Below are 230686 nucleotides of genomic sequence, written 5' to 3'. Positions count from 1 at the left end.
TTTTTCGTAGCAATTACTTTCTATAGAAAAACAAGTTTGTGAACATTTCAAAAAAATAATCGCTTTTTCTTGAAAAGCCAAATGAAAACTGTTAAACTATATATGTAAGATTGAGGGACGCTTTTAAGACTGTTAGATAGAATTTAACAATGAGAAAGAAGAACATCAATCCTATTTTTTTAAAGTTCATAGGTCGTTTTAAGTCTTACTTGGACGTTTTAAGACCAACGAAGGAGCGCATCATGCTGGATGAATTGAAAATGATTGAAGCTGTTGCTCCAGATTTGCTCGATGTAATGCAGGAAAGGTTTCATATTCTTCGTAATATATACTGGATGCAGCCTATTGGACGTCGAAGTCTATCGGATAGTATGGGGATCACAGAACGAGTCTTGAGAACTGAGACAGATTTTTTAAAGAACCTGCAGCTGATCGAGACTTCAAAAAGTGGAATGACATTGACTGAAAAAGGATTAGATGTTTATCAAGGGTTAGAGACAGTGATGAATCAGCTTCTTGGCATGCATCAAATCGAAAAAGAGATCAGTCAGTATTTTGGCATCAAGCGCTGTATAGTCGTTGCTGGCAATAGTGACAATCAAGAAAAAGTCTTGTATGAATTCGGTGATATTTTAACTGACGCACTTGATTTACTTTTACCTGACGGCAATAACACGATTGCAGTGATGGGCGGAACAACGATGGCTCTAACGGCTGAACATATGGGCTCTTTGGAAACAGAGAAACGTCACAATTTGTTTGTTCCAGCTAGAGGCGGAATTGGTGAAGCAATGAGTGTTCAAGCGAATTCGGTCAGTGCAGTTATGGCTAACAAAACTGGTGGTCATCATCGGGCATTATATGTCCCAGAACAATTAAGTCCTGAAACATACAAATCTTTATTACAAGAACCATCGATCCAAGAAGTATTGACATTGATCGAACAGAGCAACTGTGTCGTGCATAGTATTGGTCGTGCACTGCATATGGCGGCCAGACGTAAAATGTCAGATGATGAAATGGTCATGTTAAAGCAAAATAATGCAGTAGCAGAATCATTTGGTTACTTCTTCGATGAAGAAGGGGAAGTCGTTTATAAAATTCCTCGTATCGGACTTCAATTGAAAGATCTTCAAAGAATTCAACATGTCGTGGCGATCGCAGGCGGAAAGACAAAAGCCAAAGCAATCCGCGCTTATATGAAAAATGCACCAAAACAAACGTGGCTCATCACAGATGAAGCTGCTGCAAATGAGATTTTAAAAGGGGCAACCCTTTAAAATAAAAAAATTTTTGATTTTCATAAGGAGGAAATCTTTAATGACAGTTAAAGTAGGTATTAATGGATTTGGACGTATCGGACGCTTAGCATTCCGTCGTATCCAAGATGTAGCAGGAATCGAAGTAGTAGCAATCAACGACTTAACAGATGCTAAAATGTTGGCTCACTTGTTAAAATATGACACAACTCAAGGACGTTTCAACGGAACTGTTGAAGTTCACGAAGGTTCTTTCAACGTAAACGGTAAAGAAGTTAAAGTTCTTGCTAACCGTAACCCAGAAGAATTACCATGGGGCGAATTAGGCGTAGATATCGTTCTTGAATGTACAGGATTCTTCACTTCAAAAGAAAAAGCTGAATTACACTTAAAAGCTGGTGCTAAACGTGTTGTTATCTCTGCTCCTGGTGGAAATGACGTACCAACAATCGTCTATAACACTAACCACGATATCTTAACAGGTAAAGAAACAGTTATCTCAGGTGCTTCATGTACAACTAACTGTTTAGCTCCTATGGCGAAAGCTTTACAAGACAACTTTGGTGTTGTTGAAGGTCTTATGACTACAATCCACGCTTACACAGGTGACCAAATGACTCTTGATGGACCTCACCCAGGTGGAGACTTCCGTCGTGCACGTGCTGCAGCAGAAAACATCGTTCCTAACACAACTGGTGCTGCTAAAGCAATCGGTCTAGTTATCCCTGAATTAAACGGTAAATTAGACGGAGCTGCTCAACGTGTTCCTGTAGCTACTGGTTCATTAACTGAATTAGTAACAGTTCTTGACAAAAACGTAACTGTTGAAGAAGTAAACGAAGTAATGGCTAAAGCAGCTAACGAATCTTACGGATACAACGAAGATCAAATCGTATCTTCTGATATCGTAGGTATGACTTTCGGTTCATTATTCGATGCTACACAAACTAAAGTAATGACAGTTGGCGACAAACAATTAGTGAAAACTGTTGCTTGGTATGACAACGAAATGTCTTATACTGCACAATTAGTTCGTACTTTAGAGTACTTCGCTAACTTATAAGATCTATACTTATTATTAGTGAAATTTAAAGAACTGTGAAATAATAAGCGGGGAAGCAACGCGCTTCTCCGCTTATATTGTTTCGTTTAAAAATTTTATAGACAGGAGTACTCCATAATGGCTAAAAAAACAATCAAAGATGTTGATTTAAAAGACAAAAAAGTCCTTGTTCGTGTTGACTTCAATGTACCATTGAAAGATGGCGTGATCACTAACGACAACCGTATAGTTGCAGCTTTGCCAACAATTCAATATGTTATCGACAATGGCGGAAAAGCGATTCTTTTCTCTCACTTAGGTCGTGTAAAAACAGAAGAAGATAAAGCAGGTAAATCTTTGAAACCAGTTGCAGAACGTTTAGGTGAGCTATTAGGCAAACCAGTAACATTCGTTCCTGAAACACGCGGGACTGAATTAGAAACGGCTGTCAACAATATGAAAGATGGCGACGTTTTAGTCTTTGAAAACACTCGTTTTGAAGACATCGACGGTAAAAAAGAAAGCGGCAATGATGCTGAATTAGGCAAATATTGGGCTTCTTTAGGCGATGTATTTGTAAATGATGCATTTGGTACGGCTCACCGTGCGCACGCTTCTAACGTTGGTATTGCATCAACTGGTATTCCAACAGTTGCCGGCTTCTTAATGGAAAAAGAAATCAAATTCGTTGGTGAAGCTGTTACTGCACCAAAACGTCCATTTGTTGCGATTTTAGGCGGAGCAAAAGTTTCTGACAAGATCGGTGTTATCGAAAACTTGATCGAAAAAGCAGATAAGATCCTGATCGGCGGCGGAATGACTTATACATTCTACAAAGCTAAAGGGATGAATATCGGTAAATCTTTAGTAGAAGAAGATAAAGTAGCTTTAGCGAAAGAATTAATCGAAAAAGCAGGTGATAAATTGATCTTGCCAATCGATTCGATCACAGCAGCTGAATTCTCAAATGATGTACCAACAGAAGAGCATACTGGTGATGTTCCTGAAGGTCAAATGGGTCTTGACATTGGTCCTGAAACAATTGCTTTATTCGCGCAAGCTTTAGATGGTGCGAAAACAGTTGTTTGGAACGGTCCTATGGGCGTATTCGAAATGAGCAACTTTGCTAAAGGAACGATCGGTGTTTGTGAAGCAATCGCTAATTTAGCTGATGCAACAACGATCATTGGTGGAGGAGACTCTGCTGCTGCAGCAATTCAATTAGGCTTTGCTGATAAATTCACGCACATCTCAACAGGTGGCGGCGCAAGCTTAGAATTATTAGAAGGTAAAGAATTACCTGGATTAGCAGCGATCAACGATAAATAAAGAGGTTATTAAAAGGCATTTAAGCTTGAGTATTTTGACTGAACCTGCTGAACTTCAAGTATTGGGGTTTAGTAGGTGAGGGAAATTACTGAACGTTTGCCTTTTGAACACCGTTTAAACAATCTACACCATAAAATTAAAGGAAGTGTTTTTTCATGCGTAAACCAATTATCGCTGGTAACTGGAAAATGAATAAAACTTTAGCAGAAGCACAAAGCTTTGCTGAAGCAGTAAAAAATGCTGTTCCATCAAGTGATGTTGTCGATTCAGTAATCGGATCTCCTGCATTGTTCTTAGCGCCATTAGCATGGAATCTTAAAGATTCACAAGTGCAATTATCTGCGCAAAACTGCTATTGGGAAAATGCTGGTGCGTTCACTGGTGAAAATTCTCCAGCTGCAATCGCAGATCTAGGTGTTCAATATGTGATCATCGGTCACTCAGAACGTCGTGAGTATTTCCACGAAACAGATGAAGACATCAACAAAAAAGCCAAAGCAATCTTTGCAAACAATATGACACCGATCTTCTGTTGTGGTGAATCTTTAGAGACCTATGAAGCTGGAAAAACAGCTGAATGGATCGAAGGACAAATCACTAATGGCTTAGTAGGCTTAACAAACGATCAAGTATCATCTATGGTCATTGCTTATGAACCAATCTGGGCAATCGGTACTGGTAAATCTGCAGATGCCAACATTGCGGATGAAATCTGTGGTGTTGTTCGTTCAACTGTAGAAAAATTATACGGTAAAGAAGTATCAGAAGCAGTTCGTATCCAATACGGCGGCTCTGTAAAACCAGAAAACATTGCTGAATATATGGCAAAAGAAAACGTTGACGGTGCTTTAGTCGGCGGAGCAAGTCTTGAAGCTGATTCATTCTTAGCATTGTTAGAGGCTGTTAAATAAAACAGACTTATAATTAAGATACGCAATAAATCGAAGATTCATCGAATAATTTATGAAATACGCAAAAAATGTTTGCATAGCTTAGGATTATTCACTACAATCATAATTAAGGGAGCTCGGATCCCCTTAGTATAAAACAAACTCAAAGGAGAGACAAAACATGTCAATTATTACTGATGTTTACGCACGCGAAGTCTTAGACTCACGCGGTAACCCAACAATCGAAGTAGAAGTATACACTGAAAGCGGAGCTTTTGGCCGTGGAATGGTTCCATCTGGAGCTTCAACTGGTGAATACGAAGCGGTTGAATTACGTGATGGCGACAAATCTCGTTACCTAGGTAAAGGGGTTGTTAAAGCAGTTGACAACGTTAATAACATCATCGCTGAAGCAATCATTGGCTACGATGTTCGTGACCAAATGGCAATTGATAAAGCAATGATCGAATTAGATGGAACTCCTAACAAAGGTAAATTAGGTGCTAACGCTATTCTTGGTGTTTCTATCGCTGTAGCTCGTGCTGCTGCTGATTACCTAGAAGTACCTTTATACCACTACTTAGGCGGATTCAATACAAAAGTATTGCCAACTCCAATGATGAACATCATCAACGGCGGATCTCATGCTGATAACAGTATCGACTTCCAAGAGTTCATGATCATGCCTGTAGGCGCTCCTACATTTAAAGAAGCGTTACGTTATGGTGCTGAAGTATTCCATGCATTAGCAGGAATCTTAAAAGCTCGCGGTTTAGCTACTTCTGTAGGTGACGAAGGTGGTTTCGCTCCTAACCTTGGTTCAAATGAAGAAGGTTTCGAAGTAATCATCGAAGCGATCGAAAAAGCTGGCTATGTACCTGGTAAAGATATCGTTCTTGCTATGGATGCTGCTTCTTCTGAATTCTACGATAAAGAAAAAGGTGTTTACGTTTTAGCTGATTCAGGCGAAGGCGAAAAAACAACTGAAGAAATGATCGCATTCTACGAAGAATTATGTGCGAAATACCCAATCATCTCAATCGAAGATGGTTTAGATGAAAATGACTGGGATGGTTTCAAAAAATTAACTGTTGCTTTAGGTGACAAAGTTCAATTAGTTGGTGACGATTTATTCGTAACAAACACAACTAAATTAGCTGAAGGTATCGAAAAAGGTATCGCTAACTCAATCCTGATCAAAGTAAACCAAATCGGTACTTTAACTGAAACATTTGAAGCAATCGAAATGGCGAAAGAAGCTGGCTATACTGCAGTTGTTTCTCACCGTTCTGGTGAAACAGAAGATTCAACAATCTCTGATATCGCTGTAGCAACAAATGCTGGACAAATCAAAACTGGTTCTCTATCACGTACTGACCGTATTGCAAAATACAACCAATTATTACGTATCGAAGACCAATTAGGCGAAGTTGCCGAATACAAAGGTTTGAAATCTTTCTACAACTTAAAAAACAAATAAGAAATCTGTGCTATTAAAGGGTTTCTTGTGATTACTTGTTAAATAATCCGTTTTGAAAGTGTTAGGTAGACCAATAGTTACGTACTATGCAAAAGAATGTATTGCTAACTTGAATTTGCTTCTAATTAGCAGTACTGGAAATTTGACGTAGTACGAACTATAACCAATAATCATCATTAAACACTGTTTTTTCTCTAACTAAGAGAAAGGATGGTGTTTTTTGCTGAATACAGAAATGATAGCTGAATATTTGTTAGATTGTAGGGTTCTTAACTTATCGAAACGCGCTATCGAGTCATATCAATCTCAGCTGAACGTATTTTATGGTTATCTCAGAGATGTACACGATCTTAGTGAGCTAAGTAAGCTACATTTAAAGAAGTTTATTTTAAATTGTCAAGAGGAGGGAAAAAAGGAAACTTATATTAATACTATTTTAAAAGCAGTTAAGTTGTTCTATAAGTATATGACTAATGAGTATGAGGTTACTAATATTACTAAAGAAATAAAATTACTTAAGGAGCCTAAGCTACTGTTAACCATCTTTTCAGATACAGAAGTTTCTAATCTCATTAAATTTTACTATAAGAAGGGATTTGTCAATCAAAGGAATAAGTTAATTATTGAGGTGATGGCAGATGCGGGCTTAAGAGCAGAAGAAGTAAGAAACCTTACTAATGATAATGTAAAGGAAGGATATTTTCAATTTATGGGAAAAGGAAGTAAGGAGCGAGTTGTTAAAATTTCCCCTTACCTAGAGCAGTTGTTAAAAAGGCATAGAAGAACTAAGGCAGGTTATTTTAATAATCTAAGAAATTATAGGGAGATTGAAGATTTTCTATTTATTTCTAAATCAGGTAGACGTTTAAAAAATAACGTTTTGCTTGAAAAAGTAGTTAAGGATGCTTGTATTGCTACTAATGTTAGAGAAGAGATACAACGTAAGAGCTGTCACAGCTTACGACATTATTATGCACAAAAATTATTAAAAAATGGAGTTAACCTTTACACGATAAGTAGGTTATTAGGTCATAGTAATATAAAGACAACTCAAACATATCTGAACTCGTTAAGTGATTCTGAAATTTTATCAAGTATGGAACTAACACCAATTCAGAAACTAATAAATGAAGAAGCATTATAGATAGTTTTCTTCAATAGATTTTTTTAGTAAAGCTTCTTTTTCTAGTTTATGTCGTTTGAGAAGTTCCGTAAATTCGATTGTTTGTTGTTGCTCAGTCGCATCTAGAGACCGATATAGAGCAAGAAATGTTTCTTCTGAACTTGCTATATCCTCATCGATAAAGTGGCTTAATGGAATGATGATAAAAATAAAAAAGCTTAATGACTTTATGAATACTTGGGGACAAGCAATGAATCAGACGTATAAACAATACAGTCCGAATAATAATGTTGATTTATACGGTTTACAACTCCCTGACTCGGTTCTGAATAACAATCAGTGGCAGGCGGTTATTGGTAACACGCCAATAGTTATAAATTGGTCAGAAAATGGTGAAGAAGAATCAGGTTATTCTTTAGTAGCTGTTTATTCGGATGCAGAGGCACAAAATTATTTATCGAAGCATGTTTACTTTTTTACCATTAATTCAGGAATACCCAAAGTGTTAATAACTAGTCAGAATCAAGGAAATCCAAATAATTATTTATACTTTAAAGAAACAGAGAACAAAGAGCTTAGAGATGGTTTTAGTAATATTGTGAACAGTAGTGTAGTTTTTGATGATGTTAAATCAAATTTTACCAAAGATGAACAACTCAGCTATTTTATCAGCAACTATGATCAATTGCCTTATAAAGGCTATCTAACGACTGAAAATGATGGCAATGGTACAAGGATTACTTATTATGTTGATGGGTCTATTTCAAATGATAAGCAAGCTATATCAGAGGCAATTGAACATCTGGAAGCAATTAGTCTATCTGTTCAGCAGAAGGTTTAGGTTTAAGCTTAAAAGAGCCACTGGAAACAGAGTATACTCTTACTCTAATTGATGGACAACCAACTCAAGCTATTCATATCTTTGGCAGAATCATACAAGAAATTGAATAGGATTGAGAACCCCACCCCGTTGTTACTTGACCGTACTAAGGGTACCCTTTAAATGAGCTACACGGCTCACTAGGGGTACTCTTTTTTTGCAATTTGCAAAAGGTTAATAAATGTTTATACATGAAACGAAATGAAACAAAGCTTTATAAACATTGATATACAAGGGTTTCTATGTTTCATATATAAATGAAACGAAAAACAGTTTTTTTGCTGAAAATCCTTAAAAAATACTACATAGTTGTGGGAGTTATTGCAGATGAAACAGACCTGCAAATATTTCATATCATAGTACTAATTAATTTCTGGAAGTTAAATAATTGTTGTTAAATCAACATTAGCAATATTGAATGGTCACAAACGCAGTTATTAATTAGAACACATAATAGAGAGAATTGAATTTTAAGTTAAGATAAAAATGTTATGGACACAAAAAGTTGTGCTAAATTAGTTTAGTATTACTAACTAAACATGTGATATAATGAAATTGTATGCCTAGAGTTAAATATAATGGAATAAATAAAAGATATTTATTTTAACAACTAGAGAGAACTATTTGTAGAAGTAATAATAAGAAAGGCTAGAAATTTTATTATGGAATTATTTTTAAGACATACTACGAAGGTTGAAATAAAAGGAATAGAAGATCAACTAGATTTACTAATTTATCAAAATGAAGAAAGAAATGTTAGTTTAATGTACATTCATTTTTATAATAAAGATCGAGCAATTAGTTCTTCAACAATACTCCCCTCTTTTTTTGAAAATTTAGAAGCTACTTTATCTAATGGCGCAAAAATACTTTTGGTTGGGTGCAAAAGAGTTCAACATACTTCTGAAATATCTTATCATAGAGAAGTTTTTAAATATGAGGTTGATTATGTAATAGATGGAGCATCTATTGAAGAAAACAGGTTTTTTAAAGCATATTATAAAGTTTCTGGAATAATGAAGTGGTTTCAGAAAACTAATTTCGTATTTGGATTGAAAGGTAATCATTATATTGATATTTCAAATGACAATAAGTTAATTATATATGAAGCAAAAGACCATAAAATTGAGTACTATGTTGGTTACTCACTTCCTAACGATTTTCTAAAAGAAACTATTACTATTACTCAAAATCCATCAATTATTATCGAAAGTAAAGAAGCACAAAAAATACAGTGGTTTGATACAAAATTTAATGATTTTAAAGCTATCATAGAGTTGGCAATTCATAAAAGAATCAATTATCAAAAAGTATCGATGCAAGCAATACCTCCTAAAGATTTTACTCCAATTAATAGCGTATTGTATAGTGTAGACTCATCCTTTTCTACTCGAAAAAATAAAGAGGAAGGTGGGTATATTAATTATCTATTTACCTGTCAAGATTTAGTTGACTCAGGTAATTTGAATGATTGGCATAAGAAGAGGAGTAAATTAGAGCCTGTTCTTGATTTATATTTGGAAGTCTATTATTCTGGTACTTCGAAAATCGAAAATCACTTTTTAAATATATGTCAAGCGTTGGAAACCTATCATGCTAGAATGATATCTGATTCAAAGAATGAATATAAAAAAATGGCTAAAAGTAAGCTTGAAGGGTATCAATCAGAATGGGAAAAGTTTCTCATTAGAGATCCAAGAAAATCTCATATCTTGTTGAGTGAAAGACTATCGGATTTAATGTTTATTGATTATCCAAGATATATTTTTTCTGGAAGTTTTAAATTTTTTGATTTTCCACAAATTGTTTCGGATACTAGAAACTACTTTACTCATTATAATATTAATAAAGAAAAAAAAGCATTAAAGGGTGAAAATTTAGTAGAGTCTATAAGTTTATTGAGAGGGATACTAGAGTATCATTTATTGAAAGAAATAGGTTTCACAGATGGAAATATTTTTAAAAACTTGAATGAATATTTTTTACAGGTGAGAACTAATACAGAATATAGAAATGCTTTACGCGATTCAGATAAAGAAAAGTTTGGAATTGAAGAACAATAATTGTATTTTATTTAAACGAACAACTAGAAAAAGATAGTAACTAGAATCCAAATTTTTTTAAAGTAATTTAAAAGAAAGGAAGCGTGTATATGTTGCAATTTTTTAAGGAAAATTGGCTAATGTTACTTTTTTTAGTAACTGTAATTGCTCTATATTTATATTCGAAATATAAAGAAAATAAGTACGATCAGACAGTTCAATATACTATGGATAATATTGGAGGAATGTTTTATCCACTTGAAAATGGACAAACATGGCTTATTTTTAAATATAATAAAAACACACAAAAAAACAAACTTAATTTTATTTTGAAAAATATCAAGCAGGGGGATGAATTGCCTAATCAACATGGATATGAATATGTTATTTCTGAATTGTTAGATAAAGAATATTATGATCGTGTTAGGGATTCCAATGGTAATTTAGTTAGTAAGGATGGACCTTATGTTGTTTATAGAGTTATTCCTAAAACAGCAATGAAACAATCAAATATAACAGTCGAAAGAAATAGCGGGGCTGTTCAAATAACTACAGATAATTCTAGAGCGTATCAAAATATTTCAAATAGTGACTTTATAACTAAAGTTAATAAGTATAGAGATATTATGGTTAATAATGGAATTTTAGAAGAGGATATTGATGTTTTATTAAGCAATTCCAAAGACGATGATGTAAAAAAATCATTTTTGTCAAAATATGGAGTTGATCTAGCTAAGATTGCAATAGATGTTGGAGGAAAAGTAATAAGTTTGTTAGCATATTTAAAAGGTTAATATTTTTAAAATAGAAAATGTTGGGGATATCCTCAACATCTTATTGCTCCCAATAACATATTCTAAATTGACAAGATTTTGACCATCTCAATTTGACAATGAATGACACTGGTTGAGAAGTCGATTCCAATATAAAAGGCAGTGGTAGGGTAAGTTTTTAAAGGTAAGCTAGGAACGCTTTTATATAGTTATTCCTAGCTTGTTTCAACGGATAAAAATAAAAGTAAAACCGATATCAGTTTCAATCCAAAATTTTGTGCTGTATTTATTAGGGCACAGATTGTTATCTTATGGCATAAGGGGTAAACCCTACACTGTATTACTTAAGTTAGTACTACTTCCCAATCATTAAAGGAGCAAATTGAGCAGTTGATTAATGAGGGAGTAAACAAAAAGAACCTGTTTAAAGAAAAATACACAGGAACTATAGCTGATAGAATCGAGTTTAAGAAACTATTGGATGCTGTTAGTGAGAAGGAGACAATAATTGTAACCAAGCTTGATCGCTTTGCTAGGAATACCCGTGAGACTTTAGAAGTCATAGAACCATTGTTAGAGAGGGATATTACCATTAGAGTATTGAATCTTGGTACAATAGAGAATACTCCTATGGGTGGATGATACTTAGAACTCTCTTATCAGTAGCAGAGATGGAGCGAGATATGATTGTAGAGTGCACTCAGGAGGGGAAAGCTTATGCTAAGAGGAATAATCCTAATTATAGAGAAGGACGTCCTAAGGCTGTTATAACGCCTAAGAAGCAACATGCCTATAATCTGTTGATGGAAGGGAATAGTTATAAGCAGGTAGTTGAGATGACAGGATATAGTCAGAGTACTTTACAGAGAATTACGAGACAAATTCAAACTACAAAATAGGGAGGACATATGTACAAATTGTTTGCAGATACAGAATGGGATCTATTTCAAAATATCATATCAAATAGAGATACTACTTATTGTAAATCTAGAAAAGAAAAAGAGTTGTTTAGTCAAGTTATGGAAGCTGATTGGAGAGATAATACTTCGAGTAGACCTGATTTTGTTTCTGATGAGCTAATGATTGAAATGTTTGAAATTGACGATATAGTAACAAAGAAAAAAGGCAAAAGTAATCCGCAAAGAAAAGCAGATGCACGTGCCAAAAGAACTGTGGAACAATTTATAGACGAGGTTTTTGGAGAAAATCATAGAGATGAATTTACTATAATAGCAAATGGTGATACTAGGTATAATCCAGACGATGATTCGTTTACTCCTGATAACACAATAGACCATCACAACTACAATGCTTATATCCAAAATTTTCAACGAATATGTGAAAAACATTTAGACAGTGTCAGCGCATACAGAGAGAACTATCCAAATAAAAAGTTAGGGTTCGTAATATTTGATGAATCCACTTTCTATGTACCTAATGGCAAGATGTCTTTACAGGGACGTGAACTTCTTTATCTTTTACCAGTGTTCGATAAAAATTTTATGAAATTATTAGTTAAATCCGATGTTGATTTTGTGATATGGACGTTTAACAATAAATATGTTTATACACAAGATGACAGACATGGACAGAATATAAAATTACCTGAAAAAATATTAATAACTCGAAATAACTTTTACACGAAAAATACTAGATGCTTTATCCCTAGTAAAATGCAGTCTCTAGAAATTTAGAGAAGATTTGGCATCTACTGAAGTACTAAATTGAAATATTAGCTAATGTGAAAAGTGTAAGGATTTTATTTCAGACTTTTGCAGAATTAGCCTTCATCACAAAGTGAGATTATGGATTATCAATAAAAAAATGTCTTAGTCAATTATTGCTTTTAGTCAGTGGACTTTGTAAAGAATCTAAAGCAATCATAGAGTATGATGTTGAAGTAGACCATTTTACCGATATGAAGTACTCTATGAAGAGATGATAATTTGGTCTATGGTATAATCTTGCTAAGAAAATGATAGTTGAAATAGTTTATTTTAAGGAGAAAGTATGTGAAAAATAGTATTGCGGGACTGTCTATGAGCTTTTCTCATATGAATTTTAAAAATATTGATTTGCTTTCGTTTAATTCCTATAACTCATTGTTGGATTATGATATAGTGATTATCGATTTGGGTGGTATCTCATTAGAGTATACATCAGAAAAAAATTATGCTGGCAAAAGACTTCTAACAGAGCATAATTCGTTTGAATTTGTAGCTGATTTTAAAAGAAGAAAAGAGGAAATTAAAGATTTACTAGCTCTTGGGAAAACACTTTATGTAATGCTTCCATCGGAGGCTAGCTTCTATATTTATACAGGAAAAAATGAATACTCAGGTACAGGTAGAAATCGTCAAACAACTAATATAGTTCATGAGCTTAATATTTTAAATATTCTACCTATAAAATTAAATGTAACAACTGGCTTAGGTAGTAAATTAGCATATTCAACTGATTCTCCGTATAAAAGTCTGTTTGAAATTAAGGATATGGAATACTATTATAATGCCTATTTTAGTTCTGAGGATAACGGAATCCCTGTTGCTTACATTGCGAATACAGAAAAAAATATTTCTAAAGTATTCCCAATAAATGCTGGACGCCTTATTGTTTTCCCATCCATATTTGATGAAGGAGACTATTCGAGTGAAAAAGAATATCGAAAAGTAATAAATAATTTCTTGCATACCATAGATGATTTGGAGGAGGAAATAAAAGTAAGTCTGGATGACTACTCGCTTCCAGAATGGGCTGATAAATATAATATTTTAACCGAAAAAAATGAAAAAGAAAAAATTGAAGAACTGAATAAAGAAATAGAAAAATTAGAAATTGAAAAAGAAAAAACCAAAGGTAGATTAAGTAGCATACAAAAATATAAACTTGCCTTTACTGCCTCAGGCAAGGAGTTAGAAACGATTATATATGAAATTTTTTCAGAATTAGGTTTTAAGAGTATGCCTATTGAACATAATAGAGCAGATGGGATTTTTGAATATGATGATTTAAAAATTGTAACTGAAATTAAAGGTGTCAATGGAAGTTCTGCTGAAAAACATGGTGCTCAATTAGAAAAGTGGGTATCGGAGTTTGTTGAAAAAGAAGGAACAATTCCTAAAGCTATACTAATTGTCAATGGTTTTAGAAAGAAAGACTTATCAGCTAGAAATGAAGCCGTTTTTCCCAATCAAATGATTGACTATTCTACCAAAAGAGAACATTGCCTAATTTCGACAGTTCAATTACTCGGAATTTTTATTGACGTGAAGAACAACCCTTCGAAAAAAGAAGAAATCATTACTAAGCTTTTAAACACAGTGGGTGTTTATTCTGAATATATGGATTTCAAAAAATTCCTATAAGTATGAGATAATACATGTATTAAATACGTACTAGTTAATGAGAAAATATTACAAAGTACAAGTGTTCCTAGTTAATAGTACTGTCTGTTTTAATTATCAATTGGATATTGACAAAGTGTAGAAAATCCTTTTATAATATTAGTACTTAGTTTTAGTTAAAACATTTTTAAAGTATTGGTATTACGCCTTTGAAACAGAAGATTCAACAATCTCTGATATCGCTGTAGCAACAAATGCTGGACAAATCAAAACTGGTTCTCTATCACGTACTGACCGTATTGCGAAATACAACCAATTACTACGTATCGAAGACCAATTAGGCGAAGTTGCTGAATACAAAGGTTTGAAATCTTTCTACAACTTAAAAAACAAATAAGACATCTTTACTAAAGAGTCTTTATAGTTATGATAAGTAAGAGCACTCTTTTCTCTGGTTAAATGGAGAAAAGAGTGTTTTTTTATGAAAATGATCATCTTCAAAAGGCGTATATTTTTTGTAAAATCTAAATATTTGTTATACTAATTGTACTAATGTAAGAAAGGAGTGAAGTTTTATGAAAACAAGAGCTGAATTAAAAACAGAAGCAAAAGCAGTACTTCGTGGACGCTGGAAGGATAGTGTGTTGATGTCATTGGTCCCTACCTTGATTTCAATTGCAATCGGTCTTATTTTGTTTATTTTACTGGTTTTACCAGTGATCTTATTCGTCCAGAACAACCCGGATATCGTAAGCGGTACAGCAAGCTATGATGGAAATTCCGGTGGAGGCGGCGGAGGAGGACTCGTTGGTGGTCTATTGGCAGCATTATTTAGTGCTGGGATTTCATGGACGTATCTTGATTTGTTACGTGGAAAAAGACAAGAAATCCGACCATTTTCTGATGCCTTCCGTGGTTTTTCCGGTCCAGTTATTTTAGGTGTGATCTGTGTTTATCTATTAATGACGATCTTCATTTTCTTATGGTCGTTATTATTTATCATCCCAGGGATCATTAAAGGCTATGCTTATTCACAAGCTTATTTTGTCTATTATGATACGTATGAAGAGACAGGAGAACGTTCTGGCTTTTTAGAGTGTATCACACGCAGCCGTAAGCTGATGAAAGGGTATAAAGGGCAATTATTCCTATTAGATTTAAGTTTCCTAGGCTGGCATATTTTGGCAATTCTTACAGCTGGAATTGGTTATTTATGGTTGACTCCTTATATAACAGCTACCAAAGCAGCTTTTTATGAAAACTTACCAAAATAGATCGAATAGAAGCATTTAACATCGAATGATTTGTTTTTTTCTTCAATATTTATTTGAACTGTAAGTGACTGAAATGTAGCTCGATGAGTTATGTCTCAGTCGCTTTTTTTGTAGGATCCAAATGTTCTTTGCGTTTTATTTAAACTTTGATACACTAACAAGTAAGAACAACTAAATTCATTAAATCAATAAAAGGAGCCTAAAAATGAAACGTGTTTATTTAGCTAGTCCATTTTTTAATGAGGAAGAAATTGCGTATGTAGAGCAGGTAGAAAAAATTTTAGCTCAAAAAAACTTATCTGTCTTTTCACCGATGCGTCATCCTCTAGATAATGGAGCCGAAGTGGGTTCACGACAATGGTCGATCGAAACCTTTACAGATGACATCAAACATATAAAATGGGCAGAAATCGTCGTTGCGATCTATCATGGAAATTATTCTGATAGTGGAACAGCATGGGAATTAGGTTATGCTTATGCCACAGATAAACCAGTGATTTTAGTGCATATCGATCCGAATGGCTTGAGTAATTTGATGGTGCATGAAGGAGCCCATGCTTCGATCACTCTCGATGAGCTGGCAACGTATGATTTTGATTTATTACCAGCGTCATTTTACTCAGGAAAGATGCTTTAAACCCTTAAAAAACCAGTCTAAAACGAATGATCGTTTAGACTGTTTTTTTTATATCTGTGATTGTTTATAATTTGTTTATTTTTTCGATAGAGCTAGTTTAGAATCGCCCGCTAGAATAAGAGTAGGAAATAAAAATATCTTATTTTTGGAAGGAGCAAGAATCATGAATAAAAATAACAAAAAAATAATCGTTGGGGTATCAAGTTTGGCTATATTGTTAGCAGGTTGCAGTGTGGGGACACAAGAATCTTTAGGTGTCAAAAGCAGTGATCAGCCCACAGTTGAAAAATTGAATCAAACAAAGGATAAAACCAAAGGCGATAAACTGACAAAAATTTTAGGACAAACGAACTGGCGGGGAACTAAAGTCTATGATAAAGACCATAACGATTTAACAAAAGAAAATGCGAATTTTATTGGTCTAGCAAAATATGATCGCAAAACAGGTCAATATGAATTTTTTGATGCAAACACAGGAGAAAGTCGGGGAGACCGAGGTACTTTCTTTATCACTAATGATGGAACGAAAAGAATCTTGATCTCAGAATCGATGAACTATCAAGCAGTTGTTGGTATTACAGAACTAACGAATAAAAAATTTACGTATACACGAAAAGGCAAAGATCAGGCTGGAAATGAAGTAGATGTATTTGTAGAACATATCCCGTATAATAAAGGAAAGCTGACATTTACAGAACCAGCTAAAATACTCAACACAACGACTGGCACGATCGAGACGAAACGAAACGGTGCGGCAATTTTAGGCGAACAACTATGGAATGGCACTAAAGTTCTTGATGAAGCAGGAAATGATGTTACAGCCTACAATAAAAATTTCATTAGTTTGGCAAAATTTGATGCTGATACGAATAAGTATGAATTTTTCAATTTGGAAACTGGGATCAGTCGCGGTGATTTTGGTTACTTTGATGTATTGAACAACAATAAAATCCGTGCACATGTCTCAATCGGACAAAATAAATATGGGGCAGCACTGGAATTAACGGAATTGAACAATAAAAAATTCACCTATAAACGGACTGGAAAAGATCAAAACGGCAGTGATATCACTGTTTTTGTAGAGCATGAACCTTATACTGGAGACTATGCTCCTGAATTTAGTTTCTGATCCTTGAGTAAAGCTTAGTAAAGGTCCGGTTTATAGCGAAAAGGGAGAAAAAAATGACGATCAAAAGGCGTTTTCTCATTTCATATATTGGCGGAATAACGATTGCTTGTTTATCTTTGGTATCTATTATTTGCATCGTTTTGTACGTTACGACTGGGCGTATTCCTAGCCCTGGAACGTTATACCGAACCTTTACACAGCAACGTTCATTAAGTCCGGAGGAAGAACTAGCGTATGTCAAACTTCGGGGGATCGCAAAAACAGAACCGGAACAATTACTGTATCCGGAAGAGGATGTAAAAAAGATGATCCAGCAGTTTGAAGGAGAATCTCTAGGCGTCGTTGTACGTCAAAATGAAGAAATCAATTACTATTCACAAGAACTGGTAGAAAAATCATTGATCGTTCATTTTCCTAAATTTGATGCCAATAATATTGAAACCAGAGGAACGATCGACAATGCTGGACGTTTGTACCGATACATGAAATTTGATTTCTACTTTAAAAATCAGGTTCCAGGAACACTATTAGTATTAAAAAAAGAAAATAACATCCTTGATTTTATGACTAAGTGGGGGATTTGGATCATTGTTTTTATCTTATTATTGTCTATTGGCGGAGTGCTGTTTTTAAACCAACTATTAAAGAAAACGATCATTCAACCTTTGGAAAACTTAGGCAGTGGTATGTCAGAGATAGGAACAGGACATTTACAAGCGCCAATGACCAAACAGCCGGAAAAGACTGCTTTGGAAGTCAAGCAATTGACAGATGATTTTGAAAAAATGCGGACGGCTTTGATCAGCTCTACGAACGAACAAGAAAAGCTTGAGATCAATCGGAAAGAGCTGGTTGCCAGTATCTCTCATGATTTGAAAACACCGATCACATCGATCATCGGTTATGTGGAAGGCTTACTTGATGGTGTAGCAGATTCACCTGAAAAACAAGACAAGTATTTGCGGACGATCCATACGAAAGCTATTGCTTTGAATGAGTTGATCGAAGAATTATTTCTTTATTCAAAATTAGATGCTGATGCCATAGCCTTTCATTTTGAAGCAATCAATATCAGTGAGTTCCTAAAACATTTGATCGAAGAATTTCAGTTACGGAAGCAGCAGGTTTCACTGGAGCTTATTGATCAAACAGCTTCTTCAAGTAAGGTATACGGTGATCGCATGCAGTTAAATCGAGTCTTTACGAATTTAATTGAAAATAGTCTGAAATTCAAGCAAAATGAACGTCCTCTAACGGTGGATATCAACATTTCTGATCAAGATCAGTTCGTAGAAATTCGTGTGACAGATAATGGTCAAGGAATCGCTAAAGAGCAGCTGCCTTTCGTTTTTGACCATTTTTATCGAGGTGAAAAAGCTAGACCGACACAGACAGGCGGTAGCGGGCTAGGACTTGCGATCGTTAAACAAATCGTCGATATGCATGAAGGAAAAGTAATGATCAAAAGTGAACTGGACAAAGGGACAACAGTCAGTATTTTATTGAAGAAAGTTGATGGAGGATCGTCGAATGTCTGATAAAAAATCAAGGATATTACTAATTGAAGATGATGCAAGCATTGCAGAATTACAAAAAGATTATCTTGAAATCAATCAAATGGAAGCTGAAATCTCTAGTGATGGAAAAGTTGGCTTGACCAGAGCACTGAATGAGCCTTTTGACTTGATCGTCGTAGATATCATGCTGCCATCGATGGATGGATTTGAAATTTGCAGAAGGATCAGAGAAAAAAAGAATATTCCCTTGATGATCGTTTCTGCTAAAAAAGAAGATATCGACAAAATCAGAGGATTAGGTCTAGGTGCGGACGATTATCTTACCAAACCATTTAGTCCAAGTGAATTAGTAGCCAGAGTACAGGCACATATCAAACGTTACCAACTACTAACAGGTTCAGATTCAGCGAATGAAACGATTGAAAGCAACCAAATCGTAATTGATAAAAGTGCCCGTAGAGTCCATGTTTTAGGGAAAGAGGTCATTTTTACAACGAAAGAATTTGATTTATTACTTTTCTTTATGACACACCCGAATCGGGTTTGGATGAAAGAACAGCTTTTTCGTCAGGTTTGGGCTATGGATGATCTGGACAGCGATATATATACTGTGGTAGTACATGTTGGACGTATCAGAGAAAAATTGAAGAAAGCGAATTTATCAGAAATACCGATAGAAACTATTTGGGGCAGCGGTTATCGCTTCAATACATGATCGATAGAAAGGAAGTTTAAATGAGAAAAAATTACGTACTGGCTGGTTTGGTTGTATGCGTTCTGACCGTTCTTGTCGGTTGTAAGCCGGATCAAAGGAAAGAGACACAAAGATCAACTACGATAGAAAAGAAAGCCATATTCAATTCGACTGAAAAAAAACCAACATCATCCAGTCAGACGGAAACAAATGAGCAGATTGTCAATAAGCTGAGCTTTGAAGACACCTCTTATAATTATGATGTCGTGACAGGAGCAACACAAACAACATTCGGCTCAAATCCTAAACCTATCTATACTTATGAAGAGAAGCTGAAAAAAATGTTTTGGTCAAATCAGCCGCCGTTAGGATTATTGGAAGGAAATTACTTCACGAATGAAGGTTACTTTGATGTCGGAAATAAAGGCATTGTTGAAATCGTCACAGATGATGCGAATACGATCGTAAATGTAGAATTCAATGAATATGGGGCTGAGAACTATTATGAATCAAAATACGCGGGAGCAAACAAACGATTGTCCGACTATGCATTTTTTCAGGCACAAAATCCAAGAACAGACGAAACGCTAGTTACAGTAGTGAATGGTATTACGTTTGTTGAAAAGCAAATGCGTGAAGAAAATCGAGTCGATGGTCATTTTAATACAGTCAAAGGCTCATCTACAAGTGCTAGAGAAGGGCTAATGGTGATCGCTGCTGAGTTGGCGGACCAAATTCGTCAGCCGTCAGACACAAAATATATTGGTTATGCAGAAGATTTTGGTGATGGGCTGATCGGCAGACTTCAATTGACTGTAACAGAAGGAAAAATCGATTCAGCGCGTTATGATGAATATTTTGCAGATCAGCCGCAAGCAATCAAATCTGAGCAATTGAAAAAGTACTATCGTCAATCAAAGTATTATTCATTGACTTATAATGAAGACACAGCGAATGATTTTACCGAGTTTTCTGATCGCCTCACAAAAGCGATCGTCGATCAGCAGTCATTGGTGATCACTGAAGGGGAAATCACGAAGCATCCATCCTTTGCTTCTTATGAAAAATTGATCCAGCATATTTCTCTTTGAGAATCTGAGATGAGGAATGATTTCGACACACTTTTGCCATATTTTGTCTTTATACTAAGTAAAAACGAGATAGGAGAGTGTCGAAATGGGCTATTGTTCAACTTACTTTAATGGCAGCCGCGGGATGATGCGGGGAAATATATTAGGAATGGGCTTTATTTGGTGGTTAGTGATCGCTGTGCTGATTGTTGCGGTGATTTACTTTTTGAAGAATCAAAGGGATCAAAGTCATGAGGCTATGATCAAAAATACTTCAAATTCAGCCCCTGCTAGTGCTTATTCATCTGCTCTTGATCTATTAGATGAAGAGTTTGTAAAAGGAACGATCTCAGAAGAAGAATACCTGCACAAAAAAGAGTTACTAAAACAATAACAATAAATCAACGTGTTATATAAAAAGTTTGAAAGTCAAATACCCATTTTGGGGGATATCTTGACTTTCGAACTTTTTTTATGGTAGCTTAAATTGTTACTTGATTTTAAATCAGAATAAATGGTGTATATACTTAGCTTAAAATAATGTTTCGTTCACTTTTTTTTAATAATAATGCCATGTTATTCTTTTTTTTCGTTAAGTAATAGATTATACTATAAGAATGAGCAATTATTGTGGGGAAGAAAAACATTTGTCGATCAAGTCAATCAAAAACGACATTTATTTTTTCATTTAGAGAATAAGCTCACAGTTTTTATCGTTTGAGGAGGTCTTTATGGAGAAAAAAGAATCAAAAAGGACAGGGTTGTTATTAATTGCACTATTTTTAGGGTATACGATGGTCTATATCGATAAAATGTCAGTAGGGTATTCTTTGATCCCGATTTCAGAAGAATTTGGACTTGAGCCTGCGGCGAAAGGAATGATCATGAGTGCCTTTTTCCTAGGCTATGCGTTGATGCAGATCCCAATGGGGCTAGTGATCAACAAGGCTGGTTCAAGAATTGTTTTGATCGGTTCTGTATTGGGGATGGGCTTGTTTTCTTTACTATTTGGTTTTGGGACATCATTGATCATGTTTATGTCTCTTCGCTTTTTAACAGGATTTCTTGCGCATTCCGGTTATGCCTCTTCGGCAAGTAAGGAAGTTACGGTGAATTTTGCACCCGAAAAGCGGACCTTTGCACAAGGGATACTGCTGTCTTCTGCTGGAGTCGCCGGGTTCATTGGTCCGTTAGTTTTATCACCGATCATTACCAAAGCTGGTTGGAAAAATGCTTACCTGATTTTGACTGTAGTCGCTGTCTTGATTGCGATATTCCTTATTTTGGTGATCCCAAGAAAAGAGAAAATAGAAGAACAGGAAATTGCTGTTGCTACTAAGACAGATAAGCTATCGATTTGGCAAATCTGGTCGGATATCCGTGTTTGGATCATATTCTTCAGTGCGTTTTTCCTTAATTGTATTTTATATGGATTGTCAAATTGGTTGCCGAGCTTTTTAACGGGAGAGCGTGGATTAGATCTAAATGGCGCAGCGATCGTTAGCAGTGTGGGTGGTCTATTTATGTTGATCGGCTCTATTGGCGGCAGCTATATCGTCGGTCGTTTCTTTCAGAATATGGAAAAAACGGTCGTAGCAGTTACAGCTGTTTTAGGAACTTTAGCCACCTTTTCATCATACTTCATCGGAAATCTTGTGTTATTGTCATTAGTTATGGGATTAGCTAATTTCTTTTTGATCATTTCCTTTGTTTCGATGATGAGTATTCCTTTAAAAATATTTGAAGGAGCAAAATTTGCCCCGAGTTATAGTACACTTGCTACAGGAGGAATTCTTGGCGGGTTTGTTGCGCCGACATTGATCGGTCAATTAGTAGAATTATCTGGAGGGCAATATATTTCGACTTTTTATTTCTTTTTAGTAGCAGGATTATTGACTGCAGTTACGATTTTATTTGTGAAGCAAAAATAAATACTATGATAGATACACCCTGAAGGAGGAACCAGAATGACAAATATCCAAGAGAAAATGCCGCAGGCAGAAATGGTGAAATGGAGAAGACATTTACATCGTCACCCCGAGTTATCCTTTCACGAAGTTGAGACAGCTAAATACATTCAATCGGTCTTAGCTGAATTTCCTAATTTGGAAGTCAGCACGTTGACAGAAAATAGTGTGATCGCAATTTTAAAAGGTAGCAAGCCAGGCAAGACGATCGCATTAAGAGCGGATATCGATGCATTACCTATTGTTGAGGAGGCAGATGTTGAATTTCCATCTGAAAATCCAGGTGTGATGCATGCTTGTGGGCACGATACACATACAGCGATGCTTTTAGGCGCGGTGAAAACACTGACAGAGATGCAGGATAAAATTGCTGGTACTGTGAAATTCATTTTTCAACCGGCAGAAGAAGAACCACCAGGTGGCGCGAAGCTATTAGTTGAAGCAGGAGTAATGGATGATGTGGATCTAGTGTTTGGTCTGCATATTGCCCCAAACATTCCTGTGGGCATGATCGGTACAAGAAAAGGTGCTGCTAGTGCCGCTTCTGATGTCTTTACATTGAAGATTCAAGGAAAAGGATCACATGGTTCGACACCAGAACTTTCAGTTGATCCGATCATGATCGGTGTTGAAATCATCAATAACTTAAACAATATTGTTTCACGTAACATCAGTCCGTTTTCCAATGCAGTGATTTCGATCGGTGAATTCAATGCGGGTAAAACAGCAAATGTCATTCCGGATACCGCACAGATTCAAGGAACGGTTCGTACGAATGACAAAGAAATTCGTCAATATGTCAAACAACGGATCGAAGCTATCATCGATCATGTTTGTAAGATGTACGATGCAACGTATGATCTGGATTATCTTTTAGGGTACAGTGAGGTCAACAATGATAGTGCTGCAACAGATTTAGTGCTGGCAGCGGCAGAAAAAGTTGTTGGAAAGACGCAAATGTTTGAAGCGCCTAAAATGATGGGCGGTGAAGATTTTTCTGCTTATACAGATGTCAAGCCAGGATCTTTCTTTATTTTAGGTGGAGGAACAGCAGCTGAAGGCTGCGGCTATATGAATCACCATCCAAAATTTAAAATCATGGAAGACTGCTTCAAAACAGGTGCAGCAATGCATACTCAAATCATCTTAGATATTTTAGGTCAATAATAAATCGAGAGAATCAGGATAACATTCGGTTTATTTTAAACACTAAATCGAAAAAAAGCGAGAAGCAAGTAGTTTTGTCTTAAATCTTAGAGCAGACTTCTTTTTCTCGCTCTTTTTTTAGAACTTTTTCAAAAAAAAAAACGACAAAATTGAAAGAGTCAGCTATTAGTGATAAAAAAGGATAGGTAGTGAAAAATCATGGGGTTGTGGATCATTCTATTTTTGATTTTTGTCTTGCTGTTAATTATAATAAGCAAGAGCAAAGAGAAAGAACATAAACGTTCTATCAATACGAGTATTCAAAAAAAGGCTCAAAAAATATCTTTGGATGAAAAACTTGAGCTGGAGAAAAAAGATTATCTAAGTCGTATTGCAGGGTGTCTGAAGCAAGTTGAACAAAGAAAAACTCAAGAACTATTATCAGTGATAAATCAACTCCGTCAAGAAAAGGACAAAGACGATTCTGAAGACTGAATACTAAAGTAAAAATCTGATCAATGAAAGGTTGGAGAAGAAATGACTGAAAAGAAACCGAGGATTTTTGAGATGTCCTTTGCGAGCGTTTACCCGCTTTATATACAAAAAGCAGAGAAAAAAGGACGGACGAAAGCAGAAGTTGATGAAATTATTTTTTGGCTGACAGGCTATGATGAAAAAGAGCTGCAAGGTCAAATTGATTCAATGAATGATTTTGAAACATTTTTCGAAGAAGCGCCGCAGCTTAATCCAAATGTATCTCTGATCAAAGGGGTTATTTGCGGGTATCGAGTGGAAGACATTGAAGATGAATTGATGCAAAAAATCCGTTATCTGGATAAATTAGTAGACGAATTAGCAAAAGGAAAAGCAATGGAAAAGATTTTGCGGAAATAGACATAGCTAGTAAAATAAACATCCATGTAACGCGGTTTGATGCGTTACATGGATGTTTATTTTTTTATTCCTCGTACCCATTTGGATGATTTAAATGCCAAGACCAAGCACTCTCAATAATTGAATCTAAGTCAGTATGAAGAGGAGCCCAGCCTAAGACATCTTTGATTTTTTCACTGGAAGCAATCAATGAATGTGGATCACCTTCTCGGCGTTCGCCATACTTGATTGGAATCGTCTTTTCTGTCTGCTCTTCAATTTTATGAATGATTTCCAGTGTAGAAAAACCAACAGAACTACCCACATTGAAAATCGTACTTTCATTTCTCTCAAGCAAATAAGCCATTGCTGATAAGTGTGCATCTGCTAAATCGACCACATGGACATAATCTCTGACTGTTGTTCCATCGTTCGTGTCATAATCGTTTCCAAAAATCGTGATGGCCTCTCTTTTGCCCATCGGGACTTCTAAGACAATAGGGATCAAATGTGTTTCTGGACGATGGTCTTCCCCAATCAGCCCGGTTAGGTCCGCTCCAGCAACATTGAAATATCTTAAGACGACATAGTTTATACCATATGCTGTATGACACCATTGAATTATTTTTTCCATCATATATTTGCTTTCCCCATAAGGATTTTTTGGTGTGATCTCAGAATTTTCCGTAATCACAGATTCAGAAGTATCACCATAAACAGCTGCTGTTGAAGAGAAGATGATCATTTTCACTGCGAATTCATTCATAACTTCTAAAAGTGTAATAAGACCAGACACATTGTTGTTGAAATAAAGTAAAGGATCCTTCATTGATTCTTCAACAGAAGAATTTGCTGCAAAATGAAACACAACATCAAATGAATATTCAGCAAACAATTTTTTAAGTAAGGATTTGTCTCTTACATCACCATGAATAAATATCGCTGGTTTTGTGACTGCTTTTTCGTGACCCGTTTGAAGATTATCTAAAACTACGATTTGATTCTCTGTATCCGCTAACTGCTTAACCACGTGGGAACCAATATAACCGGCACCACCGACGACTAAAATATTCATTCTTTTCCTCCTTGATAAAACATAGATTGATTACAAGTGTTATCTCAAGTATAGGGAAACTATTTCTGCAGGTCATGTACAATGTCTTGGATTATAAAAATATTAAGAATTCTAATATGGTAAAATGAAACTATCTTCAATAAAGAAAATAAAATGAATTATGAGGAAATCAAATGAGTCAGTTGTTGGTATTACAAGCAGAACATGAGGAAATAAAGAATACAGCAGATGCAATCAAGTATTGCTATCAAAAAATTATTATTGATCAAGAGTGTCGAGAACGATATTTAGAGGATCTGAGTCGTCTATTCGAGGAAGAAACACCGAAACGTTTTTTAAATACATTTAAACAATTACGCGCTTTTTCATATGGTCGGAGCAATTGGTGCTGGCTGGAGATCAGTGAAGACGATCTTCAGCAGTTATCATTTAAACATGCCGCATTCTTTTGGGGTGGATTGACCTGCCATCCCAATGGGTATATCAGAGAATTTGCTTTGTCAAAATTGATTGAAGAGAGCGAAGAAGTACCGCTTCGTTTTTTATTAGTGATGTTGAATGACCATCTTAAGATCTTGCGGGAACGAGCGTCCAAAGAGATCACTGGAAAGAATCGATTCATTTCAGAACAAGAATTGATTTTTTGTTTGCCGTTGATCGATCAGCTGAAGCAGCTGACATATGAAGAAAATAGGATCATCTATAACCAACTGCAGAAATCAGTTTTAGAACGCCCACAGCTATTATTGAACGGGCAACGAAATTTCGATAGTGATTGCGCCAGAACAGCTTTTAAATGGAGCTTTTTACTAGAGGAGAACGATCGAAAACAAACGATGAGAAATGGGTTAGTCAGTAAAGATCGAGTTATTTTAGTCTGGACATTTCGGGAAATTCAAAAAGAAAAGATATGGGAGGAACAATACCTAGACGAACTATTGAACCATCACAGTATGATCATTCGTAAGTTAGCTTGTGAATGGTGTTATAATAATCGCTTGAAGGATCGACGCATGATAGCGAGACTTTTAGATCGAACAACCGCAATCAAAGAATTGGCATTAGCATACGTGAGGAAGCATTTCCCAGAAATCGACTGCAGAGCTTATTATCTTACGAAAATGGACACCCAGTTAAACAGTGCGGTCCATGGCTTGGCCCTTTTACAAGATTGCAGAGATCAAGAGCAGATGTTGTCTTTACGCCATGCTAAGCAAAAGAAAATTAGGTTGTCAGTGTTGAACTGGTCCAACTGTTTACCATTAGAAGAACAGTTGTCTTTAGCTGTCGACTATGTCTCTGATTCTTCTAGAGAAGTACGTAAAAAAGCAATAGAGCGACTGATCCAAAATTATTCGCTGGCAATCAAAGAGCAACTGTTGCCGATGTTTCAAGAAAGAAAAGAGCTATCTACGCAATTGTCGATCATTAAAATCTTAGCAGCTGAAAATAGAAGGGATTATTTCTTCGATTTAATGCTACTTTACAAAGAGGCTGCTGATCAGCAAGTAAAAAATCAAATTGAAAAACAACTGAAAGACTGGTGTACAGGCTGGAACCAACGTTTCTTTTTTCGATTCAGTTTAAAAGACAAAGTTGAACTGGCTTATTTGCTAAATAAGAATCATATGCACTATTCAGAAAATCTAGTGACGCTCGTTTTAGCTGTTATTAAGTCTAAGTAAATGAAAAAGGAGAATGAAAATGACTATTTTTAACTTATTTAAAAAAAAGCAAAAGGTAACGTCGCCAAATGCATTTAATTATCCTAGAAATGAAGAAGGAATAAAGCAGGTGATCGCTTGGCTCAAAACAGCTACAAATGTGATCCTTGATATAAATGAGGATAGACATATCAGTGTTGGTAGTATGCCGGACGGAAAAACATTTTTATATGCGTACACAGATGTCAGTCAACATGTTCCGGCCTATAAAAAAAATGATCGCTTTATCGCTTTGGATTTCGACGGTATCGTTAAGCTTTTTGAGGAGAATCTAGGAATTGATTTTTTATGGCTTAATCCGAACACAGATAGCGTACAGTTGAATCGATCTGTTTTTTCTTCTCATCATGTCATTAAACAAGATACTAAGATTCATATTGGTTTACCTGCTGAACGACCTGAGGCAATCATTGATTTTTTAGTTGCTTATGCCAAAAATGACCCTTCGATCAGTGCTATTTATTTGGGATTTATGAATAGACAAGATGAATTTAGCTACGCTGTTTTTATTGATAGTGAAAGAGCAAAAGAGATTGTACCTGAAATCGGTCCGAAAATTGGAGAAATTTGTTTGTCTAGCAAAGCCCTCTATCCAGTAGATTTTATGTATGATAACTTTTTAAATGAAGAGCAGTACCAAATCTATGAAAAAGGAACCGCCAATCAATGAAAGTACACAATCATAACTTGAATATTCACTATACATTGTCTGATAGCTACTGGACACGTCTTCAACTCCTTTATACAGAAATGCCGCAGTGGAAAGGCTACTATGAGGGGATTCCAACTTGGTTTGCCAATGATGAAAATGAAGAGATCATTGAGGTGTCTGTAGAACCAAGCGGGCTGCAATTTTATGCTAGATTATCCGATGATGACTGGAATGCTTGGTTTACGCTGTTTAAAGAACAAGCAACAGCTATACTAGGGTTTAAAGTTGGAGAACCAGAAGATGGATTTGATTTTTTTATGATTTGACGAGATAAAGTGCAAACGAGACTAAATAAAAAGGAGCTAGTGCTAAGTAATAAGCAGAGGAATCATTTATTTTTTCGATAAAAAAGTGATGTTCAATTGCTGACTTATGTCTTAAAAGGAGTCTTTTTTATGTTAGCCTCGTTATTTGCTGATCAATATAGTGTATTGAAACGAAGTTTTTAGAAGAGAAGATGATGGCTATTAAAGACTATTCTTTTTCTTTTTTTGATCATAAAGAAATTTTATTTCTTTTTTTATACAAAAATATTGAAAAAAAAGTTCTTTAGCTGTATGATAGGTTTGTCGATGAGAGGAATAAGCATTGATTGACAGAACATGAATGTATATTGAAAACTGGAAAACGAAAGTAATGAAGGGAGAAAACAGAGAATTAGAGAGAGGCACTTGTTCATGTTTTACAGAAAAGGTTATATTTCTTCGTACGACAGGAAATGATTAGTGGTTGTGCAATTATGTTTTTTTATGATTTTTTGTAAGGGCTTTATGTAAGGGTTTTATAAATAAAATGAGTGTAAATTAGGAGATGAGTTTAGTGAAAAAGTTTACTGAGTTTATTGAAGTTCATTTAGCTGGACCGATGGCTAAGCTGGCAAATCAACGTCATTTACGTGCGATAAGAGATGGAATCATTGCCACATTACCTTTGATCATTATCGGATCGTTCTTCTTGATCATTGCCTTTCCGCCACTACCGGCCGGCTGGGGTGTAACACAGTTTTTAACTGCTAATGCCGCAACGATTCTGTTACCGTATCGAATGACGATGTATATCATGACGTTGTATGCTACCTTTGGTATTGGTGCAAGTTTATCTAAGACTTATAATTTGGATGTGATATCCGGCGGGATCTTATCTACGATTGCATTTTTATTAACATTTGTTCCAGTTAATATTCCAGCTGAGGCGCTGGATGCGGCAGGAACTGCTGGTTTTGTATTGCCAATGGCTAATTTAGGCGGCGGCGGTATGTTTGTCGGGATCATTACATCGATCTTAGCTGTAGAAATTTATCGTTTAACAGATAAATCAAAATTTAAAATCACGATGCCGGAACAAGTACCTCCAGCAGTTGCCAGATCATTTGAAACATTGACACCGACCTTGATCGTAATTTTAGGAATTTCTACATTGACTTACTTTATCGGCTTTGACTGGCATTCAACGATTTCAAAGATTGTAAGCCCTTTAGTGAGTGCTGCTGACAGCTTACCTAGTGTGTTACTTTTGATTTTCTTGATCACTTTTTTCTGGTCTTTTGGGATTCATGGCGTATCGATCGTTGGTTCCTTGGCTAGACCATTATGGCTACAGTTATTAGATGGCAATACTGCTGCGATGGCTGCTGGAAAAGAGCTGCCAAGTATTGCAGCTGAACCTTTTTACCAATGGTTCATTTGGATCGGCGGTTCTGGCTGTACAATTGGGTTAGCCTTATTACTTGCTTTTAAGACAAAATCGCAATTTGCTTCAAAATTGGGTAAAGCTACTTTAGCACCAGCGATTTTCAATATCAATGAGCCGTTGATTTTTGGAACACCGATCGTTTTGAATCCTATTTTGATCATTCCATTTATCTTAACACCGATGGTCACAGCAACGATTGCTTGGTTTGCTACACAGCTAGGCTTAGTGAATCGCGTGATTTTCACTGCACCATGGACGCTGCCTGGTCCGATCGGTGCATACTTGGCGACAGGCGGTGACTGGCGGGCAGCTGTATTGAATGTTATTTTGATCGTTATTTCTGTGGTGATCTATTACCCATTTGTGATGATCTATGATAACAATGAACTTGAAAAAGAGCATGCTTTGGGAGAAACAAATTAAGATAGATATACTGGAAATAGACTTAGGTGGATTTCCAGTTTCTTATTTTAGTTGGTTTTAGAAGAGAGGAAATTAGAATGACAAAGATCATATTTTTAACAGCAAGTGTTGTTTTTATTCTCGTTGGTTTATTCCTGACTCATTATTTAAAGAAGAAAAATTGGCTACCGAATCGTTGGTTGACTGGCTGTCTCGTTTTTTTGATCGTCTTGGTTCCTAGTTTACTATTTCCGAATATGTCAGATGGACTTCGGCAAATCATTTATGGTGTAAGCGGGATATTGGCAGTAGTTTTTTTTGAAAGCAGTCGACTAATAGCAGAACAAAAGAGAGTTACTTACGAAATGGAGCAAAAATAATGAGAAAACTTGGCTTATCGATTTATCCAAATCATAGCAGCGTAGAAGAAATCAAAAGCTATTTATCATTAGCAGCAACTTATAATTTCAAACGGGTGTTTACTTGTTTATTATCTGTTGATGAGGGGAAAGAAAAAATTGTTGCAGCATTTAAAGAAACGATTTTTTATGCTAAAGATCTAGGCATGGAAGTTATTGCAGATGTTAGTCCAAAAGTATTCAATGAACTTGGGATCAGTTATAATGACTTATCTTTTTTTAAAGAACTTGGAGCAGATGGGATTCGTTTAGATATGGGCTTCACTGGAAGCGAAGAATCGATTATGAGTTTTAATCCGCAAGATCTATCGATCGAATTGAATGTTAGCTCAGGCACGCGTTATGTAGAAAATATTTTAAGCTATCAAGCAAATGTAGATAAGTTATTAGGTTGCCATAATTTTTATCCTCATCGTTATACTGGTTTAAGTTATGAGCATTTTTTGGAAACAACAAAGGTTTATAAAGAACAAGGCATCCGAACCGCTGCTTTTATCAATTCTCCTACCGCCAAAGTGGGTCCTTGGCCAGTTGAGGAGGGGTTATGTACTTTGGAGCTGCATCGAAACTGGCCGATCACAACACAAGCTAAACATTTGTGGGCAACAGATTTGATAGATGATGTAATTATTGCTAATGCCTTTGCTTCAGAAGCCGAATTAAAAGCATTGAGTGAGCTTGATCCCTATCGTTTAACGTTTGATTGTGAGATCGATAATAGAACACCTGAGACGGAAAGAAATATTATTTTGAACGAGTTCCATTTTAATCGCGGAGATGTTTCCGACTATGTTATTCGTTCGACACAGAGTCGTGTGAAGTACAAAGGTCATGATTTTACGCCGTTTCACACGGTGGATATGCAAACTGGTGATATCATCATAGAGACATCATTGTATGCACACTATGCAGGAGAACTGCAATTAGCGTTATTACCTATGGAAAATTCGGGTAAATCAAACGTTGTTGGCAAAGTGACCATTGCTGATCAAGTTCTGCTGCCGTATATTAGGCCTTGGCAGAAATTTGCTTTTCATGAGGTCACTAGTCACTAAAGCAATGGAGACATTTAAAACTAAAAACAGTATAATAGAGGTGTAAAGAATGGTATATGCAGTTGGTTTGATGTCAGGAACTTCTTTAGACGGAATCGATGCAGCCTTAGTTGACATTAGCGGCAAAGATGAAGAGACGATGGTCAAGCTTCTAGCATTTTCCACATTGCCGTTTGAAAGAACTACATTGAAAAGAATTCGGGAGGCTCTTTCGTTAGAGTCTTCTGATGTTGAAAAGATCTGCTCACTGAATGTTGAATTAGGAGAACGATTTGCACAAGCGACTCTATTGGTGTGTGAAAAAGCAGGAATTTCAAGTGAAGAGCTAGAATTTATCGGCAGTCATGGACAAACCTTGTTTCACATTCCATTTGAGAGAGATGATTTTGTTGCATCTACCTTGCAAATCGGAGATCCCGCTGTTATTTGTGAGCGAACAAAGACGACAGTCATTTCAAACTTTAGAGAAAGAGATATGGCAGTTGGCGGACAAGGAGCACCGATCGTTCCGTATTCAGAATATGTATTGTACCAAAAAAGAGGCACCACAAGACTTTTACAAAATATTGGCGGGATCGGAAATGTTACCGTACTGCCAGAATCCGGGAAATTGACGGATATGATTGCATTTGATACAGGACCTGGAAATGTGATCATGAATGAATTATGCGTCCACTTTTTCGGTCAAGAGTACGACAACGATGGTTTTTACGCAAAACAAGGAACAGTAAATCAAGCTTTATTAGATGAATTGATGACACATCCTTATATTCAAAAGGCGTATCCAAAGACAACTGGACGAGAAGACTTCGGTAAACAGTTCACTATGGCTTTGATCGAGAAATGGCCATTAGATCCAGTAGATTTGATAGCAACAGCAACGATGTTCACTGCAAAGTCGATCACAGAAGCGGTTCGACCTTTTATAAAGGGTAAAACAGAGCTTATTATCGGGGGCGGGGGAAGTTATAATCCCACACTGGTTACGATGATCAAAGAAGAATTACCGGAAGCTAGCGTATTGATCCAAGAAGAGATCGGTTTTTCTTCTGAAGCCAAAGAGGCTGTTGCAATGGCTATTTTAGCAAATCAAACACTGCAGCATAGAAGCGGAAATGTCCCAAATGCGACTGGAGCAAAACGAGCAGTACCATTGGGAAGTATAACTTATTATTGAATGCAGGGGCGAATTTCTATGATTCGCCCTAATGTACATAAAAAGGAGAGCAGTAAATGAGTGGTGAAAATATTCAAGGTAGAATTATCAGTCTGTTGGATGTGCTGCCAAAATCTGAACAAAAAATAGGAAACGCGATTTTAGAAGATCCTGCAAAAGTGATCGATATGACAGCGGCAGAATTAGCCAACTATGCAGGGACGAGTCCAGCAACCGTTATTCGTTTTTGTAAGAAAATCGATGTGTCTAGTTTTACTCAGTTGAAAGTTCGTTTATCTGCTGAAATCGAAACACCTGTGTATGAAGGGTATTCAGATATCACAGCAAATGAATCGGTCGATGAAATCAAGACAAAATTATTAGGAAATGCCTATCAATCAATGCAGGAAACAGTCGCGTTATTAAATGAAGAACGAGTAGAAACGATCGTCGATCTGTTGGTCGCTGCACCGATCATTTATGTTTTTGGCATAGGGGCTTCTTATTTAGTGGCGGAAAACATTGCTCAAAAATGGAATCGGATCGGTAAAACGGTCGTTTGTGTACAAGACTCTCATGTTTTAGTGACGATTCTAGTTTCAGCTCCAAAAGATGCAGTCTTTTTCTGTGTTTCTCATTCGGGGGAAACGAAGGAAGTGCTGCGCTTAGTTGATGTAGCGAAAAAACATCAGCTGAAAACGATCGGCCTCTCTCAATTTGGCAACAACACGTTGACCAACAAGGTAGCCTATTCACTTCAGACGGTACGTTCAAATGAAGCCGTCCTTAGAAGTGCGGCAACAACCTCGTTACATGATCAATTTATTGTTGTAGATGTGTTGTTCTACGCTTATGCTTCTCGTAATTTTGACCGAACGTTGGAGATGATCCAAGAGTCAAAAGCCGAAGTACGAACTTATGAAAAATAAAAAAGCAGCAGAATCGGTCGTTTCGTGATTCTGCTGCTTTTTTATTTCTTATTTAAAATAGACACAAACACACTCAGGTGCATAAACATCTTTTTGGATCATTTCTAGAAGTCCAGTTTCTTCATCACGACGATAAAGAGTTAAATTGTCCGTATTTTGATTTGCTGCCACAACAAATTTACCAGAAGGATCTAAGTCAAAATCTCTTGGAATTTCACCTTCTGTTGAAATTAGCTGAATACGGTCGATCTTTTGACCATCTTCTGAAGTAGCAAAAACAGCAATCGAATCATGTCCACGGTTTGACGCATAAACAAAACGTCCATCAGCAGAAATACGAATCGCAGCACCGCCGTTAAATTCGTTGAACCCTTCAGGCAAAGTAGATACTTTTTGTACTTGTTCAAATGAACCGTCTGCTGCATTGTAGGCTAAAACAGTCACTGTACTGTCCAATTCACCAAAAAGATAAGCGATTTGATTCGTTGGATGGAAAACCAAGTGACGAGGACCAGTGCCGGGTTCTGCAATGTATTGTGCAACTTCTGATAACTTACCTTCAGCACTAACGTCATACGTATAGACACGATCTGTTCCCAGATCACAAACAGCCAAGCGACCATCTGGCGTTAAATCCGTATAATGTACGTGAGCATTGTCTTGATTTTCATGCGGGCCAGTAGGTTCATCATGGATGATCTTATCCGCATCTTCCAAGCTGCCGTCAGCTAAAATACGATAAACGTGAATGATTCCTTGATGATAATTGGCACCGAAAACCAATTGCTTTTCTTCATCAACTGAAACGTAACATGGGGGAGCACCAGCTTCCGTTACTTTGTTGATCAAGTCAAAATGATCGTCTTTTGCTTTGTAGGCTGCCATGCCGCCTTCTCCATCAACAGATGTCACGTTGAAAAGAGCACCCTTTTGATCTATGGTTAAGTAAGTAGGGCTAGTTTCTTCTACTAATAAGGAAGCTTCCGAAAGTTTTCCTTGATCTGTATCAAGTGCAATTTGATAGATCCCTTTACTTACTCGACGAGTATATGTTCCTAATAAAATCTGTTCCAGCATGAAATTCCCTCCATTTTTACTGCTGTCTAGTAAAGCTACAGCAAATCATTTTTTCTATTTTAGTATAACATAAGTATTGCTTTATTTATAAAAACTTTACAAATCCAATGTTCGCATTTTCACTTGTTTTGTGCTATTATGTTTTAAGACTGTATGGACAGTCATTTTTAATTTAGAGAGGTGACATGCATGTACGATAATACAAATAACAATGGTGCAGTCCGCTGTTCATTCTGTGGTAAAACACAAGAAGAAGTGAAGAAGATCGTTGCTGGACCAGGTGTCTATATTTGTAATGAATGTATCGACTTATGTAAAGAGATTATTGATGAAGAATTTTACGATGAAGCCGTACGTGAACTAACAGATGTCCCAAAACCTCAAGAAATTTTGGATGTCTTAAACGAATATGTTATTGGACAAGATCAGGCAAAGCGCTCATTGGCAGTAGCTGTCTATAATCACTATAAACGTGTAAATCAATCAGAAAAGTCAAGCTCTGAGGATGTCGAACTACAAAAGAGCAATATTTGTTTAATTGGCCCAACAGGTTCTGGGAAAACATTTTTGGCTCAAACATTAGCTAAAACATTGAATGTACCATTTGCGATTGCTGACGCGACGAGTTTAACAGAAGCAGGTTATGTAGGGGAAGATGTTGAGAACATTCTCTTGAAGTTATTACAATCTGCTGATTTCAATGTGGAGCGTGCAGAAAAAGGAATCATCTACATCGATGAAATCGATAAAATCGCTCGTAAAAGTGAGAATGTTTCGATCACACGTGATGTTTCTGGTGAAGGCGTTCAACAAGCCTTACTTAAAATTTTGGAAGGAACTGTTGCCAGTGTGCCGCCTCAAGGTGGACGTAAACACCCGCATCAAGAATTTATCCAAATCGATACAACGAATGTACTATTCATTGTTGGCGGAGCTTTTGACGGTATCGAAGGAATCGTAAAAAATCGTTTAGGTGAAAAAACGATCGGTTTTGGTACAAATAATAGTAAAGTCAATGAAGATGAAAGTATCATGCAGCAAATCATTCCAGAGGATTTATTGAAATTTGGTTTGATCCCTGAATTTATTGGACGTTTACCAGTAACTGCGGCATTAGAAAAATTAACGACAGATGACTTGGTCCGCATTTTAACTGAGCCTAAGAATGCATTAGTGAAACAATACCAAAAACTATTATCATTAGATGATACAGAATTGGAATTTGAAGAGGATGCTCTTCGTGCGATCGCTAATAAAGCAATTGAACGAAACACTGGTGCCCGTGGACTTCGTTCGATCATTGAAGAGATCATGATGGATGTCATGTTTGATGTGCCTTCAGATGATACGATCGAAAAAGTGATCATTACAGAAATGGCAGCAGACGGGACCGGAAAACCTGCGATCATCTACGATAAAACAGATAAAAAAGCAGGCTAATCATTTACAAGACAAAACATTGATTGTTATGTACATGACGAGACGGAAGTTCAGCTTATTCGGATAGACACGGAGCTGAACTTCCGTTTTAGTCTTTTATGTTAGGAGGTCAATACATGCAAGTTCATAATGCTGAAATTATTATTAGTGCTGTTTCGCCAAAACAATATCCAGAAACAGAATTGCCGGAAATTGCTCTAGCTGGCCGCTCAAATGTTGGCAAATCTTCATTCATCAATACGTTGGTCAATCGAAAGAATTTAGCCAGAACTTCCGGTAAACCGGGGAAAACACAAACGCTTAATTTTTATTTGATTGAAGATGCATTGCATTTTGTCGATGTTCCCGGATACGGCTATGCGAAAGTTTCAAAGACTGAGCGGGCCAAATGGGGTGAGATGATCGAGACGTATATGACAACAAGGGAACAATTAAAAGCTGTTGTTTCACTAGTCGATCTACGTCACGCACCGACGCAGGAAGATATTCAAATGTATGAATTTTTAAAATACTATGAAATTCCAGTGATCGTGGTTGCAACTAAAAAAGACAAGATTCCTCGTGGAAAATGGAACAAACACGAAAGTATCATCAAGAAAGCATTGAATTTCGATAAGTCTGACGACTTCATTCTTTTTTCTTCCCAAACGAAAGAAGGCAAGGAAGAAGCTTGGCAGGCGATTGAAAAATATTTATAAAAAAAGCTTTGACTTCTCGAAAGAGTTGTCAAAGCTTTCTTTTTATTGCTCTTTTTTCTGTTCTTCATTTTGCTCAGCTTTAGCTTCTTGCTTTTCTAGTTCTTCTTTAGGCATTTCGATTTTTTTAGGATCTACCGCAAAAGCGTCGAATAATTTATCTAAATCGTCTTTTCGTTCGAATTTTAAACCCATCGTTGCTTCTCTCCGTTCCATTGATTAGTGATATGTAATAAAGTTACTTGTCCCTATTTTAGCACCCTTTTAGAGATTTGAATAGTTTTCTTTTTCAGAGTCAAAAAGGAATCTAAAAATGTTTTTATTTTGTTCCAGCAAACTTGCATTCGGCGTTAAAACAGGGTATAGTTTTTGCGGATAGAGAAAAGAGGGACGAAATGGCAAAAAATGTTTTTGTTGGAACGGTGCGCTTTTACCAACGTTTTATTTCACCAGGACTACCAGCCAGCTGCCGTTATCATCCAACTTGTTCCCAATATATGATCGATGCGATTCAAACACACGGAACGATCAAGGGAGTGACGATGGGGACAGCCAGATTTTTACGTTGCCATCCATTGACTAAAGGCGGTATCGACTATGTCCCATTAAAATTTAGTTTAAAAAGAAATCCGGATCAGGAATATCATGGTCCGTATAATTATAGAAGGAATAAGAAAAAAAGATAAGGATGGGTGTTTAGGATGGCGATTTTGACATTTGACTTTGGCGGCTCAGCAGTAAAACATGGTGTATGGAATGGTCAGGAGATCATTGATAAAGGAAAGTTTACTACACCGAAAACATGGGAAGAAATGAAAGCGTCTTTATTAACTGTTTTTACAGAGACAAAGACTACGGTTGAAGGCGTTGCGTTGAGTGCACCAGGTGTAGTGGATGTAGAAAAACAGATGATCAACGGAATATCTGCGATACCGTACATTCATGGCTTCAATATTTTTAAAGAATTGGAAGCGCTGTTCAAACTACCTGTAGCGATCGAAAATGATGCCAACTGTGCAGGGATGGCGGAAATTTATGAGGGCGCTGCCAAGGGAAAACGGGAAGTCGCTTTTGTTGTGATCGGGACAGGGATCGGCGGTGCGATTTTCCATAAAGGTCAGATCGCCAAAGGAGCGCATCTTTATGGCGGTGAGTTTGGACTGATGTACTTGGATCAGGGAAAAACATTCAGTCACTTAGGAACAGCAGTTCAGATGGCTTGGCGTTACTGTAAACGAAAAGGTGTAGCGAAAGAAACTTTTTCGGGTGAAGAAGTATTTGCGTTTGCAAAAGCAGGAGATGAGTTGGCGATCGAAGAGGTCAATAACTTTTATGACTATTTAACCCAAGGGCTGTTTAGTATTCAATTTTCACTTGATCCGGAAATGATCGTTCTAGGTGGCGGTGTTTCAGCTAAAGAGGGATTGCTGGATGAAATCGACCGTCGAATGAAGAAAAAACTTGCTCAGTTTGGTTTGAATGATTTTGTTCCGCAGATCGTGACTTGTCAATACAATAATGACGCAAACTTGATTGGAGCAGCGGCAAATTTCCAAACGACGCATCAAAAAAATGAAAATCAATAGACGTTGATCACTCAAAAAAAGGCAAAGGAGATTTCTCGTTTTGCCTTTTTTTTGCTGGACGTATTGTCAAATCAGTTAAGACTAAAACAAGAAGTTTTTTCCAATAATTTGAATTATAGAAATTTTCTGAAAATTCATTGACATTTCTTTCGTTTTTGATTATATTTGTATACATACTCTTTAATAATTATATATGCACGGAGAATTATTCAGAGGAAATACAGACTCAAGTCGTACGAGTGTTGTTTTTTTCAATGGTAAAAACGCCCGTTCAACTTTTAAACTCAAGGGGGAAACAAGATGAAAAAATTTAGTTTTTTATTTGCCAGTCTATTTTTACTAGCAGCATGTGGACCAGCAGCTGGCGGAGGCGCAAGCGGCGGTGGAAATAAGGTTGAAGGAGATACGATCAAAATCGGGATGAATATGGAGCTGTCTGGCGATGTTTCAGCATACGGGAATGCTGAAAAAGAAGGTATCAAGCTTGCAGTTGAAGAAATCAACGAATCAGGCGGTGTACTTGGTAAAAAATTAGAATTGATCGAAAAGGACAACAAATCTGAAAATGGTGAAGCAACATCAGTTGCAGCCAACCTAACTGCAAAAGATAAAGTAGTAGCTGTTGTGGGACCAGCGACTTCTGGTGCGACAAAAGCAACGATTCCGAATATGACAAAAGCAGCAGTGCCAGTCATTACACCATCAGGAACAGATGACAGTATCACAGTTGCGAATGACAAGGTGCAGGAGTATATCTTTAGAGCCTGCTTCCAAGATACATTCCAAGGGGTCATCTTAGCAAAATTTGCTCAAGATAATTTGGATGCCAAAAATGTTGTGATCATTGGGGACAATTCAAGTGATTATGCGATTGGATTGACAAAATCCTTCAAAGATACGTACAAAGGAAAAATCGCTAAAGAAGAAACATTCACTGCAGGTGACAAAGACTTCCAAGCAATCTTGACGAAGATCAAAGATCTTGATTACGATGCGATTTATATCCCAGGTTACTATGCAGAAGCGGGCTTGATCATCAAGCAAGCGCGTGAAATGGGCATCGATAAACCGATCCTAGGTGCAGATGGTTTTGGTGATGAAAAATTAGTTGAGATCGCCGGGGCTAAAAATGTTTCTGATGTGTATTACACAGGACACTTCTCAGAGAAAGCACCTGCAACGGATAAAGTAGAACCATTCGTAAAAGCGTTCAAAGAAAAATACAGCAAACAGCCATCTGCGTTCAATGCATTAGGCTATGATTCAGTTTACATGTTGAAACAAGCAATGGAAGACAAAGATTCTGCTGATTCAAAAGATATTACAGAAGGCTTGGCTTCATTGAAAGATTTCGTTGGGGTAACTGGTAAAATGACAATGGATAAAGACCACAATCCTGAAAAATCAGCTGTCGTATTAGGATTGACAGAAGGCAAAGAAACGTCTGCTGAAGCAGTAAATCCTTAGTAAAATATCAATAGCAAATTTAAAGAGGGTGAGACAAGTTTTTACGTTTTGTCCATCCTCTTTTTTCTTTAAACAAACAATTATTCTAAAATATTGGAAGTGAAAACTATGGAAGTCGTGATCCAGCAATTAGTAAATGGGCTTTTTCTAGGCAGTATCTATGCTCTATTAGCGTTAGGGTACACAATGGTTTACGGTATTATAAAATTGATCAACTTTGCCCATGGAGAAATCTATATGTTGGGCGGTTTTATGGGGTATTTCTTTATCAACAAATTAAACTTAGGCTTTTTCCCAGCATTGATCTTATCAATGGCTGGTGCTGCTGTGATCGGTGTCGTGATTGAATTTTTAGCTTATCGTCCTTTGAGAAAATCAACAAGGATCGCAGCCTTGATTACAGCGATCGGTGTTTCCTTTTTACTGCAAAACGGGATGATCTATTGGTTAGGCCCAGAAAAAAAATCATTTCCTCAAGCAATCGAATTTAAAAACTATCAACTAGGCTTTATTCAGATTTCAAACATTCAAGTACTTATTTTAGTGATTGCTTTAGTCTTGATGATTGCCTTGCAGTTGATCGTCAAAAAGACAAAAATGGGGAAAGCCATGCGGGCAGTTTCTGTTGATGCAGATGCCGCGCAATTAATGGGAATCAATGTCAATCGTACGATTTCATTCACATTTGCTTTAGGCTCAGCGCTAGCAGCTGCAGCTGGTATGCTGATCGGTTTATATTATAATTCGATCGATCCGATGATGGGAGTCGTACCAGGACTTAAATCATTTGTTGCAGCTGTTTTAGGTGGCATTGGTATTATTCCAGGAGCAGCTTTAGGGGGATTCGTGATCGGTCTACTAGAAACGATTACCATTGCACTTGGTTTTTCTGATTACAAAGATGCAGTTGTGTATGCATTGTTGATTATTATTTTACTGATTCGTCCTGCTGGTATTTTAGGCAAGAACATCAAAGAGAAAGTGTAGGTGAGCGTGCATGAAAAAGAACTTAAAATATAATCTTATCTGGCTTTTAATTGCCGCTGGTGCGTATGCTTTTATTTATGTGCTGTACATCACTGGTGTGATTACACCGTTTACGGAGTATACTTTAATTACGATCGGGATCAATATTATGTTGGCGTTAGGATTGAACTTGATCATCGGTTTTTCTGGACAGTTTTCCTTAGGTCATGCGGGATTCATGGCGATCGGTGCGTATAGTGCTGCGATCATGACAGTGAAATATCCGACGATGGGTGGTTTTTTCAGCGGTATTTTATTAGGGATCGTACTTTCCGGGATCGTTGCTTTACTTGTTGGGATTCCTACACTGAGATTAAAAGGAGACTACTTAGCGATCGCAACACTGGGGATTTCTGAGATCATTCGAATCATTATTATCAACATGAAAGAGTTGACAAATGGTCCAGCGGGGATCTTTGGGATTCCTCCAATGGTCAGCTGGCCGATGGTGTTTGGCTTTGTTGTGGTTGTGACATTAGTTGTTGTCAACTTCATCCACAGTGGGCCAGGACGTGCGACTATGGCGATCAGAGAAGATGAGATCGCTGCTGAATCCATGGGGGTCAATACGACAAAATATAAAGTAGCAGCCTTCATCATTGGTGCTATTACAGCAAGCGTTGCGGGTGCTATTTATTCAAGCTATGTTCAAACGATTGCGCCAAAAGATTTCGGTTTTATGAAATCGATCGACATTTTGATCATTGTTGTATTCGGTGGCATCGGTAGTGTGACGGGTACTTTTATTTCAGCGATCGTTTTAGGGATCTTGAATATGTTCTTACAAGACGCCGGTGCATTAAGAATGATCATTTACGCATTAGCTTTGATTATCATCATGATTTTTAAACCAGGCGGACTCTTAGGAACGTGGGAATTCTCTGTTAAAAAATTATTCAAACAAAAGGAGGAGAAATCACATGCCTCTACTGAACGTTAGTAATTTAACGAAAAATTTTGGCGGTCTTGCAGCAGTATCAAATGTAAATTTGACCTTAGAAAGTAACGAATTAATTGGTCTGATTGGGCCAAATGGCGCAGGTAAAACAACGTTGTTTAATCTTTTGACAGGTGTTTACGAACCTAGTGAAGGAACGGTCACTCTTGATGTACTTGGAAAAGAACATCGATTGAATGGGATGAAACCATATAAAATCGCTGATATGGGATTGAGTAGAACGTTTCAAAATATTCGTCTTTTCAAAGATTTAACAGTAATGGATAATGTGCTGATCGCAATGAATAGTAAAAATAAAGAAGGGATTCTATCCAGTATTTTACGTTTACCGACTTTCTATAAAAAAGAAGAAGCGATGGCGGATAAAGTACACGAGCTGCTGGCTATTTTCGGTTTGGAAGACAAAGTCGATACATTGGCAAAAAATTTACCTTATGGCGAACAGCGACGCTTAGAAATCGTTCGTGCATTGGCTACGCAGCCAAAGGTATTGTTTTTGGATGAACCGGCTGCAGGAATGAATCCGCAAGAAACTGCTGACCTAACTGAACTGATCAGGAAAATCCAAAAAGAATTTCAGATCACGATCGTCCTGATCGAGCATGATATGAGTTTGGTCATGGAAGTTTGTCAAAGAATCTATGTGCTGGAGTATGGAAGAATCATTGCTGAAGGGGATCCAGAAGCGATCAAAAATGATCCTCGAGTGATCGAAGCTTATCTTGGAGGTGAACTATAATGTTAACTGTTGAAAATCTATCCGTGCATTATGGTGTGATCCAAGCGGTACGCAATGTAAATTTTAAAGTAGAAGAAGGGGAAATCGTTTCATTGATCGGAGCGAACGGTGCAGGTAAGACCACGATTTTAAGAACTATTTCAGGCTTGAATCGTCCATCAAGCGGAACGATCACGTTTGTTGGGCAAGAAATCCAAAAAGTAGTTCCTCAAAAAATCGTCGCATCTGGTCTTTGTCAAGTGCCGGAAGGTCGGCATGTCTTCTCAGGACTAACTGTTCAGGAAAATTTGGAAATGGGTGCTTTTCTTAGAAAAGATAAGCAATTGAAGGAAGATTATGAGATGATTTTTGAACGGTTTCCTATTTTGAAGGAACGTAAAAATCAAGATGCCTCTACCTTATCGGGTGGGGAACAGCAAATGCTGGCGATGGGCAGAGCATTGATGTCTAAGCCAAAATTATTATTATTAGATGAACCTTCCATGGGGCTGGCACCCATTTTTATTCAGGAGATATTCAATATTATTCAGGAAATCAATAAACAAGGAACGACCGTTTTGCTGATCGAACAAAATGCAAAAATGGCGCTGTCAATTGCTGATAGAGGCTATGTATTGGAAACGGGAGAAGTAGTGTTGAGTGGACCAGGTAAAGAGCTATTAGAAAGTGAAGAAGTCAAAAAAGCATATTTGGGAGGGTAAAAACATGAGCGTTAGTGATTTTATGACCAAAACATTAATTGTAGCACAGCCGGAAATGAAGATTTTTGATGCGGTCGATCTAATGAAAAAAAATAATATCCATCGTTTACCAGTTGTTGAAAAAGAACGGATCGTAGGGCTGATCACAGAAGGAACTATTCAATCTGCGATGCCGTCTAAAGCAACGAGTTTAAGTGTTTACGAAGTAAACTATCTACTGAACAAAACAACAGTTGCTGATGTGATGGTAAAGAAAGTTCAGACGATCAAACCAGAAGCTTCTTTGGAAGATGGTATCTATCAAATGCGTCAAAACAATATTGGTGTTTTACCGGTAGTTGATGCAAATGAACAGTTAGTTGGAATCATTACAAATAATGATATCTTTGATGCTTTCTTAAAAATCACTGGCTACAATGATGGCGGGACAAGAATTCAGCTTCGAATCCCTGAAGATCATAAAGGGATCTTAGCAGATATCACTAAATTATTGGCGGAAAATGATTTTAGTATATTAACAGTTGTGGTCAACCGAAAAGAATTAGAAACGATTATTGAGCTTCAGATAGAAAGCCGTGAAACAACTAAAATTGAACAAATCCTAAAGAAAGCTGGCTATGACGTTTTTGAAGCAGTTTTAGTATCGAAAAAGACATAAAAAAGTAGCAAAGTCAAGTGATGGTAACGTTTTTTTTCTGAGAAAACCGTTTGACTATTGCAAATGCATATGATAATTTTAATAGTGAAGACTTTTGTATTTTTGAATAAATGGTGTGTGTGGTTGCACTATTTCTGATACATATGATCTTCTATAACCTTAAAAATAAGGTGTTGTTGAAGGTATAATTGTTGCAGTTTTACTGCAATTGATTATAAATATATAAGATAAGGAGGAATGAAAATGAAAAAAGTTATCGGATTTGTCGTTGCTTTAGTGATCGTATTGGGTTTTGCAACTCCTGCGTTGGCTGATGGTGCAATTTCAGCAGTTGAACAGCCAATACTTAATGAATTGAATGCTGGCGCTACAATCGGCGGTAAGAAATTTGCTTTTGGTGCAGCTGAGATCAATGCAGCAGAAAACCACTTGAAACGTGTTGATTTGACACAAGCTCAAGCAGATGAAGCAATCAAAAACATTCAAGCTGCGCGTGCGCTAGTCGAAGGTGTTTCTGTAGATGCTTCTGGTGCAAATACACTTGGAGATGCGCTTAGATTATTACCAGCAAACGTGATTTCTCAGTTGCAGAGCTATGTTGTTGCGGCTGGAAATGCAGTAGGTGTGAAAATCACTTTTGGTGCTGGCGGAAGCTATTCAGCAGTGACTATCACTGACACTAAAGGAGCACCTGTATATAGCACTGGAACACCAGTAAAAAATACAGGCTCAAATTACGTACTTAGCGGAATTACTTTTGGTTCACTAATCGTTGCTGCAGCAGGTGCAGTATTTGTGAGCAGAAAGAATAAACTAGCTTAATATGAAAAAATTAAAAAGAGTAGGGGCATTTATTTATGTGCCTCTTCTCTTTATGTTTTTTGGCTATTTAACCATATATATTATTGGTGCACCTGTCATTAATTTTGCTTCTTCTGCTGTCGAATTGATTTCGTTGAATGATGCTCCTTCTTTTGAACAAAAAGGAAACAACCTGTTTGCCGAAAGAAGTCAAGAAAAAAAGCAAGCATCAAACAACCAGTCGACAGATTCTGCACAGACCGAAACAGGACAAACAGCTGACCAAACAGGAACGACTCAAGCCTCTGGAACAGAAGCTTTAGCATCCACGACCGTCGTCTATCCGACAGGCGGAGATCAGTTTGGAGAAGTTGTTATTGATAAAGTTGGGATTAATGAACCACTATATTATGGAGATAGTGAAGAAATTTTGCGTTTAGGCGCAGGTCAATACATTGGCAGTATGATTCCAGGAGATTTAGGAACAACATTGATCGGCGGGCATAATATGCCTTCTTTCGGGAAAATCTATTATTTAGAGCCAGGAGATGAAGTCAAGGTTCATACTCATTATGGGGATTATACATATCAAGTAACGGAAGTCAAAATTGCGAATTATAAAGATCCATCAATCAATACGAAGCTAGGTGACCGTACGAAACGTTCACTGATTTTATACACCTGCTATCCATTGGATGCGATTGGCTTAACACCAGAACGTGTATTTGTTTCTGCAGATTATGTGTCTGGACCGATTATTGATGAAAAATCATAAAAAAGGAGAAACAGTGAAATGAGAAATCGGGGTCATCTGTTGAAGGTGCTTTCGCGCTTTTTTATTGCATTTTTGTCATCTGTTTTCTTATTTGCTTTTTTGATTTTACTTGCATTGAGATTGACTCTTTTTAGTGAAAACTATATTACAAAACAGGCCTCTCATGCGGATTATTATACCAAACTAGCAGGGGAGATCAATCGACAGATTGAAAATAGTGCATTAGGAAGCAACATCCCAGAAGGTGTGCTGAATCAAACCGTCAGTAAATCATTTGTTCAAAAAGATGTGGACGCATATTTCAAGGCAATGTATCACACAGGAAGCAAGTATTCCATTTCTAATGAAAAGCAAATTCAGGCTTCTGTTTCTGAGGCAATTACAGCGTACATGAAAGAGAAGAATATAGAGATAACGCCAGAATCAGAAAAAGCGGTCAATGACTTAGGAGATAATGCTGTTAAGATATACAAAGGCTATATCGAATTGCCCTTTTTAGTTTCTTATGGGCGAAAAGTAATGAATTATAAATCAAAAATAGTCATTTTTATGGTCATTTGTGGCGTTTTATGGGGACTGCTGAGTCTTTCTCTTTATTCATCACTGCGAGGCTATTTTCATCGTTTATTGAGATATTGGTCGTATATCACTATCGGCAGCGGATTGATGATGGTTGTTGTGCCTGCTGCTATTTTGATACAAGGATTTCTGAAAAAATTAGGGATCCAATCAAAAGCGATGTATGATTTTATACAAACCTATTTATCAAGCTTTTTATGGCTGTTTATTATCATAGGGATTGTGTCGATCATAGCGGGTATTGTCTTTGCACTACTGAGTGAAATCAAACGAAAACAGTTATTTAGTACCTAAATGTAAAATATCTGGCATCTACTTTAAATGGTAGGTGCTTTTTTTTGTATAACGTGATAACATAGAGGCTTGGAGGGATGAGAATGTCTAAAAAGAATAAAGATATTGAAGTACGAATAGAAGAGAGTCAAAAAAAGATCAATGGTGAACAGCTGACTATCAATACTTTAATGATCGGCAAAAAAGAAATTGGTCAAGTTGTTACACAAGCTGAAAAAAAATTCGCAGTATTGATCGACGGACGAAATGAAGCGACAGTCAAAACGCTGGATGAAGCGATCGAATACGTGATTCGTCAATGGAATTTGAACGACTAAAATAAATAACAACTTTTTTTCGAAAAGTGCTTGCAATTTACTCAGAAATTTTGTATTATAACTAAGTCAGGTTTTTTACTAAAACCTTTTGGAGGAATAGCGAAGTGGCTAAACGCGACGGACTGTAAATCCGTTCCTTAGGGTTCAGTGGTTCGAATCCACTTTCCTCCATTTTATTTTTGGGGTATCGCCAAGCGGTAAGGCAACAGACTTTGACTCTGTCATGCGTTGGTTCGAATCCAGCTACCCCAGTCTTATCAAAACAACTCATTGGAGTTGTTTTTTTATTTACGAAGGACAGAGGCTTTTGTTCTCTTTTTCAAAAATATATGATAAAGTGAAAGAAACATATGAGGAGTGAGATCAATGAACATCAAAGAGAAAATAACTGAAACAGCTGAAAGATTATATGATTTAGCAAACGAAGGAAAATACGATGTGAAGGTAAATCTTTTTTCAAAAAAGAAAAATGGAGAGAAAGCTTCAGGTGTGAAAGTTATCTCTTCCAGAGATACAGCACATACTAAAAAATGGCGTGCTAAAAACCGCTAGAAACACGAGATGAGATAAAGGTTGCTTAGATTCGATCGATTATAGTAACGAACAAGCAACATGTTTTTGTATCGCTCGTTCGCTGTGAAATGGCCGAGTAACCTGATTTTTGGTCATATTTATTAAAAGTTAGTGCCTGAAACAAAACTTTTTTAGTTTTGCTTCAGACACTTTTTTTGTGCTATTTATCGATCTCGATCCCTAGAACGGTCAGGTGTCCGTTTCCAACCAATTTAATAACAAGTCTGGCCAAATGATTTGGCGACATGTCTGTGTTACTTGTAATCCACCAATGGAGCGTTCCTGTAAAAATCGATGTCATGTATTCAATAATGAAATCGATTGGAACTTCGATCTCGTTTTCGGTGATTTTTAGCTTGGAGAAAATATCTGCATATTTATCATAAATGATTTCTGCTAATTTCTTTCGCAGCAATTCATTAGAACTACCATCCATGATCGTTAAAAAAAAGTTTTTATTTTTTTGGATATTGATATAAATATGTGTGAGAAGAAATTCAATTTGTTTGACTTTGATTCGATTTTTTACAATGATTTGTTCCGTATCGATGACAGAAGTAAAGGCATTGACGGCAAAATCAAAAATTTGTTCATAAAGATCCTGTTTATCTTTAAAATGAGCATAAAAAGTCGCGCGATTGATCATCGCTTCATCTGCAATGTCTTGGATCGTGATACAATCATATCCTTTTTCCTCAACTAAATGAAAGAAAGCTTCGATGATCATTTTGTGTGTTCGCTTTACCCGCAGGTCTGTTTTCTTCGACATATAAAAATTCCTTTCAAAATAATCAACAGATTTGATAAGTTTGTTGCTTATCTCACAAATTTGGGTGTTTTGCTTGTTGCAAATAAATTAGAATCTTTCTAAAATATACATAAGTATTATATCAGACACCTTGTAGGATAATCAACAAAGTGTTGGGAAATAAAAAGGGATGGACAATAGGGAGATAAAACAAATGACAATAAGAGCAGGAATAGATGTCGGTTCGACGACTGTGAAATTGGTAATTATCGATGAAGAAAATCATACCAAATTCGCAAAATATGAACGACATTACTCAGATGTGAAAGCAGCTACAGAAAAAGTTTTGATAGAAGCAATGAATGTTCTTGGTGAAAAAACACCTCTTACAATGACCATTACGGGTTCCGGAGGAATGGGTCTCGCAGATGTCCTAAACATTTCTTTTGTTCAGGAAGTGATCGCCTGTACAAGAACAGTAGAAGAAATTATTCCCGAAACCGATGTTGCGATCGAACTAGGCGGAGAAGATGCAAAGATCACCTTTTTCGATGGTGCGTTAGAGCAACGGATGAATGGCAGCTGTGCTGGTGGGACGGGAGCTTTTATCGATCAAATGGCCGTCTTATTAAAAACAGATGCAAACGGAGTCAATGAACTGGCGAAAAACTATGAAACGATTTACCCGATCGCTTCAAGATGCGGAGTATTTGCTAAAACTGATGTTCAACCCTTGATCAATGAAGGTGCAGCAAAAGAAGATATTGCTGCGAGTATTTTTCAAGCAGTTGTCAATCAAACGATTGCAGGGTTAGCTGCAGGAAGAAAAATCAAAGGAAAGATCGCCTTTTTAGGTGGACCGCTTTTCTTTATGTCAGAGCTTAGAAAACGATTTATTGAAACGTTGGATGTTCAGCCGGAAGATGTCATCTTCCCGGAAAACCCTCAGCTATTTGTTGCGATGGGAGCAGCTATTTATTCTGAAGGTGCGAATTCTACTACCTTAGAAGAGCTGATCCAGCGCTTGACTCAGGGAGATCAGGAACAATTGAAGCCAACCGATACCTTGGAACCGTTATTCCAAAATGAAGAGGAATTAAAGGTTTTTAGAGCCCGCCACGATCAGGCTAAAGCACAAGAAAAGCCTTTATCTGAACATCAAGGTGTCGCATTTTTAGGAATCGATGCAGGGTCTACAACAACTAAAGTCACGTTGATCGATGAAGATGGTAATCTGTTGTTCTCATTTTATGGAAACAACCAAGGACAGCCTTTAGAAACAACGATGGAAGTTTTGAAAGACTTGTATCAGCAAATGCCGAAGGATGTCTTTATCGGTAAGGCAGCAGTGACAGGTTATGGCGAGCATTTGATCAAAAATGCTTTGAAGGTCGATATCGGTGAAGTAGAAACGATGGCGCATTATAAAGCGGCGGATCATTTTCAACCGGGTGTAGATTTTATTTTAGACATTGGCGGTCAGGATATGAAAGCAATGACGATCAAAGATGGCGTTTTATCCTCGATTCAACTGAATGAAGCTTGTTCATCGGGGTGTGGTTCATTTATCGAAACGTTTGCTAAATCGTTGAATTATGATGTGAAAGATTTTGCGATTGAAGCGTTGAGTTCAAAAGCACCGGTGGATTTGGGTTCACGTTGTACCGTATTCATGAATTCTAAAGTAAAACAAGTTCAAAAAGAAGGAGCTTCCGTTGGAGATATTTCAGCAGGACTATCCTATTCAGTTATAAAAAATGCTATCTACAAAGTAATCAAGGTCCGTCGACCAGAGGAATTAGGAAAGAAAATCGTTTGTCAGGGTGGTACTTTTTATAATGAAGCTGTTTTACGGGCATTTGAAATGATCAGTGAGCGTGAAGTGGTCCGTCCGTCTATTGCTGGCTTGATGGGCGCTTATGGTGCTGCATTGATCGCTTTGGAAAACTATGAATTAGGGCAAGAGACAACGACTCTTACTTTAGAAGAATTGGACACATTTACTGCAGAGAAAGAATTTACTCACTGTGGTCTTTGTGAGAACAACTGCATGATGACTGTAACTATTTTTTCAGACGGTCGTCAGTTTGTAACGGGGAATCGTTGTGAAAGAGGCGCCAGGATCAAAGTCAAAAGAGAAGACCGGAAAGTCAATATGATCGACTACAAATACCGTAAGCTCTTTAAATACCGTCCATTAAAAGAAAAGGATGCGAAATATGGTCGGATCGGGATTCCTCGTGTATTGAATATGTATGAAAATTATCCGCTATGGCATACGTTCTTTACTGATTTGGGCTTTAGGGTAGAATTATCCCCTCGTTCAAATAAAGAGCTATATGAACAAGGGATGGAAACCATTCCTAGCGATACTGCTTGTTACCCAGCAAAAATTACTCATGGACATATTCAAGCGTTGATCGATGCAGAGATCCCGATGATTTTTTATCCGGGTGTTGTGTTTGAACGTCAGGAATCAGCAGAAGCAGACAATCATTTTAACTGCCCAATCGTTCAAAGTTATCCAGATGTGATCCGAAACAATGTTGATGATATTAGAGATGGCAAGGTCGACTATCGTAATCCATATATCAATTTGGCTGATGAAGCGTCTGTTGCTAAAGTGTTGAGTGATACTTTTGCAGATCTAGGAATTTCGTTGGATCAGGTGACTGACGCTTTACGCCATGGTTATGAAGAGTTGGATGCTTTTAAAGAAGCGATTCGCAGTAAAGGGGAAGAAACCCTTGTGATGCTGAACCAAAAAGGTGAAAAAGGAATCGTTCTATCTGGTAGACCTTATCATTTAGACCCGGAAATCAATCATGGAATCGCAGATGTGATCACACAAGAAGGATTTCATGTATTGACGGAAGATAGCATTTCTCATTTAGGTGACGTAGGCAATTTACGTGTCGTCAATCAGTGGGTCTATCATTCTCGTCTATATGCTGCTGCTCGTGTCGTTGCTAAGTCTAAAAATCTAGAACTTGTTCAGTTGAATTCATTTGGCTGCGGGCTGGATGCAGTAACAACCGATCAAGTAGAAGAAATCATGGAACAATACGGCAAGATCTATACAGTCTTGAAAATCGATGAAGGATCGAATCTAGGAGCGATCCGAATTCGCTTGCGTTCACTCAAAGCTGCAGTTGGTGAAAGAGAAAAAATGAATTTTGAGCCAAAATTGAAGCATGAAGAACTGGAAAAAATCGTATTTACAAAAGAAATGAAACGAACGCATACATTACTTTTACCAATGTTAAGTCCGATCCACCAATCAGGACTAGTTGATGAAGCTCTAAAAGCATCGGGGTATAATGTGGTTTGTCTGCCCGCTGATGACCGCGAAGCAGTCAACGTTGGATTGAAATATGTAAACAATGATGCTTGTTATCCTGCGATCATTTCAATTGGGCAGCTTGTTGAAGCACTCGAGAGCGGTGAATATGATTTAGATCATGTGAGTGTGATGATGACACAAACCGGTGGCGGATGCCGAGCAACGAATTATATTCCACTGCTTAGAAAAGCATTGAATGATGCTGGATTCCCGCAAGTACCTGTTGTTTCTGTTTCAATGGGCAATAAAGGGGTAGAATCGACCCCAGGCTTCAAATTTACTTTACCTATGTTGAAGCGTCTGGCAGTTGCTTTCTTATATGGTGATTTATTTGAACGAGTTGTTTATCGGACCCGCCCTTACGAGACTGAAACAGGCATGATCGATGCACTTCATGAAAAATGGTTGAAGCAAGTAGAAAAAAATGTTCGCAATGGTTCTTTAACTTTATTTAACCGTAATATGAAAAAAATCATCAAAGAATTTGATGAAATCCCGCTGCTGGATATTCAAAAGCCAAAAGTAGGTGTAGTAGGGGAAATCCTAGTCAAATATTCTCCAACGGCAAATAATGATATCGTCCGTTTGTTGGAAGCAGAAGGTGCTGAAGCAGTTGTTCCGGATATCGTTGGTTTCATGAACTATTCTTTATACAACCAAATTTTTAAATACGAAAATCTTGGGATGTCGAAGCAAAGCAAAAATTTAGCAAAATTTGCGATCCGAATGATTGAATATGTTGAAAAACCGATGGACAAAGCATTGAGAAATTCGAAGCGTTTTGATGGAATCAGCTCTATTCATGAGCTGGCTGAAGATGCTGGGAAAATTTTATCGATTGGAAACCATACAGGAGAAGGTTGGTTCTTGACTGGGGAAATGATCGAGCTTTTGAAATCAGATGTAAACAATATAGTCTGTATGCAGCCATTTGGTTGTCTGCCGAATCATGTGGTAGGTAAAGGTGTTACGAAAGAATTAAGACGGCAGTATCCTAAAGCGAATATTGCACCGATCGATTATGATCCAGGAGTATCTTTAGTCAATCAATTAAATCGTATTCGTTTAATGATGGCTACTGCACACAAAATGATGGATGAAGAAAAAATCCATTCCTAGTAAAAAGATAGTAAAGAGAGCGGAGCAAAACTAAAGTCAGTTTTGCTTTGCTCTCTTTAATTCTTAATATAAGGTAGCTGTAAGTTAGGCTCTTTATCAATTCTGAAAAAAATGCTAAAAACGAAATAGTTTTGCCTTTTTTTGCCTGTATTGACCGATAGTTATACGCAGCCAAAAGATTTCTTTCTTTTCGCAACGAATGAAACGGAAGAAGCATACCAAATTGCTTGATAAAACCTCTGGATACCTTGATTTTAGAACTTTTAGTTGTTTCTAAGGTATATACCAGTTATAATAGAAAGGAAGAGAATAACGAGGAGGAAATCAGATGGTGTCTAGTTTACCAGTTTATATACAAATCCATGATAAAATCAAAAATGACATAGAACACGGAGTTTGGAAGATTGGGGACAGACTTCCATCAGAACGTGAACTTGCCACGCAATTTGGCGTGAGCAGAATGACTTTGAGACAAGCGATTCAAACGTTGGCAGATGAAGGGATCTTAGAAAGAAAAATCGGTTCTGGGACCTATGTAGCCCGAAAAAAAGTACAGGAAAAAATGACTGGAACAACCAGTTTTACAGATATTATGCTTTCGCAAAACCGAGTACCTTCCAGCCGCACCGTTTCTTATTACGTAGCCAAGCCAAGTTCTAGCGAAATGGAAAAACTGAATCTGACAGAAAATGAGCAAATCGTTCGTATGGAGCGGATTCGATTTGCTGATGACCTGCCTATTTGCTTTGAAGTCGCCAGTGTCCCATACTCTCTAGTAGATCGTTACAGCAAAACAGAGATCACGAATTCCTTTTATAAAACATTAGAGGAAAAAGGCGGCAATAAAATCGGTCATGCAAATCAAACGATCTCTGCTATGCAGGCTTCTGAACAAATTGCCGACTACTTAAAAATCAAACGCGGCGACGCTATTTTACGCCTGCGTCAGATTTCTTACTTTGAAAATGGTACGCCATTTGAATATGTTCGTACACAATATGTTGGTAACCGTTTTGAATTTTATTTAGAAAAATAAGCGAGATAGGAATCGTTGATCTTTCAAAAAGAAAGTATCAGAGATTTCTATCCCGCTTTTTATTTTGTTAAATCCATTTTTTCATTGATCCAATATATCAATATACCACCGATCGACATCGACAAAAGTTCACCTAAAGCGACAGTCAGCCAAGTATAGAAAAAAGGTAACTGGTAGAAAAAGGCAAGCTGACCAGCAACAGTGAACATCGATAAAGAACAAAGTAAGGCGGTAACGATCATTTTTTTGCGCAGATTTTTAAGACGTCGTGTCAGATAATAGGAGAGCTGTAAAATCAATAGTGTGGATACACTCCCGATCGCAACATCCACTAATCCTAAAGGCGACGCGAGATTAGCGATAGCAACACCTAAAGTGACTGCCCAGATGTAACGTTTATTGAATAGAGGCAGGTAATTAAACAGTTCAGAAAACCTAAGCTGAACTACTCCGAAGCTAAAAGGTGCTAGAAAAACGGTCACAGCAATATAAAGTGCTGTCACTAATGCCATTTTTGCGATAGAAACGGCAGACCATGGCTTAGTCTGGGTGTTTGACTGATTCATATGTATTCTCCTTTGTAAAACAGGCGGGCCCGTTTTAGTAATAACTATGACCAAAGGAAGTGACAGCATATTCTGCCAACTGAAGTGTCATAGTGTGAATCTTTTCACTGTTATTCATGTTACCGAATCTAGGGATATTTGTAAATAGATAAGGCATTGAAATAGATGATCTATTTATTTGACAAGCCAACCACCGTCGATCGTCATCACCGTTCCGTGAATATAATCTGCTTGATGGCTAGCTAAGAATAAACTCAATGAAGCAACTTCCTCAGGTTTGGCCCAGCGTCCAGCAGGTGTTTCGCTTGCAACCCATTCGGCCATTTGACCATCACCTGCAAAGTCTGCTGCATTCATTGGTGTTTTGATCGCACCTGGAGCAATCGCATTTGTACGGATACCTTTTTTGACATAGTCATAGTCCAATTGTTTGGTATAACCGATGATCGCATGTTTGGAAGCTGTATATACTGCGCCGCCTCCGCCAGCGACCATCCCAGCAATAGATGCCATATTGATGATAACGCCATGCTGTTGCTCGATCATCTGGGGCAATATGAGGTTAGTAACAAGAAACATGCCTTTTAGGTTAATGTCTAACACGCGATCCCACATTTCCTCCGTCGTATCCAGACTAGGCGTATAATCGTCAAGGATCCCAGCTGTATTTAGCAGAATATCGATAAAACCAAAGCATTCATTCGCATATTTGACTGCTGCAAGAATCTCATCCTTTTGTGTAACATCACCAATATAGCTGATAAAGGTACCTGTTGTTTCAGCACTCTTTTTTTCGGTTTCAGTTAATCCTGTTGGATCAAGATCAAAGCCTAGGACATTTGCACCTTGAGCGGTAAATGCTACAGCTTGCGCTTGACCGATCCCGGAAGCAGCCCCTGTCACAAAAATAGTTTTTCCTGTATATTCGTCGAAGTGCATGATTCATCCTCTTTTCTATTCAGTATAAAAAGCTAGGCAACTTCTCTAAAGTTTCCTAGCATAGTCATCATATTTATTCTGCTGTTACGATCTTCCAATCATCAGCCAATACATCACAAGGTGTCGGTGAAAACATACTGTATCCCTCGTCAGATGTTTTGATCAAAAAATAGGGAGTGACCTGGAGAAATGAACCATCAGATGTACCGATTTCATCCCTCAACTCAATATATAATTCAAACCCGCTCCAACCTGTTCTGACCGCTTTTGCGCCTCTTTTAATCTGTGGCAATACTTCTTCAAATGTCATCTGTTTCCTCCGTTTTCGTAATAGGTATTTCGTGGTATGAACATTCGCCTTTGACAAAGGTGACTTGGCCATTCAATTGTTCAATGATTTCTGCTTCAAACTGTTCTATTTTTGCTTCATCTATTAGACAAATCACTTCAACTTTTTCTGCGTAGAGTGTTTCTTTTAGTGTGTAAAGGCTATGTTCCATAAAGTTTTGAACTTTGCCTAGATTAGGATAGCTGATCTGTAGACGTATTTCTTGCTGTAGTTTCCCCTCAACTAATCCAATATCAGTCAGCGCCTGAGAAACTGCGTGACTATAAGCGCGAATCAAGCCGCCAGTGCCAAGTTTCGTTCCGCCAAAGTAACGAGTAACGACAGCAACTACATTGATCAATTCCTTTTTCTTTAAGACTTCAAGCATCGGAACGCCAGCTGTTCCGCTAGGTTCGCCATCATCACTGCTTCTTTGGATATCACTATTATCACCGATTATGAATGCGCTGCAATTATGGTTCGCCTTCCAATGCTCTTTTTTCTTTTCGGCAATAAATGCTTTCGCCTCTTCTTCGGAGTAAACTCGCTTAAGCGCGCAAATAAAGCGCGATTTTTTGACCTCGATTTCACTTTCGCCATCAGAGTGAATGGTAAAATAACGTTCAAGCATTTTCTCATTCCTTTACTTAAATAGTATCCTAAGTATAAAAAAAATAAGAAAGAGAAGCAACCATCTATAAAAAAAGGTGAAAATAAATGAGCTTCGTTTGCTTCTGAAGGTATTTATGAGATAATAATGAAAAGAATACTGGAAGATAAAGGAGTGGAAAAATTGGCAAAAGAGCGGCAGAAGAAATACGATAGCGTTACCCATTATTTAATGAACAACGGCGGATCTCAGGTTACTTTAACGTTTACTCAATTTGATGAGTTGCTATTTCCTCATTCTGGTCTTCCTAAAACAGCTCGAACAGAAATTGATTGGTGGGCCAATGACCACAAGCATCCTGAAAAAGGTGCATATGGCTGGCTGAATGCGGGATATCAGGTGGTGCAGGTAAACATTTTAAAGGAGTACGTTGTTTTTAATAAACTACTAAAGTCCAACTGGCTTTTTGAATAATAGTGTGTGATCGTGTATAAGTAGTAAGCGTTGACAAAATATCTGGTTTTACTATAATAGATGTAAAGAATCAAGTAGATTGTGTTATATTAACAGAGACAAGAAGGGATGAATGAAGATGGCTAAAAAAACAATTATGTTGGTTTGTTCAGCAGGAATGAGTACAAGCCTACTTGTAACGAAAATGCAAAAAGCAGCAGATGCTCAAGGATTAGAAGCAGATATTTTTGCTGTATCCGCATCTGAAGCAGACAATAATTTAGAAAGTAAACCAGTGGATGTTTTACTATTAGGACCTCAAGTCCGTTTTATGAAAGGTGATTTTGAAAAACGCCTTGAACCAAAAGGTATTCCTTTAGATATCATCAATATGGCGGATTACGGCATGATGAACGGAGAAAAAGTATTACAACAAGCGTTGAATTTGATTGAAAATAAATAGGTTAAACTAGAGTCAGAAAAAAATTATTTCTCTAGATTTTAAGATCTTAAGCATAACTCTTTGAGCTATGTTTAAGATCTATTTTTTTGAAAAATAATAATGAAAAAATGCGTAGTTTACTAGAGGAGGGAGAATATGCAAGAATTATGGGGAAGAAAAGTTTTACTGAAAGAAATCAAGCAGCTAACCAATCACTATCAATGTTTGCCAACGATGAAAGAACGGACGAGTAGATCGATCCAATGTTTACGTTGCGGACAACTTCATGAAAAACAAACGGTAAAGCTTTTTAACGGCGTTTATTTTTGCCCTGCGTGCATTCAATTGGGACGTGTGGATACGGGGCAGTGTTTTTATCATCTTCCCGAACCTGAACTGATACCAAGAAGTGTTGATTTTTCTTGGGAGGGTGAACTTACTAAAGGACAACAGGAAGTTTCTGATAGTTTATTGACTTCTGCAGATAAAGGAGAATCTAAAATGGTTTGGGCTGTCACAGGTGCAGGGAAGACCGAAATGCTGTTTAATACGATCCATGATTGTTTGGGTAAAGGAAAACGAGTGGCGATCGCTTCGCCGCGAGTGGATGTTTGTTTGGAACTATTTCCTAGAATACAAGCTGTTTTCCCTAATGAAGAGATGATCTTACTTCACGGAAAAATGGAAGAAGACTATCGATATACTAAGCTTTTAGTATGCACGACGCATCAATTATTACGATTTTTTCAAGCATTCGATTTACTGATCATTGATGAAGTGGATGCTTTTCCTTTTGTTGGCAATCCGTTATTACAGTATGGTGTAGTACAAGCAATCAAAAAAGATAGTTCGCTTATTTATTTAACAGCCACCCCAACCCAAGAATTAATGAAGATGACGAACCAAAATCAGCTTAAATTAAGTATTTTACCGGCACGTTATCATCGCAGATGCCTGCCTGTACCTAAAATAAAATGGAGCAAGCACTGGCAAAAGAAAATTACACATGGAAAAGCCCCCAAAGGATTGATCACGTTGATTCGCCAGTTGCTAGTTGACAATGACCTATTGATTTTTTGTCCCAGCATTGTACAGATGGAGCAATTAGAAAAAATTCTGAATGGGATTTTTTCAGATATACCACTAACATGCGTTCATTCTCAAGATACAGACAGAATCAAAAAGGTATTGAATATGAGACAAAAAGCGTATCGTATTCTGATCACATCTACGATTTTAGAAAGGGGCGTAACTTTTGATGGAGTTTCTGTTATTGTATTAGGTGCAAATCATCCAGTATTTACTGTGGCTGCTCTGGTTCAGATTGCTGGGCGTGTTGACCGGAAAATGATCTATACTGCTGGAGAAGTTTGGTTTTTACATGATGGCTGTACGCAAACGATCAAGGAAGCTGTTCAACAAATCAAAAAAATGAATAGAATTGGAAGAGAGCGGGGGTTGATCGATGAATTGTAATTATTGTCGTCAACATATCACTAGAAATTTAACATTGGCCGAAATTTTTTTACCTAAGCGGATAATCACTGAGCAGTTATGCTCACAATGCAGTAAAAAATTCCGACGTTTAACTCAAAAAGACAGTTGCAAAGGCTGTCAAAAACAACAGACCAAAGAGTTCTGTACAGACTGCATTAAATGGCAAAAGTTATTTCCAAATTATGAGTTTCACCATGAAGCCCTCTTTTCCTATGATCAAGCGATGCAAGAGTGGATGGAAGAATATAAATTTAAAGGAAATTATCAGCTTCGTCATAGCTTTGCTTTAGATCTAAAAGCCTATTTCAAAAGAAAATCTAATATGATTGTGGTTGCTGTGCCTGTATCAAAAAAACGTATGGCTTCAAGAGGCTTCAATCAAGTTGCTGGTTTGTTAGATGCTGCAGGAATCGCACATGAACCATACTTAGTGCGTTTTTCAAATGGTTTATCTCAAGTTCAAAAAAATAGGCAAGAGCGTATGAGCTTAGAGCAGCCTTTCAAATTGACTGAAATAGCTGAACAGACTATCAATAACAAGGAGATACTTCTTGTTGATGATATCTATACAACAGGTCGGACGATTTTCCATGCCGCGGAAGTTATTTTAGAAAAGAGACCCGCAAAACTGCATACGTTTTCTCTTGCGAGGTGACAGTAAAATTAAAATCAAAAATCGACCGCAATTTTGTTGGCAAAAGAAGGATAGTTCGTTATAATAGAATTAAGAAGAAGGATAACAGAGTGGTCCTTTTATTCCTTCTTTAGTGTCAGATGAAAGGGGTAATTGTTATGTTTAGATACAATGTGCGTGGAGAAAACATCGAAGTTACTGAAGCTATCCGAGACTATGTAGAGAAAAAAGTAGGGAAATTGGAACGCTACTTCAGTGATTCACCTGAAGCAACTGTTCATGTAAACTTAAAAGTATATACAGAAAAAACAGCAAAAGTTGAGGTTACGATCCCTCTACCTTATTTAGTTTTACGTGCAGAAGAAACATCACCAGATTTATATGCAAGTGTTGATTTGGTTGTAGATAAATTAGAACGGCAAATCCGTAAGTTCAAAACAAAAATCAATCGTAAATCTCGTGAAACAGGAATAAACACTGCAAAAGCAGCGATTTTCCTTAATGGTGAAGAAACACAAGAAGAAGCACCAGAACTAGATATTGTTCGTACAAAACGTCTTTCATTGAAACCGATGGATAGCGAAGAAGCTGTTTTACAAATGAACATGCTAGGACATAACTTTTTCATCTTTGAAGATTCAGAAACAAACGGAACAAGCATTGTTTACCGTCGTAAAGATGGCAAGTATGGCTTGATCGAAACAGACTGATCGATTAGAGTAACGTTGATCGATGATATTTTTGAGATATTGAAGAGACTGAAGCAAGACGGCAGACGTTTTGCGCAGTCTCTTTGCTCATTTTAGTACTATTTACATAATAAAAATGCTATAATAAATCGTTAATATTGATAGAAGTTATTTCCTTTCTGGTCAACTAATGATAAAATGGAAAGGATGATTGTGCATTTGGTGCAAAAATAAATAGAGTTTATTGAAAGGAACACTTAAAAACATGGCAAATTTTTTGAAAAAGATGATCGAAAATGATAAAAAAGAATTGAAACGCTTGGAAGGCATTGCGGCTAAAATAGAAGGCTTTGCATCTTCCACTGAAGCATTGAGTGATGAAGAATTAAAAGCAAAAACTGATGAATTCAAAGCACGTTACCAAAAAGGCGAAACTTTGGATCAGTTGTTGCCAGAAGCTTTTGCTGTTGTTCGTGAAGCAGCTAAACGTGTATTAGGTTTATATCCATACCCTGTTCAGCTAATGGGTGGGATCGTATTGCATGATGGAAATATCCCTGAGATGAGAACAGGTGAAGGGAAAACCTTGACTGCGACAATGCCTGTTTACTTGAATGCTTTAACTGGTGAAGGCGTACACGTTGTAACGGTCAATGAATACTTGGCAACACGTGACTCAGACGAGATGGGTGAGCTTTACAATTTCTTAGGTCTGACAGTAGGTCTAAACATCAATTCAAAAACATCAGAAGAAAAACGTGATGCTTATAACTGTGACATCACTTACAGTACGAATAATGAATTAGGCTTTGACTATTTACGTGATAACATGGTCGTATATCGCAATCAAATGGTACAACGTCCGTTAAACTATGCAATCGTGGATGAAGTGGATTCAATTTTGATCGATGAAGCACGTACACCATTGATCATTTCAGGACAAGCAGAAAAATCGACTGCCCTATATACACGTACGGACAATTTTGTAAAACGTCTGAAAGAGGAAGAAGATTATAAAATCGATGTACAGTCTAAAACAATTGGTTTAACAGAAGCCGGGATTGAAAAAGCAGAAGAAAACTTTGGCTTAGACAACCTATATGACATTGAAAATACAGCTTTGACTCACCATATGGATCAAGCATTACGTGCCAACTACATCATGTTGCGTGACATTGATTATGTGGTACAAGAAGGTAAAGTTCTGATCGTTGACCAATTCACAGGACGTATCATGGATGGTCGTCGCTATTCTGATGGTCTGCACCAAGCGATTGAAGCCAAAGAAGGCGTAGAGATCGAAGATGAAACAAAAACAATGGCAACAATCACATTCCAAAACTATTTCCGTATGTACAAAAAACTTGCGGGGATGACAGGGACAGCGAAAACGGAAGAAGAAGAGTTCCGTGAAATCTATAATATCCAAGTATTCCAAATTCCAACAAACCGTCCGATCATCCGTGACGACCGTGCTGATTTACTTTACCCAACATTGGACAGTAAATTTAAAGCAGTCGTTCAAGATATCAAAGAACGTTACCACAATGGTCAGCCAGTATTGGTTGGTACAGTTGCGGTCGAAACATCCGAATTACTATCAGAATTGCTGAATAAAGAAAAAGTACCGCATGAAGTTCTGAATGCGAAAAATCACTTCAAAGAAGCAGAAATCATTATGAATGCTGGTCAAAAAGGCGCAGTAACGATTGCAACCAATATGGCCGGACGTGGAACAGATATCAAGCTTGGCTTAGGTGTCGTTGAACTTGGCGGTTTAGCTGTTATTGGTACAGAACGCCACGAATCACGTCGTATCGATAATCAATTGCGTGGACGTGCAGGTCGTCAAGGAGATCCTGGGGTTTCACAATTTTACTTATCTCTTGAAGATGATTTGATGAAACGTTTCGGTTCTGAACGGATCAAAGCGTTCTTAGATCGAATGAATATTGAAGAATCTGATGCTGTGATCCAAAGTAAAATGTTAAGTAAGCAAGTAGAATCAGCGCAAAAACGTGTAGAAGGAAACAACTATGATACACGTAAAAATGTTTTACAATACGATGACGTTATGCGTGAACAGCGTGAAGTTATTTATGCTCAGCGTTTAGAAGTGATCATGGAAGAAAATGAATTGACTGAAACATTATTGAACATGGTGAAACGTACAATTTCACGTGTTGTAGAAAGTCATACACAGCTTGAAAAAGAAAATTGGAACTTAGAAGGAATCGTTGACTTTGCTTCTTCAACACTTGTCCATGAAGATTCTATTTCAAAAGCAGACATTGAAGGAAAATCACCAGAAGAAATCAAAGAATATTTGGTGAAACGTGCTCAGGAAGTTTACGATACGAAAGCTGAACAATTGAACGGCACGGAACAATTGCTTGAATTCCAAAAAGTCGTTATTTTAAGAGTCGTAGATACAAAATGGACAGATCATATCGATGCAATGGATCAATTACGTCAATCTGTTGGGTTACGTGCGTATGGACAAAATAATCCATTGGTTGAGTATCAAACAGAGGGTTATAACATGTTTGAAGAAATGATCGGTGCGATCGAATACGAAGTGACTCGTCTATTTATGAAATCAGAAATTCGTCAAAATGTTCAACGTGAACAAGTGGCACAAGGCGAAGCTAGTCATCAAGGTGACGGTGAAGAACCGCAAAGCAATACAAGTGCGAAGAAAAAACCAGTACATGTTGATGAAAAAATTGGAAGAAACGATCCATGTCCTTGCGGCAGCGGTAAAAAATACAAAAATTGCCACGGCAAAGATATGTAATAATCAATGAAGGTGAGGTGGCCCCTCACCTTCATTAATTATGTTAATGAGCATAATCGAAAGGAAGAAATGATCATGGAAAATGCTGAAATTCGAACACTTTTAGATGAAATGAACCAATCAATCACAAGCTTCAGGGGGTCTCTTTGACTTAGATCAGTTGGAAGAAGATATTGCAGAAGCTGAAAATAGAATGGCAGAACCTGGATTTTGGGATGACACAGAAACAGCTCAGCAGCTGATCAATGAAACAAATATCCATAAAGAAAAATTCCAGCAATTTCATCAATTTGCAGATGAACTGGAAGAACTAGAATTGATGAGCGAGATGCAGCAGGAAGAATTCGATGCTGAGACTCAGACAGAATTAGAAGAACGGTTACTGGCGTTGAAAGAAAAGCTCAGTATTTATGAACTTTCTCTTTTATTAAACGAACCTTATGATAAAAATAATGTCATTATGGAATTGCATCCGGGAGCCGGTGGTACAGAGTCGCAGGATTGGGGAAGCATGTTACTTAGGATGTACACTCGATGGGCGGAAAGTCATGGTTTCCAAGTCGAAACTCTTGATTATCAAGCTGGAGATGAAGCAGGTATCAAAAGTGTGACACTTTTGATCAAAGGATATAATGCTTATGGCTATTTGAAATCCGAGAAGGGCGTCCATCGTTTAGTTCGAATTTCTCCTTTTGATTCTGCTAAACGCCGCCATACTTCATTTTGTTCTGTTGATATTATGCCTGAATTAGATGAGAATGTTGAAATTGATATCAATTCGGATGACTTGAAAATCGATACCTATCGTGCGAGTGGAGCTGGAGGGCAGCATATCAATAAAACAGAGTCAGCTGTTCGAATCACTCATATTCCTACTGGCACAGTCGTTGCCAGCCAAGCTCAGCGTTCGCAATTAAAAAACCGGGAACAAGCAATGGGCATGTTGAAAGCAAAGCTTTATCAATTGGAAATGGATAAAAAAGCACAGGAAGCTGCTGCTTTACGTGGAGAGCAATTAGAAATCGGTTGGGGTTCACAAATCCGTTCTTATGTTTTTCATCCTTATTCAATGGTCAAAGACCACCGAACCAATTTCGAAACAGGAAATGTACAGGCTGTAATGGATGGAGATTTAGATGGCTTCATCGATGCTTATTTAAAACATCAATTAAATTGAGCTGTTTACATAAATGAAACCAAATTGTAAACTCTTGAAAGAGCCTTGAAACAAAGACATGTTATAATGATTGATAGTCTAGAAAACAGAGATGGAGAGAATACGCCATGATTGAAATGAAAGATGTAATGAAGAAATATTCGAATGGTACAACAGCTATCCGTAATATTTCAGTAGAAATTAACCAAGGTGAATTCGTTTATGTGGTTGGTCCTTCAGGTGCAGGTAAATCAACATTTATCAAATTGATGTATCGCGAAGAAAAAGCAACAAAAGGGCGCTTGAAAGTTGCCGGCCATGATTTAATGAAAATAAAAAATGCGGAAGTCCCATACCTTAGAAGAGAAATCGGGATTGTCTTTCAGGATTATAAACTATTGACGAAAAAAACAGTTTATGAAAATGTAGCCTATGCAATGCAGGTTATTGGCCGTAAGCCAAGAGATATCAAAAAACGAGTAATGGAAGTTCTTGATTTAGTTGGACTAAAACATAAAGTTCGTGTTTTCCCAAGTGAATTATCTGGTGGGGAACAACAGCGTGTATCAATTGCTCGAGCAATTGTAAATACACCTAAAGTTCTAATTGCAGATGAACCGACAGGAAACCTTGACCCCGAAAATTCATGGGAGATCATGAAATTATTGGATCGGATCAATGCACAAGGGACAACAGTCGTAATGGCGACACATAATAGTACGATTGTAAACACGATTCGTCATCGCGTTATTGCCATTGAAAATGGTCGTATTATTCGAGACCAAGCGGAAGGAGAGTATGGCTACGATGATTAGAACGTTCTTTACTCACGTCCTAGAAAGTATTAAAAGTTTAAAACGTAACGGCTGGATGACGATTGCTTCTGCCAGTGCAGTTACGATTACTTTAGTTCTTGTTGGGATTTTTATGGCAGTGATCTTCAATGCGACCAAGTTAGCAAAAGATATCGAAGAAAACGTAACTGTTTCGGTTTTTGTTGATATTGGTACGACACCAGAAGAAATGCAAAAATTAGAAAAAGAATTAAATAAAATCGATAATGTTGAAACGATTTCTTATTCAAATAAGGATCAACAATTGAAAAAAATCCAACAACAAATGGGTGAAGCATGGAACCTATTTGAAGGGGATAGCAATCCATTATATGATGTTTACTACGTAAGTGCGAAAGAGCCATCAGATACGAAGAAAATTTCGCAAAAAGCAGCAAAACTGCCAAATGTCTTTAAAGCAGATTACGGTGGCGTATCATCTGATAAGATCTTCAGTATTGCCGGCAAGGTTAGAACATGGGGATTAGGTGCAGCAATTCTACTATTGTTTGTCGCTGTGTTCTTGATTTCTAACACGATTCGTATTACGATTCTTTCTCGTCAAAGAGAAATCCAAATCATGCGATTAGTTGGTGCAAAAAACGGATATATCCGCTGGCCATTCTTTATTGAAGGGGCTTGGATCGGATTGATCGGGGCAATCATCCCGATTCTGTTATTAACATTTGGATATCAACAATTTTACAATTTATTCAACCCTCAACTATTGCGCTCAAATTATTCACTATTGAAACCAGAATCATTTGTTTGGCAATTAGATTTATTGATGGTCGTGATTGGGATGACGATTGGTTCATTAGGTTCTATCATTTCAATGAGACGTTTCTTAAAAATTTAATAGAAAAAAAGCAGACGAATTTTGTCTGCTTTTTCTTTACTTATTTTCATAAGTTCGTTATGCTTTACAAGGGGGATCAATGGGTTTGCGGATTGGGGGAATAGATGAAGTTTTTATATGAAAATTTATTTGTTATTATTTTTATTGCGAATATGCTTTTATCTTTGATTATTGTATTTCGTGAAAGAAAGCAAACAGCACAAACATGGTCTTGGCTGTTAGTGTTGATGTTTATTCCTGTGTTAGGTTTTATTTTATATATATTCTTAGGTCGAGGAATCTCCAAAGATAAGATCTTTGATATGAAAATGCAGCCTAAAATCGGGATGAACGCTGAAATAGAATCAGAAAAACAATCATTGTTGAGAGGCCTGTTTCCACATCCGGCAACAGGTGATGTCGATCCAAAGCAGTTGATCTATATGCTGACGGTATTTGAAAGTTCATTGTATACAACAAATAATGAACTTCTTCTTTATACGGATGGACGGGAAAAGTTTGACGGCTTAATTAAAGATATTCGAGAAGCAGAGCATCACATCCACATGGAATATTATATTTATCGTGGAGATAATTTAGGAAAAGAACTGCGGCAGGAATTAGTTGATGCGGTGAAACGAGGCGTTAAAGTCAGGTTACTATTGGATGCATGGGGATCAACTCAAGTAAATATGAAATTTTTTGAAGAGTTGCGCCATTTAGGAGGAGAAGTTGCCTTCTTCTTTCCATTATTTGTACCTTATTTAAATCCTAGAATCAATTACCGGAACCATAGAAAAATCGTTGTGATCGATGGAAAAATTGGTTATACTGGCGGCTTTAATGTTGGTGATGAATATTTAGGTAATGTAAAAAAATTCGGTTATTGGCGTGACAATCATTTGAGAATTCACGGTGAAGCTGTTTACAGTTTGCAAAATCGCTTTTTAATGGATTGGAACTCACAGCATAGAAAAGAATTAAGCTATGATTCAGCATTTTTTCCGCCAATTTATTCTGAAGGAAAAAAAGCAGCTCAGATCGTAACAAGCGGGCCGGATTCAGAGCATGAACAAATCAAAATGACTTATTTAAAAATGATTTCGATTGCCAAAAAAGAGATTCTGATCCAGACACCGTACTATATTCCAGATGCTTCGATTCATGAAGCACTGAAGCTGGCATTGCTATCCGGTGTGAAGGTACGTATCCAGATTCCTAATAAGCCAGATCATATGTTGGTGTATTGGGCAACGTATTCATTTTCTGCAGAGCTATTAGAGTATGGTGCGATTATTGAAACGTATGAACATGGGTTTATTCATGCGAAGACAATGATCATCGACGGCGGTATTGTTTCTGTAGGCTCGGCTAATATCGATGTACGCTCTTTTCGTTTAGATTTTGAAGTAAATACAATTATTTATGATCAATCTTTTGCAGAAGAAGTTCGATCAGCATTTTACGAAGATTCTAAAGTATCGGAATTGTTAACAGAGGAGAAATATCGTAATCGAGGGGTCATTATTAAGCTCAAAGAAGGGTTAGCACGCTTGATTTCGCCATTATTATAAGAATCTATTGAAGAGACTGACAGAGCACTTATTGAGTTGCTATGTACAGTCTTTTTTTGTTAAGTGTTATTTAATTCTTGAAATAAGTTAATTTGGAAACTTATAATTTTCAAGTTAAAAAGTTAATGTTAAAATAAATTGATGAATTGAGTTTGGAGGAATATAAGCTAAATGAAAAAGAAAATGCTATTATTTTTTAGTTTAATTGGATTAGTTACATTATCAGGGTGTGCAAAATGGATCGACCGAGGAGAATCGATCACAGCTGTTGGCTCATCGGCACTGCAGCCTTTAGTAGAAACTGCTGCGGAAGAATTCCAAAGCCAAAACCCAGGTCGCTTTATCAATGTCCAAGGTGGAGGAAGCGGAACGGGGTTGAGCCAAGTTCAATCAGGAGCAGTTGATATCGGAAATTCCGATTTATTTGCTGAAGAAAAGAATGGGATCGATGCTGCTAAACTAACAGATCATCGAGTCGCCGTGGTTGGTATTACTCCGATTGTTAACAAAAATGTTGGTGTATCAGATATTTCATTAGAAAATCTGAGAAGGATATTTTTAGGAGAAATCAAAAACTGGAAAGAAGTTGGCGGAAAAGACCTTCCGATCGTTATGCTTAATAGAGCTGCTGGAAGTGGAACAAGAGCAACGTTTGAAAAGTGGGTGCTTGATGGTAAAACAGCGATTCAAGCACAAGAGCAAGACTCAAGCGGTATGGTTCGCTCGATAGTTGCAGATACACCTGGAGCGATCAGTTATACTGCATTTTCATATGTGAATGATGAAGTAAGCACGTTAAGCATCGACGGTGTGAAGCCGACAGATGAAAATGTAACAACGAATCAGTGGATTGTTTGGTCCTATGAACATATGTATACATTGGGTGAGCCTAAAGAGCTAACAAAAGAGTTTTTGGCCTTTATGCTATCAGACGAAGTACAAGAAAAAATCATTGGTCAATTAGGATATATTCCAGTTTCCAGAATGGAAGTTGAACGTGATTGGCAAGGTAATTTAGTTAAATAAGTGACCTTTACACAAAATTTACAAACTTAACACAAGCTTTACATGTTATTAAACGCAAATTTATGTTGAAAAGATACACTTGTTTTGTTATGGAAAATGTTTTGAAAAGCGCTGAAGTAGCTGATTGAAAGAAGAGCTGGATATGAGAAGAAATATTATTGTCTAATGTTCTTTGAAGATGGAGCAAGCTTATTTAGATTTTGGTCTCTTTAGCTATGAAGGATGGTCTTTAGGAAAAAGATAAAAGTGACGCATTTGATTTTATCTAGTTTCCTGTAAGAGTGGGCCAAGCTCATCACGCTTTTAAAATAAGGAGGAATTTTCTTGGAAGATGTGCAGAAAAAATTGTTAACTAAATCAAAACGTGCCAAGATGGAACAACGAGGAAAGTTCATTAGCTTCCTTTGCATCGCTTTGATTGTTTTAGTAGTATTATCGATCTTTTATTTTGTGGCGAGTAAAGGCTTGGCAACCTTCTTTACAAATAAAATCGGTGTTTCAGACTTTCTATTTGGAAAGAATTGGAATCCTAGTGAGACAGGAACAGATGGAAAGCCAATGGTTGGCGCCTTGCCAATGATCACGGGATCATTTATCGTTACATTTTTGTCTGCAATCATTGCGACGCCGTTTGCAATTGGAGCAGCGGTTTTCATGACAGAAATTTCTCCTAAAAAAGGTTCGAAAATTTTACAGCCTGTAATTGAATTATTAGTTGGGATTCCCTCAGTTGTCTATGGTTTTATTGGACTGTCAGTGATCGTACCGTTTATTCGTTCAATTTTTGGTGGGACCGGCTTCGGGATTTTGGCTGGAACGTTTGTACTTTTTGTTATGATTCTACCAACAGTTACAACAATGACGGTCGATGCATTGAAATCAGTACCGCGTCATTATCGTGAAGCTTCACTAGCTCTAGGTGCCACACGTTGGCAAACGATTTATAAAGTTGTGTTACGTGCTGCTGTGCCTGGGATTTTGACCGCTGTTGTTTTTGGGATGGCACGTGCATTTGGTGAAGCACTGGCAATTCAAATGGTCATCGGAAATGCGGCTATCATGCCATCAAGTTTAACGACACCAGCATCAACTTTGACAAGTATCTTAACAATGGGGATTGGAAATACGATCATGGGCACAGTCGAAAATAATGTCTTATGGTCATTAGCATTGATCTTATTACTGATGTCATTGTTCTTCAATATTATTATCCGAATCATTGGTAGGAAAGGAGCCTTGAAATAATGAATGCAAAAAAAGCAGATAAATTTGCAACAGGTGTCCTGTATTTTATTTCAGGCGTGATCGTTTTGATTTTGGCAGCGCTGCTCCTGTATATTTTAGTCCGAGGAATTCCTCATATCTCGTGGGATTTTCTGACAAAACCTTCTAAAGCCTATCAGGCTGGCGGGGGTATTGGTATCCAGCTTTTTAACTCTCTTTATTTATTATTGATCACAATGTTGATCAGCTTTCCGATTTCTTTAGGCGCAGGCATCTATTTGTCCGAGTATGCTAAGAAAAACTGGGTAACAGATGTCATTCGGACATCTATTGAAATCTTAAGTTCATTACCTTCAGTTGTAGTTGGTTTATTCGGTTTCTTGATTTTTGTTGTGCAAATGGGGTATGGATTTTCAATTATTTCAGGCGCCTTAGCTCTAACATTCTTTAATTTACCGCTCTTAACTAGAAACGTTGAAGAATCATTAAAAGCCGTACACTATACACAGCGTGAGGCGGGGTTGTCTTTAGGTCTATCTCGTTGGGAAACAGTCACTAAGGTGGTTGTTCCAGAGGCTTTGCCTGGGATTTTGACTGGAGTGATCTTAAGCTCTGGAAGAATTTTTGGTGAAGCGGCAGCATTGATCTATACAGCGGGTCAAAGTGCACCAGCACTTGATTTCACAAACTGGAACCCATTAAGCGTATCTAGCCCAATCAGTATTTTCCGACAAGCTGAAACGCTAGCTGTTCATATTTGGAAAATCAACACAGAAGGAACAATGCCTGATGGTGCGGCTGTTTCTGCTGGAGCTTCTGCAGTCTTGATTTTAGTTGTTTTATTATTCAACTTCGGAGCTCGTTTTATTGGAAACAGATTGTATAAGAAAATGACATCAGCCTAAGGTTAGGGGAATCAGAATGAAAGAATATAATTTGAATGAAACCAATATTATCAAGGTGCCGGAGCCGGTCGCTTTACATACAGATGACCTACATGTCTGGTATGGAGATAATGAAGCGATCAAAGGTGTCGACTTAGCCTTTGAAAAAAATAAAATCACTGCACTTATCGGACCTTCCGGTTGCGGAAAATCAACTTACCTGCGTTCGTTGAATCGAATGAATGACGGGATCGCTAATACAAGAGTAACAGGAAACATTATGTACAAAGGTGTAAATGTCAATACCAAAGAAGTGGATGTCTATGAAATGCGTAAACGGATCGGTATGGTATTTCAACGACCAAATCCATTCAGTAAATCGATTTATGAAAATATCACATTTGCCTTAAAACAGCACGGTGAAAAAAATAAGAAAAAATTGGACGAAATTGTTGAAACCAGTTTAAAGCAGGCCGCTCTTTGGGATCAAGTCAAAGATAATCTTGATAAGAGTGCATTGGCATTATCCGGCGGACAACAGCAGCGTTTGTGTATTGCCAGAGCAATCGCGATGAAACCGGATATTTTATTGCTGGATGAGCCGGCAAGTGCTTTAGACCCGATCTCAACTGGTAAAGTTGAAGAAACCTTAGTCAATTTGAAAGATGACTATACGATTATTATCGTGACACATAATATGCAACAGGCTGCCCGTATCAGTGATTACACTGCCTTTTTCTATCTTGGTAAAGTGATCGAGTACGATGAAACCAGAAAAATCTTTACACGACCAAAAATTCAAGCCACAGAAGATTATGTTTCTGGACATTTTGGTTAGGAGGAACAAGATGACAAAAGAGATTATTTCATCAAAGGATCTACATCTATATTATGGTAAAAAAGAAGCACTCAAAGGGATCGATCTAAGTATCAATCAGGGTGAAATCACTGCAATGATCGGTCCTTCCGGCTGTGGTAAATCGACGTATCTTCGTTCATTGAACCGAATGAATGATTTGATTCCAGGTGTGACGATCACAGGAAGCGTGGTTTATAAAGGAAAAGATATTTATGGACCAAAGACAGATACGGTTGATTTACGTAAAGAAATCGGGATGGTCTTCCAACAGCCGAATCCTTTTCCATTTTCGGTTTATGAGAATGTTATTTACGGGCTGCGTTTAAAAGGTGAAAAGGATAAGCAGGTATTGGATGAAGCGGTTGAAACCAGTTTAAAAGCCGCTGCAGTATGGGACGATGTGAAAGATAAACTGCATAAAAGTGCGTTGTCCTTATCTGGTGGACAGCAGCAACGGGTTTGTATTGCTCGCGTTTTAGCGGTAGATCCGGAAATTATTTTATTGGATGAACCGACGAGTGCGCTCGATCCTGTCTCAAGCGGGAAGATCGAAAATATGCTGTTGACCTTAAAAGAGAAATATACGATGATCATGGTGACACACAATATGTCACAAGCTTCTCGAATTTCTGATAAAACTGCTTTCTTTTTACAAGGGGAATTGATAGAATTTAATGACACAAAGAAAATATTCTTAAATCCAAAGGAACAACAAACAGAAGACTATATTTCTGGGAAATTTGGATAAAAAAGGAGGAAACCACATGTTGCGTAGTCAGTTTGAAGAAGAATTATTAAATCTGCATAATCAGTTTTATGAAATGGGAATGATGGTGAGTAATGTTGTACATAAATCGGTACGTTCTTACATCAACCATGATAAAAAAATCGCTAATGAAGTCATCGATTATGATGTTGAAATCAATGATATGGAAGTAAAGCTTGAAAAGAAAAGTTTTGAAATGATCGCGTTACAACAACCAGTAACTACAGACTTGAGAATGATCATCACGGTCATGAAAGCCAGCTCTGACCTTGAAAGAATGGCAGATCATGCGGTGTCTATCGCCAAGTCAACGATTCGTCTAAAAGGGGAAACGCGTATTCCTGAAATCGAAAAAGAAATCTCAGACATGTCCGATTACGTTAAAAAAATGGTCGATAATGTGTTGATCGCATACGTGAAAACAGATCAAAAAGATGCTCGAATGATCGCCAAAATGGATACTCGAGTAAATGAATATTTTGATAGTATCTACAGCCACTGTATTGAAGCAATGCAGTCTAATCCGGAAACAGTAGTGAGTGGAACGGATTATCTTCATGTAGCGACTTATTTAGAACGTATCGGTGATTATGTAACAAACATTTGTGAATGGATCGTTTATCTGGCGACTGGTAAAATCACTGAGCTAAATAGCAATCACGATGAATAAGTTATGATAAATAGCAGAAAAAAATTTATTTGAATAAAAACAAAAGTATCTCAGCTAAAATGACATAGTTGAGATACTTTTTTACTAAAAAAATAACTTGAACAAAATTTCAACAAGTGTTTACATTTGTTCTTTCGTCGTGTATGATACAATTATATTGGAAAGCGCTAACCATTATAATCAATTTTTTCGAGGTGAGATAATTTGGAAGAAACGAGTAAAGTTGTTAGTAAACAAGCTCAGTTGACCTTGACTGAACAAAGAAAACAATGGTTCAAAGAATTTATGAAACCGTTTTTGGTCGTTGTTGTCATTTACATTACGATGTATATGATCCGAAATAATTTTAAAGCAGCACAGCCGTTATTAAAAAGTCAGTTAGGGCTGACTACAACAGATCTAGGTTATATTGGTTTTGTCTTTTCCATCGTTTATGGTTTTGGTAAATTTATCGTTGGTTATATCGTCGATGGAAAAAATACAAAGAAAATCTTATCTATATTGCTGCTATTATCATCGATCACCGTTTTATGTATGGGAATTCTTTTTACAATGAATAATGTCCCAATGGGCTGGATCGTTGTTTTGTGGTCGTTGAACGGACTTTTCCAGTGTGTAGGCGGACCAAGTTGTGCTTCTGTCATCACGCAATGGACAACTAGAAGCAATCGTGGCAGATACATTGGCTTATGGAATGCTTCACATAATATTGGTGGCGGTTTTGCAGGGATTTTTGCTGTATGGTGTGCCCAAACCTTTTTTAAGGGTCAGGTCGCAGGTATGTTTATCATTCCAGCATTAGTTGCAGCAGTCATTGCGATCGTAACATTCTTTATCGGTAAAAACAGACCAGAAGATCTTGGCTGGAATTCAAGCGAAGAAATCTTTGGTGAACCAGTGGAAGAAGCGAATGTAGATGCTGAGAACTTAACGAAATGGCAGATTTTCAAGAAATATCTTTTAACGAATCCATACATTTGGGTGCTGTGTGTGGCTAATGTATTTGTTTATATTGTTCGTATTGGTATCGATAACTGGGCACCACTATATGTAACAGAGCATCTGAATTTTTCTCAAGAAGCTGCAGCTCAAACTATTTTCTACTTTGAAATGGGTGCTTTGATCGGCTGTCTTGGCTGGGGCTATATCTCAGATTTATTAAAAGGTAGACCTGCTTTAGTTGCAACGATCAGTACTATTTTGTTACCGATCGGAATCATTGCATATCAGATCGGTACGACAGAAGTAGTGATCAATAGTGCATTATTTATTCTAGGTATGATGATCTTTGGGCCACAGTTGTTGATCAATCTTTCGATGTTGGGCTTCGTACCTAAAAAGGCGACAGTTGTATCTGGCGGATTGCTTGGCGCATTTGCCTACTTGTTTGGTGATTCGATGGCAAAAATTTTATTGGCTAAGATCTCGGATCCATCCAAAAATGGAGTGAACTTCTTTGGACATGTTCTGCATGGCTGGAATGATACGTTTATCATATTTTACATTTCAATCGTGATCATCGCAGTTCTTTTAGGGATCGTTGCATTTGCAGAAGAAAGAAAAAGAAAACAAGTAAACGTATAAAGGTGGAATAAATGAATGAATGTACAAATCACAAATTTTAGAGATTTAGGCGGTATCATAAATAAAAACGGGAAAAAAGTAAAACCAAGAAAATTATTGCGTTCAGGCCATCTGGTGAATTTAGATCAAGCAACACAAGACTTACTTATTGATACGTTCAATTTGACAAGGATCATCGATTTCAGACGAGATTTTGAAATCAGTGAGTCGCCAGATACACCGATCGAAGATGTTGAGTATATCAATTTAGATTTATTAGGTAAAATGAACGCTAAAAGTTCGAGCTTGGCAGATTTTGCTAAATTGAAATCGATCGCCGCTGTTGATCAGCATATGTTAGGGGTTTACGAAGATTTGATTTTAAACCCAGGAGCGCAGGAAGGCTTTACCGAATTTATGGACTATATTTTAGAGAATAAAACAGGAGCAACGATTTTTCATTGTTTTGCCGGTAAAGATCGGACAGGATATGCCTCTGCATTATTATTATTACTTTTAGATGTAGAAAAAGAAGAGATCTACAAAGACTTTCTGATCACCAACACAGAAAGAAAGCAAGCAAATGATCAGCTGATCCAACAGTTTAGAGAACAAGGCTTTGACGAAGAACAGTTGGCATCGCTAGCAACAGCGCTGTATGTCAAAGAAGAATATCTGGATCACGCATTCAATTTGATTGAGAAAAACTTTGGTACAGCTGAAAAATATGCGGCAGAATGTCTAAATATCGATCAGGAAAAATTAAATGAATTAAGAGCGATGTATTTGACAGATTAAGTAGGTATTTGTTTTCCCAGTTTGTTCTTGATATAATAAAACAAATAAAAAAGAACGGACAATGGGTATGGATAAAGAAAAACAACAGCTAAGTATCGAAGTTGCAAGGCTTTACTATCAATCTTCGCTCAGTCAGCAGGAGATTGCAGAAAAATTGAATGTATCGCGTCCCACGATTTCAAGGCTATTGAATTACGCGAAGGAAAAAGGATATGTTCAAATCACGATTTTTGATCCTTTTTCAGACTTATTTGAGATCGAACAAAAACTAAAAGAGAAGTATCTTCTAACTGATGTTCAGGTCGCATTCTCTCCAGATCCAGAATATAACTCTATTTCTGAATATTTAACTTCTTATGCTGCAGAGTATCTGGAAGGAATCATCAAAAGTGGAGATATTATTGGCATCAGTTGGGGAACAACGATGCATAAGACAGTATCTAAGATGAATCATTTAGATATCAAAGGTGTTGAGGTTGTCCAATTAAAAGGTGGTATCGCCTATTTTGATGTCAATAACTATGCATTTGAGACATTGACATTATTTGCAGAAAAGCTGAATACCAAAGCGAAGACCTTTCCTTTACCAGTTATTTTAGATAGTAAGATCGCGAAAGATTTAGTTGTCGAAGATCGACACATCAGTAAGGTCATCAACTTAGGAAAGCAGGCGAATATTGCTGTATTTACAGTTGGAACAGTTCAAAGTGAATCACTTCATTTTCGTTTAGGCTACTTTACTGAATCTGAAGAAAAAGCGTTGAAGGAAAATGCTGTAGGAGATATTTGCTCTAGATTTTTTGATGAAAATGGTAAGATCAGCGATGAAGAGATCAATAGCAGAACGATCGGTATCGAACTTGAAGAGCTGAAGAAAAAGGAAAAATCTATTTTGATTGCTGGCGGTGATCGAAAAGTCAAAGCGATCCATGGGGCATTAGTTGGCGGATATGCAAATGTCCTTTTGATCGATAAATTCACAGCTCTGAAATTATTGAATTATTAAGTAAGATAGTTGAGTAGAAGTATTTTTTCTACTCTTTTATAAATTTTATGCATGAACGAAATTTCGCTATATTAGAACGGAATTTCTAAAAAGGAGAAGACGATGAACGTAAACAAAATGATCGACCACACATTATTGAAACCTGAGGCAAATGAAGCAGCCTTACTTACTATTATTGAAGAAGCAAAGAAATATGAATTTGCTTCTGTCTGTGTTAATCCATATTGGGTGGCGTTAGCAAGTAAAGAATTAGCTGGAACATCAGTTGAAGTATGTACAGTGATTGGATTTCCATTGGGTGCGAATACGACTAGTGTCAAAGCTTTTGAAACAGAGGATGCAATCGAAAACGGCGCAACAGAAGTTGATATGGTGATCAATGTAGGTGCATTGAAATCAGGTGATGAAGAGACAGTTTTGAAAGATATTCAAGGTGTTGTTGAAGCAGCTAAAGGAAGAGCACTTGTTAAAGTTATCTTAGAAACATGCCTTTTGACTGATAGAGAAATCGTTACTGCTTCGAACTTGGCAGTTCAAGCAGGCGCTGATTTTGTCAAGACTTCTACTGGTTTTTCAACAGGCGGAGCAACAGTAAAAGATATTGCCTTAATGCGTAAAACTGTAGGACCTGATATCGGGGTCAAAGCTTCCGGCGGAGTTAGAACAGCTGAAGATACAAAAGCTATGATCCATGCTGGCGCGTCAAGAATCGGTGCTAGCTCCAGTGTTGCAATCGTTGATGCAACAAGCGAAAATACAACAGACGGATATTAAGATAAGAAAATAAATACGAAAGTGAGGCAGCCAACTATGAGAATGGTAGATATTATTGAAAAGAAAAGAAATGGCAAAGAACTGAGTAAGCAAGAAATCGAGTTTTTTGTTAATGGCTATACGAATGGTACGATTCCTGATTATCAGGCAAGTGCTTTTCTGATGGCAATCTATTTCCAGGACATGTCAGACGAAGAACGGGCCAATTTGACCTTGGCGATGGTCGCTTCAGGTGATGTGATCGATTTATCAAATATTGATGGAATCAAAGTAGATAAGCATTCCACTGGTGGTGTTGGCGACACAACAACTTTGGTCTTAGCACCATTAGTCGCTGCTTTAGATATTCCTTTTGCTAAAATGTCAGGTCGCGGGCTGGGACATACAGGTGGTACGATCGACAAATTAGAAGCCTTCACTGGTTTTCATGTGGAATTGACTGATGAAGAATTTACCGAAATGGTCAATCGTGATAAGATTTCTGTGATCGGACAATCTGGAAATCTGACACCGGCAGACAAAAAGCTATATGCTCTAAGAGATGTTACAGCAACAGTTAGTTCGATCCCTTTGATCGCCAGTTCAATCATGAGTAAAAAAATCGCTGCAGGAGCAGATGCAATCGTTTTGGATGTAAAGACTGGCGCAGGTGCTTTCATGAAGACAGAAGAAGAAGCGGCAGAACTTGCCTCAGCAATGGTTCGTATCGGGAATCTCGTTGGACGAAATACAATGGCGATCATTTCAGATATGTCACAACCTTTAGGCAATGCGATCGGCAATTCACTAGAAGTTAAAGAAGCGATTGATACGCTTGAAGGCCATGGCCCAGAGGATTTAACAGAATTAGTATTGACCTTAGGTAGTCAGATGGTCGTGCTTGCCGGCAAAACAGATTCCTTAGCAGAAGCAAGAGAAATGCTGAAAGGAGTCATCGAAGATGGCTCAGCACTTACTAAATTCAAACAATTCATTAAAAACCAAGGCGGAGATCCTAATTGGATCGAAAATCCAGAGTTATTACCGCAAGCGGAGTACAAAATAGAAGTTCTCTCTGATACAGAAGGTTTTGTTTCTGAAATCGTGGCGGACAATATTGGAGTTGCAGCAATGAAACTAGGTGCTGGAAGAGAAACAAAAGAGGATGATATTGATTTGGCTGTTGGATTGGTTTTACGTAAAAAAGTAGGAGATCCAGTTAAAAGAGGAGAATCTTTAGTTACTATTTTCGCCAATCAAAAAGAGGTCACGGATGTTGAAATGATGATCAAAGAAAATATCCGCATCGGTAATGACATTCCAGAAAGTAAATTGATTTATAGAGAGATCCATTCCTAGTCTATAGGAGATCAAATAAAACGCGCATGTTTATAAAAAGAAAGCCTGAATCAATACAACATTGATCCAGGCTTTCTTTTATGCCTATCGGTCAATTTCTACCTATAATATACTTATAAGTAAGGCACGTATAAATAATAGAAAGAAATGGTTGCACTTGAGGACTATCGAAAATTCATTCTTAAGTCCTATGACAAATAATTAAAAAGAGGGCATAATAGGTACATAAGGAAAACACCCTTGGGTGAAAAATTTGCTAAGGAGGCAATTTCCATGAAAGAAAGAGAAAGAGTATTAGACTTAGTTAAAAAAGGCATCCTGTCTTCTGAAGAAGCTTTAGTCTTATTAGAAAATATGGCAACTGAAAAAGATGAGAAACAAATCAAAAAAGCTGCCGATCAAGTAAACGTAACTGGTGCAACTGTCGATTCAAAAGAAAATGATAAAGTCGTAGATTTAGTAGATAAGTTGGAACAAAATGCAGAAGAAAGCATCGAACCTGAAGTTTCAGATGAAGATGTAGAAGCAAAAGAAGCGGAAGATCGTGAACGTTTAGAAAAAATTCTTGATGATCTTGCAACAGAAGCCAATCGTGCTTCTGTAGAATTAGACGAAATCAACGCTGAAATCGCTGGTGTGAAAGAGGAAATCAAAGAAGCGCAAGAAAAATTGATGGAATTGAATACCAAGGAAGAGCTTAGCGAATTAACAAATGAAGATTTAGAATTAAGAACGTCATTAGAAACTGAGATCAAAGAACTTGAAGATTCATTAGATGAAAGAAACCAAGAAAAAATTAGACTAGAAGCAGAATTAAAGAATATTCGCAAAGAACAATGGTCAGAAACGAAAGACCGTGTTGCTTCTAAATTTGATATTCCGGATGATTGGAAAGAGCAAGCCACTGACACGATCAATCAAGTTGGCGAAAAAATGAGTGAAGCAGGCTCCCAATTAGGATCATTTCTTAAAAAGACATTCACTTCTTTTAGTGAAACGATGAATGACAACGTGGAATGGAAAGACGTGAGCTTCAAAGTTCCAGGTGTCGCAACGACAAAATTTGAACATGAATTCAATTATCCATCACCACTTGCAAGCTTGATCGATGTCAAAGTAGCTAATGGAAATATCGTTTTCAAAACTTGGGATCAACCAGATGTCAAAGTAGAAGGAAAAATCAAATTATATGGCAAAATGGATGCAGAAACACCATTAGAAGCATTCCTAGAAAGAAGCCAAATCGATGTAGATGATGAAGTGATTTCCTTCCAAATCCCGAATAAACGTGTTCGTGCAGACTTAGTTTTCTATTTACCAGAACGCACCTTTGATCACGTATCGATCAAATTATTGAACGGGAACGTTCTTGTTGAATCGTTAAAAGCAAAAGATGTTTATGCCAAATCAACAAATGGCTCGATCACATTCAACAAAATTGATGCGACAATGCTTGAAATCGAAGGGGTAAACGGAGATATCAAGGTCTTAGATGGAGAAATCCTAGACAATATCATCGAAACAGTTAACGGAACAGTAACAATTGCTGCAACTCCGCAAACGGTGGGTGTTTCATTGATCAACGGAGATGTGCGCATTACTGCAAAAGAAAACACATTAAGAAAAGTTGAAGCAAGTTCTGTCAACGGAAACGTAAAAATTGCTTTACCAAAAGAACTCGGTATCGAAGGAACGGTCAAAACAAGCTTAGGCAGCATCAATAGCCGATTAAGTGAATATGACGTTATTCGTGAGAAAAAAGAAAGAACCAATCAATTGTTACAATTCAGACGCTTAAACGATGAAAATATGGCACAAATCAATGCTTCTACAACAACAGGAAATATTTATTTAAAAGACACAGATAAATAAATAGTAGAATCATTGACCAGTGTGAGTAATCTATAGGTTTGGGTAATGGTTGAGATGATAAGCCAAAAGAACTTAGCTGCTTCTCGACCATTATTCAAATAAAAAGAAAAAAAGGATGATTCTTCATCCATTCTATTGTAAAATCATAAAGATGAGAGGTGAAAATAATGAAAAGACCATTGACGAAATCTTCTAATAACGTAGTATTAACAGGAAGCTTGGCGGGGATTGCAGAATGGATCGGTGTAGATCCAACGATCGTTCGTGTGATTTATGTGATTCTTGCGATATTCTCAGCAGGATTCCCTGGCTTTTTACTTTATATTGCATTAGCTGTCTTACTTCCTTCTGGAAGACGCAATAATCAAGGCGGATATGGGCATCAAAACCCTTATAATCGTAATACTCGTAATCCAAATCCATATGCAAACGGACAAAAACCAAGAAAAAATGCTGAAAAAGTGGATGATGATGACTGGAGTGACTTCTAATGACATATTTTCAACGTTTAGTTGTTAACACGTTGACCTTTGTGTCACTCTCAGTGATGTTTCCTAATATGATTTTTGTAAGAAGCATTGGTATGGCAATCGTAGCCGCATTCGTACTTTCTGTTTTGAATATGCTCGTAAAACCAGTTCTGACGATTTTATCATTGCCATTTACACTGCTCACCTTTGGGTTATTCAGTTTTGTTGTAAATGCAGCGATGTTAAAAATGACCTCTTCTTTTGTAGGAGAAATGAACTTTGGTTTTTCAAGTTTTGGTGCAGCGATTTTAATGGCGGTAATCATGTCATTAGTCAATGCAATCGTTAGTGAACGCAACTTAGATAAATATAGTAGAAAAGGATAAAACTCAGACGACTTTCGTTTGGTTTTATCCTTTTTTATATAAATGGGTCATCCAAATCAACGATTCGGCACTCTTCGTGCTGATTGATGTAGCTATATAAAATATTGATAAAATCGACTTGGGCTTTTGAAAATCGTTTGAAGTGTGTCGGTTTTGATTTAGGCAGTATTTTTTGAGCTAGTTCTGCCGCAGTATATTTATGAAAAGTTTGTTTTGTATAAATCCGACTATTGATGACCAAACCTTGATAGATTAAATAATATTTTATTTTTGAATCATAAGGCAGCCAAAGCAGCTGCCAGTCTGTTTGGCTGGCAAGGATCAGCTTTTTATTTTGGTTGAAAAAGCGAGTAAGAAACTGCCATTCTTCATGCAGTTTTCCAGCGCGTTCAAATGAGAAATTTTCAGAAGCTAAAAGCATGTTTGTTTCCAGTCTCTTTTGTGGTTGTTCGCCGTTCAAAGTAAAGGCTTCAAATAGCTCTTTAATGATCACGTCTCTATCTAAAGTAATCGTAGACTGATCCGAAAAAGTTTGATGCCAGTAATTATTTTTATTTAATCCGTATAGTTCTTCTAAAATTTGTTTCACCTGATCAAGCTTTCTGTGGATAGAGAAAGGACCAAAGCAATTTTTTTCTGTTGGAGCAGGTAAGATATTGAGTTTGATTTCCTTATCGTCTATATTGATCTCAAAATATTTATATTTTTCGAATGTGTTCATCTGACGGTTATAAATGGGGCGATGGGTTTGGATCAGTTCGCATTCTAATAAGAGAGCATCAAGTTCAGTTGGAACATCGATCGTATAAAAACTTGTCAATTGTTGGATCATCCGCAATGTTTTTTTAGAATGCTGTTTATTTTTGATAAAGTAACTGCTGACTCGTTCGCGTAATTTTTTTGCTTTACCAACATAGATGATGTCTCCATGTTTATCCTGCATTAAATAAACACCAGGCGTAAGCGGCAATTCCTTTGCCTGATTCTTCAAAGTATCGTTCATACTGGCTCACATCCCATATTTTTTTGGCTGATGGATGGTATACAAGTTAAGTATACAAATTAATCGTTGATAGTCAATGAGTAGATCTAAGCTGCTTTATGGTCTAAAACAAATAGGGACAATCTTGTTAATGGCTAGTAACTTCCTGCTTGAAATGATAAAATGAAACGAGTAGAGAACAAGAAGGGATGACGAATATGGAAGAAGTTGTAAAAATTCATCAACTGGTAGAAAAGCTTTCTTTAGAAGTCGTTTATGGCGATGAAGAAAGTTTAAATAGAGAGATCACAACAGGAGATATTTCACGTCCTGGTTTAGAATTGACTGGTTATTTTAATTATTATCCCCATAATCGCTTACAGTTATTCGGCAGTAAAGAAATCACCTTTGCTGAGCGGATGATACCGGAAGAACGCTTAATGGTCATGCGTCGTTTATGTGAGAAAGATACACCGGCATTCATTATTTCCAGAGGATTAGAAGCTCCGGAGGAAATGGTGCAGGCAGCGAAAGAAAAAGGATTAGCTGTATTACGTTCACCGATCTCAACTTCACGATTATTAGGCGAGATTTCCAGCTATCTGGATGGGCGCTTGGCTGTGAGAAGCAGCATCCATGGTGTATTAGTCGATGTGTATGGTTTAGGTGTATTGATCCAAGGCGATAGCGGTATTGGTAAGAGCGAAACGGCCTTAGAATTGATTAAACGAGGTCATCGCTTGATCGCAGATGATCGGGTCGACGTTTATCAGCAGGATGAGCTGACAGTAATCGGTGAGCCGCCAAAAATACTGCAGCATCTGATCGAGATCCGCGGCATTGGGATCATTGATGTAATGAACTTATTCGGTGCCAGTGCTGTTCGTGGCTTTATGCAGGTTCAACTGGTCGTGTATCTTGAAGCGTGGGAGAAGGATAAAAAATATGATCGCTTAGGTTCAGATGATGCAATGATCGAGATTGCTAATGTAGATGTACCGCAGATTCGTATCCCTGTAAAAACAGGTCGAAATGTTGCGATCATCATTGAAGTAGCTGCGATGAATTTCCGTGCGAAAACAATGGGATATGATGCGACAAAAGCATTTGAAGAACGATTGACACGTTTGATTGAAGAAAATTCAGGAAACGTTTAACGGATAAAAATATTCGGATTTTAGAAATAGATTAGCTTCACAGGCCAGCTCTTCGGAAAAAAGATAAACTAAGTGTGTGTCAAAGAGCGTCACAAACTTATTTTCCTATTTTTCAGTCAGAGCTGACCAGCCTGTTCAGCTTTTATTTTAAGGAGGCAGCCAAATGTTAGGTCAGGTAAATCCAGTTGCATTCAATCTTTTTGGAATAGCAGTTTACTGGTATGCAATCATTATTGTATCAGGAATAGTACTAGCTGTTTGGCTAAGTAGTAGAGAAGCAGTTAGTGTCGGTTTAAAAGAAGATGATGTGATCGATTTTATGTTGTGGGGCTTACCGAGTGCAATTGTCGGTGCTCGTTTGTACTATGTTATTTTTCAATGGCAGGATTATATAGATAATCCAATAGAAATCATTTTGACTAGAAATGGTGGTTTAGCAATTTACGGTGGCTTGATCGGAGGAGGTCTGGCGTTATTCTTCTTTGCAAGACATCGGTTCATCTCAACATGGACATTTTTGGATATCGCAGCACCTAGTGTGATTTTAGCTCAGGCTATCGGACGTTGGGGAAATTTCATGAATCATGAAGCATATGGCCCAGCAACAACACGCAGCTTTTTGGAAGGACTGCATTTGCCTAAATTTATCATCGACAATATGAATATTGACGGCACCTATCATCAGCCGACATTCTTGTATGAGTCTGTTTGGAATGTTTTAGGTTTTATTGTTCTAGTTCTTTTGAGAAGAAAGAAAAATTTCTTGAAAGAAGGAGAAGTATTTTTAGGATACATCATCTGGTATTCATTCGGTCGCTTCTTTATTGAAGGGATGCGGACAGATAGTCTATATGCATTTGGCAGTATCAGAGTTTCCCAATTAGTGTCACTTGTGCTGTTTTTCGGTGCGATCGGTTTAATGATTTTCCGTCGTAAAAAAGGTGCGATCAAGTTTTATGACAGAGAAAAAGGAACGATAAAAAAAGCAGAATAGAACTGCCTATTATGGCTGTGCTATGGTAAAATATAGATTGGGTATGAAAGTAATAAAAGTAGTAAATTTAGTAAGTTATTATAAATAAAAGCTGATGAAATTTAGTTCGGCTTTTCTGTAAAGGAGATTTTCACCAATGAAACAAAAAGTTGCTGTCTTAGGTCCCGGTTCATGGGGAACAGCATTGGCACAAGTTTTAGCAGAGGATGGCCATGAGGTTCGCATTTGGGGCAATAATAAAGCACAAATTGATGAAATCAATAGGCATCATACCAATCAACACTATCTTCCAGATCTAGTGATCCCAGAATCTATTCAAGGAACGCTATCATTGGAAGAATGTATCGACAACGTAGATGCTGTTTTATTCGTGGTTCCAACTAAAGCAATTCGCTCTGTTGCACAGGAATTTACAGCTAAATGTAAAAATCAACCATTGATCATTCATGCTAGTAAAGGATTGGAGCAAGGCAGCCATAAACGAATTTCAGAGGTATTGATGGAAGAGATACCAGCTGAAAAGCGCCGTGGTGTTGTTGTTTTATCTGGACCAAGTCATGCAGAAGAAGTTGCTGTACACGATATCACGACAATTACTGCTGCATGTGAAGATTTAGAACAAGCTTGCTATGTTCAGCAATTATTCATGAACGACTATTTTAGAATTTATACAAATGATGATGTGATCGGTGTCGAAACAGGTGCTGCACTAAAGAATATCATTGCTTTAGGAGCGGGAGCGATCCATGGCTTAGGTTTTGGTGATAATGCAAAAGCTGCGATCATGACTCGTGGTTTGGCAGAAATCAGCCGTTTGGGTGTGGCGATGGGAGCGAACCCGTTGACGTTTATCGGCTTGAGCGGTGTAGGTGATTTGATCGTGACATGTACAAGTGTTCACTCTCGTAACTGGCGAGCAGGAAACCTACTTGGAAAAGGCCATAGTTTAGATGAAGTTCTTGAAAACATGGGCATGATCGTTGAAGGCGTTTCGACAACGAAAGCGGCTTATGAACTGTCACAACAATTAAATGTTGAAATGCCGATAACAGCGGCCATTTATAGTGTGCTTTATGAAGGTAAAGACGTGAAACAAGCAGCAAAAGAGATTATGTTGCGTGATGGTAAAACAGAAAATGAGTTTTCTGTATAAATAGGAGGAAAGATAAAATGAAAGTAAGAAAAGCGGTTATCCCGGCAGCTGGCCTGGGTACAAGGTTTTTACCAGCGACCAAAGCTATGGCAAAAGAGATGCTGCCAATCGTTGATAAACCAACGATTCAATTTATTGTGGAAGAAGCATTGGCTTCTGGTATCGAAGATATCTTGATCGTTACAGGCAAGGCAAAACGTCCAATCGAGGACCACTTTGATGCAAACTTTGAATTAGAGAGTAATCTTCGTGAGAAAAATAAAACAGAATTATTAAAATTAGTAGAAGAAACGACGGATGTCAATCTTCATTTTATTCGTCAATCTCATCCAAAAGGATTAGGTCATGCCGTATTACAGGCAAAGGCTTTTGTTGGAAATGAACCATTTGTTGTCATGTTGGGCGATGATATTATGGAAGATAAGATTCCTCTATCTAAGCAATTGATGAACGATTATGATTCGACTCATGCATCAACGATAGCAGTGATGAAAGTGCCTCATGAAGAAACATCAAAATATGGCATTATCAATCCGGAAGCAGAAGTTTCAAGTGGTTTATATAACGTTAACAGCTTCGTTGAAAAACCAACGCCAGAAGAAGCGCCGAGTGATTTAGCGATTATTGGACGTTACTTACTAACACCAGAGATTTTCCATGTTCTTGAAACGCAAGAACCTGGCGCAGGTGGAGAAATTCAACTAACAGATGCAATCGATACGTTAAATAAAACACAGCGTGTATTCGCACGTGAATTCACAGGAAAACGTTATGATGTGGGAGATAAATTTGGTTTTATGAAAACTAGTATCGAGTATGGTCTAGTTCACCCAGAAGTGAAGGATAATCTTCGTAATTATATTATTGAGCTAGGTGAAGAGCTTTCGAAAGAACAAGCATCAAAAAAGAAATAGAGTAAATTAATATTATGATGAAAGACAGGACAATTGTTCTGTCTTTTTTATTATTTTACGAAAAATCACAAAGGAAGATAGAGAGTTTTAGGTTAAATTGTTATAATTGAAGAAGTAAAGCAACTGAATAATTTGAGAAAAATGCTAGTTGATGTTATTCTAAAAGTGTATAACAATTGCAGAGAGGAGCAGAAATATGACAGGTGGAGAGGTAGCAGCAGTTATCGCAGCAGTAGCATTTGCTGTATTAGTGGTCTTTATTATTTTAGTACTGATAAAAATCGGAAAAACTGTAGAAAAGGTTTCAACAACAGTTGATGAAGCGAATAAAACAATCGAAATCGTGACGAAAGATGTGGATATTTTATCTAGGCAAGTAGAGGGGCTTTTAGTAAAAAGTAATGAGCTGATCGAAGATGTCAACAAGAAAGTTGCAACGATCGATCCATTATTTGCAGCAGTGGCAGAATTGAGTGAAAGTGTATCTGATTTGAATTACTCTAGTAGAAATTTACTGGGGAAAGTAGGCTCCGTAGGTAAAACAACGGCGAAAGCTGGCGTAGTAAGTAAAGTAGGCGGAGCGGCATTCAAAGCATTTCGCCCGAAAAAGAAAACAAAAATTGAACCAACAAAATAAAAAAATAATGGAGGAATAACTATGGCAAAAAAAGGTGGATTTTTCTTAGGAGCAATCATCGGTGGAACTGCAGCAGCAGTCGCAGCACTATTACTAGCACCAAAATCTGGTAAAGAATTACGTGAGGACTTGGCAAATCAAGCAGATGATTTAAAAGACAAAGCAACAGACTACACAGACTATGCCGCTCAAAAAGGGGCTGAGCTTTCTTCGATTGCGAAAGAAAAAGCAAGTGCTTTAGGAGAACAAGCAGGTGATCTAGCTGGCAATGTCAAAGATAAAACAAAAGATTCTTTCGATAAAGCACAAGGAGTATCAGATAACGTTTTAGAATCATTCAAAAAACAAACTGGAGAGCTATCTGATCGTTTTAAAAAGACAGCAAAAGATGTGAATGATTCAGTGGATGAATTAGGTGATATCGCTGAAGATGCTTCAGATGATATTTTTATCGATGTGAAAGAATCAGCGAAAAAAGCAAAAGAAACAGTGTCAGAAGGTGTATCTGAAGCGAAAGAAGTCACAAAAGATGTTCCTGAAAAAGTAGAGGAAGCAAAACAAGATACGAAAAAAATTGCAAAAGAAACGGCTGACAATATTAAATCATAATAAAAAAGCCGAGACTCCTTAAAGAGTTTCGGCTTTTTTTCGTATTAATCGATGATTTGTAGTTCTTTTGTTGTTTTTGTGAAGGCTTCACAACCTGTTTTAGTCACATGAAGACAATCTTCGATCCGTACACCGACTTTGCCTGGGATGTAAATACCAGGTTCAATAGAAAAACACATGCCTTCTTCAATTACTAAATCATTCCCTGTAACTAGAGAAGGGTATTCATGAACGGTTGTTCCAATTCCATGTCCTAGTCGATGATTAAAATATTCTCCATAACCGTAACCACTGATCACGCCCCGAGCGACATCGTCTAATTCACCAGCTGTCACACCAGGTTTTACAGCATCCATAGCTTTTAACTGGGCTTCTAAAACAATGGAATAAATTTCCTTTTGGAAATCTGTTGGTTCCTTGTAAGCGACGGTTCTGGTTACATCACTACAATAGCCATTATAAACAACACCTAGATCAAACAAAACAAGATCCTGTTTTGCAACAGCTGTATTTCCAGGGTTTCCATGTGGGCTTGCAGCATTTTTTCCAGTTAAGACTAACGTATCAAAACTCATAGAACGGATACCCTGACGTTTTAATTGATATTCAATTTCAGCAAGGATCTCCTGTTCTTTAGCACCTTCGGTAATTGCTTTGAATCCAATTTCTAATGCCACATCGGCCCAATTTCCAGCTTCCATAAGTTTGTTCACTTCAGCAGGTGTTTTTAAAAGCTGTAGTTTTTCGATGACGGGAGTGACGCTGATTGAAAAATCACTTGAAGGAAATGCTTGGTTTAAACGTTCAAAACGAGAAACACTCAACGCTTCTTTTTCTGTTGCTATTTTAAGTGGATTGCCATTTTTCTTGATCAGCTGAGTGATTTTTTCCCATGGATCCTCGCTATCTAGGTAGCCATAGACTGGTTCACTCCAAGAACTATTTTCAGCATCCTCAACTTCTAATGCTGGGGTGAATAAGAATGATCCGCTATTCAATGAAATAAATAAAGCTAAAACTCTTTCGTGAGGGTCACTGTGATAGCCGGAAAAATATGCAATGTGGCCAGGATCACTGATATAGGTCAGATCGATCTGTTCTTTTTCCATCCATTTTTTTAAGTCATTGATTTTTTCTTGATTCATAACTCTCCTTCTTTCTACAAAACTGATAATAAGAAAATTGTATCTTTATCATACCACGAAAACACGTAAAGCGCTTTTTGAAATATATAGTAAATTTTCATGAAAATGAGATTAAAACGGTTGCAAAAACAAAAAAAGTCTGCTATTCTTAGTGAGAAATGTAAACAGCGTTTTCAGAAAATAGAAAAATTATAATTATTTAGGAGAATAATCATGGAAAAACAAACAATTACGATTTATGATGTTGCTCGTGAAGCAAATGTATCTATGGCAACCGTATCGCGTGTAGTGAATGGTAATCCGAATGTGAAACCAGCTACTCGGAAAAAAGTCTTGGAAGTTATCGACCGTTTAGACTATCGTCCTAATGCAGTTGCTCGTGGTTTAGCAAGTAAAAAGACGACAACTGTTGGCGTTATTATTCCAGATGTGAGTAATATCTTTTTTGCTTCGTTAGCACGAGGAATCGATGACGTAGCGACGATGTACAAGTACAACATTATTTTAGCAAATTCTGACGGCAACGATCAAAAAGAAGTCAATGTATTGAATAATCTTTTAGCGAAACAAGTCGACGGAATCATTTTTATGGGACATCATATCACAGATGAGATCCGTGGAGAATTTTCACGTTCTAAAACACCAGTTGTTTTGGCAGGTTCGATCGATCCTGATGAGCAAGTTGGTAGTGTGAATATCGATTATACAGAAGCGACCAAAGATGCGACAACGATGTTGGCAAAAAATGGCAACAAAAAAATCGCATTTGTCAGTGGTGCACTGATCGATCCAATCAACGGACAAAACCGTATGAAAGGATACAAACAAGCTTTAGCAGATAATGGGTTAACGTATAGTGAAGGGCTTATTTTTGAATCTGAATATAAATTTAAAGATGGAATCGCCTTAGCTGAGCGCGTTCGCAATAGCGGCGCAACTGCTGCTTATGTGACAGATGATGAATTAGCGATCGGTTTATTAGATGGTATGATCGATGCTGGGATCAAAGTACCAGAAGATTTTGAAATCATCACAAGCAATAATTCACTACTGACAGAAGTATCTCGTCCGCGTCTTTCAAGCGTGACACAGCCTTTATATGATATCGGTGCGGTTTCTATGCGTCTATTGACAAAATTGATGAATAAAGAAGAAATCGAAGATAAAACTGTTATCTTACCTTACGGTATGGATCAAAAAGGATCGACTAAATAATAGAATTTATCTGATAAAAATACCGCCAACTGAGCAATCAGTTGGCGGTATTTTTTAATTATTATCCTTTTTGTCATCCTCTTTTTTATCGTCTTCTTTTTTCTCGGAAGAAGAAGGCGTTGTGTTATTCGAGTTTGAAGATGATGGTGTTGTTGTTCTAGAATTATTAGAACCTGATGTAGCATAACGTCCCCAATAAGCACTATAATTAGCATCTGAGCCACCATAACCAAATTTATATTGGCTTTTTGGTGCGCCATCTTTGGCATAAAGAGAGACTGTATTTGGTCCAGGAGCAGTATAAGTACCACCATTATAAGTGAATGTTCCAGGTTTTTCACCAGTAAAACTAGAGACCGTCGATTTAATGACATCGTCTGAAAGGGTGAATTTTTGCCCTACTCCGAATAAATCTGGCCTAACAGAATAAACAGCATTGATTAGGTTAGCAAGATAATTACTATTTTGATCCCCGCTATTTGGGCTCATTGCTGTAGGAATATCATAGCCTGTCCAAGAACCTAGTGTGATCGTTGGCGTAGAAACGACTAGCCAAGCATCTTTGTAAAGATCAGTGGTTCCTGTTTTACCGATCCAGTCAACATTTGCTAAATCAGGATTCAGTCCGGAAACAACAGGTTTAAATGGTGTAGTGATTTTTGAATCAAGGACAGAGCGCATCATGTCATTCATGATGGATGCCGTTGCTGGAGAATAGACCTGAACAGGTTCATTCTTATGTTCATAAATAACTTTACCGTTATTGTCAGTGATTTTTTCGATCATATAGCCTTTTTGGTATTGCCCTTTGTTTGCTAAGGTTTGGAATCCATTTGTTTGAGTAAGTACGGTTGCTTCAACAGCTCCTAATGGTGCAGACTCATAAGCCCAAGCTTCAGATGCAGGATAATTCATCTTGCTTAGGTAATGATTATAAGCAAAATTGTCATCACCCATTTGCTGCTTCATTGCTTCATTTAAGTGATACACTGGAATATTGTATGACCATTCCAATGAATAACGAACGGTATCGAAAGTGTTTGTGCCGGAATTGGTGGCATTTGTTAATTCACCACCACCTCTGTAAGAAGTGGGATAGTTAGCTAAACGGCTCTCAGAACCGATCATGCCCTGGTCGATTGCCGGACCGTAAACTGAAATCGGCTTGATGGTCGAACCAACTTGTCGAACAGTGTCCAACGCATGATTACTTTGACTAACATTATAATCACGACCAGCAACAAAGCCGATGATCTTACCAGTTTGGTTATCCATCAGTACATTTCCTGTCTCAACAAGACCAGCGCCGTAACCGTCGTCAAGCATATATCCATAGGCAGCAACAGCGTTTTGCATCGTATCATAAACCGTTTGATCAATCGTCGATTGAATCGTGTAGCCGCGATTTTGGATTTCTCTGCGTGCTTGTTCTTCATATTGAGAAAGACCTATTTCATCTAAGTCTTCTTTTTTGACACCCGCTTTTTCGATATTGATGTCCATGATCGCTTCAACGGCTTTGTCTAGAACGGCGTAATACAGGTAGCCTTCTGTATTTTGATTCGCTGCTTGTTGTGGCTGGAAGTCTTGTTTCAGGTCATAATTTTTAGCTGCTTCGTATTCTTCTTTAGTGATCGCTTTTTCTCGATACATGCTGAACAATACAAAATCTTTTCGTTTCATACCATAAGAAAGATTTTCATCATCTTTAAGCTCACCTGTGTTTGTGTAAGGTGTGTAGATGATCGGGCTTTGCGGAAGACCTGCAATAAAGGCCGCTTGGGCTAACGTGAGATCATTTGCACTTTTTCCGAAAAGCCCCTTCGCTGCTTCTTCGACACCTGCGATGTTTTCACCTTTATTATTACGCCCAAAAGGAGAAACGTTCAAATAAGTTGTGACGATTTCATCTTTTGAAAAATAGTTTTCAATACGATAAGCCAACAGGATTTCATTTGCTTTTCGTTTGAAAGTCGTTTCGTCAGTTAAAATCTGCTGTTTGACTAACTGCTGTGTCAAAGTAGAACCGCCGGAAGAACCGCCGATACCTGTGGCATCAGAAGCAAGGGCACGAATCACAGCTTTCGGTACGACTCCTTTGTGTTCTTCAAAATATTCATCCTCAGTAGAGATGATCGCTTTTTTCAATAGAGGAGAAATATGCTCGCTGTCAACTCTTGTTCGAACCAAATCAGATTTGATCATGGCAATGTTTGTGCCGTCAGCATAGGTCATCTTAGAGACTTCAGTGATATCACTGATATCTGTTTGAAGCTCTTCTTTGGTTGGTGGTTCAGTGTCTTCTACAAGAAAGGCAAAATAGCCCATACCGATCCCTAAACCTAATGCACCGCCTAATAACAGCATGACAACTAAAAAGACAAACAAGGACTGCAAAACACGAATAACCACGTTAAAGCCCATGATGATCTTTTTCTTTTCAGGTATTTTATAAGAATGTCGTTCCGTTTGATTGGAATTATTCTGATTATCCAAAAGCTTCACCTCAATAAAATGTTACATTCCGTGATATTATAGCAAAAAAATTCTATAATGAACAGTTGTTCAAATGTTTCTATCGATTTAAACATAAAAACTTAAGAGTAGACATCGTAAAATTTTTACACATAGTTCAAAAAAAGAATAAAATGGACGAGTAGTATTCGTCCATTTTGGCATCAAGATTGTGTATTCTCACCGACACGGAACAAAACGATTTTTTTGATCAAGTCCATTGGTAAAGGGGAATCTAAAGGAAACTGGATTGCTCCTTTACTTGTCTTATACGCTGATAATTCTTCTTTAAATGCTGTAATTGCAGAAGGAGCAGGGTAGAAACCAATGTGGTTTTTAGCATTAGCAAAGTGAACTAAATTTCCATCTAAATAGAAGGTAGGCATACCGTAAGCTATTTTTTCTGTTGCTTGGGGAACTAGCTCCTTGATTTGATTGTATAATTGTTGTAGCATTTCTTGACGTTCTGGTGGACATTCAGAGATATAGGTTTCAATGATGGTCATCGTAATTTCCTACTTTCTAATTTGTTTCTTTTAGTATATCACGTAATAATCAGTTATCGTTTGTTTTTAGTTGTAAAAGCTTTACACATTTATGTTACACTAGCAATAACGATCAAATGAAATAAAAGGGTGAGAGCATGGCAAAATCGGTCACTGAAAAATTGAAATTAATGGTATATCCAATAAAAGCAATCGTCGATCGGCCCAATGAAAGTTATCTGAGTGAATTAAAGGATGCACAATTAGGTTTTCCTACTAAGCCTGTAGATCTTTTGTTTGTTTTTGTGAAGACGATGGATGAGTTTAAAAAAATTGTACACGTAACGATAGAAAAAGAATTGCTGAATAAAGATGGCGTCCTTTTTGTTGCCTATCCAAAAAAAGGAAATAAAATGTATCCAACATTTGTTCATCGGGATGAAATTTTTCCAGCTTTAGATGTAGACGATAGTGACGGGTATGTAGGGAAAAGCACATTGAAATTTAATCGGATGGTCAGCTTAGATGAAGTGTTTACAGTAACTGGTTTGAAAAATACTGAGAGAAAAGCACCTAATAAAAAGGCTACTAGTGCGAGGGTGGAAGATTATGTTAAGTTTATCCCTCAAGTAGAAAAACTTCTAGAAAAACATTCAAAAGCAAAAGTACTATTTGATAATTTGACGCCAGGATACAAAAGAGATTGGGCAAGATATATTTTTAGTGCAAAACAGCAAACGACACAGGATAAGAGAAAAGCAGAGATGATTGATATTTTAGAAAAAGGGTTTAAATCAAAAGAATTATATCGTCAATCTTTGTCAAAATAAAAAGTGGAGAGCGTTTATGGAGCAAATAGAAGAATATATTGAAGAGATAGAGGAGAAATGGCAAGCAGCATATAAAGAGTTGGCTCAAACTATTGCTGAAAATATACCAGAGGGGTTTGTCTTACAGATGCAGTATGGTATGCCGACTTATGTGGTGCCGCTAAGTGTTTTTCCTGAAGGATATTTGAATCGTAAAGATGAACCATTGCCTTTCATCAGTCTTGGAGCACAGAAAAAGCACCTCGCTCTTTATCATATGGGAATCATGGGGAATAAAGAATTGCTGCAATGGTTTCAAGAAGAGTATAAAAAAGTTGTTCCTACTAAACTGAATATGGGAAAAAGTTGTATTCGATTTACAAACACGAAGACGATTCCTTATGCGTTGATTGGAGAATTGGTGAGTAAAATCTCAATGGACGAATGGATTGCCAGTTATAACCTATACAAAGCAAAAAAGGACAGAGATTAAGAAGCAAAAAGATTGTCTTTTCTAAGTGATTCACGTACTCTTTTAGAGGATGGTCTTACTGTGAAAGAGATGAGCTGATGTAGGGCAGTACAAGACATTTGTAAGAAAGTGTTGATCATTTGCTGAGAATCACAGCGAAAGAAATTGAGTTGATCATTTATGTTATCCAACTGCACAAGCCAGCCTTTCGGAAAAAAGATAAAAAGAAATTGTGGTAAAGAGCACCACCTTTTCTTTTTCCTATTTTTCTGTCAAGGCTAAGCGGCTTGTTCCGCTTTTATCGTTATCCAGCTGCACAAATCAATCCTTAGGAAAATAGATAAATTGTCAGTGAAACAAAAAGTGTTTTAAAGTCAATTTCCTAATTTTCTACAGGATTAAGCGATTTGTTCCGCTTTTATTTTAAGGAGGATTTTTATGTTATTAGGTTCGCATGTGAGTATGAGTGGTAAAAAAATGTTATTAGGAGCTGCTGAGGAAGCGGCTAGTTATGATGCTACAACCTTTATGATCTATACAGGTGCGCCTCAAAATACGCGCCGTAAACCGATCGAAGAGATGAATATTGAGACCGGTCAAAAATTTATGGCTGAGCATCATTTGAGCAATATCGTTGTTCATGCACCATATATCATTAATTTAGGTAATACGATCAAAGTAGAGAATTTTGGTTTTGCGACGGAGTTTTTACGTCAGGAAATTGAACGAGCACAAGCTTTAGGTGCCACACAAATTACTTTGCATCCGGGAGCTCATGTTGGAGCTGGTGTCGATGCTGGTCTAAAGCAAATCATCAAAGGCTTGAATGAAGTGCTTTGGAAAGAGCAAATTCCGCAGATCGCATTAGAAACAATGGCTGGTAAAGGGACTGAGCTAGGACGGACGTTTGAAGAATTAGCGACGATCATCGAAGGCGTTACATTAAATGAAAAATTATCGGTAACGATGGATACATGCCATATCAATGATGCTGGTTATAATGTAAAAGAAGATTTTGATGGTGTCTTGGAAGAATTTGACAAGATCATCGGATTAGACCGCTTGAAAGTCGTTCATGTGAATGATTCTAAAAATCCGATGGGTTCCCATAAAGATCGTCATGCAAATATCGGTTTTGGAACGATCGGGTTTGATGCATTGAACAAAGTCGTTCATCATGAAACATTGACAGAACTACCGAAAATTTTAGAAACGCCTTATGTTGGTGCAGATAAAAAAACAAGCAAAGCACCTTACGGTTATGAGATTGCTATGTTAAAATCGCAAACATTCGATCCAGATTTATTAGAGAAAATAGAAGCACAAAAATAAAAATGCTGCAGGCTTTTTATCTGCAACAAATATGAGAAAAGGCTATTCATAAATTTCTTGTGAATAATATAGTAAAATAGCTTTTCTTTTCACCTGCTTTCTAGTAAAATGATTTCTTGAGAGCAATTTCATTAAAAAGAGGATAAAGTCCTCAATAAAATTAGAGATAATGAGTCTAACAAGAGCATTGACTGCGTAAATGGTTTAAAGTGCAGAAACTTTTGTTTGACTTTTCTATGAGAAAGGAGAGATTTATATGTCAACAGGTTTAGTAGTGTTAATCGCGATTATCGCTTTATTAGCAGGTGCAGCAGGCGGATTTTTCCTTGCGCGCAAATATATGCAAGATTATTTCAAAAAGAATCCTCCCGTTAATGAGGATATGTTACGAATGATGATGATGTCAATGGGACAAAAACCTTCTGAGAAGAAGATACGTCAAATGATGCAGCAAATGAAGAACCAGGGAGACAAATAGGTTCTTTTGAAGCTATTCAGATTTCAAGAGCACAACGGGCTGATTTTTTAGCCCGTTTTTTTGCACTTATTTTTAGTAAATGAAAGGAGTTGTATAGATAATGGGAAAACAACAGAGAAATGATGTGAGTGGTAAGTAGCAAGTTTAGAAGAGGAGAATGTACATGTCTATATTTAAAAAATTAGGTTGGTTTTTTAGGCAGGAAAAGAAAAGTTATGTTATTGGGGTTTTTTCATTGATCATGGTTGCCCTTGTACAGCTAGTTCCGCCGAAAGTCATTGGGATCGTTGTTGATGAAATCGCTGCTAAAAATATAGCGATTCAGTCGATTTTGTTTTGGGTAGGTATATTATTGGCAGCGGCTTTAGCACAATATATTTTTCGTTATATTTGGCGTTTGCATATTTGGGGAAGCGCTGCCCGACTTGAAAAAAATTTAAGACGGCAATTATTTCATCATTTTACAAAAATGGATGCTGTTTTTTATCAAAATTATCGTACAGGGGACTTGATGGCGCATGCAACGAATGATTTGAATGCAATTCAAAATGTTGCGGGTGCTGGTATTTTAACTTTTGCGGATTCATTGATCACAGGAGGAGCCACGATCATTGCGATGATTTTGTTTGTTGATTGGCGGTTGACGCTGATTGCTTTGATTCCATTGCCATTATTAGCAGTGACTTCGAGAATTCTAGGATCTAAGCTGCACGATGCATTCCGTGATTCACAAGCCGCTTTTTCGACAATCAACGATAAAACACAGGAAAGCATCACCGGAATGAAAGTTATCAAAACGTTTGGTCAAGAAAAGGAAGACATTGCTGATTTTACTGAAAAAATCGATGATGCGATCATCAAAAACAAACGGGTAAATTTTTTAGATGCATTATTTGATCCGTTCATCACACTGATTATTGGTATTTCGTATGTGCTGACGATCATCATTGGCGGACGCTTTATCATGGATGGTACAATTACGATCGGTCAATTGATTTCTTTTATTAGCTATATCGGTATGCTGATTTGGCCAATGTTTGCGATCGGACGCTTGTTCAATGTATTGGAGCGTGGAAATGCAAGTTATGATCGTGTCAATGAATTGCTTCATGCCAAATCCCATATTGTCGAGCGAAAAGATGCGATTCAGACACCGGCTAAAGGAGAATTGTCGATCGAAGTTGCGGAATTTAAGTATCCAAAGGATAAAGAGACAACGTTAGAGCAAATCAAATTTGTCTTAAATGAAGGGGAAACTTTAGGGATCGTTGGGAAAACAGGAGCAGGTAAGACAACGATCTTAAAATTATTGATGAGAGAATATGATAATTACCAAGGCCATGTGTCCTTTGGCGGACACAACATCAAAGATTATTCATTGGATGCTTTGATGCATTCCATTGGTTATGTGCCGCAAGATCATTTTCTATTTTCAATGACGATTCGGGAAAATATTCGTTTTGCTAACCCTGATTTTACTGAAGAGCAAGTAGAGTCAGCAGCAGAAATGGCGTTTATCAATAATGAGATCAAAGCGTTTCCAAAAGGATATGATACCTTAGTTGGGGAACGTGGTGTGTCATTATCTGGTGGACAAAAACAACGGATCTCGATTGCTAGAGCATTGATCGTCGATCCTGAATTACTGATTCTTGATGATGCTTTATCTGCTGTGGACGCAAAAACAGAAGAAGCGATTTTGTCTAATTTAAAAGAAGCACGTAAAGAAAAAACAACGATCATTGCAGCTCACCGATTAAGTAGTGTGATGCATGCGAAGGAAATCATCGTCTTAGATGAAGGAAAGATCATTGAACGGGGAACGCATCAAGAGCTATTACATTTAGCAGGCTGGTACAAACGGATGTGGGACAAACAGCAACTGGAAGCTAAAATCGAAGGGAGTGACGTCTAATGGAAGAAAAATATGAATCAGAATGGACAAAATCGATACCGCTAAAAGAACAAGTGACGATCGTAAAACGGCTGCTTAAATTTGCTAAGCCTTTTCGCCGAACCTTTTTATCAGCTATTTTCTTTGCACTGGTTCTTGCTGTCATCAATATTATTTTGCCCAGAATCATTCAATTGTTCATGGATGATTATTTAACACCCAAAACAGCGACGAATCAAGTGATTTTCTTTTTTGCCGGACTGTATTTATTTGGGATCATCGTGAAAAGTATTATTTGGTTTTTCCAATGGTTTTTATATTCGATGGCGTCCTTAAAAACCTATCAATATATTCGAGTGAAGTTGTTTGAAAAGCTTCAGACTCTGGGGATGCGCTACTTTGACCAAACACCGGCGGGTTCGATCGTTTCCCGTGTGACAAATGACACAGAAACATTGTTTGAATTTTGGTATGTCTTTTTGATGGTCTTGACGGGCATTTTTGCAGTTGTTTCGTCGTTTATCGCAATGTTTCAGATCAATGGAAAAATTGCTTTATATAATTTGATCTTTTTACCGATTTTATTGATCGTTATTTGGTATTATCAAAAATTTAGTTCTAGGATTTACCGAAGCATGCGGGAAAAATTGAGTCAACTGAATACAAAATTAAACGAATATATTTCAGGAATGCAGATCATTCAGCAGTTTAGACAAGAAACACGTTTGGAAAAAGAGTTTGAAGAAACAAATGATGAATACTTACGAACTCGTTTTTCGATGATTCGCACGAATTCATTGTTACTAGGACCGATCATCAATTTTCTGTATACGCTGGCAATTGCTTTGTCTTTGACCTTATTTGGGTATGATGCGCTGCATTCACCAGTAGAAGTTGGGATGATTTATGCTTTTGTGACTTATGTTCAGGCATTCTTTAATCCGATGACGCAAATGATGGATTTTTTGAGTGTTTTTACAGATGGTATGGTGGCGGGAAGTCGGATCCTTAAAATCTTTGATAATCAGGAAGTTACACCGCAGCAAGACCCAAGTGCTGATGCCATGATCACAGAGGGCAAGATCGAGTTTCGAAACGTTAGTTTTTCTTATGATGGGAAAAATAATGTATTGGATCATATCAGTTTTATTGCCTACCCAGGAGAGACCGTGGCTTTGATCGGACATACTGGTAGTGGGAAAAGCTCTATCATCAATGTATTGATGCGCTTTTATGAATTTTACGAAGGCGAAATCTTGATCGATGATCGGGATATTCGTGAGTATCCATTGCCTGAATTGCGTAAAAAATTGGGCTTGGTTTTACAGGATGCGTTTATGTTTTACGGAGATATCGCTGGGAATATTCGGATGCTGAATCCTGATATTACAGATGAACAAATAAAGGCTGCCGCAACATTTGTTCAAGCTGATAAATTTATTGAGACGTTGCCTGGGAAATATCATGCGAAAGTGATTGAACGTGGTGCAAGTTATTCTAGTGGCCAACGTCAATTGATTTCATTTGCGCGAACGATGGTCACAGATCCGAAAATTCTTGTACTGGATGAAGCAACGGCGAATATCGATACAGAAACTGAAGGTTTGATCCAAGAAGGATTGGCTAATATGAGACAAGGAAGAACGACGATCGCGATTGCTCACCGTTTGTCGACGATTCGGGATGCTGATCTCATTTTGGTCTTAGATAAAGGTCGAATTGTAGAACGTGGGAATCATACGCAGTTACTAGAAAAGAATGGATTGTATGCAGATATGTATCAACTGCAAAATGGTGAGGGATAATAAGGAAACGGTCAAGATATCTCGATTTTGACCGTTTCTTTTTTATTGTTCAATCTAGTGTTTAAAGACAGAATGAAGCATGATATAATAGACAACGTTGATGCTAATGAAAGAAAAGCAATGTCTGGCTAGAAAAAATAGGCCCGGGCAGAAAGATAGACAATCGTCTATCTAAGTAGTAAAGTAAATGTACTTGAAAATTCGGAGGTTGAAAGACTTATGTATGATGTGATCGTAATTGGCGCAGGTCCTGCGGGGATGACTGCTGCTTTATATGCGTCTCGTTCTAATCTTTCTGTATTGATGATTGAACGTGGAGCACCAGGTGGACAAATGAATAATACGGCAGAGGTAGAAAACTATCCAGGCTTTGATTCTATTATGGGTCCAGAACTAGCCTATAAAATGTATGAGAATGTAGAAAAATTCGGTACAGAAAATGCTTATGGAATCGTGATGGATATCAAAGATCAGGGAACTTATAAAGAAGTGATCTGTGATGATAAAACCTACCAAGCAAAAACAGTCATTATTGCGACGGGCTGTGAGCACCGTAAATTAGGCGTAAAAGGCGAAGAAGAATTTGCTGGGCGCGGTGTTTCGTACTGTGCTGTCTGTGATGGTGCTTTTTTCCGCAATAAAAAATTATTGGTGATCGGCGGCGGAGATTCAGCTGTAGAAGAAGCAATTTATTTAACACAGTTTGCTTCAGAAGTGGTCATTGTTCATCGTCGTGACGAGCTACGTGCTCAAAAAATCATTCAAGACCGCGCATTTGCCAACGAAAAAATTTCATTTGAGTGGAATACCGTTTTAGAAGAAATTACCGGCAATGATATGGTCGTAACTGGCGGACAATTGAGAAATGTCGTTACTGATGAAGTAAAATCGATCGACGCGGACGGTGTGTTCATTTATGTTGGACTTGACCCATTGACTGAACCATTCAAAAAAGCTGGTCTTACGAATGCGGAAGGCTGGATAGAAACAGATCAAGATATGAAGACAAGTATGCCGGGGGTTTACGCAATCGGAGATGTTCGTGAGAAAACATTACGTCAAATCACCACTGCTGTTGGTGAAGGCGGAATCGCAGGACAACAAGTATACAAATATATTGAAGATATGGCAGAAGTTGAGGAAGTAAAATAAGTCGCTGATTCAGCTTTACTGTTGCTTCAACGAGGACCTGAGTCAAAAGTTTGATTTTGACTTAGGTCTATTTTTGTCAAGGATAAAAAATGTTAAGGCTTCCTGCTGATGGAAATGGAATCTATTGAACACAGTAAATATTTTTTTGAGTGAGCCGCTCTCTAGGCTGTAAATGAATAAAAATATCTAACAATACGCTATTTATGATTGAAATAATTTTGAACCTTCGTTAGTATGTAGATAGTAAGTTGTAAAGAGGAGGAATGGGATAACGTGGCAACGATCAGAGAAGTCGCAAAAGAAGCGGATGTTTCTTTAGGCACAGTTTCTAGGTATTTAAATGGACACCAGCTAAAAAAGACGAATATGGATAATATTCGTGCGGCAATCGAAAAGCTTGGTTATGAAGAAAATATTATTGCCAAAGGACTTAAAAATAATAAGAGCCTTTCTATTGGTGTGGTCATCAATACGCTGACAGATGTATTTGCAACGTCGATCGTTACCTATCTGGAATCTTATTTAGAAGAAAATAATTATAGTCTGATTCTTTGTGACTACCAAAATGATCTACAGAAGTTAGAGAAAAAATTAGAATTTTTACGTTCCCGTTCGGTTGATGGTGTGGTCATTTTTCATTTGGAAGAAAAGCTAGCTGTATTGGACAAATTTAAAAATGAAGGAACGCCGATCATCGCGGTAGATGCACCGATCGCTGATTTTCAAACAGACACAGTTTTGGTGGATAATTATCATGCTTCGTACACTGTAGTTGAGAAATTGGCTAAGTTAGGTCACAAGAAAATTGGTATCATAGCAGGAAGCCAAGATCGTTTTATTGGTAGAGAACGTTTGAATGGTTATGTAGATGCAATGAAAAAATTGGAATTATATGATTCTTCACTTGTCAAAATCGGTGATTATAAAAAAGAATCTGGTTATGTAAAAGCTGGAGAATTATTGGCTGAAGGTGAGATCACTGCTTTATACAGCACGAATTACTATATGACGCTTGGAGCTGTACAAGCAATTTATGAGCAGCAATTGATTATTCCAGAAGATGTTTCTGTTGTGGGATTTGATCATTTTGAACTGAGTGACATTTTACAGCCAAAATTAACAGTAATTGAGCAACCTGTTCAACAAATCGGTGAAATGATCGGCGCCTTACTTATTGAAAAAATAAAAGATTCTGATAGTACTCAAAATGCAGTTATAGAGCTTCCTACAAGCCTTCTTTGGCGTGATTCAACAAAAAAAATAAAAAAAGGACTTGAAAATTAAGCGTTTGCATATTATAATTACATCGTAAAATTGAAACGGTTCAAAAATGATGGGGAGGAAATTTTATGAAAGTATTATTAGCATGCGGCGGCGGGATGAGTTCTTCGATCTTAGCAGAAAATTTAGTGGCAGAAGCCAAGAAAAATGGTGATGAGGATTTTTACATGGAGGCAACAGGAACAGAAGCAGTTGGACTTAAAATGCAGCAGGAAGACTGGGATGCGCTGCTTTTAGCACCTCAAGTCAGTTTCAGAAAAGCTCACCTACAAAAGGAAGCAGACGCGAAAGGAATTCCATTGATCCCAATTGAAGGTGTTCTATATACACCAATGGGGATTCCAGATTTATATCGTTTAGTAAAAGAATCTGTAGGAAAATAAAAGAAGCAAGATCTTTTATTTTCCTACACTAAAATTGAAACGGTTCAAAAAAAGAAGGGAGAACAAAATGAATACAAAAGCAAGTAAGTTCAACTTTAACAAAGTTGTTGAAGTGATGGGGAATATTGCAAATAATCGGTATTTAACAGCAGTCAGAAATGGGATGAGCGTAATCATTCCTGTTACGATCATCGGATCAGTGTTTATCATTATGCTGAATTTACCGATCGATGCTTGGAAAGAGTTTATTGCCCCATTTGCAGAGCAGCTAAAGATCCCAATGGTCTTTACGATGGATTTCATGTCTGTCTATGTGTGTATCGGGATTGCATCTAGTTTGTGTGCAGATTACAAGCTGGACAAAGTTTCTACTAGTGTTTTAGCTGTTTTAGCCTTTTTGATTGCGGCGATCACACCGGGCACGATCGATGCTGACGTAGCTGAAAAAGCTGGTTTGACGATCAGCGGAACGGTATTGCCGATGGGAAATTTTGGCGCAGGGGGATTATTTACAGCAATTATTATTTCGATATTTACCGTAGAGGTCGTACGTTTTTGCGTGAAAAGAAACATGGTCATCAAAATGCCTCATGGTGTACCCACATCTGTGATCAACTCTTTTGCAGCGTTGATTCCAGGTGCGATCGTGATCGTCACTGCTTGGGTGATCAAAGTCGGCTTGAATTTTGATATCAATAGTGCACTTCAGTGGGTCTTTTCACCGATTCGTTACTTTGCAGGAGACAACGTTCTTTCTGTGATCGTACCGATTTTGTTGATCACGATCGTTTGGATCTTCGGGATCCATGGGATGATCATTGCGACACCGATCTTGTATCCTTTCTGGTATGAAAATTTGAATGCCAATATCAATGCAGCAGCAGCTGGTACTGCCGTGCCGCATTTTATGACAGAGCAGTTCTTCCAGTGGTTTATCTGGATCGGCGGAGCAGGAGCAACGTTATCGTTAGCCTTTTTGATGGCCTTTTTCGGGAAATCTGAGTTTTGTAAAAAGATGGGTAAATTCACGTTAGTTCCTGGAATTTTCAACATCAATGAACCATTGATCTTCGGTGTGCCGATCGTGATGAATCCCTTCTTTGCCATTCCTTTTATTGCAGCACCAGTTGTTATGGGAATCATCACTTATTTAGCGATGGGCGTTTTTCATCTAGTGAATTATCCAATAGCGATTGCTCCTTGGACGTTGCCGGCACCGATCGGCGCAATGATGGCGACAGGCCTGGATTGGCGAGCAGCCGTTTTAGCAATCGTCAATATCGTAGTTGCAGGATTCATTTATTTGCCATTCTTTAAAGCCTTTGATAAAAGCATGATGGAAAAAGAAATCGAAGCAAAAACTCAAGATGAAGCGGCAAGTAAGGAAACAGCAGCCGTACAAGCATAGTAAAGAAAGCGGGAATGATCATGTTAGGAATTTCAATTTATCCATATAAAGAAAAACAGGAAGAGACACTTGCCTATATCGACTTGGCAGCAAAATATGGTTTTGGTCGTGTATTTACCAACCTTTTGATGATCGAAAAAGGACAGGAAGAAATGGTCCTCCAATCATTGAAAAAAGCGATACAGCATGCACGAAGCCAGCAAATGGAAGTGATTTTAGATTTAAATCCAGCGGTATTCGATCAGTTGAATATTAGCTATCATGATCTTTCTTTCTTCAAGGAAATGGGAGCAACTGGCATTCGCTTGGATTCAACGTTTGATGGTTTGGTAGAATCATTGATCACGTTCGATCAGACAGACTTGGATCTAGAAATCAATATCAGTAATGATACTTACTATTTAGAAAATGTTCTTTCTTATCAGCCAAATAAAAAACGGATCATCGGCTGCCACAATTTTTACCCGCAGCGTTTTACAGGGTTAGATTATGATTACTTCATCAAATGTTCTGAAAAATATAAAGCTTTGGGCTTGAGAACGGCGACTTTTGTTAATTCTCATGAGGCAAAACACGGACCGCATCCATATACGGATGGCTTATGCACACTTGAATCGCATCGTGATCTGGCGATTACGCTGCAGGCAAAACATTTGATCGCAACAGGCTTGATCGATGATATCATCGTAGCGAATGCGTTTGCTTCAGAAGCAGAACTAAAAGCTTTGAGTCAGCTGTTAACGAATCAAGTACAATTTGATGTGATTTTCGCTGAAGGAACAACGGAATTAGAAAAAGAAGTTGTTTTAAATCATCAGCATTTTAATCGTGGCGATATCAATAGTTACAGTATCCGTTCAACTTTTGTAAAGCTTGAGTATCAAACAGCAGATATTCCAAGAAATAATTTGAAGGAAAATGTAATCAAAGGAGATATTACGATCGGTAATAATTCGTTTGGACAGTATAAAGGAGAACTAAATATTGTAAAACAGGCAATGCCAAATCATGGTGGAGAGAAAAATGTTGTGGCTAAAATCGTTCCTGAAGAACTCTTTTTACTACCTTATATCAAGCCGTGGTCAAAATTTCAGTTTCGGGAGGCAGATCAAAATGAGTAAGTTAGCTTCACGGCAAATTCATTTAGATTTTCATACACCTGTCTTGCCTTTTGAACTAGGAAAGAATTTTGATAAAAAGCAATTTCAGCAGACGTTATTAAAAGCAGAAGTAAATTCCGTTACGTTGACGGGGAGATGTCATCATGGGCATATTTATTATCAAACGAAGCTTCCAGCACAACATCCTCAAATGAAAAAGGATTTTTTGATGGAACAAGTCGATGCTTGTCATGAGATCGGGATCAATGCCCCTATTTATTTAAGTGTAGGATGGGATGCGTACGCTGCAGATCATCATCCTGAATGGCTGGAAAGAAAACCTGATGGGCGTATGTATGGTTTTGAAGAGTATGGACAGTTAAAACCAGGTTGGAAAACGCTATGTTTTAATACACCATACCTCGACTATTTAAAAGAGCAAATCAGAGATACGATAGAGCATTTTGGTGAAAAATTAGATGGGTTATTCTTTGATATTGTTTGGCAGGATGATTGCTGTTGTAATGACTGTATCAAAAAAATGTCGGCTCAAGGCTATGATCCGGAAAGTGAATCCGATCGTCTAGCTTTTGCGAAAGAAACTGAACAGTATTTAAAGAAAGAAATTCACCGCACGATCAGAAATTCAGCTCCTGATTGTCCGATCTTTTTTAATGAGGGAAATATTTTACCGAGTATTCGTCCCAATCTTGAGCAGTACAGTCATTTAGAGATTGAATCATTACCTAGTGGGGAGTGGGGCTATCAGCATTTTCCAACGGTTGTCCGCTATGCTAAAAATTTGGGGAAAGAATATTTAGGGATGACCGGGAAGTTTCATAAAGTTTGGGCTGACTTTGGCAGCTATAAGAATCAAGCCGCGTTAGAATATGAAACATTTTTGGCTCTTGCTCATGGTGCAAAGTGCTCTATTGGGGATCAGATGTATCCAGATGGCACATTACAGGAAGCAACCTACACGTTGATCGGAACTGTTTACGATCAAGTCAAAGAATTGGAGAGCTACTCTTTAAATAGTCAGGCAATCACTGAAATAGCTATCCTACATCCTGGAATTGTTGCTGCTAGCAAGGAGAAAGTGGACTTGTCTTTGGCTGGAGCAGTCAATATGCTGAATGAAGCCCATTATCAATTTGACATTGTGGATCAGTGGATGGATTGGACTGGATATGAGCTGTTGATCTTACCTGACAAGCTTGTTTTAACGCATGAATTAGCTGAACTACTCGAAGAGTACGTTGAACAAGGCGGCAAAATTTTAGCAAGCTATCATAGTGGATTGATCAAAGGAGATCAATTCATTCAAAGTTTGGGGCTTATTTTTACAGGAGAACATGAGACGGCACCAATGTATGGCTATTTTGATCCGGTCTCATTTCCTAAATTACCTAAAGGTGAGCTTGTTATGCATGGGAAAGGAACGATCGTTCAGTCGATCGACGCTGCTATTAAAGGAGAAGAAGCGGCACCTTTAGTAGAACGAAAGTATCAGCATTACTATTCTCATTTTCAGGCCCCTGTTGGAGAAAAAACGGGGAATCCTGTTGTGACAGTGAATGACCAAACGATGTACTACACATTTCCGATATTTGAAATGTATAAAACTCAAGGAGTGAAAGCGTATAAAGAATTGATTTTAGCTGGGATCGATCATTTATTGAATATTAAAAAAATGATCACTAGTGATTTACCAACATCAGCTGATGTGATTTTGAATCATCAAGAATCACAAAAAAGATTGATTTTGAATTTGCTGCATTATATTCCAGAACGTCGGGCGCTGACCTTAGATACGATCGAAGATAAAATCCCGCTATATAACCAACAAATCGAATTGGATCTATGTGTAATTCGAAATAAAACAAATCTAGATCATCTGATCATCAAACAAGTGAATCAAGTAAAATCAAATCAGACTTTACCTTTTGAAATAGTAGAAGACAAAGTGATCTTTACAGTGCCAGAAATTGATGGCTATGAAGTGATCACGATGAATTATGAATAGAAAGAAGTGAATGGAATGGATGGATTAGAATTAGTCGCATTTAATATTATCAGTACAGTTGGAACAGCGAAGTCAAAATTGATGGAAAGCATGTCTTGTTCTAGAAATGGTCAGTTTGCCGAAGCTGAAACATTGATCAATGAAGCAAATGAAGCTTTACAGGCTGGGGAAAAGGAGCATTTCACTGTGATCACAAAAGAAGCAAAGGATAAAACAAGTGAACTAACGTTACTTTTTATCCATGCTGAGGATCAGTTGATGACGACCGTTGTGTTAAGAGATCTGGCAAATGAATTGCTGGAAATGAATAAGAGCTTTTATGAATTGAAGCAAAAAGTTGAAGAGCTAGAGAAGAAATGATCACGCTGTTAGGTATGATCGCAGGAATCTGCACGAGTGTATCGTTTATTCCGCAAGCAATTCAAACGATAAAGACAAAGAATACCGAAGGAATTTCATTGATTACGTACATTCTATTTTTCATAGGTGTTTCTTCATGGGTTGTGTATGGAGCATTGAAATGGGATTTAGCAGTATTACTAACAAATGTTGTGACCTTGGTTCCTTGTTCGGTTATTTTAGGCTTGAAGTTGAAGTCTTTAGATCTATAATTTTTTTCTGAAAATTTATTTTTGTTTTCTTTTGACAATATCGTAAATATGAACTATGATAGTTACGGATAAAAAAACTGAATAATTGTTAGGTGAGGCTCCTATATGGACACAGGCTGCTGCCGCGAAAGAATCGAGAGACTCTTAGTTGGTTGAACAGGAATGATCGTGAAGGTCATTCATAACGTAGCTGATAAGAAATTATCTACGCCCTATAGTGCTAAAGCTCAACGATAGAGATACTTTTATTAAAGTTGTTATTTTTACGCACACTCTATTGTTGAGTGTGCGTTTTGTTTTGAATCACTATGATTGGCTGCAGAGCAGACAGAATAGATGATGAAAAATACTTGGCGACCAAAGGGAGCGAAGTTCCGCAAAAAGAAACCAGCAAGTTAATCCAAAAACTATGCTGGAAAAGTAAGCCAAGAAATTAAATGGTCAAAGCACCACACATGGCTGCGGAGCAGACAAAGCAAGGGATGAAAAATCCAAGGCGTGCAAAGGGAGCGAAGTTCCGCAAAGAGAAACCAACAAGTAATCGATTGAATCCCTACGATTGCCTGCCAAACACACAGAGCAGATGATGAAAATAAAAGCAAAAAGGTTCCATCAAAAAAGAACCAATCGAGCTAATAGAAAATCAGAACTGATCAATCACCTCAACAATTATTTAAAAAGTTCCATCGTTTTATCTAAAAAAACTTAAAAGAGAGGAAGAGTCACATGGAAGACCCCAGTCATTCGCGTAATAAAATAAGTGTAGCCTTCATCTTAGAAACGATGGAATCAAGCAGAACTATTCCTTCCACTTTCTAAAAAGGTGAAGCGGGCAAAATTTTCTATTTTAGAATAATAGAAAGAGTACCCCTTACGTTAGAGGAGGAAAAAGGAAATGATGAACAAAAAATTAGCAGAAATGAAAAAAGTAACGAAAGATCAAGAACTAAGAAAATTAGCTATGTTATCCGAGCGGGAATTGATGATGGAGCTTCGTACATCACAAAATGGTTTATCTGAAGAAGATGCTAAAAATCGATTAGAAGAATACGGACCAAATGAAGTCTCTGCTCAAAAGCCAACGCCAGCAATTATTATGTTTTTAGAAGCGTTTAAGGATCCATTTGTTTATGTATTAGCATTGTTGATGGTGGTTTCAACCGCAACAAAGGATTTTGAAGCAGCAATCGTTATGGGGATCATGATCTTAGCCAGTGTGATTATTGCATTTATTCAAGAATATCGTTCTCAAAAAGCTAGCTTGAATTTAAAAGAACTAATAGAGAATACAACAGCTGTAACACGTGAAGGACAAACGAAAGAAATTCCGATGGATGAAGTAGTACCGGGAGATATCGTGACGTTAGCAACAGGTGATATGATTCCGGCAGATGCTGTGTTGATTTGGACAAAGGATCTATTTATCAATCAATCCTCACTGACAGGTGAGTCGATGCCGGTGGAAAAATTTGTTGATGCAGGAATCGATAAAAACTCTGATACTGTTTCCGCGCTGGATATGCAGGACTTAATATTTATGGGAACCGATGTATTGAGCGGCCAAGGAAAAGCAATTATTTTAAAAACAGGCCAAAATACTTTTTTTGGGGATATTGCTAAGAATGCGACTACACAACGTGGTAAAACATCTTTTGATATTGGATTGACAAAAGTCAGCAAGTTTTTATTACGAATGGTCATGGTCTTATTTCCAGTAGTATTTTTGATCAATGGTTTAACTAAAGGCGAATGGGGCGATGCGTTCTTCTTTGCTATCGCGGTTGCCGTGGGGTTAACTCCTGAAATGCTGCCGATGATCGTCACCAGTAATTTAGCCAAAGGTGCATTAAGCTTATCAAAACATAAAGTCATCGTAAAAGAACTACCGTCTATTCAAAACCTAGGCAGCATGGATGTTTTATGTACAGATAAGACAGGGACGATCACAGAAGATCGTGTCGTGTTGGTTCAGCATTTAGATCCGCTGGGTGAGATCAATAATCAAGTGTTGGATATGGCTTTTTTGAATTCTCACTATCAAACTGGCTGGAAAAATTTAATGGACATTGCGGTAATCAATTTTTACGAAGAAAATAAAGTAGAAAGTCCTTATAAAAAAGTGACGAAGTTAGATGAGATTCCGTTTGATTTTTCTCGCCGTCGTTTGACTGTTGTAGTAAATGCAGATGGGCATCAATTTATGATCACTAAAGGCGCTGTGGAAGAAATGGAATCTGTTTGTACACATGCTGAAATCAACGGAGAAATCGTTCCATTGACACCAGAACTGCAAGAGAGAATGCGTGAAGTAAATATCCGCATGAATGAACAGGGGATGCGTGCATTAGCCGTTGCTGTGAAAATGGATGTTCACAGTGAAGCAGTTTATAGTGTAGAGGATGAGCAAGGAATGACTTTGATTGGATTCATGGGCTTTTTAGATCCTGCCAAAGAATCTGCGATCACAGCCATCAAGTCTTTACATGAGCATGGTGTCAATGTAAAAGTATTGACTGGTGACAATGATATCGTTGCAAAAAAGGTCTGTCGGGACGTTGGGATCGAAGTCTCTCACGTTGTGCTCGGCTCTGAAATCGACAATATGTCTGATGAGCAAATGAAAGAAGAAGTAGAAAAAACGAATTTGTTTGCTAAATTAAATCCGATGCAAAAATCAAGAATCATCGAAACTCTGCAAGGAAATGGTCATACGGTAGGATTTATGGGAGACGGCATCAATGACGCCCCAGCATTACGTAAAGCCGATGTAGGTATTTCTGTTGATACAGCTGCGGATATTACCAAAGATGCAAGTTCGATCATTTTACTAGAAAAAAGTTTAAATGTATTAGAAAATGGAGTCATTGAAGGCCGGAAAGTTTTCAGTAATATGATGAAGTATATCAAAATTACGATCAGTTCCAATTTTGGGAATGTCTTTTCTATTTTGATCGCTAGCGCCTTTTTACCATTTTTACCAATGGTATCTATTCAACTATTGATTCAAAATTTGATCTATGACATTGCGCAACTTGCGATCCCATGGGACAACGTAGATGAAGAAGATTTATTGAAACCTGTTAAATGGGAAACAAACGGTTTGATGAAATTCACCTTATGCATAGGCCCTGTCAGCAGTATTTTCGATATTATGACGTATGTAGTTATGTGGTTTGTCTTTAGTGCTAATAGCATTGGCACACAGCACTTGTTCCAAACAGGATGGTTTGTTGTTGGATTAGTCAGTCAAACACTTGTCGTTCAAATGGTTCGGACAAGAAAGTTACCATTTATTCAAAGTATGGCATCACCTGCTGTGATCCTTTCAAGCTTAGGCGCAGTTCTTATGGGCTTTGTGATCGTTTTGACACCGATTCGGGACGTTTTTGACTTTGTGAAACTTCCAGCTAATTACTGGGGCTGGTTTATTTTGATCATTGTACTATACTTGATCACTGTAGAAATTGCCAAACGTATCTATATTCATTTGACAAAAGAGTGGATCTAAAAAATAAATGCGTTTGTTTCTATTTTTGAGTGGAACGTTTTACACAAGGATTCACCCAAAGTACAAAGTTGCTCATAAATAAATTTTGTGCTCTAATAACGAAGGATTTCCAGAAGGATATTCCAGATATTCGTGAAATTTCCAGAATTAAGAGTTAAAAATATAAAATATTCGTTTTTTGAAGAAGCTTGGAGAAACAGATTTTGTTTCTCCAAGCTTCTTTTTTTTCCGTTTAAGGAAATTTTGGTGAATAATTTCTGACGTGCATTTTATCTGTAGCATAACAATCTATACGCTGACTATAACAGCGCTTTGTCAAAAGATATGATTCTAAGAGCTTTTTGTAAAACGGTTTCTTGTTTGTGATTTTTCTCACTAACCTTTGATATGAAAGGTTTTCGGTATTTTTGTGAAATTTTGACAAATACTAACTTTTTACTTGCGCTTTTGATCGATTAGTGATAATTTGTAAGTGTAGTCGATAAAAAGTAATACAGTTTCAGATGCTGTTTTATTTTTGGTCGAAAAAAAGAAACGTAACAGAGAGGATTGTGTGACAAAATGGCAAAGGCAAAGAAACAAAAACCTATTGACTTTAACGCACTAATGGAAAAAGTCGACGCAGATTTCCCAACATTTCAAGTTTTAGATAAAGATGGGAAAATCGTAAACAAAGATGCTGTACCGGATTTATCAGATGACGAACTAGTAGAATTAATGACTCGCATGGTTTGGTCACGTGTATTAGACCAACGTTCAACTGCATTGAACCGTCAAGGACGTTTAGGATTCTTCGCTCCAACTGCTGGACAAGAAGCAAGTCAGTTGGCAAGTCAATTTGCAATGGAAAAAGAAGATTACCTATTACCAGGTTACCGTGATGTACCTCAATTGGTTCAACATGGATTACCATTGGCAGAAGCTTTCCTTTGGTCTCGTGGACACGTAGCGGGTAACCACTACGCTCCTGAATTGAACGCTTTACCACCGCAAATCATCATTGGCGCACAATACATCCAAGCTGCCGGTGTGGCTTTAGGTATGAAAAAACGCGGCAAGAAAAACGTTGTCTTCACTTATACTGGTGACGGCGGTTCTTCTCAAGGTGACTTCTATGAAGCAATCAACTTTGCAGGTGCTTATCACGCAAACGGCGTTTTCATCATCCAAAACAATGGTTTTGCGATTTCAACACCGCGTGAAAAACAAACAGCAGCTAAAACATTAGCCCAAAAAGCAGTTGCAGCAGGAATTCCTGGTATTCAAGTAGACGGAATGGACCCATTAGCAGTTTATGCGATCGCTAAAGAGGCTCGTGAATGGTCTGCAGCAGGTAATGGTCCTGTTCTGATCGAAACATTAACTTACCGTTATGGTCCACATACATTATCAGGAGACGATCCAACTCGTTACCGTTCAAAAGACATGGATGACGAATGGGTACAAAAAGATCCATTGATCCGTTTCCGTAAATATCTAGAAGACAAAGGTCTATGGTCTGAAGAAAAAGAAAACGAAGTAATCGAAAAAACAAAAGAAGAAATCAAAGTAGCGATTGCAGAAGCAGATAAAGTTCCAAAACAAAAAGTATCTGATTTCTTGAAAAATATGTTTGAAGTTCAACCACAAAACATTAAAGAACAAATTGCATTCTACGAAGCGAAGGAGTCGAAATAATCATGGCACAAAAAACAATGATCCAAGCAATTACAGATGCCTTAGCTCTTGAAATAGAGAAAGACGAAAACGTACTAGTCTTCGGTGAAGACGTTGGTAAAAACGGCGGAGTTTTCCGTGCAACTGAAGGATTACAAGAAAAATTTGGCGAAGACCGTGTTTTCGATACTCCTTTAGCAGAATCTGGAATCGGCGGTTTAGCATTTGGTTTAGCTTTAGAAGGCTATCGTCCAGTTCCTGAAATCCAATTCTTTGGATTCGTATTTGAAGTATTTGACGAAATCGTTGGTCAAATGGCTCGTACACGTTACCGTATGGGTGGTACTCGTAACATGCCTATCACTGTCCGTGCACCATTTGGTGGAGGCGTTCATACACCAGAACTTCACTCAGATAACTTAGAAGGATTGATCGCTCAATCTCCAGGTATCCGTGTCGTTATTCCATCAAATCCATACGATGCAAAAGGATTATTGATTTCTTCTATTAGAAGTAACGATCCAGTTGTTTATTTAGAACACATGAAACTTTACCGTTCATTCCGTGAGGAAGTGCCGGATGAAGCATATGAAGTTCCTTTAGATAAAGCGGCTGTCACTCGTGAAGGTACAGACGTATCGATCATCACTTACGGTGCAATGGTTCGTGAAGCGATCAAAGCAGCTGACAACTTAGCAAAAGACAATATTTCTGCTGAAATCATTGACTTGCGTACTGTGGCTCCTTTAGATGTTGAAACAATCATCAAATCAGTTGAAAAAACTGGTCGCGTAGTTGTTGTTCAAGAAGCACAAAAACAAGCTGGCGTTGGCGCTATGGTTGTTTCTGAAATTTCTGAACGTGCAGTCTTATCATTGGAAGCGCCAATTGGCCGTGTATCTGCACCAGATACTATCTTCCCATTTGGACAAGCTGAAAACATTTGGTTGCCAAATGCTAAAGATATCGAAGCGAAAGCGAGAGAAATCGCAGAATTTTAATTAGAAACTGTATAAAGCTGCTCTAAGCGGCAAACCTGAATTTTCACGTGATGGCTTCATTATGTGAAAATTCAGCGTTGTTTTTCTCAATTTATACGATCAAAGGAAGGGAAGGCTTAAAAAATGGCTTATCAATTTAAATTACCAGATATTGGTGAAGGTATTGCAGAAGGCGAAATCGTAAAATGGTTCGTTAAAGCAGGAGATACCATCAATGAAGACGATACACTATTAGAAGTTCAAAACGATAAATCAGTAGAAGAAATTCCATCACCAGTAACAGGAACAGTAAAAGCAATCGTTGTACCAGAAGGAACTGTAGCAAATGTTGGAGATGTTTTGATCGAAATCGATGCACCAGGACATCCAGAAAATGATGCAGCACCTGCAGCAGCTCCAGCTCAAGAACAAACTCCTGCACAACCAGCAGCGACTCCAGAAGCATCTGCAGCTGACAATGGCGGCGTATTCCAATTTAAATTACCGGATATCGGTGAAGGTATCGCAGAAGGCGAAATCGTAAAATGGTTCGTTAAATCAGGTGATACAATCAACGAAGATGATACTTTATTGGAAGTTCAAAATGACAAATCAGTAGAAGAAATCCCATCACCTGTGACTGGGACAGTTAAAAATATCGTTGTACCAGAAGGAACTGTAGCAAACGTTGGAGATGTCTTGATCGAAATCGATGCACCAGGACATAATTCAGCACCAAGTGCATCTGCTTCTGCAGCAAGTGCACCTGCTCAAACAGAACAAGCAGCACCTGCACCAGCAGCATCAACAGGTGTTGTGGCAGCAGCAGATCCTAATAAACGCGTCTTGGCTATGCCATCTGTACGTCAGTTTGCTCGTGAAAAAGATGTTGATATCACACAAGTTGCACCAACTGGAAAAGGCGGTCGTGTAACAAAAGCAGATATCGAAGCCTTCATTTCAGGCGGCGGACAAGCAGCAGCTCCTGCACAAGCTGAAAAAACTGTATCAGCACCAGCAGCAACTGAAACAGCAGCTCCAAAAGCACCAGCTAAACCATTTGTTTCTGACCTAGGTGAAGCTGAAACACGCGAAAAAATGACTCCAACACGTAAAGCAATTGCAAAAGCGATGGTAAACAGCAAACACACTGCACCACACGTTACTTTACATGATGAAGTTGAAGTGTCTAAATTATGGGATCACCGTAAGAAATTCAAAGATGTGGCAGCAGCTAACGGTACGAAATTAACATTCTTACCATACGTTGTAAAAGCATTGACAGCAACTGTTCAAAAATTCCCGATCTTGAATGCATCTATTGACGATGCAGCACAAGAAATCGTTTATAAAAACTACTATAACATCGGTATCGCAACAGATACTGATCATGGTTTATATGTACCAAACGTTAAAAATGCGAATACGAAGAGCATGTTCGCAATTGCCGATGAAATCAATGAAAAAGCTGCATTAGCGATCGACGGTAAATTAACGGCTCAAGATATGCGTGATGGTTCTATCACGATCAGTAATATTGGTTCTGTTGGCGGCGGCTGGTTCACACCAGTTATCAACTACCCTGAAGTAGCTATTTTAGGTGTAGGTACGATCGCACAACAACCAGTTGTAAATGCAGATGGAGAAATCGTAGTTGGTCGTGTAATGAAACTTTCATTAAGCTTTGACCACCGTATTGTTGACGGAGCAACTGCTCAAAAAGCAATGAACAACATCAAGCGTTTATTAGCTGATCCAGAATTACTATTAATGGAAGGATGATTATCAGATGGTAGTAGGAGATTTCGCCATTGAATTAGATACAGTCGTAATTGGTTCAGGCCCTGGAGGATATGTTGCAGCGATTCGTGCTGCTGAAATGGGTCAAAAAGTTGCGATCATTGAACGTGAGTTTATCGGCGGTGTATGTTTGAACGTTGGATGTATTCCTTCTAAAGCATTGATCGCAGCAGGACATCACTATCAAGAATCATTAGATTCAACAATGTTTGGTGTAACAACGAAAGATGTTGAACTAGACTTTACAAAAACACAAGAGTGGAAAGACAACAAAGTCGTTAAAACACTTACTGGCGGCGTAGGCATGCTGCTTAAAAAACATAAAGTAGAGATCATTGAAGGAGAAGCATTTTTCGTTGATGAAAACACTTTACGTGTGATCCATCCAGATTCAGCGCAAACTTATTCCTTCAACAATGCGATCGTGGCAACAGGTTCTCGTCCAATCGAAATCCCAGGATTTAAATTTGGCGGACGTGTCTTAGATTCTACTGGCGGATTGAACTTGAAAGAAGTTCCTAAAAAATTCGTGATCATCGGCGGCGGAGTCATCGGTGCAGAACTTGGCGGAGCATATGCTAACCTAGGTTCTGAAGTAACGATCTTAGAAGGCAGTCCTTCGATTTTACCAACCTATGAAAAAGATATGGTTAAACTTGTGACGGATGACTTCAAGAAGAAAAACGTTACAGTTGTCACAAAAGCGATGGCTAAAGAAGCGATCGACAACGGCGACAGCGTGACTGTTAAATATGAAGTAGACGGTAAAGAAGAATCTGTAACTGCTGATTACGTAATGGTAACAGTTGGACGTCGTCCAAATACAGATGATCTTGGTCTTGAACAAGCGGGCGTTGAAGTTGGCGAACGCGGTTTAGTTCCTGTAGACAAACAAGGCAGAACAAATGTCTCAAACATTTTTGCGATCGGAGATATCGTACCAGGCGCTGCTCTTGCCCATAAAGCAAGCTATGAAGCGAAAATTGCTGCTGAAGCGATCTCTGGTAAAAAAGTAGAAGTTGACTACAAAGCAATGCCTGCTGTAGCCTTTACTGATCCTGAATTAGCAAGCGTTGGTATGACGATTGCTGAAGCAAAAGAAGCGGGCTTAGAAGCAACTGCTTACAAATTCCCATTTGCTGGTAATGGACGTGCGATTTCTTTAGGTAAAACAGAAGGATTTGTTCGTTTAGTTACGACAAATGAAGATAATGTAATTATCGGAGCACAAATTGGCGGAGTTGGCGCAAGTGATATGATTTCTGAATTATCATTAGCTGTTGAATCTGGCATGAATGCAGAAGATATCGCATTAACGATCCATCCACACCCATCTTTAGGGGAAATTACTATGGATGCTTCTGAGTTGGCTTTAGGTTTGCCAATTCATATTTAGCATAGATTGTCACACAAAGAAAGACCGAGCTGGCCAGGCTCGGTCTTTTGTTTTGCTTTTAAATAAAAGACCCTAAAAAGTAATTTAAGAGTATCATTACGTTTCAGGGGAAAGATTATCTGATCTAGTGATGAAGCTCGCTATCGTCCTCTTCATCGATTCTATGAACCATCTCCAGTAAGCCACCGTTTCCTTCATCTAAAATTCGTTTTACTCTAGAAATCGTCGTGGTACTGCTGCCAGTTGCTTCTGCGATATCGGTATACGTTTTATTCAATAGAAGCAGCTTTGCCACTTCAAAACGCTGGATCATTGAATCAAGTTCTTTCAATGTCATCAAATCATCAAAATAATTATAACAATCCTCTAAAGTTTCTAACGCAAGTAGAGAACGGAAAAACTCATCACCATGACCGTCTTGAATTTTATCGATTTTCATAAGTCCCTCCTAAATTTAAAAGCGGAACAAATCGTTTAATCCTGTAGAAAATTAGGAAATTGACATTGAGACGTTTTTGTCTCACTGACAATTTATCTATTTTCCTAAGGATTGATTTGTGCAGCTGGATAACACTAAAAGCGGAACAAATCGTTTGATCCTGTAGAAAATTAGGAAATTGACATGGAGTCGCTTTTTGTCTCACTGATAATTTATCTATTTTCCTAAGGATTGATTTGTGCAGCTGGATAACACTAAAAGCGGAACAAATCGTTTGATCCTGTAGAAAATTAGGAAATTGACATTGAGACGTTTTTGTCTCACTGACAATTTATCTATTTTCCTAAGGATTGATTTGTGCAGCTGGATAACATTAAAAGCGGAATGAGCCCATTTAGTCTCGACAAGAAAATAGGAAAACATGACTGAGGCGCTTTTTGCCTCATTCAGGTTTTATCTTTTTCTCGAGAGACTGGCTCATGTAGCTAGATAACATAAATGGTCAACACTTTCTTTGAAAGTCTTGTACTGTTCAACATCAGTTCATTTCATTCTCTGTGATTCTCAGCAAAAGCGGAACAAATTGACTATTGAACTTCATATTCATAAATCATGCGTTATAAATATCGCAACCATTTTCCTATTATAAAACTTTTTTTTCTTTTGTCCAGTACCAAGAGAAAAAAGCACGAAACAAGAGTTTTTAGTCTTGTTTCGTGCTTTTTTAAGTTGTTGTAGCGATTATTTTGTGCCTAATTTTACCAAAGTGTATTGTTTTTTGCCTTTTCGAACAATGATGAATTTCCCATCGAATGATTGATCGGCTGTCACTTCAAAGTCTACCTCATGGATCCGATCACCGTTGATTGAAATGGCGCCATTTGTTACATCTTCACGTGCTTGGCGTTTTGAAGGTTCGATCCCTAATTCGATCAGCCAATCAACAATATTTTGATTGATAGCATCGGTTTCGACTGTCGGCATATTTTTGAATCCTTCTTCGATTTGTTTTGATGTTAAGTTTTTAACGTTACCAGAGAATAAGGCTTCTGAAATAGCTAACGCATCGTTTAAATCTTCTTCACTATGCACAAATTTTGTCATTTCCGCTGCTAATACACGTTGTGCTTCACGTAAATGCGGTTCTGTTTCTACTTTGACTTCTAGCGCTTCGATTTCTTCTTTTGTTAAGAAGGTAAAGAATTTTAGGTATTTGATGACATCACGGTCATCTTGATTGACCCAGAATTGGTAGAATTCGTAAGGTGTTGTTTTTTCTGGATCGAGCCAAACCGCACCGCCGGCCGTTTTCCCGAATTTTGTACCGTCTGCTTTTAGCATCAATGGAATCGTTAAACCAAAAGCTTTCGCATCTGCACCTTCTTTTTTACGAATCAAGTCTAATCCAGCAGTGATATTGCCCCATTGATCGGCACCACCGATTTGCATGCGTACATTATTATTTTGGAATAGGTGTAAAAAGTCCATTGATTGTAGGATTTGGTATGTGAACTCTGTAAATGAGATTCCTGTTTCTAAACGACTTGCTACGATATCTTTAGCAAGCATAGTGTTGATATTGAAAAACTTACCAAAATCTCTCAAGAAATCTAAAAGTGTTAAATTGTGCGTCCAGTCGTAGTTGTTTACCAAAGTCAATGTGTTGTCTGTATCAACGGCAAACAGTTTTTCCATTTGGCGTGTCAAAGAATCGACGTTGTGCTGAACAGTTTCCATTGTTTGTAATTGACGTTCTGTTGTTCGACCGCTTGGATCTCCGATCGTACCAGTAGCTCCACCGATCAAAATAAAAGGGTGGTGTCCAAAAGATTGGAATCTTTTTAGCATCATAAATGGAATCAAATGTCCGATATGCATACTGTCTCCTGTAGGGTCCACACCGCAATATAGTGAAATGCTGTTGGTTTCAACGTACTCACGTAAACCTTCGCTATCTGTTTGTTGGTTGATGGCGCCGCGCCATTCTAATTCATCAATAATGTTTGTCATGTTTCTTCATCCTTTCCTATATAAATAAAAAACGCCCCATAGGCTATTAGCCTATGGGACGAACTTCGCCGTGTTACCACCCAAATTGTATATGTAAAAACATATACCTCTCGAATCTGTATCGTAGATAGACGCCCACTTACGGTAGGAAACTAAAAGTGTAATTCACAAAAAATGTATATGCCAACTCTCACTAAATGCTGACTCTCTGAAATAGGGACATCTTTGCTACTTCGCTTTATCAAAGTTTGATATGTTATTTTGTGGTAATTCTACGACAAATCGGTCGACTTGTCAAATCCAACTTGTTTCCTTTTATTATTTTTAAATGAAAGGATTCTCATATTGGTATAAATTACTTTAATTTAGATTTTTTTAAAAGAACTAAAGCAAAAATCATTTGTGACAAATTTAATAAACGAGGTGACTAATTGCTTTTTTTGCTCAGAAACACTTTAACGTAGTAAAGCGCTGACGCGCCAAACAGAAGATAAAAATGTTAAATAACGAGCTTTTTTTTTAATTCTGCTCTTTTTGACTTGGGTCTCTATGGTACCTATACTTTGAATGTGATTTCACATGTGGGAACAAACAAATAAATTTAATCAGGAGGTCAAACATGAATAAGAAATTGTCATTATTTGGATTGATTGGAATTACCATGGCCTTTTTTGGAACAGTTCGTAGTGTTCCAACATTAGCTTCAACAGGCTGGGCACAGATTTTTTATATGCTGATCGCGGCTTGTTGTTTTGCATTACCGATTGCATTGATTTCAGCTGAATTGTCAACTGGCTGGCCGGAAGAAGGCGGTCCTCAAGTATGGGTGCGCAACGCATTCGGTGAAAAATGGGGCTTTGTTACATCATGGCTATTATGGGTTCAAATGTTCTTTGGGATGGTCATGGTTGCTTCGACCGTCGGTGTGTTGCTTGGCTATGTCATCGATCGTCCAGATTTAGGACATAACAATCTATTTATCTTCATTATGATTTTGCTTTCCTATTGGAGCATTACATTATTGAATTTAAAATTTGATATGGTCAAAATCGCTGGTGACTGGGGTGCTGTGATCGGTGTTTATATTCCATTCGTAGCCTTAGTTGTTTTAGGAATGATGTACATGGCAAAACACGGAATCAATCAAGACAGCTATTTAGGTCATTTCGAAGCTGCAAAACTATTACCGGATTTTAGTGATTTAGGAAGTCTGCCAACATTGACAGGGATCATTTTTATTTTTGCTGGTGTTGAGATTTCATCAGTTCATGCTAACAATATCGATAACCCTAAACGGAATTACCCTATCGCAGTTATTGCATCTGTTTTATTGCTTGTGGTGTTTAATTTAGTTGCTGGCTTAAGTGTTGCTGACAGCGTACCAGCTGGTCAAATGGAATTAGCCAATATTACACAACCATTCGTGATCATGACAGAAGATCTGGGAATTCCTGCTATTTTTAATAATATTGTTTCATTGATGATTTTGATCGGTGTGTTAGTTCAATTGAGTGCCTGGGTGTTAGGTCCAAGTAAATCAATGATCAAAGTGGCAGATGAAGGGAACTTACCGCCATTTTTCCAAAAACGTAACGCAAAAGGAATTCCAATCACTTTCGTGATGATCCAAGCGATCGTTATTTCTCTTGTTTCATTCTTATATGTTGTCGTACCAGATATAAGTGAAGCATTTTTGATTATTACAATTACCACAACGATTTTATATTGCGTCGTTTATCTATTGATTTCTTTATCCGCAGTTAAACTGCGTTACAGCATGCCGTCTGTTGAGCGTCCGTTTAGATTAGGAAGTAAAGGCAATGGTTTGATGTGGGCTGTGGCTTCATTGGCAGTCGTGAGTGTGATCGTTACAATGTTGGTCAGTTTGATACCACCAACCTCTGTTCCCCAAAGCGGTCATGTTGCATACGTGATTTTCCAAGTTGCTGCCACATTGATCATGATCGGCATTGCTTTGCTCATTTATAAAAGAAAAAAACCAGAATGGAAAAAAACGAAGTAAACAGCATAAACAGTTTATCAAGAGGCTGATTAGTCTGACTTATTTTGAAACTATTGGAGGAAATATTCATGAAAAATTTCAATACAGATGATACAAATTTAAAAGCACTATTTATCGGTGACAAAGGTGAAAACGTTGATCTATTCAAAGAATTATTGAATAAAATGATCGATGAGCACATCGGCTGGAGACAAAACTACATGCCGCAAGATATGCCTGTCATCACTCCCCAAGATAGAAGCTCTAAAAGCTTCCAAGAAACAGCAGACAACATGCGGACTGTCTTCAATACCTTGTCTTCACGTTTACGTACAGAATCATTACCATGGCATTCAGCAGGTCGTTTCTGGGGGCATATGAACGCTGAAACATTAATGCCTTCGATTATCGCCTATTCAGCAGCGATGCTTTGGAATGGAAATAATGTAGCGTATGAATCTTCACCAGCAACTTCACAAATGGAAGAAGAAGTTGGAATGGAATTTGCCAGCTTGATGAGCTATCAAAACGGCTGGGGACATATCGCAGCAGATGGTTCGATCGCAAACTTAGAAGGTTTATGGTATGCCCGCAATATGAAATCATTGCCATTTGGGATCCAAGCTGTGGCACCAGAAATGGTCGCTGGAAAAACAGATTGGGAATTATTGAATATGCCAACGACTGAAGTACTGGATATCTTAGATAAACTCCAAGACAAAATGGATGACATCAAAGCTCATTCAGCTCGTAGCGGTAAAAATTTAGACAAATTAGGAAAATGGATCGTCCCTCAAACGAAACACTATTCTTGGTTGAAAGCAGCTGACATCATCGGTATTGGTTTAGATCAAGTAATTGCTGGAGAAGTGAACAGTGAATATCGTATGGACATCGAAAAACTAGAAGCGCAAATTCGTGACCTAGCAGCGCAAGGAATCCCAACACTAGGCGTAGTAGGCGTAGTTGGTTCCACAGAAGAAGGACAAGTTGACCGTATCGATCAAATCATTGCGTTACGTGAGAAGTTAGCCCAAGAAGGAATCTACTTCTATGTCCACGTAGATGCAGCTTATGGCGGTTATGGTCGTTCGATTTTCTTAGATGAAAATGATCAATTTATCGAATGGGACAAAATTGATGAAGTGTACGCCAAACATAATATATTCCAAGAAAAGAATGATTGGTTGACACAAGATATCTATGATTCTTTCAAAGCGATCGAACAAGCAGAATCTGTAACGATCGATCCGCATAAAATGGGCTATATTCCTTATTCAGCTGGTGGTGTTGTGATCAAAGATATCCGCATGCGTGACGTGATTTCTTACTTTGCCACATATGTCTTTGAAAAAGGAGCAGATATCCCAGCGTTGCTTGGTGCTTATATTTTAGAAGGATCAAAAGCTGGTGCAACTGCTGCTGCTGTTTGGACTGCACATAAAGTATTGCCGTTAAACGTAACGGGTTACGGTAAATTGATGGGTGCAAGTATTGAAGGTGCGTATCATTTCTATCATTTTATCGATGGCTTAGAGTTCCAAGTTGGCGATAAAACAATTGAGATCCATGCCCTAACAAAACCAGACTTTAATATGGTGGATTATGTCTTCAATGAAAAAGGCAATACAGATCTTGTGAAAATGAATAAATTGAACCACGATTTCTATGATTACGCTTCTTATGCTAAAGGCGGATTATACAATAATGAATTTATTACGTCACATACTGATTTTGCGATCGAAGAATATGGCAACAGCCCGTTTGAATTTGTGAACGGCCTAGGCTTCTCTCGTGCTGAATGGGAACGCGCAGATAAAGTAACGATTTTACGCGCCGCTGCAATGTCACCATATATGAATGATAAAGAAACGTTTGATGAATATGCAGTAAAAATCAAACAAGCGATCCAAGAAAAATTAGAAGCGATCTACGCAGAATAGTCGTTTATCAAAGAAAGTCTGCGGCGAATTTTTGCCGCAGGCATTTCTTGTTTTGTCAGCTGGAAGGACTTTATAAGATGTGAGGAATGTATATGAAAAAATATCGGGTAAATTTTAATGAAGCAGCGTTTCTTTTGATCACACTGGTTGTAATGATCGGAGTTAGTATTATTGGTTTTAATATTCCTGCCCATGTCGCTTTGTTGCTTGCAATTGGTTATTTGATGGTGTTTGCTGTTTATAAGAAATTTTCTTGGGATTTTATTCATGAGGCGCTTGTTGAAGGAGTATCATCTGGTATTATTCCAATCGTGATTTTTATTTTGATCGGTGCTTTGATCAGCGTGTGGATCGCAGGAGGAACGATTCCAACGATCATGGTTTTAGGTTTTTCTTTTCTGTCTGTGAAGTATTTTGTGCCGACGGTCTTTTTCGTTTGCGGTATCGTAGGCGGAGCTGTGGGCAGTTCGTTCACGACGGTTTCAACGATCGGCATTGCTTTTCTAGGGATGGGCAGTTTGATCGGTGTTGATCCAGCGTTGACAGCAGGGGCGATTGTTTCGGGTGCTTTTTTAGGGAATTCGATTTCACCACTTTCAGATACGGTGAATCTAGCGGCAGCTATCGCTGAAGTAGATTTATTTGATCATTTAAAAAATACATACAAAACAGCACTACCAGCGGCTGTGATATCTGCCATTTATTTTTTTGTGACAGGTTTACGCTATGATGGTGCTCTGGATAGTCATAGTATTCATGAAATCGTCAGTACATTGAATGAACATTTCAACATTTCTGTTGTTTCACTGATTCCATTAGCTTTGCTCTTTATTTGTGCCTGGAAAAAAATTCCAGCGATTCCTACCTTATTAGCAAGTATCGGAACATCATTATTGCTGATGTTTTTTACAACGCCGCATGTATCTTTAGTTGAAACAGCTATGATGCTGCAAAATGGTTTTGTTTCTGAGACGGGAAATATTCAGGTGGATGAATTGTTGACCCGAGGAGGGATCCAGAGCATGATGTGGTCGGTTTCACTGATCATTTTAGCGTTATCATTAGGTGGATTATTAGTGAAAATGGAAATCATCGATTGTTTGCTGCAGCGGTTTGAAAAAGCCATCGATTCTCGCCGAAAACTGATATTGATTACAATGTTGAGTTCTATTGGAATCAATGTATTGATCGGTGAGCAGTATCTATCGATCATTTTACCAGGAAAGTCGTTTATCAATAAATTTAAAGAAAAGAAGGTTCCTCTTACATCGCTATCAAGAGGTTTGAATGATGCTGGCTCTGTAGTAAATCCGTTGATTCCATGGGGGGTAAGTGGTGTTTTTATTTCAGGAACATTAGGCATTTCGACGATCGAGTATTTACCTTATGCTGTTTTCTGTTATTTACTTCCAATTTTATCCTGCTTTATTGCGTTAAACAGTAAGAGTCAGAAAAAGTAATTAAAAAGAGACCAAACAAAACGGATTTTTAGTTTTGTTTTGGTCTCTTTTACGTCGATCATTACTTAAATCTAAGTACTTTTTATCAGTTATTCACCAAATGTTTTAAGTCCGGCCTCATATAAATAATCATCGATTTCTAAAATCGTCAGTCGATGTGAGAGACCGTAGATGACCACCGCATCCCAAGGATGTTTGGGGTAGAGCTGAGCATGACCAGTTTTTTTCAATAATTCATTGGTTTCTTCTAGTGTTAAGGAGAAACCGATCGCTAAAGCGATCATTTTTTCTCTAGAAGGATTTCGTTTGCCATCAAAGTACTGGTAGCCTGTAGCTTCAGTGATCCCTGCTTTTTTTAAGACGGCACTTTTTGTCGTTTGTTTGACCTCAAGCCATTGGTTTAGAAATTTTTTAGCTGTTTGATCGATCGTGTGTGGTGATGTTTTTGCAAGAGCCGTTTGAAAACTTTCTGCTTGCTTTAACGAATGAAGCAGTTTTTCTGTATCTATTTCCTGCATGATGTGAGTCTCCCAGTTCTTAAAATCTTTTTCTTTATTATACCTCGATTTCGGCAAAGTGAGAACGCATTTAGAAGATTTCTTTGCTATAATGAAACAAGCAAACAAATAATGGAGAATGATGATGGAAAATGTAACAGAAGAACGAGTTAGTTTATATAAAGAAATCGAGCCTTTGACAGACAAGCCCAATGGTCCTGTTCTGGTCAGAAATAGGGAAACAAAAGAATTCTTTGTCAAAAAATGCTATCCGCTGTTTCTAAAAGAAAATTTGCTCACCCTTCAGGCACTTGATCATACCCATTTACCAAAAATCCAAGAAGTATTGGTTGAAGATGGGAAGCTTTTTTTATATGAGGAATTTATTCATGGCAAGACGTTGACGCAAATCATCCAGCGGTCTGAAATGATCGAAATAGAAGCACTCTTAAAAATGACATTGGAATTGCTGGATGCGCTAATTGCCTTACATAGCAAAGGGATCATCCATCGCGATGTCAAGCCAGGAAATATCATGATGACGAATGATGGTGTACTGAAATTGATCGACTTCGATGCGGTTCGGACTTTTGACGGCGGAAAAGAAACGGATACTGTCCAGTTGGGAACAGTTGGTTTCGCCTCTCCAGAGCAGTTCGGTTTTGCCGAATCAGATAGGCGCAGTGATCTATATTCTGTAGGGGTTGTGATGAATGTTTGCGCTACGAAAAAATATCCGAAAGAGCACCTAAGCACGAATAAATTTATACGGCCATTGATTCTAAAAGCAACTAAGCTAGATCCTAACGATCGCTATCAATCAGCCTTAGAAATGAAGTGGGAAGTTGAAGAACAGTGGAAAAAACTGAAATTCAATCAGTTATCGGATGAAAAAGTAGAAAATAAAGCGAGTCAGGAAGATCGCATAAGAGAAATCCTTGCAAAAAATGCGGCGAACAAAGAGCAGCAACAAAATAACCCACAGAAAGTTGCCGAAACATATCCTTCTTCTATAGTAAGAAAATATGTGCCGGGATTTCGAACGGATATTGTATGGAAAAAAGTGATTGCGGTGATTTATTATTTATTCATTGGACTAGGTTTACCGTTAGATATTAGTAGAAATGGAAGTTCTACTGGTCGATCAGCGCTAGTAGTTGAAGATCTGCTCTATTTTGTTCTTCCTGTATTTTTATTTACTAATTTTATGGATTTTCATAGTAAACTTCCTTTATTAAAGTCAAAAAAACGCATAGTTAGAATTTTTGGCTATATCTTACTGGGGCTTTTTTGGCTTGCACTTTGTTCACTGCTTCGTGGTGAACAGCGAGTACCATAAAATAATTATTTCTAACTATGCTCAAGGCATAAGATTTTCCTTTGGCTATTCTGTATGATCAAGATGTATCAACGGACTAAATAACAAAGGAGACAAAAAGCATGAACATGAAGAAAATCGTTTTGATAGGTATTGGTGTATTAGTTGTGGGTGGAGTGTTAGTCAATATGGGGTCTGATGAAAAAAAAGAGACGCCTGCAAAAAAAGAAGAAACGACAAGTACGGTTGTCAAAAACAAAGAGTCAGAAGCGCCTGCAGTGACAGATGCTGGTGATTTAGGTGATTATCACGTAGCGATCAAGGAATTTACTTTTGCTAAAGATTACAGTGGCGCAGATGTTGGTGTCGTGGAGTATGAATTTACGAATAATAGCGATACAAATGCAATGTTTTTGACCTCGATCACGACGAAAGCTTTCCAAAATGGCGCAGCATTGCAATTGGCAATCATGGCTGAAGAGGGATATGTAGATTCCATGACAGAAATTCAGCCGGGAGCAACATTGAATTTAAAAGTACCTTATAAGTTAAGTGATTTAAGTGCGCCTGTTTCTGTAGAGGCAACGAAATTATTCAGTAATAAAGAAAAGTTGTCTAAAGAGTTTATTTTACAATAAAAAGGGTGGTTCAGCTAGCGTTCTTGAAAAGGAACAGTCTAGTTTTCGCTTCAGAGGAAGCAAAGGGATCGATTTTCCTTATATATGGCAGTGTATTGGGATATTGGACAGGTAGCTGAAACAAGCTAGTTATTTAGTCCGAAATCAATTAGTCTTTGCTTCCTGACTGATTTTCCAAGTACAAAAACCTGCTAAAGCCACAAAAGAGGTTGAGACAGAAGTGTCTAATCCCGAGAAATAAGAAAGAATTCACGAAAATTGTTTTCTAAATTTTTGTGAATTCTTTCTTATTTCCGAAGGGATTGCTTCTGATCTCACCGTTTATCCGGATTCCAGGTGTCTAGGATTTGACTCACAGAGTTTTGTCCCAGACCCTTTTTATATAGAATCGTCTAGTTGTTCGTTCGCTGAATGGATCGGTTTGACCTTTAAGATATCTAAAAAGAAAGTAAAAATCGGAATACCAACAATCAGTCCCCAAACACCAAAAAGCCGTTCACTGATCAATAAGATGACAAATGTATAAAAAATCGGCAAATCAGTTTTACTGGACATGAATTTTGGATTCAAGACATAAGATTCAAATAGATGGACGATAAGAATGACGGCTAAAATATAAATCACATCATTGATCCCGCCTTGAGAATAGGCGATAAAGCTCAAGGGAATACAAGAAACGATCACACCTGCTACAGGAATCAGACTTAAAATAAAGATCATGATCGCCAGACTAGGAAGCTGAGAAAATCCGATCAATGCCAAACAAATCGTCGTAATGACAGTATTGACGACGGCAATAAAGAATTGAGCTTCCATTACGACACCAAAGGTATTGACGAACTTATCTGCAAAATAGTAAATGTCCTGAAAGAACCAATCAAAATCACTTTTAAGAAATAATTTAGAAAAATCAGCCATCTGTTTTTTTTCGATCATGAAAAAGAAACTTAAGATAAAAGAAAGAACGACGGACAGCCCAAGTGAACCAATATCTTGAACATAACGTAAGAGCATACTAGCACCATTTTGGATCTGTGCAGTAAGGTTTGACTTTTCCAGATAATCATCGATGATCATAAGCAACTGATTATCATTATTATCAGGATTTTGATAAAAATGAACAACAGAATTGTACATTTGAACCGTTTGTTTCGCTAAGATTGGCACATAGTTGGTTATTATCAGATAAACGAAAAAAACAATCAAAGAATAGATGATCAAAACCAGAATAAGCGATGGTATTTTAAGAAAATGCTGTATACATTTCACTAGGTGAAGCGCTAAAAAAGTAAAAATAAATGTCAACAAAATCATTGTGATCATACTTCTAGCTAAAAATAAAATAAAAATAACGACTGCTAAAACAAAAAAACGTCTTAAACGGATATTTTGAACAAATTTTTCATAAAAAGACACACACTTCACTCCTTAAGCAACTACTTTGTAAGATAACTATAAAGCTTTTTTTCTTTTTAAGATAGCAATTTTATCGATAATTTGAAAAAAATAATAAGGTTAGTAAATTTAAAGAATCGTTCCCCTTTACAAAAAGAACGTACGTTCGTATAATTGGTTTGGTAGTACAATTTAAATAGGAGAAGGAAGCCGTCATGCAGTCAATGGATATTTTAAAAAGAGAATTTGCCCATTTTGAACGATGTGATTACGAAGAACAGAATGAGGAATATGAAGGAGCAGTATTTACTATTAGTGAGCCAAATATCAGGATCAGAAGTAGATTAGGTAAAAAGACGCCTAAGAAAACTGGGTATTTTGTTGCCTTTTGGGAAAAGGATGAAACACAAAAAAACAGACCTTTTCAAGCTAAAAATAGCCCAGAAAAATTAGTGATCGTCATACGTGATTCTAATAAAAAAGGACTATTTATCATCCCTAAAGATGCGGCAGTTGAAAAGCAAATTTTATCAACGAAAGATCAGGTTGGAAAGATGGCTATGCGGTTTTATCCGCCTTGGTGTTCAGGATTAAATCGAACAGCTCAGAGTACACAAAAATGGCAATTGAATTATTTTAAAGACTATTCAGACACTGACTTATAGAAAAAAGGTAAAGGAAAAACAAAAATGCAGCCGATTATTTACTAAAAGGAATCAGTCAACTAAAGAGGATGAGCTGAAACAAGGAGTGGATCATAATGTTTTTTGAGTATGAAAGAGAACCTCGAAGAACGATTTTTTGTATAGATGTCAAGTCATTTTATGCTTCTGTGGAATGTGTTGCGCGTGGGTATGATCCTCTTGAAAAAATGCTCGTAGTGATGAGTCATGCTGAAAATTCTGGGGGCTTAGTACTAGCTTCTTCTCCAAAAGCGAAAGAGGTCTTGGGAATTACAAACGTAACGAGAAAATACGATGTTCCCAATCATCCTGCGCTTGAAATTGTTCCTCCTAGAATGAATGAATACATCAAGGAAAATATGAAAATCAATGAGATTTATTCTGAATATGTAGCAGATGAAGATTTGCATATCTACTCGATCGACGAATCTTTTTTAGATGTAACTGCCAGTTGGAAATTATTTGGCCAATCGCCGGTCGAATTAGCAAGAGCCATTCAAAAACGAGTCAAAAAAGAAACCGGGCTTTACATCACGATCGGAATTGGAGATAATCCGTTGTTGGCCAAATTGGCCATGGATATCGAAGCGAAACATACTAATGAGCGGTTAGCTGAATGGCATTATGAAGATGTTCGTAAAAAAGTTTGGACAATCGAACCAATAACAGAAATGTGGGGAATAGGTCATCGACTGGAAAAACGCTTGAATAATTTGGGTATTCGTTCAGTCTATGAGCTTGCTCACACAGATATCAATAAGCTAAAAAGGAATTTGGGGATCATTGGTGAACAGCTTTACGCGCATGCGCATGGAATCGACCGCAGTCGCCTCTCTGAAAAATACATACCAGAAGAACGATCATTTAATAATTCTCAAATTTTGATGCGGGATTACTTGAAACAGGAAGAAATCGAGGTGGTGATTCGTGAAATGGCCGATCAAGTTGCAGCGAGGCTTAGAAAAGCACATTGCCAAACTGAATGTGTCCATCTATCTGTCGGTGCCTCTAGAGGAACCAGGCAGCCTCATACTGGATTCTCTAGACAAATGAAAGTACCATTGACCAATAGTAGTAAGCTTTTGACTGAATACTGTTTGATGCTTTTTAGACAGTATTGGAGAGGTGAGGAAATCCGACATATTGGAATCACTTATTCCAAACTAAACTACAATACTTATGTTCAACTGGATTTATTTCACGAACCAACAGAGCAGTTAAAAGAGTTGGAGCTGGATCATGTGATCGATGATATCCGTCAACGCTTTGGCTATGTTTCTTTAGTTCATGCAAGTTCAATGACAAAAGGTGGTACAGCAATTTCTAGAGCGTCATTGGTTGGCGGTCACGCTGGAGGATTGGAGGGATTAGAATGAGCAAGGAAAGAGATTACTATTTTGAACAATACCAAGATCGAAAAATGAAGAAGTGGGCAGGCTTTTATTTATCTGAGCACACAGCAATTATTGCTAAAGAACAAAACAAACGACCACCCGAACAAAAAGTACAAATGAGCTGGATCGAAATTGATGCTGTATTAGCTAAAGCTTTTCAAGAGCAGCTTCTTGTGGCTATTCAAAAAGAAGAATTAGACAGTGAAGGAAACTATGGTGAAGACATTAAAGGGTTGATAAAAGGACATGACGAGTTAGGCATCTACATTTCTGATCAAAAAGTTGGATACGATGAAATCAGGCATGTAGATATCAGTTGAAAACGCGAGCGAATAAACACAAGAAAAAAGCAGCTCCTTCTGATTCTCGGAGCTGCTTTTTTCTTTAGCCTTGTTTTAGTCTAGTTTTTAAGAAACAGGACCTACATAAAAATAATCAAATAGAGTCAATGCGATCATCGCCAATACAATCAATCCGCAAATAATCATATGCCGACGTTTTCTCATGACAACGATTGCGATAAATTCTCGTAAAAAGGCATTAGGTAAAAAATAGAAAGCTGTTTTAGCGCCGACACCATTCGCATTTAGGTTAGCCATTTTAGCAAACATACCTGCACGGAATAAATGAAAATTATTCGTTGTAAAAATCGCTCGATAGGCAGTCGAACCGACAGACTGCTCGATGATTTCTTTAGAAAATTTCATATTTTCCAAAGTATTTTTAGAATTTGCTTCAACGAGAATATCTTGTTCTGGTATTCCTTTTTCTAAAGCATAAGCCTTCATGGCAGCTCCTTCAGCCAAATGCTCATCATCTCCTTTTCCACCAGACATGATGATTTTAGGTGCTCGTTGTGTTGCTGCCTTTTGAGCTTGGTAAAATTGAATCGCTTTATTGATCCGATTTCCTAAAAGAGGAGGCACTGTTTTCCCATCGATCAAACCAGAACCAAGTACGATGATAAAATCTTGATTATACCTAGGTTGATTAAATTGATAGATGACCGAAATCGTTAAAAAGTTGTAAAAAACAACTGAAAAATAGAGCAATATAGCTGGAAAAATACCAAATAAAGTCAATGCCCATTGCGGTAAAATACTAGTAGAATAATAACTAAAAATCAAAAGAGCAGTCAAACCAATAGCTAAAAGTAGCGTCAATAAGTTAGCGAATGAATGACCTTCTTTTCTTAAAACAACAATCGCATTCCAATACAAAAAAACAAGTAACGCATATAGACCAATCAGTAACAATAAAAGCAAAAAGATGCCTGTAGCTCCCGCCATCACTACTAATAAAGGATTAACTGTTCGGACTACTAAAAAGCCCAGATAACTCATGCCTACTGCCAAAAATAGATTGAACAGCAAGCCATTGACCAATCGTCTTTTTTCTCTAAAGTAACTAACCAAAAAAATGGTAAGAAATAGAGAGGGAATCAAAAAGAAGTAAGAAGGTAGTCGAATTTCTAAAAATATGACATAACAGATAAAGCAGATTGAAAACCAAAGGACTTCAAAAAACTTCCAGTCTTTGTCTACTTTGTTTTTGCGCCATTTTGGAATAATGAATGCACCAATCAAATAAATCAGGCCAAGTATGATCGTAAAATAAGTCCCCATAATAAAAACTCCTTTAATAACTGATATCTTCTTTAGTATAACGAAAATCAGGTAAAAACAATACTAAAAAACGTTGAATCCGCTGCATAAAGAAACTGATCCAACGTTTTAGCGATAAAAATAGTTTTTATTGTGGTGGACGGACAGGAAGAATGATCAAAAAAGTTGTTCCTTGATTTGTTTCTGACTGAACATCCAAGTACCATTCATATTTGGCGATGATAGAAGCTACTGCGAATAAACCAAGACCTGTTCCTTCATCAGCAGATTTTGTCGTGAAGAACGGTTCGAAGATTTTTTCTCTAATGTCAGAAGGAATTCCTGGACCATTATCAGTAATTTCCAGAGTGACAAAATGTTCTTCTGATTGAATTCGTATATTGTCTTTCTTGATTTCTTCTGCAACTTCTTTAGATGTTGGAGCAACAGTGACCTGGATTTTAGGGATCGTTGACTGCTCTTTGGTCGCTTGGTATGCATTTGTGATCAAGTTATAGATCAGATTTTGGACATCGATTTCTTCAAATTTAGCTGTACCAAGATTTTCTTGAATCGAGATCGATAATTGAACATTTTTAGGGATGATCTCTTTGATCAAATGTGTCGCAACACCGATCGCAGCAGAAACATCCAGCCACTCTTGTACGCTTTGTTGTGTTTTAGAAAAGCGCAGGACATTGGCCGACAATTGTTGGCCTTTTTGTGCAGAATGGAGAATATCTTCTAAATCTTCTTCTAGTACTGGATCATCAGAATATTCTTCTAAAAGTAGTTGCGTATTTCCAATGATCGGTGTCAAGAAATTATTCATGTCATGAACAATAGAAGTCGTCAGTAAACCGACTGTTTCCATCTTATTCCGCTGATAAAGCTCTAATTCTAATTGATGCTGTAATTTTTGTTGCTGCTGCTTTTCGATCAGCTGTTTGTTTTCTTCTTCGATGCGTTCTTTTTTTCTAAAATTATGAATAAATAGAGAAAAGATACCCACAAGTAAAAGCAGGACGACTAAAAGCAAGGAGAGCATGATGACAAAATTGATGATATCATCGTTTCGTTCATTATAATCAGCATTGATTGCGACGACCCAATGAGCTAAGCCGACATCGATCCACTCAAATGCGCTGATTTTCAAAACTTCTTTAGGAACGTCTTCATCCCACCAATAAGATTTATAGGTCAATTTTCCAGAAGAATGACTTAGTTGGTATTTTTCTAATTTTTTTAAGTCAGAGTAGTCTAGATCAGGATAAATTTTTTCACGGTCTGTGACGATATCCAAACCGACCTGCTCGGCAACAGGATGCATAACGACTGTCATCGACTGATCTTTGATCATCGGATAACCTTTGTAATCTAGTTCAAAATCTTGTAGAAAATTCTGATAGAACGTTTGTAAATGCAGCGGTAAAATCAGATAGCCGTCGATTTTGTCATCTGCTGTTTTAATTTCCTGATAAAAATTAAGATACGCTTTTTTATCAATAAAATAAGAAGCACTATTTTGCGCTGTTGGCTTATCTAACAACTGTCTCAGAGATAAATCATGATTGATATAAGGTTGAATAGTTTGAGTATCTGCGATCGTTACAGTCTTTTTTTCTGAGTCCCAATGAAAGGCGTAAATCGGTGTTCCGTTAGGATCAATGTAAAAAAGAGCATCAGCTTCTCCGTTCAATGAATCGAAAAAAGTCGTTAGGGTGGATTGGCTGTTTTTTAAATAGGCGGCAGGATCATCACTATTTTTTAAATTTCCGTCAATAGCCAAATAGTTCAATGCTTGATGACGGTTTTTCATAGAAAGCTGGATCACTTTGCCGACATACTCAGTTGATTGTAAAAGAAAATCTTGACCGCTAGCAGTCGTTGTTTTACGAATGACTGAGAAGCCGCGGATCGCAAAAAATACGGAGACGATGATAAAAAGCGTCATTGCTATGATCATAAGGTTCACGATCTTATTTGTACGTTTCATTTGGATAACTCCTTTCATAGTATGTTCATATCATAACAAGTTCAAGTTGAAATTTGAAGACAATTCGGCTATTGTATAGGTATGTAAAATGGACAATGGGGTGTATATCGTGCGAAACGAAAAAATCTTAGTGGTCGATGATGATCCGGCAATTCGCCGTTTGATCTGGAAATCACTACAGTCGACGGGATTACTGGTTTATCAAAGTGATACGATCGAAAAAACTATCGAGATCATGAAGCGGGTCGATTTCCAGTTGTTTCTTTTAGATGTTAGTTTGGAGCACGAAAATGATGGCTATCATTTAGCTCAATTGATTCGAGAGCATCAACCGTTGACACCGATCATTTTTGTCAGCGGGAAGAAAAGCGAACAAGATATTATCAGCGGCTTAGAATCTGGAGGCGATGTCTACCTTTCAAAGCCGTTTGCACCAAATGTGTTGAGAGCTCAAGTTATTAGCACATTGAATCGAACGGAGCAATTACTGACGCTAAGAGAACATAGTGAAGAAGCAACGTTGACGGAAGGTATTTTTTCCTTCAATAAACATCAATATCAATTTAGTAAAAATGGTGAAGTAGTCAATATGACCTCTAAGGAGATCATGATGATTTTGTTCTTTATGGAAAATCCCCAGCAAGTGTTCAGTAAGGAGCAGATCTATGCTAATGTATGGAATGATGGTGAAATCGATAAGAACTTGATCACGGTGTATATTAACTATTTACGCAATAAAATTGAAGATGATCCTAAAAAGCCGAAGTATCTTCAAACTGTGTGGGGTATCGGTTATCTGTTCAATCCAGAAGGAAAAGAGGCTGAGACAAAAGCTTTTGACTCTTGAGAATAAAGCAGCATTCACAAAAGTGATTCGTTCATTTTTGTGAATGCTGCTTTATTTTTTAGTGTCTGCCTTTTTCTTAGCCTCTAATTAACGTTTAAACAAGTCCTTCCAGCTGACCGAAAAAGTAGCTTAATGCAAGTAAATCAGCAGAGCCTCCCGGACTCAGATGATCACGGATCAATGCTTGATCAAAGGCGACCAGCTTACGCTCCAATTCATCAATAGAAGAGTCTTCTGAAAGAGATCGTGCCTGTTGTGCTGCCATTTTTTTGACCTGCTGCCAGGCATCGATCCCTCCGCGGTTGATCAAGTTAGAATCCTCGACACTTGCCATTAAAGACAGGAGTAAAAACAGAAATGTTTTTCTATCATTTAGCGACTGTCTTTGTCTCAAGAAGGGCAAAGCAGTTTCCTGAAGTGAAGGATAGCCAGCAGCCGCTTCGCCTCTTATACCGGTAAAACCATGATCGAGGTATAATTTTTCACCATTCGTCAGTTCCTTTTTCTTTGTTAGGTTTGAAAAATCTTGAGCAACAAGTTTATTTGTCATTTGTTTCGTATAGTCAAAAATAGCTTTGGTATCAGCTTCGGAAAAAGGGAGCGACAGTTGTTCCTTTTGAAGCAGCTTTCCAATACTGGCTAAAATCAATGCGAAAGAAAAATTAGCTCCTTTATGAGTATTGACTCCTTCGGTTTTTTTGAGCATCTCTTTTTCGGCCAACTGACCGGTTGAACGAACCTTTTGAAACAAAGCTTCAGGTGTTCCATGATGTGCTAGACCTAGTTCAAGATAATCAGTGAAAAAGGGTGCCAGAGCTCGGCTGCTGTCAAGAAAAGTTCCGTAATCCATATCCTTATGAGCCCCAGAACTGATAGGATCAACTAGGCCAGGTTTAGGATATAAAGCAGCTTCAAAAAGCAAAGACTGTAAAGCAAAATTACTAATTTTTTTAAGGAGTTCCTGCTTAGTTATCTGAGTCATTTAAATGTTTTTCCATTTCTTTGATGATAAAGGACTGTGAATAGGTTAGGTGCTCCGTAATTAGCAATTCCAACTGCTCTTTTTCTTGATTCAGCATACAATAGTAAATCAGCCAATGTTCTTTCAAAGCTTTATCCCGACGTTCTTTTGAGCGAATAGAGATATCGCGGAAATAGATCAAATATTCTCTAAGTTTCATTACGATCGATTTGAGTCGGCGCATTTGGCTTTTTTCATAGATCAATTCATTGAAGTCTGAAAATTTTTGCAGCACTTGATCGATTTCATTTGCTTCATTCAACCGTTCAGTTTCCTCTAACAATTCTCTCAACTCTTCAAAGTCCGCTTCATTCATTTCATTCATCGCAGTCAAGGTAGCTAATACATCTAATGATTTTCTGATGGCATAAATTTCATGTGCATCATTGATAGATATTCCTTTAACGATGATACCAACACCGGGAACATGATCGACTAAATCTTCTTCAACCAGTTTTTGCAGAGCATAGCGGATCGGTGTGCGGCTGATATTCATGACTTCTGAAAATTCTTTTTCGTTGATCCGCTGTCCAGCTTGAATTTCTCCTAAAATGATTGTTTTGCGAAATGCTTTGTAAACCAACTCTTTTAGCGGCTCATTAAGACTTAAATCTAGATTTTTTCCGACAGCCTCTGATATTGTACTCATTTTCCAGTACTCCTTTTGCTGATATAGTAGGAAAAATATACACTTCTTTTCCTTTAGATTCCTTAAAAAGTGCTAAGAAATCTAAGAAAGTTTTGTGCATGACAGTGTCCTTACTGAGGAATGTATAACGGCATATGTCCAGTTAGAACAATTGTTACAACAAAGATAATGAAAATTCCCAATGCCCATTTCGCTGCTTCTTTTTGCCATTGTCCCATATCTAAACCAGTTAAACGAAGCAACAAGTAAATGAAGGCAACCAATGGACTCAATAAGTGGAACGCTTGCCCCATCAATGATGCTAACGCCATTTGCATATCTGTAAATCCATACGCACGTCCAGCTTCTGCTAACACAGGCAGTACGCCGAAGTAAAAACCATCATTTGAAATAAAGAATGTACCTGGTGCTGAAATCAAAGCGATCACTAAGCCCCAGAAGCCAGCTAATTGATCCGGAATGATTTTTGTGAAACTTTGAGCTAATGCATCTGCCATACCAGTTCCTTGGAACAAGCCCATGAAGACACCAGCTGCAAAGACTAATATAACTACTTGAACAGCATCTCCGCCGTTAGCCCCGATTCGTGATGACTGATCTTTTAAAACAGGATAGTTGACCATCAAAGCAATAACCGTACCGGTCAAGAATAAGAATAACGGTGGTAAACCAAGTCCAACAAATGAATCTGTTACTAATAAAGCAATCAAGCCAATTGTCATAATAGCATTGAATAGCCAATTTTTTGGACGACGAATCGCTAATGTTTCTTCATCTGTCACAGTTGTCATTTCATCGATTTCAGCATCTGTTAGCTGTTTGACACCTAAGCGGGCACGTTCTTTTCGACCCATTGAAGGAGCAACGATGAAGATGACATATAAAAGAGCAATGATCATACCAGGAATCAGATAAGCTAAAATTTCTGCTCCAACATTTAAAACACTCATTGCACGAGCAGTAGGTCCGCCCCATGGTAGTAAATTCATGATCGTATTTTGTAAAATAACCAAAACACCCAAATTCATCAATTTCATGTCCAGTTTTTTATAAATAGGAATAAAAGCTGAACAGCAAATCAATGTAGTCGTTGTTCCGTCTCCGTTAAGAGAAACAGCAGCAGCAACAACCGCAGTTGCGATCAATACTTTCATTGGATCACCTTTGGCAATGTGGATCATCTTTTTGGTGATCGGATCAAATAGACCGGCATCCAACATGATTGAAAAATAAAGAATCGCGAACAAGAGCATAATACCTGTAGTAGAAGTTGTCTTGATTCCTTCCATTACAAAGTCTCCGATGGATCCCTTGTTTGAAACACCAGTGAAGATGGCTATCAGTGCAAAGATCAGTGGAATCAAAACTAGTGCTGTAAACGGTGACATTTTCTTTTTCATGATCACAAACATAAAGACGATGATCATGACGTAAGACAAAACAGTAAGTAACATTTTTTCTCTCTCCTTTGATAATAAAATTGTTGTCTGAAACAATCAGAGAATTAGAATAGCAATTGAAATAAGATAACAATATAACTGATTATGAAAACCCTTTCTTGTTTCGTTTAACAAGCTTAGTGTAAAGCAAGTCTGTTGAGATAAATAGTTAGCAATGAGAAAAAGAACACCAAAAAAACAGGAATGATAACGGTTTCTTAAAGAGATGTTAATAAGATGTTAATAAAATATTAAATGCTTGGAAACGCTTATATATCAATGTTTCCAGTAAGTTTGCACGGAAATGTCTACTAAGAAACAACAAAAGAACAATTTGAAAACACTGATATTGTTTTTTTGTCGAAGATTTTACCTATAATGAAATCATAAGCAGAAAGGATGTGAATCCATGGGGTTATTTAGCCGTCTTTTTACTAAAGAAAGTGGGGAAATAAAAACAGAGCATAATCAGATTCAACCGATTGAAGAAGATTCTGAATGGCAAAAAATAGCGGGGTATATTCCTGTTGAACGTGAAGAATATGAACGCATTTCAGTCATCGCTACTGCTATTGCAGCTGGTGATCAGCCAGATAGTAGTTTTACGATCAAACGCATCATGAAAAGAAATCCGGAGGCAGAACTTGTTTCAGTGATTGCTTCTAGTATTGCCTCAGCAGACCAACCAGAGAGTCAATTTGTTGTTCGATCGATTCAAGAGAAAAAATAGTTGTGCTGATGTGGATGTTTGAAAAATAGGTTTATATTCAAGGCTGAACGAGTCTGTTACGCTTTTGCTGGGAATCACAGCGAAAGAAATTGAGCTGATGATGAACAGTACAAGACTTTCGTTAGAAAGTGTTGATCATTTATTTTATCTAGCTGCACAAGCCAGTTTTTCGGAAAAAAGATAAAAATAAATTGTGGCAAAAAGCACCACATTTTATTTTTCCTATTTTTCTGTCAAAACTGAACGGCTTGTTCCGCCATTATTGTTATCTAGCTACACAGGCTAGCCTTTCGGGAAAAAGATAAAAATAGAGCGAGGTAAAGAGCACCTCAATCGATTTTTCCTATTTTCCAGTCAAGGCTGAATGAGCCTGTTACGCTTTTGCTGGGAATCACAGCGAAAGAGATTGAGCTGATGATGAACAGTACAAGACTTTCGTTAGAAAGTGTTGATCATTTATTTAATTAGGAGGAGTTTACATGTTACGTAAGTTTAAAATTTCTATTGATGGAAAAGAGTATTTAGTTGAAATGGAAGAAATTGGTGGAGTGCCGCAAGCGCCAGTTGCTGCACCAACAGCTCCGGCTGCTGCGCCTGTAGCAGAAGCAACACCAACGCCTGCACCCGCACCTGCTGAGCAAACTGCACCAACGACAAGTTCACCAGCTGGCAGTGATGCAATGCCATCACCTATGCCGGGAACGATCTTAAAAATTTTGGTGAATGTTGGAGATACTGTACAGGAAAATCAACCGCTGATGATTCTTGAAGCAATGAAAATGGAAAACGAAATCGTTGCTGGAAAAGCTGGTACAGTCACAGGCATCCACGTTCAACAAGGCGATATGGTCAACCCAGGAGAGCCGTTGATTACAATCAAATAAATAGAGAAAAAAGAGTTTAATTTTAAAAGAGGAAGTGACGTTTGTGGAAACATTAATTGAAGGTGTAGTAGGGATGGGACAGGAACCTGGTCGTATTGTCATGATGCTGATCGGAGGCATCTTGATGTACTTAGGGATCAAAAAAGAGTACGAACCTACCTTGCTAGTACCAATGGGATTAGGAACGATGTTAGTTAACTTTCCCAACACAGGGGTATTAAGTGCTGGTGGCGAAGCTGGTCCATTTCAAGTGTTGTTTGATATGGGGATTTCAACGGAATTATTTCCATTGTTACTATTTATCGGAATAGGCGCTATGATCGATTTCGGACCATTATTACAAAATCCATTTTTATTATTGTTCGGTGCAGCCGCTCAATTTGGGATTTTCTTTACGATCATTGCTGCAGTACTATTAGGGTTTGATTTAAATGATGCCGCTTCTATTGGAATCATCGGAGCAGCAGATGGACCAACATCTATCTTTGTTGCGAATACATTGAATTCAAAATATATGGGTGCAATCATGGTAGCTGCTTATTCATATATGGCCTTGGTTCCAATCATTCAACCTGTAGCGATTAAAGCTGTTACAACGAAAAAGGAACGTAAAATTCGTATGACTTACCGTGCTGGTGAAGTATCGCAGACAGCGAAAATTTTATTCCCGATCGTGATTACGATCGTCGCTGGTTTAGTAGCACCAGTTTCTCTACCACTAGTTGGGTTCTTGATGTTCGGGAATTTACTACGTGAATGTGGTGTTTTAGATCGTTTATCTGTTACAGCGCAAAATGAGCTGGTAAATATCATCAGTATTGTATTGGGACTGGCGATTTCAGTGAAAATGCAGTACGAGGAATTCTTACAAGTTGATACCTTGATGGTTATTGGTCTTGGCTTAGTGGCCTTTGTGATGGATTCAGTTGGCGGTGTTTTATTTGCAAAATTATTGAATCTGTTTAGAAAAGAAAAAATCAATCCAATGATCGGTGCCGCTGGTATTTCAGCATTTCCAATGTCAAGTCGCGTGATTCAAAAAATGGCAACAGATGAAGATCCTCAGAACTTTATTTTAATGCATGCAGCAGGTGCAAATGTATCTGGGCAAATTGCGTCTGTTATCGCCGGCGGCTTATTATTAGCATTGCTTGCGTAGTGGTTTATAGAAAAAAAGGGAGAGGAGTTTGTTTATGTCAGCTGATTTACTAAAGTCATTAGAGCTACTGATTTTTGGTTGGGGCGGCGTGTTTGTTGTCATTTTTGTGATTTACTTTGCGTCTTCGATGTTGAATAAATTATTTCCGCCAAAAAAGTAGGAAGTGATGAATAATGACTATCAGAAGAATTTGGCTTGATCGAGATCCATTAGGCAAACAGCAGTGGGCAGATTTTTTGATAACTGCCGGACTATTTCCTGATGAGCAGTTAGATTATACGATTGGTATCTACGAACAGGAAAAACTGATTGGAACAGGATCGATTTTTAGGAATATTTTAAAATGTGTGGCGATTGACGCTTCTTATCAAAATGAAAACCTGCTTACTCAGATTGTTCAGGCATTACGAGAGCGACTGCGGGATATCGACTATCAGCATTATTTTTTATATACAAAGCCAAAAACGAGTCAATTGTTTCATTCTTTAGGATTTACTGAAATCGCGGCAACGTCAGATCTAGTTTTTATGGAGCAAGGCTTTCCAGATTTTAATGACTATTTGACGGAGCTCAAAAAGCAGCAACGAAAGACAAAGAATAATGCAGCAATCGTAATGAATGCCAATCCATTTACAAATGGTCATTTATATTTAGTTACAGAAGCTGCTAAAAGTGTAGAAACGGTTTATCTTTTTGTTTTGTCTGAGGAACGTTCGCTGTTTGATGCAAAAACACGTTTTGAACTTGTAAAAAAAGGAACGAAGCATTTAGAAAATGTTGTTGTTTTACCGACGCGAGAGTACATGGTATCCAGTGCGACCTTTCCATCTTATTTTTTGAAGGATCAGGCAAAAGCTAGTATTGCACAAGTACAGGCTGTTTTGGATGCCACGTTATTTAAAGAAAAAATTGCTTCTGCTCTGTCGATTTCTACTAGATTTGTTGGAGAAGAGCCATTTTCTGAAGTAACAGAAATTTATAATCAGGCGATGAAAAAGACCTTCGGATCTGCACTAAAGCTAGTTATTTTACCAAGAAAAAAAAGTGGTGAAGAAGTGATTAGTGCCTCTAGAGTTCGTGCTTTAATGGATGAGAAAAATTATGCAGCGATCAAGGCACTTGTTCCGCCTACAACTTTTGAAGCAATAACCAAACAAAATAATAAGTAATGAGGTGTACACTTTGGAAATCAAACAAAACGCATCTGCTGGAACAACTGAATCAAGTGATATCATGATTACAATTGGAAAAAATAGTGGAAACGGAATTCTAATTGAACTGGACAGCAGTGTCGAAAAACAATTTGGCCGTCAAATTCGTGAAAAAATACAGGAAACCTTGACTAATTTATCCGTCACTGACGCAAAGGTTCAAGCAATTGATAAAGGTGCATTGGATTGTACGATTCAAGCAAGAACAGTCGCAGCTGTATACCGAGCTGCTAATGAAGAAACGATTGATTGGCAGGTGATTCACTCATGGAACGCTTAAGAAGAACAATGATGTTTGTACCCGGAGCGAACGCATCGATGTTGCGGGATGCAACATTATATGGCGCAGACTCTGTGATGTTTGATTTGGAAGATGCTGTTTCGTTAAAAGAAAAAGACAGTGCACGCCTGCTTGTCTACAATGCTTTACGAACATTTGATTATTCAATGGTGGAAACAGTGGTTCGAATCAATGGATTAGATACAGTTGGGCATCAGGATATTGAGGCGATGGTTTTAGCTGGCGTAGATGTCATTCGTTTACCTAAAACAGAAACGGCTCAAGATATCGTAGATGTAGATAACGTTATCACTGAAATGGAAAAGAAATACACGATTGAAGTGGGTACGACGAAAATGATGGCAGCGATCGAATCAGCGGAAGGTGTGCTGAATGCGCGTGAAATCGCTAAGGCTAGCGAACGGCTGATCGGTATCGCATTAGGTGCAGAAGATTATGTGACGAATATGAAAACACACCGCTATCCCAATGGACAAGAGCTCTTTTTTGCCCGCAGCTTTATTTTACATTCTGCTAGAGCTGCAGGAATCGCTGCAATCGATACGGTTTACTCAGATGTCGATAATACAGAAGGCTTCTTAGCTGAGGTTGAGCAGATCAAACAACTAGGCTTTGATGGAAAATCAGTGATCAACCCTCGTCAAATTCCTTTAGTAAATAGTGTTTATGAACCAACTGCTAAAGAGATTCAACAAGCAAAAGAAGTGATCTGGGGAATCCGCGAAGCCGAAGCAAAAGGCTCTGGTGTTATCTCAGTCAACGGAAAAATGGTCGACAAACCGATCGTTGAACGAGCAGAACGTGTCATTGCTTTAGCGATCGCAGCAAAATTGATTTCTGAGGAGGAAGTCTAGAATGAAAAATAATGTAGGCAAAGAAATTCCAGATAATTATGCTGAAAATTATGGCGTGTTTTCCGGTGAGTTCACGAATATCCATGAATATAAAGAATCCAGCCGAACGATCCAGCCGGTTAGACCACGTGATACAAAATTATTGGGGAGCTTAAGAGAAGCGATTGAAAAAACAGGACTAAAAGACGGAATGACGATTTCATTCCATCACCATTTCCGTGAAGGTGATTTTGTCATGAATATGGTTTTAGAGGAAATCGCAGCAATGGGAATCAAGAACTTATCGATTGCCCCGAGCTCGATCGCCAATGTTCATGAACCATTGATCGAGCATATTAAAAATGGAGTCGTTACAAATATCACCTCAAGCGGTCTACGTGATAAAGTCGGAGCAGCGATTTCAGAAGGCATTATGGAAAATCCAGTTGTTATTCGCTCTCATGGTGGTAGAGCCCGCGCAATTGCTGCAGGAGACATTCACATCGATGTTGCCTTTTTAGGAGCACCAAGCTCGGATGCTTATGGCAATGTCAATGGAACAAAAGGAAAAGCAACTTGTGGTTCTTTAGGCTACGCGATGATCGATGCGAAGTATGCTGATCAAGTAGTGATCATTACAGATAGCTTGATGCCATATCCGAATACACCGATCAGTATTCCGCAAACAGATGTTGATTTTGTTGTTGAAGTTGATGCGATCGGTGATCCAGCTGGGATCGCCAAAGGAGCTACTCGTTTTACTAAGAATCCTAAAGAACTTTTGATTGCAGAGTATGCAGCTAAAGTGATCACTCACTCACCTTATTATAAAAATGGTTTTTCCTTCCAAACAGGAACAGGTGGAGCGGCTTTGGCCGTATCTAGATTTTTAAAAGAAGCGATGATCAAAGATGGGATCACTGCAAGCTTTGCTTTAGGCGGTATCACGAATGCGATGGTCGAGTTGTTAGAAGACGGATTAGTAGAAAAAATCATTGATGTCCAAGATTTCGATCATCCATCAGCAGTGTCATTGGGTGCTAATGACAATCATTATGAGATCGATGCGAACATGTACGCATCGCCATTAAGCAAAGGATCTGTGATCAATCAACTTGATACAGCGATTCTTTCAGCGCTTGAAATCGATACGAATTTTAATGTCAATGTCATCACCGGCTCTGACGGTGTGATTCGCGGGGCATCGGGCGGACACTCAGATACAAGTGCTGCTTGTAAAATGAGCTTAGTCATTGCTCCGTTGATCCGCGGCAGAATCCCAACAATTGTTGAGGAAGTCAACACGGTTGTTACACCAGGCAGCAGTATTGATGTTGTTGTAACAGAGATCGGTATTGCTATCAATCCGGAACGGGAAGATTTAATGAAGCATTTTGAAGGACTTGATGTGCCTAAATTTACAATAAAAGAACTGCAGGAAAAAGCATACAGTATCGTTGATCGTCCAGAAGCTATTCAATATGGAGAAAAAGTCGTTGCTTTGATTGAATACCGTGACGGTTCGATCATCGATGTGGTCAGAAATGTGTAAAGCCTATTTTCAAGGTGAAGAAGTTGAACTGATCGATATGATGAATGCAAGAGAAAAACGCGTATTGATTCAGCGTGAACTTTTAGGAAAGCATCCGCATGAAATATTGTTGAGCGCAACCATGAATATTCCTGGTCCTGTAAAAACGAATGAGCAACTCAAAGCCGCTTTTTTAACTGTCATTGAAGCAATCGATCGGCTGATTCCTCCTGAAAAAAGAGTTGCACGTAAATACCGTGACGTAAAAACAGGACCTGAATATTATTTAGTCATTAGAGAGACACCTGAAGTATTAAAAAAACAACTGATCGATTTGGAAGAGAGCCATCCTTATGGTCGCTTGCTGGACTTAGATGTTCTTTATCCAAAAGAGCAACAACTACTTTCTATTAGTCGGACAGAGTTGGGTTATCCCGTGCGTCGTTGTTTTATCTGTGAAGATGAAGCAAAGATTTGCGGGCGCCAACGACGTCATAGTATAGAAGAAATGCAGCAAGCAATCAGTCAACTCATTGAGAAAGGAAAGATGAAATGACAAAAGAAGTACTTTTTACAGAAACCGTTCTGCGTGACGGACAACAAAGCCAAATCGCTACACGTATGCCAACAAGTGATATGTTGCCAATTATCCAAACTTTGGATGAGGCTGGTTTTCATGCATTAGAGATGTGGGGCGGCGCGACTTTTGATGCGTGTATCCGCTTCTTGAACGAAGATCCATGGGAACGATTACGAGCAATTAGAAAAGCCGTAAAACATACCAAATTACAAATGTTGTTAAGAGGACAAAATTTATTAGGTTATAAAAACTATGCAGATGATGTCGTTGAAGCCTTCGTACAAAAATCGATCGAGAACGGTATTGATATCATTCGCGTTTTTGATGCGTTGAATGATACTAGAAATCTGCAAACATCGATTGAAGCCACAAAGAAATACGGTGGTCATTGTCAACCTGCAATTTCTTATACGACAAGTGAGTTTCATACAATCGATTATTTTGTGAATTTAACGACGGAACTTGAAAAAATGGGTGCGGACTCAATTTGCATCAAAGACATGGCAGGAATCCTAACACCAAATGATGCGTACCGTTTAGTGACGGAAATCAAAAGCAACATTCAAGTGCCTTTAGAAGTCCATACACACGCGACAAGCGGGATCGCTGAAATGACGTACTTGAAAGCAGTTGAAGCAGGTGCAGACATTATCGATACAGCAATTTCCTCTTTCTCAGGAGGGACTAGCCAACCTGCAACAGAATCTATGGCTTTGGCTTTAGAAAACCTAGGCTATGATACACACTTAAATATGAATAAAGTTGCAGAAATCGCAGATTACTTTAATCCGATTCGTGATAGCTTTAGAGAAGAAGGTCTTTTAAATCCGAAGGTCAAAGATACGGAACCTAAAACATTACTTTATAAAGTACCTGGTGGTATGTTGTCTAATTTGTTGAGCCAGTTAACGGAGCAAGGACTTGTTGATAAATATGAGGAAGTATTGAAAGAAGTACCGAAAGTCCGAGCTGATCTTGGATATCCGCCATTGGTAACGCCATTGTCACAAATGGTGGGAACGCAAGCGGTGATGAATGTTATTAGTGGGGAACGCTATAAAATAGTACCAAAAGAAATCAAAGACTATGTCAAAGGATTATATGGGAAACCACCTGTAGCGATCTCTGAAGAAATGACTAAATTGATCATTGGAGACGAGGAAGTTATCACTGTTCGTCCTGCGGATTTACTAACACCTGAGATGTCGACGTATGAAGCAGAAATCAAGGAGTATGCAAAATCAACAGAAGATGTCTTGATGTATGCTTTATTCCCACAACAAGGAAAAGACTTTTTAGGTAGAAGAGAAGACCGTTTTTATGATATTCCGATTCAAGAAGTCACTGTGACATTGGATATTTAAAAAAAACAGCAAGACTCATAAGTGCTTGGTTTTGATATATGGAACGGATACTTGTATTTAGAAGTTGAAACAGAAGCAACTCCGAGAAATAACCAGGAGTTGCTTCTGTTTCTGCCGTTTATTAAGCTTTAGAGTGCGAAACAAAACTGATCATTAGTTTTGTCATGCACTCTTATTTTTACTGCAAAAATAAAAAAATCCATCTTACATGAAATTGATAAAAATACATAAGACTTACTGAAATACATTCCAAATGATGTAAACTAAACCAAACAAATGTCTGAGATACATAAAATGCATATAAGGTTAAAATTAAATGTGAAAAACATGTAAAATAGCTAATTTTAAAAGGGGTAATAAAAAGAGATCACCTATTTTTAGCGGTTTTACACATCTTTTTATATTACGTAAATCTGACATGGTAAAGTCAATTAACCTAACTTTTCTCATTTGTTTAAGGGTTTACATTCCGTTATAATGCCGTTATAATAGCTAAAATTAGATAATGCATAAATACTTCTAATCAAAGATTAATAAAAAGTGTGAGTTTTTACTTTGTTTAAAAGTAGAGGTATTGTGCAACGCTCAAATTTAGGAGGGATGGTTTTGATTTCTAAACAACGATCGGCAGAAACATTTTTTTACTATGACAACCAAAAATATCATTACTATGAGTTAGCGTCACTTGAAACAGAACAAAATCTTTTTGTTTCAAAGTTACCTTTTAGTATTCGGGTATTATTAGAATCTTTACTGCGGCAGAAAAATGGGACAGGCATCACTCAGCAACATATCGATCAATTGGCAAATTGGTCTGCAAAAGAAAAAAATGTAGGAGAGGTTCCTTTTAAACCTGCACGTGTGATTCTTCAAGATTTCACTGGCGTTCCAGCAGTTGTCGATCTTGCTTCATTAAGAAAAACAATTGCAGATTTTGGCGGTGATCCGACTACGATCAATCCAGAAGTACCTGTTGATCTAGTGATCGATCATTCTGTCCAGGTAGATGTGGCAGGTGTAAAACAAGCTTTGCAGCTTAATATGAGCATGGAATTTCAACGCAATCAGGAGCGTTATCGCTTTTTGAGCTGGGCGCAAAAAGTTTTTGATAACTACCGTGTCGTACCACCAGCAACAGGTATCGTTCATCAAGTCAATGTGGAGTATCTTGCTTCTGTCGTGATTCAAAAGAAAATGGAGGATCGATCCACTCTTTTATATCCTGATACACTTGTTGGGACAGATTCACATACGACGATGGTCAATGCTTTAGGTGTTTTAGGCTGGGGAGTTGGCGGTATCGAAGCCGAAGCGAGTATGTTAGGCGAACCTTCTTATTTTCCGATTCCAGAGGTTATCGGCGTACGGTTTGTCAATGAGCTTTCTCAAGGAGCGACTGCGACAGATTTAGCTTTAAAAGTAACACAGGTGTTACGTGAACAAAAAGTCGTTGGTAAATTTGTAGAATTCTTTGGTCCCGGATTGGTAAATTTGAGTTTAGCAGACCGAGCAACTGTTGCGAATATGGCACCTGAATATGGTGCTACTTGTGGCTTTTTTCCTGTAGATGACGAGACGATTCGTTATTTACGTTTGACAGGAAGAGAAGAGCATGCTGTAAAAGTCGCAGAACATTATTTAAAAGAGAATCAGCTATTTTACGAGCCATCAACTGATCAAGAGCCCAGTTACACTAAAGTGATCGAAATCGACTTAAGTAAGATAGTAGCAAATTTAGCTGGTCCAAAACGACCACAAGATCTGATTCCTTTAACAGAAATGAAAAACAGTTTTGAAGAAGCGCTCAATGCACCAAGTGGACTTCAAGGATTTGGTCTGTCCAAGGAGCAGCAAGAACAATCTATTCCTTTAGATCTAGAAGGAGAACACCATGAATTAAAACCAGGTGCGCTGGCGATTGCAGCGATTACTTCCTGTACGAATACATCTAACCCTTTTGTGATGTTAAGCGCTGGTTTGGTTGCTAAAAAGGCTGCTGAACTGGGATTGACAGTGCCTAATTATGTAAAAACATCATTGGCGCCAGGGTCCAAAGTCGTGACTGCTTACCTTGAAAAAGCTGGGCTGCTCCCTTATTTAGAGACATTAGGATTTCATCTTGTCGGCTATGGCTGTACTACCTGTATAGGGAATTCAGGAGCATTAAAACCAGAAGTGGAAGAAGTAATCAAAGAAAATGACTTATTGACTGCTGGAGTATTAAGCGGGAATCGTAACTTTGAAGGACGGATCCATCCTTTAGTCAAGGCAAACTATCTTGCATCACCACCGCTTGTTGTACTATATGCATTAGCAGGAACTGTAGCTATTGATGTGTTTAATGAACCAATAGGGATCGATAAAAATGGCATACCAATCTATTTCAATGATTTATGGCCTTCTAGAGAAGAAGTTCAGCATTTGATCGATCAGTGTGTCACTCCTGAATTATATAAACAAGAATATGCAGGAGTATTCAATGACAATGAAGAATGGAATAAAATTCAAACGACTGCAGAGCCCTTGTATGCTTGGGATCAAGCGTCAACATATATAGCGAATCCTCCTTATTTTGAAGGAATGTCTCAGGAAAGAACCGTACGAGAACCATTAAAGAATCTAGCAGTTTTAGCTAAATTTGGAGACTCGGTGACAACTGATCACATTTCACCAGCTGGAAGTATACAAAAAAATAGCCCGGCAGGACAGTATTTGACTGAACAAGGTGTTGACATCCGCGCATTTAATTCTTATGGCGCAAGAAGAGGTCATCACGAAGTAATGATGCGGGGAACGTTAGCCAATATTCGAATTCGTAATCAGCTAGTACCAGAGATAGAAGGCGGATACACCATATTCCAGCCCACAAGAGAGACAATGCCGATTTATGATGCAGCGATGAAATATCAGCAGGAAGGAACCAAGCTCGTGATCTTAGCTGGAGATGACTACGGAATGGGCTCTTCTAGAGACTGGGCAGCAAAAGGTGTGCAGTTATTGGGTGTAGAGGCTGTGATTGCCAAAAGCTATGAGCGAATCCATCGTTCGAATTTAGTGATGATGGGTGTGTTGCCGCTACAATTTTTAAAAGGTCAAGATGCGGAGAGTTTAGGTTTAACAGGAACTGAACAATTCGATATCGAGATCGATGAAACCAAAGGGATTTTAGATACAGTAAAGGTCACAGCGAAAAAAGATTCGGGTGAAACGATTGAATTTGAGACGCTATTACGTTTCGATTCTGCGGTTGATATCACGTATTATCAGCATGGTGGTATATTACCGATGGTCATTCGTAAAAAGTTGGAACAAATGGCTTGAAAAACATATAGCTAGTTCTGTGGTAAAAGAATGAATTTGATTTGATGATGAACAGTACAAGATTTTTGAAAGAAAGTGTTGATGATTGATGTTATCCAGCTGCATGAGCCAGACTTTCAGAAAAAAGATAAAAAGAAATTGTGGTAAAAAGCACCACCTTTTCTTTTTCCTATTTTTCAGTCAAGGCTAAACGGCTTGTTCCGCTATTATCGTTATCCAGCTGCACAGGCTAGCTCTTCGGAAAAAAGATAAAAATAGAGTGAGACAAAAAGCGTCTCAATCGATTTTTCCTATTTTTCTGTCAGAGCTTGACGAGCCTGTTCCGCTTTTATTTTAAGGAGGGATTTGGATGGAGATCCATAGAGGTTTAGATGGTGTCGTGGTTTCTGAAACAAAGATCAGTTCGATCGTCGAAAATCAGTTGTTGTTTGCTGGTTTTAATATTGATGATCTAGTTGCTGAAAATGTTCAGTTTGAAGAAGTGATTTATCTTTTATGGTATCTTAAGGTACCAAATGCTCAAGAACTGTTCAAGTTTAAACAGGATTTAGCTGCTGCCATGCCGATCTCAGACACAATAGTGACATGTTTGAAAATCCAGACACGGCAAAATCTTCATCCGATGAGTGTTCTTAGATCGACTATTTCACTTTTAGGGGTGTTTGATCCAAATGCAGAAGAAACAGATGAATCTTCATCTTATCAACAAAGTGTCGCTTTGCAGGCTAAAATGCCAACGATCATTGCGGCATATGCCCGGTTAAGAAAAGGCTTGGATCCAATCGCGCCTAGAAGTGATTTATCGATCGCGGCGAATTTTCTTTATATGCTCACTGGCGAAGAAGCGAATGCTGTACAGGTATCCGCAATGAATCAAGCATTGGTGTTGCATGCAGATCATGATTTGAATGCTAGCACTTTTACCGCGCGAGTCTGTGCATCGACATTATCCGACGTCTACTCCTGTATTACTGCTGCGATCGGTTCTTTAAAAGGACCGCTTCATGGTGGAGCAAATGAACGAGTATTTGATATGTTGATGGAAATTGATTCTGGTAGTTTGAGTGTTAAAGAGTATTTGAATCAAAAATTAGATCGTAAAGAAAAAGTGATGGGCTTTGGGCACCGTGTCTACAAAACAGAAGATCCAAGAAAAAAACATTTGAAAAAGCTCGCAAAAGAACTAACGGCATTGACGCAAAAAGAACAGTGGTACTTTTTATCTTGTCAGGTTGAGTGCTATTTAAAAGAAACAAAGGGGTTGATCCCTAATGTCGATTTTTACTCAGCAACAGTTTATCATTGTTTAGATATTGAAAGTGATCTGTTCACATTGATTTTTGCGATGAGCCGAGTATCTGGTTGGTTAGGTCATATTTACGAGCAAAAGCAAGAGGATTGTTTGATCCGTCCGCGCTCTCACTATGTAGGACCAAAGCATTTGACTTATCGGGCATTTGATGAAGAATTACGTTCAGGAGGAATCGAAGCATGACCAAAGGAGAAAAACTTGTTTTCAGTAACGGCCAACTTGTCGTTTCAGATTATCCAATCATCCCATTTATAGAAGGGGACGGCATTGGACCTGAAATCTGGCAGGCGGCTAAAACTGTCTTTGACGCCGCAGTAGAAAAGGCATATCAAGGGAAAAGGAAAGTTGTTTGGCAAGAGGTATTGGCTGGAGAAAAAGCGTTTGATCAGACGGGAGATTGGCTGCCGGAAGAAACGTTAGAGACGATCAAAACACATTTAGTTGCGATCAAAGGTCCACTTACAACACCGATCGGCGGTGGTTTTCGTTCTTTGAATGTTACACTAAGACAAGAATTGGATCTGTATATATGCTACAGGCCTGTACGTTACTTTACTGGTGTGCCTTCTCCGCTAAAGCATCCGGAACTTACAGATATGATGATTTTTAGAGAAAATACGGAGGATATTTATGCAGGAATTGAATTTCCTGCTGAAAGTTCAGATGCGGAAAAATTGATTAGCTATTTAAGAACAGAATTTGGAGTCGAAAAGATTCGTTTCCCTAAAACATCAGCGATTGGAATCAAACCTGTGTCTAAAGAAGGAACAGAACGATTGGTTCGGGACGCCATTGAGCACGCGTTGAAACATCAACGCAAATCAGTAACACTTGTGCATAAAGGCAACATCATGAAATTTACTGAGGGTGGATTTAAAAAATGGGGCTATACGTTAGCTGAAGAGGAGTTCGGCAATCAAGTTTTTACTTGGCAGACATATGAGAAAGTCAAAAAAGAACTCGGAAAGACAGAAGCTGACCATCAATTGTTGGAAGCTGAAAAGGCAGGGAAATTGATTATTAAAGATCGGATCGCAGATATTTTCTTACAAGATATTTTATTGCATCCAGATAAATATGACGTGATCGCTACCTTGAATTTAAACGGAGATTATATCTCGGATGCTTTGGCTGCTCAGGTTGGCGGAATCGGAATCGCACCTGGTGCAAACTTAAACTTGCAGACAGGTCATGGCATTTTCGAAGCAACCCATGGGACAGCACCTGAATTTGCTGGTTTGAATCAGTTAAATCCTTCTTCGTTACTATTATCAGGTGCGTTGATGTTTGAATATCTTGGCTGGGATGAGGTCAGTCGATTGATCACTGAAAGCATTGAACAGGCACTGGTGAACAAAACTGTAACAAAAGATTTCGCTGATCAAATGGATCAAGCAATGCTGTTGAGCTGCTCCGCATTTGGCGAAGAATTGGTTCGGTTCATTCAGACAACATAAAAAAAAGCTGACGAGTAATCGTCAGCTTTTGAGTTTACTAAGGTTAATTATGCTTTGTTAACGTTAGTAGCTTGAGGTCCACGTTGGCCTTCTTCAACATCGAAAGTCACTGCTTGACCTTCTTCTAAAGTTTTGAATCCGTCGCCTTGGATAGCTGAGAAATGTACGAATACATCGTTACCGTTTTCTGCAGTGATAAATCCAAAACCTTTGTCTGAGTTAAACCATTTTACTGTACCTGTTTCCATAATAAAAAATCCTCCTATGTGTGTATACACGTATTTTGCAATTACTTGAAAGGTGAAAATGTGGAAGATGTTTATTTGAAACAGCTACACATATATTACCGACCAAAAACTACACTCTTATCATAGCATATTTCCTTGTTCTTGACTAGTGATATCTCTTTTAAATTGTAAAAATTTGTTAAGAAATAAAGATTAATTGTCAAAAAAAACTTAGTTCTGTTATAGTATAGAGGTATTAAGCGTTAAATATGAAAGTAATGATAGAGTTATATCGCAGAAATCTATTCCGAAGGCGCAGTCTTGGAACTGCATAGATTTGAAAGTAGGAAGGGTTCAAATTGTTTAGATGAGAATAAGGTTATCCTTACTAATAGATAGTTTCACTTGGTTTATAGCTAACAAAGTATTTAATCAACTTAATTAAAGAGCCGCTCAACTTATTAGTTGAGCGGCTCTTGTCCATTTATCCGTTAATAGCGTAAAATGGCGACTAAGGATTTTTCATCGGGTGAAGCTTGTTGATCTAGGATGAACACTTTACCGCCGGTGTTTAGAATTTTATTTGTCACTTGATTCAAGACCTTTCTACGGTCAAATTCTTCATTGGACATTTCTGTCGTTTCATCAACGAGGTTTGCTGTTGAAATAAAGAAGTGTGAGATTTTTCCCTCTTCTGCAGCAGGAGCGATGTCAGCAAGCTGATCTACGTATTTTTTCTCCAATAAAAGATTATAGGTCGCTGTTTCATTTTTCTCCAATTCTTGATTGATTTTTTCCGCTGCTTTTTCAATGTCATTGATTGAAACTTGGGCTGGAGAAGAAGAGACAGCTGTATCTGTTTTTAAATAAGTATTTTTGGCAATTTTTTTGAATAATGTTTGATTTTCAGGCAATGCATATAAACGAATCGGCAGCTGATCAGGGTTAACAAAGGTATCTTTTAAGTAATTATCGATTGCTTGATAATAGTTTGTCCAGTCGATCTGCACCTCTTGATCTTTTGTGTTGACACCGTGATAAGCAACTCCTTCTTTAGAAGAGCCATTATAACCTGAGCCTGCTTTTGTTGAGTAATTTAAATTTCCACCTGTCAATTCATCACCTAATGTGCCAACCAAGTCTGTCGGAGCATCGTCAGGCAAATCAACTTTTGTCACACGACTATTTTCAACCAGGTAAAGCTGCATCGAATCACGATTTAGCGCCATTAGATAATAACGATAATTGAATTGATTGTTTTTGATGATCCCTAAAAGATAAGGGCGATCGTCAACATAATATTGGTCGTTAACAGGAACATCTAAACGATGGATAAAAACATCATTTTCAGTGAAAATGATTGAGACACTTTTCGTTGCGTTGCGCCAAAATGAGGCATCCGCAAGTAAAGCATCGATCTTATCTTGGAACGGTGCCCATGAGAGTGTCTTGTATTTTTTTTCAAAGCGGATTTTTGCAGCTTTTCCAAAGTTTTTGAACGCTAAAGAATCTTTTTCAACATCTTGATGTGCAACGTGTGTGTTTAAAATAAACGTTACAAAGGGACCGTGAACATCATCAGAGAATAAAACAGAAAGTGTGTCTTTTTCTTGATCTACCATAATACATTCCTCCTAAAATTTAAAAGCTGAATGAGCTAGTTCAGTTTAAGCTGGCTTAAAAGTAAAATAAAAAGCGGATCTCTGCGTGATCATTTACATTTTCAGCAAAACTGGTTCATGGAGCTGGTGACATTGAAACCCGTAACTACTTCTATTAAAAGTGTAGCACAGCCTTAAAAATGTTGGAACTAATATGGTTTGCCAAACATAAATGAAAGCAAAAGTTAAGAAATGCTTTATATGAGTATTTACTAATAGTTTTTTTATGAAATACAAAATAGCTATTCATAATTTTTTTAGGTGAAGATGTTAATATACCTTCATGCCAATTATCCCGAATTGGTTTTTCATACTTACTCCTACCAAGAGTAAATAACAACCTTCATTTCCACCACAGACGACGGTCGTGGTGGTTTTTTTGTTTTTAGATGAGTAAGATGAAAACCAATAAGAGATAGATGTTTTACTTCTTATGTGCTAAAATAGCAAGCGGGTTTGTTTTTTTTAAAGGGAGGAAACATATGAAAACAAAGGGAGTTACACAGCGTGAATCCAATTTCGAACTTTTGAGAATAGTTGCGATGCTTGGAATCATCATGTATCACTTGGTTTTGCACTATATTGATTATAGTCGCTTTGCTTTAGTAAATTTGGATAGAGGTTCCAACTATTATCATTTAGAAACAATTCAGATTATTTACACATTTGGTCAAATTGGAAATACGTTGTTTATTTTGATCACGGGATATTTTTTAATTAAAAAATCCACTGTAAACGTTGTAAAACCAGGAATTAAGTTACTAAACCGCTCTTATTTGTTGAGTATTGTGTTAGTATGTGTCGCTTATCTATTTGGCAGATTTCATATGCCAGTTTCTACAAGTACAAATATGCACATGCCACTTAATGGCTGGTGGTTTATTGGGTACTATATCATTATTATTGTTTTTGCAAAATTTTTTCTTAATGAGTATTTGAATAAACTTGATAAACGAGGATATTTGAATTTTATTGTGATCATGCTTGTATTGTTGAGTTTTTCGGAAATATTTAACATACTTGCTAACTTAAAAATTCAAAATTTTGCTATTGGAATTTCTGTATACGCAATTGGCGGTTTTATTCGGTTATATAATCCTTTAAAAAATGTTAAGACATTGACGTTACTATTATTTATCATAATTTTTATGTTGATTCAGGTGGTTCAATATAAATTAGACTTGAATGTAAATATTCGTCAGTTTTACCAAAATGGTAATAGTATGTATGTTAATTCACCGTTCAACAATGTTCTAAGATCACCAAGCATTTTATTTTTAATTTGTAGCGTGTCGATCTTTGAATTATTTAGACGGATCAAAATAGGAAACATTCGCGTGATCAATACATTATCTGCAGCAACATTTACAGTCTATCTTTTCCATGAGTCTCATTTTTTTAGATTGCTCCAATTTAAAGGTAATCCTTTGCCTAATCGTTTAAGGTTGCTGAAAACTGTTTCAACTAAGGTCATTGCCGAAGATCCAACGAAAGAGGTCATTGTTCCTTTAGATAATCCGGAAACTTGGCAGTCATTGAAGGATTTTCTAAATATTAGTCAGGTTTTTCAAGAAAGAGGAGTTAAAATTGGGCTTATGTATATGATTCTATTGACCGTTACTATTTTTATTGTAGGAGTGTTTTTCGAGTTCTTGTTGCAAATGATCAATAGGGGATTCAGATTGATTTTCTCTAAAGATTTAAACGCGTTAAAAAGAAGTTTAAGATAAAATCAATTCATCATATACAAATAAAAATGAGGTCAAAGTAAGCAATACTTTTACTTTGACCTCATTTTCTTATAAAGCCTCAATAAACCGATTTGTTTTGAACAGTCTTGTTTCCAGATTAGTGCCAAGTTCTATCGCTGCCCGTTGCCCTTTTCCACTAAATTTATAACGGATCGTATCAGCGTTCATTTTTGCCGCTACAAAAGAGACCCCGAAATTTGCCTGCATGGTTTGAATCAAGCGGACATATAAAGCACTCTCAGAAATGCCGAAATGCTGTGACAACTGAACTAAATTCCAGCCTTCTTTTAAAAAGCGAAATAAGACCACATCAGGAATAAGAATGGCTGAAGCACCGATATTTGCTTGAAATTCATGAAGCTCTTCGTTATAAGAATAGTGTAAGCTACGTTCAGTATCTGTGAAAATCGTTTTACCATCACCCATATGAAATAAATAATGAGTGATTTCATGACTGATCGTAAAATTCTTTCTCTTCTCACTCATATTTTGATTATACCCAATAGTTGTCTCTAAAGCATCTTGGACGATCATGCCGGAAATGCGGTCTTTTGCTACACCATCGAAAGGAAATCCTCGCATGAAGACTCCTTTTGATTTAACATAATCCCAAAGATAGGAACAGTTATAGTGTTCATAGCCAATATTATTAGCAACCATTACAGCTGAGATATAATCGTTGATTTGATCTGAAAAACTAAGGTATTCATCAATTTGCTCTGTCATCCAATCACGCCTTGTCGTCTTGTTTTAGTTCGCGTTCACGCTCGATTTCAGATCTTCTGAATCGAAGAAAACGGTCCACTTCATCTTTCAATTCATCTACTTCAGCTTCTGAGAGCCCTTCAGTATTCATTCGAAACATGATTTGTGAAGAAAGAGCTTCTTCAGGAAGATTTTCTTCCCGTGCCGGAGTATTTGTTCTCCCCAACAGGTAGTCTGTAGAAACATCAAAATAATCAGCGACTTTTTGAATGTTTTCTATTTTAGGAGAAGAAGTGTCCCAACGGCGGATTTGGCCATTAGAAATTCCTGTATTTCGTTCAATCTCAGCAAAAGTAACTTTCTTTTGATCAGCCAGCTCTTTGATTCTGTAAGTTAAACTCATGTTTTTCAACCTTTCATAAGCTTAAATGAAAAATAAATTAGCTTTCAAGCTATTTTTAATTGACAATTAGCTTTTAAGCTATTATACTATTCTTATAAGCTAATTTATAAGTAAACAGCTACTCAAGCAATTTCTTTACGCGATCACCATAATGAAAGCAGTGATCAAAGTAGAGAGAAGCTTGTTTAACTATACCTATATAATAGCGTAAAAGCTATTATTTGTCAATTTATTACTTTATATTAGCAAATTCACTAAGAGGAAAAGTATTAAGAAGCTTTAAGAGGAGGAGGAACGATATGAAAAGACGTAAAGCCAAAAGCAAGTTGCTTGTTCATTTTTTAAATTTGGCAGAATCAGGTGATAGACAGGCAGAAGTTCAGGCAAAGGAATTGGCAAAAGAAATTTTTAAAGAAGAGCAGGAAGTAAAACTGACAGAGAAAAGTTTAGCGAGTCAACAAGCAATTGAAGACTAATTATAAAGGAGAGGATAAATAATGATATTGTTTCCCGAAATCGATCGAAAGAAAACAAAAAAAAAGGTTCATGAGCTATTGAGCACCTATCGCTCTTTATTGAGAATTGCTGGAGATAAGCATGTTCCTAAAATCACCGCAGCATACGTTTTTGAAGTGCATCCAAGCACGAACAAAACAGGACAACGAACGGAACCGATCATTGATCGTAAGAAACTGGCAGCAAATGAGTTGACAAAAATCATCAATGCGATGAATCAATTAGATCGATATGATCGGCAATTACTTTATGACAAATATATGGACCGCCATTTTACCACTAATATTGCATTATATATGAATTACCATATGAGCGAAAGTAAGTTTTATCGTGAACTGGATAAAGCAATGATTCGTTTTGCAGAGTCTTATGAAAGTGGCGAATTATTGATAGAAAAGTGACATGATTTTGGGAGAAAAACGGCAGCTGAAGTAAATGAAAAACAGGTAAACTAATGATACTCATTAGTAAATGAAGACAAAGAGACTAAAAATAGGACATTCGTTAGACTATTGGGTACTCCTATAAAATAAAGAAAAGGTGGTAATTATGAAAATGTTTGAGTATTTAGATCGTTTTCTAGTAGATGCTGATCACAAAGCAATTTACGTATTGGCTTTGATTTGTGTTGCAATGATCATTGATTTTTTAAGCGGTAGCTTAGCAGCAAAAATCAATCCAGATATTCATTTTTTAAGCAAAGTGGGGATCAATGGAATTTTAAGGAAAATTGCGAGTATGGTACTACTCATGTTTTTTGTTCCGTTGGCACCATTGATTCCAGGTGGAACAGGTGTTGGCTTGATCTATGTGTTATATATCGGCTATCTGTTGATGGAATTGAAGTCCATTTTGGAAAACTACAAAAAAATGGGGATTGGTACAGAACTATTTGAAGAGTTTCTTAAAAATTTCAAAGATGATAAAGATGAAAAATGATCGAGAACAAACTAAAAAAAGGAAACTGAAGCAGAAATTCTGCAATCAGTTTCCTTTTTTTAGTTTTAATGATCGATAGAATGTTAATCCAAGTGCTGATAAACAGAGGATAAATGAACCTAAAAAGGTTATCCGCATACCAAAAATAAAAATATCAGGTCGTTCATTGATATAAGTTGTGACACGAGAGCCGTAGGCAACGCTCATCGAATGATACAAAATAGTTGTTGCTAAAGCGATCCCCAACACCATTCCTAGATTTCGAGCAAATGAATTCATACTTCCAGCTACCCCAAGATCTTCTTTAGCAACGCTGCTCATCACAGTAGTATTATTCGGTGATTGAAATAAAGCATTCCCTAGACCCATGATTCCTGTTGCTAAAATATAGTACCAGAGCGGTGTCCCTTGATTTAGGAACATGTACATCAAAGAAGTAATGGACAATAAGATCAATCCGGCGAAGGTCAATAATTTCGTTCCGATTTTATCGGTCAAATAACCGCTGATCGGAGAGCCAACGACCATCAATAAAGGAAAGACCATCATCAAAAGACCTGCTTTACTGGCGGGTAATCCTCGTGCATTCTGTAGATAAAAAGGAATGACGACATTCACAAAGAAGTTTGAAGAAAAAATCAAAACAGCTGTGATCAAACTCATAGTAAACACTTTATTTTGAAAAATCGTAAATGAAATAAGCGGCTGTTCGATTCTTTTTTCAATACGCAAAAAAGCTATGAAAGCAACTAATGCTAATATAAATAAGACGATCGGCAGGATAGCGGTGAACCCAAGTTCTTGCCCAATAAAGATTGCGCCAAAAAAAGTCATGATAAATGCAGCGAACAAACCAAAACCTGGCATATCGACTTTCTTTCCGCTTTTTGTAATATCTTTTGGTAAGAATTTTTCACAAATCAAAATAGTGATGATTCCTACTGGGACATTGATCCAAAAAATATACGGCCAAGAAAACTGTGATAAAATCAGACCGCCGATTCCCGGCCCTGCAATTGAACCTAATGAAACGAATGCACCGATCGAACCCAGCGCTCGGCCGCGCTCTTTTAAAGGGAACACTTCTGTGATGATCCCTGAATTTGTCGCCATCGTCATACTTGATCCGATCCCCTGAACCATTCGAGCAAATAATAGAAAGCCTAATGAATGATTAAATCCACACAGCAAAGAACCGATCGTAAAGACGATCGTTCCAATGCGGTAGACTTTGATTTTACCGAAACTGTCGCCGATCTTGCCAAATAGCAGTAAGCAAGCACAGACGATGATCAAATAAATCGAAACGATCCATTCGGACTGGTTCATCGGTACGCCCATGTCCTTGGATATTGTAGGCAAAGCAATATTCACAATACTGGCATCTAAGGTCGACATGAAAGTAAACATGGCAACCGAAACCAAAATCCACCACCGATTTTTTTGAACGATCGGATTTTCTTGAAAATTATTCACTGATTCCATTTCTTCATCTCCTTAAACAACACTGTAAACAGTCCGTTACTATAGTACTCCTTTTTTCAGAAAAATGTCAGTAAAAATGAAAAAATAAATAAGTATGAGAAACAAAAAAACATCTATCTTAAATTAGAACGAGGAAAATCACTTGCTCGATCACACTTTGTCTATCTATTTATGTTATCTGTTATAATAAATGAGGAAAAACTGTACTAAAAAGTCTCATTTTTTGTTATACTTTTTTTAAGAAGTCGATAAATAAGGAGTCGAGACTGTTTTAGTATAGTGCTAGGAAGAAATAAAACAGGACCTTTTTATCAGAACCAATCAAACGGAGTTGAAGAAATAGAAAAGTAGATAGATGCTTAAGAACATAGATTTTTAGGAGGATATTATGGCGACAAAACACGATCAAATATTAAAATATATTGAAGGATTGCCGATCGGCGATCGAATCTCAGTCCGAAGTATCGCAAAAAATCTTGGTGTTAGTGAAGGAACCGCGTATCGTGCTATCAAAGATGCTGAAAACATTGGATTAGTTTCGACCATTCAGCGTGTTGGAACGATTCGGATCGAACGGAAATTAAAAAAGCATATTGAAAAATTGACCTTTGGTGAAGTAGTTCGAATCATTGAAGGAGATGTGCTGGGCGGATCTTCCGGCTTAGACAAAGTTCTGAATAAATTTGTCATCGGTGCGATGACAGAAAAGGCGATGACTCGTTATATCACGCCTGGTTCACTGATGATCGTGGGGAACCGCCAGGGAGTGCAAAAACTGGCGTTGGAAAATGGCGCAGCAGTATTGATCACGGGTGGCTTTGATACAGAAAAAGAAATTGCTGAACTGGCAGATGAACTGGAAATGCCTGTACTCAGAACGACGTATGATACATTTACAGTGGCTACCATGATCAATCGAGCGTTGAGTGATCAACTCATCAAAAAAGATATCATGCTAGTCAGTGATATCTATACAAGTCTGGAAAAAACGAATTATTTGTTTTCAACAAATACGATCGCAGATTATCAAAAACTATCTGAAAAAACACATCATTCACGCTTTCCTGTCGTGAATAAGAGCCTGCGCTTAGTGGGAATAGTCACAGCTAAAGATGTTCTTGGAAAAGCGGAGACTTTGACAATGGACAAGGTGATGACTAAAGATCCGATCATCGTCAAAAAAATGATGAGTGTTGCAAGTGTCAGTCATCAAATGATTTGGGATGGACTAGAGGTGATGCCGGTTGTTGAAGATGACCTATCACTGGTTGGATTCGTTTCCAGACAAGACGTGATGAAAGCCATGCAGCTTGTTCAAAGACAGCCTCAAATCGCAGACACGATCTCAGATCAAATTTCAGGAGAAGTGATGCCGGTCGATGATACTGACAGGAATGAAGAGGGCCAATTTAGATTTACAGTGACACCGCAAATGGTCAATAGCGTAGGAACGATTTCCTTTGGTGTTCTAAGCGAGATCATTTCGAACGTGACACAGCGAACCATGATCACCAACCAAAGAAGAAATGTTTTGATTGAACAAATGAGTCTGCACTATCTACGTCTGATCCAACTGGAAAGTGAGCTTGATATAAGACCGCGTGTGCTGGAAATTGGGCGACGTTCAGCAAAACTTGATATCGAGGTGTATTTAGAAAACGCATTAGTGGCGAAAGCAATCGTGGTTTGCCAAGTCATGGAACGGACATAGGAGGAATGAAGATGGATGTTTTAAAAGACATTTTAACAACGATCAAAGCATATGAAACAATTATTATACATCGCCACCAGCGACCTGATCCAGATGCAATTGGTTCACAAGTTGGGTTGGCTGAACTTTTACGTACCAGTTTTCCGGAAAAAAAGATCTATCAAGTCGGCGGACCTGTTGAAGGGCTAGATTTTTTGGCGACAATGGATGAAGTTCCTGACGAATATTATGAAGATGCACTTGTGATCGTCACAGATACAGCCAATTCTCCTAGAATCAGTGATGATCGTTATAAACTGGGAAAACAATTAATCAAAATCGACCATCATCCTAATGACGAGCCTTATGGTGATTTAGTTTGGGTCAATACTAATGCGAGCAGCTGTAGTGAAATCATTGTTGATTTCTATCATCATAATCAATCAGAGCTAACGATGAATGACGAAGCAGCAAGACTACTATATGCAGGAATCATTGGCGATACTGGCCGATTTTTATATCCTGCGACTACCTCTCATACCTTAGAGGTAGCAGCGGAATTAATGACCTATGACTTTGAACCAGTTGATTTAAATCGTGAACTGGAGCAGATGCCAATGAAAGTGGCGAAATTAGCAGGTTATGTATATCAAAATATTGAGGTTGACGAAAATGGTGCTGGAAAGGTCATTCTACCGCAAAGTTTGCTGGATGAATATGGCATCGTTGATTCAGAAACAGCCGCTATTGTCTCTTTACCAGGGATAATCGATGAAGTGCTAGCCTGGGGAATTTTTGTCCAACAGCCGGAAGGCTATTATCGTGTACGTTTAAGATCAAAAGGACCTGTGATCAATGAGTTAGCGAAAAAACATCATGGTGGTGGGCATCCTTTAGCTAGCGGTGCTAATGCTAAAGATAAAGCAGAAGTGACGGTTATTTATAATGAAATCCAACAATTGTGCAAAGAATACAAAAAATAACGTATGAAAGCATTTACAATTTGGTGCGAATCTATTATACTAAAGCTAGTTGAATAGTGGATAGTGATTGTCGTAGACAAGCTAAACCTGATTATACCAAGTGTTTTTATTTGGCATAGTTAGGTTTTTTCTTTTTTTAAAGGGAGGATTACTATTATTTCTATTCAACAAAAAATAATGCTTAGGATAAAGGAGACAGAAAAATGAAATTGAGAAAATTGTTTGTTGGAGCAGCATTAGTAGCGATGGTTTTAGCAGGTTGTAGTAATGGAACAGCAATGGAAGAGAAGAATGCGGATACGAAAGAAGATAAAAATTCTGAGGTCGTGATCTATCTTGCTCGTCATGGAAAAACGATGTTGAATACGGTCGATCGTTCCCAAGGCTGGATCGATGCCCCATTGACGCCAGCAGGAGTTGAAGTAGCAGAGCATTTAGGTAAAGGATTATCGGATGTAAGCTTTGATAAAGTCGTAACCAGTGATAGTGGGCGTGCGATCGAAACGGCTGAGTTAGTTCTACAGAATAATGGACAAGAAGATATGATTAAAGAGATGACGAAAGACAAACGTTTGAGAGAATATAATTTTGGTACCTATGAAGGGTTAATGAATGAGGAAATGCTGACAGCTGTTGCAAAAGAGCAAGGAAAAACCTTTGAAGAATACAATGAATGGATGAAGGAAGTTGGTTTTTATAAGGGAATTCTTGACTTTGCAGATGTATTATCTGAGTTAGATAAGAAAAATGTTGAAGAAGGCGTCAACTGGCCCGCAGAAGATAGCCAAACGATCATTACTCGACTGACCAATGCGTTGGATGATCTAGTCAAAGATGCTCAAAAAGAAGGAGCGAATAATGTTTTAGTCGTTTCTCACGGGATGAGTATCATCACATTATTGGGTGAACTGGATTCGAATGCTGACTTGCCGGATGGCGGATTGAAAAATGCAAGTGTATCAAAAGTCACCTATAAAGATGGCAAATATACAGTCGACAGCGTGAATGATCTTTCATATGTAGAAAAAGGCCAAGAAACAAAATAAGGTGTATGTCCCCATCATCCTTCTAGCAGGGCTTTCCTTTCACTAGAAAGTACGATAGAATGAAGTAGATTGAAAGCGATCGTTGATGCTAACAGATTGCTTTCTGACCGATTAGTTAAAGGAGAAATGAAATGGAAAATTTACCAAGTTGCCCTGAATGCGGCTCTACTTATACTTACGAGGATCGCGGAATGATGATTTGTCCAGAGTGTGGGCATGAATGGTCGACAGAAGAGACGGCTGAAGATACCACAGCCGTAATCAAAGATGCTAATGGAAATGTATTGGCAGACGGTGATAATGTCACAGTCATCAAAGATCTGAAAGTCAAAGGTGCCAGTGGTGCAATCAAACAGGGAACGAAGGTCAAAGGCATTCGTTTAGTTGCAGATGCAGCCGACGGACATAATATTGATTGTAAAGTGGAAGGCTTTGGTCCGATGAAGTTGAAATCGGAATTTGTGAAGAAGAATTAGAAATAGGATAATTTGTTTATAAGATTTCATTGAGTAATTAGATATCTATCTGGTTACTCTTTTTTGATATTTTAATAAGTTAGTTTATGTTTTAATAATTGTAAATAGGGATTTAACTGTAATTATTGATCGCTTCTATTCTATAATAAAACCCGCAAAGAGGATATGCGCTAACATATCCTCTTCGACAGAGCCGTTTAAGACGGTAACTAGTTTATTTTAAGAGTAACTATTGCTTGGCTAAAGATGATGTTTTTTTGTCTTTAAGCAATTCCACGATCAGTTTGATCAAGGCGATGGTAAACATGCCAAAGCTTAAAATCAGCTGAATTGCTTCTAATGCGGACAAAAGGTATTCCACTCTCTAAAGATCTCAGCACTTACATGCATAAGCACTATCAACTTTCAGAAGTAGCCACCGTCCTAACTTGTCTGTTCTTTTATTGTATCAGACTAAACATTAAGGATGTGTGTATTTCATTCTTTTTGTTGTTATTATATAAAAATCAACTGTTTCTCAATAATAACACGAATCTGTATATCCATATATTCTCTCCTTACTTATTGATTGATTCTTCTCGAAATGATAGAATCCTTTTGATTCCGCGCCATAGGTTGATGATCGCTAAAATTGCGCCGAATACTAAAGGTAACCATAACAATTCTGGTGCATAGTTTAATTGATCTAATTGAGCTGAATGATTGTCTTCTAGTGTCCACAATCCTTGAAGCACTTGAAAACTAAACGCCATCATGAAAGACGCTATCAATAAAAGAACAAAACCGATATAATGAATCTTGCTTTTTTTCCGAATAATAGCAAAAATGATATATAAAAAGACTAAAAACACAGGAACGCCAAAAGCAAAATAAGCATTTAACATACAATAACCTCCTAAAATAAAAGTTTATGGAATTAGCTAAGTAAGTGTAGCTGACTATTTATTTCAATCATACTGCAAATTTTTTGATTTGCAAAATATATTTTTTATTAAATTAACTTGTTATGAATGACAACGGAACCGTTTTTTACTACACTAAATAGGAGGAAGTGAACCAATATGTCAGCTTATACAGTACCGATCAAAACTGCGATGATCGTTTTTCCTTTTTTAGCTTTTGCCATTTCATTTGTTTTGGTGATTCGAGAGTATCGTAAATATGGGACGTTTTTATTATGGCGGGCGATTATTCTCTATTCATTTGTTTTCTATCTACTTTGTGCTTATTTTTTAGTTATTTTACCCTTACCACCAAGAGCAGAAGTTGCTCAGTATACGGGGCAATATTTGGAGTTACGACCTTTTTATTTTGTGGAACGCTTCTTAAATGGAACGGTATTGAATATACATGACCCTAGTACATTTGTACCTGCCTTAAAGCAAAGTGTCGTTTTAGAGCCAATATTTAATATGTTACTTTTGGTGCCTTTTGGGGTTTATTTACGCTACTATTATAAATTTACGTTTAAAAAAGTTGTGATAGCTAGTTTTTTATTATCCTTATTCTTCGAGTTGACGCAATTGAGTGGCTTGTATTTTATTTATCCTAGACCATACCGCTTAGCAGATGTGAATGACTTGATCAACAATACCTTCGGTGGCATCATCGGCTATGCGATCACTCCAATGCTGACCTTTTTATTTCCGACAAGAGATGAGCTGGATGAAGCTGCGTATGAAAAAGGACAGTCCGTTAGCTTGTTTCGACGTTTTGCAGCATTTTTGGTCGACTGGTTTGTCATTTCGATCGTGCAAGCTATAGTGACATTTTCGCTTAAGCTAATTCCGGAATATCGTAAACTAGTGTCAGCTTATCCTTTGATCGAAACACGCGGCTGGTTTTTTGTTATGGTTTTCTTAGTATTTATGGTGCTACCAACGTTTACGAATGGTGAAACGATCGGTAAAAAAATCGTACGTATCAAAATCGTCCAAGAAGGACGTGAAAGGATCAGTTTTAATGCGTTATTTATCCGTTATGGGTATCTATATTTTGTCTATGGCTTGATCAGCCTGTTCATTGCTGGACCAGCTGAGTTACTTAATTCTACCAACCAGATGCTCCAACTAGTCACCTTGATGATCTTTTTATTTTGTATGCTGTTGTTGCTGCTATTTGTTCTTAATGTTGCCTACGTGCTTTTACGTAAGAAACGGCGCTTGTTTTATGAGAAGGCTAGCCACACCTATACGGTCAGTACGATAAAAAGAGAGAAAAAAATCGAAAATGACTAAGGCCCTGCCATTTTTGTGGTATAATGCATGAGGACTTAGACAACAAGGATAGAAAGCGGTGAGAAAATGAGTTCATTTAAACAATTTCAATTCAATGATTTTATTATGGAAGCATTAGCAGATAAAGGGTTTGAACAGCCAACAGAAGTACAGGAAAAGCTGATCCCTGTAATAAAAAAAGGCAAAAGTGTGATCGGTCAATCTCAAACAGGGAGCGGGAAGACACATACTTTTTTACTCCCATTGATGAATAAGATAAATCCTCAATTAGATGAGGTGCAAATCTTGATCACTGCGCCAAGTCGAGAGCTGGCGAATCAGATTTATCAAGAAGCAAGCCAGATCGGAAAATTCAGCCAGCCGGAAATTCGTGTGACGAATTTTGTTGGGGGAACAGACAAACAGCGTCAGATTGCTAAACTAAAAAATCAGCAGCCTCATGTTGTGATCGGAACACCAGGAAGAATCTTGGATTTGATCAATGAACAGGCTTTAAAAGCACACACGGCATTTGCTTTCGTTGTGGATGAAGCGGATATGACATTGGATATGGGCTTTTTAGAAGATGTAGATCAAATTGCCGGCCGTCTGCCGAGCCATTTACAGATGCTGGTTTTTTCTGCAACGATTCCTGAAAAACTGAAACCATTCCTTAAAAAGTATATGGAAAATCCTGTCGTTGAGCATATTCAGCCGAAGAACATCATTTCTGAAACGATCGATAATTGGTTGATTTCAACGAAAGGCAAAGATAAGAACCGTTTGATTTATCAATTATTGACAATAGGTCATCCCTATTTAGCGATCGTCTTTGCGAATACAAAGCAGCGTGTAGACGAAATCACGGAGTACTTGAAAGGCCAAGGCCTAAAAGTGGGGAAGATCCACGGCGATATTTCTCCAAGAGAACGTAAACGAGTGATGCGTCAAGTGCAGGACTTAGAATTTCAATATGTAGTTGCTACTGATTTAGCAGCTCGCGGAATCGATATTGAAGGGGTTTCTCATGTAATCAATGCAGAAGTACCAAGCGATTTAGATTTTTTTATCCATCGTGTTGGAAGAACAGGTCGAAATGGCTTAGATGGCACTGCGATCACACTTTATTCGCCAGCAGATGAAGAAGCGATTTCCGAAGTAGAGCAATTAGGTATTGAATTTCATCCAAAAGAAATCAAAGATGGTGAAGTTGTTGCAACATATGACCGTAATCGTCGAACAAAACGTGAGAAAACCAAAGATGCACTTGAAGATCCTACGTTGATTGGCTTAGTCAAGAAGAAAAAGAAAAAAATCAAGCCAGGCTACAAGAAAAAAATCGATCGTGCGATTTCTGCCAGCAATAAACAAAAACGTAAAGTTGAACGTCGTCAACAAACGAGAACAGCAAAAAAAGCAAAGAAAAATAGTTATAAATAGTTGGACTGAGGTTGAGATAGAAGTATTCAAGAAGAGGGAGCTACTTCTGAACCTACCGCTTATTCTTTTTTAAAAGGACTGGGTCGTAACTCATAGAGTTATGGCCCAGTTTTTTTGTTGGAGTAAATACGAGTGTAAGGGATTGTCGATTTTTGTTAATGAAAATCGGTTTCAATGGTATACTTGATTGAGCAGATATTTTTCTATTTCTGAGGAGGGGCCGTTTTGGAGCTATTTGAACAAATTGAATGGGCACAATGGAAAAAATTGAATGATACTGAAAAGACAGCGTGTTTGCAGCAATTATTGATGTATTTTATTCCACCCAAAATGGAGATCACTATGATCGAGCTAGTTGATTTTGAGCTTTACGGAATCAAGTGTCGAACATTTGAGATCGAATTAGACGGGGAATTATTTGTTTTTATCCCTAAAAATAGTGAAGCGATCCTCGGTTGGGATCTGGGAGCTGAGGGATTACGACCTCACGAGCTTCTGGATTTTGATGTTGCTGATCTTGGAAAGAAAACGTTCAAAACAACTTTGACAAATGAAATGATCGATCCCGCGTTTCAACAGCTGGAGGAAGAAGCAGCACATGATTTGTGTACATTAGAAGGAATTTCGAATTATATCAATGACCATACGTCACCCTTAAGAAAAGCTGAGATCCCGGCAATGTTTGTTCAAAAATATGCTTTGCCCGCCGGAACTGAATTTTTAGGAATCGTTGATACGATCACAGGTGCATTTGAAGGGGAAGTTGAAAAATTTGCAGTATTTGAAGCAGATATTTGTGCACAACTATTTCCTAAGCTGACAGCACAAGAGAGCTTGATCTGGTCTTTTCCCAAAACAGTCTTGGAAGAGAACCACTTTTACTTGGAATTTGTTCCCAATGCAGAGTGTTATTTTGTTTATAGTCATAAGACGTGTACCCATACACAATTAAGAGAGGCTATACAGCAACAAGGATTTGATCTTTTAACAGAAGATCAATGGGAGTTTGCTGTTGGTGCAGGGACTAGAAGGTTATTTCGCTGGGGCAACGAATTACTCTTACAAAATAATGAATCGGGTAGACAGATCAAGGAAAAAATGAGCGGAGCCAATATGTTTGGTCTAGTGATCGATACACAAAGAAATCGCTACGAACTGACTCAGGATCCTGCTGTTTCAAAACTGAGCATCCAAGAAAAAAATGATCGTCATTTGATCGAGCAGATGCTGCCATTGTCCACTTACTATTGTTCCAAGCATTTAGTGTTGCCGGAACAAATAGTAGAGCCGGAAAAATACCTTTATCGTAAAAGTATTATCGTTGACTTATAGGTGAAAGGCAGGAAAAATTATGCAGGCATTTTTGATCAGCTGGATGAATTTATTTAGATATACCGACAGCGTCGTTCACAATGGCTTGTTGACCCTTTTTTATGGATGGTCGATCTTCTATTTTACTCGTTTATTCATCGATCTAGGAAAAGATCTCAAGCTAAAACGGGTCAGTTTAAAGAGGCGGATCTCTCAGCTGATCAGTGTTTTCATTATAAATGTATTATTGGGCTCGTTTCTATTAGCCTTGTTACAGCCTTCGTTTTTCAAAAAGTGGCAGTTTAACGGCTGGTTATTTAATGATATCATGCTGGGGATCATTTATGGGGTGATAGTTGTAACATTTATATTCATGCTGCGTTCTTTGTTTAAAAAGAATAAAGCAGGGGTCAAAAAAAGCATACAAATTTATACTATGGTTTTTATTGTTGAATTTCTAGTAGCAACATTTGTGATGGCTGTTTTTGCTGGCGCTTTTTCGAGGATCGTTTTTGAACAAGATGCTCAAACGATCGTGACAAAAAATAAGGCAGGTAACACGATATCCATCAATAAAATCAGACAACGAATTCCTAACGGCAGATCCAGCTCTGGAATTTCTACGAGTATGACTTACTTTTTGATTAGCGCAGTGGATTTAAAAACGGGTGAAACGACGTGGACAAAACATTCTAAATGGCAGGAATATCTCATCGGCAGCACAAAGGAAGGGCTATTTACAGTCGATAGTAAAAAAGAACGGGTCTATTTTATTGATGAAACAACGGGAAAAATCAGTCTGACTGAACAAGAATGGATAGAAAAAATCCCAGAACTAAAGGATAATTTAAGCTATCAGCAAACAGACTATGCGATCATAGATGAATTATCGATTTATTTTTATGGCTTAGATGGTCGATATTATAAAGTTGATTTGAAAACGAAAGAGGTCGTCCAAAATCCTGACTATGAAAAAATTGTAGATCAGCATAATGGTTTCATGAAAGAGCATCGGAATTCATTAGATACTCAAAAGGAGTTAGCGGCACTTGAGAAATTATACCCTGAGTTTTTTGACCTTGAAATTGAACCTAGCATGAACGAACAAGATATGGCTTTTGTTGTTTATAAAGCAAAGCGGAATTCAAAGGAAAAAATCTTAGCTAAGGTATCCTTAAAGAAAGCACAAATTTTCTGGCGGACTGTGTTGGAGCAGGAGGCCGACGATGAAGAGCCGGTGATGCTTTTCAAGGAGAATAATGCGGTCTATGCTGTAACCGGACGCAAGCAATATAAGATAGATGAACAGAATGGGCGACTGCTCTATCTTTATGATTATCAATATAATGAAAGACAAAAATAGCTGTTTTTTTGAGCAAAGACATAGGCAAAAGGATAATTCTGGCTGCTTATTGACAAAACAGTCAAAAATCCTTATAATTTCAAGTGTCTAAAAGAATGGATTGACCAAAAATACGTGGATGTAGAGACATTTCTCCTGGCTGAAAAGAAATGCCCGTATGTGTTGATTTTGCTCTCTTTTAATAATCGTGCTGGAAACAGTGCCGCAGATCCTGCGTTATCGGATCGTTTAAGAGGTAATGAATGTCAGGCGGCTTCATTGCAAACAAGGTGGTACCGCGAATTATCGTCCTTGTGTTGCAATGGAGAGCGTCTTTTTTATTGCGTCAACCGACAAAACAAAGCAAACCAAGAAAGAGGTCATCAGAGAATGAAGGAATTATCAAGTAGTCAAGTGCGTCAAATGTATTTAGACTTTTTCAAATCAAAAGGGCATTCGATCGAACCGAGTGCATCATTAGTGCCTGTCAATGATCCCACTTTATTATGGATCAACTCAGGTGTTGCCACATTAAAAAAATATTTTGATGGTTCAGTAGTTCCGGAAAATCCAAGAATCACGAATGCGCAAAAATCAATTCGGACAAATGACATCGAAAATGTCGGCAAAACTGCTCGTCATCATACGATGTTTGAAATGCTGGGGAACTTTTCGATCGGTGATTACTTTAAAAAAGAAGCGATCCACTGGGCTTGGGAATTTTTAACAGCACCGGAGTGGATGGCGTTTGATCCGGAAAAATTATATGTAACAGTTTATCCGAAAGATACTGAAGCAAAACGTATTTGGCATGAAGAAGTGGGCTTATCAATGGATCATATTATCGACATCGAAGATAATTTCTGGGATATTGGTGCAGGTCCTTGTGGTCCCGATTCTGAGATTTTTTATGATCGTGGAGAAAGCTTCAACGATGTATCAGAAGATGATCCAGAAAATTATCCTGGCGGCGAAAATGAACGTTATTTAGAAATTTGGAACCTTGTATTTTCTGAGTTCAACCATCAAGCGGATGATTCCTACGAGCCATTACCACATAAAAATATTGATACGGGCATGGGGCTGGAACGTATGGTATCGATCGTTCAAAATGCGCCGACCAACTTTGAAACAGATTTGTTTATGCCGATCATCAAGGCAGTAGAAAAATTAAGCGGACAAGTCACTTATGGTCAATCACCGCAAACAGATATCTCATTTAAAGTCATTGCTGACCATATTCGTGCATTATCATTTGCGATCGGTGACGGTGCGCTTCCTTCAAATGAAGGCCGCGGCTACGTGTTACGTCGTCTATTACGTCGTGCAGTCATGCACGGGAAAAAGCTTGGCATCAATGAAGCTTTCTTATATAAATTGGTTCCAGTTGTGGGCGAAGTGATGGTAAGTTATTATCCGGAAGTATTACAACAAAAAGAATTCATTGAAAAAGTTGTGCGTACAGAAGAAGAACGTTTCCATGAAACGATCAATGAAGGATTGGATATTTTAAATGAACTTCTAGCTAAAGTTAAAGCAGCTGATGAAGATACTTTGAACGGAAAAGACATTTTCAAACTTTACGATACGTATGGTTTCCCAGTAGAACTAACAGAAGAAGTCGCTGAAGATGAAGGGTTGAAAGTCGATCATGCCGGTTTTGAAAAAGAAATGGAAGCCCAACGTGAACGCGCCCGTTCTGCCCGCAGCAAAGAAACATCGATGGGTGTGCAGTCTGCTGTTTTAACGGATATCAAAGTAGAAAGCAAATTCGTCGGTTATACAGAATTACAGGCATCAAGTCAATTATTGATCATTTTAAAAGACGAAGAAATCGTGAATGAACTTTCGGACGGTACTGCGCAATTGATTTTTGCAGAAACACCTTTCTATGCTGAAATGGGTGGACAAGTTGCGGATAAAGGAACAATCAAAGATCAAAACGGAACGATCGTGGCTCATGTGGAAAATGTCCTAAAAGCACCAAACGGCCAATTTCTGCATACAGTTCAAGTAACAGGAACAGTAACTGAAGGAGCAACCTATGAACTTCATGTAGATGAAAAAATGCGCAACCGTATTTTGAAAAATCATACGGCAACTCATTTATTGCATCGTGCGTTAAAAGATATTTTAGGCGATCATGCAAATCAGGCAGGATCATTAGTCGCACCTGGACATTTACGTTTTGACTTCACTCACTTTGGACAGGTGACACCTGAAGAATTAGTGCAGATGGAAGCAATCGTCAATGAAAAAATTTGGGCAGCTCTTCCAGTTGAAACGATCGAAACGGATATCGATACAGCGAAAAACATGGGAGCAATGGCGCTCTTTGGTGAAAAATACGGCAAGGAAGTCCGTGTCGTGAATATTGACGGGTATTCAATTGAATTATGTGGTGGAACACACGTGAAAAATACAGAAGATATTGGTATTTTCAAAATTGTTTCTGAATCAGGGATCGGTGCTGGTGTGCGTCGAATCGAAGCTGTAACGAGTAAAGAAGCTTATGAACTGATGAATGAAGAAGAACAACAATTGAAAACTATTGCTGGAATCGTTAAGTCACCTCAACTAAAAGAAGTTGTGTCAAAAACAGAGCAATTACAACAGCAATTACGTGAGCTGCAAAAAGAAAATGAACAGCTTGCAGGAAAATTAGCGAATCAACAAGCGGGTGATATTTTCAAGGATATCAAAGAAGTTGCAGGTACGACGTACATTGCGGCGCAAGTCAACGTGAAAGATATGAATCAATTACGACAACTAGCCGATCAATGGAAACAAAAAGAATTGTCAGATGTATTGGTTTTAGCAACAGCACAGGATGAAAAAGTTAGCTTGCTTGCTGCAATGACCAAATCAGCGAATGATAAAGGCTTGAAAGCTGGAGATTTGATCAAAGCGATCGCGCCGAAAGTTGGCGGAGGCGGAGGCGGCCGTCCGGATATGGCACAAGCTGGCGGTAAAAATCCAGCGGGGATTGCGGATGCGTTGAATGAAGTCACTAATTGGCTGACAAAATAACGTCTAGTAATTTTTATTCTGAAAAGGATGGGACAGAAGTGTCAAACTCCGAGAAATAAGAGGGAATTCACGAAAATTGCTCTTCAAATTTTTGTGAATTTCAGCTTATTTCCGAAGGAGTTGCTTCTGTTTCCACCGTTTATTAAGATTTAGAGTGCGAAACAAAACTGATTTTTAGTTTTGTCCCGCACTCTTTTGTTTCGTTGTTTTTTATGATTCAGAGGTCTATTTCTTTCTTTTTTTTCATTTTGTTGTTAGATTTATTTTAATAAGTCTCATTTATATGTAATAGAGAGGTGCTTAGAAAGTAGATTCACGGCTCTATTTTCAACGAAAGCATTTTTTGAAAATTTCTTTGAAAATAGAAAAATAGGTATTGATTGATCAAAATAAACAACATTTTTTAAGAGAGTGAGGTTGAGCGAAATGAGTTTTGAAAAACATCCGGCACGATCTTTTGAAACAGGCGAAAATTTCGCCAGCCATACTTATTTTGGTTGTCATCCAAAAACGGTAGATGGCAAACAAGGCTTCGTCTTTAGAGTTTGGGCACCGAATGCGCAGCAAATTTGGCTAGTAGGTGATTTTAATGAGTGGGACCGTACGATACCCTTGATAAAAACGGAGCAGCCGGCGATTTGGGAAGGATTTAGTGAACGGCCGCAAATTGGGGACCTTTATAAATATTTAGTTAAACAGAACAATGGTCGGGAAATTTATAAAATAGATCCATTTGCTATCGCTTTTGAAAAAAGACCGAATACTGCAGCGATCGTTCAAGCTGCAGATGAAAGGAAATGGACTGATCATACTTGGCGGAAAAGGCAGAAAAACCTAAATTCGTCTGAACGACCATTGAATATCTATGAAGTACATGCTGGTTCTTGGCAGGCGAAAGAAGAGGGTACTCCATTGACGTTTAAAGAGCTTAAGGAGACATTGATTCCATATGTGAAAAAGCTGGGGTACTCTCATATAGAATTCATGCCATTGATGGAGCATCCGCTTGGCGCGTCTTGGGGGTATCAGCTAACCGGCTATTTTGCTCTCTGTTCCAATTATGGAACAAGGGAGGAATTCCAAGAGTTTGTGGAAGCTTGCCACTTAAACGATCTTGGCGTCATTATTGATTGGGTGCCGGGACATTTTTGCATCAATGATGATGGTCTGGCTTATTTTGATGGAAGCGCCCAATTTGAATATGTCAACGAGTTGCAAGCTAAAAATATCCGCTGGGGGGCGTTGAATTTTGATTTAGCTAAGCCGGAGATACAAAGCTTCTTGATTTCCAGCGCGCTTTATTGGATCGACACTTTTCATATCGATGGTATTCGGGTAGATGCTGTTTCGAATATGCTTTATCTAGATTATGATGAACCAACTGGGGATGCCATCAGCTCGGGTGATCATCGCAATTGGGCTGGTTTTTATTTTTTGCAGAAGTTGAATGCGGTGATAAAACAGAAGCATCCTGAGATCATCATGATTGCAGAAGAAAGTTCCTCCGAGATAAAAATTACTGGAAGTATCTCAGATGATGCGTTGGGCTTTGATTATAAGTGGAATTTAGGCTGGATGAACGACACGCTTTGTTTTTATCAAATGGATGCAGCTTTTCGGAAGTATAATTTCCAGCGATTGACCTTCTCACTGATGTATATGTTCCAGGAAAAGTACATTCTTCCACTTTCCCATGATGAAGTCGTTCATGGGAAACGGAGCTTGATGCATAAAATGTGGGGCGATCGTTATAAGCAGTTTGCCCAGCTTAGGAATTTATATATGTATCAAATGACTTTTCCAGGGAAAAAACTTTTATTTATGGGAAGTGAATGGGGACAATTTTTAGAATGGAAACATGATGAAGCGTTGGAATGGATCGATTTGAATGATGCGTTGAATCAGCGCATGCAGTATTTTACAGAAGTGCTCAATCGATTGTATACAGAAGAAAAAGCGTTGTGGGAGCTGGAGCAGTCCGAAAAGACGATCGAAATAATCGATGCAGACAATGCAGAAGCAACGGTTTTGAGCTTTATCCGAAAAGGAAAACGGAAAAAAGATTTTCTGATCATTGCTTTAAATTTTTCTCCAGTCGAGCATAAGGAGTTTATTCTAGGTGTCCCATTTCCGGGAACATATCAAGAAGTGCTCAATACAGAAATGACTGATTTTGGAGGGACATGGACAAGAAAAAATCAAGATTGCCAAACGCAGAAAAAAAGCTTTAAAAGCTTTGAGTATCAAATACAAACGATCGTTCCTGCTTTGGGAGGAATCATCCTAAAACCAAAAGAAATCAATACTCGTATCAAATAATGAACCTTTTAGAATAAGTCATCAAGGATTTACTTGTAAAATAATCAGACCTTGAAAGGGGAGAAGGGTGATTTTTGCCCGTAGACAAATGAGTACAGAAATGCTTGCAATGATTTTAGCAGGGGGACAAGGGACCCGTTTAGGAAAACTGACAAAAGAGATTGCCAAACCAGCAGTACCTTTTGGCGGAAGATATCGAATTATTGATTTTACTTTAAGTAATTGTGTAAATTCCGGCATCAAACATGTAGGTGTGGTCACACAATATCAGCCGCTTGCATTGAATAATCACATCGGAAATGGCGCTAGCTGGGGCTTGGATGGGATCGATGCTGGTGTAACTATTTTACATCCTTATTCTAGTACGGATGGCGAAAAATGGTTTGAAGGAACTGCCCATGCCATTTATCAAAATATTTCCTATATCGATCAGATGGACCCGCAGTATGTGTTGATTTTATCAGGGGATCATATTTATAAAATGAATTATGAAGCCATGTTGGAGGAACATATCGCAAATGGTGCTTCGTTGACTGTAGGTGTAATTGAAGTACCGTTAAAAGAAGCTTCTCGCTTTGGAATCATGAATACAGATGAACATGACCAAATCATTGAATTTGATGAAAAGCCTGAAGAACCTAAGAGTAATCTGGCCTCAATGGGTATCTATATTTTCAATTGGGACAGCTTGAGAAGTGTTTTAATGGGTAGTTCTTCTGATGAGGATCATTTACTGGATTTTGGTAAACATGTGATTCCTTCTTATTTAGAAGCGGGAGAAAAAGTTTATGCTTATCGTTTCAATGGTTACTGGAAAGATGTTGGAACGATCGATTCCTTATGGGAAGCAAGTATGGAATTTATTCAGTTAGATAATGAATTGAGCATGCGAGATAAAAGCTGGCGGATGTTTTCCAAAAATATGATTTCTCCGCCTCATTTTCTAACAGAAACAGCATCTGTCGCTCATTCTTTGATCGTGGATGGATGTTATGTTGCAGGCAATATTGAGAATAGTATTCTGTCGACGAATGTGGAAGTAAAAAGTGGTTCCACAGTAAAAAATAGTGTGATCATGCCTGGGGCTAAAATCGGCAGAAACGTCTGGATCGAAAATGCGATCATTGGGGAAAATGCGATTATCGGAGACGATGCAGTGATCTATAAAGAAAATGAAATCAAAGTGGTTGGCTATTCCGAAGTAATAGGGGGAAAACAAGATGAAAACCAATAGCATGTGCGCTGTTTTAGGAAATATTTCAAGATTTGAAGGGCTTTGGCCCTTGACTGAAAATCGACCGTTGGATACATTACCCTTTGATTGTAAATATCGTTTGCTTGATTTTCCTCTTTCAAGTATAGCCAATGCCAACATTCATTCGATTTTAATGGTGTTCAATGAGGGGGAGACTAGATCGGTATTCGACCATATCGGCGGGGGGAAAGAATGGAACTTAGATTCGGTTCAAAATAGCTATTTCGTGTATTTTTACCAAGACTTTTTAAAGCAAAAAGCACAAGGGCTGCCATTTTTTGCCTCGATGATCGAGTATCTTCAGAAAGCTGAATCTGAGTATACAGTTTTTCTAGGCAGTAATCATTTATGCAATGTCGATCTCAAAAAAGTATTAAAGCAGCATCTAAAACAAAATAATAAGATGACGGTAGTCTATAAAAAAATGCCTAAAGGAAAAGTCTCTTTAGATGCCTCTCTTATAAAATTGAATGATTCGGCGGAAGCATTGAGCGTAGACCGATTAGATGAGCAAGTCCATGAAACAGAGTTCGTAAACCTTTGTATGGATATGTATATCGTTCAAACCGATTGGCTGATCAAGCAATTAGAAGCAGGGCAAAAAAAGGAGGATTCTCCAAGCATCTATACTTTTCTGCAGCAAAAAATCAAAGAAGAAACGACGACTGCTTACGAATATACTGGCTATTTAAGTGACATTTATAACGTGAAATCCTATTATCAAGCGAATATGGATATGCTGGATCCAAAAAATTTCAAGGACTTACTATATTCAGGACAAAAAATTTACACAAAGCTCAAAAATGAAGTGCCAACCTTTTATTCACAGGATTCTAAAGTAAAAAATAGTCAATGTGCCACTGGCTGTATCATTGAAGGAGAGATAGAGAATTGCTTAGTTTCAAGACGTGCTGTGATCAGAAAAGGAACGGTTATCAAGCATTCGATCATCATGGCCAATGCGAAAATCAAGGAAGACGTTCAGATCGAATATGCTATTTTAGATAAAAATATCACGATCGAAGCGGGTATAAAAATTATAGGAACAAAAGATCAGCCAGTGATCATTCAAAAAAATCAAGTTGTGACTGCTGATATTATTGGAGGTGAAATGGCATGAAGGTTTTGTTTGCCTCTGCAGAATGTGCCCCATTCTTTAAAACTGGCGGATTGGGTGACGTCGCGGGAGCATTACCTAAAGAATTGGTACAAAAAGGAGTGGAGATTTCAGTTGTACTGCCTTTTTTTACAAAGATGTCCGAAACATATAAAAACCAATGTGAGGAGCTTTGCGATTTTTATATAGAAGTAGGCTGGAGACATCAATATTGTGGGATAAAACGTCTGGTATTGGAAGAAATTACGTATTATTTTATCGATAATCGCTATTACTTTGATCGTGATCATCTTTATGGCTATCAGGATGATGCAGAACGTTTTGCTTTTTATTCATTAGCGATCATTGAAATGCTGCCTAAACTAGAGTTTAGACCAGATGTGATCCATGTCAATGACTTTCACAGTGCGATGGTGCCATTTTTACTAAAAGAGAAATATCAAGAGATAGACTTTTACCATTCTGTGAAAACAATGTTGACGATTCATAATATTGAATTTCAAGGTTCGTACAGCAAGGAGTTATTGCCAGACCTATTTAATCTAGAGCTAGAGCATTTTTATAATGGTTCTATTCGTTTAAATGATGGCATCAATTATTTGAAAGCTGGAATCATTTACGCTGATCTTGTGACCACAGTCAGCCCAAGCTATGCGAAAGAAATCCAAACCAAGGCGTTTGGCTTTGGGCTTGATGGTATTTTGCGATTGGAAAAAAATAAATTGAGTGGGGTCTTAAATGGGATCGATACGCAAGTATATGACCCAAAAACAGACGAACAACTCGCCTATCATTTTTCGATTTCTGATTTAGCAGGCAAGAAACAAAATAAACAAATGCTTCAACAAAAAATGAATTTGCCGCTTCACCCAGATGTTCCACTGATCGGGATCGTGAGTCGATTAACTCATACAAAAGGATTTCACTTACTTTTAGAGGAGCTAGCTCGTTTATTAGAAAAGGAGGTTCAAATTGTTTTACTGGGAACAGGAGATCCTGACATCGAACACTCTTTCCGCTCTTTTGCTACGCAATACCCGCATAAGCTGAGTGCAAATATATCGTTTGATGTATCTTTGGCTCAGCTGATTTATGCAGGCGCCGATTTATTCATGATGCCATCAGCTGCGGAGCCTTGCGGCTTATCTCAAATGATCGCGATGCGCTATGGGACATTGCCGATTGTTCATGAGGTTGGTGGATTGAAAGATACAGTCGTTTCGTTTGATCCAGTTACGAATTCCGGGACAGGTTTTAGCTTTTCAACGTTTGATGCTGATTCTTTGTTATCTACTACAGTGACAGCGTTGAACCTCTATCAAAATGACCAAGAAGTCTGGACAAAGATGATGAAGCAGGGAATGGCAAAAGATTTTAGCTGGAAAAAATCAGGACAGAACTATTTAGAGCTGTACAAGCAACTCTTGGATACAAAAGAAGAGTAGTAAACGATCAGCTATGCTAAGGAAGAAATGAGTCATCACTGCTGATTTATTGCTGGAGACTAGTGATTTTTATTGACGAGACAAAAAAAACAAGGTATACTCTTAGCGAGAAATGAATAGTCAAAGAAAGCCATAGAGGTGTTTTTGTGAGTGTAAGTATCTAACTTAAGGAAATGAATAGCTGGAGAATAAATGACCATTTTTAGATGGCTTCTTTAGCATACCTATGTTTGATACCTATCTTACCTCTTATCAATGGCTGATCTACTAGATGATTTATGGTCTATATTTATTGATGTTTTGGGATGAAGGGAATCTTCATCCCTTTTTTTCATGAATAAATACTGAAATCATTTAAAAGGCTAAATTTTTTGATCTATTCATTTAAAGATGGGTGTCTCTAAAAAGAAGGAGAGACCAATGAATAAAGAAACATATATTAAAACACAATTTACGACAATCAAAGAAAAATTGATGACTTATGCGATCAGTTCTTATGGCAAAGAACGAATCGAGCAATTGAAGCCGAGCAGCCGTATTGAGGTCGTTGAAAAACGTCTTCAGGAAACAGCGGAAGCGAAAGCTTTGCTGATGGCGAATCTGCATGTTCCATTTATGGGACTGAACAACATTGAACATCTAACGAAACAAGTAGAAAAAGGTTTTGTTTTAGAGCCTAAAGAATTGGTGAACTACGCGGACTTTATTCGCAGCAGTCGATTGATCCAATCCTTTATGCAAAAAAATCAATTTATTGCACCATTACTTGCGAAATATAGTGAAGCGCTGCATGTTTTTCCGATGATCGAAGATGAAATCTACCAAGTGATCCGTAATAACCAAGTCGAAACAGATGCTAGTCGTGAGCTACGTAAAATCCGTAAGAGCCTGCAGGAATGTGAAAAGGAAATTGAGTCAAAGCTGAATAGTTTTATGCGAAATACACAAAATAAACCAAAACTTCAAGAAGCGATCGTCGTGAAAAAAAATGACCGTTTCACTGTTCCGATCAAAGCCAGCTATAAAAATCAAATTGCTGGAACTATTGTTGAAGCATCGTCCAAAGGCACGACTGTTTTTATCGAACCCGTGGCTGTAGCCAAGCTGAATGATAAATTGTACCAGCTGAAAATGGAAGAAGCGACAGAGGTCTATCAGATCCTTTCAACGTTGACAGGGATGATCGCTGAACAAATGCAGAGCATACAATCAAACATTGAGATAGTCGCACAATATGACATGATTTTTGCTAAAGCTAAATTTAGTCGGGAAATCAATGGGATCGAACCTAAAATCAATAGAGATGGAATCATTGAATTCGTCAATGTAAAACACACTTTATTGGGAGAAACGGCGGTTCCTTTGAATCTGTCACTAGGCAAAGAGTATCGCGGACTAACGATCACCGGACCAAATGCTGGAGGAAAAACAGTGGTTTTAAAAACTGTTGGATTGATCAGCTTACAAACGATGATCGGTCTGCAAATCATTGCGGATGAAGGGACGAACATTGCATTGTTCGATCAAATTTTTGTAGACATCGGTGATCAGCAAAGTATTGAAAATGCTTTGAGTACCTTTTCAGGTCACATGCATAACATCTCTGAGATTCTTGCAAAAACCAAGAAAAATAGTTTGATTCTATTGGATGAAATCGGCAGTGGGACAGAACCTAATGAAGGGGCGGCTTTAGCGATCGCCATTATGGAAGCTTTTTATCAAAAAGGCAGTCTGCTGATCACAACGACCCATTATGGTGAAATCAAACGTTTCTCTGAACTGCACGAAGATTTTTTGACAGCAGCAATGGCTTTCGATTCAGAGCGCTTAACACCAAAATATCAACTGATCCTTGGTGAAACTGGAGAGAGCAATGCTTTTTGGATCGCGAACAAAATGAAGCTGGATGCTAACGTTGTGAAGCAAGCGCAAAAATATTTACATGACCGCAATTATCGAACTGAGAAAACCTTGTTTGCCAGTAAAGAGAAAAAACAAATCGAAACCCATTTTCCTACCTATGAAAAAGGGGATCGAGTATTTTGGACAGAGCAAAAGAAAATTGGGTTGATTTATGAAATACCTGAAATGTCTGATGAAGCAGTTATTTATGTAGATCAACAAAAGATCACTGTGCACAAACGACAGCTGAAGTTAGATAGAAGCGCGAAAGAATTGTATCCGCCAAATTATGATCTGGATTCTCTATTTGAAAACTTCCAAGAACGGAAAAAACGCAAAGACTTAGAACGAGGCTCGAAAAAAGCGCACAAGCAGCTAAGAAAAGAAATGCAGCAAAGACAAGCAAAAAGAGCAGCAGAGAAAAAGCGCTAAATGAAAAAATAAAGGCGCAAAATAAATAGCTTCTACGTTTTCTTCCTGTTTTTTCAATGGTATAATACCCATGGAGGATTAAGACGAATGAATGAAAATCAATTATCAAAACGTTTGGAGCGTGTAGGTGAATTAGTACCTGAACATAGCCGTCTGGCAGATATCGGTTCAGATCATGCGTATTTACCTGTCGCGTTAGTATTACAAAAAAAAATTACATTTGCAGTTGCCGGTGAAGTAGTAGAAGGACCGTATCAAGCAGCCAAAAAACAAGTACGAAAGAATGGCTTAGAAGAGCAAATCACTGTTCGTTTGGCGGATGGATTAGCTGCTGTAGAAACGGCTGACCAAATTTCAGCTGTGACGATTTGCGGAATGGGCGGTGCTTTGATCCGCGATATTTTAGACGCTGGTTGGAAGAACCAGCGTTTAGCCGGAAATGAGCGTCTGATCCTACAACCTAATATAGGAGAAAAAACGCTTCGTGATTGGTTGACAGTACATGGCTATACTATACTTGAAGAAGATATCATAGAAGAAAATAAAAAAATCTATGAAATCATTGTGGCGAAAAGAGAGACGACTAGAATTGTTTATTCTGAAAAAGAACGACGGTTTGGTCCGATTTTACTAAATAAGCGTTCAGAGGTGTTTCAAAAAAAATGGCAGCGTGAGCTGAAACAAAGAGAAACTATTTTGGCGCAGCTGGAAAAAGCAACTGGAGACCCGCAAGAAAAAATCGGACAACTTCAAAAGGAAATCCTTGAAATTCAGGAGGTATTGTCGAATGAGTCTTAATGGAAAAGAATTTATTGAGCATTTTGAAGCCTATTGTCCTCAATGGCTGGCGGAACCGGGAGATCCAGTTGGCTTGCATATCGGTACATTGAATAAAGAAGTCAACCGAATCATGGTAACGTTGGATGTGCGTCCGGAAGTTGTAGCAGAAGCGGTCGAAAAGCAAGTAGATCTGATCATTGCTAAACATCCGCCGATTTTTAGAGCGGTCAAGCGTCTTGACACCGATGATCCGCAGACAAAAATGTATGCTGATCTGCTTAAGCATGACATTGCCGTATTTGCGGCACACACGAATATGGATATTATCGACAACGGGTTGAATGACTGGTTTTGTGAATTGCTGGAAATCGAGAATACAACCTATTTGACAAAAACTCATACGGTAGCCTATAAAAAATTAGCAGTCTTTGTACCAGTTGAGGCTGCACCGCAAATGCGTCAGGCGTTAGGTCAAGCCGGCGCTGGCTCACAAGGTGATTATCAGAATACTAGCTATTCATTGATTGGAACGGGAAGATTTACACCGCTTGAAGGAGCAGAGCCGACAATCGGACGTATCGGTCAGGAAGAAGCGGTTCAAGAGGCAAAAATCGAAGTGATTTTTCCGGAAACGATCCAAGCGGATGTCATTGAAGCAATGCTTAAAGCGCACCCGTATGAAGAACCTGCTTATGACGTATATACGATCGAAAATATGACGAAGGAGTTTGGTCTTGGACGTGTCGGTGAGCTGCCAAAAGCAATGATTTTTAGTGAATTTGTTGAGAAGGTAAAGCATGTTTTTGACTTAGAGGGCTTGAGGATTGTTTGTGCAGATGAGGAACAAATGATTCAGCGTGTTGCGATCTGCGGCGGCAGCGGTGAAAAATTTTTCCGTGATGCGATCAAAAAACAGGCAGATGTCTATATTACGGGGGATGTTTACTACCACACGGGTCATGATATGCTGACAGAAGAGTTGGCTGTCATCGATCCGGGGCACTATATCGAACAATTATGCAAACCAAAATTGGTCGAGCTATTCAATCAATGGAAAAAAGCATATAATTGGGATGTGACCTTTATTGAATCACAGGTGGATACCAACCCATTTCAATTTAGATAAAAAGGAAAGAAGGAACTGAACCGATGTATGAAAATCTATTACCGCGCTTTTTGCGCTATGTAAAAACAGAAACACGCTCAAATCCTAAGAGCGAAACAACTCCGTCTACACAGACTCAAGTTGCATTTGCTCAAACACTGAAAAAAGAACTAGAAGAGCTTGGCATGAGTGAGGTCACATACAACGAAACAAACGGTTTTGTGAGTGCCAGTTTACCAAGCAATATCGAAAAAGAAGTTCGTTCGATCGGCTTTATTGCGCACATGGATACGGCAGATTTCAACGCAGTTGATGTGAATCCGCAAATTATTGAAAACTACGACGGAGAATCAACGATAAAATTAGATTCAGAAGGGAAGTTTACACTGAACACAACAGACTTTCCTAATTTAAAAAATTATGCAGGTCAAACGTTGATCACCACAGATGGTACGACATTACTTGGTGCTGATGATAAATCAGGTATTGCAGAAATTATGACGGCTATGGAAATCTTGATCAAGAATCCATCGATCAAGCATGGAACGATTCGTGTTGCTTTTGGTCCAGATGAAGAGATCGGTGTTGGCGCAGATAAATTTGATGTTGAGCAGTTCAATGTTGATTTTGCCTACACGATGGATGGCGGTCCAGTGGGTGAATTACAATATGAAACCTTCAATGCCGCACAAGCAGATATCACGATCCAAGGAAAAAATGTCCATCCGGGTACGGCTAAAAATACAATGATCAATGCGCTGCAGTTAGCGATCGATTTTCATAATCAGCTGCCTAAAAATGAAGTACCGGAAAAAACAGATGGCTATGAAGGCTTTTTCCACTTAGCAGATTTGAGCGGAACGCCTGAAGAAGCTAAAATGACGTATATCATCCGTGACCATGACCGCGAAAAATTTGAAGCGCGCAAAGCCTTGATCACAAAGGTTCAAGAGATCATCAATCAGCCTTTTGATCAAAAACGTGTCCAAATCAACTTATATGATCAATACTACAATATGGGAGAGATCATCGAAAAAGATATGAGCATTATTGAATTAGCTAAAAATGCGATGATCGAGTTAGAAATCGATCCTGTGATCGAACCTGTTCGTGGTGGAACGGACGGATCTAAAATATCTTATTTGGGAATCCCTACACCAAATATATTTGCTGGCGGCGAAAATATGCATGGTCGTTTTGAATTCGTTTCTCTACAGGCGATGGAAAAAGCAACGAATGTGATCGTGAAAATTGCCGAGAATAATGCCAAATAATAGCTAATAATAGCTAATAATAGCAAAAAATCGAATTAGGGAGTACAGTTACATAAACGTGACGTACTTCCTATTTTGATGGGAGAAAATACGGAAGGAGAGGAACACAATGGAACGTGTAATGATTCTTTTTAATGAAACCTCAGGAAAAGACGAAGGAAAAGAGTTGGCAGAAAAATTTGTCGACTATGCTAAAAATCATGGGCAAATGAACGCACATTTTTTCTTAGAGCAAGTAGGACCAGATTGTGACAGTGATAAAACAGTGGAAAAAGCCAAAAATGAAAAGATCGATACATTGATCTTTATTGGCGGTGACGGTACGATCAATCATAATGTAGCAGATTTCAAGGAGCAGTTGCCTGATTTGAATGTTGGTCTGCTTCCAGGTGGGACAGTCAATAATATGGCGAGGGTTTTAAATATCCCTTTAGACTTTGAAGCGGCTGCAGAAGTGATTTTAAATGGGAATACCCGAAAGATCGACTATGGTATGATCAATGATAAAGTGATCGTGAGTACGATGACGATCGGGATCTTAGCAGATACAGCGGCTAGAATCAGTCAAAAGGAGAAGCAAAAATATGGAAAGTTGATTTTCATTAGAAATTTTTTCAAGCTGTTAGCAAAGAAAAAAAGATATCGTCTGTCGATCAAGACAGAAAAAGAAAATTGGCGTGGGAAAACACAGCTTGTCACAGTCACAATGACAAATTCAGTTGGTGGTTTTACGAATTTCGATGATTCAGCATCGCCAGATGATGGGTTGTTCCATATGACGATCTTGCCTAAATTGAATTTTTTTAAATTAGCATTCTATCTGCCTAAAATCATTTTAGGAAAAGTTTATGAAGTCCCAGGCATCTATTATCTGAGTGCTTCACAAATAGAGATTTCTAGTTATTCGGATAAGAAAGTCGGTACGCGAGTCGATGGAGATCCTAGCGAGGACTTGCCAGTTAAAATGAAAGTTGTCAAACATGGGATGACGGTATTAGTCCCCGAAAATCAAGAAGGCTAAGCTATAAAATTGTTTAATTACCTTTACAATTTGTGCTCTTTCGAGGTATGCTAGTAGCAGATTGGTTGTGGAGGAGAGGTATGATGGGTTTGTTGAGGCATTTGCCATGGGTTTATTTAATGATTGTCAATGTATTTGAATTTTTTGCAATGTATTTAGATAAAAAAAGAGCGGAGAAAAAACGCTGGCGGGTCCCTGAATTCGATCTTTTGTTTATTGGGATCATTGGTGGAGGAATTGGCGGATTGCTGGCGCAGCAGCTGTTTCATCATAAAACTCGGAAATTACGCTTTTATTTTTTCTTTATCTTTGGTACACTTGTAGCTATTGCAATTATCTGTTTTAGTTATCAAGGATAGTAGTGAAAACAATTGTTAGTTGGGAGAAACTATGAAAAGCAATTCTAAAACAAAAATTTTCTTTAACATCGGTTTACTAGCTATTTTTATTGGAGTCATCATTTACGTAATGGACAATTCGTTGAGTGATATTTTTGCTCAATTGATGGAAACGAGCTGGCTTGTTTTATTATTAGTGATTATATTCGGTGTTGTTTATCAACTTGTTGAAGGTCGTTCGATCAAAGAGATCGCGGGACATTTTCAAAAGGATTTCAGCAGTAAGGATGGTTTTTTTACTTCTTGTTATGTGGCTTTTTATCGAGTAATCTCATTTGGGACTGGGACCCTTCTTTCGGAAATTTACTTTTATAAGAAAAAAGGGCTGGCTGTGTCTCAAGGGATCGGGGTAACAGCTTTACACATGATCATGTATAAGCTTGCTGTGATTTTTTGGGCAATTCTAGGACTGATTTTTCAATTTTCGTTGTTCTATGAGCGCTCTCCTAAAATGATTCCATTTATTTTGATCGGTGTGATTTTGACTGGAATGATCATCCTTTCATTATTGGTACTTTCAAGTAGTATCAATCTTCAAATTATTTTGATCATTTGGGCGAATAAGTTCTTTAAGCGCAAAGCCTTACGTGATTGGGTGGATAAATGTAATTTACAAATTTATTCATTGAGAGAAACCGTACAAACGATCATCAAAGACCGCTCAGCGATGCTTTTGATTTTTGGCTGGAATGTTGTCAAGCTGCTTTTTTGGTACGTAATTCCGTATATTGTTTTAGTAGAAAATCATCCAACTGTCGATTTTCTATTAGTCTTTTCGTTTACTAGTTTTGCCGTTATTTTGTCAGGTGTATTTCCAACACCAGCTGGGATCGGACCTTTTGAATTCGTTTATTTACTGTTATTCAAACCATTAGTAGGTACAGTTGATGCAGTGTCATCATTATTACTGTATCGTTTTGGCAGTTTTGTCTTGCCATTTTTGATCGGGTTCATTTTTGTTGTGATCGAGAAAAGAAGAGAGATCCAGTCAGAGCTGCATGCAGTAAGAAAAGAAAAAAGAGAAACATTGGAAGATGACTAATAATAAATGGTGTTAGTCCAGAGAATATACAGCAATTTCTAGCAAAAAGAATCCTCGAAATTTTAACGATCGATATTATTATCTGATCGAGTTCGGATATTTTAGAGACGCTTCAAGATCTAATCAAGTTTGAATATAAATTTCACAAAGCCCCTGACAATACATGAATGCTAAATTCATGTGTCGCCAGGGGCTCTTTTACTATCCGTTATGCTTTGCTTTTTTATTTCTACTTACGAAAAAAATGGTTGATCCAGCTAATAAAAAGCTACCGCTGATTAAGAAAAACAAAGTTCTCTGTTCTCCTGTTTTTGGTAAGCTATCAGGCTTTTTACTTACGTTATAAGTAGTACTCGTTGTTTCTGGTTGTTTCCCACTACTGTTTGATGTTTGACTCGTATCGATCGTTTCATTTGTCGTTGATTCGGTGTTGCTGGATATGGAAGACTCTACTTCGCTACTGGTACTTTCAGAAGTTAGGTCTGTCGTTGTTTCTTCAGTGGTTGTTTCTGATGTTTCCTCTGTCGAGGTATCGCTTGTTTGAGAGGATTCACCAGGTTCTCCCGTACCACTGCCTCCACCGCCGATAGCTGGTGTTTCTGCTTCGATTATTACAGGCTCTCCTTCACCATCAGCCTCAAGAATCGCTTTATTTCGATAAGGTAAATTAGGATCAGCTAATTTATTTGAAAGAAAAGTTAATGAAACAGCTTGATTCAATGTGCCTAGATCGATGACGAAACTGTCTGCTGCTGTACTGATTTTGGCAGGATCGATTGCTTCTTGTTCTTGAAAGACTTGTGTTGTCTTATCATAGGTTCCAAGTGCCGCCTGAACGAAAAATCCTTCGTCAAACTGCTGATCGGGACCAAGTATATCAGTGAGTACAGTGTTTGTAATATATTTTGAATCTGGATTGATAATAATATTCCAAACAGCAGCTGTATTGTCATAGCTATTCCAGCCGACCATATTCATTACCCAATCTGAATTTTCCACAGTACTTGCTCCGCGCGCATAAAAAATGATTTCCCCCTGACGGTTTGCTGTGTGAGATTCATAATATGGACCAAAAGTCGCTGTGACTGTATTGGTAAGATCATCTCCCGTGATCGTCAGGATCACGGTTCCGTCAGCAGCTGTAATATCATAAGAAAAACTAGAAGCGATTAGACAATTTGCGGGTACGTCTAAACGCATCGTATCGCCCGAAGTGATCGTAACTTCATTAGGAACTGCATAAGGGAAAGTGAGCGAAACGTTTTGATGATAGCTGATCTCAGTCTGTTCATCAACGATCGTGTTGCCAACCATGATCGTTGGATTTGAAACATACAAATTGCCAAAATCCACATTTGCATAAGCAGATTTAGTAAAGAAGATACTAAAAATCAAGCATGAAATAAGTGGTAAAACCAATTTTTTAGCGTGCATTAGTTAACCTCCAATAAATTATTAGTAAAACAAGTCTTTATTAGTCATATTGATCAAACGAATGGTCTTTAGCAGAAGCCAAAGAGGAACCTAAAATTTGAGCAGATGATTCTTTACTTGTTTGATAGAAAAAAATCTTTGCTTTTTCACATAACGTGTGTTCATTTTCATTAGTCAATTGTGTGTGATGATACAGTATAGAAAAAACAGCTCCAAGCTCTGATGTTATGGATTCTTCGTAATTTAAATGTAAGTTGTCTTGTAGTTGGGTAAGGAATTGTTCATCGATTTTATGGGAAAAGGTAATAGTACTGTTGTTACTGATGATTCCAGTACAGATAAACGCTTCTTTTTCTTCATGATAAAAATGAACAAAAGTTGTTGCTTGAATATCCTGAACAGCAATCAACTGAATTTGACTGATTTTTGATTGAGATAGCACGAGACCGCTCAAACTCGTTTTCAAATTAGATAAAAGCAGCTTTTTCTTGTCAGCATCTAAAAAAGATGTGGATAAATTTTCAGTTGAACATGTAGAGGGATGTTCGTTCAATTGCATTTTCTCTTCAGGCTTGAAAAAAAATATCCCCATGAGCTTTCCTAAGATGATACTAAATAAAATAATAATAAGTGGAAAAATTGAAAATAATCGTTCGTCAAAGAGGTGATTCATTTTATTTAATAGAAACATTTTCTTCCCTTGTCGTTTTGAACCAGGATGTTTTCCCCAATAGTTGACGAGTGAATGCTAGAACAATACTGGGGATAGTCAAAAAGATATAAATATACATAAGCATTCCTCCTATATAGCTTCTGATTTTTGGCGAATTATCGATCATATCAATTTTAGTTGTTGCATTAATATAGCGTTTGGTAAATGAAAGTCCAGGATAAATAGTTATAAGAAACATGATGGTGATAGTAAAAAATGAACGCAAGGTAGCACCATCTAATAAAGCCCGACAAAGAAGTTCAATAGAAATGATCACGATGATACTATTCAGTAGATTAAGATAAGGTTGTATCAGAAAGAAGAGCATCTCTAGTTTTCCAGAACCTGTCAGTGAGGTCGAGGTGATCACTCTTCTAATATAGGAATGACATTGTAGACTACCTTGGATCCAGCGGCTTCTTTGCTTCAAGTAGCGTCTATAGCTTGTCAATCCTTGCTGATAAATAACCAGTTGATCCGAATAAACTAGTCGATCTTTATTTAATAGCAAGCGAATGGTTAGATCATAATCTTCAAGTAAACAATCTGTCCATGGTGTTTCAGATAATTTCTTTAGTGAAGATAAACGAGTGAATTGACCATTCCCCCCTAAGCCAACCGTTTTTGTTTTCATTCTAAATTTTTGCATAGCGCCAATAACCTCATAAAATTCGATATCCTGTAATAATGAAAGGAGATTTCCCTGTTTATAGTTGTTGATGATTCGTACTCGTGCTTGAATACCATGGATCGTCGGATGACTAAAAATTCGATCAGCTATTTCAAATGCATTGGGGCACAAAAAACCATCAGCATCTAAAATGGTAATGATAACGTTTTCTGGATCAGCGTGAGAATAATCTTTAAGAATCCTTTGGTAAGCAGTATTCAAGGAGTGGCCTTTTCCTTTTTGAGCATTCGGTTTGTGCTTTTCAATCAGGTTGATTCTTGGATCATTGAAATCATTTACTATTTTTATCGTATCATCAGATGAATCGTCATCAATAACATAGATGGCCAAATTAGGTAACGAAAAATCCAATAAGGAAGAGAGCGTAGCCCGAATGACCTTATCTTCATTGAAACAAGGAATCACGACTACATATTGTAAAGTCGGACTCATCAGCCCGGCATTTTCGATATATAGTTCATCTGCATGTTTAATGATCGTAATATAAATATAGTAGATACTAATCAAAATTAAAGAAATAGTATAAATAATAGGCAAAATGCGCCTCCTTCACTGTTTGTAGTGCTTTATCAATGAAAATATGTGTTGTTAAGTCGACTATATGTATGATATCACATAAAAATAGGATAAATTATCAGTTTATTTGTCAATTAATCAAAATAATGAGAATGTATTTTTACTTATTATTTATTCAGATCGATAAAGTAAGAAGTTTATAGTTGGAAATTGGTTACATGATTAAGCTAAAGGCCAGTTTTAGAAGCAACTGTTTAGGAATCTTAGTGTTTTAAAAACTGTTATTTCTTGACAGTAAGTAAAAACACAAATAGTGAAAAGAAAAAAATTAGCTAATATAATAGCTTGCTGCGTAAAGCAGAAAAGTAGTCCAGCACGTCTTTTTTATAATGTAAAGGTTAGCTAGCTATTTTCTAAAGGATTAGAAAGATGATGATTTGATGAGAGGGTAAGAGGCGGTTGTCTTTTTATGATCTCTTGTGTTTACAGTATCTTTTTCTGATTGTATAAGACACTGACCATCAAAAATGATTTTTGTAAATTAGAAAAAACGAATGTATTATTATTAATCTAATAAATTGCTGATAAAATCAACATTTCCCCAGAGAAGTGCTTGTTTAAAAATGCGAAAATGATTATGATTAAAAAGATATTTTATACATCATAGAATGAATAGGAGTGATTCGATGGAACAAAAGCAATTACGTTGGTTTACTGTAGGTTTAATTGCTTTTAACATGGTTTGGGGATTAGGAAATGTTGTGAATAACTATGCACAACAGGGAATCTCTGTTGTAACATCATGGCTTTTGATTTTGGTCTTATATTTTATTCCCTATGCGTTGATCGTCGGTCAATTAGGTTCAACGTTTAAAGACAGCAGCGGGGGTGTCAGCTCTTGGGTGCAAAACACTAGTACTAAACGGTTAGCATATTATGCTGCCTGGACGTATTGGGTCGTACACATCCCATATCTAGCACAGAAGCCGCAATTAGTTTTGATCGCCTTTGGTTGGGCGATTCAAGGAAATGGCAATATTGTAAGTAATTTTTCTGTTGTAGGGATCACATTGATTTCTTTAGCGATCTTTTTGATCTTTTTACTATTATCAACAAAAGGTTTGATGACCTTAAAAGTCATTGGTGGAATGGCCGGGACAGCTATTTTCGTAATGTCCATGCTGTTTATATTATTAGCGATCGGTGCACCTATGATGAACTCGACTGTTGAATTTGCAACACCTCATATGGATAAAGTCAGTACGTATATTCCTAAATTTGATTTTAGCTATTTTACGACTGTCTCCATGCTGGTCTTTGCAGTCGGAGGAGCGGAAAAGATTTCTCCTTATGTAAACTCAATGAAAAATCCATCAAAAGAATTTCCAAAAGGAATGATCTTTTTAGCAGCAATGGTTGGTATTTCTGCTGTTTTAGGTTCATTTGCGATGGGGATGCTATTTGCAAGTAATAACATTCCGGAAGATTTAATGGCCAATGGTGCCTATACTGCTTTCCAACTTTTAGGAGAGTATTATGGTGTTGGAAATTTACTAATGATCATTTATGCTATTACAAATGGTATTGGACAAATTTCAGCCTTAGCCTTTTCGATCGATGCTCCACTGCAAATTCTTTTAGCAGATGCTGATCCTGAATTTGTACCGGAAGCCTTACGTAAAAGAAGTAAAAAAGGAACATTGGTCAACGGCTACTTATTAACAGGTATTCTAGTAAGTATCATCATCGTATTACCGATGTTTGGTATTGAAAATATTCAAGAGCTTGTAAAATGGCTAACAAACTTAAACTCTGTTGTAATGCCGATGCGTTATCTATGGGTATTCTTTGCCTATATGATGTTGAATAAAGCGTATAAAAATTACAGTTCAGAATATAAATTCATCAAGAATCCGAAAATCGCCTTTGGTTTTGGATTGTGGTGTTTCTTGTTTACAGCTTTCGCTTGTATTTTGGGGATGGTGCCAAAAGTAGATTTTGCGGCAAATCCTAAAGCTTGGTTTTTCCAATTAGCTTCAAATGTCATTACACCTGTTGTGCTGATTTTATTAGGGATGATTTTACCTGCACTTGCACGTCGGGATAAAAAGAAAGCAAACGCATAAGCGTAATAAAAGAGAGTAGATGCTAAAGTAGAGCATTTTCTCTCTTTTTTTTAATATCAGCTAAATAAAGGAACCAAAGTGAAAAATAGAAACGTGATGCTTGATACTTTTATGATAACTAAACATTTCTGATGCAGGAATTCCTCAATTGGCGAATAAAAAATAAATAAATGTTGTTTAAATGTATGTATTATCTGTGTTTTTCGTTTAATTGAAGATATTTGTAAAAAAATGAGAACAATTTTACGAATTTATCGGTATAATAGAATAGAAACTGTGTTCTTTTTTCTAAAAAAATGATACGATTTATAAAGGAAAAAAATTGAGGAAGTGAGAACGATTAGTAAACGACAACGTCAATCAGAAAAAGAAGAACGGTCAACAGTTCTCTGTAAAGAGGTTGATCCGGATTATTTAGGCCGTGAAGTGTATGCCGATGATGTAGAAACTCCATATGCTTTTTATCTGGTTCGAAAGCTGAACCTAGCAAAAGATTATCAAAATTTAGCTGAAGGAGAAGCTTTTTTTGATGCGATTTGTGATAGCTGGGATGAAACAGAAGATTTTGAAGAACTAGTAGTAAAAAAAATCTATATGTATGTCGAAACAGAAGTGATGTATTATACTCTGTTGATGGGTAGTTTCGAACCGACAAGAAGAGAATTACGAATGAATCTGAAAAAATGGTTTGAAGAAATCACGCTGGAGCCAACTGAACGTTCTCTAGTTTCTAAAAGCCAGTCTGAGTTGAACACAGGTGAGATTCAGGGAATGATGAAACAAATGATCGAAACATCAAATGAGATTTTTCGTTTGCGCAAAATGATCAATGAGCTGACTGAAACAATTAACTCAGGTCAAATGCAGCTGCAAAATAAACAGAGTCATCCAGTCATATCAAGAAGTATCCAAACCATTCACCTAAAAAGAGCACAGCCTCTAGTGATCGAGGAAGAAAAAAAGGATACAGAAACATCAGCGGAACCTTCAGAAGTTGCCGTAGAAGCTGAATTGATCGATGAGACTGAAACACCAGAGACGTTAGAAGAAGTCCAAACAAAAACAGAAGATGAGGCAGCAAGAGAACCTGAAAAAAAGTTGGCGAACGAATTGGCGGAAAAACCAGTTCAAGAAGATTCCCCAGCAGAAGAACCTACAGTTTATCCAAATCAAGAAGTAGAAGATAAGACAGAGGAAGTAGAACCTTCAGTTTCAAAAAAAGAACGAAATACAATGAAGCTCAAACGCAATAAATCAGCGCTAGAGCCAAAACCTGTAGTCGATGAAAATGAGGTGAAAAGCCCAGCCTTTACACCTGTTGATCTGTCTTCGTTAGTTTTCAAGAAAAAGAATACAAAAAAGGCCACGCCAAGTAACTGGCCGCGTTTTTCAAAACTGCTTAAGAGTAGTAAAACAGTAGATGCGCCTGCGAAAATTCCTAATTTCTCTAAAACAGAAATGGAGAATTTAGAAGATGAAATCTATTTACGTTTTATGAATAAACGGATGCGCTTAGGTGCTAAGAAAAATCATGTTCAAAAGAAAAGCATCTTGCGTTCTGAATTATTAGCACAAATCAATCAGGCGGAATATTTAAATTATTCTTGGGGACAGGTCGTTCGTTTACGTAAAGAAGATGTACTGATTTGCGGGCGCCTTAGCTGCGCTAGTTTGGTTTCTTCTTTAGATGAATTTTTACAAGAAATGCGTGAACTTGCATACAGTCGTTCTTTATTTGGGAAGAAAGTTCGTTGTTCTGTTGATTTATTACGCCGTTTGGAAGGGTATATTTTAATGGATCAATATATGCAAAATCTAAGCTTGATGCCTGTCGAAAAATAAATTTTTGATCGTATTCAGCCTAAAAATGATAAGTGGCGGTTAAAAGGCTTGAGAGATAACGCAATACGTTGTCTCTCAAGTCTTTTTAATTTATTAAATGCTATCAACTAAGACTAAAAAAAAATGTCGTTTTGTAGTATAATCGTCAAGGGTAGAGAAAGGCGGGGAAGCAATGAAGAAAAGTCAAATATATGCAGTGGTCGATATTGAAACAACAGGTACAGATTCGACAATTGACCGAATCATCCAATTCGGCTGCGTGCTGATCCAAGACGGAAAAATCATTTCCCGATTTGCAACAGATATCAACCCCAATCAAGCTATTTCTCCACAAATTCAAAAACTGACAGGTATCAGTAATAGTAGAGTCCAAAAAGCTCCTTATTTCGAAGATGTTGCACTGACGATCTACAATCTTTTGGCAGATACTGTGTTTGTCGCTCATAATATTTATTTTGACTATTCATTTTTAGCACAGGAGCTAGTTCGCTGTGGTGCACCAAAACTAGAGATTCCTGGAATCGATACAGTTGAGCTGTCACAAATTGTTTTACCAACGGAAAAAAGTTTTCGTTTGGGTGATTTGTCTGAAAGCTTAGGATTAGTTCACGATAATCCGCATCAAGCAGATAGTGATGCACAGGTCACTGCGGAATTGCTATTATTGATCGAAGCGAAGATGCGCCGATTACCGCTGATCACGATGGAAGCTATCGATAAGTTGAGTCAGCAAACTGGCATGGATACTAGTCGTTATATCCATTACATTTACGAAGAGATGAAACAGGAGATTCTACCATTATCTAAAGAGTATCGAGTCGTTTCAGGAATCGCATTAAGAAAAAAAGAAGTCCCGCTTTTTGAAGAAAAATTGTATGGTCAAACGACATTTCCAAAGAAGAAAAAGACCAAAGAAAAGATTTTTGGTCAAACGATAAGTTATCGTTCGGAACAAAGTCGTATGATGAATTTGGTTTATGAGCATTTTACTCAGGATGAAAGCAAAGACTTGTTTATCGAAGCTGCAACAGGTACTGGGAAAAGCTTAGGTTATTTATTTCCTCTGAGCTATCTAGCAACACCAGAAAAGCCATTGATCATTAGTACGGTTTCGATTGTTTTACAAAATCAATTGCTGGAGAAGGATATCCAACTGGCTAATCGAATTTGTCCCAGACCACTTCAGGCGACGATCATCAAAAGTCATCGCCACTACATTGATTTACAGCGCTTTAAAGCGACATTGAATGATCCTTTGCCGCAAAAGCAATATGCTCTTTATCAAATGGGTGTTTTGGTCTGGCTCCTAGAAACGCTGACTGGTGATTTAGACGAATTGCAGCTGATCAATTTTAACCATATTTTTTGGCGTGATGTTGCTCATCGAGGAATTGATTTTCTATCCAGTAAAGATGCGCTGTATCAAGAAGATTTTGTCCGCTTTCTTTATAAGAGAGTCAAACAAAGCAATGTTTTGATTGTCAATCATGCATTTTTAGCACAAGAATCGCTTAGAGAAACAGCACTTTTGCCCAAAAGCCCTTATTTGATTATTGATGAGGCTCATCATTTAGCAGACATAGCAGGCAAGATTTCTCACCGTCAATTTAATTATGCATCATTTAAAAAGCAATTAGCACTCTATTTAGAAGAAGAACAGTTATTTGATCAAGTGACGCATATCTTCGATGAGGCTAAGGAAGAACGGCGCTTGTTGCGAATCTATTGTAAAGCAGCTACTGACTTAGTTGAGGAATTCAGTGATCTTTTTTATGAAATCAATACTTTATTTCCAAAGCAAAAGCGACAATCGATGGAGACAGAACTGTTAGTCAAATCATTGTTCGATCAGCTGTCTTTAGAAGGAGAATCTTCAATTCAAAAAATTGAGATCTTATTATCTGAAATGAGAGAGATCCAAAAAAGAATTCAGCAATCAATTGAAGAACATTTAGAAAAGTATACCTCTTCTGATCGAATCGTTTTTGTACGGTTGCTGCAGTTTTTTGAACAAATCGACCGTTTACACGAGTGTTTTGATATTTATGTAAATGAATGGCAGCCGCGCTGGATCAAGGAGTACAGCTGTACTTCGCAAGGGTATGGTGCTTTAGCTATCAATGATCTGGAAGCGAGTATTTTACCTACAACAACATGGTATGAGCGGTATCAGCGTATTCTATATACTGGTGGGACATTAAAGTTTGGTAGAGATAAAAAATATTTGCCAAATAAATTAGGTGTGCCCGATGCCTTATTCAAGACACTGCCTGATCCTTATGACTATGAACAGCATGCTCGTTTGTATATTCCAACGGATGGTATTGCCGTCAATCAAGTGAATAATGCTGAATTTTCAGCCTACATTGCAACGGTTATTCAGGAAATTTCAAAGCAGGATCGTTCTATTTTAGTGCTCTTTACCTCTCATGAGATTCTTTCAAGCGTCTATCATCGCCTGCATCAGGCTTTTCTTAATGATGGGCGGGAACTTTTGGCCCAAGGAATCAGCGGAAGTCGAGAAAAAATCTTAAAACGATTCATTCATTCTAAAAATAGTATTTTGTTAGGAGCAGATAGCTTTTGGGAAGGGGTAGATTTGCCAGGTGATACCTTATCCCTTCTGATCGTTACTCGTTTGCCTTTTGAAAATCCTCAGCGGCCGTTTGTAAAAGCACGTTATGAGTACTTAGAGGAAAAAGGCATCCAGGCGTTTGCCCATGAAGCATTGCCGAAAGCAACTTTACGTTTACGGCAAGCATTAGGTCGCTTGATTCGTTCAAATAAAGATAAAGGTGCGATGATCGTTTTAGATCGTCGTTTGATCACGGCAAAATACGGGAAACAAATGATCAAGGCTCTGCCAAAGAATTTACCAGTGAAAGAAGCACCATTAAATGAAATAACGACAGAATTGGCTGATTTTTTAAATAGCTGACAAAAAGAAATTTACTTGCTAACTATTAAATTAAAAATAGTTTTCTGCTATAATGATAGCCAGTAAGTAAGGAAAGGGCGAGGCGATTGCAGGAAAAAAAAGAACAAAATGAAGTGAGAAAAAGAAAGATTCTTTTAGGAATCATTACAGCCTTATTAGTGATGATCGTTCTGGTTGTCATTTTCTATGTACGGGCAACTCATCCGTGGAAACAAGCTGAAAAAGAAGCTACAGCAATCGCAAAAGAGTATGCTCAACTTGAATCAGTCGATAACTTTTACTGGTTTACTAGGAAAGAAACCTCCTTTGCAGTGACGGGAAAAGATGCTAAAGGAGAAGAATTAGTCGTCATCATTCCGAAATCAGGGAAGAACATTACTGTACTAAATCAAAAAGACGGGGTAGAAGAAGGACACATTCGCCAGATCATGAGCACGGATTACAAAGAAAAAGACATACAAAAAATCAGCTTAGGTCTATACGAGGATAAACCTACATGGGAAGTTATTACTAAAAACGATGACGGTGCCTTATCTTACTACTTATTGTCATTTGAAAAAGCAGAAGAAATCATGATCATAAAAAATGTCTGACGAGACGTTTTATGCTATTGTAAGAAGTAAAAAAACAGGTAACGCAACACATGAAAAATGAAGAATAAAAAATGAATGGAGTAAACCGTATGGAGATATCAACGCGTGCACAAAAATTAGAACCTTCAGTAACCTTGGCGGCTTCAGCCAAAGCAAATGCCCTAAAAGCTCAAGGCCAGGATGTGTTGAGTTTAACAGTTGGTGAACCAGATTTTATGACACCTAAAAATATCCAGCAGGCAGCGATTCGAGCGATCGAGAGTGGTCAAGCCAGCTACTATACACCATCTGCCGGTATTAAAGAATTAAGGCAAGCAGTCGCAGAATATATTCAAAGCAATTATCAATTAAAATATCAGATGGAAAATGTTATTGTCACTGATGGCGCTAAATTTGCTTTATACTTACTTTTTCAAGCAGTCTTAAACCCATTGGATGAAGTGATCATTCCGGTTCCTTATTGGGTGAGTTATGGTGAACAGGTGAAATTAGCTGAGGGAGTACCAGTATTCATTACATGTGCACAGGAAGAAAAATTTAAGGTTACTGTGGAACAGCTAGAAAAAGCACGAACAGACAAAACAAAAATTTTGATCCTAAACTCACCTTCCAATCCTACAGGGATGATTTACACAGAAGAAGAATTAAGAAAAATCGGTGACTGGGCTGTCTCCCATGATGTTTTGATTGTCTCAGACGATATTTATGGTAAATTGGTTTATAATGGCGCTGTTTTTACTCCTATAGCAACCTTATCAGAAGAAATCCAAAAGCAGACCATCATTATCAATGGTGTTTCTAAAAGCTATGCGATGACCGGCTGGCGAATTGGCTATGCAGTAGGAGATCAAGCAATTATTAGTGCAATGAACGACATCGCTTCACAATCAACGAGCAATCCGACAGCAGTCAGTCAATATGCCGCAATTGAGGCTTTGAGTGGTGAACAGGATACTGTGGAAACAATGAGACAGGCTTTTGAAGAGCGTCTAAACAAAATATACCCACTTTTTGCAGCAATTCCAGGCTTCAGAATGGAAAAGCCGCAAGGTGCCTTTTACCTATTTCCAAATATCAAAGAAACGATGGATCTTTGCGGCTATACTGATGTGACAAAATGGGTGGATGACTTATTGGCAGAAGCACATGTCGCATTAGTCACAGGAGCAGGATTTGGTGCGCCGGAAAATGTTCGGATCAGTTATGCGACAGATCTGCAAACATTAGAAGAAGCGGCAAAGCGGATCACCGCATTTATTGAAGCAAAATCAGCAAAATAAATACTCAATTCGGGATGGCAAAAAAGAAATGAATGGAGAGACGATTGTGGAACAAATTCAAATTATTGATTCAAAACATCATGTGGGGGAAACCGTAAAAATCGGCGCTTGGATCGCCAATAAACGTTCAAGCGGGAAGATCGCTTTTTTACAATTACGTGATGGGACAGCTTATTTTCAAGGGATCGTTGTCAAAAGTGAAGTTCCTGAAGAGGTCTTTCAATTAGCGAAAAGCTTAACGCAAGAAACCTCTGTTTGGATCACTGGTGAAATCAGAGAAGATAGCCGCTCGAAATTTGGTTATGAGATCGGTGTGACTGGCATCGAAGTGATCGGTGAAAGTCATGAATATCCAATTACACCTAAAGAGCATGGAACAGACTTCTTGATGGATCACCGTCATTTATGGCTGCGTTCATCCCGTCAGCATGCAATTATGCAGATCCGTAACGAAATCATTCGTGCGACATATGAATTTTTCAATAAAAACAACTTCGTAAAAATCGATCCGCCGATTTTAACAGCCAGCACAGCAGAAGGCACGACAGATTTATTTGAAACGAATTATTTCGATCAAAAAGCGTACCTATCTCAAAGTGGTCAATTGTATATGGAAGCAGCAGCTTTAGCTTTTGGGAAAGTATTCTCATTCGGACCGACCTTTAGAGCAGAAAAATCTAAAACACGCCGTCACTTGATCGAATTTTGGATGATCGAGCCTGAGATGGCCTTTATGCATCAAGAAGAAAGTTTGGAAGTCCAAGAGCAGTATGTAGCTTTCTTGGTTCAAAGTGTATTGGATAATTGTGATTACGCTCTTGATGTTTTAGGACGTGATAGAGAAGTCTTGAAAAAATATACACAATTACCATTCCCGCGTATTTCTTATGACGAAGCGGTTGAATTACTGAAAGAAAATGGATTTGATGATATTGAATGGGGAGATGATTTTGGTTCACCGCATGAAACCTTTATCGCAAATTCTTTTGATCGTCCTGTATTTATTTTGAACTATCCAAAAGCGATCAAAGCCTTTTATATGAAACCACATCCTACACGTGATGATGTTGTGATTTGTGCGGATATGATCGCACCGGAAGGGTATGGCGAAATCATTGGCGGTTCAGAACGTGCTGTCGATCATGATTATCTATTAGAGCAAATTCGTAACCATAATCTAGATGAAGCAGAATACGCTTGGTATTTAGACTTACGTCGTTATGGATCAGTACCGCACTCAGGATTTGGTTTAGGTTTAGAACGTACAGTGACTTGGCTCGCTGGAATCGAACATGTTCGTGAAGCAAGTCCATTCCCACGCTTATTGAATCGTATTTATCCATAAAAAATTCTTACGAAAAGCTGTCGAAACAAAGTAGCTAATTTGTTTCGATGGCTTTTTTTGTGCGAAAAACATCTCTTACTTTGCGCAATGAAAAAATGAACTGACGTAAAAGATCAGTAAGAAAAGAGAAAAGTTAAGGCAAATTGTTTAGAAATCCAGTAACTTATGGTAGAATTGACAGAAAGTACAATAAAAGGACTGAATCCAAATGGAAAACCCAGCACAAATCAAAAGAAAACATTTTCGTTTTCCAGCTTATGACGATGATTTAGGTGTAAAACTAACCTCAGAAAATAAACGAACATTGTTTCAAGATGAACCAATGTTGACAAATACGACATCCGTACAACCTCAGGCGCCAGTGATCGATCCAATCACAGCTCAGCCGACAATGACAAAGCAACCGACTCAAACGAATAATAACAATGTCTCTCATAGCCCGGAGCAGATGGCCGAACTTGCCCAACACAAGTCGAATCTGCCAAACTATATGATGAGTCACAATAAAACAACAACAAAGCAAAAAACAAATCTATTTGGTAATATGCCGAAAAGAAATAGCTATGGATTTAGCAGCTCATCTACGAACCGAGACAAAAAGGCAACATCAAGAGATTATACGTATGAAGCTCGTTCTTACTTCGTACCAAAGTATATCCCGGCGTCTGTGATCCCGGAAAAAAAAACGCCAGCGCTAACAGAACAAGAGCTGGCTACGGCGATGAAAAAAGATAAAAATTCGTATCTGTTATTTGATGATGAGCCAGCAGCGTTTCAAGTCAAAGGAAATGAAGATCCGACGGTAAAAAAATTCAACATTCCGAAAGAAACACCTGAGATTCCTGTGACAAGACGTCAGTACCAACAAATCAAACCAGATATGGAACGTTTTGGTAAAGATGATATCAGCCAAACACTGCCGCGTTCTAGAAAAGAGTTAAAAACAGCCAAAGCAAATGCGAAGAGCCAAACAGCTTATGGTCAAAAAGTAGCAGAGGCCGAAAGCGAAAAAAAACGCGGTATTTTAGATAAACCATTAAGTGGTATCATTGAAGATTCAAGTATGGAATTAGAAAATAGCAAGTATTTTAATTAGGAGTATTCTGAGACAAAACAGTCACTGGTTTTGTCTCAACTTTTTGTGTCTTTTAAAATAGTAAGGCAGCACAACTATTTTTGGGTTGATTATTTTGTGATTTTGTACGATAATGGGTAGCATGCATTTGCTGACTATTATAAGAAAACAGAATTTACATAGAGATTTCAGGAAAAGAGGATTATAATGAGCAATCAAGAAAAATTACATCATTTTGTTGGCATAAAAGGTTCTGGAATGAGTTCATTGGCTCTTGTTTTATTTGAGAAAGGGTATCGTGTGCAAGGGTCTGATGTAGAAGAATATTTCTTTACACAGCGTGATCTAGAAAAGGCTGGAGTGAAGATCCTACCATTCAACGCAGACAATATCACGAAAGATATGGTTGTTATCGCTGGAAATGCGTTTCCGGATACACATGAAGAATTGGTTCGTGCAAAAGAGTTAGGTGCTGAAATCATTCGTTACCATGATTTTATCGGACGTTTTATTCAGCCTTATACAAGCGTTGCAGTGACTGGTTCTCATGGGAAAACAAGTACGACAGGTTTACTTTCTCATGTATTGACAGGAATCGCACCAACAAGCTATTTGATTGGTGACGGGACAGGACATGGGGATCCTAAAGCGCAGTTCTTCGCTTTTGAAGCTTGTGAATATCGCCGTCATTTTCTTGCTTATTCACCCGATTATGCAATCATGACGAACATCGATTTCGATCATCCTGATTATTATAAGAGTATCGAAGATGTTTATTCAGCATTCCAAACAATGGCAGCACAAGTGAAAAAAGGTATTTTTGCTTATGGAGATGACAAATATTTGCGCCAATTATCAGCAGATGTGCCGATTTATTATTATGGGTTGAATGATGATGATGATATTCAGGCTAAAAATATTCAACGAACAACACAAGGTTCTTCTTTTGATGTTTACCATAAAGATGAATTTGTAGGGCACTTTGTTTTACCGGCTTTTGGTCAACACAATATCATGAACGCACTTGGTGTGATCGCAGTTGCCTACTTTGAAAAACTGGATATGTCTAAAGTTGCAGCAGAAATGCTGACTTTTGCAGGCGTTAAACGCCGTTTTACTGAGAAAAAAGTATCAGATATGATCATTGTTGATGATTACGCACATCATCCGACTGAAATCATGGCGACGATCGATGGCGCACGTCAAAAATATCCTGATAAAGAAATTATCGCTGTGTTCCAACCTCATACCTTTACACGGACGATTGCATTGATGGATGAATTCGCAGATGCATTAGATTTAGCAGATCATGTTTACTTGTGTGATATTTTTGGATCGGCAAGAGAACAAAAAGGCGATGTGAAAATCGAAGATTTGGGTAATAAGATCGAAAAAGGCGGCCAAGTAATTAAAGAGGATAATGTTTCACCGCTATTAGATCATGAAAATGCTGTGATTATTTTTATGGGTGCTGGAGATGTTCAAAAATTTGAGCAAGCCTATGAAACATTATTGAGTAATACAACAAGAAACGTTCTATAATTTATTGTTCAAGATGATAATATGAAGCTTTGGCGTTTTGCCGAAGCTTCTTTTTAACTTGCCTTTTGTCGTCATTTTGGTACAATAATCTTATCATTAGTGGAGGTGTACTAATTTGAATATCGGAAAACCGAGAAAATTAGGCAAAACCATCGAAGATATTGAGGAAGGCGATTCGCTGTCTTTAACTGAGTCGATCGAAGATAAAGATTTACTTCTTTATTTGGGCTTAACGAATGATGCCAATCCTTTGTATATCCAACATGATTATGCCCAAAAAACAGAATACGGCAAGCCGATCGTTCCATCGATCATGCTGATGGGGATCATTACCAGTGCGATTTCAAAGCATTTACCAGGACCAGGCTCTCATGTGGTCAATTTTTCGGTGAACTTTGTAGGACCAGTCTTTCATTACGAAACACTGACATTTCAATTTGAAGTGATCAAGGTGGATAAAATGAAAGATGTTGTGACGATTTCGATCGAAGCTGTCAATGAAGAAGGAGACCGTGTGCTTGATGCAGTTGTCATGGTTCAGCCGCCTCAAGTGACAATAGACGAACTGGAAGAGAAAGAAGGAGAAATGAATGAATAACGGAGCAGTAGCAAATGTTGGTTTGAATAAGTTTTATTCAAAAATTTACGCGTTTTTAGCGATGGGAATCGGTATTAGTGCGTTAGTATCATATCTAATATTGAATGTATATTTCTTTGAAGTAGTGATGTTTTTATACAAATATCCAATGGCTTTTTATGGATTTTGGATTGCAGAATTAGCGTTAGTTGTTTTCTTAGGTTTTAAAGCAGCTAAAAATCCGACACTGGCAATCAGCGGATTTGTTGTATATTCTATACTGAATGGTATTACATTGGCTGTAACATTAGCGATGTATACAGAAGGAACCGTTGTAGCGGCTTTTGTTAGTGCAGCAGCTACGTTTGGAGGAATGTCATTAGTTGGGATTTTTACAAAACGTGATCTTTCTGCTATGGGACATGCAGCATACAGTGCGTTGATCGGTCTGATCATTGCGATTTTCCTGAATGCATTTATTTTAAAGAGTGGTCCTGTTGATTACTTTATTTCAATTTTGATGGTCATTATTTTTGCAGGTATCACTGCGTATGACAATCAAAAAATCCGTACTTTGTACACACAAACAGGCGGACAGCCAGGTACAGGGATCGCGGTTTTCATGGCATTACAATTATATCTTGATTTTATCAATTTATTCTTAGCATTCTTACGTATCTTTGGTAAAAACAACTAATAAAAGAACTTAGAAAAAGACACTCAGATTCTTCTGAGTGCCTTTTTTTGTTTTGAATATACGTATTTATCGTGTTTTTATGCATAAAAATTCTTTTATTTGTTTTTTTTGCATAAAAATTATTGACTATCATGAGGCATTGATTTATACTTTTAGAAAATCAGAAAATTAGATCAACTTAAAAGGAACTGAAAACCATCGTTCGTGGTATAAGAAAAATGAGACGTTTGTTGTGGAATGTTTTTTAGAGGTTGTCTCTTTGGGAAGGGTGTAAGTGATAGGGATGGATGAAAAAATACCAGAAGGATTTAAATTTTATGGCACGCATGCCGGCATCAAGAAAAAAAGAAAAGACTTTGGTTTGATCGTAGCAGATCACGTGTGTCATGCGGCGGCTGTTTTTACTAAAAATACGTTTTGCGGTGAATGTATACCGATCGGTAAAGAACATGTCAAAAATGGAGAATTACAGGCAGTCGTAGTAACTAGTGGGGTTGCAAATGTGGCGACTGGCAAAGAAGGACGAGAGAATGAGTTTCAGATTTTAGATAAAATTTCGTCTAAACTGGCGATTGCTCAAGAAAATATTTTACCATCATCGACAGGTGTGATCGGACCACAATTACCTATTGAAAAAATCAATACATTTTTGGAGACGCATTCGCTGGAGCTTACAGAAAACTATGAAGACTTTGCCGAAGCTATTTTAACAACAGATCAACGGATCAAAGTGCAAAGTCTTGAGGTCGGTGAGGGAAAAATTTTAGGTATCGTCAAAGGATCGGGGATGATCGAGCCGAATATGGCGACCATGCTGGCTTATATTTTAACAGATATAAAAATCAGCAAAGAAGATATCTATCCAATGTTAAAAATCGCGGTTGACCAATCGTTTAATACAATCAGCATCGATTCAGATACAAGTACGAGTGACACAGTTGCCTTATTAGCAAGTGGTCATAAGACAGCTTCGATGGAAGAGCTGCAAATAGCCTTAAACCAAGTTTGTCATGCATTGGCTTTAGATGTTGTGAAAGATGCTGAAGGAGCAACTAAAACGATGTTTGTGACGGTCAAAAATGCTATGAGCCAAGAACAGGCAAAGAATGCTGGAAAATCAATAATCAATTCGCCATTAGTGAAGACCGCTTTGTTTGGTCACGATCCAAATTGGGGTCGAATTGCAATGGCGCTTGGGAAAACAGATGGACTTATTTTTGACCCTAATAGAGTTGAGATTTCTTATGGCGAATATCCGATCTTCTCTGAAAACCATGAAGAGCTGCAAAATATCGAACAAATCGCATCGTATATTCAAGAAAATGAGGATATCTATTTAACGGTCGATCTACACCAGGGAACTCAGGATTTCCAAGTGATCGGCTGTGATTTGAGCTATGAGTATGTCAAAATAAACAGCGATTATTCTACTTGATTTCATAAACTAAGGAGCATAGGACAAAAGTGTTCAGCTCATTTCAGAAGCCTTCAACTCTTAGTACTTTAGCACTTAGAATGTTGCTAGCTTCACTTTGTTCTTTAAACAATACGTTAACTGATGTGGTCGAAGCGTAACGTAGTAGCCGCTTTTTTCTCACCACTTATTCAAAATTAGAGTCCAAAACAAAACTGGTTTTTAGTTTTGTTTTGGGCTTCTCTTTTCATTTACGAATGTATGTTCTATAATGGAGAAATGACAGGTGGGAAAAAAATGAAAGATAGACAACGGATCGCAGTCCGCAGTTTAGTAGAATTTATTTTGCGTAGAGGTAGTATCGATGCAAGACATACAAGTGAACATACGGCGGCTGAAGGAGCGAAAATCCATCGTAAATTGCAAAAAGCGGCTCCAGCTGGATATAAGAAGGAAGTTAAGCTTTCGATCGATGTAGAAATGAATGGTCAAACATACTTCATTGAAGGACGTGCCGATGGCATTTTTACAGATGAGGACAAGGGGACCGTCATTGATGAGATAAAAAGTTCAGAACCTGATTTCTCTGAGCTGCGGGAAGAACAGATCGATATGTACTGGTACCAAGTCATGTGTTACGGGCACATCTATTGTCAACAAGAAGAGCTAGAAACGATCACGTTACAGCTAACGTATTTTCAAACGACAACGGAAGAAATCACGCGAACAGAAAAGCTATTTACAAAACAGGAGCTGTGTGAATTTTTTGATGATTTGACCAGCAAGTACGAGCAATGGCTGATTTTTAAAATGAATTGGCGAAAGATCAGAAATGACTCTTTGAAAGAACTTCCGTTTCCGTATGGTGATTATCGCAAAGGGCAAAGAGAATTAGCCGTCGCTGTCTATAAAACGATTTTAAGTGATCAAAAGTTGTTTGTAGAAGCACCGACAGGAACTGGTAAAACAATCTCTACATTATTTCCAACACTAAAAGCAATCGGTGAAGAACAAGCAGAACGTGCATTTTACTTAACTGCGAAAACGATCACACGTCAGGTAGCAGAAGATGCAGTAGAAGCGATGAAACAAAAGAATCTGGAATTAAAAAGTGTGACTTTAACAGCAAAAGATAAAATTTGTTTTTTGACTGAACGAAATTGCACACCGGAAGCGTGCCCTTTTGCGAATGGGTACTATGACCGTCTGAATGAAGGGTTATGGGATCTGTTAAACAATGAAAATCAATTTACAAGAGAAGTTATTGAACGCTATGCCAAAAAGCATAGTCTTTGCCCGTTTGAGTTGTCGTTAGATGTAAGTTTATGGTGTGATCTTGTGATTTGCGATTATAATTACTTATTTGATCCCACCGTATATTTAAGACGGTTCTTCGAAGAGCAGCAAGAAGAAAAAGAAAATATTTTTCTAGTCGATGAAATCCACAATCTAGTGAACCGTTCTAGAGAAATGTATTCAGCTTCTTTAGCTAAAAATACATTTAGCTCATTAAGAAAAACGCTTGGGAAAGAGCAGCAAAAACTGACACGAGCTATCCGGAAAGTCGAAAAGGAATTTGAGAAGATCGAACAAATCTGCAAAGAAGAAGAAAAAGACTTTCTGCATCAAAGTGCACCCATTGATTCGCTTGTAAAAGCGGCTTACACACTATCTGAGAAAATTGGTGAATGGCTGCCGGAGAATCAAGCATACGAAGAATTGAACCAAGTGTTATCCGTTTATTTTGATGTACTGAATTATACTAAAATCAGTGAATATTATGATGATCATTATTGTACTTACGTTGAGTGTCAGAGCTACGACGTGACTGTAAAGCAATTTTGCATCGATCCTTCCTATTTATTAGAGCAAAAATTAGACAAGGGCAAAGCGAGTATCTTATTTTCAGCTAGTTTGACTCCATTAGATTATTATCAAGAGGTTTTGGGTGGAGGAGAAGAAAGTTTGAGATACCGTATTCCGAATCCTTTTACTAAAGATAATCAGCTGTTAGTCATTGAAAATCATATTCAAACGACCTACAAGGAACGGGAACGGAATTATCAAAAGATCGTTGAAAGTCTAACAAATATGATCCAACAGCGAACTGGAAATTATTTTGTCTTTTTTTCATCTTATTCTTATATGGATGTCGTGTATGATCTATTCAGAGAAAAAAATCCAGGAATCAAAACCAAGCTGCAGGCTTCTTCTATGAATGAAGCTGAGCGGGAAGCTTTTTTAGCTGACTTTGTTTCTGATCCAGAAGAAACGTTGTTGGGCTTTTGTGTGTTAGGCGGGATTTTTTCAGAGGGAATCGATTTAAAAGGAACGCGATTGATTGGCACAGCGATTGTTGGGGTGGGTTTACCGCAGATCAATCACGAACAAGAATTGATCAAACGTTATTATGACCTAGAAAAAAATCAAGGGTTTCAATTTGCTTATCAAATCCCCGGAATGAACAAAGTGCTGCAGGCAGCAGGGCGTGTCATCAGGGATAGCGAAGATCGAGGAGTTGTATTATTGTTGGATCAGCGTTTTTCCTCTGCAGCTGTGCGACAATTTTTTCCGCCGCATTGGGATCAAAGTCAAACGGCTTATTCTGCCGAACGCTCAAAAGAATTACAGCAACAATTTTGGCTTTCAACAAGTGAATGAGCATAGAAAAAAATTACGTTTACTGTTATACTAAAAAAGCAAATCTTCTTATAAAAATAAAAAAGCAGGCGGACGATTTGTCGGCTCTTTTTTAGAGAAAAGAAGAATAAGAATCATAGGTGAAAAGAGGCTAAGTAATGAAAACTATTCTTGTTTTGCATACAGGCGGGACAATTTCAATGTCTAAAGAGGCAGATGGTAATGTAGCACTCAATACAATGAATCCCTTACTCGAACAAGAAGCTTTGCTGGAGGGTAAGGTCAACTTGATTGTTGAATCGATTTTTAATATTCCTTCTCCTCATATGACATTAACACGTATGCTTGAGTTAAAAGAGCGAATTCAGCAGGCACACGCTGAAAAAATCGATGGCGTCGTCATCACTCATGGGACCGATACGTTGGAAGAAACAGCTTATTTTTTGGATATCACGCTGGAAAATAAAATTCCCGTCGTTCTGACTGGTGCGATGCGGTCAAGCAATGAAATCGGGACAGATGGCTTGTATAATTTCATCAGTGCTGTATGGACTGCTTGTTCGGAGGAATCTCAGGGAAAAGGTGTTTTAGTGGTGATGAACGATGAGATCCATACGGCTCGTTATGTAACGAAGACGCACACTACAAATGTAGCAACATTCCGGACGCCGACTTTTGGACCGATCGGTATGATCGCCAAGGAAAGAACTTTTTTTGCAAGTGAAGTGCGGCCGCAAGAAATATGTGATATTCAAGAAGTTGAAGGAAATGTATATGTCATTAAAGCTTATGCTGGGATGGATCAGCAGCTGTTTGATTTAGTGGACAATGACCAGACGGATGGTTTGGTTATCGAGGCTCTTGGCGCGGGAAATCTTCCACCGCAAACCTTACCTGCGCTAAAACGACTGTTGCAAAGAAAAATTCCGATCGTTCTAGTTTCACGTTGTTCGAATGGAATCGCTGAGGACATCTATGATTATGAAGGCGGCGGCGTGAATCTTAAAAAAATGGGCTTGATTTTTTCAAGAGGATTGAATGGCCCTAAGGCCCGCATTCGCTTGATCGTTGGGTTGAATAGTGGAAAAAATATGCAGGAGTTAGTAGAATTTTTAAGTGAATAGACAATAAAAAGAGCCTGATTTTTTTGTGATCGATCAACTAGTCCATTTAAGCTTGGATTTTTTGATCATCGCTAAGAATCAGGCTTTTTTTCATTTAGATAAATAAAAGAAGATAGTAGCTGAATCAACGATAATTAGTAAACTGAAGTTCAACAGGTAGATCAAGTGTTCTAAGTAATGTAATCACCTTTTGTAGATCATCACGGCTTTTTCCAGTCACACGAATTTTGTCTTCTTGGATTTGTGATTTTACTTTGATTCCTGAATTTTTGATTGCTACATTGATTTTTTTTGCATTGTCTCGATCGATGCCGCTGATCAGGTCACCGTATTGACGGACGTTTCCTCCAAGAGCCTTTTCGCTATCGGAAAAATGGATATTTTTAATTGGAACTGCCCGTTTTACTAACTTGCTGAATAAAACATCTTTGACTTGCTCAACTTTATAATCGTCTTCTGCAACTAGAACTAATTTTCCATTTTCTAATTTTATGTCTGCAATTGAACCTTTGAAGTCAAAACGATTTTTGATTTCTTTCAATGCGATTTGGATCGAATTTTTGACTTCTTCCATATTCATCTCAGAGGTGACGTCGAAACTTGCTTCTTTTGCTGCCATTAGTTAACCGCCTTTCATTCATTTCTTCCTTTTATAGTACCATTAAATAGCTAAGAAACAAGTCCTAACCATTTTTTGATCAACAGTCGTTCAGAATAAAAGAATCCTCATTTTTGGCTTTTTTTCTTTTCTTTTTTCAGGCAACCTGTTATTCTAATTCGTGGGATTTGACTTGGACAAACAGGACATAGAATGACTATTCAGTATGTTTGGTAATGGGAGGAATTATGGTGGGCAAGCGAGCTGCTTCATATAAACAAAATGAATTACTGAAAAAATTTGCTGTTATTTTTATCACGGGAATTTTAGCGGCAGTTGGATTGAATTTTTTTCTAATTCCCGCAAGAGTCTTCTCTGCTGGAATGAACGGGGTAGCGCAAATCATTGCAACGCTGCTGTATACACATTTTTCAATCACGATCGATACAGGTTTATTTATTTTACTATTGAATATACCGATTTTTGTGTTAGGCTTTATTAAGCTAGGGAAAGAATCGACTATTTTCAGTTTTCTGAATGTTGCTTGGATTTCAGTTGTGACCATGTTTCTACCTATCGTCGTGATTACGGAAAATCCATTGATGAATGCGATCGTTGGTGGTGTGTTGATCGGGATCGGCGCAGGGTTATCTTTGAAGATGGGGTTTACGACAGGTGGAATGGACGTTATTTCACTAGTCTTATCAAAGACGACTGGGAAAACGGTTGGAAATTATATGTTTATGTTGAATGGCATCATTGTTGCTGTTGCAGGCGTTGTGTTTGATTGGGAGAGTGCGTTATATACGATTATTTCGATCTATTGTTTAACACAGGTCGTGGATACGATCCATACCAGTCATCAAAAAATCACAGCGATGATCGTAACAGTGAATCCTGAAACGGTTGCTCAGGCGATTTCCAAAGAAATGGTTCGTGGGATGACATTATTGCCGTCTATCGGCGGATATTCGGGTGTAGAAGGTCGAATGATCATGATGGTGATCACACGATATGAACTCTATGACCTAGAACAAATCGTTTATTCAGTCGATGAGAATGCATTTATGAATATTTTGCCTACGCAATCGGTCTTAGGGCGATTTGCCAATGAAGATGAACAGCGGATTTTTAAAAGTACAGGATCTTTTCCAGAGTTAAAAAAACATAAAATGAAACTCAAATAAAATAAATCTTTGCTTGATCATAAGATCCAAAAAGAGGGGTATCAACATTTATTCCTTCAGAAATAAATGTTGATACCCCTCTTTTTTTCGACAAATAAACTTGAGTGTCTCCTCTTTTGTGAAAGAATGGACAAAAATTTTCTGAAAAAGGTAATTTTAGTAGAAAAGTACTAAAAAGTCTGCTAAAATGTAACTGTTAGTTAAGGGACGCCCTTAACAAATAAAGTTTTTTAAAACTTAGGAGGAATTTTATTATGCCAGTAGTATCAGGAGCAGAATTCTTAAAAGCTGCACGTAAAGGCGGATATGCAGTTGGTGGATTCAACACAAACAATTTAGAATGGACTCAAGCAATTCTAAAAGCTGCCGAAGCTAAAAAAGCACCAGTTCTTATCCAAACATCAATGGGCGCAGCAAAATACATGGGCGGATATAAAGTGGCTAAAGATATCATCACTGATTTAGTTGATTCAATGGGTATCACTGTACCAGTTGCGATCCACTTAGACCATGGTGACTATGAAGCAGCTTTAGAATGTATCGAAGTTGGCTATACTTCAATCATGTTTGATGGTTCTCATCTTCCATTTGAAGAAAACTTGAAATTAGCGAAAGATGTCGTTGAAAAAGCACACGCTAAAGGAATCTCTGTTGAGTGTGAAGTTGGTTCGATTGGTGGAGAAGAAGACGGAATCATCGGTGCTGGTGAATTAGCTGACATCGAAGAATGTAAACAAATGGTTGCTACAGGTATTGACTATTTAGCTTGTGGTATTGGTAACATTCACGGTCAATATCCTGAAAACTGGAAAGGCCTTGCTTTTGATCACTTACAAGCAATCGCTGATGCTGTAGGTTCTGATGTTCCTTTAGTATTACACGGTGGTTCAGGTATTCCTCAAGAACAAATCCAAAAAGCTATCTCAATGGGTGTATCTAAAGTCAACGTAAATACTGAATTCCAATTATCTTTTGCTAAAGCAACTCGTGAATATATCGAAGCTGGCAAAGACAAAGAAGGAAAAGGCTTTGACCCACGTAAATTGTTAGCACCAGGTGTTGCTGCAATCGTGAAAGATGCAGAAGAGCACATCGACTGGTTCGGTTCTGCTAACAAAGCATAATCAAATTCTTTAAACCCTGAGCTGGACTGCTGAAAAGCAGTTCGGCTTTTTTTTATTTTTTTCTAAAAGTTTACAATACGTTTCTTTTTTTGAGCGAAAACGCCTAAAACATGAGAAAAATAAGAAAGAGAATACGTGTTGGCTTTTTTATTATCTTCTGATGTGTTAGAATAGTTTGGGTATATCACAAAAAATAAAACTATTTGTTTTACATAGATAGGTGAGAAGATAAATGAAAAAAATTGTAATCAATGGGAACCACCCATTAACGGGAGAAGTTTGTATAAGTGGGGCAAAAAACAGTGCAGTGGCGTTGATTCCAGCAGCTATTTTAGCGGATTCACCAGTCACATTGGATGGGGTACCAGATATTCAGGATGTCCATTCATTAATTGAAATTTTAGAAATTATGGGTGCTAAAACAACATTTGAAAATAATACATTAGTGATCGATCCAACGGAGATCGTCTCAGTACCGATGCCGAAAGGAAAAATCAATAGTCTTCGTGCATCTTATTACTTTATGGGGTCATTGCTGGGAAAATTTGGTGAAGGAGTAGTTGGTTTACCAGGAGGCTGTTATTTAGGTCCCCGTCCAATCGACCTTCACATCAAAGGTTTTGAATCTCTAGGAGCAACTGTGACAAATGAACATGGAGCGATGTATCTAAGAACAGAGGATGGTCTTCATGGAACGAGGATCTTCATGGATATGGTGTCGATCGGCGCAACGATCAATGTTATGCTGGCGGCTGTAAAAGCAGAAGGGAAAACGATTATCGAAAATGCTGCTCGTGAACCTGAGATCATTGATGTCGCTACCTTGCTGAACAATATGGGAGCCAATATCCGTGGAGCAGGCACAGATATTATCCGTATCGAAGGTGTGAAACAGCTGCACGGCTGCCGCCATTCGATTATTCCGGATCGTATCGAAGCAGGGACCTATTTGGCTTTAGCTGCTGCAATGGGTGAAGGTGTAACGGTTCGTAATGTCATTTATGAACACCTAGAAAGCTTTATTGCAAAATTACAAGAAATGGGTGTGAAAATGACGATCGAAGAGGACAAGATCATCGTTCATCCTTCCCACGATTTAAAAATGACAACGATCAAAACGTATCCATATCCTGGATTTGCGACAGATCTTCAACAGCCGATCACGCCGTTGATGTTAAAAGCTAAAGGAACGGGCGAAGTGATCGACAGTATTTATACGCAACGGACAAAACATATTCCTGAATTAGTACGAATGGGTGCGGATGCATCGATCGAAGGCAATATGATCGTCATCAATGGCCCTGCTAAATTGCATGGTGCTGAAGTAGTCGCTTCTGATTTACGTGCAGGTGCTTGTTTAGTGACTGCTGGACTGATGGCAGAAGGTACGACTACGATTTACAATGTTGAATACATTTTACGAGGCTATGATCATATCATTGAAAAATTAACAGCCTTAGGTGCTGATATCCAAATGATCGAAACAGAAGAAGAAATCGAGGTGACTAAATGAGTGACTATTTAACGATGGCGGAACTTGAAAATAGTACACTAAAGGACATTTATGCCTATGCGAAGGAATTTAAGATCCCTTATTACAGCCAAATGAACAAAAAAGAATTGTCTTTAGCAGTGATTAGAGCTCAGGCCGAGAAGCAAGGGTTCTTCTTTATGGAAGGAATTTTGGATATCGTTTCTCAAGATGGGTATGGTTTCTTACGTCCAATCAATTATGGACCAAGTGCTGAAGATATTTACATCTCCTCTTCTCAAATCCGTCGATTCGGGTTACGTAATGGGGATAAGGTTGCTGGAAAGGCACGCCCCCCAAAAGAATCGGAACGTTATTATGGCTTGATGCATGTTGAAAGTGTGAATGGCAAAGATCCGGAAGAAGCTAAAGAGCGTCCTCACTTTCCAGCGTTAACACCTCTCTACCCAGAAAGACAAATCAAATTAGAAACAACACCCGGCAGATTATCAACTCGTATGATCGATATTTTTTCTCCTGTAGGTTTTGGGCAGCGTGGTTTGATCGTTGCGCCACCTAAAGCTGGGAAGACTAGTGTTTTAAAAGAAATTGCCAACGGCATTACTGAAAATTACCCTGATGTAGAATTGATTTTATTATTGATCGATGAGCGTCCGGAAGAAGTAACTGATTTAGAACGCAGCGTCAAAGGTGATGTCGTATCATCAACATTTGACCAACAGCCGCAGAATCATACGCGGGTTTCTGAACTAGTCTTGGAACGTGCGATGCGTTTAGTTGAAGATAAGCGAGATGTTGTGATTCTGATGGACAGTATCACACGTTTGGCTCGTGCTTATAATTTAGTCGTACCGCCAAGCGGACGAACATTGAGCGGCGGTATCGATCCTTCTTCTTTTTATAGACCAAAACGCTTTTTTGGTGCAGCTAGAAACATTGAAGAAGGAGGCAGTCTAACGATTTTAGCAACTGCTTTAGTGGATACCGGAAGTCGAATGGACGATGTGATTTATGAAGAGTTCAAAGGGACAGGGAATATGGAACTGCATCTATCACGTGATTTAGCAGATCGCCGTATCTTCCCAGCCATCGATATCAAAAAATCAGGAACACGTAAAGAAGATCTGTTAATGTCTTCTGAGCAACTAGAAGAAACATGGAAGCTGCGTAATCATATGACAGGCGATTCTCTGGAATATACAGAGCAATTTGTTAAATTTTTACGTAAAACAAAAAGCAATGAAAAATTCTTTGAAGATTTCCATGATGTATCCTTCGGAAAACAAAGCAAAAGAAATGTAAAAAGATAATTGCATCGATGAATGAATCATGCTATTATAATACTGTTGTATACCGACAAAATAACTCTGATGCAGCAAATGGATCAGGGCAAAGGAGCGAAAAGACTATGAAACAAGATATCCATCCAGAATATCACCCAGTCGTATTTATGGACTCAACAACTGGTTTTAAATTCTTATCAGGTTCTACTAAGCACTCTGAAGAAACAGTTGAATGGGAAGACGGAAATACTTACCCAGTAATCCGTGTCGAAGTAACATCTGACTCTCATCCATTTTACACTGGACGTCAAAAATTCACACAAGCAGACGGACGTGTGGACCGTTTCAACAAGAAATACGGTCTCAAAGACGAAAACGCTGCAGAATAAGATTTCTGTTGAATTCTCAACAATTGTACGAGTTTCCTTTGTGGAAACTCGTTTTTTTATTGTGTTGGAGATAAATTGACATGAATATAACAAAAAAATAGAAATTCAGTTATAATTAAGAAATCAATGGTAAAATAAAATCAGTGAATCAAGCTAGTATGCATGATAAAAGAAGGAAGGAATGGAAGTAGTGAACATCACACAGAAAGATTTTGGCGAATCAACAATTTTGTATTCGCTTACTAATAATAACGGGGTTACGTTATGCGTATCTAATTTAGGTGCACGAATCGTTGATTTGATCGTGCCTGTGTCTGGTGAAAAGCGCAATATCGTATTGGGGTTTGACTCCGCAAAAGAATATATTGAAAAAGATCTATACATCGGTGCGACGGTTGGACGAGTAGCTGGCAGAATCGAAAAAGGACAATTTACAATCAATGATAAGAAATACCAATTACCAGTCGATCCTCTTACTGGAAATACCCTTCACGGAGGAGCCAAAAGCTTTGAATCACGACTTTGGGAGTCTCGAACAGAAGAAACGGAAGAAAGAATTTCAGTGATTTTTACGTATGAAAGTCCTGATCATGAGCATGGTTTTCCAGGGAATTTAAAAGCAGAGGTAATATATTCTTTGACGAATGAAGATGAGTGGATCATTGATTATCAGGCAACAACAGATCAGCCGACAATTTATAATCCGACGAACCATGTGTATTTCAATTTGACAGGCGATGTGACAAAAACGGTTGGTGAGCATTCTCTATTTATTGATGCAGATCGTTTTGCAGTGGTAGATGAAGCGACTTCTGTCACAGGAGAACTGCGGAATGTCACGGATACACCTTTTGATTTTAGAAACAATACTCCAATAAAACAAGTTTTTGAGACGGATTATAAACAAAATATGATGGTCAATGGGTTAGATCACCCATTCCTATTAAATCAAACAGGTTTTGAAAAGCCGCAGGCGATTGTCACTTCGCCTAAATCAGATGTATCGATTGAAATGTATACGGATCGACCAGCTGTTGTTGTTTTTACAGCTCAATTTGGTGAAAATAGTCCAGAAATGAGAGGGACTAAGATGGTCAGCCATGGGGGAATCGCGTTAGAAACCCAAGTGAGCCCTGGTGCTGGTGTTTTTGATGGTTTTGGTGATATTTCATTATATCCAGATCGTCCATTTCATAGCCGAACGATCTACAAAATCAAAAGATCATTATAAGGAGTGAAAAAGAATGAAAAAGTTATTAGGTAGTATTGAAGCTGGCGGTACAAAATTTGTATGTGCCGTTGGAACAGATGACCTAGAAATTTTAGAAAGAGTGAGTTTTCCGACGACGACTCCAGAAGAAACAATGGCTTTGGTCATCGATTTTTTCAAGCAATATGAACTTCAGGCGATCGGTATTGGTTCGTTTGGACCAATCGATATTCATGAGGATTCGCCAACATATGGTCACATCACTTCTACTCCTAAGTTGGCTTGGCAAGGATTTGATTTCGTCGGAGAGATGAAGCAGCATTTCGATCTTCCTATTGCTTGGACGACAGATGTTAATGCTGCAGCTTATGGAGAATACGTGAAAGGGCACGGGATAGGATCATCTAGCTGTGTCTATTATACGATCGGGACAGGTGTAGGGGCTGGTGCTATTCAAAATGGCCATTTCATTGAAGGATTCAGTCATCCTGAGATGGGGCATACAACACTTAAAAGACATTCAGACGATTTATTTGAAGGAAGTTGCCCTTTTCATGGAGACTGTTTGGAAGGAATGGTTGCCGGTCCTGCAATTGAAAAAAGAACAGGAAGCAAAGGACAAGAATTAGAAGAATCCCATCCATTTTGGTCGATCGAAGCGTATTATATCGCTCAGGTAGCCTATAACACAACGCTGATGTTTTCACCTGAAGTCATTATTTTTGGTGGTGGCGTAATGAAGCAGGAACATATGCTGGAAAAGGTTCGTAAAGAGTTTAAAAAACTAGTGAATGGGTATGTGAAAACTCCACCTTTAGAAGAGTATATCGTTACGCCAGCCTTAGTGGATGATCCGGGTACGATAGGGTGTTTAGCTTTGGCCAAAGAGAAAATATGATAATCAAAAGGTATGATGAATAAATTTTTTATCCTATATAAAGATCATGTCTCCTAAAAAAGCTAAATATTTGTGGCAACCCTAAAATGGTGCTATTGTAATAGTGTACTAAAAAATATTAGGAGGGATTTTGACATGGCAGATTTAAATGGACGTTTAGATGATGCAAAGGATAAAGTTGAAGGTACCGCTAAAGAAGTTCAAGGGAAAGTAACCGATGATAAAGGGAAAGAACTTGAAGGCAAAGCGCAATCAACTTTTGCAGATGCAAAAGATAAAGCTCGTGATGCCGGTGATGATATCAAAGACGGTGCTGAAAAGTTAGGCGATAAGATCAAAGAAGGCTTTGAAGATATCAAAGAAAAATTCCACAAACATGATGATAAGTAGTAATTTGAAAAACTAAGAAGCAGTTTTTAACTGACAAAGTTTACTTGTATAACCAAATAATATTGAATAAGGGTGAGACAAAAGCGTACGATTCGTTTTGTTTCGCCCTTATTTTTGTTGTAAAGCGTAGTCATAAAATCATTGATATGATAAAGTTAAGGGAGTAGAGTGTGGAAGGAAGGGATATGAGTGTTTACTGATTGGTTATTGTCGTTGGATGCTTGGCAGCAAGCGTTGGTTGGGACAGGATTTACCTATTTCATGACTGCTTTGGGAGCAGCATTGGTTTTTTTCTTTAAAGAAATAAAAAAAGATATTTTGAATTTGATGCTGGGATTTGCTTCAGGTGTGATGATCGCTGCGAGTTTCTGGTCTTTGCTTGACCCGGCAATCAAACAAGCAGAAGAGAATGGCAGTATTGCTTGGTTGGTCGTAAGTTTCGGGTTTGGTTTAGGCGGACTGTTTTTATATATTGCTGATAAGACGTTGCCACATATGCATTTTGGCCCTAATCATGAAAAAGAAGGGTTACCGAGTCATCTAAAACGTACGATTTTACTTGTTTTCTCTATTACATTACATAATATTCCAGAAGGATTAGCAGTCGGAGTAGCCTTTGGCGCAGCCAACTCAGCGGATGATCCAACAAAAGCTGTTTTGGCGGCAGTTTCTGTTGCTCTAGGAATCGGGATTCAAAATTTTCCGGAAGGTGCAGCAGTGTCGATTCCTTTGCGTCAAGAAAATCTAAGTCGCAAAAAAGCCTTTCTGTATGGTCAAGCTTCAGGAATTGTAGAACCGATCGCAGGGATCATCGGAGCTATCTTGGTAACGAAGGTCACCATGCTATTGCCTTATGCACTAGCTTTTGCAGCAGGAGCAATGATTTATGTGGTAGTCGAAGAACTGATTCCGGAAGCGCAGCAAACAGTAACTAGCAGAAGACACTTTGCTGTCTTTGGTGTAATGCTTGGTTTCATCATCATGATGATTTTAGATGTGGCGTTGGGGTAATGGACGGCATCAAAAAAACAAGTGCTTAGGATGAGTATCCAAGCACTTGTTTTTTAGTCATTTTAAAGCACACGCTCAAAAGGATCTAAGCTGATTCCTTTTTCTAAAACGATTTTTGCATATTCTTGTGCAGAAAATAAAGAATGGTCTTTATAATTTCCGCATTCTTTTGCAGAAACAGCAGGAACGAAATCTGTTTCAACAATAAAATTAAGCACGTTTACTAATGCATCGCGAATTTCTTTTGGTGAATGTTCATTCCACATGATCATATAAAAACCAGTGCGGCAGCCCATTGGAGAGATGTCGATGATTCCTTCTAAATGATCACGTAAGTTCACTGCTAATAAGTGCTCCAGTGTATGAACCGCTGCTGTCGGCAATTCATCTTCATTTGGCTGTAAGAAACGTAGGTCGTATTTTTCGATCAGCGCTTCCCCATTTTTTTCTGTACCAGCTAAGCGCACATAAGGGGCTTTTACTGTATTGTGGTCTAATTCAAAACTTTCAACACGTGCCATGGTATTCACTCCTTCAAATTAAGTAAATGTCGCTTTTAACTATAACAAATACGTTTCAAATGTCAATAGATTGACGTAGGGACTTCTTTGACGATGAGTAGAATGAATTATTTCAATAAAATAGAGAAAAATCACTTTACTTCCTATGTAGTAATAGTCGATACTATGGTAAAATGAAAAAAGCAACTTTCTTCAGGAAGACGAGAGGAGATAAATAAGTATGAAAGAAAAGTATAATGTTGCCATAGTAGGAGCAACTGGGGCTGTTGGGACAAAGATGATCGAGATGTTGGCTGATTCGACATTGCCGTTGAACCATGTCAAACTTTTGGCATCGAAACGTTCAGCTGGTAAAGAACTAATGTTTAAAGGACAGACATTAGTAATCGAAGAATTAGTTCCTGAGTCATTTGAAAATGTTGACATCGCTTTGTTCAGTGCAGGCGGAAGTATCTCTAAACAATTTGCTCCTGAAGCGGTAAAACGCGGAGCTGTGGTTATTGATAATACGAGTCATTTTAGAATGGATCCAGAAGTTCCTCTAGTAGTTCCAGAGGTCAATCCGCATGCATTGAAACGTCACAAAGGAATCATTGCTAACCCAAACTGCTCAACGATTCAATTGATGGTGGCACTTGAGCCGATCCGTAAAGCATATGGCTTAGACCGGTTGATCGTATCGACCTATCAGGCAGTTAGCGGAGCTGGTATCCACGCAATGGAAGAGCTAAAAGCACAAGCAGTAGACTATATCAATGGAACACCTGCCGATCAGCTCAAAGCAACGATTTTACCGAGTGGTGGAGATAAAAAACATTATCCGATCGCGTTTAATGCGTTACCGCAGATCGATGTTTTTTCAGATGAGGATTACACATATGAAGAATGGAAAATGATCAATGAAACGAAGAAGATCATGGAAGATGACAGCATCAAAGTTGTTGCGACATGTGTACGGATTCCGGTGTTGTCTGGACATTCAGAATCTGTGTATATCGAAGTCAAAGAAGATGGTGCAGATGTTGCTAAAATCAAGCAATTGATAGCAGAAGCGCCTAGTGCTGTATTACAAGATGATCCAAGTCAGCAAATTTATCCGCAGGCTTTGACAAGTATCGATCGTAAGGAAACTTTTGTTGGACGGATCCGCAAAGATATCGATATCGATAAAGGCTACCATATGTGGGTCGTCTCTGATAACTTGTTAAAAGGTGCAGCGTGGAATTCCGTTCAAATTGCTGAAACATTGCATGCAATGAATTTGGTTGGTGTTGAATAGATCGCTCCAAAAATTGGATCTTTGGGAAATGAGAGCTTGTTATTATCTAGCTGCATGAGCCAGTCTCTCGAGAAAAAGATAAAACCTGAATGAGGCCAAAAGCGCCTCAGTCATGTTTTCCTATTTTCTTGTCGAGACTAAATAGGTTCATTCCGCTTTTGCTGAGAATCACAGTGAATGAAATGAACTGATGTTGAACAGTACAAGACTTTCGAAGAAAGTGTTGATCATTTATGTTATCTAGCTGCACAGGCTAGCTCTTCGGAAAAAAGATAAAAATAGAGTGAGACAAAAAGCGTCTCAATCGATTTTTCCTATTTTTCTGTCAGAGCTTGACGAGCCTGTTCCGCTTTTAAATGTTATCTAGCTGCACAAATCAATCCTTAGGAAAATAGACAAATTGCCAGTGAGACAAAAAGCGTCTCAAAGTCAATTTCCTAATTTTCTACAGGATTAAACGATTTGTTCTGCTTTTAAATTAGGAGGAAGTAAGTATGAATTTAGAAAATGCAACGATCATTACAGCTATGGTCACACCTTTTGACGAAAATGGTGCAATCGATTTTTCTAGATTGCCTCAATTGGTGAATCATCTGCTTGATAATCATACAGAAGGAATAATTTTAGCAGGTACAACAGGAGAGTCACCTACGTTGACCCATGATGAAGAAATTGAATTGTTCAATGAAGTGATTCGTTTAGTCGATGGACGTGTACCGATCATTTGTGGTGTGGGAACCAATGATACACGGGATTCGGTTGAATTTGTGAAGGAAATTTCTGCTATTCGCGGCATCGATGCTGGTTTAGCCGTTGTTCCTTACTACAACAAACCAAATCAAGAAGGACTATACCAACATTTTAAAGCCATTGCTGAGGCGAGTGATTTGCCGATCATTTTGTATAATGTACCGGGAAGAACAGTAGCAAGCCTTGATGTAGCGACAAGTTTGCGTTTAGCAGAATTAAAAAATATCGTTGCTATCAAAGAATGTTTTGGTTTAGATGCCCTAACTGAGTTGGTCGAGAAAGCGCCAAAAGACTTTTTAGTGTATACTGGAGAAGATTCCTTAGCTTTTTCAAATAAAGCGATAGGTGGACAAGGGGTCATTTCGGTAGCCAGTCATGTTTTTGGTACGGAAATGTATAACATGTATCAAGCACTGGATCAAGGGGAGTTGAAAAAAGCAGCAGCGATTCAACGGCAATTACTGCCCAAGATGAATGCACTGTTTTCAGTACCATCTCCTGCGCCAGTTAAAGCTGTGTTAAATCATTTAGGCATTGCTGTCGGTGATTTGCGTTTACCTCTTGTATCTTGTACTTCTGAAGAAAAGGCGAAAATTTTAAGCATATTGGATCTATGATCCAGTATGAGAATATAGAGAGGTGAAACTAGTGAGTACAATAAAAATCGTTCCCTTAGGCGGCGTTCGTGAAAATGGTAAAAATATGTACATCGCAGAAGTGGAAGATGAAATTTTTGTGCTGGATTGCGGATTAAAATATCCAGAAAATGAACTGCTGGGGATTGATGTAGTCATTCCTGATTTTACGTATTTGGAAGAAAACATCGATCGTGTTGCCGGGGTTTTCTTAACACACGGACATGCAGATGCGATTGGAGCATTACCATATCTGTTAGCCAAAGTCCATGTACCAGTGTTTGGTACAGAGTTAACGATCGAGTTAGCTAAATTAAACGTGGGGGATCATGCAGAGTCAAAGAAATTTGATGATTTTCACGTAGTTGATGCACATACAGAGATCGATTTTGCGCATGCGACAATCAGCTTTTTTAGAACCACTCATACGATACCAGAGTCGATTGGGATCAACTTAAAAACCAAAGAAGGTAATATTGTTTATACGGGTGATTTCAAATTTGATCAAAGCGCCATACCGATGTATCAAACTGATTTTGGGCGTTTAGCAGAAATCGGAAACGAGGGTGTTCTTGCCTTATTGAGTGATTCGTCAAATGCTGAAAATCCTTCACAAGTTGTTTCTGAACTTCAAATTGCAGATGAAGTATTCGATACGATCCGTTATTGGGAAGGCCGTATTATCGTGGCTTGTGTGGCAAGCAATTTACAGCGTGTGCAGCAAATTTTAGACGCTGCCTATCGTTCTGATCGCAAGATCGTCTTGACAGGACAAGATTTTCAACGAATCATCAACACAGCGATCAAGTTGGACAAGTTAAAATTACCAAGTGAAGATTTGATTATCGGTGTAAAAGAAATGAAGAAATATCAAGCGGAACAACTGATCATTCTGGAAACAGGAACGATGGGTGAACCAATCAAATCGCTGCAGAAAATGGCGAATAAAACTCACCGTACCATTAAAATCCAGGAAGGTGATTTAGTTTATATCACGACTACGCCAACAACAGCAATGGAAACAGCTGTAGCTAAAACAGAAGATATCGTTTACCGAGCTGGCGGCGTTGTCAAACAAATCTCAGATAATATGCGTGTGTCTGGTCATGCCAGTCCGACAGATTTACAGTTGATGTTAAACTTGATCAAACCAAAATATTTTATTCCTGTACAAGGAGAATATCGACAATTAGCAGCACATGCTGATTTGGCTCATGAATTAGGTATTCCATATAAGAATATTTTTATCACTGGGCGTGGAGATATTCTGGAATACACGAAAAAGAAAATGACTGTAGCTGGCAGTACAACTGCTGAAAATATTATGATCGATGGGATCGGTGTCGGTGATATCGGCAATATCGTATTACGTGATCGCCGAATTTTATCTGAAGATGGCATTTTCGTTGCTGTTGTGACGATCAATCGACGTGAAAAACGAATCGTTTCTCCTGCTAAAATTACCTCAAGAGGCTTTGTTTATGTAAAAACAAGCAAAGATTTGATGAAAGAAAGCAGCAATATCGTGACGGAGATCGTTGAAAAACATCTCGAAAGCAGCGATTTTGAGTGGAGTAAATTAAAACAAGATATCCGGGAGCAATTAAGCCGTTACTTGTTTGAACAAACGAAACGTCGTCCGGTGATTTTACCAGTTATCATGGAAGCTACACAAAGAAAAGGACGCAAAGCGTCAAATTAACATCTAACAGAGGTTGAGGCAAAAGTCACCTAGGTTCGAGCAATTTTTCAAAAATTGCCGAAGAACCTGACTTTTGACCGCTACTTATTACGTTCTAGAGTGCAAAACAAAACTGATTTTTAGTTTTGTCAGGCACTCTTTTCTTTATCATGACCGAATTTTTTACAGATAGACTTTTTTTAGATACAATTGAAGGGATGACGGGAGGGATAGATTTGGAAAAGAAACAAGAAACACGCTGGATCAAATTTCTTGGAGGGAAAAATTTACTATTTACGCTTGTAGCCCTGCTTCTATTAGGGGCAGTGATTTTCATTTTCCATCAAGTTGGTTTTATCTTCGGTCCGATCGGGGTCGTCTTTAAGACAACTATAGGGCCAACAATTTTAGCATTGATTTTATATTATTTATTTAACCCTGTAGTAAACTGGCTGGAAAAGCATAAGGTAAAACGAGTATATGGTGTATCTGCTATATTTATTGTCCTGATCACATTGTTCGTTGTTGGGATTATTTTAGTCGTGCCGATCATTCAAAAGCAGGTGGATGGGCTAGTTAAAAGTTTTCCTCAATATATGGATGATCTCAACAAAATGGTTGCAGACTTTTTCCATAATTCCGCTTTTGAAAAACCTTTGGCGAATGCATTAGCGAGTGTACAAAATTGGTTCGACAATGTGTCGGATAAAATCGGCAGTTATTTTTCTAAAGCAGTTGAAGGAGCTTCGACTGTGTTTTCAACATTGACTGGATTTGCACTTGTCATGGTAACGGCACCGATCATTACCTTCTTTTTACTGAAGGATGATCAAAAATTCTTTTCATTCGTATTAAGTATTATTCCACCACGCTTTAGAAAAGATGCGAAAGAAATTGGTGCGACGATGAGCAGTCAAGTAGGGGCCTATTTAAAAGGTCAGATCCTTGTATCGATCGCAATCGGTATTTTGACTTTTATTGGTTTTTGGTTGATCAAAGTTCCTTATTCTGGAACCTTATCGATCATTGTTGGTGTGACAGCTGTGATTCCTTATATTGGTCCAGTGATTGCATTTATTCCAGCTGCGATCGTTGCTTTGATGGTTTCATTCGGGATGTTTATCAAAATGAGTATTGTTTGGATGATCGTACAAATGCTGAATGGTCATTTAATTGCGCCGCAAGTGATGGGAAAACGTCTTGTTGTGCATCCGCTGACCATTGTGATCGTTTTATTAGTGATGGGCGATCTACTCGGCATGTTTGGTCTGATTTTTGGAATTCCGATTTATGCGATTGCTAAAGTACTTGTGACGTACCTATTTCGTAAATTTAAACAGCGCTATAATCAGTATTATGGAGATAGTGGAGAATATGAGGATACAGAGTTTTCTAAAGAAGAATATCTAGATGAATAAACGGAAAAAGTGGATTAGTCGAACGTATGAAAAGAAGAGACTTGTTCACTTTTTCTTTTTAATTGTTCAAATAGAGTTCGTATCTTTTGTAATACAAATTTTTAGGCGGTACAATTTAACTAAGGTAAAAAAATGTGGATTTACGAGGAGAGATAATTATGAGGCGATTAGTAAAAACCTTATTTGGATTGATCGCATTAGTACTTTTCATTGGAACACTGGGCCTGCTTAGTCAAGTGGTTCAAATTCCTTGGTTATCTTCAACAGTTGGGCGTTTTATCGTTGGTCATTTATGGCTATTCTCATTCTTTGAATGGATTTTGTTGATTTTAGGCGGTCTATTGACTCTTATTTTATTGCTTGTTTTATCCGTTTCTGCACGCCGCAAGCGGTTAGTCGTAAAAGATGGATCGAATCGTACGGAAATTCTTAGAAGTACGCTTGTCCAAATTGTGCAAAATGCCTATGATTCAATGATCCATCCAGATAAAACAAAAGTGACTGTCAAGATCAAAGGAAAAGAAAAGGTACTTGTTAAACTGAAGATCGATGTTCGCAGTAAGGAAGACTTTGCACCAATGGCAGATAAAATCAAATGGCAAGTAGATGAAGCGTTGTCTAAAGCTTTAGAATCGATCGAAAGTAGTGTGATCGTTACTGTAAAAGAAAAGGCTCCTACAGATTCTGCTTCTTTTGGAAAAAAACATTCACGAGTTGTTTAGGAGGGAAAAATGATGGATCAAAAGCAAAAAGAAGAGTGGTTCAAACAACTTAAACCGTACCGCTTTAGAATTATTTGGACAACCTTGTTTTTCTTATTGGCAATACTTTTTCTTTGGATCGGCTTTGGGAAAACCTTGGTTTTGTTGATTTTTGGTACAATAGGCTATCTTATCGGTAAAATGCGGGATGAAGACTTAGATATCTATTCCTTGATCGATGCAGTACGCGGAATGATAGGAATTTAAACAAAAAAATTTTGAGAGGAGAAAATAAAAATGACAGAAGAAATGAAAGAAACTGTAGGTGGATTAAAATCAAAGCTGACTTTTGATGATGTAGTGATCAAAAAAATCGTAGGTGTTGTTATTTCAGATATCGACGGTATATTAGGCTTGAGTGGAAACTTGTTCACGGACTTTGCGGAACGTTTTAGAGATAATGAAGACTTAACAAAAGGCATCGATGTTGAGGTTGGAACAAAACAAGTAGCCGTTGATGTTTCTGTTATTTGTCAGTATGATGTTGATATTTCTATGTTATTCGACAAAACGGTTGAGAAGATCAAAGATGCGATCCATTATATGACCGGATTGGATCTTGTGGAATTCAATATGAATGTCGGTGATGTCATGACCAAAGAACAATACTTGGAAAAATATCGAGGAAAAGATGTTACTGATGCTGCAAAAGCTGCAAACTAAATTAAGCTAATGATGTGACAAAACGTGTGGAACCTAGAAAATTCAGGTTCCACACGTTTTTTTGTTAAAAAATAATGTGTTCGATCGCTAAAAGATCTTGTTTGATGCTTAATCCATCTTGTTGTGCGCTACCTAAGTAGCCTGTCAGTTTGCCGTTCTTTCCGATTACACGATGACAGGGAATAATGATTGGAAGTGGGTTTTTACTATTCGCTTGTCCTATTGCACGAACGGCTTTTGGAGAATCTACTGCAATAGCAATATCTAAATAACTGCGCGTTTCACCATATGGAATCTTAGTGAGAGCTTGCCAAACCTTTTGTTGAAAGACTGTGCCAGTTTGAATTGATAAAGGAACGTCAAAGGATGTTCGCTTTCCTGAAAAATAGTCAGCCAATTCATCTGCCGCTTGTCGTGTATATCGATTGTCATGGTGATCTGTCAGTTCAGTAAAAGAAATATTTGTCAGGCCTTGATCATTCGCATCGAGCCAAATGAAACCAAAAGGTGCTTGTACTTTCACTTCGAGCCTCCTGTATTTTCGTCGTTACTTTATTATACTTCAAGTCTAAATATGGTACTATACTTTTATATACTGAATTTTGGAGGTGCTATGATGGAAGAAATCGTCATCTTTCACACAAATGATCTACATTCCCACCTAGAAAACTGGCCAAAGATCAGACGTTATCTGACGAGTCAAAAAGAGAAGTATCTCCGTACAGGAAAAACAGTTCTAGCAGTTGACCTTGGGGATTTTGTCGATCGCTGGCACCCACTGACTGAAGCGACTGATGGGCAGGCAAACATTGAGCTGATGAATACGATCGGCTATGATGCAGCAACGATCGGGAATAATGAAGGCGTAGGGAATTCTAAAGAACAGCTGAACCATTTGTATGATCATCGGAATTTCGATGTGTTGCTGGCAAATTTACAAGATAAAGAAACCGGGGAAACTCCGGAGTGGTCTGAGCCATTCAAACTCATAGAAACAGCAGATAATACTAAAATTGGACTTATTGCTTTAACGGCTCCTTTTCCTTTGACTTATGAACCGAATGGCTGGACGATCCATACTGCTAAATCAGTTTTGCCATCGTTACTTACAAAGGTCCGTCCTACGTGTGACATTTTGATCTTGATGAGCCATCTAGGGATTGATGAAGATATCAGGCTGGCCAATGAATTTCCGGAAATCGATATTTTATTAGGCTCACATACACATCATTTATTTAGGCATGGAGAAAAAATCAATCAGACACAATTATCCGCAGCAGGGAAATTCGGGCATTATATTGGAGAGGTCCATGTAACAGTTGAACAAAACAAGATCGTTCATAGTACAGCAAAAGCCTTACCGACAGAGGATCTACCGGAAGAAGTAGAGGATCAAAAAGAAATTCAGGATTACTTGACATTAGGCCACCAGCTATTACAGGCTGAGCAGCTCGCTGAGATTCCATACCCACTCTCTATCGACCTAAATACAGAACATTCATTGATGACGACCGCTTTAAGCGCATTAAAAGAAAAAGCCGGAACAGAGGCTGCTGTATTGAATAATGGTCTATTTTTAACAGATATACCAAAAGGAATCGTTGACAAAGATCAGTTGCATGAAAGCTTACCGCATCCTATGCATTTGATTCGAGTGACTCTTTCAGGTGCTGATTTTGTTCGGATGCTTCAGGAAATGGAGAAAAACCGACATTATTTACGTAAATTTCCTATTTCTGGAATGGGTTTTCGCGGAAAGGTTTTCGGGGAATTATATTATGATGGTTTTTCTTATGATAAACAAACGCGACAAGGCTTTTGGCAAAATCGACCAATTGATCCACAAAAAAATTATACGTTTACGACAGTCGATCATTTTATGTTTATCCCATTTTTCCCAACTATCGAAATAGCTGGAGAAATTGAATTTATCTTCCCGGAATTTTTGCGAACGGTTTTGGGAGACTACTTAGCTGCCCACTATCCAATCCAGTAAAAACAAGGTATAATAAAAATCAGGTGGTGTAAATATGACAGAAAAAACAAAGAAACCATACAAGTCGGCAAAGCCGGTAAAGCATAAAGAAGAAGCAACCTTAACCGATGAACTTACAGCAGTTCTCGAAGAGATAAAAGAAGAACCAGTTAAAGAAAAGAAGAAAGGCGAGATCGTGACGCTTATCGACGATGATCATTTAACGATCGGAGATCGTCAATATCAACTGGTCAAGAACCATCGTGAAGCGTTTGACAGTGAGCGTTTAGGTGAACGATTCAGTGATGTTTTGTCAAAATATGACTATATCGTTGGCGATTGGGGCTATGATCAGCTACGATTAAAAGGGTTCTTTAGTGATTCAAATCGTAAAGCTGCACCAGAGCAGCGCATCGATACCTTAGAGGATTATCTTTATGAGTATTGCAATTTCGGCTGCGCTTATTTTGTGATCGAACGCATCGGCGGAAAAAGAGAAAAACAACAAACACGTCGTAAAAAGAACAATAAAAAACCTGCAAATAAAAATCAGGCACATACAGAAGAAAAACGCACACCAGTGCCAAATAAAACCAAACCAGTGATCAAAAACCGTAAAGAAAATGAACAGAAAAAAACAACGGTCGGTAAACAAGAAAGTACAGGCAGTCAAGGCCGTTCATTTACGATTCGTCAACGTGAGGAGTAATCATTTGTGGAAAAACATTACAAAGGCTATTTAATTGATTTAGATGGTACGATTTATCTTGGAAAAGAAGTGATCCCAGCCGGTAAACGTTTTGTAGAACGATTACAAGAGCTAAACTTACCATTTCTTTTCGTCACAAACAATACAACAAAAGCACCACAAGCGGTCGTAGATCGATTAGCACAGGAATTCGATATTCATGTGCCGATCGAAACAGTCTATACGGCTAGTCTTGCGACGATCGATTATATGAAGGAGCAGAAAAAAGGTCAGCGAGTCTACGTCATCGGAGAATCAGGCTTAGTTGATTTGATTTTAGTAGCTGGATTTATCTGGGATGAAAAAACACCAGATTATGTAATTGTTGGGTTGGATACTGAAATT

The 230686-nt window shown here is 37.8% G+C and carries 209 protein-coding genes, 2 tRNA genes, 2 pseudogenes, 1 riboswitch and 1 other annotated feature (1 of these 215 running past the window's edge); of the genes and pseudogenes, 179 read left to right on the top strand and 34 right to left on the bottom strand.

The features are described from left to right. Positions 1 to 242 precede the first annotated feature (242 nt). The 24 genes and pseudogenes from A5889_RS04700 to A5889_RS04585 all read left to right on the top strand — a co-directional run bounded on the left by A5889_RS04700 (position 243) and on the right by A5889_RS04585 (position 24490). The gene (locus A5889_RS04700; RefSeq protein ID WP_087641227.1) at positions 243 to 1280 is read left to right on the top strand and encodes a sugar-binding transcriptional regulator; all 1038 of its coding nucleotides are present in this window, start codon (positions 243 to 245) and stop codon (positions 1278 to 1280) included. Positions 1281 to 1320: 40 nt separating this feature from the next. Next, complete coding sequence (gene gap / locus A5889_RS04695; RefSeq protein ID WP_086329496.1) at positions 1321 to 2322, top strand: type I glyceraldehyde-3-phosphate dehydrogenase; 1002 nt, start codon at positions 1321 to 1323, stop codon at positions 2320 to 2322. Between the two features lie 117 nt (positions 2323 to 2439). Beyond that, positions 2440 to 3630 carry a phosphoglycerate kinase gene (locus A5889_RS04690; protein ID WP_087641228.1) on the top strand — a complete coding sequence of 397 codons (1191 nt, stop codon included), beginning with the start codon at positions 2440 to 2442 and terminating at the stop codon, positions 3628 to 3630. A gap of 155 nt (positions 3631 to 3785) precedes the next feature. After that, positions 3786 to 4541, top strand: a complete 756-nt coding sequence (tpiA, locus tag A5889_RS04685) for a triose-phosphate isomerase (protein WP_087641229.1) — start codon at positions 3786 to 3788, stop codon at positions 4539 to 4541. A 160-nt stretch (positions 4542 to 4701) separates the two neighbouring features. Next, the gene (gene eno / locus A5889_RS04680; protein WP_069661790.1) at positions 4702 to 6000 is read left to right on the top strand and encodes a phosphopyruvate hydratase; all 1299 of its coding nucleotides are present in this window, start codon (positions 4702 to 4704) and stop codon (positions 5998 to 6000) included. 220 nt (positions 6001 to 6220) lie between these two features. Beyond that, the gene (locus A5889_RS04675) at positions 6221 to 7144 is read left to right on the top strand and encodes a tyrosine-type recombinase/integrase (RefSeq protein WP_087641230.1); all 924 of its coding nucleotides are present in this window, start codon (positions 6221 to 6223) and stop codon (positions 7142 to 7144) included. A 175-nt stretch (positions 7145 to 7319) separates the two neighbouring features. After that, positions 7320 to 7964 carry a DUF4767 domain-containing protein gene (locus A5889_RS04670; RefSeq protein WP_087641231.1) on the top strand — a complete coding sequence of 215 codons (645 nt, stop codon included), beginning with the start codon at positions 7320 to 7322 and terminating at the stop codon, positions 7962 to 7964. A gap of 701 nt (positions 7965 to 8665) precedes the next feature. Next, the gene (locus A5889_RS04665) at positions 8666 to 10066 is read left to right on the top strand and encodes a HEPN domain-containing protein (protein WP_207114623.1); all 1401 of its coding nucleotides are present in this window, start codon (positions 8666 to 8668) and stop codon (positions 10064 to 10066) included. Positions 10067 to 10155: 89 nt separating this feature from the next. Continuing rightward, positions 10156 to 10839: a hypothetical protein gene (locus A5889_RS04660; RefSeq protein ID WP_207114624.1), complete on the top strand. Its 684-nt coding sequence runs from the start codon at positions 10156 to 10158 to the stop codon at positions 10837 to 10839. Positions 10840 to 11199: 360 nt separating this feature from the next. Beyond that, a pseudogene (locus A5889_RS04655) lies at positions 11200 to 11717 on the top strand (recombinase family protein). A 9-nt stretch (positions 11718 to 11726) separates the two neighbouring features. Beyond that, positions 11727 to 12512, top strand: a complete 786-nt coding sequence (locus A5889_RS04650) for a hypothetical protein (RefSeq protein WP_087641233.1) — start codon at positions 11727 to 11729, stop codon at positions 12510 to 12512. Positions 12513 to 12830: 318 nt separating this feature from the next. Further along, positions 12831 to 14183 carry a hypothetical protein gene (locus tag A5889_RS04645; protein WP_087641234.1) on the top strand — a complete coding sequence of 451 codons (1353 nt, stop codon included), beginning with the start codon at positions 12831 to 12833 and terminating at the stop codon, positions 14181 to 14183. A 190-nt stretch (positions 14184 to 14373) separates the two neighbouring features. Beyond that, a pseudogene (locus tag A5889_RS04640) lies at positions 14374 to 14559 on the top strand (phosphopyruvate hydratase); the annotation flags it as partial. A 178-nt stretch (positions 14560 to 14737) separates the two neighbouring features. Beyond that, entirely contained in the window at positions 14738 to 15436 is a 699-nt protein-coding gene (locus A5889_RS04635) for a DUF975 family protein (protein WP_087641235.1), read from the top strand. Between the two features lie 205 nt (positions 15437 to 15641). Continuing rightward, positions 15642 to 16073 (top strand): nucleoside 2-deoxyribosyltransferase, encoded by a 432-nt coding sequence (locus A5889_RS04630; protein ID WP_087641236.1) that lies wholly within the window; start codon positions 15642 to 15644, stop codon positions 16071 to 16073. A gap of 163 nt (positions 16074 to 16236) precedes the next feature. After that, entirely contained in the window at positions 16237 to 17202 is a 966-nt protein-coding gene (locus tag A5889_RS04625) for a DUF4822 domain-containing protein (RefSeq protein ID WP_087641237.1), read from the top strand. Positions 17203 to 17255: 53 nt separating this feature from the next. After that, on the top strand, positions 17256 to 18740 hold the full coding sequence (locus A5889_RS04620) for a sensor histidine kinase (RefSeq protein ID WP_087641238.1): 1485 nt from the start codon (positions 17256 to 17258) through the stop codon (positions 18738 to 18740). Continuing rightward, positions 18733 to 19434: a response regulator transcription factor gene (locus A5889_RS04615; RefSeq protein WP_087641239.1), complete on the top strand. Its 702-nt coding sequence runs from the start codon at positions 18733 to 18735 to the stop codon at positions 19432 to 19434. The genes A5889_RS04620 and A5889_RS04615 overlap by 8 nt, the downstream gene beginning before the upstream one ends. A gap of 20 nt (positions 19435 to 19454) precedes the next feature. Continuing rightward, positions 19455 to 20504: a hypothetical protein gene (locus tag A5889_RS04610; protein WP_087641240.1), complete on the top strand. Its 1050-nt coding sequence runs from the start codon at positions 19455 to 19457 to the stop codon at positions 20502 to 20504. Between the two features lie 85 nt (positions 20505 to 20589). Beyond that, positions 20590 to 20877, top strand: a complete 288-nt coding sequence (locus A5889_RS04605) for a hypothetical protein (protein ID WP_087641241.1) — start codon at positions 20590 to 20592, stop codon at positions 20875 to 20877. A 337-nt stretch (positions 20878 to 21214) separates the two neighbouring features. Next, positions 21215 to 22414: an MFS transporter gene (locus tag A5889_RS04600; protein WP_087641242.1), complete on the top strand. Its 1200-nt coding sequence runs from the start codon at positions 21215 to 21217 to the stop codon at positions 22412 to 22414. 36 nt (positions 22415 to 22450) lie between these two features. Continuing rightward, entirely contained in the window at positions 22451 to 23617 is a 1167-nt protein-coding gene (locus tag A5889_RS04595; protein ID WP_087641243.1) for an amidohydrolase, read from the top strand. A gap of 198 nt (positions 23618 to 23815) precedes the next feature. Beyond that, positions 23816 to 24091: a hypothetical protein gene (locus tag A5889_RS04590; RefSeq protein ID WP_087641244.1), complete on the top strand. Its 276-nt coding sequence runs from the start codon at positions 23816 to 23818 to the stop codon at positions 24089 to 24091. A 42-nt stretch (positions 24092 to 24133) separates the two neighbouring features. Further along, positions 24134 to 24490, top strand: a complete 357-nt coding sequence (locus A5889_RS04585) for a DUF2200 domain-containing protein (RefSeq protein ID WP_087641245.1) — start codon at positions 24134 to 24136, stop codon at positions 24488 to 24490. A gap of 64 nt (positions 24491 to 24554) precedes the next feature. Here A5889_RS04585 and galE read toward each other — a convergent pair whose 3' ends face one another. Next, positions 24555 to 25544 carry a UDP-glucose 4-epimerase GalE gene (gene galE, locus A5889_RS04580; protein ID WP_087641246.1) on the bottom strand — a complete coding sequence of 330 codons (990 nt, stop codon included), beginning with the start codon at positions 25542 to 25544 and terminating at the stop codon, positions 24555 to 24557. Between the two features lie 173 nt (positions 25545 to 25717). Between galE and A5889_RS04575 the strand changes: the two genes are divergently transcribed. From A5889_RS04575 to A5889_RS04540, 8 genes are all read left to right on the top strand, one after another. Continuing rightward, positions 25718 to 27229 carry a hypothetical protein gene (locus A5889_RS04575; RefSeq protein WP_087641247.1) on the top strand — a complete coding sequence of 504 codons (1512 nt, stop codon included), beginning with the start codon at positions 25718 to 25720 and terminating at the stop codon, positions 27227 to 27229. Positions 27230 to 27248: 19 nt separating this feature from the next. Then, positions 27249 to 27938, top strand: coding sequence for an enhanced serine sensitivity protein SseB C-terminal domain-containing protein (locus A5889_RS04570; RefSeq protein WP_176372841.1), 690 nt, complete (start codon positions 27249 to 27251; stop codon positions 27936 to 27938). Continuing rightward, positions 27935 to 28246: a hypothetical protein gene (locus A5889_RS04565; protein WP_087641249.1), complete on the top strand. Its 312-nt coding sequence runs from the start codon at positions 27935 to 27937 to the stop codon at positions 28244 to 28246. Before A5889_RS04570 ends, A5889_RS04565 begins: the two co-directional genes overlap by 4 nt. A 544-nt stretch (positions 28247 to 28790) precedes the next feature. Further along, entirely contained in the window at positions 28791 to 30095 is a 1305-nt protein-coding gene (locus tag A5889_RS04560) for a PTS sugar transporter subunit IIC (protein WP_087641250.1), read from the top strand. A 77-nt stretch (positions 30096 to 30172) separates the two neighbouring features. After that, positions 30173 to 30454 (top strand): hypothetical protein, encoded by a 282-nt coding sequence (locus A5889_RS04555; protein WP_087641251.1) that lies wholly within the window; start codon positions 30173 to 30175, stop codon positions 30452 to 30454. Beyond that, on the top strand, positions 30454 to 31548 hold the full coding sequence (locus A5889_RS04550) for a DUF871 domain-containing protein (protein WP_087641252.1): 1095 nt from the start codon (positions 30454 to 30456) through the stop codon (positions 31546 to 31548). Before A5889_RS04555 ends, A5889_RS04550 begins: the two co-directional genes overlap by 1 nt. 49 nt (positions 31549 to 31597) lie before the next feature. Next, on the top strand, positions 31598 to 32725 hold the full coding sequence (gene anmK / locus A5889_RS04545; protein ID WP_087641253.1) for an anhydro-N-acetylmuramic acid kinase AnmK: 1128 nt from the start codon (positions 31598 to 31600) through the stop codon (positions 32723 to 32725). A gap of 56 nt (positions 32726 to 32781) precedes the next feature. Then, the gene (locus tag A5889_RS04540) at positions 32782 to 33633 is read left to right on the top strand and encodes a MurR/RpiR family transcriptional regulator (protein ID WP_087641254.1); all 852 of its coding nucleotides are present in this window, start codon (positions 32782 to 32784) and stop codon (positions 33631 to 33633) included. Between the two features lie 48 nt (positions 33634 to 33681). On the opposite strand, the gene A5889_RS04535 is transcribed toward A5889_RS04540, so the two are convergent. After that, the gene (locus tag A5889_RS04535) at positions 33682 to 34710 is read right to left on the bottom strand and encodes a lactonase family protein (protein WP_087641255.1); all 1029 of its coding nucleotides are present in this window, start codon (positions 34708 to 34710) and stop codon (positions 33682 to 33684) included. A gap of 189 nt (positions 34711 to 34899) precedes the next feature. On the opposite strand from A5889_RS04535, the gene clpX reads away from it, so the two are divergent. After that, positions 34900 to 36150: an ATP-dependent Clp protease ATP-binding subunit ClpX gene (gene clpX / locus A5889_RS04530; protein ID WP_087641256.1), complete on the top strand. Its 1251-nt coding sequence runs from the start codon at positions 34900 to 34902 to the stop codon at positions 36148 to 36150. Between the two features lie 116 nt (positions 36151 to 36266). Continuing rightward, positions 36267 to 36848: a ribosome biogenesis GTP-binding protein YihA/YsxC gene (yihA, locus tag A5889_RS04525; RefSeq protein WP_087641257.1), complete on the top strand. Its 582-nt coding sequence runs from the start codon at positions 36267 to 36269 to the stop codon at positions 36846 to 36848. A gap of 42 nt (positions 36849 to 36890) precedes the next feature. On the opposite strand, the gene A5889_RS04520 is transcribed toward yihA, so the two are convergent. Further along, positions 36891 to 37040 (bottom strand): SPJ_0845 family protein, encoded by a 150-nt coding sequence (locus A5889_RS04520; RefSeq protein WP_087641258.1) that lies wholly within the window; start codon positions 37038 to 37040, stop codon positions 36891 to 36893. Between the two features lie 200 nt (positions 37041 to 37240). Between A5889_RS04520 and yidD the strand changes: the two genes are divergently transcribed. The 15 genes from yidD to A5889_RS04445 all read left to right on the top strand — a co-directional run bounded on the left by yidD (position 37241) and on the right by A5889_RS04445 (position 47298). Continuing rightward, positions 37241 to 37531 carry a membrane protein insertion efficiency factor YidD gene (yidD, locus tag A5889_RS04515; protein ID WP_087641259.1) on the top strand — a complete coding sequence of 97 codons (291 nt, stop codon included), beginning with the start codon at positions 37241 to 37243 and terminating at the stop codon, positions 37529 to 37531. A gap of 15 nt (positions 37532 to 37546) precedes the next feature. Then, on the top strand, positions 37547 to 38431 hold the full coding sequence (locus A5889_RS04510) for an ROK family protein (RefSeq protein WP_087641260.1): 885 nt from the start codon (positions 37547 to 37549) through the stop codon (positions 38429 to 38431). Between the two features lie 300 nt (positions 38432 to 38731). Beyond that, positions 38732 to 39898 carry an ABC transporter substrate-binding protein gene (locus tag A5889_RS04505; RefSeq protein ID WP_087641261.1) on the top strand — a complete coding sequence of 389 codons (1167 nt, stop codon included), beginning with the start codon at positions 38732 to 38734 and terminating at the stop codon, positions 39896 to 39898. A 108-nt stretch (positions 39899 to 40006) separates the two neighbouring features. Continuing rightward, positions 40007 to 40885 carry a branched-chain amino acid ABC transporter permease gene (locus A5889_RS04500; protein WP_087641262.1) on the top strand — a complete coding sequence of 293 codons (879 nt, stop codon included), beginning with the start codon at positions 40007 to 40009 and terminating at the stop codon, positions 40883 to 40885. Positions 40886 to 40895: 10 nt separating this feature from the next. Further along, positions 40896 to 41864, top strand: coding sequence for a branched-chain amino acid ABC transporter permease (locus A5889_RS04495; RefSeq protein WP_087641263.1), 969 nt, complete (start codon positions 40896 to 40898; stop codon positions 41862 to 41864). Next, complete coding sequence (locus tag A5889_RS04490; RefSeq protein ID WP_087641264.1) at positions 41845 to 42621, top strand: ABC transporter ATP-binding protein; 777 nt, start codon at positions 41845 to 41847, stop codon at positions 42619 to 42621. Before A5889_RS04495 ends, A5889_RS04490 begins: the two co-directional genes overlap by 20 nt. After that, positions 42621 to 43322 (top strand): ABC transporter ATP-binding protein, encoded by a 702-nt coding sequence (locus A5889_RS04485; RefSeq protein WP_087641265.1) that lies wholly within the window; start codon positions 42621 to 42623, stop codon positions 43320 to 43322. Before A5889_RS04490 ends, A5889_RS04485 begins: the two co-directional genes overlap by 1 nt. A gap of 4 nt (positions 43323 to 43326) precedes the next feature. After that, positions 43327 to 43980 carry a CBS domain-containing protein gene (locus A5889_RS04480; RefSeq protein ID WP_087641266.1) on the top strand — a complete coding sequence of 218 codons (654 nt, stop codon included), beginning with the start codon at positions 43327 to 43329 and terminating at the stop codon, positions 43978 to 43980. 243 nt (positions 43981 to 44223) lie between these two features. After that, positions 44224 to 44802: a hypothetical protein gene (locus tag A5889_RS04475; protein ID WP_087641267.1), complete on the top strand. Its 579-nt coding sequence runs from the start codon at positions 44224 to 44226 to the stop codon at positions 44800 to 44802. A gap of 1 nt (position 44803) precedes the next feature. Next, the gene (locus A5889_RS04470) at positions 44804 to 45556 is read left to right on the top strand and encodes a class D sortase (protein WP_087641268.1); all 753 of its coding nucleotides are present in this window, start codon (positions 44804 to 44806) and stop codon (positions 45554 to 45556) included. A gap of 18 nt (positions 45557 to 45574) precedes the next feature. Beyond that, on the top strand, positions 45575 to 46429 hold the full coding sequence (locus tag A5889_RS04465; RefSeq protein ID WP_087641269.1) for a hypothetical protein: 855 nt from the start codon (positions 45575 to 45577) through the stop codon (positions 46427 to 46429). Between the two features lie 83 nt (positions 46430 to 46512). Beyond that, the gene (locus A5889_RS04460) at positions 46513 to 46746 is read left to right on the top strand and encodes a DUF2969 domain-containing protein (protein ID WP_087641270.1); all 234 of its coding nucleotides are present in this window, start codon (positions 46513 to 46515) and stop codon (positions 46744 to 46746) included. 90 nt (positions 46747 to 46836) lie between these two features. Beyond that, positions 46837 to 46917: transfer RNA gene (locus A5889_RS04455), tRNA-Tyr, on the top strand. Positions 46918 to 46926: 9 nt separating this feature from the next. Then, positions 46927 to 46998, top strand: a tRNA-Gln gene (locus A5889_RS04450). A gap of 114 nt (positions 46999 to 47112) precedes the next feature. After that, positions 47113 to 47298: a hypothetical protein gene (locus tag A5889_RS04445; protein WP_087641271.1), complete on the top strand. Its 186-nt coding sequence runs from the start codon at positions 47113 to 47115 to the stop codon at positions 47296 to 47298. Between the two features lie 181 nt (positions 47299 to 47479). On the opposite strand, the gene A5889_RS04440 is transcribed toward A5889_RS04445, so the two are convergent. Next, positions 47480 to 48088, bottom strand: a complete 609-nt coding sequence (locus A5889_RS04440; RefSeq protein ID WP_087641272.1) for a TetR/AcrR family transcriptional regulator — start codon at positions 48086 to 48088, stop codon at positions 47480 to 47482. A 193-nt stretch (positions 48089 to 48281) separates the two neighbouring features. Here A5889_RS04440 and A5889_RS04435 point away from each other — a divergent pair, with 193 nt between their 5' ends. Both A5889_RS04435 and A5889_RS04430 read left to right on the top strand, forming a co-directional pair. Further along, positions 48282 to 52529: a 2-hydroxyacyl-CoA dehydratase gene (locus A5889_RS04435; protein WP_087641273.1), complete on the top strand. Its 4248-nt coding sequence runs from the start codon at positions 48282 to 48284 to the stop codon at positions 52527 to 52529. Between the two features lie 328 nt (positions 52530 to 52857). Next, the gene (locus A5889_RS04430) at positions 52858 to 53565 is read left to right on the top strand and encodes a GntR family transcriptional regulator (protein ID WP_087641274.1); all 708 of its coding nucleotides are present in this window, start codon (positions 52858 to 52860) and stop codon (positions 53563 to 53565) included. A 59-nt stretch (positions 53566 to 53624) separates the two neighbouring features. Here the strand turns inward: A5889_RS04430 and A5889_RS04425 are convergent, their stop codons facing one another. From A5889_RS04425 to A5889_RS04410, 4 genes are all read right to left on the bottom strand, one after another. Next, the gene (locus A5889_RS04425; RefSeq protein ID WP_087641275.1) at positions 53625 to 54131 is read right to left on the bottom strand and encodes a QueT transporter family protein; all 507 of its coding nucleotides are present in this window, start codon (positions 54129 to 54131) and stop codon (positions 53625 to 53627) included. A 174-nt stretch (positions 54132 to 54305) separates the two neighbouring features. Next, positions 54306 to 55070 (bottom strand): 3-oxoacyl-ACP reductase, encoded by a 765-nt coding sequence (locus tag A5889_RS04420; protein ID WP_087641276.1) that lies wholly within the window; start codon positions 55068 to 55070, stop codon positions 54306 to 54308. 73 nt (positions 55071 to 55143) lie between these two features. Further along, complete coding sequence (locus A5889_RS04415) at positions 55144 to 55380, bottom strand: DUF2829 domain-containing protein (RefSeq protein ID WP_087641277.1); 237 nt, start codon at positions 55378 to 55380, stop codon at positions 55144 to 55146. Next, a complete protein-coding gene (locus tag A5889_RS04410) occupies positions 55370 to 56029 on the bottom strand; it encodes a YigZ family protein (protein ID WP_087641278.1) in 660 nt (219 codons plus the stop codon). Before A5889_RS04410 ends, A5889_RS04415 begins: the two co-directional genes overlap by 11 nt. A 162-nt stretch (positions 56030 to 56191) precedes the next feature. Here A5889_RS04410 and A5889_RS04405 point away from each other — a divergent pair, with 162 nt between their 5' ends. The 24 genes from A5889_RS04405 to A5889_RS04290 all read left to right on the top strand — a co-directional run bounded on the left by A5889_RS04405 (position 56192) and on the right by A5889_RS04290 (position 80557). Beyond that, complete coding sequence (locus A5889_RS04405) at positions 56192 to 56482, top strand: DUF7662 domain-containing protein (protein ID WP_087641555.1); 291 nt, start codon at positions 56192 to 56194, stop codon at positions 56480 to 56482. 118 nt (positions 56483 to 56600) lie between these two features. Beyond that, positions 56601 to 56924 carry a PTS sugar transporter subunit IIB gene (locus tag A5889_RS04400; RefSeq protein ID WP_087641556.1) on the top strand — a complete coding sequence of 108 codons (324 nt, stop codon included), beginning with the start codon at positions 56601 to 56603 and terminating at the stop codon, positions 56922 to 56924. 135 nt (positions 56925 to 57059) lie between these two features. Continuing rightward, the gene (locus tag A5889_RS04395) at positions 57060 to 58379 is read left to right on the top strand and encodes a DEAD/DEAH box helicase (RefSeq protein WP_087641279.1); all 1320 of its coding nucleotides are present in this window, start codon (positions 57060 to 57062) and stop codon (positions 58377 to 58379) included. Further along, complete coding sequence (locus tag A5889_RS04390) at positions 58369 to 59055, top strand: ComF family protein (protein ID WP_087641280.1); 687 nt, start codon at positions 58369 to 58371, stop codon at positions 59053 to 59055. The genes A5889_RS04395 and A5889_RS04390 overlap by 11 nt, the downstream gene beginning before the upstream one ends. A 137-nt stretch (positions 59056 to 59192) precedes the next feature. Then, positions 59193 to 59744, top strand: coding sequence for a ribosome hibernation-promoting factor, HPF/YfiA family (gene hpf / locus A5889_RS04385; protein WP_087641281.1), 552 nt, complete (start codon positions 59193 to 59195; stop codon positions 59742 to 59744). 244 nt (positions 59745 to 59988) lie between these two features. Next, positions 59989 to 62520 carry a preprotein translocase subunit SecA gene (secA, locus tag A5889_RS04380; RefSeq protein ID WP_087641282.1) on the top strand — a complete coding sequence of 844 codons (2532 nt, stop codon included), beginning with the start codon at positions 59989 to 59991 and terminating at the stop codon, positions 62518 to 62520. A 75-nt stretch (positions 62521 to 62595) separates the two neighbouring features. Beyond that, a protein-coding gene (gene prfB / locus A5889_RS04375; RefSeq protein ID WP_140405338.1) for a peptide chain release factor 2 occupies positions 62596 to 63697 on the top strand; the annotation gives its coding sequence in 2 pieces (ribosomal slippage) (positions 62596 to 62667 and positions 62669 to 63697; 1101 coding nt in all). 107 nt (positions 63698 to 63804) lie between these two features. After that, on the top strand, positions 63805 to 64491 hold the full coding sequence (gene ftsE, locus A5889_RS04370; protein WP_087641284.1) for a cell division ATP-binding protein FtsE: 687 nt from the start codon (positions 63805 to 63807) through the stop codon (positions 64489 to 64491). Next, positions 64484 to 65368: a permease-like cell division protein FtsX gene (gene ftsX / locus A5889_RS04365; RefSeq protein ID WP_087641285.1), complete on the top strand. Its 885-nt coding sequence runs from the start codon at positions 64484 to 64486 to the stop codon at positions 65366 to 65368. Before ftsE ends, ftsX begins: the two co-directional genes overlap by 8 nt. A 104-nt stretch (positions 65369 to 65472) precedes the next feature. After that, on the top strand, positions 65473 to 66921 hold the full coding sequence (cls, locus tag A5889_RS04360; RefSeq protein ID WP_087641286.1) for a cardiolipin synthase: 1449 nt from the start codon (positions 65473 to 65475) through the stop codon (positions 66919 to 66921). Positions 66922 to 67092: 171 nt separating this feature from the next. Next, the gene (locus A5889_RS04355; protein ID WP_087641287.1) at positions 67093 to 67947 is read left to right on the top strand and encodes a phosphate ABC transporter substrate-binding protein PstS; all 855 of its coding nucleotides are present in this window, start codon (positions 67093 to 67095) and stop codon (positions 67945 to 67947) included. Positions 67948 to 68271: 324 nt separating this feature from the next. Further along, positions 68272 to 69192: a phosphate ABC transporter permease subunit PstC gene (gene pstC, locus A5889_RS04350; protein WP_087641288.1), complete on the top strand. Its 921-nt coding sequence runs from the start codon at positions 68272 to 68274 to the stop codon at positions 69190 to 69192. Then, on the top strand, positions 69192 to 70076 hold the full coding sequence (pstA, locus tag A5889_RS04345; RefSeq protein WP_087641289.1) for a phosphate ABC transporter permease PstA: 885 nt from the start codon (positions 69192 to 69194) through the stop codon (positions 70074 to 70076). The genes pstC and pstA overlap by 1 nt, the downstream gene beginning before the upstream one ends. Before the next feature lie 16 nt (positions 70077 to 70092). Beyond that, positions 70093 to 70893: a phosphate ABC transporter ATP-binding protein PstB gene (gene pstB, locus A5889_RS04340; RefSeq protein WP_087641290.1), complete on the top strand. Its 801-nt coding sequence runs from the start codon at positions 70093 to 70095 to the stop codon at positions 70891 to 70893. Positions 70894 to 70903: 10 nt separating this feature from the next. Continuing rightward, on the top strand, positions 70904 to 71662 hold the full coding sequence (pstB, locus tag A5889_RS04335; RefSeq protein ID WP_069661845.1) for a phosphate ABC transporter ATP-binding protein PstB: 759 nt from the start codon (positions 70904 to 70906) through the stop codon (positions 71660 to 71662). Between the two features lie 16 nt (positions 71663 to 71678). Next, complete coding sequence (gene phoU, locus A5889_RS04330) at positions 71679 to 72350, top strand: phosphate signaling complex protein PhoU (protein WP_087641291.1); 672 nt, start codon at positions 71679 to 71681, stop codon at positions 72348 to 72350. Between the two features lie 204 nt (positions 72351 to 72554). Next, complete coding sequence (gene uhpT, locus A5889_RS04325; RefSeq protein WP_087641292.1) at positions 72555 to 73934, top strand: hexose-6-phosphate:phosphate antiporter; 1380 nt, start codon at positions 72555 to 72557, stop codon at positions 73932 to 73934. A gap of 15 nt (positions 73935 to 73949) precedes the next feature. Then, positions 73950 to 74711: a tyrosine-protein phosphatase gene (locus A5889_RS04320; RefSeq protein WP_087641293.1), complete on the top strand. Its 762-nt coding sequence runs from the start codon at positions 73950 to 73952 to the stop codon at positions 74709 to 74711. A 67-nt stretch (positions 74712 to 74778) separates the two neighbouring features. Beyond that, positions 74779 to 75717, top strand: coding sequence for a sugar-binding transcriptional regulator (locus A5889_RS04315; RefSeq protein WP_087641557.1), 939 nt, complete (start codon positions 74779 to 74781; stop codon positions 75715 to 75717). 102 nt (positions 75718 to 75819) lie between these two features. Further along, positions 75820 to 76491 (top strand): deoxyribose-phosphate aldolase, encoded by a 672-nt coding sequence (deoC, locus tag A5889_RS04310; RefSeq protein WP_087641294.1) that lies wholly within the window; start codon positions 75820 to 75822, stop codon positions 76489 to 76491. A 36-nt stretch (positions 76492 to 76527) separates the two neighbouring features. After that, positions 76528 to 77829 carry a pyrimidine-nucleoside phosphorylase gene (locus A5889_RS04305; protein ID WP_087641295.1) on the top strand — a complete coding sequence of 434 codons (1302 nt, stop codon included), beginning with the start codon at positions 76528 to 76530 and terminating at the stop codon, positions 77827 to 77829. Positions 77830 to 78102: 273 nt separating this feature from the next. Next, positions 78103 to 79701 (top strand): daptomycin-sensing surface protein LiaX, encoded by a 1599-nt coding sequence (liaX, locus tag A5889_RS04300; protein WP_087641296.1) that lies wholly within the window; start codon positions 78103 to 78105, stop codon positions 79699 to 79701. A gap of 167 nt (positions 79702 to 79868) precedes the next feature. Next, positions 79869 to 80192 (top strand): PspC domain-containing protein, encoded by a 324-nt coding sequence (locus A5889_RS04295; RefSeq protein WP_087641297.1) that lies wholly within the window; start codon positions 79869 to 79871, stop codon positions 80190 to 80192. Next, complete coding sequence (locus A5889_RS04290) at positions 80192 to 80557, top strand: phage holin family protein (RefSeq protein WP_087641298.1); 366 nt, start codon at positions 80192 to 80194, stop codon at positions 80555 to 80557. The genes A5889_RS04295 and A5889_RS04290 overlap by 1 nt, the downstream gene beginning before the upstream one ends. Positions 80558 to 80591: 34 nt before the next feature. On the opposite strand, the gene A5889_RS04285 is transcribed toward A5889_RS04290, so the two are convergent. Beyond that, complete coding sequence (locus A5889_RS04285) at positions 80592 to 81560, bottom strand: GIY-YIG nuclease family protein (RefSeq protein ID WP_087641299.1); 969 nt, start codon at positions 81558 to 81560, stop codon at positions 80592 to 80594. Between the two features lie 197 nt (positions 81561 to 81757). Here A5889_RS04285 and hprK point away from each other — a divergent pair, with 197 nt between their 5' ends. The 6 genes from hprK (at position 81758) to A5889_RS04255 (ending at position 87003) form a co-directional block, all read left to right on the top strand. Continuing rightward, entirely contained in the window at positions 81758 to 82696 is a 939-nt protein-coding gene (gene hprK / locus A5889_RS04280) for an HPr(Ser) kinase/phosphatase (protein WP_087641300.1), read from the top strand. Positions 82697 to 82859: 163 nt separating this feature from the next. Further along, a complete protein-coding gene (lgt, locus tag A5889_RS04275; RefSeq protein ID WP_087641301.1) occupies positions 82860 to 83690 on the top strand; it encodes a prolipoprotein diacylglyceryl transferase in 831 nt (276 codons plus the stop codon). 136 nt (positions 83691 to 83826) lie between these two features. After that, entirely contained in the window at positions 83827 to 84843 is a 1017-nt protein-coding gene (locus A5889_RS04270; RefSeq protein ID WP_087641302.1) for an NAD(P)H-dependent glycerol-3-phosphate dehydrogenase, read from the top strand. A 17-nt stretch (positions 84844 to 84860) separates the two neighbouring features. Beyond that, positions 84861 to 85757 (top strand): UTP--glucose-1-phosphate uridylyltransferase GalU, encoded by an 897-nt coding sequence (gene galU / locus A5889_RS04265; RefSeq protein WP_087641303.1) that lies wholly within the window; start codon positions 84861 to 84863, stop codon positions 85755 to 85757. Positions 85758 to 85953: 196 nt separating this feature from the next. After that, the gene (locus A5889_RS04260) at positions 85954 to 86394 is read left to right on the top strand and encodes a DUF948 domain-containing protein (RefSeq protein ID WP_087641304.1); all 441 of its coding nucleotides are present in this window, start codon (positions 85954 to 85956) and stop codon (positions 86392 to 86394) included. A gap of 21 nt (positions 86395 to 86415) precedes the next feature. Beyond that, a complete protein-coding gene (locus A5889_RS04255) occupies positions 86416 to 87003 on the top strand; it encodes a YtxH domain-containing protein (RefSeq protein WP_087641305.1) in 588 nt (195 codons plus the stop codon). A 44-nt stretch (positions 87004 to 87047) separates the two neighbouring features. Here A5889_RS04255 and A5889_RS04250 read toward each other — a convergent pair whose 3' ends face one another. After that, on the bottom strand, positions 87048 to 88148 hold the full coding sequence (locus A5889_RS04250; protein ID WP_087641306.1) for an aminopeptidase P family protein: 1101 nt from the start codon (positions 88146 to 88148) through the stop codon (positions 87048 to 87050). 213 nt (positions 88149 to 88361) lie between these two features. On the opposite strand from A5889_RS04250, the gene ccpA reads away from it, so the two are divergent. After that, entirely contained in the window at positions 88362 to 89363 is a 1002-nt protein-coding gene (gene ccpA / locus A5889_RS04245) for a catabolite control protein A (RefSeq protein WP_087641307.1), read from the top strand. A gap of 54 nt (positions 89364 to 89417) precedes the next feature. Here ccpA and A5889_RS04240 read toward each other — a convergent pair whose 3' ends face one another. Together A5889_RS04240 and A5889_RS04235 are read right to left on the bottom strand one after the other, a co-directional pair. Then, a complete protein-coding gene (locus A5889_RS04240; RefSeq protein ID WP_087641308.1) occupies positions 89418 to 91859 on the bottom strand; it encodes a transglycosylase domain-containing protein in 2442 nt (813 codons plus the stop codon). 182 nt (positions 91860 to 92041) lie between these two features. After that, complete coding sequence (locus A5889_RS04235) at positions 92042 to 92383, bottom strand: iron chaperone (protein ID WP_087641309.1); 342 nt, start codon at positions 92381 to 92383, stop codon at positions 92042 to 92044. A 137-nt stretch (positions 92384 to 92520) separates the two neighbouring features. On the opposite strand from A5889_RS04235, the gene A5889_RS04230 reads away from it, so the two are divergent. The 19 genes from A5889_RS04230 (at position 92521) to lpdA (ending at position 116453) form a co-directional block, all read left to right on the top strand. After that, positions 92521 to 93192: a YdeI/OmpD-associated family protein gene (locus A5889_RS04230; RefSeq protein ID WP_087641310.1), complete on the top strand. Its 672-nt coding sequence runs from the start codon at positions 92521 to 92523 to the stop codon at positions 93190 to 93192. A 16-nt stretch (positions 93193 to 93208) separates the two neighbouring features. Next, complete coding sequence (locus tag A5889_RS04225) at positions 93209 to 93664, top strand: DUF1801 domain-containing protein (RefSeq protein WP_087641311.1); 456 nt, start codon at positions 93209 to 93211, stop codon at positions 93662 to 93664. 417 nt (positions 93665 to 94081) lie between these two features. Next, positions 94082 to 94975 (top strand): deoxyribonuclease IV, encoded by an 894-nt coding sequence (locus A5889_RS04220; protein WP_087641312.1) that lies wholly within the window; start codon positions 94082 to 94084, stop codon positions 94973 to 94975. A 256-nt stretch (positions 94976 to 95231) separates the two neighbouring features. Beyond that, the gene (locus tag A5889_RS04215) at positions 95232 to 95453 is read left to right on the top strand and encodes a YneF family protein (RefSeq protein WP_010764461.1); all 222 of its coding nucleotides are present in this window, start codon (positions 95232 to 95234) and stop codon (positions 95451 to 95453) included. Between the two features lie 163 nt (positions 95454 to 95616). Next, complete coding sequence (locus A5889_RS04210; RefSeq protein WP_087641313.1) at positions 95617 to 97368, top strand: ABC transporter ATP-binding protein; 1752 nt, start codon at positions 95617 to 95619, stop codon at positions 97366 to 97368. After that, positions 97368 to 99152 (top strand): ABC transporter ATP-binding protein, encoded by a 1785-nt coding sequence (locus A5889_RS04205; protein WP_087641314.1) that lies wholly within the window; start codon positions 97368 to 97370, stop codon positions 99150 to 99152. Before A5889_RS04210 ends, A5889_RS04205 begins: the two co-directional genes overlap by 1 nt. Positions 99153 to 99371: 219 nt before the next feature. Beyond that, entirely contained in the window at positions 99372 to 100304 is a 933-nt protein-coding gene (gene trxB, locus A5889_RS04200; RefSeq protein WP_087641315.1) for a thioredoxin-disulfide reductase, read from the top strand. A 273-nt stretch (positions 100305 to 100577) separates the two neighbouring features. Further along, on the top strand, positions 100578 to 101588 hold the full coding sequence (locus tag A5889_RS04195) for a LacI family DNA-binding transcriptional regulator (protein ID WP_087641316.1): 1011 nt from the start codon (positions 100578 to 100580) through the stop codon (positions 101586 to 101588). A 65-nt stretch (positions 101589 to 101653) separates the two neighbouring features. Continuing rightward, the gene (locus A5889_RS04190; RefSeq protein WP_087641317.1) at positions 101654 to 101968 is read left to right on the top strand and encodes a PTS sugar transporter subunit IIB; all 315 of its coding nucleotides are present in this window, start codon (positions 101654 to 101656) and stop codon (positions 101966 to 101968) included. 67 nt (positions 101969 to 102035) lie between these two features. Further along, positions 102036 to 103376 (top strand): PTS sugar transporter subunit IIC, encoded by a 1341-nt coding sequence (locus tag A5889_RS04185; protein WP_087641318.1) that lies wholly within the window; start codon positions 102036 to 102038, stop codon positions 103374 to 103376. A 20-nt stretch (positions 103377 to 103396) separates the two neighbouring features. Then, positions 103397 to 104497 (top strand): DUF871 domain-containing protein, encoded by a 1101-nt coding sequence (locus tag A5889_RS04180; RefSeq protein WP_087641558.1) that lies wholly within the window; start codon positions 103397 to 103399, stop codon positions 104495 to 104497. Continuing rightward, entirely contained in the window at positions 104490 to 106502 is a 2013-nt protein-coding gene (locus tag A5889_RS04175) for an alpha-amylase family protein (protein ID WP_087641319.1), read from the top strand. The genes A5889_RS04180 and A5889_RS04175 overlap by 8 nt, the downstream gene beginning before the upstream one ends. 15 nt (positions 106503 to 106517) lie before the next feature. Then, positions 106518 to 106862 carry a PTS lactose/cellobiose transporter subunit IIA gene (locus A5889_RS04170; RefSeq protein WP_087641320.1) on the top strand — a complete coding sequence of 115 codons (345 nt, stop codon included), beginning with the start codon at positions 106518 to 106520 and terminating at the stop codon, positions 106860 to 106862. Beyond that, positions 106859 to 107113: a SemiSWEET family sugar transporter gene (locus tag A5889_RS04165; RefSeq protein ID WP_087641321.1), complete on the top strand. Its 255-nt coding sequence runs from the start codon at positions 106859 to 106861 to the stop codon at positions 107111 to 107113. Before A5889_RS04170 ends, A5889_RS04165 begins: the two co-directional genes overlap by 4 nt. Positions 107114 to 107190: 77 nt before the next feature. After that, positions 107191 to 107358, top strand: a riboswitch (M-box (ykoK) riboswitch). 650 nt (positions 107359 to 108008) lie between these two features. Further along, entirely contained in the window at positions 108009 to 110621 is a 2613-nt protein-coding gene (gene mgtA / locus A5889_RS04160) for a magnesium-translocating P-type ATPase (RefSeq protein WP_087641322.1), read from the top strand. Positions 110622 to 111182: 561 nt separating this feature from the next. Next, complete coding sequence (gene pdhA / locus A5889_RS04155; RefSeq protein ID WP_087641323.1) at positions 111183 to 112298, top strand: pyruvate dehydrogenase (acetyl-transferring) E1 component subunit alpha; 1116 nt, start codon at positions 111183 to 111185, stop codon at positions 112296 to 112298. Between the two features lie 2 nt (positions 112299 to 112300). After that, entirely contained in the window at positions 112301 to 113278 is a 978-nt protein-coding gene (locus A5889_RS04150) for an alpha-ketoacid dehydrogenase subunit beta (RefSeq protein WP_069661883.1), read from the top strand. Between the two features lie 123 nt (positions 113279 to 113401). Then, the gene (locus A5889_RS04145; RefSeq protein WP_087641324.1) at positions 113402 to 115039 is read left to right on the top strand and encodes a dihydrolipoyllysine-residue acetyltransferase; all 1638 of its coding nucleotides are present in this window, start codon (positions 113402 to 113404) and stop codon (positions 115037 to 115039) included. A 7-nt stretch (positions 115040 to 115046) separates the two neighbouring features. Next, on the top strand, positions 115047 to 116453 hold the full coding sequence (lpdA, locus tag A5889_RS04140) for a dihydrolipoyl dehydrogenase (RefSeq protein WP_087641325.1): 1407 nt from the start codon (positions 115047 to 115049) through the stop codon (positions 116451 to 116453). 124 nt (positions 116454 to 116577) lie between these two features. Here lpdA and A5889_RS04135 read toward each other — a convergent pair whose 3' ends face one another. After that, complete coding sequence (locus A5889_RS04135; RefSeq protein ID WP_087641326.1) at positions 116578 to 116892, bottom strand: YerC/YecD family TrpR-related protein; 315 nt, start codon at positions 116890 to 116892, stop codon at positions 116578 to 116580. A 741-nt stretch (positions 116893 to 117633) separates the two neighbouring features. Further along, a complete protein-coding gene (gene tyrS / locus A5889_RS04130) occupies positions 117634 to 118902 on the bottom strand; it encodes a tyrosine--tRNA ligase (RefSeq protein ID WP_087641327.1) in 1269 nt (422 codons plus the stop codon). 51 nt (positions 118903 to 118953) lie between these two features. Beyond that, positions 118954 to 119156 (bottom strand) — a binding site (T-box leader). A gap of 365 nt (positions 119157 to 119521) precedes the next feature. Here tyrS and tyrP point away from each other — a divergent pair. From tyrP to nhaC, 3 genes are all read left to right on the top strand, one after another. Then, positions 119522 to 120925, top strand: a complete 1404-nt coding sequence (gene tyrP / locus A5889_RS04125) for a tyrosine-tyramine antiporter (protein WP_087641328.1) — start codon at positions 119522 to 119524, stop codon at positions 120923 to 120925. Between the two features lie 68 nt (positions 120926 to 120993). Continuing rightward, positions 120994 to 122847 carry a tyrosine decarboxylase gene (tdc, locus tag A5889_RS04120; protein ID WP_087641329.1) on the top strand — a complete coding sequence of 618 codons (1854 nt, stop codon included), beginning with the start codon at positions 120994 to 120996 and terminating at the stop codon, positions 122845 to 122847. Positions 122848 to 122933: 86 nt separating this feature from the next. Then, positions 122934 to 124307, top strand: a complete 1374-nt coding sequence (gene nhaC / locus A5889_RS04115; RefSeq protein WP_422389710.1) for a Na+/H+ antiporter NhaC — start codon at positions 122934 to 122936, stop codon at positions 124305 to 124307. An 89-nt stretch (positions 124308 to 124396) separates the two neighbouring features. Here nhaC and A5889_RS04110 read toward each other — a convergent pair whose 3' ends face one another. Next, positions 124397 to 124825, bottom strand: a complete 429-nt coding sequence (locus tag A5889_RS04110; protein ID WP_087641331.1) for a helix-turn-helix domain-containing protein — start codon at positions 124823 to 124825, stop codon at positions 124397 to 124399. 124 nt (positions 124826 to 124949) lie between these two features. On the opposite strand from A5889_RS04110, the gene A5889_RS04105 reads away from it, so the two are divergent. Both A5889_RS04105 and A5889_RS04100 read left to right on the top strand, forming a co-directional pair. Continuing rightward, a complete protein-coding gene (locus A5889_RS04105) occupies positions 124950 to 126143 on the top strand; it encodes a serine/threonine-protein kinase (RefSeq protein WP_087641332.1) in 1194 nt (397 codons plus the stop codon). A 101-nt stretch (positions 126144 to 126244) separates the two neighbouring features. Then, positions 126245 to 126760: a DUF5067 domain-containing protein gene (locus A5889_RS04100; RefSeq protein WP_087641333.1), complete on the top strand. Its 516-nt coding sequence runs from the start codon at positions 126245 to 126247 to the stop codon at positions 126758 to 126760. A 378-nt stretch (positions 126761 to 127138) separates the two neighbouring features. Here the strand turns inward: A5889_RS04100 and A5889_RS04095 are convergent, their stop codons facing one another. Further along, positions 127139 to 128176 carry an AI-2E family transporter gene (locus tag A5889_RS04095; RefSeq protein ID WP_087641334.1) on the bottom strand — a complete coding sequence of 346 codons (1038 nt, stop codon included), beginning with the start codon at positions 128174 to 128176 and terminating at the stop codon, positions 127139 to 127141. 194 nt (positions 128177 to 128370) lie between these two features. Here A5889_RS04095 and A5889_RS04090 point away from each other — a divergent pair, with 194 nt between their 5' ends. The 3 genes from A5889_RS04090 to A5889_RS04080 all read left to right on the top strand — a co-directional run bounded on the left by A5889_RS04090 (position 128371) and on the right by A5889_RS04080 (position 130552). Continuing rightward, on the top strand, positions 128371 to 128820 hold the full coding sequence (locus A5889_RS04090; protein ID WP_087641335.1) for a MepB family protein: 450 nt from the start codon (positions 128371 to 128373) through the stop codon (positions 128818 to 128820). Between the two features lie 95 nt (positions 128821 to 128915). After that, entirely contained in the window at positions 128916 to 130214 is a 1299-nt protein-coding gene (locus A5889_RS04085) for a Y-family DNA polymerase (protein WP_087641336.1), read from the top strand. Then, entirely contained in the window at positions 130211 to 130552 is a 342-nt protein-coding gene (locus A5889_RS04080; RefSeq protein WP_087641337.1) for a hypothetical protein, read from the top strand. Before A5889_RS04085 ends, A5889_RS04080 begins: the two co-directional genes overlap by 4 nt. A gap of 87 nt (positions 130553 to 130639) precedes the next feature. On the opposite strand, the gene A5889_RS04075 is transcribed toward A5889_RS04080, so the two are convergent. Together A5889_RS04075 and A5889_RS04070 are read right to left on the bottom strand one after the other, a co-directional pair. Further along, positions 130640 to 131857 carry a YdcF family protein gene (locus A5889_RS04075; protein ID WP_087641338.1) on the bottom strand — a complete coding sequence of 406 codons (1218 nt, stop codon included), beginning with the start codon at positions 131855 to 131857 and terminating at the stop codon, positions 130640 to 130642. Between the two features lie 127 nt (positions 131858 to 131984). Then, positions 131985 to 133832, bottom strand: coding sequence for a sensor histidine kinase (locus A5889_RS04070; RefSeq protein WP_087641339.1), 1848 nt, complete (start codon positions 133830 to 133832; stop codon positions 131985 to 131987). A gap of 109 nt (positions 133833 to 133941) precedes the next feature. Between A5889_RS04070 and A5889_RS04065 the strand changes: the two genes are divergently transcribed. Then, complete coding sequence (locus A5889_RS04065; protein ID WP_087641340.1) at positions 133942 to 134679, top strand: response regulator transcription factor; 738 nt, start codon at positions 133942 to 133944, stop codon at positions 134677 to 134679. A gap of 94 nt (positions 134680 to 134773) precedes the next feature. Here the strand turns inward: A5889_RS04065 and citG are convergent, their stop codons facing one another. From citG to A5889_RS04050, 3 genes are all read right to left on the bottom strand, one after another. Continuing rightward, positions 134774 to 135661, bottom strand: a complete 888-nt coding sequence (gene citG, locus A5889_RS04060) for a triphosphoribosyl-dephospho-CoA synthase CitG (RefSeq protein WP_087641341.1) — start codon at positions 135659 to 135661, stop codon at positions 134774 to 134776. Continuing rightward, complete coding sequence (locus A5889_RS04055) at positions 135645 to 136349, bottom strand: GntR family transcriptional regulator (protein ID WP_087641342.1); 705 nt, start codon at positions 136347 to 136349, stop codon at positions 135645 to 135647. The genes citG and A5889_RS04055 overlap by 17 nt, the downstream gene beginning before the upstream one ends. A gap of 110 nt (positions 136350 to 136459) precedes the next feature. After that, positions 136460 to 137803: a CitMHS family transporter gene (locus A5889_RS04050; protein ID WP_087641343.1), complete on the bottom strand. Its 1344-nt coding sequence runs from the start codon at positions 137801 to 137803 to the stop codon at positions 136460 to 136462. 394 nt (positions 137804 to 138197) lie between these two features. Between A5889_RS04050 and A5889_RS04045 the strand changes: the two genes are divergently transcribed. From A5889_RS04045 to icd, 13 genes are all read left to right on the top strand, one after another. After that, on the top strand, positions 138198 to 138518 hold the full coding sequence (locus A5889_RS04045) for a hypothetical protein (RefSeq protein WP_087641344.1): 321 nt from the start codon (positions 138198 to 138200) through the stop codon (positions 138516 to 138518). A gap of 479 nt (positions 138519 to 138997) precedes the next feature. Continuing rightward, the gene (locus tag A5889_RS04040) at positions 138998 to 139402 is read left to right on the top strand and encodes an acetyl-CoA carboxylase biotin carboxyl carrier protein subunit (RefSeq protein ID WP_087641345.1); all 405 of its coding nucleotides are present in this window, start codon (positions 138998 to 139000) and stop codon (positions 139400 to 139402) included. Between the two features lie 43 nt (positions 139403 to 139445). Continuing rightward, positions 139446 to 140561: a sodium ion-translocating decarboxylase subunit beta gene (locus tag A5889_RS04035; RefSeq protein WP_087641346.1), complete on the top strand. Its 1116-nt coding sequence runs from the start codon at positions 139446 to 139448 to the stop codon at positions 140559 to 140561. A 34-nt stretch (positions 140562 to 140595) separates the two neighbouring features. Beyond that, on the top strand, positions 140596 to 140721 hold the full coding sequence (locus A5889_RS04030; RefSeq protein WP_087641347.1) for an OadG-related small transporter subunit: 126 nt from the start codon (positions 140596 to 140598) through the stop codon (positions 140719 to 140721). Positions 140722 to 140734: 13 nt separating this feature from the next. Beyond that, positions 140735 to 141730: a [citrate (pro-3S)-lyase] ligase gene (citC, locus tag A5889_RS04025; RefSeq protein ID WP_087641348.1), complete on the top strand. Its 996-nt coding sequence runs from the start codon at positions 140735 to 140737 to the stop codon at positions 141728 to 141730. Positions 141731 to 141743: 13 nt separating this feature from the next. Beyond that, positions 141744 to 142052 (top strand): citrate lyase acyl carrier protein, encoded by a 309-nt coding sequence (gene citD, locus A5889_RS04020; RefSeq protein WP_087641349.1) that lies wholly within the window; start codon positions 141744 to 141746, stop codon positions 142050 to 142052. Next, positions 142040 to 142927 carry a citrate (pro-3S)-lyase subunit beta gene (citE, locus tag A5889_RS04015; protein ID WP_087641350.1) on the top strand — a complete coding sequence of 296 codons (888 nt, stop codon included), beginning with the start codon at positions 142040 to 142042 and terminating at the stop codon, positions 142925 to 142927. The genes citD and citE overlap by 13 nt, the downstream gene beginning before the upstream one ends. A 1-nt stretch (position 142928) precedes the next feature. Next, positions 142929 to 144458: a citrate lyase subunit alpha gene (gene citF / locus A5889_RS04010; protein ID WP_087641351.1), complete on the top strand. Its 1530-nt coding sequence runs from the start codon at positions 142929 to 142931 to the stop codon at positions 144456 to 144458. Continuing rightward, a complete protein-coding gene (citX, locus tag A5889_RS04005; RefSeq protein ID WP_176372844.1) occupies positions 144451 to 144993 on the top strand; it encodes a citrate lyase holo-[acyl-carrier protein] synthase in 543 nt (180 codons plus the stop codon). The genes citF and citX overlap by 8 nt, the downstream gene beginning before the upstream one ends. Beyond that, a complete protein-coding gene (locus A5889_RS04000) occupies positions 144990 to 146381 on the top strand; it encodes an oxaloacetate decarboxylase subunit alpha (RefSeq protein WP_087641353.1) in 1392 nt (463 codons plus the stop codon). Before citX ends, A5889_RS04000 begins: the two co-directional genes overlap by 4 nt. 609 nt (positions 146382 to 146990) lie before the next feature. After that, positions 146991 to 149702 (top strand): aconitate hydratase AcnA, encoded by a 2712-nt coding sequence (acnA, locus tag A5889_RS03995; protein ID WP_422389713.1) that lies wholly within the window; start codon positions 146991 to 146993, stop codon positions 149700 to 149702. A 349-nt stretch (positions 149703 to 150051) separates the two neighbouring features. Further along, positions 150052 to 151197: a citrate synthase gene (locus A5889_RS03990; RefSeq protein ID WP_087641354.1), complete on the top strand. Its 1146-nt coding sequence runs from the start codon at positions 150052 to 150054 to the stop codon at positions 151195 to 151197. Next, a complete protein-coding gene (gene icd / locus A5889_RS03985) occupies positions 151194 to 152471 on the top strand; it encodes an NADP-dependent isocitrate dehydrogenase (RefSeq protein ID WP_087641355.1) in 1278 nt (425 codons plus the stop codon). Before A5889_RS03990 ends, icd begins: the two co-directional genes overlap by 4 nt. A 47-nt stretch (positions 152472 to 152518) precedes the next feature. Here the strand turns inward: icd and A5889_RS03980 are convergent, their stop codons facing one another. Together A5889_RS03980 and A5889_RS03975 are read right to left on the bottom strand one after the other, a co-directional pair. Continuing rightward, positions 152519 to 152719 (bottom strand): cold-shock protein, encoded by a 201-nt coding sequence (locus A5889_RS03980; protein WP_010760878.1) that lies wholly within the window; start codon positions 152717 to 152719, stop codon positions 152519 to 152521. A 470-nt stretch (positions 152720 to 153189) separates the two neighbouring features. Further along, positions 153190 to 154320, bottom strand: a complete 1131-nt coding sequence (locus tag A5889_RS03975) for a hypothetical protein (RefSeq protein WP_087641356.1) — start codon at positions 154318 to 154320, stop codon at positions 153190 to 153192. 521 nt (positions 154321 to 154841) lie between these two features. Here A5889_RS03975 and A5889_RS03970 point away from each other — a divergent pair. Continuing rightward, positions 154842 to 156089 (top strand): acyltransferase family protein, encoded by a 1248-nt coding sequence (locus A5889_RS03970; RefSeq protein ID WP_176372846.1) that lies wholly within the window; start codon positions 154842 to 154844, stop codon positions 156087 to 156089. A gap of 69 nt (positions 156090 to 156158) precedes the next feature. Here the strand turns inward: A5889_RS03970 and A5889_RS03965 are convergent, their stop codons facing one another. Continuing rightward, positions 156159 to 156836 (bottom strand): ImmA/IrrE family metallo-endopeptidase, encoded by a 678-nt coding sequence (locus tag A5889_RS03965; protein ID WP_087641358.1) that lies wholly within the window; start codon positions 156834 to 156836, stop codon positions 156159 to 156161. Positions 156837 to 156840: 4 nt separating this feature from the next. Then, the gene (locus A5889_RS03960; protein ID WP_087641359.1) at positions 156841 to 157218 is read right to left on the bottom strand and encodes a helix-turn-helix domain-containing protein; all 378 of its coding nucleotides are present in this window, start codon (positions 157216 to 157218) and stop codon (positions 156841 to 156843) included. A gap of 299 nt (positions 157219 to 157517) precedes the next feature. Here A5889_RS03960 and A5889_RS03955 point away from each other — a divergent pair, with 299 nt between their 5' ends. From A5889_RS03955 to A5889_RS03945, 3 genes are all read left to right on the top strand, one after another. Next, entirely contained in the window at positions 157518 to 157694 is a 177-nt protein-coding gene (locus A5889_RS03955; protein ID WP_176372847.1) for a hypothetical protein, read from the top strand. Positions 157695 to 157715: 21 nt separating this feature from the next. After that, positions 157716 to 158135, top strand: a complete 420-nt coding sequence (locus tag A5889_RS03950; RefSeq protein WP_087641360.1) for an ArpU family phage packaging/lysis transcriptional regulator — start codon at positions 157716 to 157718, stop codon at positions 158133 to 158135. Positions 158136 to 158289: 154 nt separating this feature from the next. Next, a complete protein-coding gene (locus A5889_RS03945) occupies positions 158290 to 158673 on the top strand; it encodes a phage holin family protein (RefSeq protein ID WP_087641560.1) in 384 nt (127 codons plus the stop codon). A gap of 45 nt (positions 158674 to 158718) precedes the next feature. Here the strand turns inward: A5889_RS03945 and A5889_RS03940 are convergent, their stop codons facing one another. Further along, complete coding sequence (locus tag A5889_RS03940) at positions 158719 to 160158, bottom strand: MFS transporter (RefSeq protein WP_087641361.1); 1440 nt, start codon at positions 160156 to 160158, stop codon at positions 158719 to 158721. A gap of 388 nt (positions 160159 to 160546) precedes the next feature. Between A5889_RS03940 and A5889_RS03935 the strand changes: the two genes are divergently transcribed. The 4 genes from A5889_RS03935 to A5889_RS03920 all read left to right on the top strand — a co-directional run bounded on the left by A5889_RS03935 (position 160547) and on the right by A5889_RS03920 (position 164353). Next, complete coding sequence (locus A5889_RS03935) at positions 160547 to 161869, top strand: DRTGG domain-containing protein (protein ID WP_087641362.1); 1323 nt, start codon at positions 160547 to 160549, stop codon at positions 161867 to 161869. A gap of 11 nt (positions 161870 to 161880) precedes the next feature. Further along, on the top strand, positions 161881 to 162831 hold the full coding sequence (locus tag A5889_RS03930; protein ID WP_087641363.1) for a DHH family phosphoesterase: 951 nt from the start codon (positions 161881 to 161883) through the stop codon (positions 162829 to 162831). 203 nt (positions 162832 to 163034) lie between these two features. Next, entirely contained in the window at positions 163035 to 163877 is an 843-nt protein-coding gene (locus tag A5889_RS03925) for a histidine phosphatase family protein (protein ID WP_087641364.1), read from the top strand. 131 nt (positions 163878 to 164008) lie between these two features. Beyond that, positions 164009 to 164353 (top strand): zinc ribbon domain-containing protein YjdM, encoded by a 345-nt coding sequence (locus tag A5889_RS03920; protein WP_087641365.1) that lies wholly within the window; start codon positions 164009 to 164011, stop codon positions 164351 to 164353. 229 nt (positions 164354 to 164582) lie between these two features. On the opposite strand, the gene A5889_RS03915 is transcribed toward A5889_RS03920, so the two are convergent. Continuing rightward, the gene (locus tag A5889_RS03915) at positions 164583 to 164714 is read right to left on the bottom strand and encodes a putative holin-like toxin (RefSeq protein WP_087641366.1); all 132 of its coding nucleotides are present in this window, start codon (positions 164712 to 164714) and stop codon (positions 164583 to 164585) included. Positions 164715 to 164910: 196 nt separating this feature from the next. Next, positions 164911 to 165237, bottom strand: a complete 327-nt coding sequence (locus tag A5889_RS03910; protein WP_087641367.1) for a hypothetical protein — start codon at positions 165235 to 165237, stop codon at positions 164911 to 164913. A gap of 177 nt (positions 165238 to 165414) precedes the next feature. Between A5889_RS03910 and A5889_RS03905 the strand changes: the two genes are divergently transcribed. The 16 genes from A5889_RS03905 (at position 165415) to A5889_RS03830 (ending at position 187782) form a co-directional block, all read left to right on the top strand. Beyond that, positions 165415 to 166590, top strand: coding sequence for a VanZ family protein (locus A5889_RS03905; RefSeq protein ID WP_087641368.1), 1176 nt, complete (start codon positions 165415 to 165417; stop codon positions 166588 to 166590). Positions 166591 to 166656: 66 nt separating this feature from the next. Further along, positions 166657 to 168009 carry a DEAD/DEAH box helicase gene (locus A5889_RS03900; protein ID WP_087641369.1) on the top strand — a complete coding sequence of 451 codons (1353 nt, stop codon included), beginning with the start codon at positions 166657 to 166659 and terminating at the stop codon, positions 168007 to 168009. Positions 168010 to 168234: 225 nt separating this feature from the next. Next, positions 168235 to 169341: a DUF7278 family profilin-like fold-containing protein gene (locus tag A5889_RS03895; RefSeq protein WP_087641370.1), complete on the top strand. Its 1107-nt coding sequence runs from the start codon at positions 168235 to 168237 to the stop codon at positions 169339 to 169341. Positions 169342 to 169360: 19 nt separating this feature from the next. Then, positions 169361 to 170683 (top strand): PA2928 family protein, encoded by a 1323-nt coding sequence (locus tag A5889_RS03890; RefSeq protein ID WP_087641371.1) that lies wholly within the window; start codon positions 169361 to 169363, stop codon positions 170681 to 170683. A gap of 369 nt (positions 170684 to 171052) precedes the next feature. Beyond that, positions 171053 to 173692 (top strand): alanine--tRNA ligase, encoded by a 2640-nt coding sequence (alaS, locus tag A5889_RS03885; RefSeq protein ID WP_087641372.1) that lies wholly within the window; start codon positions 171053 to 171055, stop codon positions 173690 to 173692. 426 nt (positions 173693 to 174118) lie between these two features. Continuing rightward, positions 174119 to 176011: a 1,4-alpha-glucan branching protein GlgB gene (gene glgB / locus A5889_RS03880; protein ID WP_087641373.1), complete on the top strand. Its 1893-nt coding sequence runs from the start codon at positions 174119 to 174121 to the stop codon at positions 176009 to 176011. Positions 176012 to 176099: 88 nt separating this feature from the next. Next, positions 176100 to 177245 (top strand): glucose-1-phosphate adenylyltransferase, encoded by a 1146-nt coding sequence (locus tag A5889_RS03875; protein WP_087641561.1) that lies wholly within the window; start codon positions 176100 to 176102, stop codon positions 177243 to 177245. Beyond that, positions 177232 to 178386: a glucose-1-phosphate adenylyltransferase subunit GlgD gene (glgD, locus tag A5889_RS03870; RefSeq protein ID WP_087641374.1), complete on the top strand. Its 1155-nt coding sequence runs from the start codon at positions 177232 to 177234 to the stop codon at positions 178384 to 178386. The genes A5889_RS03875 and glgD overlap by 14 nt, the downstream gene beginning before the upstream one ends. Next, positions 178383 to 179828 (top strand): glycogen synthase GlgA, encoded by a 1446-nt coding sequence (gene glgA / locus A5889_RS03865; protein ID WP_087641375.1) that lies wholly within the window; start codon positions 178383 to 178385, stop codon positions 179826 to 179828. Before glgD ends, glgA begins: the two co-directional genes overlap by 4 nt. Positions 179829 to 180248: 420 nt before the next feature. Beyond that, the gene (locus A5889_RS03860; protein ID WP_087641376.1) at positions 180249 to 182162 is read left to right on the top strand and encodes an endonuclease MutS2; all 1914 of its coding nucleotides are present in this window, start codon (positions 180249 to 180251) and stop codon (positions 182160 to 182162) included. Positions 182163 to 182249: 87 nt separating this feature from the next. Continuing rightward, complete coding sequence (locus A5889_RS03855) at positions 182250 to 182960, top strand: tRNA (adenine(22)-N(1))-methyltransferase (RefSeq protein ID WP_087641377.1); 711 nt, start codon at positions 182250 to 182252, stop codon at positions 182958 to 182960. After that, positions 182950 to 184068, top strand: a complete 1119-nt coding sequence (locus tag A5889_RS03850) for a Nif3-like dinuclear metal center hexameric protein (RefSeq protein WP_087641378.1) — start codon at positions 182950 to 182952, stop codon at positions 184066 to 184068. The genes A5889_RS03855 and A5889_RS03850 overlap by 11 nt, the downstream gene beginning before the upstream one ends. A gap of 23 nt (positions 184069 to 184091) precedes the next feature. Further along, entirely contained in the window at positions 184092 to 185321 is a 1230-nt protein-coding gene (gene pepT, locus A5889_RS03845; protein ID WP_087641379.1) for a peptidase T, read from the top strand. A gap of 109 nt (positions 185322 to 185430) precedes the next feature. Beyond that, positions 185431 to 186342, top strand: coding sequence for a diacylglycerol/lipid kinase family protein (locus A5889_RS03840; RefSeq protein WP_087641380.1), 912 nt, complete (start codon positions 185431 to 185433; stop codon positions 186340 to 186342). A gap of 80 nt (positions 186343 to 186422) precedes the next feature. Then, on the top strand, positions 186423 to 186701 hold the full coding sequence (locus A5889_RS03835; RefSeq protein WP_087641381.1) for a DUF1294 domain-containing protein: 279 nt from the start codon (positions 186423 to 186425) through the stop codon (positions 186699 to 186701). A gap of 31 nt (positions 186702 to 186732) precedes the next feature. Then, complete coding sequence (locus A5889_RS03830) at positions 186733 to 187782, top strand: lysylphosphatidylglycerol synthase transmembrane domain-containing protein (protein WP_087641382.1); 1050 nt, start codon at positions 186733 to 186735, stop codon at positions 187780 to 187782. A gap of 201 nt (positions 187783 to 187983) precedes the next feature. Here A5889_RS03830 and A5889_RS03825 read toward each other — a convergent pair whose 3' ends face one another. The 3 genes from A5889_RS03825 to A5889_RS03815 all read right to left on the bottom strand — a co-directional run bounded on the left by A5889_RS03825 (position 187984) and on the right by A5889_RS03815 (position 191156). Then, on the bottom strand, positions 187984 to 189216 hold the full coding sequence (locus A5889_RS03825) for an Ig-like domain-containing protein (RefSeq protein WP_087641383.1): 1233 nt from the start codon (positions 189214 to 189216) through the stop codon (positions 187984 to 187986). 40 nt (positions 189217 to 189256) lie between these two features. Continuing rightward, complete coding sequence (locus A5889_RS03820) at positions 189257 to 189808, bottom strand: hypothetical protein (RefSeq protein WP_140405339.1); 552 nt, start codon at positions 189806 to 189808, stop codon at positions 189257 to 189259. Positions 189809 to 189890: 82 nt separating this feature from the next. Next, positions 189891 to 191156 carry a glycosyltransferase gene (locus A5889_RS03815; RefSeq protein WP_087641385.1) on the bottom strand — a complete coding sequence of 422 codons (1266 nt, stop codon included), beginning with the start codon at positions 191154 to 191156 and terminating at the stop codon, positions 189891 to 189893. Between the two features lie 665 nt (positions 191157 to 191821). On the opposite strand from A5889_RS03815, the gene A5889_RS03810 reads away from it, so the two are divergent. The 13 genes from A5889_RS03810 (at position 191822) to A5889_RS03750 (ending at position 210328) form a co-directional block, all read left to right on the top strand. Beyond that, positions 191822 to 193261, top strand: a complete 1440-nt coding sequence (locus A5889_RS03810) for an amino acid permease (RefSeq protein ID WP_087641386.1) — start codon at positions 191822 to 191824, stop codon at positions 193259 to 193261. A gap of 330 nt (positions 193262 to 193591) precedes the next feature. Continuing rightward, complete coding sequence (locus A5889_RS03805; protein WP_087641387.1) at positions 193592 to 195103, top strand: hypothetical protein; 1512 nt, start codon at positions 193592 to 193594, stop codon at positions 195101 to 195103. Between the two features lie 172 nt (positions 195104 to 195275). Beyond that, entirely contained in the window at positions 195276 to 198041 is a 2766-nt protein-coding gene (locus tag A5889_RS03800; protein ID WP_087641388.1) for a helicase C-terminal domain-containing protein, read from the top strand. Between the two features lie 86 nt (positions 198042 to 198127). Then, positions 198128 to 198634 (top strand): DUF5590 domain-containing protein, encoded by a 507-nt coding sequence (locus A5889_RS03795; RefSeq protein WP_087641389.1) that lies wholly within the window; start codon positions 198128 to 198130, stop codon positions 198632 to 198634. 89 nt (positions 198635 to 198723) lie between these two features. After that, positions 198724 to 199914, top strand: a complete 1191-nt coding sequence (locus tag A5889_RS03790) for a pyridoxal phosphate-dependent aminotransferase (RefSeq protein WP_087641390.1) — start codon at positions 198724 to 198726, stop codon at positions 199912 to 199914. Between the two features lie 46 nt (positions 199915 to 199960). Continuing rightward, positions 199961 to 201259 carry an asparagine--tRNA ligase gene (asnS, locus tag A5889_RS03785; RefSeq protein ID WP_087641562.1) on the top strand — a complete coding sequence of 433 codons (1299 nt, stop codon included), beginning with the start codon at positions 199961 to 199963 and terminating at the stop codon, positions 201257 to 201259. A 208-nt stretch (positions 201260 to 201467) separates the two neighbouring features. Next, the gene (locus A5889_RS03780; RefSeq protein WP_087641391.1) at positions 201468 to 202355 is read left to right on the top strand and encodes a hypothetical protein; all 888 of its coding nucleotides are present in this window, start codon (positions 201468 to 201470) and stop codon (positions 202353 to 202355) included. Positions 202356 to 202541: 186 nt separating this feature from the next. After that, entirely contained in the window at positions 202542 to 203876 is a 1335-nt protein-coding gene (murC, locus tag A5889_RS03775) for a UDP-N-acetylmuramate--L-alanine ligase (RefSeq protein WP_087641392.1), read from the top strand. A gap of 115 nt (positions 203877 to 203991) precedes the next feature. Beyond that, positions 203992 to 204474 carry a MaoC family dehydratase gene (locus A5889_RS03770; protein ID WP_087641393.1) on the top strand — a complete coding sequence of 161 codons (483 nt, stop codon included), beginning with the start codon at positions 203992 to 203994 and terminating at the stop codon, positions 204472 to 204474. Beyond that, positions 204467 to 205150, top strand: coding sequence for a Bax inhibitor-1/YccA family protein (locus A5889_RS03765; RefSeq protein ID WP_087641394.1), 684 nt, complete (start codon positions 204467 to 204469; stop codon positions 205148 to 205150). The genes A5889_RS03770 and A5889_RS03765 overlap by 8 nt, the downstream gene beginning before the upstream one ends. 283 nt (positions 205151 to 205433) lie before the next feature. Further along, positions 205434 to 206585, top strand: a complete 1152-nt coding sequence (gene argJ, locus A5889_RS03760) for a bifunctional glutamate N-acetyltransferase/amino-acid acetyltransferase ArgJ (RefSeq protein ID WP_242585716.1) — start codon at positions 205434 to 205436, stop codon at positions 206583 to 206585. A gap of 276 nt (positions 206586 to 206861) precedes the next feature. After that, on the top strand, positions 206862 to 209225 hold the full coding sequence (locus A5889_RS03755) for an ATP-dependent DNA helicase (protein ID WP_087641395.1): 2364 nt from the start codon (positions 206862 to 206864) through the stop codon (positions 209223 to 209225). A 137-nt stretch (positions 209226 to 209362) separates the two neighbouring features. Next, a complete protein-coding gene (locus tag A5889_RS03750; RefSeq protein WP_087641396.1) occupies positions 209363 to 210328 on the top strand; it encodes an asparaginase in 966 nt (321 codons plus the stop codon). 124 nt (positions 210329 to 210452) lie between these two features. On the opposite strand, the gene A5889_RS03745 is transcribed toward A5889_RS03750, so the two are convergent. Continuing rightward, positions 210453 to 210947: a YajQ family cyclic di-GMP-binding protein gene (locus A5889_RS03745; RefSeq protein ID WP_087641397.1), complete on the bottom strand. Its 495-nt coding sequence runs from the start codon at positions 210945 to 210947 to the stop codon at positions 210453 to 210455. Positions 210948 to 211174: 227 nt separating this feature from the next. Here A5889_RS03745 and A5889_RS03740 point away from each other — a divergent pair, with 227 nt between their 5' ends. The 9 genes from A5889_RS03740 to A5889_RS03700 all read left to right on the top strand — a co-directional run bounded on the left by A5889_RS03740 (position 211175) and on the right by A5889_RS03700 (position 219910). Continuing rightward, the gene (locus tag A5889_RS03740) at positions 211175 to 212113 is read left to right on the top strand and encodes a YitT family protein (protein WP_242585714.1); all 939 of its coding nucleotides are present in this window, start codon (positions 211175 to 211177) and stop codon (positions 212111 to 212113) included. Between the two features lie 254 nt (positions 212114 to 212367). Further along, positions 212368 to 213237, top strand: coding sequence for a class II fructose-bisphosphate aldolase (locus tag A5889_RS03735; RefSeq protein WP_087641399.1), 870 nt, complete (start codon positions 212368 to 212370; stop codon positions 213235 to 213237). 232 nt (positions 213238 to 213469) lie between these two features. Further along, on the top strand, positions 213470 to 214750 hold the full coding sequence (locus A5889_RS03730; protein ID WP_087641400.1) for a UDP-N-acetylglucosamine 1-carboxyvinyltransferase: 1281 nt from the start codon (positions 213470 to 213472) through the stop codon (positions 214748 to 214750). Beyond that, complete coding sequence (rho, locus tag A5889_RS03725; protein WP_087641401.1) at positions 214747 to 216039, top strand: transcription termination factor Rho; 1293 nt, start codon at positions 214747 to 214749, stop codon at positions 216037 to 216039. Before A5889_RS03730 ends, rho begins: the two co-directional genes overlap by 4 nt. Positions 216040 to 216137: 98 nt before the next feature. After that, positions 216138 to 216401: a type B 50S ribosomal protein L31 gene (locus A5889_RS03720; RefSeq protein WP_087641402.1), complete on the top strand. Its 264-nt coding sequence runs from the start codon at positions 216138 to 216140 to the stop codon at positions 216399 to 216401. Between the two features lie 181 nt (positions 216402 to 216582). Further along, entirely contained in the window at positions 216583 to 217632 is a 1050-nt protein-coding gene (locus A5889_RS03715) for an aldose epimerase family protein (protein WP_176372850.1), read from the top strand. A 13-nt stretch (positions 217633 to 217645) separates the two neighbouring features. Next, positions 217646 to 218509: a fructokinase ScrK gene (gene scrK, locus A5889_RS03710; protein ID WP_087641403.1), complete on the top strand. Its 864-nt coding sequence runs from the start codon at positions 217646 to 217648 to the stop codon at positions 218507 to 218509. 135 nt (positions 218510 to 218644) lie between these two features. After that, entirely contained in the window at positions 218645 to 218899 is a 255-nt protein-coding gene (locus tag A5889_RS03705; RefSeq protein WP_087641404.1) for a YtxH domain-containing protein, read from the top strand. 189 nt (positions 218900 to 219088) lie between these two features. Beyond that, the gene (locus A5889_RS03700) at positions 219089 to 219910 is read left to right on the top strand and encodes a ZIP family metal transporter (protein WP_087641405.1); all 822 of its coding nucleotides are present in this window, start codon (positions 219089 to 219091) and stop codon (positions 219908 to 219910) included. A 62-nt stretch (positions 219911 to 219972) separates the two neighbouring features. On the opposite strand, the gene A5889_RS03695 is transcribed toward A5889_RS03700, so the two are convergent. Next, a complete protein-coding gene (locus A5889_RS03695; RefSeq protein ID WP_087641406.1) occupies positions 219973 to 220431 on the bottom strand; it encodes an S-ribosylhomocysteine lyase in 459 nt (152 codons plus the stop codon). 220 nt (positions 220432 to 220651) lie between these two features. Between A5889_RS03695 and A5889_RS03690 the strand changes: the two genes are divergently transcribed. The 7 genes from A5889_RS03690 to A5889_RS03660 all read left to right on the top strand — a co-directional run bounded on the left by A5889_RS03690 (position 220652) and on the right by A5889_RS03660 (position 227618). After that, positions 220652 to 221710 carry an aspartate-semialdehyde dehydrogenase gene (locus A5889_RS03690; protein ID WP_087641407.1) on the top strand — a complete coding sequence of 353 codons (1059 nt, stop codon included), beginning with the start codon at positions 220652 to 220654 and terminating at the stop codon, positions 221708 to 221710. Positions 221711 to 222204: 494 nt separating this feature from the next. Next, positions 222205 to 223077, top strand: a complete 873-nt coding sequence (gene dapA, locus A5889_RS03685) for a 4-hydroxy-tetrahydrodipicolinate synthase (RefSeq protein WP_087641408.1) — start codon at positions 222205 to 222207, stop codon at positions 223075 to 223077. A 31-nt stretch (positions 223078 to 223108) separates the two neighbouring features. Further along, positions 223109 to 224797, top strand: a complete 1689-nt coding sequence (locus A5889_RS03680) for a ribonuclease J (RefSeq protein WP_087641409.1) — start codon at positions 223109 to 223111, stop codon at positions 224795 to 224797. A 215-nt stretch (positions 224798 to 225012) separates the two neighbouring features. Then, positions 225013 to 226194, top strand: a complete 1182-nt coding sequence (locus A5889_RS03675) for an AI-2E family transporter (RefSeq protein ID WP_087641410.1) — start codon at positions 225013 to 225015, stop codon at positions 226192 to 226194. A 158-nt stretch (positions 226195 to 226352) separates the two neighbouring features. After that, positions 226353 to 226916, top strand: a complete 564-nt coding sequence (amaP, locus tag A5889_RS03670) for an alkaline shock response membrane anchor protein AmaP (protein WP_087641411.1) — start codon at positions 226353 to 226355, stop codon at positions 226914 to 226916. Positions 226917 to 226928: 12 nt separating this feature from the next. Then, positions 226929 to 227162 (top strand): DUF2273 domain-containing protein, encoded by a 234-nt coding sequence (locus tag A5889_RS03665; RefSeq protein ID WP_087641412.1) that lies wholly within the window; start codon positions 226929 to 226931, stop codon positions 227160 to 227162. 30 nt (positions 227163 to 227192) lie between these two features. Continuing rightward, positions 227193 to 227618 carry an Asp23/Gls24 family envelope stress response protein gene (locus tag A5889_RS03660; protein WP_087641413.1) on the top strand — a complete coding sequence of 142 codons (426 nt, stop codon included), beginning with the start codon at positions 227193 to 227195 and terminating at the stop codon, positions 227616 to 227618. Between the two features lie 64 nt (positions 227619 to 227682). Here A5889_RS03660 and A5889_RS03655 read toward each other — a convergent pair whose 3' ends face one another. Continuing rightward, a complete protein-coding gene (locus A5889_RS03655) occupies positions 227683 to 228141 on the bottom strand; it encodes a methylated-DNA--[protein]-cysteine S-methyltransferase (RefSeq protein WP_087641414.1) in 459 nt (152 codons plus the stop codon). A 93-nt stretch (positions 228142 to 228234) separates the two neighbouring features. Here A5889_RS03655 and A5889_RS03650 point away from each other — a divergent pair, with 93 nt between their 5' ends. The 3 genes in view from A5889_RS03650 to A5889_RS03640 are tightly spaced (at most 34 nt apart) and all read left to right on the top strand, a layout consistent with a single transcriptional unit that may run on beyond the window. Then, the gene (locus tag A5889_RS03650) at positions 228235 to 229614 is read left to right on the top strand and encodes a bifunctional metallophosphatase/5'-nucleotidase (protein WP_087641415.1); all 1380 of its coding nucleotides are present in this window, start codon (positions 228235 to 228237) and stop codon (positions 229612 to 229614) included. Positions 229615 to 229648: 34 nt separating this feature from the next. Next, positions 229649 to 230302: a YutD family protein gene (locus A5889_RS03645; protein WP_087641416.1), complete on the top strand. Its 654-nt coding sequence runs from the start codon at positions 229649 to 229651 to the stop codon at positions 230300 to 230302. 6 nt (positions 230303 to 230308) lie between these two features. Next, positions 230309 to 230686: the 5' portion of a TIGR01457 family HAD-type hydrolase gene (locus tag A5889_RS03640; RefSeq protein WP_087641417.1), read on the top strand. 393 nt of this gene lie beyond the right edge of the window; the window shows 378 of its 771 coding nt (coding positions 1–378); it begins with the start codon at positions 230309 to 230311; the stop codon falls past the right edge of the window.

Source organism: Enterococcus sp. 9D6_DIV0238, assembly GCF_002174455.2.
GTDB classification, from domain to species: domain Bacteria; phylum Bacillota; class Bacilli; order Lactobacillales; family Enterococcaceae; genus Enterococcus_L; species Enterococcus_L dunnyi.
This window is presented reverse-complemented; position numbering and strand designations above follow the sequence as displayed.

Coding starts and splice junctions, on each gene's coding strand:
- A5889_RS04700 (WP_087641227.1), top strand. CDS start 243: ATGCTGGATGAATTGAAAATGATTGAAGCTGTTGCTCCAGATTTGCTC.
- gap (WP_086329496.1), top strand. CDS start 1,321: ATGACAGTTAAAGTAGGTATTAATGGATTTGGACGTATCGGACGCTTA.
- A5889_RS04690 (WP_087641228.1), top strand. CDS start 2,440: ATGGCTAAAAAAACAATCAAAGATGTTGATTTAAAAGACAAAAAAGTC.
- tpiA (WP_087641229.1), top strand. CDS start 3,786: ATGCGTAAACCAATTATCGCTGGTAACTGGAAAATGAATAAAACTTTA.
- eno (WP_069661790.1), top strand. CDS start 4,702: ATGTCAATTATTACTGATGTTTACGCACGCGAAGTCTTAGACTCACGC.
- A5889_RS04670 (WP_087641231.1), top strand. CDS start 7,320: ATGATGATAAAAATAAAAAAGCTTAATGACTTTATGAATACTTGGGGA.
- A5889_RS04665 (WP_207114623.1), top strand. CDS start 8,666: ATGGAATTATTTTTAAGACATACTACGAAGGTTGAAATAAAAGGAATA.
- A5889_RS04660 (WP_207114624.1), top strand. CDS start 10,156: ATGTTGCAATTTTTTAAGGAAAATTGGCTAATGTTACTTTTTTTAGTA.
- A5889_RS04650 (WP_087641233.1), top strand. CDS start 11,727: ATGTACAAATTGTTTGCAGATACAGAATGGGATCTATTTCAAAATATC.
- A5889_RS04635 (WP_087641235.1), top strand. CDS start 14,738: ATGAAAACAAGAGCTGAATTAAAAACAGAAGCAAAAGCAGTACTTCGT.
- A5889_RS04630 (WP_087641236.1), top strand. CDS start 15,642: ATGAAACGTGTTTATTTAGCTAGTCCATTTTTTAATGAGGAAGAAATT.
- A5889_RS04625 (WP_087641237.1), top strand. CDS start 16,237: ATGAATAAAAATAACAAAAAAATAATCGTTGGGGTATCAAGTTTGGCT.
- A5889_RS04620 (WP_087641238.1), top strand. CDS start 17,256: ATGACGATCAAAAGGCGTTTTCTCATTTCATATATTGGCGGAATAACG.
- A5889_RS04615 (WP_087641239.1), top strand. CDS start 18,733: ATGTCTGATAAAAAATCAAGGATATTACTAATTGAAGATGATGCAAGC.
- A5889_RS04610 (WP_087641240.1), top strand. CDS start 19,455: ATGAGAAAAAATTACGTACTGGCTGGTTTGGTTGTATGCGTTCTGACC.
- A5889_RS04605 (WP_087641241.1), top strand. CDS start 20,590: ATGGGCTATTGTTCAACTTACTTTAATGGCAGCCGCGGGATGATGCGG.
- A5889_RS04600 (WP_087641242.1), top strand. CDS start 21,215: ATGGAGAAAAAAGAATCAAAAAGGACAGGGTTGTTATTAATTGCACTA.
- A5889_RS04595 (WP_087641243.1), top strand. CDS start 22,451: ATGACAAATATCCAAGAGAAAATGCCGCAGGCAGAAATGGTGAAATGG.
- A5889_RS04590 (WP_087641244.1), top strand. CDS start 23,816: ATGGGGTTGTGGATCATTCTATTTTTGATTTTTGTCTTGCTGTTAATT.
- A5889_RS04585 (WP_087641245.1), top strand. CDS start 24,134: ATGACTGAAAAGAAACCGAGGATTTTTGAGATGTCCTTTGCGAGCGTT.
- galE (WP_087641246.1), bottom strand. CDS start 25,544: ATGAATATTTTAGTCGTCGGTGGTGCCGGTTATATTGGTTCCCACGTG.
- A5889_RS04575 (WP_087641247.1), top strand. CDS start 25,718: ATGAGTCAGTTGTTGGTATTACAAGCAGAACATGAGGAAATAAAGAAT.
- A5889_RS04570 (WP_176372841.1), top strand. CDS start 27,249: ATGACTATTTTTAACTTATTTAAAAAAAAGCAAAAGGTAACGTCGCCA.
- A5889_RS04565 (WP_087641249.1), top strand. CDS start 27,935: ATGAAAGTACACAATCATAACTTGAATATTCACTATACATTGTCTGAT.
- A5889_RS04560 (WP_087641250.1), top strand. CDS start 28,791: ATGAGTTTAGTGAAAAAGTTTACTGAGTTTATTGAAGTTCATTTAGCT.
- A5889_RS04555 (WP_087641251.1), top strand. CDS start 30,173: ATGACAAAGATCATATTTTTAACAGCAAGTGTTGTTTTTATTCTCGTT.
- A5889_RS04550 (WP_087641252.1), top strand. CDS start 30,454: ATGAGAAAACTTGGCTTATCGATTTATCCAAATCATAGCAGCGTAGAA.
- anmK (WP_087641253.1), top strand. CDS start 31,598: ATGGTATATGCAGTTGGTTTGATGTCAGGAACTTCTTTAGACGGAATC.
- A5889_RS04540 (WP_087641254.1), top strand. CDS start 32,782: ATGAGTGGTGAAAATATTCAAGGTAGAATTATCAGTCTGTTGGATGTG.
- A5889_RS04535 (WP_087641255.1), bottom strand. CDS start 34,710: ATGCTGGAACAGATTTTATTAGGAACATATACTCGTCGAGTAAGTAAA.
- clpX (WP_087641256.1), top strand. CDS start 34,900: ATGTACGATAATACAAATAACAATGGTGCAGTCCGCTGTTCATTCTGT.
- yihA (WP_087641257.1), top strand. CDS start 36,267: ATGCAAGTTCATAATGCTGAAATTATTATTAGTGCTGTTTCGCCAAAA.
- A5889_RS04520 (WP_087641258.1), bottom strand. CDS start 37,040: ATGGGTTTAAAATTCGAACGAAAAGACGATTTAGATAAATTATTCGAC.
- yidD (WP_087641259.1), top strand. CDS start 37,241: ATGGCAAAAAATGTTTTTGTTGGAACGGTGCGCTTTTACCAACGTTTT.
- A5889_RS04510 (WP_087641260.1), top strand. CDS start 37,547: ATGGCGATTTTGACATTTGACTTTGGCGGCTCAGCAGTAAAACATGGT.
- A5889_RS04505 (WP_087641261.1), top strand. CDS start 38,732: ATGAAAAAATTTAGTTTTTTATTTGCCAGTCTATTTTTACTAGCAGCA.
- A5889_RS04500 (WP_087641262.1), top strand. CDS start 40,007: ATGGAAGTCGTGATCCAGCAATTAGTAAATGGGCTTTTTCTAGGCAGT.
- A5889_RS04495 (WP_087641263.1), top strand. CDS start 40,896: ATGAAAAAGAACTTAAAATATAATCTTATCTGGCTTTTAATTGCCGCT.
- A5889_RS04490 (WP_087641264.1), top strand. CDS start 41,845: ATGCCTCTACTGAACGTTAGTAATTTAACGAAAAATTTTGGCGGTCTT.
- A5889_RS04485 (WP_087641265.1), top strand. CDS start 42,621: ATGTTAACTGTTGAAAATCTATCCGTGCATTATGGTGTGATCCAAGCG.
- A5889_RS04480 (WP_087641266.1), top strand. CDS start 43,327: ATGAGCGTTAGTGATTTTATGACCAAAACATTAATTGTAGCACAGCCG.
- A5889_RS04475 (WP_087641267.1), top strand. CDS start 44,224: ATGAAAAAAGTTATCGGATTTGTCGTTGCTTTAGTGATCGTATTGGGT.
- A5889_RS04470 (WP_087641268.1), top strand. CDS start 44,804: ATGAAAAAATTAAAAAGAGTAGGGGCATTTATTTATGTGCCTCTTCTC.
- A5889_RS04465 (WP_087641269.1), top strand. CDS start 45,575: ATGAGAAATCGGGGTCATCTGTTGAAGGTGCTTTCGCGCTTTTTTATT.
- A5889_RS04460 (WP_087641270.1), top strand. CDS start 46,513: ATGTCTAAAAAGAATAAAGATATTGAAGTACGAATAGAAGAGAGTCAA.
- A5889_RS04445 (WP_087641271.1), top strand. CDS start 47,113: ATGAACATCAAAGAGAAAATAACTGAAACAGCTGAAAGATTATATGAT.
- A5889_RS04440 (WP_087641272.1), bottom strand. CDS start 48,088: ATGTCGAAGAAAACAGACCTGCGGGTAAAGCGAACACACAAAATGATC.
- A5889_RS04435 (WP_087641273.1), top strand. CDS start 48,282: ATGACAATAAGAGCAGGAATAGATGTCGGTTCGACGACTGTGAAATTG.
- A5889_RS04430 (WP_087641274.1), top strand. CDS start 52,858: ATGGTGTCTAGTTTACCAGTTTATATACAAATCCATGATAAAATCAAA.
- A5889_RS04425 (WP_087641275.1), bottom strand. CDS start 54,131: ATGAATCAGTCAAACACCCAGACTAAGCCATGGTCTGCCGTTTCTATC.
- A5889_RS04420 (WP_087641276.1), bottom strand. CDS start 55,070: ATGCACTTCGACGAATATACAGGAAAAACTATTTTTGTGACAGGGGCT.
- A5889_RS04415 (WP_087641277.1), bottom strand. CDS start 55,380: ATGACATTTGAAGAAGTATTGCCACAGATTAAAAGAGGCGCAAAAGCG.
- A5889_RS04410 (WP_087641278.1), bottom strand. CDS start 56,029: ATGCTTGAACGTTATTTTACCATTCACTCTGATGGCGAAAGTGAAATC.
- A5889_RS04400 (WP_087641556.1), top strand. CDS start 56,601: ATGGCTAAAAAAACAATTATGTTGGTTTGTTCAGCAGGAATGAGTACA.
- A5889_RS04395 (WP_087641279.1), top strand. CDS start 57,060: ATGCAAGAATTATGGGGAAGAAAAGTTTTACTGAAAGAAATCAAGCAG.
- A5889_RS04390 (WP_087641280.1), top strand. CDS start 58,369: ATGAATTGTAATTATTGTCGTCAACATATCACTAGAAATTTAACATTG.
- hpf (WP_087641281.1), top strand. CDS start 59,193: ATGTTTAGATACAATGTGCGTGGAGAAAACATCGAAGTTACTGAAGCT.
- secA (WP_087641282.1), top strand. CDS start 59,989: ATGGCAAATTTTTTGAAAAAGATGATCGAAAATGATAAAAAAGAATTG.
- ftsE (WP_087641284.1), top strand. CDS start 63,805: ATGATTGAAATGAAAGATGTAATGAAGAAATATTCGAATGGTACAACA.
- ftsX (WP_087641285.1), top strand. CDS start 64,484: ATGATTAGAACGTTCTTTACTCACGTCCTAGAAAGTATTAAAAGTTTA.
- cls (WP_087641286.1), top strand. CDS start 65,473: ATGAAGTTTTTATATGAAAATTTATTTGTTATTATTTTTATTGCGAAT.
- A5889_RS04355 (WP_087641287.1), top strand. CDS start 67,093: ATGAAAAAGAAAATGCTATTATTTTTTAGTTTAATTGGATTAGTTACA.
- pstA (WP_087641289.1), top strand. CDS start 69,192: ATGAATGCAAAAAAAGCAGATAAATTTGCAACAGGTGTCCTGTATTTT.
- pstB (WP_087641290.1), top strand. CDS start 70,093: ATGAAAGAATATAATTTGAATGAAACCAATATTATCAAGGTGCCGGAG.
- pstB (WP_069661845.1), top strand. CDS start 70,904: ATGACAAAAGAGATTATTTCATCAAAGGATCTACATCTATATTATGGT.
- phoU (WP_087641291.1), top strand. CDS start 71,679: ATGTTGCGTAGTCAGTTTGAAGAAGAATTATTAAATCTGCATAATCAG.
- A5889_RS04320 (WP_087641293.1), top strand. CDS start 73,950: ATGAATGTACAAATCACAAATTTTAGAGATTTAGGCGGTATCATAAAT.
- A5889_RS04315 (WP_087641557.1), top strand. CDS start 74,779: ATGGATAAAGAAAAACAACAGCTAAGTATCGAAGTTGCAAGGCTTTAC.
- deoC (WP_087641294.1), top strand. CDS start 75,820: ATGAACGTAAACAAAATGATCGACCACACATTATTGAAACCTGAGGCA.
- A5889_RS04305 (WP_087641295.1), top strand. CDS start 76,528: ATGAGAATGGTAGATATTATTGAAAAGAAAAGAAATGGCAAAGAACTG.
- liaX (WP_087641296.1), top strand. CDS start 78,103: ATGAAAGAAAGAGAAAGAGTATTAGACTTAGTTAAAAAAGGCATCCTG.
- A5889_RS04295 (WP_087641297.1), top strand. CDS start 79,869: ATGAAAAGACCATTGACGAAATCTTCTAATAACGTAGTATTAACAGGA.
- A5889_RS04290 (WP_087641298.1), top strand. CDS start 80,192: ATGACATATTTTCAACGTTTAGTTGTTAACACGTTGACCTTTGTGTCA.
- A5889_RS04285 (WP_087641299.1), bottom strand. CDS start 81,560: ATGAACGATACTTTGAAGAATCAGGCAAAGGAATTGCCGCTTACGCCT.
- hprK (WP_087641300.1), top strand. CDS start 81,758: ATGGAAGAAGTTGTAAAAATTCATCAACTGGTAGAAAAGCTTTCTTTA.
- lgt (WP_087641301.1), top strand. CDS start 82,860: ATGTTAGGTCAGGTAAATCCAGTTGCATTCAATCTTTTTGGAATAGCA.
- A5889_RS04270 (WP_087641302.1), top strand. CDS start 83,827: ATGAAACAAAAAGTTGCTGTCTTAGGTCCCGGTTCATGGGGAACAGCA.
- galU (WP_087641303.1), top strand. CDS start 84,861: ATGAAAGTAAGAAAAGCGGTTATCCCGGCAGCTGGCCTGGGTACAAGG.
- A5889_RS04260 (WP_087641304.1), top strand. CDS start 85,954: ATGACAGGTGGAGAGGTAGCAGCAGTTATCGCAGCAGTAGCATTTGCT.
- A5889_RS04255 (WP_087641305.1), top strand. CDS start 86,416: ATGGCAAAAAAAGGTGGATTTTTCTTAGGAGCAATCATCGGTGGAACT.
- A5889_RS04250 (WP_087641306.1), bottom strand. CDS start 88,148: ATGAATCAAGAAAAAATCAATGACTTAAAAAAATGGATGGAAAAAGAA.
- ccpA (WP_087641307.1), top strand. CDS start 88,362: ATGGAAAAACAAACAATTACGATTTATGATGTTGCTCGTGAAGCAAAT.
- A5889_RS04235 (WP_087641309.1), bottom strand. CDS start 92,383: ATGACCATCATTGAAACCTATATCTCTGAATGTCCACCAGAACGTCAA.
- A5889_RS04230 (WP_087641310.1), top strand. CDS start 92,521: ATGGCAAAATCGGTCACTGAAAAATTGAAATTAATGGTATATCCAATA.
- A5889_RS04225 (WP_087641311.1), top strand. CDS start 93,209: ATGGAGCAAATAGAAGAATATATTGAAGAGATAGAGGAGAAATGGCAA.
- A5889_RS04220 (WP_087641312.1), top strand. CDS start 94,082: ATGTTATTAGGTTCGCATGTGAGTATGAGTGGTAAAAAAATGTTATTA.
- A5889_RS04215 (WP_010764461.1), top strand. CDS start 95,232: ATGTCAACAGGTTTAGTAGTGTTAATCGCGATTATCGCTTTATTAGCA.
- A5889_RS04210 (WP_087641313.1), top strand. CDS start 95,617: ATGTCTATATTTAAAAAATTAGGTTGGTTTTTTAGGCAGGAAAAGAAA.
- A5889_RS04205 (WP_087641314.1), top strand. CDS start 97,368: ATGGAAGAAAAATATGAATCAGAATGGACAAAATCGATACCGCTAAAA.
- trxB (WP_087641315.1), top strand. CDS start 99,372: ATGTATGATGTGATCGTAATTGGCGCAGGTCCTGCGGGGATGACTGCT.
- A5889_RS04190 (WP_087641317.1), top strand. CDS start 101,654: ATGAAAGTATTATTAGCATGCGGCGGCGGGATGAGTTCTTCGATCTTA.
- A5889_RS04185 (WP_087641318.1), top strand. CDS start 102,036: ATGAATACAAAAGCAAGTAAGTTCAACTTTAACAAAGTTGTTGAAGTG.
- A5889_RS04180 (WP_087641558.1), top strand. CDS start 103,397: ATGTTAGGAATTTCAATTTATCCATATAAAGAAAAACAGGAAGAGACA.
- A5889_RS04175 (WP_087641319.1), top strand. CDS start 104,490: ATGAGTAAGTTAGCTTCACGGCAAATTCATTTAGATTTTCATACACCT.
- A5889_RS04170 (WP_087641320.1), top strand. CDS start 106,518: ATGGATGGATTAGAATTAGTCGCATTTAATATTATCAGTACAGTTGGA.
- A5889_RS04165 (WP_087641321.1), top strand. CDS start 106,859: ATGATCACGCTGTTAGGTATGATCGCAGGAATCTGCACGAGTGTATCG.
- mgtA (WP_087641322.1), top strand. CDS start 108,009: ATGATGAACAAAAAATTAGCAGAAATGAAAAAAGTAACGAAAGATCAA.
- pdhA (WP_087641323.1), top strand. CDS start 111,183: ATGGCAAAGGCAAAGAAACAAAAACCTATTGACTTTAACGCACTAATG.
- A5889_RS04150 (WP_069661883.1), top strand. CDS start 112,301: ATGGCACAAAAAACAATGATCCAAGCAATTACAGATGCCTTAGCTCTT.
- A5889_RS04145 (WP_087641324.1), top strand. CDS start 113,402: ATGGCTTATCAATTTAAATTACCAGATATTGGTGAAGGTATTGCAGAA.
- lpdA (WP_087641325.1), top strand. CDS start 115,047: ATGGTAGTAGGAGATTTCGCCATTGAATTAGATACAGTCGTAATTGGT.
- A5889_RS04135 (WP_087641326.1), bottom strand. CDS start 116,892: ATGAAAATCGATAAAATTCAAGACGGTCATGGTGATGAGTTTTTCCGT.
- tyrS (WP_087641327.1), bottom strand. CDS start 118,902: ATGACAAACATTATTGATGAATTAGAATGGCGCGGCGCCATCAACCAA.
- tyrP (WP_087641328.1), top strand. CDS start 119,522: ATGAATAAGAAATTGTCATTATTTGGATTGATTGGAATTACCATGGCC.
- tdc (WP_087641329.1), top strand. CDS start 120,994: ATGAAAAATTTCAATACAGATGATACAAATTTAAAAGCACTATTTATC.
- nhaC (WP_422389710.1), top strand. CDS start 122,934: ATGTATATGAAAAAATATCGGGTAAATTTTAATGAAGCAGCGTTTCTT.
- A5889_RS04110 (WP_087641331.1), bottom strand. CDS start 124,825: ATGCAGGAAATAGATACAGAAAAACTGCTTCATTCGTTAAAGCAAGCA.
- A5889_RS04105 (WP_087641332.1), top strand. CDS start 124,950: ATGGAAAATGTAACAGAAGAACGAGTTAGTTTATATAAAGAAATCGAG.
- A5889_RS04100 (WP_087641333.1), top strand. CDS start 126,245: ATGAACATGAAGAAAATCGTTTTGATAGGTATTGGTGTATTAGTTGTG.
- A5889_RS04090 (WP_087641335.1), top strand. CDS start 128,371: ATGCAGTCAATGGATATTTTAAAAAGAGAATTTGCCCATTTTGAACGA.
- A5889_RS04085 (WP_087641336.1), top strand. CDS start 128,916: ATGTTTTTTGAGTATGAAAGAGAACCTCGAAGAACGATTTTTTGTATA.
- A5889_RS04080 (WP_087641337.1), top strand. CDS start 130,211: ATGAGCAAGGAAAGAGATTACTATTTTGAACAATACCAAGATCGAAAA.
- A5889_RS04075 (WP_087641338.1), bottom strand. CDS start 131,857: ATGGGGACTTATTTTACGATCATACTTGGCCTGATTTATTTGATTGGT.
- A5889_RS04070 (WP_087641339.1), bottom strand. CDS start 133,832: ATGAAACGTACAAATAAGATCGTGAACCTTATGATCATAGCAATGACG.
- citG (WP_087641341.1), bottom strand. CDS start 135,661: ATGACTCAGATAACTAAGCAGGAACTCCTTAAAAAAATTAGTAATTTT.
- A5889_RS04055 (WP_087641342.1), bottom strand. CDS start 136,349: ATGAGTACAATATCAGAGGCTGTCGGAAAAAATCTAGATTTAAGTCTT.
- A5889_RS04050 (WP_087641343.1), bottom strand. CDS start 137,803: ATGTTACTTACTGTTTTGTCTTACGTCATGATCATCGTCTTTATGTTT.
- A5889_RS04045 (WP_087641344.1), top strand. CDS start 138,198: ATGGGGTTATTTAGCCGTCTTTTTACTAAAGAAAGTGGGGAAATAAAA.
- A5889_RS04040 (WP_087641345.1), top strand. CDS start 138,998: ATGTTACGTAAGTTTAAAATTTCTATTGATGGAAAAGAGTATTTAGTT.
- A5889_RS04030 (WP_087641347.1), top strand. CDS start 140,596: ATGTCAGCTGATTTACTAAAGTCATTAGAGCTACTGATTTTTGGTTGG.
- citC (WP_087641348.1), top strand. CDS start 140,735: ATGACTATCAGAAGAATTTGGCTTGATCGAGATCCATTAGGCAAACAG.
- citE (WP_087641350.1), top strand. CDS start 142,040: ATGGAACGCTTAAGAAGAACAATGATGTTTGTACCCGGAGCGAACGCA.
- citF (WP_087641351.1), top strand. CDS start 142,929: ATGAAAAATAATGTAGGCAAAGAAATTCCAGATAATTATGCTGAAAAT.
- citX (WP_176372844.1), top strand. CDS start 144,451: ATGTGTAAAGCCTATTTTCAAGGTGAAGAAGTTGAACTGATCGATATG.
- A5889_RS04000 (WP_087641353.1), top strand. CDS start 144,990: ATGACAAAAGAAGTACTTTTTACAGAAACCGTTCTGCGTGACGGACAA.
- A5889_RS03990 (WP_087641354.1), top strand. CDS start 150,052: ATGGAGATCCATAGAGGTTTAGATGGTGTCGTGGTTTCTGAAACAAAG.
- icd (WP_087641355.1), top strand. CDS start 151,194: ATGACCAAAGGAGAAAAACTTGTTTTCAGTAACGGCCAACTTGTCGTT.
- A5889_RS03980 (WP_010760878.1), bottom strand. CDS start 152,719: ATGGAAACAGGTACAGTAAAATGGTTTAACTCAGACAAAGGTTTTGGA.
- A5889_RS03975 (WP_087641356.1), bottom strand. CDS start 154,320: ATGGTAGATCAAGAAAAAGACACACTTTCTGTTTTATTCTCTGATGAT.
- A5889_RS03970 (WP_176372846.1), top strand. CDS start 154,842: ATGAAAACAAAGGGAGTTACACAGCGTGAATCCAATTTCGAACTTTTG.
- A5889_RS03965 (WP_087641358.1), bottom strand. CDS start 156,836: ATGACAGAGCAAATTGATGAATACCTTAGTTTTTCAGATCAAATCAAC.
- A5889_RS03960 (WP_087641359.1), bottom strand. CDS start 157,218: ATGAGTTTAACTTACAGAATCAAAGAGCTGGCTGATCAAAAGAAAGTT.
- A5889_RS03955 (WP_176372847.1), top strand. CDS start 157,518: ATGAAAAGACGTAAAGCCAAAAGCAAGTTGCTTGTTCATTTTTTAAAT.
- A5889_RS03950 (WP_087641360.1), top strand. CDS start 157,716: ATGATATTGTTTCCCGAAATCGATCGAAAGAAAACAAAAAAAAAGGTT.
- A5889_RS03945 (WP_087641560.1), top strand. CDS start 158,290: ATGTTTGAGTATTTAGATCGTTTTCTAGTAGATGCTGATCACAAAGCA.
- A5889_RS03940 (WP_087641361.1), bottom strand. CDS start 160,158: ATGGAATCAGTGAATAATTTTCAAGAAAATCCGATCGTTCAAAAAAAT.
- A5889_RS03935 (WP_087641362.1), top strand. CDS start 160,547: ATGGCGACAAAACACGATCAAATATTAAAATATATTGAAGGATTGCCG.
- A5889_RS03930 (WP_087641363.1), top strand. CDS start 161,881: ATGGATGTTTTAAAAGACATTTTAACAACGATCAAAGCATATGAAACA.
- A5889_RS03925 (WP_087641364.1), top strand. CDS start 163,035: ATGAAATTGAGAAAATTGTTTGTTGGAGCAGCATTAGTAGCGATGGTT.
- A5889_RS03920 (WP_087641365.1), top strand. CDS start 164,009: ATGGAAAATTTACCAAGTTGCCCTGAATGCGGCTCTACTTATACTTAC.
- A5889_RS03910 (WP_087641367.1), bottom strand. CDS start 165,237: ATGTTAAATGCTTATTTTGCTTTTGGCGTTCCTGTGTTTTTAGTCTTT.
- A5889_RS03905 (WP_087641368.1), top strand. CDS start 165,415: ATGTCAGCTTATACAGTACCGATCAAAACTGCGATGATCGTTTTTCCT.
- A5889_RS03900 (WP_087641369.1), top strand. CDS start 166,657: ATGAGTTCATTTAAACAATTTCAATTCAATGATTTTATTATGGAAGCA.
- A5889_RS03890 (WP_087641371.1), top strand. CDS start 169,361: ATGCAGGCATTTTTGATCAGCTGGATGAATTTATTTAGATATACCGAC.
- alaS (WP_087641372.1), top strand. CDS start 171,053: ATGAAGGAATTATCAAGTAGTCAAGTGCGTCAAATGTATTTAGACTTT.
- glgB (WP_087641373.1), top strand. CDS start 174,119: ATGAGTTTTGAAAAACATCCGGCACGATCTTTTGAAACAGGCGAAAAT.
- A5889_RS03875 (WP_087641561.1), top strand. CDS start 176,100: ATGAGTACAGAAATGCTTGCAATGATTTTAGCAGGGGGACAAGGGACC.
- glgD (WP_087641374.1), top strand. CDS start 177,232: ATGAAAACCAATAGCATGTGCGCTGTTTTAGGAAATATTTCAAGATTT.
- glgA (WP_087641375.1), top strand. CDS start 178,383: ATGAAGGTTTTGTTTGCCTCTGCAGAATGTGCCCCATTCTTTAAAACT.
- A5889_RS03860 (WP_087641376.1), top strand. CDS start 180,249: ATGAATAAAGAAACATATATTAAAACACAATTTACGACAATCAAAGAA.
- A5889_RS03855 (WP_087641377.1), top strand. CDS start 182,250: ATGAATGAAAATCAATTATCAAAACGTTTGGAGCGTGTAGGTGAATTA.
- A5889_RS03850 (WP_087641378.1), top strand. CDS start 182,950: ATGAGTCTTAATGGAAAAGAATTTATTGAGCATTTTGAAGCCTATTGT.
- pepT (WP_087641379.1), top strand. CDS start 184,092: ATGTATGAAAATCTATTACCGCGCTTTTTGCGCTATGTAAAAACAGAA.
- A5889_RS03840 (WP_087641380.1), top strand. CDS start 185,431: ATGGAACGTGTAATGATTCTTTTTAATGAAACCTCAGGAAAAGACGAA.
- A5889_RS03835 (WP_087641381.1), top strand. CDS start 186,423: ATGATGGGTTTGTTGAGGCATTTGCCATGGGTTTATTTAATGATTGTC.
- A5889_RS03830 (WP_087641382.1), top strand. CDS start 186,733: ATGAAAAGCAATTCTAAAACAAAAATTTTCTTTAACATCGGTTTACTA.
- A5889_RS03825 (WP_087641383.1), bottom strand. CDS start 189,216: ATGCACGCTAAAAAATTGGTTTTACCACTTATTTCATGCTTGATTTTT.
- A5889_RS03820 (WP_140405339.1), bottom strand. CDS start 189,808: ATGGGGATATTTTTTTTCAAGCCTGAAGAGAAAATGCAATTGAACGAA.
- A5889_RS03810 (WP_087641386.1), top strand. CDS start 191,822: ATGGAACAAAAGCAATTACGTTGGTTTACTGTAGGTTTAATTGCTTTT.
- A5889_RS03800 (WP_087641388.1), top strand. CDS start 195,276: ATGAAGAAAAGTCAAATATATGCAGTGGTCGATATTGAAACAACAGGT.
- A5889_RS03790 (WP_087641390.1), top strand. CDS start 198,724: ATGGAGATATCAACGCGTGCACAAAAATTAGAACCTTCAGTAACCTTG.
- A5889_RS03780 (WP_087641391.1), top strand. CDS start 201,468: ATGGAAAACCCAGCACAAATCAAAAGAAAACATTTTCGTTTTCCAGCT.
- murC (WP_087641392.1), top strand. CDS start 202,542: ATGAGCAATCAAGAAAAATTACATCATTTTGTTGGCATAAAAGGTTCT.
- A5889_RS03765 (WP_087641394.1), top strand. CDS start 204,467: ATGAATAACGGAGCAGTAGCAAATGTTGGTTTGAATAAGTTTTATTCA.
- argJ (WP_242585716.1), top strand. CDS start 205,434: ATGGATGAAAAAATACCAGAAGGATTTAAATTTTATGGCACGCATGCC.
- A5889_RS03755 (WP_087641395.1), top strand. CDS start 206,862: ATGAAAGATAGACAACGGATCGCAGTCCGCAGTTTAGTAGAATTTATT.
- A5889_RS03750 (WP_087641396.1), top strand. CDS start 209,363: ATGAAAACTATTCTTGTTTTGCATACAGGCGGGACAATTTCAATGTCT.
- A5889_RS03745 (WP_087641397.1), bottom strand. CDS start 210,947: ATGGCAGCAAAAGAAGCAAGTTTCGACGTCACCTCTGAGATGAATATG.
- A5889_RS03740 (WP_242585714.1), top strand. CDS start 211,175: ATGGTGGGCAAGCGAGCTGCTTCATATAAACAAAATGAATTACTGAAA.
- A5889_RS03735 (WP_087641399.1), top strand. CDS start 212,368: ATGCCAGTAGTATCAGGAGCAGAATTCTTAAAAGCTGCACGTAAAGGC.
- A5889_RS03730 (WP_087641400.1), top strand. CDS start 213,470: ATGAAAAAAATTGTAATCAATGGGAACCACCCATTAACGGGAGAAGTT.
- rho (WP_087641401.1), top strand. CDS start 214,747: ATGAGTGACTATTTAACGATGGCGGAACTTGAAAATAGTACACTAAAG.
- A5889_RS03720 (WP_087641402.1), top strand. CDS start 216,138: ATGAAACAAGATATCCATCCAGAATATCACCCAGTCGTATTTATGGAC.
- A5889_RS03715 (WP_176372850.1), top strand. CDS start 216,583: ATGGAAGTAGTGAACATCACACAGAAAGATTTTGGCGAATCAACAATT.
- scrK (WP_087641403.1), top strand. CDS start 217,646: ATGAAAAAGTTATTAGGTAGTATTGAAGCTGGCGGTACAAAATTTGTA.
- A5889_RS03705 (WP_087641404.1), top strand. CDS start 218,645: ATGGCAGATTTAAATGGACGTTTAGATGATGCAAAGGATAAAGTTGAA.
- A5889_RS03695 (WP_087641406.1), bottom strand. CDS start 220,431: ATGGCACGTGTTGAAAGTTTTGAATTAGACCACAATACAGTAAAAGCC.
- A5889_RS03690 (WP_087641407.1), top strand. CDS start 220,652: ATGAAAGAAAAGTATAATGTTGCCATAGTAGGAGCAACTGGGGCTGTT.
- dapA (WP_087641408.1), top strand. CDS start 222,205: ATGAATTTAGAAAATGCAACGATCATTACAGCTATGGTCACACCTTTT.
- amaP (WP_087641411.1), top strand. CDS start 226,353: ATGAGGCGATTAGTAAAAACCTTATTTGGATTGATCGCATTAGTACTT.
- A5889_RS03665 (WP_087641412.1), top strand. CDS start 226,929: ATGGATCAAAAGCAAAAAGAAGAGTGGTTCAAACAACTTAAACCGTAC.
- A5889_RS03660 (WP_087641413.1), top strand. CDS start 227,193: ATGACAGAAGAAATGAAAGAAACTGTAGGTGGATTAAAATCAAAGCTG.
- A5889_RS03650 (WP_087641415.1), top strand. CDS start 228,235: ATGGAAGAAATCGTCATCTTTCACACAAATGATCTACATTCCCACCTA.
- A5889_RS03645 (WP_087641416.1), top strand. CDS start 229,649: ATGACAGAAAAAACAAAGAAACCATACAAGTCGGCAAAGCCGGTAAAG.